The following is a 192,533-nucleotide window of genomic DNA, read 5'->3' as shown; positions in this document are numbered from 1 at the left end:
TTTCCCTTAAACTTGATGCCGCTTCCCTACGGGTTTCTTCCGATTGAGAATCACGAATTAACTCCACTAATGCAGTGATAGCAGTGGGATTATCTGGAGCTATTTCCCTTAAACTTGATGCCGCTTCCCTACGGGTTTCTTCCGATTGAGAATCACGAATTAACTCCACTAATGCAGTGATAGCAGTGGGATTATCTAGAGCTATTTCCCCTAAATTTGATGCCGCTAGCCTACGGGTTTTTTCCGATTGAGAATTACGAATTAAATCTTCTAGTGCAGTGATAGCAGTGGGATTATTTGGAGCTATTTTTCCTAAATTTGATGCTGCTTGCCTACGGGTTTGTTCCGATTGAGAATCACAAATTAAATCTTCTAGTGCAGTGATAGCAGTGGGATTATTTGGAGCTATATACCCTAAGTTTGATGCTGCTTGCCTACGGGTTTGTTCCGATTGAGAATTACGAATTAAATCTTCTAGTGCAGTGATAGCAGTGGGATTATTTGGAGCTATATCACCTAAAATTCGTGCCGCTAGCCAACGGTTTTTTTCCGATTGAGAATTACGAATTAAATCTTCTAGTGCAGTGATAGCAGTGGGATTATTTGGAGCTATATCACCTAAAATTCGTGCCGCTATCAAACGGGTTAGTTTCGATTGAGAATTATGAATTAACTCCTCTAATGCCGTGATAGCAGTGGGATTATTTGGAGCTATTTCCTTTACAATTAATACTACTGTCCAACAGATTTCTTTAAATTTAGAATCACCAATAAACTCTTCTAATGCAGTGATAACAGTGGGATTATTTGGAGCTATTTTCCTTAAACTTGATGCCGCTAGCTTATGGTTTATTATCGATTTAGAATCACGAATTAACTCCATTAATGCAATGATAGCAATGGGATTATTTGGAGCTATTTCCCCTAAACTTGACGCCGCTAGCCTACGGGTTTTTTCCGATTGAGAATTACGAATTAACTCCTCTAATGCAATGATAGCAGTGGGATTATTTGGAGCTATTTTCCCTAAACTTGATGCCGCTAGCCTACGGGTCTGTTCCGATTGAGAATCACGAATTAACTCCTCTAATGCAGCGATCGCAGTGGGATTATCTGGAGCTATTTCCTCTAAAGTTGACGCCGCGAGTAGCCCACGGATTTCTTCAAATTGAGAATCACGAATTAACTCCACTAATGCAGTGATAACAGTGAGATTATCTGGAGCTATTTCCCCTAAACTTAATGCTGCTAGGCAACGGGTGTCTTCAGATTGAGAATCACGAATTAACTCCTCTAATGCAGCGATCGCTTTTTTGCGATCCGTTTCTGCCAGTACAGCATTAGCCTTTTCTTCTACCCGTTCCTCAAACCTATGCCATTGCTGTTTTTCAATGTTCAAATAACCAAAGCCCCATGTAACAATTTGCTTGGCGATCGCATCTGTCAAAGCACAATCTTTAAACTCGGCAATCCCAGCTGCGGCTAGAAAATAGGCTCGATATTCATAAAAACCTTTCCAGTTAAGAATTTGACTCTGACTGTTGCACCCATCTTCAAACTCTACTAACGCTTTGATAAAATCTTCCTTCTGTTGCTTTTTTACATCCTCTCGTCCCAACCACAGTAAAATCACCTCTTTCCACTGCGGCTCAAATATGCGATATATTCCTTTTTGTGGGTTTTCAGGAACGTGATTCAAAAAATAGTGCCAATCGTCAACAGCTAAGGCGGCAAAATATTCCTCAAAGGTGGCATGGTAGAAAGCATAAACCTTTTCTTTGCTAGGAGATTCAGCCGCAATTCCTACATGATTTAGCCAGCCGAGTTGCCAAGCTTTGTAAAATAGTGAAGTCTCATCATCTACATCTCCCAGTTCCTCACTGATAAAACTTTCCCGCAACCGGAACCGCGAACTGCCTTCTTTGATATCCCGCAGTGCTAAAAGTCCCAAGGCTTTGTTTAATTCCCGTTGTTCTTTTATGCTGATGCGGAAACGGTTTTGTTTCCATCTGTAGAATTGCTGCACACACTGATGATACAGTCCCGCTTTAGTCTCTGGTAAATTCCCCTCCTCAGTTTGCCAGATACCACACAACAGCGCCAACCGCAGGGGAGTTTGCACCAAGTCTTGCAGGCGTACCCGTTCAGCTGAGTCTAATTCTGCCTTTAACCGTTCTCCTTTTTTACTGAGGTTGCCAAACCAGTTCTCGATAAACTGATGCACCTGTTGGGGATAGTCAAAGTCTAGCAAGCGATAGGTTTCAAAGGTTTCTAGGGCGTTAACATCCGCTTGCCAAACATTCAGCCGACAAGTTAACACTATTCGTGATGAACGTAGCCATCCAGTTAATTGACGGGAAATTTCCTCTAATGGCTGGTGAGATGCTGAATCTCCAGACATTTCATCTACCCCATCTAACAGCAGCCACACTCGTCCCTGCTGTATTTGGTTTGTAAAGTCTTCCCGCACTTCCTGATTTAATTGTGTTGCAGGAATTGCTTGCTTTAGCCAACTATTACATATATATGTTTGAATATCTGTCAAAGTACTATTTCGCCCCAAGTCTGCTAGAGAAATCCAGACTGGTAAACCTAAATCTTTCTCTAATACCCAAAAAGCTATAGTTTGCAGGAGTGTTGTTTTTCCTGCACCCGGTTCTCCAATCACAGCTATCTGCTGTCCTTTGGTTTTACCTTCGCCATATTCTAGAATTTGACTTAAGAAAGCTTCATGCTCAAATCGCTGCTGCGTTTCATACTGCGGTTCATAAAGCCGTGTTCCCGCATCTGGGGAAAAGTTACCCTTATCGCGTTTATCTGTTTTTGTGCGTTGTACCAATGCCAGAGGGACATAAATTTGTTCTTTATCTTTTCTGGCAGATTCATCTTGCATGATGAAATTGCTGGTTGTCCGTCGCTGCGGTTCTAGCATGGTGTTACAGACTTCGCGCCAATCAATGAGAGTAGCTGCGGTTTCAGGTGGCGGAGTCGTCGTTGCATCAATTAAGTCTGTTAGTTCTAAATCTAAGGCATTGGCGATGAGACTAGCATTTTCCCAATCAATTTCCTCTTCACCGAAAAAACGCTTAACCGTCTTCTCACTCACATTGGCATATCCTGCAATTTCCAAATAAGTTAAACGCTTGCCTTCATGGTTACGTTTTGCAGCCTTCGCATTTAAAAGTTTCTCTTTTCCCTCTTCATTGACTCGAACACTATTGCGGTTCCGTGTTTCCCCCATAATTAATATATTTTTGCAGATGAGGATATTTCTAGTTTAAAGAGATTGGTTGATTTTTTGAGGGTCACAAAAGGTCAATTAATCTCTGTCCCTGTCTTGTCCCTAAATGTCCAGCGCCTCACTTATCACTCAACGTAACTTTGTCTTATAAGCACTTGAAACGGAGTTACGACAATGACAAAGGTAAATCAAAACCTACAGAACCCCACCCTGCAACTAAAAAACGGAGTAGAACGACTTGATGTAAAGCCGCTAAAAACTATCCCAGTGGTTGATGCTGGTAATGCACCATACCAAGTTGATGTTACACCTATATTGCTGCAACAACCTTCTAGCCCATTTGCGATCGCACTCAGCATCTCCATCATCATTGGTGCGATCGCTGGATTGATTAAAACTATAAAATCTGGCTAATCCCCACATTCCGCCCAGAAGTTAATTTCTGGGCTTGATAGACCCATACGCAAATTATAAATGTTTACCAGGATAGAGTTACACTGATTCATACACAAAGAGCGATCGCACTCAGCATCTCTATCGTCATTGGCTAATTCAAATATATATCTAAAGTTATTGATTTAAATGGAGTTTGCAGCATTAAAGCTTTCTTATAAAAAAGAGTTTGATTAACTTTATATTAATTTTAATGGTGCGTTGTCACAAAGGTCAACGCACAATTATCTAACGAAACGGCGAGTCAAAACAATCAGCTCACAGATGTCACTGTTTGGTTTACCACTAGACGTGCTTTTTTACGGTCTGACCTGCGCGTTCCACCAGCCATCTCATACTCATCACTATTTTTGCCATAGCAAGATGCAACATTCAATAGCATTTGCTCAGAATAAGTATTTAACTCACGTTCTGCTTCTATTAATGCATTGTGTGTCTTATCTACTATTGTTTGTGCTTGATTATAAGCGGCTAACTTCTCTCGTAACTCAATTACTTTAGTGTTGTAAGTAGCAATAGAAAACCCATTACTAAAGTTTAACTGAGGGTTAATCGTCTGCATTCCTTCAATCCGTCTTTCAGCTTTGGCCAGTGGCATGGAGTTCCGTTTGCGTTGCTTCATATAGTTTTCCTGTTTGGATTAATTTATAAATAACCCTGGTTTTACACACTAAGTTATATATATATCATCAAGATACGCAATAAGCAGATGCACCAGCCACAGTGAAGTTACAGAATTTTAAGAGCATTGGATGGCATTAGGTAACTGATGCGGGTATATTTGCTGAAATTCGTTGAGAAAAGCTAGTTTAGAAGTCGCAAAAGCTGGTTTAGAAGTCGCAAAAGCTAGTTTAGAAGTCGCAAAAGCTAGTTTAGAAGTCGCAAAAGCTAGTTTAGAAGTCGCAAAAGCTAGTTTAGAAGTCGCAAAAGCTGGTTTTGAAGTCGCAAAAGCTGGTTTTGAAGTCGCAAAAGCTAGTTTGATGAAAGTTGTTCAAATAATTCCATAACGCTTAATTGGCTACATTATATTGCGGGGTGTAGGGGCACGGCAGTGCCGTGCCCCTACGGGTGTACCTCACACAAACGAGAAGCGCTATATTTCCAAAAGTGAGATACCCGCCTAGTAAACCAATAGTAACAACAGCTACCATTGCATCGGCTAGACGGGGATGAGACGAAGCACACTAAAAATTTATTTTTATAACTGAAAATTTTATTTTATTTATGTATTAAGTAGCTTTCAGGATGTTATCTGTATAATCTATCATTCAGTTTAAATTATCGAATGTATAATCTATCATTCAGTCTTATTAATTATTGACCTCTGTTACTTATTTATAGGTTGAAATTTGGGGATTAGGGTATCTCTTTTTAAGACATAACATACCACTCACCTAGTAGTTATTTATTAACTAAATTTGAGAAGTTATGTAGGCATACTCTATCTTAGACATTACCTAAACTTCTACTTGAAAAATCATGAGCCATTATATGGATAGTTAGCACCTTTACGCCATTGTCCAATGTCTCAAGACTTATTAAACTCCTTTCAAGAAGCATACAGCAATCTCGAACTGTTTCCGTTGATGGAACGGAACGAAATGGAAAGATTTAGAGTCGAATATGGTGATGATTTGATTGCAGACCTTAACCAATTAGTGGAAGATAGTCCGAATGGAGATGGCAAAATTGTCTTTACAGGACATCGGGGATGTGGTAAATCCACTTTGTTAGCTGAATTTAGCAGACAAATTCAAAATAAATATTTTGTAGTTCTATTTTCTATTGCTGACAAAATTGAAATGTCGGCGGTTAACCATATTAATATTCTGTTTGCGATCGCAGTTAATTTAATGACCGAGGCAGAAGCACGCAAAGTTGATATTCCGCAATCTACTAAAGAAGCTCTTTATAAATGGTTTGCTACCCGCACTCGCACTGAAGAATTAAATTTACAAGCAGAAGCTAGTATAGGTTTTGACCTCCTAAAGTTGATTAGCTCTAAATTAAAAGCTGATGCTAGCGTTCGGGATGAAATTAAGCAAGAATTTGAACGTAAATTATCAGATTTAGTTGCCAGAATTAATGAAATTGCTGCTTTAATTCAAACTGCAACTCAACAAAACGTTTTAGTAATTATTGATGATTTAGATAAACTTGACTTAGGAAGAGTTAACGAAATTTATCGAGATAACATTAAAGCTCTTTGCCAACCTAACTTTCAAATTATCTACACTATCCCGATCGCAGTCCTTCGGGAAACATTTCTCAGCACAATAATTGCCACTGAAACTAACGACCAAGTTGTGGCAATGCCTGTCTTAAAAATCTTTGAGAAAGGTAAAAATCGGTTCCCTAATGCCCAACCTCGCCCGGAAGCAACAAAGATTCTCGGTGAAGTTTTACAAAAGCGGATTTCCAGTGAATTAATCACAGCAGAAACTGCTGAAAAAATTGTGATTTCCAGTGGTGGTGTATTGCGAGAGGTAATTCGTATTTCTAAGGAATGTTGCCGCATTTGTTTGCGGATGATTCGGCGAAATCCCTCAGCAGAAGTTATCATTAATGATAAAATTCTCCTTCAAGCAATCAATAAAATCCGCAATGATTTTTCCATCCGTTTAGGAAAAGCTGATATAGATATTTTGCAGAGTGTTTATGAACAATTTATGCCCAATGACCCTAAACAAGCAGAGTTTTTGGATTTGCTACATGGGCTGTATGTTCTAGAATATCGCACTGATGAAACTTGGTACGATGTTCATCCAATTATTATCGAAAGCTTGAGAAGACAGGGAGCTATTAATGTTAAATGAAGAATTCTTAGAGGACGAGGGAGAAAATCAAGATGCATATGATGATTTAATTGTTTCTATTGAAGCTCAAAAACGGGGATTAAATTTACTGATTGCAGTTTGCAATGATGCAAACTTTCGTGATGAAATTATTGCCCAGTATGAAGCTGAACTACAACCCGCTTTCCGTCCATATCGAGTGACTTTAGCACGTCAAGAACCTAGCCTCAAAGCTGTTCTTAACCAACTGGTACAACAAGAAGAATATCTTCGTCAGCATAACCAGGCGGTGATCACTGTGACGGGTGCTGAACAACTTTATTTTCTCAGATTGGGAAAAGAGCAATCAGAACAGGAGAAATTTTTTGGTTACTTACAGTGGACAAGAGAAGGATTGCGCGAGTTTCCTTTTGCGATCGTGCTTTGGGTAACTAACCAAATTTTAGTCAACCTGATTAAAAAAGCCCCTGACTTTTGGAGTTGGCGTAATGGTGTATTTCGGTTTGAATCTAAAAAGACGAATGCTATTCCTGGTAAAGAACTAGAACATATACGCTTTGTTTTTAGAGACACGGAATTAGCTAGCACAGATACTAATCAAGATAACTCCTTTTTCTTACCCATTCAAGATTTACAAGGATTAATCGAGAAAGTAGAACAGGAACGGGGAACTAAAGATCCCAGCTTGGCTACCTTATATTCAAGGTTGGGTGATATTTACCGCAGCAGATTAGATCGGGGTGAATCTCAAAATTATCAAGAAGAACAGGAATTAGCAATTAAGTATTGGCGTCAGGCGAGTGAATTGCAAAATGAATTAGGTTTGCAGATAGACTTAGCTACTAGCTTCAACAATTTAGCAGGACTATACCGTGCAACAGGACGCTACAACCAAGCAGAACCACTATATCAACAAGCTTTGGAATTGACGAAACGTCTTTTGGGAGACAACCATCCTTCTTTTGCTACTAGCCTGAATAATTTGGCAGGACTCTATAAATCTACTGGACAATATAGTAAAGCGGAACTCCTATATCAACAAGCTTTGGAACTGAGGAAACGCCTGTGCGGAGAAAACCATGCTGATGTTGCCGCCAGTCTCAACGATTTGGCATTACTATATGATGAACAAGGACGTTATGACGAAGCAGAACCTTTGTATCTGCAATCATTAGAACTCGAAAAAAGTCTGCTTGGCGAAAATCATCTTTCTTTCGCTCATATACTGAATAATTTAGCGCTACTTTATTATCATCAAGGACGTTATAGTGAAGCTGAACCGTTGTCGCAACAAGCAATAGAACTAGATAAGCGATTTTTGGGAGAAGAGAATCCCTATGTTGCAACAGATTTGCACAATTTGGGATTGATATACCGCGCTCAAGGACGTTACGATCAAGCCGAATCTTTGTTTTTGCAATCATTGGAACTCAAGCAGCGTCTATTGCAAAAGGCGCATCCACTTTTAGCAGATACTATCTATGCTCTTGGTTATATGTACAGAGAGCAGGGGCGTTACAATGAAGCGGAACCCTTATGTGTAAAAGCCTTAGAACTTGATAAGCTTTTGTTGGGAGAAAATCATCCCAATGTTGCCGAAAGTCTCAATAATCTGGCAGAAATTTATCGTGAAACTGGACGTTATGCTGAAGCGAAACCGCTTTATTTGCAAGCTTTAGATATTTGTGAACGAGTTTGGGGCGTTAATCATATTCGTAGTTTCAATATTCGTCAAAATTTAGAAAAACTTGCCGCAGCAATGCATAATGGAGAGTGCGATGTCTTGTCTACAACACGCAGCGCGAACGACAACCCCTTCGGAGAACGCATTGCATAGAGCAAAAACATCATTTCTGATTAAGTTAAACGCTAAAATACTTCGGCTATGGATAAAATAGAACGCTATCGACAACTTATCAAACAAATATTGAGCGAACATCAACAAATTGCATGTAATTCTTATACTATCAAATCACAATTAATTTTAGACAATGAAAATGACCATTATTAACTAGCTTATGTTGGTTGGCAAGGAGACAAACGGGTATTTGGCCCTGTAATACATTTTGATATTCAAAATGGAAAAATATGGATTCAATATAACGGTACAGAAGAGTCTGTTGCTGAACGATTGGTTGAGTTAGGTGTACCCCCTTAGGATATCGTCATTGGGTTCCATTCTCCTTTTTAACGCCAATTTACCTCCTATGCTGTCGAGTGAATGTGAACAAATATTTTCAACTCAAGTGATGAATAGATGAATATTCCCCCAAAATAATCGATAGCAATACTTCCCCATAGTTCCCCGACTTCTTAGAGAAGTCGGGGAACTGAATGATGTGTGGTAGAAAGTGCGATCGCACCGAATAATCATGTAATGGAAAGTGCGTAGGCATAGCTAACTAAGTTTTATCAACTTGTTGGCTGTATGCTGAGGTTTAGCATCAGAATTGGGTTTTGTAAATTTCAAGTTTAATGCTACCTAGCATTATCAATTAGATTGTGCTGTACTACCGAACCCCGACGAAACCAGCTTCCTGAATTGCCTTTTGCCCCTGGTCAGTTAATAAAAGTTTGGCATAGGCATCCCCAATGTGCTGTTCCCGACCTTTATTCTGCTTAATAATCACAGACAAGTTAGCGATAATGGGATAGCTACCATTTTTGATAGCCTGAGTATTTAGCTGGTTGCGCCGACCTGGACACTGCTCAGGCGACACCATCGGTTCGCGATAGGGAGGAATTAGCTGACCAGAAGTGCGACCCAATGGCAAAGCCTTCACACTGCATTGAAATACTACTGAACGCGCAGAGGCATAATATACACCACCAGGGGTTTTACTGAGTTGGCGCACTGCCTCTGTAGTAGAGTAGACATATTGCACATTAGAGCCAAGTGCTTGCTCTTTGAAGTCGCTGTTATTAGAGAATATTACTGTATCTGCGTCCTCTGGACGTTGAGATAAAGGTGTGATGGGCAAGTTTGGCCCACCTATTTGACTCCAGTTAGTAATTTTCCCCAAATAAATCTGCTGCAATTGGTCAACAGTTAAAGCTGACACTTTGAGTGATGGGTTGACTACCACTGCTATGCCATCCTTACCTACCGGACGTTCCTCAAGGGTAAAGCCTCGCTCTTTTGCAATAGCTTGTTCTTCATCTGTAAGAGGACGGGAAGACTGAGCAAAGTCTAGTTTCCCATCAAGCAACATCCGAATGCCTGAGCTAGAACCAGGGCTACCATTAACAGGGTCTACGTAGCGCAATTGTAGTTCAGGGCGAACGCTTTGGATCTGAGAATCTACCAATTGCCGAATAGATGCCCAAGCTGTACTGCCTCCGTAGTTAAATGAGGCATTGGGGACATTACCAACTGTCTGAAAAGTTGATCCGGTACTAGGAAGGGTGTTACTAGAGATGGCGTTGGAACTTTGATTAGAGGAAGCAACGCTGCTGCGGGACAATAAGTTCGGCTTCAGGAACCACCAAAGCAGTCCCCCAATAACTATAACTGTCAGCACTTTACCAATAATCAAACCTCTAAGAAAGAGGGCTATTTCACTGTTAATTAAAGCTTTCTTTTGGTTTGTATTGTCCATTAGTTTCAAATATTCTTTATTATATTTATCCTACAGGAATCTATAGATATTTAGGTTAAAAACAAATCTGGAATAAGCTAATTAATAGCCAGTTTGATGAGTGCTGGTAGATAATTCACTATTTTTAATGTAGTGAGATTCAATTTATTTTTTGGTAGTTTTTGCAATGGTGGAATTGCTTTTATAGACTCCTCTGTTAACTGCTAATTTGGCTGCGATGCTATTCAGATTAGCATTAGTGAACCGGGGCTCAAATTTTTCTATAAAATTATTTAATTGAGTAGGTTGCTTTGGAGGCGATGTCCCTGTATTAATAAATGTATAAATTAAAACTATTACTATCAAACTAGTGATAGCACCAAGCCCTATTCCCAGCAGCAAAATAAAATTTCTATAAGTTAGCGAATAGCTATCATCAGTATTTTGGTTTATGCCAGCAGATTGTGAAGACTGTGACACCACCAGATCAGAATTAAGCGCTTGCAAAGCTTCTGCGGCAGTCTGGTAACGCTGATTATAGCGATCGCGAACCATTGTATCTAAAATATTTGCAAGACCATCACTTACTTGTACTTTATCGCGCCAGATAACTTCTCCAGTATTAGGATCATCTTGGAGTTGCTCAGGTATTAAGCCTGTCAAAGCTTGAATGGCAATCATCCCTACTGCATAGATATCGCTGCAAAGTTTTGGCTTTCCCTTAGCCTGTTCGCTTGGCATATAGCCAGGAGTCCCAACAGCAATTGTTAAGCCTGCTCCCAAAGCACCAATTTTCTTAATACTCCCAAAGTCAATTAGGACAATCTTCTGATCGGAGTGCCGCCGCATTAAATTTTGGGGCTTGATATCCCGGTGAATAATATTGTGTTGGTGAACGAAGGCTAGCACTTCCAGCATGTCTTTTAATAAATTTAAGACTGCATTCTCGCTAAGACACTGACCTGATACAATTTCTTGAGTCAAGGCATGACCGTCAATAAATTCCTGGACTAAATAAAAATCTCCATCTTCATTAAAATGGGCAAACAATCTAGGAATTTGATCATGAGCGTTGCCTAGCTGGTATAAAACTTCTGCTTCCCGATCAAATAGACTTTTAGCGATGGGTATAACAGCAGGATTGGGATCTTTGGGGTGGAAATGTTTGACAACACAATGGGGTTGTCCTGGTAAATCCAGGTCTACGGCTAAGTAGGTATCACCAGAACCTCCGCTTCCTAAGTGTTTGACAATCTCAAAGCGATTCCGAAGTGTTTTTCTGGCGAGAGAGTATTGATGTCTCTTACGTCTAGCACCTGCTAACAAGTAAGTATTACCATATCCTCCGCTTTTGTGCAGTTTGACAGTCTCAAAGCGACTCCGGAGTGTTTTTCTGACTAGAGGGTTCTGGCTCATATGGTGTCTACTACTTGTTAATTTGCTAACCATTCAGAGCTTGGGTGAGGTTATGAATACCTGTTGCTAGATTTATTAGTATTTGAGGCAGTCAGCTTTTCATACAACCTATGCTTTGGTGCAGTTTTGTAGTTAGCCGCTTGATTAGTTCATTTAATACCTTTATAGGTATCTTACATATAAAATTTATTTTTAAAATAGTTTAAGAATTTTATCACTTAAGTAAGTTTAACACTAGTTCACAGTATTTATAACTGCGATACAAAGACAACATTCAGGAGCCAGGAGATTTATTTATTGGAGTTGAGACTAATTCTGTCCATTAAACCGCTAAACCCTTATCCAGAAAGGCTTTTATGATTTTTATGATTGATTGAAATCAGAAGTCGATAACCCTTGTCACATAAGGGTTGTAGCCTTAAAATTCCAATTTAGTCTTAAATCTAAGATTTATTTATTTTAACTTTGGGTCTGATTACTGACAAAACCTTGAACAGTGGAATTTAAAGCTACAAATATCTCTTCCGGTGTCCACCACAATTTTGTTACCAGATTTTAGTCATTACTAACCGCGATCGCGTCGTCAGATCAACGTGATTTCGACAAAACTAAAAAAGACTAGGTAAGTTCTTGAGGTAAATATCGAGTGATGGTTTTTAAGGCAAATAAGTATTAGTTGTCAATCACTGAGATATCAAGTTACAGCATATTAACTAGTTATTCAATAAATTCTCCAAAATATCCAACTTTTCCGACTTTTCCGACTTTTCCGACTTTTTACTCGCGTCTGTATCACTTGCAATAACTCAGTTACATTTAGCAAAACTTCTAGTGGGAAAAGTCTAAGCTGGTTTTAATATATTTTTCGTAAATAAATAACAGTTTAGATAACTTCCCAGATATGTAATCTTTTAGAAACTGTCCTAATTTAGGTTTTGCTGCCAGCCGATAGATAAAATAATGTGACATCGGGGCAGCTAGCGGCAATGGTAGCATTATGTTTATAAAAAAAGCCCCCATTCGGGGGCCGATTAACTTGTTAGCGTGGAGTGAACAACTAATAATTAATACTCACAGTAGATACAGTAATCCGAACAAAATAATCCAAATCACGTCAACGAAGTGCCAGTAGATTTCGGCTGCTTCAATGCCAAAGTGCTTTTCGTTACTGTAGTGACCTGGAACGCGCGATCGCCATAATACGGCAACAATTGCCAAAACGCCGATGGTAACGTGCAATCCGTGGAAACCAGTCAAAACGTAAAATGCACTGGCAAATAAATTGGTAGTTAAACCAAATTCTAAATGGGTATATTCATATACTTGACCCACCAAGAAAATAGCACCCATTGCAGCAGTAATTGCTAACCAGATTCGCGCACCCCGCGCATCGTTCTTTTTGATTGCAGTGTCAGCATTGTGCATGACAAAACTACTAGAAATCAGATTGATGGTGTTGACTCCAGGTAGCAATAGCTCTAACTCTGGGGTACCTGCTGGGGGCCATGCAGGTAAGGTAGCACGGAAAGCCAAGTAGGCTCCGAACAACCCCATAAAAATCATCCCTTCAGCAATCAGGAAGACAATTAGCCCAAACAGGCGATGGTCTGGATGTTCTTCATGATGAGCGACAGACGCTTCTGCTGCGTGGTGATGATTCAGTTCGGTTTTAGCTGGGTCAATAGTTTGACTTTGCATGAATTTTTAATGCTTAGAGGGGGAGTGGGGAGTTAGGAATAGAGACGCGATTAATCGCGTCTGTACAGGAGTTAGGAGTAGAGACGCGATTAATCGCGTCTGTACAGGAGTTAGAAATTTTGAACTAACAACTTTATTAAAGTCATAATTCATAACTCATCACTCATAACTCATCACTTTATTTGCGGTCTTCAGGATTGGCAGCAACCGCTGGGTCGGGTTCTGCTCTTAACACTGAGTTTGGCCCAGCAGATAAGACTGGATTGGGATCAGACAAAGGTACACCTTCGTTAGCCCTTTCCAAACCGTAATCGTAGGGGCCGGTAGCCAGTACTGGGGTTTGATCAAAATTCTCGATCGCTGGCGGTGAGGTTGTCATCCACTCTAAGGTAAGTGCCCTCCAGGGATTATTACTAGCTTTCTCTCCGTACAACCAACTCCAAATCGCATTGAAGATGAAGGGGAATGTCGAAACTGCTAGTATGTAAGCGCCATAAGTGCAGATTTCGTTGAGAAAGGTAAATTTGGGGTCATACTGGGCGATACGGCGGTTCATGCCCATTAATCCCAGCTTGTGCATTGGTAAGAAGGTCATGTTTAGACCAACAATTGTCAAGGCAAAGTGAACCTTACCCCAAAATTCGTTTAGCATCCGTCCCGTCATTTTCGGGAACCAGTGGTAAATCGCCGCATAAATGCCGAGAACACTACCACCAAATAGGACATAATGCAAGTGTGCAACGACAAAATAGGTGTCGTGAACGTGAATGTCAAAGGGCACTGCTGCCAACATCACGCCACTGATACCACCAATCACAAAGGTGCCAACAAAGCCCATTGCGAATAGCATGGCACTATTGAGTTGGATTTTTCCACCCCACATGGTTGCTAACCAGCTGAAAATTTTAATTCCCGTGGGTACGGCAATGATCATCGTGGTGATCATAAAAAACATCCGTAACCAACCGGGGATACCGCTGGTAAACATGTGGTGTGCCCAAACAATTAACCCCAGAAAGCTAATGGCAAGAGAGGAATAGGCGATCGCTTTATAGCCAAAAACCGGCTTGCGGGAATGCACCGGGATAATTTCCGAAATTGCCCCAAAAAAGGGCAAAATCATGATATAAACTGCTGGGTGAGAGTAAAACCAGAACATATGCTGGTACACTACTGGGTCGCCGCCGCCAGTCGGGTTAAAAAATGTTGTCCCGGCAATTAAGTCAAAGGAAAGGAGAATTAGACCTGCTGCTAACACTGGCGTAGATACCAAAGTCAGTGCCGAGGTAGCAAACATCGCCCAGCAAAACAAGGGCATTTGATGAACCCCCATACCCGGGATACGCATCTTCAGCAATGTGACGAGGAAATTGATTGCCCCTAGAATCGATGATGTCCCTAATAAAAGGACGCTCATAATCCAAATTCCCTCACCTACTTGACCTGTTACCAAGCTCAGGGGGGGGTAGGAAGTCCAACCCGCATCCGGTGCATCGCCTACCACTAAACTAGTGATCAACAATAAACCCGCAGGGGGAATCATCCAAAAGGCAACAGCATTCAAGCGCGGAAATGCCATATCCTTGGCCCCAATCATCAAGGGGATGAGGAAGTTAGCAAAACCCGCACCAGCTGGCACGATCCACAAGAAAATCATGATCGTGGCGTGCAGCGTAAATAAGCTGTTGTAGACTTCAGGGGTGACAAAATCGACTTCAGGGGTTCGCAGTTCTGTACGAACCAAGTCAGCCATCACGCCACCAATACAGTAGAAAATGAACGTAGTGACTAGGTATTGAATCCCAATCACCTTATGGTCGGTGTTGAAGCCAAAGTAGTCTTGCCATTTTCTAACCCCTGGTTCCTCAAGAAGGGCGGGGATATTGGCAGTTTCTTGCAACCGAGCTTGTGTCATAAGAGTTCTGAGTCTTGAGTCCTGTTAGCGATAGCGGGGCGTTTAGCCCGTTGTGAGTTATTACTTTTGACGTGGACTGTTGACTATTTGTGAATTTGATGTAACATTTCTGGCTGAATTCCCATGTCCTTGGTGTAAGGGGCGAGAAATTCATTTGGGGATAGATCCGCAGGGTTAACAGCAACGGCTTGATTTAGTGTTTCCTTGCTGGCAACTAGCTGCTCTTGCTGCCATTTGTCAAAGGCTTCTTCTGGCTCAACGACTATTGGCGCTCTCATTGCACCGTGGTAGGGGCCACAAAGTTCAGCACAGATCAGGGTATAATCTCCTGCTTTATTGGGGGTGAAGCGAATCTCGCTTTGTCTACCAGGAATTGCATCTTGTTTCAGGCGGAACTCTGGCACCCAGAAGGCGTGGATGACATCGTTGGCTGTCATATTGATTTGCACTTCTCGCCCGATGGGAACGTGCATTTCACCTGTAGTTATACCAGTTTCAGGATAAGTGAAAATCCAGGCATATTGTAGACCTGTGACGTTGACCCGCAATTCTGGTGGTTTGCCTGCTCTATCAGGAGTTCCCCCAATTGTCGGAGCAACACTACCGACACCTGGGGCATTCCGCAGTTGGGGAATTTGGTCAGCATTGCGAACTTCTGCGGTAGCTGGATCTTGCATTGCCTCATCAGATTTTTCTTGATTGAGGTTGGGTTTGGTGCTAGGAGGAGTATCGCTTAAAGTTGCAGCCATAGCACTTCCATGCCCTGGCATTTTCATCGACTCCTGATTCATCGGCGCTTCATGGATAGCATGGGGATCGAAGCCACCGATTTCGTTGTACACATCAAAACTGTAAACAGAAATACCGATAACGATAATTGCTGGGATCGCCGTCCAGAGAATTTCTAGAGGTACATTGCCCTCAACTGGTGGGCCGTCTTCATTATCACCTGCACGCCGACGGTATTTGAATGCAGAGTAAATTAAAATACCTTCTACGAGCAGGAATATACCTGTAGAAATGATCATCATCGCGTTGAACAGACCATCCACCAATACGGCTTCATCCGAGGCTGCTGCTGGCAACAGACCGTGATTTTGACCGTACCAAAGGCTGGCTAGCGTTAGCACGATGCCAATGAGTAATGTCCAGATTGAACTTGGAATCTTCACGGCTTACTTAATTTAATTTACTACGTTATCTCAAAGCTGCTCACTTACTAAGGTAGTCTAGGCCAGAAGGCATGGAGTCCAAAGGTCTGAAATTTTTATTAATTTTTTTGACTATTTTACTAATTTTGGGTAGAAGGTGACTATCAAATACTGCCAAAAGTAGATGTAAATCAGTGGAAAAATTTAGGATGCTTAAATTAATTGTGATTAATCAATTTTTCACATCTTGAAAAATACCTAAAGCTTCAGGCAAAACGTCGCTAAAGTGATTCAAAGTATAAGTGAGTGCTAATCTATAAACCTTTAGCCTATACGCTAGGGTGAAGATGGGACGCTAAAAGAAAATTGAAAATTTTAAGAGATCCACCAAGAGCGGGCAGAAGGTATCGTTAATGAGCGAATTTGTCCTACAACAACAAAATGAAGCGGCACTTCAACAGCAAAAGCCCAAGGAAATGATTCGGCGCTTGGTGTGGAAAATGTGCATAGCCACCTTAATTTTGATGGCAATAGGCAGTGCCACCCGCGTGATGAATGCTGGACTTGCTTGCCCAGACTGGCCCTTATGCTATGGCGAACTCGTGCCAGCCAAGCAAATGAATCTCCAGGTGTTCCTGGAGTGGTTTCACAGATTGGATGCAGCTTTAATTGGTGTAAGCGCGATCGCACTCTTCGGTTTGTCCTGGTGGCATCGTCGTTTTTTACCCTCTTGGCTGCCTTGGGCATCCACATTCGCCCTATTTTTAATCGTCTTCCAAGGTATCTTGGGGGGACTCACCGTTACCGAACTGTTGCGGTTTGATATCGTTACCGCTCATTTAGGAACGGCGCTGTTGTTTTTTACCACCCTCCTGGTTATCGGCACAGCACTCACTCCCTATCAAGGGACTGGAACCGTTGGTAATTTACCTTGGGTAGGTTTAACTGCCGCTGTTCTGGTTTACCTGCAAAGTCTGCTAGGTGCTTTGGTAGGCTCTCGCTGGGCGCTACACCAATGCCTCGGCGGTTCTCAACTTTGTACTGTGATGTACAGCCATATTGCTGGTTTGGTGCCGCCAACGGTGACAACCTTGGCAATGGTATTTATCTGTTGGCGTACACCAGCACTACATCCAGCCTTGCGGCGACTGGCAAATATGGCTGGTGCGTTGTTGAGCTTACAAATCTTGTTGGGATTCGCCACTTTCAAATTACATCTCCAAGTCGAGCCTCTGACCGTCTCTCACCAAGCTATAGGAGCTGCTTTGCTGGGTACTTTAGTGGCTTTCACAGTTCTCGCACTGCGTGACTCAGTGAGTGCTGAGTCACGGGTGCTGAGTCACGAGTAGGAGATGAGGGAGCAGGGAAAGCAGGGGAGGCGGGGGAAGAATTCCTAACTCTTAACTCCTGTACAGACGCGATTAATCGCGTCTCTACTCCTAACTCAGGACTCAGCACTGATGGAAGGCGCAACGGCGAGTATTGCGACCCACGCAGGTGCAGAAAATCTGTGTTTTCGTTTGCCTGAAAGAGCCAGCTTGAGCGGGGGCTGCATATAAGTTGTTGAAAAATAAGGAACCAGAGCCAAAATGATTGAGACTAATGTCTCTCGTCACCACGAAACATTTTTACAGGTAATTCAAAGTTACTACCAGCTAACGAAGCCTCGGATTATTCCGTTGCTTTTGATTACCACGGCTGGGAGTATGTGGATTGCTGCTAAGGGAGAAGTAGATCCATTGCTGTTGCTAGTAACTCTCACTGGCGGCACCTTGGCGGCTGCAAGCGCCCAGACGATCAACTGTGTCTATGACCGGGATATTGATTATGACATGGAGCGGACGCGCCATCGTCCCATGCCTTCGGGTAAGGTGCAGCCGCGTGATGCTCTAATTTTTGCGATCGCACTGGCGACGATTTCCTTTACACTCCTGGCAGTATTTGCTAACTTGTTAGCCGCCCTGCTAGCCTTCTCTGGCATCGTCTTTTATATTTTGGTCTATACTCACTGGCTGAAACGCCACAGCACCCAGAATATCGTTATTGGTGGGGCCGCTGGGGCAATTCCGGCGTTAGTGGGTTGGGCTGCTGTCACTGGCACATTAAGCTGGTCAGCATGGCTAATTTTTGCGATCGTCTTTTTATGGACACCGCCCCATTTTTGGGCGTTAGCTCTGATGATTAAAGATGACTACGCAAAAGTTGGGATACCAATGTTACCTGTGATTGAAGGTACTACGGCAACCGTGAAGCAGATTTGGTACTATACCCTGCTTACCGTAGTTGCAACCGTGTTATTGGTTTATCCCTTGGGAGCAAGTGGAATTCTTTATGCTGCGATCGCCCTAATTCTGGGAGGATTATTTATCCACAAATCTTGGCGTTTGTTGCAACATCCAGAGGATCGCACTGTAGCTAGAGAGTTGTTTCTCTATTCCATCTCCTACATGATGCTGTTGTGTCTGGGTATGGTAGTGGATAGTCTTCCCGTTACCCATCATCTAATTAGTGCAGGGATCAATCAGCTGCATCTATTAATCGGCTAATTCTTAGCTGGGGATTTCAGCCTCCAGAAATCGGGTTTGAGAAAAACCCGGTTTCTCCAAGGCGCGTAGGCGTAGCCCGCCGGAGGAAAATTTAGCCGTTAAGGGAACTGCCCTGGCAAAAAATGTTACCACCATCCACCATCGAAGAAGTCCTGGAATCTTTACTGATTTTATAGCGCGTTCCGAAGGTTGCCGTACTCGGCATCGTTTTTTTTATCCCATAGTCACACTGTGGGCATAGATATACCAAGTTCTGGACTCTAATAAAAGTTGTCGCAACGCAGTCAGTCGAGTGATTGCATGTGTACAAAAACTGCTGACCTCTGGTAGCGATCGCATTCAGCCAAGAGTACTCAAACGCCGACCCAAGTCATATCCTCGCATGACCAAACCACGACGCGCGATCAAATTCCAGATGGCTGCATAAAAACCTTAAGTAAGTGCCATTCTATTGTAGGGTGTGTTATGCCGTAGGCTAACGCACCTTGAATCGTTGACAGTTCCGTACTCTCATAGATAACGCGACCTACATTTAAATTTCTTAACATAGCTTGAAATATTAACGCCGACTTATTTAGATTCTGCATCGCATTACTTCAATTGGCGTTAGCTATAGCTATGGAACTGAGTCGGAATTGAAAACTCATCGTGCTGACTTGATTGCCTATTCTGCGAGTCATATTCCCAAATTAATCATTCGTAATTCGTAATGGGCTACGCCTAGCTGCGCTAACATCTGGTTCTATCTGAGTTTGGCTGCTGGGTAGCGTCTTTCTTTTAGTGTCATCTGTATTTATTAATAAATTATGAGAATTATTTGCAATTGATTAGTTATTTCCTGTAATGTTTATTCTCAAGTAGCTGATTACTAAATTTCATCAAGCAGCAAATAGCATCTGCTTGATTGAGAGAAAGTAGCAGGGGGAGAGCAGGTGTAGGGGTATAAAAATGGTATTGAAGCAAATATTAAAGATTGTTTTGGTCACAAGCTCTATTTGGTTCTGGGTTGCAATAAGCGTAACGGCTACTGAAGTAAACAAACAAGCACATGGTAAATCTGTTGGAGCGGCACTACTCAATTCCAGAACGACTAGAGAGATTCCAAGACTAGGTGAAGTAGGATTTCCTAGCACCAGCGCTCAACAGTTAGTACAGTCCCCAGCACCTCAAACAGCGCCGACTTCAGAAGTTGTGCAAGTGACGGGAGTCAAGGCAAATCCTACCTCTAAGGGTGTAGAGATTATTTTACAGACTTCCATTGGTCAACAGTTGCAAGTAGTAAACCGCAGTGCTGGCAATAGTTTTATCACTGACATTCCCAATGCCCAACTACGTTTGCCGTCAGGGGATGCATTCACATTTCATTCAGACAAACCAATTACGGGTCTTAGTGAGATAACGGTAATAAATCTGGATGCCAATATTATCCGAGTAACGGTAACGGGTGAGGCGGGTTTACCTACTGTTGAGTTATTTGATAGCGATGAAGGTCTGATCTTTGGGTTAATACCAGTTACATCTTCAGCACAGATGCCACAGCAACCGCCAGCACAACAACAGCCGGGAACTCAAACCAATCCAGAGCAACCACTTGACTCACAAACTGATCAACCGATTGAATTGGTGGTAACCGGGGAGCAAGACGCGTATCGTGTACCAAATGCCTCCACTGCCACTGGAACTGATACCCCGATCCGGGACATTCCATTCTCAATTCAGGTAGTTCCTCAAGAGATAATTCGAGATCAGCAAGTCACACGCACAGAAGAAGCGCTGCGTAATGTCAGTGGTGTCACTAACCAAGGAAATGGAAACAACAGAAATGGTGCGGATTTTAGCATTCGGGGGTTTATTAATGCCCCGATTCTGCGCGATGGATTTATACGATATGGCGTTGTGCAAGCGCCTTTAGAAGTAGCCAATTTAGAGAGAATTGAAGTACTCAAGGGTCCGGCATCCATCTTGTATGGTGCGATTGAACCCGGAGGATTGATTAACGCAGTGTCTAAGCAGCCTTTATCCGAGCCGTTTTACGAAACAGAATTACAAGTGGGAAGCCAGGGTTTGGTTCGACCTCGCTTTGACTTTTCAGGCCCCTTAACCGACGATGGGAAACTACTCTACCGTCTGAATGGTTTGTATCAGAGATTGGACAGCTTTCGCAACCTTGACCAAGAAGATCGACGAATCTTCATTGCACCTACACTTGCTTGGAAAATAGACGATCGCACCGACTTAGGAATTTCGCTGGAATATATTGACAATAATCGTCCGGCTGATTTTGGTATCCCGGCTATTGGTAATAGGATTGCTGATGTGCCACGCGATCGCATTGGCTCCGAACCTAGTGATGCGGTGACCAATGAATATCTAAATGTTGGCTATAACTTGGAGCATCGGTTCAGTCGGAATTGGAAATTCCGCAATGCCTTTCGCTATTCCTCCTATGACTACAATTTCAACGTTGTTGCCCTTCCCCTTTCTTTTGACGAGGCAACAGGTACAGTGAATCGCTTCTTCGCCTCCCAAGAAGGACAGGACGATAACTATACCCTGCAAGCTAACGTCGTGGGTGAGTTTGCTACGGGTTCTATCAATCACACTCTTTTATTTGGTGCAGACTACATTCATAGTGCTACAAACACTTTCACAGTACTTGATTTTACTCCCCAAGCATTGAATCTTTTTAATCCAGTTTACGGGGTGGCAAAACCCAGCGAAAATACATTACCATCCTTTGGCGGCACTGATACAACATCCAATCGCTGGGGATTTTATCTACAAGATCAGATTTCGCTGTTAGAGAATTTGAAGTTGTTAGGAGGTATCCGCTATGACACCATAGAATCAAAAACAGTCAATCTGCCAGGGCAAGTGACACAACCAGGTGAGACGACTGAAAATGATGATGCTTTCACCCCGCGTGTAGGGATTCTTTATCAACCGAGCAAAGCTGTATCTTTATACGCCAGTTACTCAGAATCCTTCACTCCCAATACGACAAATACAGAAACGGGTCAACCGCTGGAACCGCAACGGGGCAAAGGCTATGAGTTTGGTGTCAAAACGGAGTTTCTAGACGGGAAACTTTTTGCCACGTTGGCATATTTTGACATTACCAAAGAAAATGTGCCAGTTACCGATCCCAACTTCCCCCTTGCATCGATCGCATCTGGAGAACAGCGCAGTCGTGGGGTTGAGTTCGATGTCGCGGGAGAAATATTGCCGGGATGGAAGATAATCGCTGACTACGCCTACATTGATGGTGAAGTCACTGCTGATACCAATCCCGAATTGGTTGGCAATAGGTTATATGGTGTTCCCGAACATAGTGCCAGTTTATGGACAACTTATGAAATTCAGCGCGGTAATTTGCAGGGTTTAGGGGTGGGAGTTGGATTTAATTATGTTGGTGAAAGACAAGGGGATTTAGCTAATAGCTATCAGGCAGATAGTTATTTCACGACCAATGCAGCAGTTTTTTATCGGCGTAATAATTGGCGATTTGGCCTTAACTTCAAAAATATTGGTGATGTCAATTACATCGAAAGTGTAGCGAATCAGCGAAGCGGAGGTAACACTTTTGGCGAACCATTCACGGTGATTGGCTCGGTTTCGGTGCAGTTTTAACCCTTCTCTAACCTTCCTGAATGCCTTGGGGAGAGAATCTAGCCAGATTTCTTCCTACCAATCCATCGGAGGGATTGAGGGGGGTAGTTAAAGGAAGTTTCAAGATAGTCCACCATCCGCTAGAACGTGTATGCAAATCTTTCACCATGATGCTATTGCAGTAAAATTTTAATTGCAATGCTGCTACTCAAACATTTTATTAGTTGCCAATTATTAACTCAATAATTGCCATGAAATCATTTTTATTCAGTGCTTTGTTAATTACCAGTAGTGCGATCGCTGTTGCTTGTCAACCAACACCTCAACCACCGATAGCGAATCAATCCACTGCAAGTGAAATCTCAGCAACTGAGCTAGACAATCAGGAAAAAGCTGGTTTCAACTCCGAAATTTATCTGCTGGCAAATCCCGATGTTACCAAATTGATTCAAGAAAGAAAATTCAAATCTGCGTTAGATCACTATGAATATGAGTAAACTATCTAAACCAAGTGCCCTCAACGACACTAAAATCGAAACTGTTTTAGCTCGACTGCACGCAGAAGCTGATAAGCAATTTGGTGGATTGATTCTCCACTATTTGCCCAAGCTTCCAGGCTTGTTTTTAGGTAAAGGCATTAAGTGGGATCAGACAAAAACTGAATTTTACAACGATAAATACATTCCCATTGAAAGGGATCAAGGGCAATTAATGTATTTGATAGCCCGTTCGATTGACGCTAAAACAATTGTTGAGTTTGGCACTTCATTTGGAATTTCCACTATATATCTAGCTACTGCTGTGAGGGACAATGGCGGCGGCGTTGTTGTTGGCACGGAAATTGTGCAGAAAAAAGTCATACAAGCTAGAAAAAATATTGCCGAAGCCGGACTAGAAACCTATGTGGATATTCGAGAAGGGGATGCTCTAGAGACACTAAAAACCTTAAATCAAACAGTTGATTTAGTCTTGATTGATGGCTGGACACACTTAGCCTTGGATGTGTTAAAAATTATAGATCCGTTGATCCGACCAGGCGGAATCGTTATCTCTGATAATGTCAAAATCTTTAAAGACTCCCTCAAAAGTTATGTTGACTTTTTACAGAATCCTGCCAATGGTTATCGGTCATCAACTTTAAATTTAAAGGGCGGAACAGAATTTTCGATAAAGGTTAAGGAGGCATCATGAAAATTAAACAGTTTTTTTCAAAATGGTCGAGAACAATTCATCGATGGGTTGGGCTTTATTTTGCTGTAGTCATTGGAATTTACTTAATAGAAATAATTGCCCTTCCATCTGTCTTCAGTTCTGGCTTACCTACAGTTGACGGGAAACCACCTACTCAAACTGTTGCAGAAAATACCAAACCTTTACTTTCTCTGGAACAGGCTTCGCAAGCATTTATCTCTCTGCACCCACAGGGGATTAATACGCTAGAAGACATTGATGAAATTGCCTATCTACCAACTTTAGGCGTTTATCGATTTGAAAATCAAAAACGTTTGTTTGAATGGTATATCGATGCTCATAACGGCAAATTAATAAAGTATGGCTTCAACTCCATCGATTTTTTAGAATATCGAGGATTGCTGGGATGGTTTGCTCCCTGGATTCACGATCTGATTGAAATGTCCTTTTTGTTTTTTATGTCAACACTGGCAGTTAGCGGTGTTTATCTGTTCATTTATCCATTTTTAGTCAGAAAAAATTCAGAGATTAATTCAAGCCTAAAGGAAACCCTTTAAGTCGGGTAAATCCTCGTTCGCTTAGATACTCATCTGTGTAAGCACGAACCGCTTGTTTCAAAGATAAGTAAGGCTCAGTTTGATTGGTAATCAAATTTCGTTGAAAGTAATCCTAATCTCGGTTTACTAGCAGCTGATTTCAGTCCCCAGCCATTTCCAGGTAGCGAGAATGAATCCAACCAGGACGATCAGCAAGCTTTACCCATTCGCGAGAAGACTTAGTTACTCTGACATTGACATCATGTTGGTAAGGAATGTTACCGATTTTTTGATAATTAGAACTAGGGCCAGAGCGGATGGCGACTCCAATTGGGGCAGTTACCAACACTGTGCAAACAGGTTTAATACCTGCTCTTAACCGACATAGTTGTTCTGCTGGGGTTTGAGCTTGAGTAGCAATGGCTGGTACAGTTCCACTAGTTGCAATTAGTGTTAAAAATGCTAAAGCAGTCAGTTGTTTGTTGAATTTCATTATCGTTTTCTCTATATACTTCTATTTAAAATTCAACTTTTGGGTGCAAGTTTACGTAAAAATCACCATTAGTTTACAAAAGTTCATTGTTAGCATTGCCGTGATGATATGGTTCAAATGGCGCATCGTCGTAGCGTTTATTTGCAGTAGCAGGCATTGTAATAGTGCTAGGATCTAGAATATGGGCTGCTTGTACCTTTTGAGTTGTCGTTGTAGAAGACAACAACTTTATCTTAATTATTGGTATTAGGTTTGACAGCCAAACAAATCTTGCAGGCGTTGGATTTGGAAGTTGAACAGGCTCGGTAAGCTGCAAAAATAGCCTCTAAGTCAAGATATATCAACAAAAATAAACAGTATTAGAACTTACGCAAAAAACCTCTCAAACTCTTATTCCTCCGTGTCCTCTGCGTCCTCTGTGGTTCGATTTTCCGTTGCTTGTGCGTAAGTCCTAAGTATCTCTAAATAGCCTAGCTATCTTCGGTTCCCACAATTTTTAATTTTTTTTATGATTTCTCTGTCTCCCACTCTTCAAGCTAGGCTCTCCCAACCCTTAAAAATTGGCTCATTTGAGGTAAAAAGTCGGGTTCTCCAGTCGCCTCTATCTGGGGTGACAGATATGGTGTTTCGCCGTCTCGTGCGTCGCTATGCCCCAGATTCGATGATGTATACCGAAATGGTGAATGCTACGGGGTTGCATTATGTCAAGCAGTTACCCAAAATCATGGAGGTAGATCCAAATGAACGCCCAATTAGCGTTCAACTATTTGATTGCCGTCCAGATTTTCTGGCAGAAGCGGCAATCAAGGCAGTTGCAGAAGGAGCTGATACTGTTGATATTAATATGGGTTGTCCGGTAAATAAAATCACTAAAAATGGTGGTGGTTCTTCGTTGTTGCGGCAACCAGAAGTAGCAGAGGCAATTGTGCGGGAAGTGGTAAAAGCTGTTGATGTCCCTGTGACAGTAAAAACCCGTATTGGCTGGAATGACAACGAAATTACTATTCTCGACTTTGCCAAGCGGATGGAAGATGCAGGGGCAAAAATGATCACAGTACACGGACGCACCCGCGCCCAAGGATACAATGGCAATGCCCGTTGGGAATGGATTACCCGTGTAAAAGAAGTGCTTTCTATCCCAGTGATTGGGAATGGAGATATTTTCTCCGTTGAAGCAGCAGTGAGATGTTTAGAGCAAACTGGCGCTGATGGTGTGATGTGTTCCCGTGGAACTTTGGGTTATCCCTTTTTAGTGGGAGAAATTGATCACTTCCTGAAAACTGGGGAGATATTACCGCCACCAACCCCAATTGGGCGTCTGGAATGTGCAAGAGATCATTTACAAGCCTTATGGGAATATAAAGGCGATCGCGGTGTGCGTCAAGCCCGTAAGCACATGACTTGGTATGCTAAAGGTTTCGTTGGTGCTGCCGAACTCCGGGGACAGTTAAGTGTAGTTGAAAAGGTAGATCAGGGTTTGGCAATGATTGACCAAGCAATAGAAAAACTGGCTAATGGTTATGAACTAGAGGAAGAAGCACAAGGTAGTTTGGTAATGCTTTAAAAAATGAATATTACAAAAATTTCCTTTCTTACTGTATATATTGTGTATTTAACTAATCAATGTGGAGGCTTGCAATGTTAGTTTCCAAACACAATGAGATTGTATCTATTCCCGAAATCCACTCTTTAGAAGACTTCATGGCAAATCCTCCAGACGGAATGGAGTGGGTGGATGAGCAACTTATAGAAAAAACAGGGATGACATTAAAACATAGTGAAATTGAAGTTAATCTAAGCTTTTACTGGAGAAGTTACATCAACACCAATCAACTAGGTGGGAAAGTTTACACTGAAGTACCTTGTCGCACATCTAAACAGGGTCGGCGTCCTGATGTGGCTTATCTGACGCCTGAATTGGTAGCTCAATTTGGCAATGTTCCCACTTTGCCACAGAGTTTTCCACTAATTGCTGAGATAGTTTCACCCACCGATTTAGCTGAAGAATTATTTCTCAAAGCGCAGGAGTATTTACAGTCCGGTTGTGAGGAAGTTTGGCTAGTATTTCCTGACAGTCGCTTAGTTATTGTAATGACTGATAATCAGATTTTAAGGTTTAAAGCTAGTGATGTGATTAGCACTCAAAAAGTATTATTGGGTTTTAGTGTAGCTGTAGACGAATTGTTGAGTTGAAAATGAATATTAAAACTTGTTGAGAGTAAAGACATTTTATGAAAAGTCTCTCCATTAGCTAGCTACCCATTTAGGATAAAGGGTAAAGTGATAATTCATATACACTTAATAATCACACCTAAATTATTTTTTCATTATTTAATTAAAGAGAATTTATTTTTGATCACAACCCATGAAGTACAAATTTGAAATAATAGTATTTAGTTACCAACTGACTAGAAACTTGTTTTGAATCCTATGAATCAACCATTACTTCGCTGTAAATGCCCTTTATTTCGTGAACTTTATAACTATCTTAATAATTTTTGTAGTTATTCATAAAGTTGGAAAAATTTAGCACTAAATTTCCCCTCATCGCTTGCAATGAGGGGTTTGCAGGAACTATTGGTAATCTTAATTTACTAAAATCTAACTTACCAAATCAGGGAACACCTCTTGCACAGCCGGATGCACCAAGCGATGATTCTGCACATTCACACCCTTAGCTAATGCTGGGTTAACCTCCAGTGCCAAAATTCCCAAATTCGCCAACTGGACAACATAAGGTAATGTACTGTTGTTGAGTGCCTGAGTTGCTGTCCAAGGTACTGCTCCTGGCATATTGGGAACGCCATAATGCACCACACCTTCTTCAATGTATACCGGATTTGTGTGAGATGTGGGGTGTAAGGTTTCTATGCAACCGCCTTGGTCAACGGCTACATCAACTATTACCGAACCCGGACGCATTTGTTTGACCAATTCACGGGATACTAATATTGGTGCTCTACGTCCTAAGACTAAAACTGCACCGATGAGCAAGTCGGCTTCTTTTACGGCGGCTTCAATATGAGCAGAGTTGCTGTAAAGCAATTCGACTCTAGAGCCAAAGAGGGTTTCTAGGTAAGATAAGCGCTCGACACTTACATCTAAAATCTGGACGCTAGCACCCACGCCTACAGCAATTTTAGCTGCTTCTGTGCCGACAACGCCCCCACCGAGAATTACTACTTTGCCTGGTTTGACTCCAGGTACACCGCCCAAAAGCACTCCTCTGCCACCTTGCTGACGTTCTAGGAATCTAGCCCCAAATTGTACTGCTAGCCGACCGGCAATAACGCTCATGGGGGTGAGCAAAGGAAGTCTGTTAGCACCAGGTTGTTCTACAGTTTCGTAGGCGATCGCACAAGTGCCACAATCAATTAAATGCTCTGTCAATTTGCGATCGGCTGCTAAATGTAAATAAGTAAATAATATCTGCCCTTTCTGCAAAAATTTATACTCAGATGTCAGCGGCTCTTTGACTTTAACAACTAATTCCCGATTCCAAGCCGTTTCTGATGTGGGGACAATTTCGGCTCCAGCACTTCTGTAGTCATTATCTGAGAATCCAGCACCATTACCTGCTTGCGTCTCGACGAAGATGCTATGACCATTTTCTCGCAGCACCCGCACACTAGAAGGACTTAACCCTACCCGAAACTCTTGATCCTTATTTTCCTTGGGAACGCCGATTTCCATATACCGCCTCTGATAATTTTTTTGTTTAACTCTAGCCTGCTAATCTCAAGCTTGCTACTGATCTATTGCAGTAGCTGTATTAGAGATAGCTAATCTCTGGCCTCAGTTTCTCAATTTCATCTGAGTAGCCCTAAACTCTTACCCTTGACTATTGCTCCAGTATTTATACAATATATAAAGAATAGTAACAATTTATTAAAACATTGATTGTATAGCTGCCTACTAGGAAGCTTTTGCTGAATTTCTCAAGTCATCTTGGCATTCAAGCACTGCAATCAGATCATAAGTTGCCGAAGTAGGGTAAAGGTTAAAGGGAAAGAACGAGTCAATTTCTTTAACCTTTACCGCTTATCCCCGACAACTGCTGCAAAGTCTAATATCAAGTCCCATTTGGCGAAAAAAGGTTTCTAAAAAATGACACAAACACAACCAACGATTACACCTAAACTAGTGGAGCCGAAGTTTGGCTTTAACGAATATGCTGAACGCTTGAATGGTCGAGCCGCAATGATTGGCTTCGCTTTGATGCTGGTGATTGAATACGTCACCAATCAAGGGGTGCTATCATGGCTGGGTCTGAAGTAGTGCCACCAACTAGCCCAAGGTGGAAGTTGTAAGCTAGTAGTTAAAATTTCAACCAGCTGGAACAACCAGTTGGTTTTGACTTTAACAATTGAAAGCGAAGTACTTCGCCCTAGATAGTTTAATTAGACTTATTCCTAAATTATTGCCCTAGAATGTAAGCAAGAGAGGAATCGAAATATTTATTAGTGATTAAAATATCAATAGACTTGCAACTAGTACAGCACGGCAGAAATCCAGCCACCATCTTAATTAACAAGACTTGGGGTAAAATCCCCTTGTTAAAGGTAGGCAAATTTCTGCCACTGTCTACTATTATATGCAAGGCGATTAATGAGTATACTCCCTCCCCTACTAAAGAAAATCATAATAGTGTTTGCCTTAGATGAGAAAGGCAAATTACGGGTGAGGTATTCTTGGTAAATATACACGAAAGGTGAACTGGAACCAATCAAGCTGTGATGAATGCTGTATTACCTCGTTTTTTAAAGTTAACCTACCGAAAAGAGCCACTAATCAGTGTATTGATGACGATGGGCGTTATGGATGCCCTGATTGGCGGATTGAATGATAGCTGGTCGTTGTTCGCTTTTGGTTTAGGAACAACAGGCATAGCGCTAGCCTTTAAGTTGTGGCGTTTCCAGCAGCGCCGTCCTTTACCAGAGGAGCCTGTAGTGCAACATTATTTGCCCTCTCGTTCTTCTAGTCCGCCTTTACCAATGTTAAGCGTTTCTAAGAAAAAACCACCTCTTTAGGAAGTGCAGAGTTATTACTTAATAACTCTGCAAAATTGATTGGCTAACCGTATATATAAAAGTGAGGAAAAAGAGTGAGTAGTGAGGGAAGAGGTGGGGGTAATTTTCTGCGGCCATATATTATCCTGGCATTTATGGCAGCTGTTGCCCTTCCAGTGATTACCTGGGAAGGGTTTTACATTCATCAAGCTCATGCTGCTATTGAAGTAACACCAAATTCCCAAACTCCCAGCAGCTTTGCTAATGCCCAACTACTTTACACACTCAGAGGACATAGAGGAACTGTTAAATCCCTGGCTTTCAGCCCAGATAGCAGAATTCTTGTGAGTGGAGGTGCAGAAAATGAGGGTATAATTCGCCTGTGGAATCCAGCAAACGGCAAAAAGTTGGCGGATATTAACAAAGCACACCAAACAGCCGTAGAATCTTTAGTGATTTCGCCAGATGGGCAAACCCTCGCTAGCTGTAGTGATGACAATACGATTAACCTCTGGAACCTAAGAAATTTAAAATTTAGTCGTTCTTTTGTTGGACATACCAGTAACGTATTATCTTTAGCGGTGTCTCCTGATAGTAAAGTTCTAATCAGTGGAGCTTTGGATGGGATTCGTCTATGGGATTTGCTACAGCAGCGCCCTTTAGGGACTCTAGTAGGCTTTGATAATTTGATTTATACCCTAGCCATTAGTCCTGATGGGCAGACTTTGGCTAGTGGTGACAATAAGGGTGTAATCAAGCTGTGGAATTTGAGTACTGGTAAATTAATTAATGAATTTGTAGCTCATTCTAATACTGTTAGCGCTGTTATCTTTACACCAGATGGAGAAACATTAGTTAGTGCAAGCCGCGATCGCACAGTCAAACTGTGGAATATTAATACTGGAGAATTAGTCCGCACCCTTACAGGACATAATAACTGGGTGAATGCGATCGCCATTAACCCCGATGGACAAACCCTTGCTAGTGCCGGCAAAGATGGGATTAAATTATGGAATTTAACTTCAGGTGAGTTACTAAATACACTAAGTGGACATACAGACTGGGTGAGTGCGATCGCTTTTAGTCCAAATGGTAAAATTCTTGCCAGTGGTGGATTTGATCAACAAATCAAGATTTGGGGAACTCCACGAAAACCTAATTAACAGCGAACACCAGAACCCCGACTTTTTTAATAAGTCGGGATATGAATATTGAGCAAGCAGTCTTGGAGAAATTGCGCCAGCTACCTATAGATAAGCAACAAGAAGTACTTCGCTGTCAAAGAAAATCATGATTTAGGCGTGGTTAAATATCTCCGAAAACGAAGGGATGTCTGCGTCAAGTATGGGCGCTGGACACGAAAAACAAGGTTGCACCATGTACTGAGATGCTTTGCTGTACTAACTATGAAAGCAAAAGACCCTTTTGAAACATCTGGTTAGTACATAAGTCAAATATTGTCTACATTTGTCTATAAAAGTTTAAAAATTTATAGGACTTACGCACAAGTTACGGAATAACGAACCGCAGAGGCACAGAGGGCACGGAGAAATCAAAGTTTGAAAGATATTTTGCGTAAGTCCTAATTTATCAACACTTTCGCCAAAATAGGCTCACTCTTCTAAAGTGAGGCTATAGAAACAAAGGCTATCTCCCCAGTCTGTAAGGATTTAAGCCCACCGGTGTGGGCTAAAGCTTTGCCTACGTTTGTGAGATGGCCTATAGGGCTTTTCGGAAATTGGCGATCGCGTAGCATATCCTTTAGGACAAGGTATTGCAAGCATTTACCGTGTTTGCTAAACTTTGGCCTTGCCTTTTTAGAGTTGTTATAGTACACAATCAACCAAAACTCAGATAAAATTTTCCCAGAACTAGCCAAAACCAATGATAATAGCAACCAAGAGCGATCCCCAAATGTTGAATAACTGTAAATACTTGATGAAAATACAGCCGAGCTAATATCTTATCCAGCATATTACTGTAAGCATAAACATAGGTAATTTGAAATCATCTATGCAGCTACTTGCCCTCTATAATTGGAACAATTTCTGAACTTAGACAATCTTAGAAATGGTCATCGTCAGAAAATGCACTCAGGTAAAACTTACTATTTCATCTGAAGCAAAGGTTTGTAGCGCTTAAGCGCTACTCGAAACATCGGACAACTTGCTACTTAAATGATGTTTAATTTTCCCGATCTGCTTTTGATCCCCATTTCGATAGAATGACTAGGCAGAACCCTAAAACTCAAAATCGCTTTTGACTGCGACGCCCATGAATCAACTGAACAATGGTTTTACGATATTTCTAAGTCTGCTAGTCGAGGCGATGCCTTTTTTGCTTCTTGGGGTTTTATTCTCCAGTTTGCTGCTATTTTTTGTTGATGAGCGCAAATTAGTAGAAAAAATGCCCAAAAATCCGCTGTTGGGTGCTTTGGTTGGCAGCATGATCGGCTTTTTATTTCCAGTGTGTGAGTGCGGGAATGTACCAGTAGCGCGGCGGTTCCTAATTCAAGGAGTACCCACACCAGTGGCAATTGGTTTTTTGCTAGCAGCACCAACAATTAACCCAGTTGTAATTTGGGCAACTTGGACAGCATTTCGAGATCAGCCGGAAATAGTCGTTTTACGAGTCGTATTTTCCCTAGCAATTGCCACAATTATCGGTTTTGTTTTCAGTTTTCAAAAGGACTTAAATCCCATAGTCCAACCTGCGATCGCTCGGTATATGAAGTTTAATCCACCCGCACAGCCTGAAACCAAACGCCGTGGTAAACGTTACCAAGTACAACAGCAAGAAGCGATACCAAATATCTTGCAATCCGGGACTTATATCTTAGGAGGAAAAGCAGGTGTACCTCTGCGGGTAGATGCTAATTTGGTACAGGCGACTGCCCCAATTTCTAATACCAATAAACCCCTTGCAGATAAACTGCGTCTAGTGGTAGATAATAGCATCCAAGAATTCCGGGAATTGGGCGGAGTGATGATTTTAGGAAGTGCGATCGCTGCTGCTATTCAAGTGCTAGCCCCACGGGAATTAATCCTCAGTTTGGGTGCTGGGCCTATTAGCTCGATTGTGGTCATGTTGATATTAGCAGTAGTGGTGTCAATTTGTTCTACAGTCGATTCTTTCTTTGCCCTATCTTTTGCCTCAACCTTTAGCAGTGGTTCTTTATTAGCATTTCTGGTGTTTGGCCCAATGATTGACATCAAAGGCATTGGTTTGATGTTATCCATTTTTAAACCCAAAACTGTCTTTTACTTATTTGCTTTAGCGGCACAATTAACATTTGTGTTCACTCTTTTCATGAACTTGCATGTTCTTTAAAAAATTAGTCATTCGTCTTTTATTCTTTGCTAATAACCAATGCCCAATAACTAATGGCTAGCAAAAATCCCAAATCTAAAATCTCAAATTTGTTACTCCCTTGGCTGGATGCTCTAGCAATTACAGCTTGGGGTATTTTGATGTTGAGATATTGGCTAACTAACAAGCTGAACCTATTGATTCATCCAAATTACATTTGGTTCGTGGTTGTAACTGGTATCAGCTTGATTATTATTGGTTTTTTCAAGATGCAGGAACTTTGGCTGCGGCGTCGCCCTGATGTTATGCCAAACAGCCAGCATATTAGTTTATTTCCCCCTGGTTGGGGCAGTTCTGTGTTATTGATTGCAGCGATTTTGGGTTTCATCTTTACACCGCAAGTTTTTGCTAGTGACAAAGCACTCCAAAGAGGTGTGACGGCTGATTTATTGGGAACTACACGCGTCAAACCCCAAGCCTTTCGGGCTACTGTTCGTCCAGAGGAGCGATCGCTTGTAGACTGGGTACGCACTGTCAATGTCTATCCAGAGCCAGATACATATACAGGACAAAAAGTCAAGGTGCAGGGATTTGTCATCCATCCGCCAGATATAGGAAAAGAATATTTGTTCTTAGCCCGATTTGTCTTAACTTGCTGTGCAGCAGATGCTTACCCTGTGGGATTACCCGTCAAACTGCCAAACAATCAAGAACCCTACTCCCCTGACACCTGGCTAGAAGTAGAAGGACAAATGGTGACAGAAAATCTGGCAGGTAAACGCCAACTTACCATTGCCGCTACCTCTCTCAAAAAGATTCCTCAACCACAGAATCCTTATAGTTATTAGTTATTTCTCCAATGCCTAATGCCCAATGCTTAATGACAAATGACTAAATCTAAAGCATTTATCGAACCACTGGATCGGATAGCGATCGGACTGATGCTACTGTTGAGTGTGCTGATTGGGTTGATAATATTGCAAGGTGACGTGGTGACTGCTCGTGTCCGGGACTTTACCTGGCAAAATCAACAAATTGGGGCAGAAGATAACTCCTTCACCCTCACCTTTAGCCGCCCAATGGAAATAAAAAGCGTAGAGGATAACTTGAAAATCGAGCCACCCCTAGCAGGTAAATTCAGTTGGGCTGGGCGGCGGATGGTTTATACACTCGTGACACCAGCCCCCTACGGCACGAATTATAAAGTGCAGTTACAGGGAGCCAAAGATAAGTTTGCAGAGGAAGAAGGCAAAAATCGGGTGATCCAGCCCTTTATTGGTAGCTTCCGCACACGCGATCGCGTCATCCTTTACATAGGAACCAATCAAGAAGAACAGGGACGATTAGTTCTTTACAACTTAACCCAAGAGCAAAAAAGGATACTTACCCCCAAAGACTTGATAGTAATGGACTTTGAGTCGTTTCCAGATGGGGAGAAAATTTTATTTTCGGCTCGTGCCGCTAAGAACGAAGACTTACTTTCAGCTCAACTGTACACAGTGACAACAGGCGTTTCTGGTAAATCTGGACAACAACCAGAGCCAGGAGCCAAAGTTGACCTAGTTTTAGATAGTAAAGATTATCAAAACCTGAAATTTGACTTATCACCTGATGGGCAAACTATTGTCATCCAGCGGGGAAACAAAACTAATCCCGGCGACTTTGGACTATGGTTTATGCCAGCAACCAGCGACGGTTCACCAGAAAAACCCACCCCTAAACGTCTGAAAAGCCAACCGGGGGGAGACTTTATGATCACGCCAGATAGTAAAGCTGTAGCAGTTGCCCAAGGACAGGGAGCAGCAATTCTACCACTGCAAGGTGATGCCAGTAAACCCCTAGATTTTCTGCCGCAGTTTGGCTTGGTACAGGCTTTCTCCAAAGATGGCTCTCAAGCAGCGATGGTAAAGTTTAATACAGATTACACACGAGATTTGTTTTTAGTGACAAACCAAGGTGTGCAGAAACAATTATTAAAGACAACAGGCTCAATTCTCAGTTGCCAATTTGACATCGCCTCACCCACCCTTTATTGCTTGCTGACACAGTTAGTATCCAAGGAACAATACATAGAACAGCCTTATGTGGTGGCAATTGATTTAAAAACTGGGCAACAGAAACCACTGCTAGTACTGCCTCCCGATCAACGGAATGTGCAAATGAGTTTATCTGCCGATGGTTTGGGCTTGTTATTTGACCAAGTAGTACCGCAGACAAACTCAACAACATCATTACCCACAAACACTTTGAAAACTGATGATGGAGATGTTATTGCTACCAGTAGCCTGTGGTTAATGCCTCTGTTGCCCATCGCTGATGCTGCGACTGTGGAAATTAGACCAGAACAACTCCCCTTAGCTGGATTTCATCCCCGATGGCTACCTTGACCGAATAATTCGTAATTAGTTTTGGTAGGGTGGATTACACCAAAGGCTAATGCACTGCTTTACTTAACTTTTAGTATTCGATGGTAGTGGTGGGTTACGGCTAGCGCCTAACCCCTAACCCACCTTACAAAAAACCTTGAGTATAGAAAGTAGATTTTGTATGGCTTTCACCTTAAGAGGCCATTTATAAAGTAAATCAAAAGTTAGAGTGTGTTACGGCTTTAGCCTAACGCACCATGTTATAAGGCGTGCGTTAGGCGTGAGAGTCATATTTTTCGTGACAAATCATCTCGAAAAATCGCCTAAAACACTACAGTAATTTTATTTTTACTTTACTTTATAGATAACCTCTAAGTTGACACGTATGAGCATTGCTGTGTCCCAACAATGTATCTGGTTAAAATAAATGAAAACTGCTGTAATTACGAATTAAGAATTACAAATTAGGAATTATTTGTTGATAATTTGTCCAAGCTTCCCAAAAAATATAAATTGATAGTATTCCTAAGAAAATCCGAAGCACTAAACTTACAGTTGAATCTGGTAGTTTTGGCAATGTGCGAGTACTCATTTGAACGCCTAAAAGACCACCGCATCCCAAAACTATACCTTGAACAAACAGAATATTTCCCTCTAATGCGTGTCCTGTGCAGGCAGCTAAAGCAGTGATGACAATCACACCCAAACTAGTTTGAATTGCTACTTTAATTTCTTCTTTTAGTAGTAACATTTGTAGTGGCACCATAATCGTACCGCCACCTAAGCCAAATAAACCTGCTAAAATTCCTGCTGCTCCCCCAGTGCCAATTTTAGAAACTAATGGATTAAATACTGGGGCTGTATTCTCTATCTCCTTGAAAGCCAGTTGTTTACGAAGCTCAATCAAATAGATATTAGCAAGTAGTATAATGCCAAATGTAAAGAGTATTACATAGGATGGGATTTTATTGGCGAAATATACACCTATTCCAGTAGTTAGGAAAGCTGGAATTCCTAAGTAAATTACTCGTTTAAAGTCAAAGTAGCCCATCCACCAATTCTGTAAACTTCCAGAAATTGAAGTAATTACAATAGCAAGGCTACTAGTCGCGATCGCCTGAACGGGAGTATAACCTAGTGTGACTAAAAGAGGAATTGTGATAATACCGCCACCTATTCCTAAAAGCCCAGCTATGACTCCAGATATTAGACCCCCAGTCACCAAAATCAACCAACTATAATCAATCATAAATAGGTCTTTTCTACAGAACTGACTTGGTGTAATTAACCTTGTACTGTTACCGGATGGCTAACAACGCCTCCGTAGAGCAATCCAGAATCATTCCACGGAACTGTACTCGGTTGTATGTTACCTAAATTGTCAGTAGCACGAGCTTGGAGAAAATATTCCCCAGGAGTTGGGTTCCATTCAATGTCCCACCGTGTCCATGCAAATGGAAAATTTGGTTCTCTGAGTCGTGCAAATTGCCAAGTTCTACCGCCATCTAGGCTGACTTCCACACGCGCAATTTTTCCTTTCCCAGACCAAGAACGTCCACGTAGTAAGTGGGTTCGAGCCGAAAGCGTAGCTGGCCAAGCCAACTCAAAAGCGCTCTTAACATTTTGATAGGTAATCAGCTTACCTTTATATGGAGCGATCGCTGGGTAATCTCCACCAACCAGCACCATTTGCTCCGTCATCCACTGGGTATATATCGGTGTTTGGGAAACCTCAATCCGCTCAATCCATTTAACGTTGGCGTTTCCTCCCCAACCAGGGAATAAGGCACGGCATGGCTGGCCATGATCTGGAGGTAATGGTTCTCCGTTCATTGCATAGACAAGCAGCGAGTTATCTGCTAATGCTTTGGCAATCGGAACTACATTGTTGAACTTGGATTTATTCGTCCCCTTTGAGTCCAGCGAATCCACATCTGCGCCCTCAACGAGTACGTCTTTTGCTGTGGATTTCAAGCCAGCTCGCTCTAATAACATCCCAAGTGGTACACCAGTCCACTCAGCTACACCAATAGCCCCAAGCCTCCACCGGGTTCCAGGGAGTGGTATGTTGTAAGCCTCTTCAAAGAAGCGCCGACCATTAGCAGCACACTCAATGGCGCAAGTGACTGAGATGGAAGGCATAGCAATGATTTCATCGTATGTGAACTCGCAGGGGGCAGAAACGCCAGTTCCATGAATTTGCAAACGCCATGTAGAAGGGTCAAACGGGGGAGGTGTACTGCGGTTATGAACATAGAACCAATCATTTGGTACTAAATAACCACGCCCATACATCGCTTCCCAGTTCATCTCTAATGTGCCTTTGCTATGAGAGATATACCCAGGTGGCAATGGCTTAAGTATTTTACTGCCTTTAGTTTTAACAGCTGCCTGACTGTGAGCAGGTGCAGGTTTAGCTAGCCCCCCGATGGCTGTTGCACCAACCATAGTGCCTAGTATTTTTAGAAACCGCTGGCGCGAAATACCTGCATCTGTACTTTTTTGCCAGATGCACTGCTCAACCCGTGCCTGTAGATACTCCTCCTGGTCAAAGAGGTTTTCATCGCTCAAGCTATTACCCCCTTGTAATTAATTTGTAATTTTCAGTGGGTAGGGGCACGACATTGCCGTGCCCCTACAAGCTGCCATATATCTTTTGGCGAGAAAAAGGGGCGAGATTAGCTGTCTATCGCTGTCCAAACACCAGTGATTTCATCTTGTGTGTAGTTGGGCAAATAGTGAGCAAATCCGTTTTTAGCTATTTGAGCGATCGCATCAATAAAGCGATCGCAATCTTCTAATGTATTATATACAGCAAAGCTGGCTCGGATAATACTAGGAATGTTACGCGTAATTCCCCTGTCTACTTCCTGAGCAATTTCGTAGTCTTGCTCGTCTGAAATATTCTTGAGTTTGCGAATGTATTCGTATGTACAGAAAGCCCCAGCCCGAACCCCAATGCCGTATTCTTGTGCCAGAATTTCTGCTACTAAGCGTCCATCAAACCCATCAATATCAAAGGGAATAACATGGGCTAAATTATCTCCTGGAATATGTACTTTCACCCCAGGAATCAGCCTAAGCCGTGTATATGTGAATTCAACTAGAGAGTGTTCATAGTGAGCAATGCGATCGCGCCCAAGGGCTTCGATAATTTGAATCGCCTTGGCAATGGCGATCGCACCCATTGCGTTTGGTGTTCCAGGGTCATGGGCCCGTTCTGTGTAAAAACGCTTGATCTCTAGATTTCTGGTGATATAAGGCAGGTTCCCACCACCAATTTGATAAGGGTAAGAGCTATCAAAAAATTCTTTCGGCCCCAACAAAACCCCTGTTCCATAAGGTGCATACATCTTGTGTCCAGAGAAAGCCACAAAATCTAAATGACATGGGTCATCATCGGCACGCATATCTACTCGTTCATGCTGAATTAACTGACACACATCGGCAAAAATCTTAGCACCATATCGATGTGCTAAAGCTGCAATTTCGTAAATCGGGGGTCTATAACCTGTAATTGTCGAAGCACCTGTAATAGTCACTAACTTAATTTGTTCGGCTTTAGGGAGATTTTGATGTGCCTTGAAGATATCTTCAATTTCTGTGACACTTACACTTCCATCCGGCTGCGTTCTGTACTGCACAACTTCGTCTCTAGTAACCCAAGGCAGCAGGTTGGATGAATGCTCAATATCAGAAACTAAGATTTTCCCAGGTTTTTTTGCCCAAAGTGTGGCAGCTCCATTAATTGCTTCTGTTGTATTCTTCGCAAAGATTACATAGTTGTCTAAAGATGACCCCACAAAGTCCCGAATGACGTTCCGGCTGGCGTCATATTCTCGTGTAGTGATGATGGACTTTTGCCCAGAACCTCGATGCACGCTGCCATAGGTGTCAAGCATCTCGTCCACATGCTGCTTAAGGGTTGCAAAGGGAGTGGTTGTAGCTCCATTATCCAAGTTGACGTACTTGACATAGTTTCCCTTAAGAGTCTTCACTCTAAAAGATAGAGACTCATCTGTGAATAACGGTTTAATTTCTTTGTTCCAAAAACTGTCACAATTTTCTGCAACTAGCGGTAATTGGGCAGCTTCTTGCTTTATATTTGTACCCCTTGCAAGTATGTCGGTCATCTTTAGCACCTTATTTTAAACTTTTAATTTTTGGATAAACCTTACTGCCACACCGCTTTCTCTAACGCAACAATCAGATTAGTCAGTAGTAATTATGGTCTTTACAATTACTTTGTTGCTACTAGAAAACTCGGTTATTCCAATTATTCTTTAATAAAATAATAAAAAAGAGTATTCGTATTAATACTTAATTTAAGTACTTTAATTGTATTTTAAAATACTTTGTATTAATATTTATAAGTAATTAAGTATACTTTAAACAATTTTTTTCTAGTCATTAAACAAACTTGACGTATTGAAGGCAAGTTGATAGAGAAGCCTCTGACTAACTAAGCCTAAAATTGCTTACTAGGACTGCATTTACTTAGAAAAAAGCTTGTACTAAATTGAGATTATTCTTTAAAAAAATTTTATTATTTTACTTAGCAATATTGTTACTCTTTAAATAAATATCTATAAGTATTATTTCGTAGTAGTGATAATTTCCTAATATTGCAGTTCTGGCAGAAGCTCTTAGTTGTTTGCTGACACTAAATAGCGATCGCCCACGATTACAGAATTAGCTCCAATAACAGATACTTGTACTGACATCTATCCTAAGTAAGAAATAAGTCAATATAAAAATCTCTTGAAGGAGATATTTTTAATATATATCTTAAGAAAGATGTTATTGTAGACAAAAAAGTATTAGTCCACAGTTTTTTCATGTAGAAAAACTTCATCAGCTAATACAGTTTAGTTTTTAAGGTGGATGCGGTTTAGTGCGTTAAAACGGACTTTAGTTATAATCTGCGGAACTTTAATTCAGGGCGATTTATGTCTAGAACAAAATAGCCCTGGCTGGCGGCCCGAGTTTCCCTTCCGCCTGCTTCTTGACCTGAAAAGGACAAAGGGAATTGTCCCCCCATCTTCAAGACAAGGGCGGTAACTAAAGAGAGTTTTAGAGCAAGCACGCTCATCAATAAGATGAGCGTGGACTGTAATCAGGTGGGAACACAAGATTACTCCCCAAGTCGTCTCCCTGTCTCCTTGTCCCCCCATCCTCTTCTTGACGGACGAGAGCATCATAGTGTTATAACGGCATCAGTCTAGATACAAAATGGGAAACACCAATTATTGATGATTAATTGCTGGTGGCTGGAGAGAGTTAAACTTAGCTTCTAGAGCAACCCTGATTAGACACAGTTGATAAGCAATGCTAATGCCAGCACTGCTGAATATTTTTAAGCAGGTGGGTCAAGAGTGATGAATGAAGCTGACACCTCAAACAAGGCGGCTGTGATGGAATCCTTAAATTCTGCTAATTCGCCACAATCGGAGCAGGCGAGTTGTCCCTTTTACTCAGTTGTGCCTAATGACAATATGGCAGTTAAAAAACTGCCACTCCTCATGCCAGCTGAAGATACACAATTTTCAAAAGATACTACCCAGCAGGACTGGGTTGCAGAGCCTGAAAGCGGCAAGCAAGCACTTATTGACTCGGAGTTTCAGAACCTGCTGGCATTGAACGAAGAACTGCGTGCAGCTAACAATAACTTATATGAACAAGTAGAGCAGCTAAAAGACAACTTAGCTGAGTCAGAAAAGGTTTTGCAGTGGCAGAAAACGCGTTCTAGCGTTACTGAGTCGATGCTCAACCAACATACTCAAGAATTGGCCGCGGCTCAAGAACAGATAAAGTCCCTATTTCAACAATTAGAAACTGCTGTACAAACTGTTCAACGCCAGGAAATTTTTATTGATACTCATAAAGCACAGCTACAAATTAGTCAACAACGTCTTGCCCAGTTAGAGCGAGAATGTACGTTGTTACACACTAACAACAGCGAACAGTCTCAGCAGCTATTGCAATCAGAAAATGCTTGTCGGGAGTTACGTACTAGACTGATGCGACAACAACGCCAGACCCTGCAATTTAAAGCAGCTTTAGAAAAATGTTTAGATACATCAGTTCCTAGTTATGACTCCTTAGACGATACTGCAAAACATCCCAAAGACATAACTAGCGGACAAGGAAGATTTTCTCGAAAAGCTCGGTCTTTGTTTCCTAACGCCCAGCCAATTCAACCTTGGTCAGCAGAACCAGAATCCTTGACTGAGAATCTAGATAATTCTTGGGGCGAACCCTCAGCACCAATCCCATTCCAAAGAAATGAACCGACTCCGACGCCATCTTCTTGGAACTGGTCAGTTAAGCAAAATACCCCAACACCAGCAGAAACCGGCCCCTCTCCAAAAATTGATGATTCCCCAGATACACCGGAAGCTGTTTCAACTTCGGGTTCATCAAATTTAGATCAGCAATTAGATAGTCTCATTCAAATGTTTTTCACCTCCCAGCCTGCATCTGCATCACCACCACCTGCTGCGACGCATGTGGATAGTAATCAGGGTGATGCGCCGATCTGGGAGACTTTAGCAACAATCTTAGAAGACGATGAAGAACTAGAAAATCCACAAAAGCAGCAGTTGAAAGCAGAAATTAATCCTCCTGCAACTACCTCCACTTCTAAGACGACAGATTCTGTGGTTTCACCAGCCAATAACTTACTGGTTTCCTCTACTCAACCTTATACTGAGACGCCTGGTGGAGAAACTGAAGACTACTGGTCAGAAGTTTCACAATTGACGCAGTTGGAATTGTCGGCAACTGATTTGTCCCCAGATTTATCAGGTGATAATACCAATGATGCCAATTCACCCTCACCGGTGGTTTATCCCCAGCGTCCACCCAAGGGGCGTAAGTCATTGGCATCTGTGGAACTACCAAATTTTCGCCCCAAGAGTCAATAACCACGAGACGCGATTAATCGCGTCTGTACAGGAGTCAGGAGTAGAGACGCGATTAATCGCGTCTCTACAGGAGTCTAGTGATTAATGCCCAATGCCTAATAACTAATTCAGAATCCTTGCTTCTGACTTCGGAATTATGGCTTCTGGGCTAATTTTGGCTACCTGACTGGGCGATCGCGGTTTGCCTGTAGCGATCGCATAATTAATCGTCAACAGCCACAGCCAGAATCCCGGATTCCGAGGTTCCAGCCAAAAACCTACCCGATTCAAGAAGCGCCCGAACCACGGACTCAGCAAAGCACTAACCAGGGCATGACGACCGAAGTTAAAATAACTACCAATCCATCTAAGCAAATCCCTTGGGCCAGCAAGTTCCCAGATCCATAAAAGCAAGGCAGGATTTGTCCTCGCTGCTTTGAGTGCTAGGCGGTTAAAGGTTAACCAATCACACCTATCTTTAATGAAATTATCTGCCACCTCTAAAGGTTCGTCTGCTAACAGCCCAAAAAAGGTATTGAGCATGGAGTTGATCCGTTGGGGTGGTAAAAATTTCCCTGTGGGCACCATCATCCCTTTGGAAAATAGCCAAGTCACTGAAACGTTGCTTTGATAAGCGCGAATTTGGTTCAAGTGTCGGAAACTCAACAAGTCATGTTTGAGAGCAGTATCCAACAGCGTTGTTAAGCGCTCTAAGTTGCGAACTAGAGAACCAAAACCGGTGAAGACCAGGGGAGACTGGAGTGATGCCGCATCACCGATCGCAATCAATCGATCAAAGGCAACTGTGCGATCGCTACTCCCTACACTAAAATGTCCCGGTATATACCCAAATGTCGGCTTCTTCCACACCAACTTGTCCATATCGCACCTGCGATACTCTGGCAAAATCGTGAAAAAGTCCTCGTACATCTCCAGCAAGGAACCGGGATTTTCAGCATTGACTTCATGGTAATGAAATAAATAAATCGTCAGTTCATCCCCTGCTCCAGGAAACAATTCCCAAATCAGCTGCCTTCCCCGCGAAATATCCCCATGACTATAAAGAACGTCTCCATACTGGGAATCCCACACCCCCGGCTCAAATCCGCTTTCAATTGCCGCTCCCACTGTCGGACATACACTATCAAAAGCCCGACCACCATTTAATTGCCAAGCGATGGGGGAGGCAGTTCCCATTGCATCTATTAACAGTCGTCCACTTACTTGCTTCTCAATCTGACTGGATAAGTGCTTGACTTTCAGTATAACTTGTGATATATCAATATCTGCACGGATAAATTCTGTTTCATCCCAGATTTCACCACCTGCCGCTTGCAGTTTTTGCCCACACATTTGGAGCCATTTTTCGGAATCTAAGCCTAAATTTAGGACTGTGGGTGTATGCAGAACAGGCGATCGCAGTTTGGATGGATTATTAGCATCAAAAAACTTATTGAATCCATCTTTGTATTCCCTGGCAATGATGGTTTCTAACTCAGCGGGGGTGACTAAACCCAGGTTAACTAAGCTTTGAATCTCATCGCGAGAAATATTCCATTCTCGGTTCATCCGCCCAAAGGGCATTCGTTCCACCAACAGGACTTTATATCCTAGTTTTGCCATCAGTGCTGCATGGATGGCACCTAATGCGCCACCGATGTAGATGATGTCGTACTGGGCATTGGGGAGCCAGTGCGTTGCGGAGGTTCCCTCCGTTGAAGCAACTGGCGTCATTGGGCATGGGGCATTGGTTTCCCCGCTGCTCCCCTGCTCCCCTGCTCCCCTGCTCCCCTGCGAAAACACCACTTGACGCGGCTGCTGCGGATTCCGTACTCCTTCGCGCCATCGTTGTTCCCACCAATAGGCACGAGTTAGGTCATATTCACCGTTAGGCATTTTCTGAAAATATTTGACGGTGAGGGGGTAAACAGAGCCTAGCGCGGCAAAAATCGATTGCTGTGATAAATTAATCGCTGGCGGTTCTGGGTAATGATGCCCAAAACGGCTTCTGATTTCCTTGGTCAGGCGTTGCAGGATTTGTCCCTCTTTGGGAAAAGGCTGTTCTGTCCAACGAAACACTTTTAGATAAGTAGTTCGTTGCACTGACCAGACAAATACAGAAAGTTCCGCAGGCAAGTTTTCCGAAACAGCCACTCCAGTAATTGTAGTTGCAGTAGGGATTTTGAGGCGAAAGCCTTCCGAGGTAAGCACTTTTTCTCCATTTCCGGGTTCAAAATCTGTTTGTAACCAGCTACGCACAGTTGCTATATCCGGAGTTGGAACTTCTAAATAAAGGATTTCTCTCATCGTTTCCTGACATCTCCGATCAATCTACTTACTAAGACAGATTTTATGAAGGCACAAAGTAAAGTAAACTCCGCCCTATTAGTTTCGTAAAGATTCAGTAAAGAAATTTTAAAAATTTGCCAAATTTATTGTTCATTTTGTATTTCTGTAAACCCACGCCATGAATTATCCCATTCCAGACAGTCCCCAGGAAATTTTTGCCTTGCGACAACAGCCGATTGATGAAGAACTAGTTGCCGCTGCGATCGCTGGAGTAATTAAAATTGTCCGTGCTCAAGGTCAATCTTTGGAAGAATTAACCGCTCAGTTACTAGCAGATGATCCACTGCTGGATCAGCAACAACGTCGCTGGTTGAGCCAATTAGTTGCCCAATGCTGGGAAAAGTTCTCCTAAAACGTTGCATAGGATGAAGTTTTTGTCGCAGTATCGGCCCTCCAGGTCTGCACCTAAATATTAGCGATGCCTGCGGCGGGCTGCGCCTACGCATTTTCGGTGTAGAAGTAACAATAATCGTCAGTATGGGATTGGCAATTGGGTTACTATTTTTGCATTCATGGCACAGAAGCCACTAAATTAACCATATCAGCGTTTTACGTTGCTAATGAATTTTACAACGTTCTGAAACGGAAAGACCTCTGGTGCAAACCAGGGGTCTTTTTTTTGGATCAATCCTCATGCTCTTTGATTGGTGCTTCGACGCCTTAGCCGCATAAATAAATGTTTTTGGTACACAACTCAGTTGACGCGATGCCTGCGGCGGGCTACGCCTACGCACTTTGGTTATAAAGGTGAGAATGATTATTTGTATGGAATTGGCAATTGGCCTGCTATTTTTACATTTACGGCATAAAAGCTACTAATTTAACCATTGCTTACCCAAGGGCCATCTGCTCCTTATATCTTGCACCATTCTCAATAACCGTAAGGTGGGCACTGCTGACAACGAAAAAATTAGAGTTTGAGCCAACGTTAGGCAATATCCACCCTACAAAAATAGCAATAAAGCAAGTGGTGCAAAATGTGAGGCTTTGCGTCTCGTGCGTCATATTTAAAAGTATCATTCATTCTTGCCCTTATATACCCCTATCCACTGCCTTGTTGCATAGTGTGGTATTAGTATGGTAATGTATCGACTTCTAACTATCAGGCTAAAAAAATACTACTATGTTTGGTAATTGGTCTTGGCGTAAAGTCTTAAAAACTTTTGGTGGCTTGGCTGTTGGCATTGCAAGTATTAGTATAAACAATTTAACTAGTCGCCATGTAGCTTTAGCAACACCAAATTATTCTCAACTCCAGAACACTAATCAATTAACTATTAACGAAAGAAAAACTAGATCCTCAAATATTTTAGTTGTTCCAAATCAAGTTCTTCCAAATACTACTACTCGAATAATTGATGGTATAATAGTTACAGCATATGCATTTTATCGTTATTATAATCCATCAAGTTCTGACCATTTATATACAACTAATTTTGATGAGTTAGGAAATGGTAGCGGTGAATATATCTATGAAGGAATTGCCGCTTATATTCCCACACAACAATACTCTGGAACTATTCCTTTATATCGATATTACAGTTCTGTAGCTTCAGATCACTTGTACACTACTAATTTTAGTGAACTGGGTAATGCCAGCAATGGGTATGTACTCGAAGGTACTGCTGGTTATGTATATTCTACACAATTCACAGGAACTATTCCTTTATATCGATATTACAGTTTGGCAGCTTCAGACCACTTGTACACTACTAATTTTAATGAACTGGGTAATGGCAAGAATGGATATGTCTTGGAAGGTATTGCAGGTTACGTCATTTATAACGGAGAGAATTCTACAACTTCCTAGCATTATCAAGTTTTGCCAAGCTTTATCAGTAGGTCGCTCAATTGGTCATGCATTTATGAAATGCTCTACTTAGGGACTAGCAAGTAAAAAATATCTAATTATTTATTGTGGGATAGGCGTCTTGCCCCACCTATGAGCTGGGCGGGCTAAAAAGCAATACTCCACAAGATTGGATAATTTATCAATTTTGACAAGGGGATGGGGGGACAAGGGGAAATTGTCTCCCCATTTCCTTGTAGGGTGGCAACACGATACGGGTTTAATACCCCCACCAATGAAGGTGGCTGATCTTCAGGTGGGGTTCGTCAATTTTTATACACTACATAGTGCTTTTTGTCAAGTAGAAGCTTTCACCGCCGCTTCCGCTTGGGAGTGCAATAACAAACCGTATTCCAAGCCCTCCACTACCGCTTGATAGGAAGCCTCCAAAATATTGGTGGAAACCCCTACTGTTGTCCAGCGTTGATAACCATTACCCGATTCTACCAACACACGAGTTTTCGCCGCAGTGCCCGTATGTCCATTGAGAATCCGGACTTTGTAATCTGTCAAATCAAAGGTTGCTATTTGGGGATAAAAGTTCACCAAAGCCCTGCGTAAAGCCGCATCCAAAGCTGCCACGGGGCCATTACCTTCGGCCGCCTCCAAAATATTTTTCCCGTCAACAGCGACTTTGACTGTAGCTAGAGCATTGCTAGTTTCTTTCCCCTCAATCAAGTCACAGTGGACTTGAAAACCTTTGATTTCAAAAAACTGTTGACGATCTCCCAAAGCTTCGTGCATCAACAATACAAAACTTGCCTCTGCTGCTTCAAATTGAAATCCTTCGCTCTCCAAGTCTTTGAGGCGCTGGAGAATTTGCTTGGCCTCTGTCTTTAGCTGATCGAGTTCAATCCCAAAACTGCGGGCTTTGGCTAAAACATTGCTGAGTCCAGACTGTTCAGAAATCACGATGCGGCGATGATTCCCGACTTGTTCCGGCTGAATGTGTTCGTAAGTTAGGGGATTACGTTCCACGGCTGATACATGAATACCGCCCTTGTGGGCAAAAGCCGAACGTCCCACAAAGGGAGCGTGTTCATCTGGGGCGAGGTTGACCACCTCACTAACAAAACGACTAGCTTCTGTAAGTTGTGTTAGCTGGTCTTCTGTGATACAACTGTAACCCGCCTTCAGTTGTAAATTGGGAATTAATGAACAGAGGTTAGCATTACCGCAGCGTTCACCGTAACCGTTAATTGTGCCCTGTACCATCTTTGCCCCTGCCATAACGGCGGCTATTGCGTTAGCAACCGCCATTTCCGAATCGTTATGAGTGTGAATTCCGATTTGCGGCATTGGGGATTGGGAAGATTCTTTCCTAGTCCCTAATCCCCAGTCCCCGGTCACCTTGACTACATCTTGAACGATTTGGCTAATTTCGTGGGGTAAAGTGCCGCCATTGGTATCACAGAGGACTAGCCATTCCGCACCAGATGCGATCGCAGCCTCTAATGTCTGTAAAGCATAATCTGGATTGTGTTTGTAGCCATCAAACCAATGTTCGGCATCGTAAATAATCCGACGCCCTTGAGAACGGAGGTACTCAATCGTGTCACGAATCATCGCCAAATTTTCTTCTAACGTCGTCTTCAGGCTGGCTGTCACATGTAAATCCCAAGACTTGCCAAAAATCGTTACCCAGCGAGTCCCCGCAGCCAAAATAGCCTGTAGCATCGGTTCGGTTGCGGCAGTGGTATTGGGGCGTCGAGTCGAACAAAAAGCCACAATTTCAGCAAATTTTAGCGGATCTTCTTGGAGTTGCCAGAAAAATTGTACATCCTTGGGATTGGCACCAGGCCAACCGCCTTCAATAAAGGGAATTCCCAGTTGATCGAGTCTCTTGGCAATGCGTAACTTATCTTCTATCGATACTGATAGCCCCTCGCGCTGAGTGCCATCCCGTAATGTAGTGTCATAGAGCCAAAGTTGAGGTGAGGAATTTGTGGTCATAAAACTGAGACCGACGAGACAACTTTCGAGACAATGTGTCAATATACAACAAAACGCCAGTTTGGCAATTTAAAAATGCCTAAAGTACTAGCTGAAGGTAAAACAATTGATTGCGAGCAGGGAAGCAATCTCAGAAAAATTTTGCTGCAAAATAGTATTCACCTCTACAATGACGGTGCTAAGGTAATAAACTGTCGGGGCATTGGCAGTTGTGGAACCTGCGCGGTTAAGGTAGAGGGCGAAGTATCAGCAGCGAATTGGCGTGATCGAGCACGGCGTTCGCTTCCTCCCCATTCTCCTACAACAGATTTGCGTTTAGCCTGTCAAACTCAGGTTTTAGGCGATGTGAAAGTGACAAAGTTTGATGGATTTTGGGGACAAGGTTCTCGAATAGTGTGGACACCAAAAGGTTAAAAAGGAGTAAAACAAGATGGGTAGATGGACACCCTTAATTCTAATGGCTGGAGGTTTGGCCATTCTGCTTGGTACATTACTAGGCATCAACTTTCCTATGGGCGTACAAACCGCTAACGCTCCCGGTGGCAAAGCAGCCAAAGTTCTGCCAGCTAATATCAATGTTAATAGCAGTGCTGGGAGCAAGAATGAAGAAACTGCCACTGAAGGAAATGAAACAACTGAGACAAACCAAAACAGGCGCAGTATTGTAGCGCCAAGACCTGGTAACAGGAGTAACGTTGCCCAGAATCCCTCCAATGACTCAACCTCACCTTCTGATACTACAACAGACGGCAATACAGATACAGAAACAAACACAAACACACCATCCAGCGATGCAAACCAAGGCAATGAACCAATTCGAGCCTTATGGTAACGATAAGATCCGTCTTTAGTTACGAGTTATAAGTTATAAGTTATGAGTTAATTAGTTATGAGTTATTAGTTATGTACTAATGATAAATGGCTAATAATAAATGACTAATGACTAGTGAGATTGTAATTATTGGTGGCGGTGTTATTGGTTTAGCGATCGCCATTGAACTAAAACTGCGCGGGACAAACGTCACCGTGTTTTGTCGTAACTTTCAGGCTGCCGCTACCCATGCCGCTGCTGGGATGTTGGCACCAGACGCGGAAAATATCCCTAATGGGGCCATGCGTTCATTGTGTTGGCGATCGCGTGCTTTGTATCCCGACTGGACGCACAAACTAGAAGAACTAACTGGTTTAAATACTGGCTACCGTCCCTGCGGTATCCTCACACCCTTTTATGAAGAAAGCAGGGGAGCAGGCGAGCAGGGGAGCAGAAGGGAAAGTCTTTCCCCCTCATCCTCCTCATCTCCCCCATCCCCGGCTTACTGGTTAAACAAAGAGGCAATTCATCAATATCAGCCAGGATTGGGAGCAGAGGTAGTTGGTGGCTGGTGGTATCCTGAAGACGCACAAGTTGATAATAAAGCTCTAGCTCAAGTACTGTGGACAGCGGCTGAGTCTGTTGGTGTTAAACTCAAAGACGGGATTACAGTAGAAGCATTTTTACAGCAGCAAGGACAAGTGGTTGGCGTGCAAACCAATGCTGGGGTAATTCGCGCCGCGCACTATGTTTTAGCTTCAGGTGCTTGGTCAAATGAGTTGTTACCACTACCTGTGCTACCCAGAAAAGGACAAATGCTGAGTGTGCGGATACCAGAATTTGCGTCGGAATTGCCCTTAAAACGGGTTTTATATGGTCAGGATATTTACATCGTACCAAGAGGCGATCGGCTGATTGTTGGGGCAACAAGCGAAGCCGTTGGCTTCACCCCCAACAACACCCCAGAAGGCATTCAAACATTATTACAAGCTGCCATCCGGCTGTATCCCCAATTAAAGCATTATCCCATCCAAGAATTCTGGTGGGGATTTCGCCCAGCCACCCCCGATGAATTACCCATCCTTGGCACCAGCTACTGTCAAAATTTAACCCTTGCTACTGGTCATTACCGCAACGGGATTCTACTTGCACCAGTAACAGCGACATTGATTGCCAATTTAATCTTGGAACAAAAGTCTGACCCAATACTTTCAGATTTTCACTATTCGCGCTTCCAATCCCAGCCATCTACCTCTACCCCAATGCTGACTCACTCTGCCAATTTTTCCAACGGGCATCACCCTGCCATATCTCCACAGCACCCATCACTCCCCGCTCAAGATTCCCCACTAATTATTGCTGGCAAAACCTTCCAATCCCGCTTAATGACCGGAACTGGTAAGTATCGCAGCATTGAAGAAATGCAGCAAAGTGTCGCCGCCAGCGATTGCCAGATTGTCACCGTCGCAGTCCGACGGGTACAAACCAAGGCCCCCGGACATGAAGGTTTAGCTGAAGCCTTGGATTGGACAAAAATCTGGATGTTGCCCAATACCGCAGGTTGTCAAACTGCTGAAGAGGCGATTCGGGTAGCGCGTTTGGGGCGAGAAATGGCGAAATTGTTAGGGCAGGAAGATAATAATTTTGTTAAGTTAGAAGTAATACCTGACCTTAAGTATTTACTCCCAGATCCAATTGGGACGCTACAAGCCGCAGAACAATTAGTTAAAGAAGGTTTTGCAGTATTGCCCTATATTAACGCTGACCCCATGTTAGCCAAGCGTTTAGAAGAAGTAGGCTGTGCTACGGTAATGCCTTTGGCATCGCCAATTGGATCTGGACAAGGGCTAAAAACAACCGCCAATATTCAAATCATCATTGAAAATGCAGGTGTGCCAGTGGTGGTAGATGCTGGTATTGGTTCACCCTCAGAAGCCGCCCAGGCAATGGAATTGGGAGCAGATGTTTTGTTGATTAATAGTGCGATCGCTCTTTCTCCAAACCCAGCAGCAATGGCTCGTGCCATGAATTTAGCAACAGTCGCCGGTCGTCTAGCATACCTTGCTGGCAGGATGCCCATCAAAGATTATGCTAGTCCTAGTTCTCCTCTGACTGGGACGATTACTAGTTAAGGCATGGGGCATGGGAAATAGACAGACAAGGCAGACAAGGGGAATAACTAATACCCTGTTTGGCCAATGTAACGATTTGTCTAGCAGTTTCAGAGCGGATTTAGCATTTATGTAACATTAAATGAACGATAAAGATAAAGGAATTGATTCATGCCCTATACAAACGAAGAAGGCGGCCTTCTGAATAATTTTGCCCGGGAACCAAAGATTTATCAAGCAGAACCTCCCACGCAAGGGCAAAAGCGAACTTATATCTTACTAACAATCGCCGCTACAGCTTTGGTTGGCGGCTTGGTTTCAGTCGCCTTCTTTGTTTCTCAGAGCAGTTGAGCATTAAACATTTTAATAAAATTTCATCTTCTTTATAGTTTTTCAGGTTCCAATTTTTAGAGGAGCCTGCTTTTTTATTTTTTGTTAAAATTGAATTAGCAATTAAAGTATAATTGTATACTTTTTTCTTTTTATAAACCTGAAGGCTCAATTTATTCAAAGCCGCATAACATCCACTTAAAAACCATTTTCATTATGAGTTTAGCCTACTTGGATGCACCCATAAAGGTGATATATACTGTGTTTTGGCTCTTTAGCCGCTATGAGCGTGAATGATCCTGCACACAACAATAATTCTACTTGGAATCGGCAAGTATACCACCGCCTGAAACTTGCCCTAAGTCTTGGCTTACGACGACAATTTTTTTTAGCGGTATGTGATGATTTACACTTAAGAAATCAGGTGGCAGCCCGTTTGCACTCTACATTGGCTTATCCTGTTGGACAGGTACTATATCAGCCATCAAATTCTGATGAAAACAGCACTTCAGCTTATCCGCGATTAGTCACATTGCGTTTGAATTTAAATGATCCCAATCCCATAATCCAGATAAATCAATGGTTGGCTAATTATCCACCGCCAATTGTTGGGGCATCAAAAGATACCCCAAGAAGACCTTTTCCAGTCCCAGCATTTCAGATTGTAGGTGTGGAGCATCTCACCAAGCAACCAGTGGCAACACAACGGTTATTTTTACACTATCTCCGCTTAAGCGAAGAATATTTCTCTACACAAGAATCCAGCCGATTCCTAGAATCTAACTTGCTGTTATGGATACCGCGTCCTTGGTTATCTGCTATCAAGCAATCAGCACCACAGTTTTGGCGTTGCCGGACTGGCGTATTTGTGTTTGCTGGAGAACCCACACCAGCGACTCAGAATTTGGGCTATCCACAACGTTTTTCACGTTCTGGAAGCTTGGATTTAGGGAATATTGAGCAATCGATTCTAGATGAATCAGTTAACCAAGCAGAACTGAAAACCGCAGCCACCGAGTTAAAATTTGAGAATAATTCTGATTTTCCAGCAGAGATACAAGGGAATGGCGTATATAAAACCCAGGAAGTTTCGCCGTCAACAGCAGATTTATTGAAGGCTGCACCACAACAGCAGGAATCTACTAATAGGTCTGGTAGTGGGAGTAATAATCAATCGCTGTCGTCTTTATCTTATATTAGCAGCGAGTTAACGGAGCTATTGATAGCAACAATAAACACCAGTATCGCTCCAAATACGGAGGATTATTTACAACTGCACCAGATTTTGTTGGAGATTGAAGAATTACACCAAAAGCAAGTTCTAGGTGAGGTACTGGCAGAAGCCTATCATCGCTTAGGCACCTTATACCGCCTTCGCATTGAGCAAGGAGAGTCAACCCTAGAAAATCTGATGGTGGCAATTATTGCCTATCAGGAGGCAATTAGCTATGACGAAACCTCACCGCAACTCCCAGATATCTTGAATGACTTGGGTACTCTCTACTGGATGGTTTACCGCACACCACCTAATTCTGAAGAAGGACAAACTTATATAGAGCAGGCAATAGAATTTTATCAGTTGGCGTTAAATATGATTTCGCCCCAGACACATTCGGAAACTTACGCTCGTGTGCAAAATAATTTGGGGACAGCCTATGGTGATTTAGCTCATTTTTCTCACCCATCTGAAAATTGGCAGCAAGCAATTTTAGCTTATAGTGAAGCACTTAGCTACCGTACAGCCGATATGGACTCCTTAAAGTATGCGGCTTGCCAGAACAATTTGGGTACTGCTTACTGGCATCTAGGGCAATACAATCAACCGATTATACATTTAAAGAAAGCGATCGCAGCTTACAACGAAGCACTTGTACACTACAACCCCGAACAGGAACCGCTCAAGTATGGTATGATTCAAAACAACATCGGTACTGCCTGTTGGAATTTGGCACAATATGAACAACCAGCCCAAAATCTCCAGCTAGCTATAGATGTCTATAGCGAAGCTCTCAAGTATCGCACTCCAGCTAATGTTCCCAGTGCCTGCGCCGCTACACAAAATAATCTCGGTACCGCCTACTGGCATCTAGCAAACCTATCTCAGACAACTAAAGAAGCACGGCAAAAGTATTTACAACTATGTATCAGCGCTTACGAAGAGGCTATAGCCTTGGCTCACTCACTTAGCAGTACTTCTTTAAGTTTTGATTTGCTTGCCTCTTATAATAACCTGGGACTGGCACATTATGAGCTAGTAATAGATAAGTCTTTTAATGGCGACAAAGCAACACGTTCCCAACACTTAGAAGTAGCATTAGATAACCATTTGCAAGCCTTAAACGGATTAAGTAAACAACCAGAGGCTTATAAAACAACCTTCACTTATGTAATGAAAACTATTCGTGCTTTTCATAATGAATTAGGGATACAGGGACAAAATCTGGCTTTATCCAAAGTTCCTAGTCAATTGTTGCCAGAGATTTTGTCAAAGTTATAAAGCAGATGCCGAAAACCCTTGAGGATGAACCTGATTAGCGTCCCAATAGGCAGGGAGTGTCAAAAAAAATAGCTTGATATTAACTTGACGATTTATCAGCGAACCTACTAAGATAGCGATCGCTAACAGTTTACTAATTACAAAGTGCTAAAATATTTTCACAGTTCATAAAGTAAGCTTAATGTATATAATTTTTTGAATAAGATATATAAATATAATATGCCAAATTCAAAAGCATACCCGAACCTCCGCTAGTAGCGGGTCTATTCCTGCTAGGGATATATATGATATCTCGGAAAAATTCTTGGAGAAGAAATATTAAAAGCTTTGGTGGTTAGAACAGCTGTTCCTGTTCGCCCTTAAGGATCTAATTTCACTAGAGAATTTTCCGACTCCAATATGAGGTTTATAGCGGTTCTCGTAGCCTGTGGGAAGCCCTACGAACGGTACGCCAGTTGTACTCAAGTCTGTTAACCTGCCTATACAACTGGCTCCAGTATTCCACGCAATTGAGAACTGCTACATACTCCATATTTCATACTTGTTGATGGCAAGTAAATAAATTTTAACCCAGCACAAGAATTGCTGCGATCGCATCAAAAATTGATCGCACTAACCTTTTCAAGGTGACTCGTAAAATAAGATTGTTTTTTCTCACCACTCTCAGCACCTCTGCGGTTTAATGCCCAAGTGATTGCTTCCAGAAGCCGGCTAGCTGGGAATTATTTTAGCTGATCGCTTTTTGTGGATAATAAAACATTAAAACCCGTCAGCGCGGGTTTCGTTTTTATGGTTGTCCGACTTTGAGTCACCAAGACATAATTTGAGTTTGGCTGCTATTCTCTAGTTACAGAATAGTCATACCAATTCTGTATAAGGAAAATATCTCCCAAGTCCTAGCAAATCAATCTAAAATAAAAGTAAGAGTTCGCAGTTAGCCACATTCGCCTCTATTCAATGGCTTAGATATGTGGACATAAGTAATAAAACAGCATTTGGGAACAAGATGATACTCGTTTTGCGTCCTATGAATGTCTCGCCTCTGATTTTAGTAACGCACATTAGCAAGATACAAATTCTGAGGAGCGATGTCTACGATGGGCTATTTGGCGTCGCGATCGCCCAGACTCCTCATGATAATAAGTACTTTTATCTTCGGAATACGCCTATAGACAGGTTCATAAACAGTCAGAAACAAACTCAGTGAATCACCGTCATTACATACATCACATACACAAAGGACAACCCTCTTATGACTCGCCTATATCAATGGAAATCTGGAACTGCTGCACTTATGGCAATAGCAGTTACTACAAGCGTCATTAGCCCCCTATTGGGCTTTGCTCCTGCTAATGCACAATACAGACTTGGGCAATATGGAACTGGGCAATACGGAAACGTTACCATTCCTTCTGGGGTTGCTTTTCCTGTCACCTACGAAAAAGAGACAATTACTATTGCTCCTGGAGAAAGTAAATCTCTAACCTTAAGAATAGCTAATGACATTCTCGACAGAAATAGAAACGTCTTAATTCCTGCCGGTACTAAAGTAAATGGACGGCTAGAACCTGTTGACTTAGATAATTATTCAAGAGATACAGATCAAAACCAAGGAAAAGGCGTGCGGTTTATAGCTCAAGAATTAGAATTTTCCAATGGTCAGCGTCAGTCAATTAATGCAAGTTCTCGGACATATACTACAACTCAAAGAGTTTCACGGGGACCAAACACAAATCAGGTTTTAACTGATGCAGCTATTGGTGGAGGTGCTGGTGTTTTAGGTTCACTAATTACTGGCAACAACAGAATTGACGATTTAAAACCTGTTCTCGGCGCAGCTGCGGGTGCGGGTGCGAGTGTCCTGTTGCGGAAAAAACAAGTAAATGCTTTTGTCCTCAGACCCGCAGAGGATTTGAGGCTCACACTGAATTCTAACTTGAATTTAGTACCACAATCCCGCTATTAGATTTAACTCAATTTAAGTCGTGAGTTTAATCACCCCTGATAGGCGATCGCCACTTTAACTATAGTGGGCGATCGCATTCATTTTTAACTATAAAAAATTTTATTTAACAGCAACTCTTCAACCTCTATATCGTCTTAATCAGTATCAATATTTATTGGAATACTTATTTAATTGCGCTATAGGAGGAGCTAGGAAAGTCGGCTCTATTGTATTCTCTATTCAAAAAAGTATTCAAAATTACGGAATATCCTGATATTTTTGTTCAGTAGTGGCGATAAAGGAGCCTTAATCTTGTGGTAATTCCAGGTTTCAGTTTAAGCACATATCTTGCAATTCCCGTGCTATTAAGTCTTTTGGCTGGGGCAGAAAGGATAAAAGTATCTTTAGTTGAAAACGCCCGTCAGGTATCCACTAATAAGGAAATCATCCTACCCAACCACGAACTAATCAGCACTCAGACGACTCCGAAAACATATTATGTTAGTGGTGAGGGAAATGACACAAATAATGGACTCTCTACTTCATCCGCCTTTAGGACAATTCAAAAGGCAGCAGATATAACTAATCCTGGCGATACAGTATTGATTATGAACGGAGTATACACAAATTTAGCTAAAGCTCCGAGTGTAGTAAGTATTAAACGTTCTGGAACTGCAAATGCATGGATTAAGTATAAAGCATATCCTGGTCATTACCCAAAAATTAAACACAATACATGGAACGGTATCCTGATTTCAAATGGAGCTTCATATATTGAGATCAACGGGCTGGAAGTTATAGGAAACAATGCCAATATAACCCTTGATTATGCATTAAGTCAAAAGAGTAATAGATCAAATCCGCTTACAAGCGGAAACTGTATAAACATGGACGGACGAGCCAATGGTCATGTTCATCATATCCGTATTCTGAACAACAAAGTGCATGACTGTGGAGGAGCAGGTATCGGAGCATTGCAGGCTGATTATGTGAAGGTAGATAATAACACTGTGTTCAATAATGCCTGGTATGGTGTTTATGGTTGCAGTGGCATTTCGATGGGAAGCAATTGGAATTCTGACACCAACCGGGGATACAAGATGTTCGTGACCAACAACAAGGTATATAACAATCGCATGTACATCCCTTGGATTGCGGTGGGAAAGATCACAGATGGTAATGGCATTATTATCGATACTTCCAGAAATGATCAGAACCCAAATTTGGATGCATATGGAGGACGGACTTTAATTCAAAACAATCTGACATTTAATAATGGTGGTTCAGGGATTCATACATTTTTAAGTGAGCATGTTGATATCGTCAATAACACAGCTGTTTTAAATAATCAGAGTCCAGAAATTAAAAGTGGACAAATATTTGCCCGTGGCTCATCAGATGTCAGAATCTCAAAAAACATTCTCTATGCTTTTCCTGGCAAGGATATTAACAATGACGATCATCAAAATAAAAACGTGATTTATGATTATAATATCTACATCAATAGTTCTCAGGTAAACGTTAAGGGATCTCACGATATTGTTGCAGACTCCGAGTTTTTAAGTAAGCATTCTACTTTAGAAAAAATATCTGGCGATTGGAAATCGCGGTTAGATAAACAAAATCCGCCAACGCAAACTTATGTAGAGCCTAAATCAGCAGGTTTTGTTTGTGGGCAAGTGACTTATCGTTTGCAAGGTAAACTCATCAAAGTGGGATGCTCCCCGCTATCTTTGGCTCAAACTACTTTTTCTGATGTTTCATCTAATTATTGGGCGGCACAATTTATTCAACAATTATCTCAACTAGGTGTAATTGCCGGATTTCCTGATGGTAGCTTCCGCCCTGAAGAACCGGTGACACGCGCTCAATTTGCGGCGATGGTCAACAAAGCCTTCCAAAAAACACAGCAACGGCAGACAATCAATTTTACTGATGTGCCCAGCAACTATTGGGCATCCAGTGCAATAGAGCAAGCTTATAGCATTGGTTTCTTATCTGGTTATCCTGGAAATCGTTTTGAACCTAACCAAGCCATTCCCCGTGAGCAGGTTTTGGTTTCTTTGGCTAATGGTCTGGAATATAGTCCCAGCGGCAATACTGAAAGCACTCTGCAATACTTCAACGATGCCTCTAACATCGCTAGCTATGCCCGTAGCCCGATCGCCGCAGCAACACAGAAGCAAATTGTGGTGAACTATCCGAATGTGAAGTTGCTGAAGCCAACTGCAACCGCCACTCGCGCCCAGGTAGCAGCTTTTATTTACCAAGCATTGGTTAGTTCTAATCAAGCCTCAGCAATTAACTCGCCCTATGTCGTGTCAAACCTCAGCAATTAACTCGCCCTATGTCGTGGCTGTCGGATCTACTATCCCAACACCTGTATCAGTCATATTTTCTTAAGGGACTACTATTGTCCTTAGAACTGCACAGGATTTAAGGCTCACACTAAATTAAAGTTAGAATTTAGTACCACAATCTTGCTATTAGATTTAACTCAATTCAAGTCGTGACTTTAATCACCCCTGATAGGCGATCGCCACTTTAACTATAGTGGGCGATCGCATTCATTTTTAACTATAAAAAATTTTATTGAACAGCAACCATTCTACCTCTATATCGTCTTAATCAGTATCGATATTTTTTGGAATACTTATTTAATTGCGCTAAGAATTAATTTGGTGATTAGACTATTTATATTGCTTAGTTACTTTGATAGAGGCTTTTAAATTATAACTGTATGACTAAAGTAATGGTTTTGACAAAAAGCATAAATAAGGCGGAACTCAATACTTCAGTAAGTTGTCTTATTATTTAACAGTAAAAAACCTAATTTTACCGGAGTTAAAAATTAATGTTTACTTTAAATCGTTGGCAATCTAGAACAGCTGCCCTCATGGCTTTAAGCGTCACAGTCGGTACTGTAGCGCCTTTGATTACAGCTTCGCCATCTTTAGCTCAAACTACTTTTTCTGATGTTTCATCTAACTATTGGGCGGCACAATTTATTCAACAATTGTCACAGCGAGGTGTAATTGCCGGATTTCCTGATGGTAGCTTCCGCCCTGAAGAACCGGTGACACGCGCTCAATTTGCGGCGATGGTCAACAAAGCCTTCCAAAAAACACAGCAACGGCAGACAATCAATTTTACTGATGTGCCCAGCAACTATTGGGCATCCAGTGCAATAGAGCAAGCTTATAGCATTGGTTTCTTATCTGGTTATCCTGGAAATCGTTTTGAACCTAACCAAGCCATTCCCCGTGAGCAGGTTTTGGTTTCTTTGGCTAATGGTCTGGAATATAGTCCCAGCGGCAATACTGAAAGCACTCTGCAATACTTCAACGATGCCTCTAACATCGCTAGCTATGCCCGTAGCCCGATCGCCGCAGCAACACAGAAGCAAATTGTGGTGAACTATCCGAATGTGAAGTTGCTGAAGCCAACTGCAACCGCCACTCGCGCCCAGGTAGCAGCTTTTATTTACCAAGCATTGGTTAGTTCTAATCAAGCCTCAGCAATTAACTCGCCCTATGTCGTGGCTGTCGGATCTACTACCCCAACACCTGTATCAGTCACAATTGCCCAAGGGACTGCTATTCCTGTGAAGTATGACAAGGCAGAAAAAATTCTGGTTACGAAGGATGAAACAGCGCCTTTGACATTGACTGTATCCCAAAACGTGGTTACGCAAGACGGATCTTCTGTAGTGATTCCTGCTGGTAGTCAAGTTATTGGTCAACTCAAACCTGCTACAGGCGGTTCTCAATTCGTTGCCCAGAAACTGGTTTTGACCAATGGTCAGGAGTATCAGCTTAACGCTACTTCTGAAGTGATTACCAAAACTGAAACCGTCAAGAAGGGTATTAGTACTGGTTCAATTATCAAGAATACTGTATTGGGCGCAGGTGCAGCAACTGCGATATCAGCTGTCACTGGCGATCGCGCCATTGCCACAGAAGAAGTCTTGGGTGGCGCTGGTATCGGTGCATTGGTTGGTCTGTTCTTCGGTAAGAAGAGTGTTGACTTAATCGCCATTGACCCAAATACTGATTTACAAATGACGATTAATCAAAACTTGTTGGTTTCACTTAGATAGTCAGGAGTGAGGAGTTATGAGCGGTCAGTGGTGAATTGAAACGACTTTTTAATTGAAAACTCCCAACTCCTGTACAGACGCGATTAATCGCGTCTGTACTCCTCACTCCCAACTCCTAACTTTTAGTTTTCAACTTCCGGTAACCAAATAATAAACGTAGTCCCCGGCGCATCGGGTGAAGTTAGCTTAGAGTTGATTGCAGGGCTGAAAATCTCGATTTCGCCCTGCATTTGCTCTATTAATTGTTTAGCGATCGCTAGCCCCAAACCTGTGCCGGGGATTTCTGTTTGCGCTTGTACACCTCGATAATGCCGTTCTCCAAGATGTTCTAAATCTTCAGGTGGAATGCCAGGCCCGTTATCACTAATGACTATTCCCTGAAAATTAGCTTTTTCTTGCCCAGCCTGAATCAAAATTTTGCCGCCAGTGGGAGTATATTTCAAAGCATTATCAATAATGTTAGTTAACACCTCTCGTAATGCTTTGACATTGGCACGCACTAAAGATGAATTATCTTGAATTTCAGTTATTAGTTTTAGCTTTCGTTCTTGGGCGATCGCTTTGGCTGATATTAATAATGGTTCTAATATATCTGCTAACGAGCAGTCAACCGCTTTATCTCCCGTTCCCGGTAATAATAGCGGCGGTTTAGCATCTTTTTGGATACTTGCTTCTACAAATACTTCATCTTCCGGTAGATGTAGTGGTGCTAAATCTACCTCTGTCAAGTCAATTACTTGCTCAAATTGTTGCAGTAATTCTTGGAGGCGATCGCTTTCCCGCACAATACTATTTGCCACATCTCGATTGGCATCTGCTGGCCGGAACCGTTTCAATAGCAGTTTGCCAAAAGTCCGCAACGCCGTTAAAGGGTTGCGAAACTGATGCAACAGGTTATCCAGTAAATCCCCCTGTTTTTCTTGGAGAATTTGTTGCTCACGCAACTGCTGCTCAAACCATGCCCGCCGTTGATCTAAAATACAAGCGATCGCCAGTGTTTGAGCTATCCGTTGAATCTGACTTTCCTCATGTTCATTCCATGCCCGGTCTTGCCTACCCGTCACCAGTAACCCCATCATCACACCCTCATAAACCAGAGGTAAAACAATTTGATTACCACTAAGTAGGTATTCTTCTTTTAGATGGGGTTGAGATGCGTCTGGTCTTTCAGACTCCCGTGACGAGGTTGGAGATTCTGATCCTGCTGTCAATAACCTTCTGTGATCATTGGGTAATATAAACACATTTCCAACTTGAAGTTGCTTGTGTACTGTCGCTTCAGCAGTCTCCTCTCCTGGCGGTAATAATGCTGTTTCTGGGTAAATTACCACAGGAATCAGTTTGGCCTCACCTGAGGGAGTCTCTACCAATTCTTGTGTGAGGTACACAATACTTAAAGTTGCTCCCAGCCCTTGGGTTAGCAGCGCTATTTGCTCTCGACACAGAGCCAGAAAATCGGAACTGGCAGACATTAACATTTTTTAGCTCTTGCTCAAGATTACAGATTTTGAGGCATGATGTTAAGAGAGGATACTTAGTTTTTACCTCATTCATTTTATAAAGCTTAACTAAAATCTTCTTAGTGATGGTTACTACCAAGGGATTATATCCTTAGGTGGTTTTGTTTTCTCTAGCTTCAAAGATATTAATTTTCTTGCATTAAAAGGTTAAAAACTATTGATATTTTGAACTAGAACTTATATAATGACGACGGATTTTGTAGCTATCACTACAATCTATAGCTTGAAAGAGGAGGACAATAGATTGGCAAGGAGACGCAAAAGGAAAAGTCGTCGTCGTCAGGAAGGACGGCGGATTTTGGAACATGTGCCTCAATATAGCATCGAAAGTGGCGAAGAAAAACCTGTGACAGCAGCGAGAAGATTCATTCAAGCTGAAGGGATTTTGCCACCGGCATTGCTACTCGTAAAGCGAAACGAACACACCACAGACCGTTATTTCTGGGCAGAAAAGGGACTCTTTGGTGCTCAATACGTAGAGGAAAACCATTTCTTGTTTCCTAGCTTGAGGGTGTTAGAACCTTCGCCAGGTCAAGAACCTCTTGCTTTAGCTACTCGGTGAACCAGAAATGGTCATCTTACGCATTGAATGTGGCTCCTGACTATCATTAACTGGCAAAATTGCTAAGTTTATGCAAAATTTAATTTTTTTTTAGTTTGGAGCTGATTTGCTTTTTAAGGCTAGTCCAAGTAGTTGGAAAGTCAACTCGTCTCAAACCACGCTAGATTGCATGGGTTGATGCTAGTGTCATGATGCAGAAGGGAGTGGGTATAGAGCCAAGCGCGTCCAAAAGCGCTAGTGAAGTTGCGCTCTTATGCCGTAAATTATTAAGGAAGCTCTGTCAACAAATTTAAGTTAATGAATTTAAATTTTTCCCCACGACACAAGTCGTGGGGAAAACTGACAAAGCAGAAGTCTTGATTTCCTCCTAACTACTTTCCATTGCCTAAAGAGTAGGTCAGGTAAAAAGTCTGCATATCATAGTTAAGAGATGGTCACCCAAACCAACAATTATTCACCAGCCTTGAGCTGTAGAGTTCTCTGTAACTCACTGAGTTCATCTCGATGGGCAACTACAGTGATCTTACTTGAGGAGGTTTGTTCGCTCTGAGTTGTTTCTACTTTGAGCGACACCTTCTCAAGTCTTCCAGATTTTTTCCAATAAAATAGACCACTTAAAGGCGACAGCAGTACCATAGCCAGAACAAGGGTACTGAGGTTAGGAAAAAGCAGAGAAACGACTAGTGATAGACAAACAATACCAGTCGCTGCTAGCAGAGTTAAAAATATAGCTAAGAACCAACTGGGGCGAACAAAACCTTCAAAAGTCACTTTGTTTTGTTCTCGGTCTACCGCTGCCACTCGGTAAGACCGTGAGCGAAAATACTCTTTTAATTGAGACATTAAAGCAGCTTCGTCTTGTTCAGATACCAGTTGCGCTGTTTCTATGCGGTCTTTAGTCGAGGCACGAATAAAGAAAAACAGCCCAACCGATAACAACAAGGTAAGCAGGAACGTAGATGGCAGAATAGCAGTATCCATAACTAATTGTTAGTGTTTGACTACGAATTTTAGATTTTAGATTTTAGATTTTAGATAAAAGATTTTTTGGTTCATGCCCCACCCCGCACTTCGTGCCGCTACGCGTAGCTTGCTTCTCCGTAGGAGTACGTGGGCGGAACAAATCCAAAATTCTCAATTTAAAATCCTTAAGCCCCATACCCTTGTGGTCGGGGTCAATCCAAAATCGGAAATCCAAAATCCAAAATTGATTGACTGGAGGAGACTTATTCATTATCAATTATTCGTTACTTTGTCCTTCTGTTGATGTAGTCTTGCCAAAGAATTGCTAAATCTTGTGCTTGAACTTGCCATCCTGGAAAAACTTGGTACATCCGCCTGGGGCGTCCTCGTCCTTCGAGTTTCTTCCAATATCCAGTGATTGCCTTTTGGTCTTCCAGAAATTTGATTGCACTATAAAGTACGGTATCCGAAAGCCTATAGGTGGGATATTCAGTTTCTAATCGCTCAATCAACTCAGTTCCGTAGGATTCACCTTGTAATAAAACAGACAGTATGTAACAAACTGCTACTTCCTGACAAAGGTAAGTTGGCGGAGGATTCTCAAAAAATTGATATATATCCTCAAGTTTCATGGTTAGTGAATGGCTAAAAAAATGCCTTAGGGTAAGGTCTACAATTCTTGTAGTCAGTATACAGTGCTACTACTAAGTGAGTAATATATATAAAGCTACTTAGATTATATTTCCAAAGCGTAAACACCAAATGATTACCCACGCCTGTGAAGTTGTGGGACGAATTTGCGAGTTTTAAGGGCACAAAATACTGTACCCCTACCCAAGCTCGATCCGGTGTGGTGAGGAGCAAACAGACAGTGGCGAAGTCACTATCTTGGTATTAAGTGATGCCGAACTGGTTAGAACTGCTTAAGCAATAAAATGCCATCGAAGAAATCTTACAGGTAAAATGCAATTTTGTCTGTAAAACTTAAGAAACACTTTGTTTTCCAGTGATTTTACCAATGTAGATTCTAAAAGCTTAAGCAGAAGGCATATGGGTTAAAGCTGCTACGCCTGTGGACACACCTAAGCATTAACTATTTCTGATTTCCTCGACAAGAGAATCTCTTGTCTTATTTGGCAAGTGTAATAGTAAATTTATCAAAGAAGACGCAAAGACTAGCGAAGGGAGAGACGCAAAGTGCGATACCTCTCAACAAGGCTTTCCGTGTCCCCTGGAAGTTCTGATTTGAGGCTTTTAGATCAGACTTCTCTCCGTGTTTTTGTGTCCTTTGAAAGCGCCCAGCACATTGGTGAACAGTATGTCACAGACTCCCGATGCTCCATCATCTTCCTCAACTCTCCGGGCGATTGCCCAAACCTTTCGCCTTACAGGTTGGATTAGCTTCTGGATTCAGCTAGTACTAGGCGTTGTTTCTAGCATAATTGTGCTGCTGTTCGCCATCTTTAATCAAAGAACTGGCAGTCCTACTAATAATCCTGGGACTGGCTTTGGCGTATTTTTAGCAATTTGTGGACTGGTTATTTTGGCTGTGGGCATTTATTTAGCTTATCGTTACACTAGAATTGGCAAGCAATTGGAATCCTCCAATTCCAGCAACCGCCCTCGCAAAAGCGAGACTGTGCAAGTATTACGCTTAGGGCTGTGGGTGAATTTAGGGGGAACGCTGGTAACTCTTTTGGGGGCGCAAGCGATCGTGGGGACACTGGTAGCAAGATCCATATCTCCCCAAGCTATAACTACGCAATTTTTTGACCCCACCCGGATTATTAGCGGTCTAGATATGCTTGTGGTGCAGGCAAACACTAACACTGTCTCAGCACATTTTGCAGGGCTTATTGCGTCACTTTGGCTACTCAATCGGATTAACCGACCTTAATATGAGTCATAAGTGCTGAGTTTTCAGAAGTCAAAAGAAATTAATCATACTTTTCCGAAACGGACAAAACTGGGTGTGAAGACAATTACATAATCCTTATAATCCTTCATTAAATTTGATTAGTTGGTTTGTCATCAAAGTCCTGTTGTAGAGACGTGAAATCTCACGTCTCTACAAGCCTCTAGTAGGTGATGCCAAAACTAGCATAGGGATGATAAGTACCTTTTTTGGAAGTCTGACACTATGAAAAATCAACCAGCACAGAAATTTAATCAAGACGTATGGAGATTTGGCGTACAGGTTTTCTTTAGTAGCATCGTGTTGGGGCTGTGCATTTTCAAGCTTGGCTCGCCAGGGGACGAAAAGAATATTGCGCTTTACTGGGGTGGTTTATCAGGTGTGCTTGCATACTGGTTACCTTCACCTGGACAAAATAGAGACGATAAGGAACCAGCGAATATCACTCAACGGACGTTTGCAGCCGCTGATAACAATAATGGTAATGGTCAGAGTCTTGCTCAGGTTACTGAAACGACAGTAACTCAAGATCAGAATTCATGATTAGTCACATGCATTATGTGATTTCTTAGCCCTGGCAGTGATGCTAGGGTAAAATCTTGATTAAAGATTGAGACTAATTTTTCCAATAAACTTTGTTTTTCCAGTTACAGCAAAGCAAATTTACTATATGCTAAATGCTTATATGTTAACTGTATTGACAGGAAGAATTTAGGCTAAAAACTGAGAAAAATCTGTGCTGGATATTAAGCAAATACGGGAAAATCCGCAATTAGTTCAAGAACGATTGAACAGTCGTAGTGGTAAATACGACATTGAACCGATTTTACAATTAGATCGGCAACAACGGCAACTAGAGGGGACACGTAGTCAATTTCAAGCTCGTAGCAACGAAATCGGTAAAATTGTCGGGCAGAAGATTAAATCTGGGATAAATCCTCAAGACCCAGAAATTCAAGCTTTGCGGGATGAAGGTAACTCTGTCAAAACTACGTTGAGCGAACTGGAACCCCAGGAAAAAAACCTCAAAGCTGAAATTGCCCAACTTGTATTGGCACTTCCCAACTTACCAAGCGACTCTACACCCCTTGGAAAGAATGAGGAAGATAACGTAGAAGTGCGCCGTTGGGGTGATGAGTACATTCTCCAAAACCCGAATATTCTCCCTCACTGGGAAATCGGCGAAAAGCTAGGTATTCTCAATGTCGAGCGGGCTGTAAAAGTTGCCCAAAGTCGCTTTGTGACATTGATAGGCGCTGGTGCAGCATTGGAGAGGGCATTAATTCAATTTATGCTGACTCTCCATACTCAAGCTGGGTATGTGGAAGTCAGTCCGCCGCTGTTAGTGAATACCGAGTCTTTAACGGCGACCGGTCAGTTACCCAAGTTTGCTGAAGAAAGCTTTAAATGCGCTGATGACGATTTGTGGCTGATTCCTACAGCTGAGGTTCCAGTTACAAATCTCTACCGGGGTGAAATTCTCGCTGCGGAAGACTTGCCTATCTACCACTGTGCTTTTACTCCCTGTTTTCGCCGCGAAGCTGGTAGTTATGGGCGCGATATGCGGGGATTAATTCGCCTGCATCAATTTTACAAGGTGGAAATGGTGAAATTTGTCGAACCTAGTACGTCCTTTGATGAACTGGAGAAATTGGTGGGGAATGCAGAAGCAATTTTACAGGCGTTGCAGTTGCCTTACCGAGTCGTAAATTTAAGTACTGGGGATTTAGGATTTGCCTCGACCAAAACTTATGATTTAGAGGTTTGGTTGCCCTCTTCTGGCAAATACCGCGAAATTTCTAGCTGTTCCAATACTATAGATTTCCAGGCGCGACGGGCTGATATTCGCTTCAAAGAGGCGGGGAAGAAAGGTACTCAGTTCGTACATACCCTCAATGGTTCGGGTTTAGCGGTAGGACGGACGATGGCAGCAATTTTGGAGAATTATCAACAACCTGATGGGACGGTGAAGATACCAGAAGCGCTGCAACCTTACTTTCAGCAGGGAGAAAAGTTGGGTTTTCCATCGCTGTAAAATTTACAAAGAGTTGAAAAGTCAACAGTTGTACCGCAAATTTCGCAACCAGTCTCACCAGAACGTGTTTCAAAGCCAACAATACAATTCCAATACCGTTATATTGTTGATTTGCTGTTTTGGCTTCCAATCGCCTCTTATGTTGTGTGGGTAATACTATCGTTGTTGTTTTAACAGAAAAACCAATCTGACCAAAACTTACGATTTGGAGTATATAGACAGTTAGGGTGCGTTAGCGACAGCGTAACGCACTCTATTAGCTTTAGATGTTAGAACCAGGGATGAAATATGCCCCATACCCAATGACGCCACTTGCTTCTCCTAAGGGAGACGCTGCGCGTAGCTTGTCCCCGTAGGGATACAAGCCGGGGAACCCGGACAACGCAGTGGCTCCCCAATGCCAAATGCCCAATTAGAATGGAGATAAGAATATAGCTTAATATCTTCACTAATTTACTCTATGTCAGTTTTAGCAGCGATCGCAGTCTTGGCTGTTCTGATCTTGGTACACGAGTTGGGACATTTTGTTGCAGCCCGTTCTCAAGGCATTCTGGTTAACCGTTTTTCTTTGGGTTTTGGCCCAGTTCTTTTAAAGTACCAAGGTTCACAAACCGAATATGCTGTCCGTGCCTTTCCCTTGGGCGGCTTTGTGGGCTTTCCCGATGATGACCCCGATAGCGATGTTCCACCCAATGACCCGAATCTGCTGCGTAACCGTCCAGTTTTAGACCGGGCGATAGTTATCAGTGCCGGAGTGATCGCAAATTTAATATTTGCCTATTTGGTGCTGGCTCTGCAATTGGGTATCGTCGGTATTCCCAAGGAATTAAACTATCAAGCTGGTGTCCTTGTACAGCCTGTTAATCAAGAATCTGTTGCCTATCAAGCAGGAATTCGGGAAGGAGATATTATTCTGGCTGTGAACGGTCAAGAACTCCCGGCTTCTGACAAGTCAACTCCTTTGCTGACTAAAGAAATTCAAACTCATCCCAATCAGCAAATCGAACTGAAAATTCAACGTGAAAACCAACAACAATCCCTGAAATTAACACCAAAACTAGGAGCCGATGGCAAAGGTGTAGTTGGTGTGGCACTCAGCCCAAATGCTACAGCAGTTTATCGCCGTCCTAATAGTCCTTTTGAAATTTTCGGTATTGCTGCTAACAGGTTTCAACAATTATTTGTTGGGACACTCAATGGTTTTGGGCAGTTGATTACCAACTTTCAACAAACTGCTGGACAAGTTTCTGGGCCAGTTAATATTGTCAAAATAGGTGCAAAATTAGCTGAGGACAATAGCGTAAACTTGTTGTCTTTTGCTGCAATTATCAGCATTAATTTGGCTATTATCAACATTTTGCCTTTACCAGCCTTGGATGGTGGACAACTCGCTTTTCTGCTGATTGAAGGTTTGCGCGGTAAGCCTGTGCCTGCTCGTATTCAAGAAGGTGTAATGCAAACAGGTTTGGTGCTACTCTTAGGACTAGGAATTTTCTTGATAGTCAAAGAAACTACTCAATTAACTAGCCAATTGGAGTGGGTACAAAAATTGTTCCAGTGAGTATTACCTGCAAATCGTTATCTAAAAAGCAACGATCGCTAGAAATTTTAGCTCGTCTGAAGCGTCTTTATCCAGATGCTACTTGCTCTTTGAATTACTCAACGCCAGTACAACTGTTGGTGGCAACTATTCTTTCGGCTCAGTGTACTGATGAGCGAGTAAATAAAGTGACACCGGCTTTATTTGGTAAGTTTCCTGATGCTGCTAGTTTAGCGATCGCTGACTTGGTGGAATTAGAAAGCTTGGTGCGTTCAACTGGGTTTTATCGCAATAAAGCCAAGAACATTCAAGCCGCCTGTCGGATGATTGTCACTGAGTTTAACTCTGTTGTCCCCAACCAAATGGAACAGTTGTTAAAGCTTCCAGGTGTGGCGCGGAAGACAGCAAATGTAGTTCTGGCTCATGCTTATGGCATTAATGCTGGGGTGACGGTAGATACTCACGTCAAGCGCCTGTGCGAACGTTTGGGTTTAACTGAAGCAAAAGACCCAGTTCGGATTGAGCAAGACTTAATCGGGTTATTGCCGCAATCAGATTGGGAAAATTGGTCAATTCGGCTGGTTTATCACGGTCGTGCGATTTGCAAAGCCCGTTCTCCTGCCTGCATTGCTTGTGAGCTTGCTGATTTATGCCCTGCTGCGAATAAACCAGTGGTTGTAGGGTAGGTTTTCAGTGAGTAATTTCTGTCTCTTCGTCCCGTGTTCCCATGTCCGTCAATTTCAGGTTGACAGACCAGTAGGCAACACAAAAACCCTAGAATTGATAGAGAGACTGTAGAATGGAAAATGCTGTCTTTTAATCAATTAAAAATTGTATGGCAAAAAAGAGCTTGATTGAGCGCGAGAAAAAGCGCACCAGGTTGATAGAAAAGTATGCTGACAAGCGGGAAGCTCTTCTGGATGAGTTCAGAAGTGCAGAATCTCCCCTGGATAAGCTGGAAATCCACCGGAAGATTCAACAGCTACCCCGGAATAGTGCGCCCACCCGCCACCGCAATCGTTGCTGGCTGACTGGTCGTTCTAGAGGTGTTTACCGCGATTTTGGACTGTCTCGGAATGTGCTGCGGGAATGGGCACATGAAGGTCTTTTGCCTGGAGTTGTTAAGTCTAGTTGGTAGTCAACAGTCATTAGTCATTGGTAAATAACAAAGGACTAATGACAAATGACAAAAATTATTGACCACAACATTTATCAATTCCCAGACTTTCTAAGAGTAGATCGCTGACGGCGTTGGCGATCGCAAACTCTCCATAGAAGCTATTGGAAAAATCATACGACTGCATCTCTGTGACAATGGCAATTACCAGAGAACCAAGGTCGTTTTCTCCTTCCATCCGTTGACGCACAAAAATCTGTGCGGCTCGTTGGGCAATATTTTGGTTGACTGCTTCGGGGATAAATTCTGTATCTAGCCACCGCTGTAAACGCTCTCGTAACCATTCACCTTCGAGCAGCGGATTTTCAGGCGGTGGTAGGGTGATGGGCGGAATTGGTTGAGTCATTTTTTTTATCTTAAACGTAGAGGGACGCAGAGGGAAACGCAGAGGAAAGCAGAGAATGACTGTTAGCATCAAATTGCGTTTCTAAGAGTGTTTTTTTATATTTATTTATGCAATATGATATCGCCGCTATTGTTGAGGGTTATGCACAAGGCTATTTTCTCATGGCTGATGAGCGCGATCGCCTGAGTTGGTACGGAAGTCGCGATCGGACTTTTATTCCTTTGGATGAGCGGTTTCGCTACCCCAAGTCTTTGCAGCGTGTCATCAATCAAGAGCGTTTTAGTGTGGCGATTAATCGGGACTTCCAAGCTGTGGTGGCTGGATGTGCTAACCGCGAAACAACTTGGATTTCACCAGAATTGCAAAAGATTTACTGGCTACTTTACCAAAATGGTTATGCTTATAGTTTTGAAACTTGGCAAGGTGACGAATTAGCTGGGGGAATTTTAGGGATTGTTATTGGCGGTGCTTTCATTGGCGAGTCGATGTTTTACCGCATTCCCGAAGGCTCGAAGGTAGCGATGGTGAAGTTGGTGGAAAGATTGCGCCAGAGGAAATTTGTGTTTTTTGATGCCCAAATGATGAATCCTCATTTGGAGAGGTTTGGTGCTTATCGGATTGAGGATGAAGAATATCAAACTTTACTTAAGCAAGCGTTGCAACGTCGCTGTTCTTTCATGTAAAGGTTGAGAGACTTTTAACACAGCTTTTCTCTTTTCCTCAAGGCATTGATGATCAGAAATATCTGCCTTTGCTATCAATACTCTACAAAAATATGTCCGATCGCAGTCTAGCTCAAGTTGTTGCTGAGTATACAGGAAAAGATTACCACGTTGTCCTAAATGACGTTTACCGAGTTGGATCAATGACGACTTTTTCATCTGAGGTCATTGATTCGGTTAAACAAAAGCTGATGAGTTGCGATTACAAAAAGTGGTTAGCAGATGAGTAATGAAGTGATCGCAGGATTTTTCATTCATCTGAAATAAGGGATAATGGGCTTAACTGTTCCTCTCTTGTTCATTAAGCGTTTATGCAGTTTGAATGGAGTGATGTAAGGAGCGTCTACCTTACATATACTGGGTTAAAGACTATCTCCGAGTGAAACCGTATGTCAGACTTACTTGGAAGAATTACAGTTAATTCCAAACAGTGTGGTGGTCGTCCCTGTATCCGGGGCATGAGAATTCGGGTATCAGATGTACTCGACTTGTTTGCGGCAGGACTGAGTGCCGAACAAATCCTAGAAGAAATGCCCGATTTAGAAGCGGATGATCTTAAAGCAGCACTTGTATACGCTTCACGTAAGCTCAATCATCCCGTTTTGGTTGCATGACGATCTGGGTAGATGCACATCTGTCACCTGCAATTGCAACTTGGATCACTATCACATTCGGCATAACGGCATTAGCTTTGCGTGATGTTGGGCTAAGAGATGCCGAAGATCCTGATATTTTTGAGGCCGCGAGGGTTAGAGGAGTCATCTTCATGACCAAAGACAGTGACTTTGCTGACTTAGTTGATCGTTTTGGAAGTCCACCACAAGTTATCTGGTTGACGTGTGGCAATACGTCAAATGACCGATTGAAAGAGATTCTGAATTCAACATTGCCAGAAGCATTAGAGCTTTTGCAATCTGGCGAAGCGTTAGTCGAAATCAGAGGGGATTAAGGGTATAGGTTCGCCGTAGATTAGGTTTCCTAGCATCAACCCAATATTTTCTTCTACATTCAAAAACAGTCACTCCCGCAACCAGCTAAATAAACCTTCTACTGTAAGGGTGAAATCTTTAGCAAATTCTGGCACTGGCAACTGTGTTCCTAGTTCTCAGTTGGCGCGGTCGAATGCCGTTAGTTGATGAGAGCAGCAGTTAAAAGGTTCTGTCTAGAGATTATTGGCTCAGATAGGCAAGCCAATGAGTGAGCAGCGAACTAATAGTTCAGTGCTTCGCGATCGCACTTAACAGTTAAACAGTTATGAGCAATTGGTATAAATTTTTGTGCGATGTCTGACGACAAGCCGAAGAAGCGTCTACGCTTTGTATCGGTTCAATAGGCGATCGCTTTCGTGTTTAATAAAAGCAAGTTTACTAAGTTCCTATATTAAATTCGGGCAGTCGTTGATTGAATTCGGACAGTCGTTAATTGAATTCGGGCAGTCGTTGATTGAATTCGGGCAGTCGTTGATTGAATTTGGGCAGTCGTTGATTGAATTTGGGCAGTCGTTAATTGAATTTGGGCAGTCGTTAATTGAATTCGGGCAGTCGTTGATTGAATTCGGGCAGTCGTTAATTGAATTTGGGCAGTCGTTGATTGAATTCGGGCAGTCGTTGATTGAATTCGGGCAATCACCGGGATTTATGCCCGATCATCTGCAATTAAAAAGCCTGTCCTGAGTGATGCGTGAGAACGCCAATATCATATATTGAGTGTGGGATACTTATGGCATAGTAGTTGTTGGTTTAATAGATTTAATTAAATATCGGAATAAATCGTCTATTAATAGGTTTGCCGAGATGGGGCCCATACCACGCCAGTAAAAACCAACTTCATGCACTGAGGAGTGCTGCACGACTTTTAACTTAGACCATAGTGGAGATGCCTTCAACTTTTGAAGTTCTGAATTGGGATTTTGATGACTCCTTATATCTTCGGTGACTAAAAATAGGATATCTCCATCAATTTCACCCAAGAGTTCCTCAGATATGGGAAGAAAAGCATAACGTCCTCCCAAGCGCATTTTGTTGCTCGTCTCAAAATGGAGTAACTGATTTGGCGGACGTTGAATACCAGCATCTTTAAATATCTCTCCCTCAAAAGAAGCCGCCTCAGGTAGGAAAACTCCATCAGTACGCAATTCAGCCACCGATATAACTGTAGGTAACAGACGCTGATTTATAGAAGCTTTCAACTGTGCTAAACGTGCATAATAATTAGTCATCAACTGCTGCGCTAACTGAGTTTTCCCTAAGGCATCAGCAGTAGAAGCTAAGAACCCCTTCCACGGTGCAGCTGGATCAAAAGTAGCCAAAACTGTAGGTGCGATGTGGGATAACAGGCTGTAGATATCTTGATGGGAACTCAAGCCCAGAATTAAGTCTGGCTTGAGTCGCAAAAGTTTCTCTAGATTGGGAGACTCCAAACCCACATCCTCAATGCCTTTAAATTTGCCCACCAATCGCTGTAAGTCAGAGACAGCATCCTTTGGGGCAGCGATGGGCGTGACTCCCAAAGCAAAAGTAGGTTCTAATAAAGCGTAAACCAAAACTACTACCCGTTGAGGATGGGCAGGAACTATCGTTTCACCCATAACGTGTTTGACTACGCGGACATCAATTTGGGATGGTGATTTAGTCAAGGAATGACTATTGTTGTGTGAAGGTTTCCACAAGCTGCAACCATACAAAAATAGCAGCAGCAACATTGCAATTAGGGATAGCCATCTCACCATAATTGTTACTTTTATAATTGCCACTTTAAAGTTGCCTCTACCCCGAAAGGTTCACCTCGAAAAACGCGATTAATATTGTAAGCACCTCCATAATAAAGAACGTCAAACAAATTTTGGAAATTTAGTGCTGCTTGGAAGTGGTTGTGGCGGTAGTATAAAGCAGCATCGGTGCGAACATAACTGGGTAAAGTGTATGTGTTAGTTAAATCACCTTCTCTGTCACCAAAATAGAACACACCCAAGCCACCTCCCAACCCTTGCAATTTGCCTTTGGGGATAATATAGGTTGTCCATAGAGAAGCGCTATTTTCTGGAGTATTAGCAAGTAAACTTCCAACTTTAAAAGTGTTGTCACGAGTTACACGACCATCAGTATAGTTGTAAGCGGCAATAATATTCCATCCTGGGGTAAGTTCCCCAGTGAAAAATAGCTCAACACCTCTACTTCTCTGCTCACCAACTTGGATAGCATAGATGGGATTGTTTATATCTGTCGTTACAATGTTGCTTTGGGTGAGTTGGTACAAAGCGAGTGTTGCGGAAAGTTTATTATTGAGCAAGTCGGTTTTGACTCCAACTTCATACTGAGTACCGCGTGTAGGTTCAAAGGAATTGTTATTAACATCTGTACCCAAAGCTTGATCGAAAGAGCGACTGTAGCTAGCGTAGAGTGAAACAGGTGGAATCGGTTGATAAACAATGCCTAAGCGTGGGCTAAACGCTGAATTGGATTGGGAGGTAACACTTCTCTCAATAGGGCTTGTGGGGTCTTGGGTGGTTGTGGCGTCGATCTTTTGATCCTCAAAGTCACCACGTCCACCCAATACCAACTTCAGATTAGGTGCGATCGCTAATTGGTCTTGAAAATAAATTCCTAAGTCATCGATTCTTTCCTTATCTTTGCGAGTGTCCAAAAAATCTCCTGGTGTCTGTCCATAAACTGGATTGTAAATATCAAGCGACGGAAAAGTTCGGATTACAAAACTGAAGGGTGAAACTATCCGTTGATACCAATCAACGCCAACGAGCAATTGGTGTTCTAGAGAACCAGTGTTGAACTTACCCACCACATGAGTATCTTGAGAAAGGTTGCTGACGCTAGTCGGACCCCAAATCTGCTCAAAGCGATCAACGGTACGGTTATCTGCCTCTAAACTCGTTGGTGTGACGTTGGTAGTATAAGGTCGCTCTGCAAACGCATAGCTCAAGCTATTGTACAAAGACCACTTATCACTAAAATTATGCTCAAATTTATAGCCAGCTCGTCCTTGTGTCACCTTCTCTCTGTCTTGCGTGGGATCTCCCACATAGGTGTTAGGAGAAAACTTGCCATTTGGATTTGGTAGTATTGTTCCAATCGCTGGTAAACCCAGAGGGGAGAGTTCCGCTTGTCGTGAATTGAGATACTCCCCGGATACAGTCAACTTTGTGTCACGACTCGGTTGCCAAGTAATCACGGGTGCAAAAAAAGTCCGCTCTGCGTATACATGATTAATATAGCTGCCGGAATTTTCGTAGTCAGCATTGAAGCGATACAACAGCTTTTTATCAGTCGTCAGAGGACCTGTGAAGTCTATGGAGGATTTATATAAGCTATAACTACCGACATTACCCTCTATTGAGTAGTAAGGTGTACTGAGTGGCTGTTTAGTTATAAGATTATACACACCTCCCGGTGAGCCATTTCCGTAAAGTACCGAAGCTGGTCCACGTAGCACTTCTATCCGTTCTATGTTGGCAAGGTCATTTTGAAATGGAGTGCCAATAAAACTAGTGAAATTATCTCTCAAACCATCTCTGAGACTATTTGAAGCCTCAACATCAAAACCGCGAATAATCACACTCTCGCCAAGGCGGCTTGGTTCCGAGTTCTGACCGATACCAAGATTTCTCAGGACATCGCCAACGCGTTTGTCTGCTTGGTCTTCAATCACTGCCCTTGGGACAACTTGAACCGTTTGTGGAATATCCCGGTTTAGCGTATTTGTTCTTGTCCCGGTAGTGGCATCCGGTACGCGATAACCAGTATCTGGGGAAGCAATTACCTCTAGTTCTATCGCCGGGTTTTCCCCTGGTGTCTGCTGTGTTGTTGCAGTGGAAGTTACCCCAAACACCAAACCCTCAGTTTGACTATCAAACAATTCCACCACTGGCGCACCCGTTTTCCCAACTACTGTTAACCGCACCGTGTTAGTGTCCACATTGGTAACTGTAACTAGTGCTATTCCGGCAGATGGCTTTGATTGTTGGAAACTCTCACCACTTGTCAGTTGAAAGTGAGCATTCTTGATATCTGCAACGTAGGAATTACCTTCTACTTTCCCAGAAACTGACAATTTCTCAGAACTGGGCGTAACTAAAATTATCTCTATTCCTTTGTCGGTGGTGTTTACCTTCACATCCGTCACCGACACTACAGGAGTTGTAGCTTGACTAAGTTGGGAGACTTTGTTCTGATCTCTGGGTGTCCTCAGTAAATAAGTTGCGCTGGTGAAAGCAGACTGCATATCACTCAAACTATAAATCTTTTGGGTTGATTTAATTTGATTGGCTGCTATCTGTTGGGGTAATGGTTGTTTGTCAGTTTTTGGTATCTCCTGACTCAGAACAGGAAGAGTATATGCCACCATTGAGGCAGTAAATAAAAGACATCGCCGAAACAAGACAAATAATTTTTCCAAAGCCACTATGACTCCTCACAATTAGCTATTTACTTTGAAATCACCACACTACAAAATATGTCAAAGATATAGGCGATCGCAGAACCAATGAACCTTTATCTTTTGGCATTCATGTTTCTAAAACAATACCAACTGTTGGTAACTGTTACCAAGATTTTTGGTTATCGAACTTTGACAAACAGTACTACTGTTGAAATCAAGCAAATAAGTAACAAGAATCAACCAATTATTAGAACTAAACTTTTTGAATATATTTGACTAATTTTATGCATTGAACTTGATGTAGCTAATCTATTCATTTCACAAGCTTATTTAGTAGTCTGCCAACCCAAATTGTGAAGTGAGGATTGGGGAAAGGCTAAACTGACATCTTGCACCAAGCCCAAAGAAGTGGAATAAAGAATAGAGATTGTTTTCAATCGTGCAAAGTCGATGCAATAGACTAAGTACCAGCATCGAGCTTATGAAAAAAAGTGACCCTGAGAGCCAATCGGCACTGTGATGCAGCCGATGCCACGGTCGTGACCATGTGCCACGAATTATCTGCTTGCACAATCACAGCCGAAAGCTGGCCCAGTGGTGGAATATCTTGGAAGACGGATTCTGGTTGTTCGTCATAGAGAATTCGCAAACAACCACCCCAATCCGTAGGCCATTGCTCATTGAAAAATAGTAGATGAGTTAGAGCTTTGGATGGTTCATCAGTATGAGGGCGATGACAGTGCCCTGAATTATATCGACGAAACCCAATCACCATTGCACAGTCTTTGAGTTCCACCCCAGACATTTCTGTTAAGGCTTGGCGGTAACCGGGTGTCCACAGTTCTTCGATCAGTTCTCGCCAAATGCTGCTAAGATTCTCAAGATTAGAAGATAATCTTCCGTCTGCAATGCGATCGCGCCAGCGAACTGCCAACTCAGGACTGGCGCGATGGCTACGCCCAAAGCAGGCATCGCAAAACTTAGACATTAAAGCAATATCCTCATTACTAGCAAGCATTTCACTCCACAGGTATCCATATCCTTCGCCCTTTGATAAGCGAAACTGTTCCTGGGGAAAGTTAATAGCAAGTTCCAAACTAGCCTCTTTGGGCAACAAATTCTCGATCACAGCATAGCGATATGGAACTGACTGCATTCCTATATGACGTATGGCATCTAAATTTAGCATCTTGATTGTTGGCAGTGACAATCATTTCCCTATCACTGCAATTTTAATTGCGATTTATCTAAGATTTGAAATCTCTATCTTTTGCTGGGCAAATTTTTTATTGAGTGCTAAACCCATAGCCGCAGCTAGTAATAATCCGCAAACATAATTAGGTTCGGGTACTGATTTGGTCGGGCTAATAAATCCATACTTCTGCAAAACTTCCTGTCCTTTGGGTGATAAAATATAATCTGCTAGTTTCTGTGCATTCGGGTCAGCATTTTTGATAACTGTTAAACCAAATGGTGCTGCAACAGACAAATAATCTGGTAGCCCAACTACTTGGAGACTCGGATCAATTTTTTGCGATGCGATCGCGCCAGTATAGTAAGCCAAGAAAACATCTGCTTGCTGAGTTTTGTCAATAAAATATACTAAGCTGTCCTGTCCTGATGGGACTATTGGGGAATTCGTTCCACCTGTTAATTGCAAGGCTTTACTATTCAGAGTATCAAAACTACCAGGGTTTTTTGAATTAGCTTGAGTAAATATCTGTTGAGTGTAGTCTCCAAGAGGATCTAATATAGGTGTTGCAATTCCCAACTTGATGTTGGGATTTAGTAAGTAATCTAACACCTGATTTGGTGTAATTTTTGCCTGGGAATACTTTGAGGAAAACACCGCTACAACCTGGTTTTGAGTAAATTCCACTGGCTGACTGCTCAACCCCTTAGTGTATAGTTTTTGGGGATTTCCAATATCTGCACTAGCAAAGACATCAGCAGTAGGCTCTCCTTGTTGGAGTTCTGTTTCTATTGCTTGCTCTCTAATCCCTGATGGCCCAAATACTGTATTCGTTCCTATTCCTGTTTCTTGGGTGAAGTCTTGGCTTACTTCCGTTAGTGCATTTCTTAAACTACCTGCTCCATATAAGTTGAGATTAGCAGCAAAAGCTTGATTCGATATCAGAACACTAAAAGCACAAGCCGCCAAAGAACCTGTCAAAAAATACTTTTTCATTTGTTTGCTAAAATCTTTAAATTTTTGGATATTTTTTTTTCAAGGTTAAGACTACCAATTTAGTTGGAACAATGTCAATTATTTTATATAGACAAATTTTGGCTTTATTACAATTAAGATTTACGTATTGACATAAATCAATAAATATGGATATAAATTTTCAGGCATTTAAGCTTGATTTTTCACTATTAAACTGCGATCGCTACTGATTTAAAGGTAATCGCTAACAGCCGGAAAGAACCGAATTTCGTCAAGACACAAGATAGTTATTTTGTACAGTACGTAAGTCTTATACAATCTGGTTTGGTTAAGAAAGTTATACCAATTTTAAAAAAGAATGCGACAAATAGACCATTTGTAGAGACGCGATTCATCGCGTCTTCACCCAAGGATGTGTTGCAATCATTAATTTAATTGGTATTATCAGTTGAGGCAAATAGGAGAAGCAGTTCTTGAGCAAGGGGAGAAATAATTATTGCTCAAGAACTCTTTTTTCTCCCTTACCTCAAGAGCTTATCCAAACTGTATTTGGTTTTGTTAATTATTGAAAACATGGTGGGTGTAAACAAGCTTTTCACCAGTCACACTTAAGAGATTTTCAAATGTTTCCAGAAGTTATTATTGATAGTCTTGAGACTAAAAATATTAGCCTCTCCATTAGAAATATTTTGGTTTCAAAGGAGAAGCCGGAGCAGATAATATGAGGATATTTCTCACATTAGTCACGTAACGACCTCCAGCTTTATCACCTGGAACTACTAAACGAGCAAATCCTTCATCTATTAAAGACACGACTTTACCATTAGAATCTTTTTTTTCAAATGCAATTAGCACTTTTTTCCCTTCAAAGCTAGGTTGAATTTCACCAATAGCTACAACTGCACCATAGCAATCTGTGGCTTCAACTAAAACATATTGCCTCAAAAAAGAGTTTTTAGGATTCAAACCAGAATTCCCAGGTTTTAGACCACCTCCGGCTTTCGGATTATTAATCAATTCCCATAAGGGGACTCCATAGTATGTTTCTGTTCGTGGACCTGAGCCGGTTTGAAAGCTCACAGTGATTTCAGTAACTACTGGTGGATTTTGTTTTTTTAAAGCATCTCGCAAATTTCTCAGATTTTGCAAGTTATAGGTGGTTGGATTCTTGAGTTCCCCACCCAAGCGAAAACTTTGTGAAAAACCTCCAGGACACTTATTTTTCTCCCAGATAGATGGTGTTTTTTCTTCTTTATTCCAGTGAACATCACTCCTGGAGTCAGCTAAACTAGGCTGCCATAAAACCAGTATCGATAGTAGAAAAGACGCAATGGGTATTTGTCGGGTAAAACGCATAAAACATTTCTCCGTTTACTATTGAATATTGAAAAATTAGATAGTTTTGCTCAAAGCTGTTTGCTCACCAAAAATTAGTATCGTTATCGCCAAAACTGAGCAAGTTGACAATAAATTTTGTTAGAAAAAAATCAAACCTTCAAATCGTTCAACTTCCAACTCCTTATCAGACGATACAAAATACCTAGTTTTCAATATGAGTTATTAAAAACTAATAAATCACTTGCCATTAGCCGCAAACCTCTTTTTAGACTTGCGTTTTCAAAATGGATAAGTGTATCTGTGTAATCTTTTGAAGATAATACCAACTTATTGAGTAAATTACTAGACTATTTGGTAATCAAACCTTAACAAAATTAATTTTTATTTCTTTTTTAAAATAGTTAAGCTTAATATTGTAAAAACACTTGCTGTGCTTATTTGCTTTAGAAATAGGTGACTGTCAAGCTAATAAACTGTTTGCAAGTGAGACTCACCTGTAAATTGGAAATTCCAGCGAATAGACTTCTTGCATGAATTAAAAGCACTCACCTTAAATCCCTCTCCCAAGGCTGGAAGAGGGACTTTTAAATTGCCTCTCTTTCTCCAATTTATAAATTAAAAATGCACTACTGTGCCATTGTCATTTTGACTGCAATATCACATGGCTTACCAAAGTATGGTGAACTTGTCACTAAAATATCTACACCAGTGCTTGCATAATCTTTTATATTTTCAGAGGTAATACCACCAGCCACCGCTAGTTTTAAGTTCGGATACTGCTGCTTCAACTTCAAAACCAGAGGCTCAAGGTCTGAGATGGGAATTTTATCAAACTGAATTAAATCTACACCTGCTTGAGCAAGCATCCAGGCATCTGTTGGTGTATCTACTTCAACGCAAATAAGTTGTTCCTGAAACTGTTGTCGTAGTTGATTCATGCGCTCAATTAGCCCAGCTATACCTCCCAGGAATATCAGGTGTTGGTTAAATATCAGAACTGTTTCGGATAATCCTAAGCGATGAAAAAAGCCCCCGCCAGCTAGAACTGCTTTGATGGAAAGCGCTCTAGTACCTGGAAAACATTTACGAGTACTCACAATAGAAACAGACTGATTCACTGTTTTGGCAGTATCTACTAATACTCTGGTACGCGAAGCAATACCGGAGGCATATTCCATCAAATTTAAAGCAACTCTCCAGCCACTGTGCAAGGCTTGAGCAGTGCCACTAGCTTGAAGAATTAATTGCTTTTCCTGGCAGACTGTACCACTTTCCACTTGATAATGAACTTCGGCACCACAATATTTTAATACTCTGGCTGCTTCTTCAGTAGCGCAAATGGTCATCGGATGACGGGTAGAAAACTCGATTTCACCGGGTTGCTTGCCAATGCCAAGTCCGTAGGTTGTCAAATCTAGGTAGGGAACATCTTCCTGAATTAACCTAGCGATCGCTTCATCTGAGAAGAAAACACTCATTTTAGTTTTGTGATCAGCTTACAAATATATAAGCTCAACAAAGATTTACACTAAACCTAATATCATTAAGTTGCAGGAATTGTAATAAGCACTACTATTTTGCCAAAATAGTTGGTAATAAAATAATTTTATAATTTCCTCTGTCCTTTGTACGACGGATCAAGAGTCAACCCTTACAAGCTTATAAGCTCTGCTGCACAAGAGTCTGATTTAGCAGAATTCCTGATACTGATTTTTAGAGATTGCTTTAATAGGTGATGTATAAGAATTAATTGGTAGCTCTACAATCTCGTTTAATATTTTATATACCTACTTTATCGGTAAATATCAGCCATTACTTTTTAGCAAAACTATAAAGTAGTTGATTTAGTTCTAATATAAAATCTGTAATCAAAACAACTTTTTTCTCAAACGGTTAATAAATATTATTTGGGGCATTGTTTATCTGCGTAGACGCAAAGCGGTGAGGGAGTCGCAGTCTTCTCTACGAGACGCTGCGCGAAGGCGGTTTCCGTCGTTAGCGCAGCGTTAGGGACTTCCAGAAAATAAAATATACACTTATTGATAATGATAATTATTTACGATTATTGATTCCACTTTTTTGGCAAAACGTTTGAATAAATAATGAAACAATTACTTTAAATGATATCTATGCTGGTTTAATTATTGTGGTTACTGTGTGTTTAGTGTAAACTTATGCGCGACAGAAATCCTTGGACTATGTGGATAGTGGTTGTAGTGGCTGTTAGTGCAACGGCGATAGGCATTCACAATTTGGAATGGTTTTTAAATGTTACTTGTCTGGTAGATACTATGCCCACTGCTAGTAGACATTGCAAGCATCTGCGCTAGCTTTAGTAACCCACATTCCGCACTTCGATTAGTAGTATCAATAAACTACATATCAAGAAAATCTAAAATTGTAATTTGGATGTAAAGCTTGTAACGTTTTGTGGTAGAAAAAAATGGAGACAAATTTTTTACACCCTTTCTTCAGTAATTAATGTCAGACTAACCCATTCGCCTTTCTCGTTATAGCTGCGAATCATCCGCTGGCGCAGGTTTGGTTGGATTAACCAACCCGCTTCCAAGAACAAGGGTTGACGTAACTGCACCTTGAGGGGAGAAGTTGCAGAAGCGCCATCAGGTAACAATAATACTTGTACTTGCCTTTGGGGATCTTGGTCAAAGAGAACGATGGAACCTTTGATAGTAGCAGTTGAAGTAATTGTCCGTTCCCCAAAAAAAGTACTTTGAATTAATCGCCCAGTATCATCAAGTTGTATTTTCAAAGTTGTAGAGTAAATATCAGGCGATCGCAAATCTCGATATATTGTCACTGCTTCACCAAGCCATTCTCCCAACAAATCATCTATCTGCAAAGGTGGACGTTCTGCTGTTTGTGTTCCAGCTAGATGTTCTCGAATTAAGGTTAGTCCATTTAGCTGACCGTTTTTATCAAAGAGTTGCACCAGACGCAAGCGGCGATTTTCATGAACAAAAGCGAGTTCTCCACCGAATTCGGAAAATGGTCCTAGCTGAATTAAACCTTCAGAAAATGAACCATTTTCAAAAAACAGCAGACCCCCTCCCACAGAACTAAATTCTCTCTTGACATCATCTAGTCCCGAACGGCTCAGAGTTAGGCGCACTGTCTGGTTATTGTTCAAACCGTCCAGCGAAAGACAGCTAGGAGTATCGTTCAGAAGTGTACCTTGAGGAGAAAAATTAGTAAATGAACCTTCCCAGACACCGAGATTTTGCAGAAAACATTGCCATTGCGATTTCATAACGATTTTCCCCCCATGCCCAATGCCTAACCTTTAGCAAAACGTCGGACTGCAAATAAGCTTCCCATTAATCCTACAGCTGCACCGAAACTCAAGAGAATCAGGGGCAATAATAAAATTTGGGCTGGAGTAAGTTGCACCCCGTTGGTGATAGCTTGAATAAACTCAGGTTGATTGGCTAGCAACTTACCGAGAAACTGTTGAATCACAGAAATGAAACTCCAAGCGATCGCACCACCAACTAAGCCAAAGGCAATTCCTTGTAAAATAAACGGCAGGTAGATCCAAGCCGAAGTTGCTCCCACTAGTTGCATAATTTCAATTTCCTGGCGTCGCGCCATGACAATCAGGCGAATTGTCGTAGTAGTCACTGCGATCGCTGTTAAAGTCAGAATAATTGTAATAGTTAAAGTAATCCAGTTCAAACCTTGGTGCAACTGGGCAATGCGTTTAACTGCTTCATCAACATACTGCACCGTATCAACTCCGGGTAACTTAGCCAGCTGGGTTGCTAAAGTTGGTACAACTTGAGAATTACGAGCTTTCACCTTCATTTCATCAACCAGAGGATTCTCACCTAGCTGCTGGGTAGCACCCTCAATATCAGAAATTCTCATTTCCTTAACTAACTTAGTCCAAGCTTCCTGTTTGGTAATAGTTTGTATCGCCGCTACCTCTGGGATTTTTGCGATCAGTGGCTTAATGTTTTCGATCCGCGTATCCGGTTCGAGATAAACTGATACTTCTAACTGGCTACCAAACTGGTAAAGGAGTTTTTCGACTTGCCAAGAGGTTTGCAAACTCAAGCCGAATAAAAACAGTAACACCGTAACAGTACTTATAGCTGCCCAATTCATCCAGCTTCCCCGCAATAAACCGAGGAAAGTTTCTTTGAGCAGGTAGTCAAGTTTTGTGAAAGATTTAAACACACGTCACCCCAGTCAAAAATTGATAACTCATAACTCATAACTCATAACTCATAACTTATAACTCAGCACTCATAACTGACTAGTGACGAGCTTGATAGAATTAAAGTAGGAATTTTCACCATCTAGCCATCAAGACTCATGCCCTCTGAAATTGCTGTAGAGAAAAAAAAGTTAAAAAATCCACCTTTGGAGCTTCATTATTTAGGCGATCGCGTGCTGCGTCAAGCTGCAAAACGGATTTCTAAAGTAGATGACGAACTCCGCCAAGTGGTGCGCGAAATGTTGCAAACTATGTATAGCAAAGATGGCATTGGTTTGGCTGCATCCCAAGTGGGAATTCACAAACAACTAATTGTCATCGACCTGGAACCAGAGAATGCAGCTAATCCGCCTTTGGTGCTGATTAACCCCACCATTAAACAAGTAAGCCGCGATATCTCTGTTGCCCAAGAAGGATGCTTGAGCATACCCAATGTATACCTGGACGTAAAGCGCCCCGAAGTCGTGGAAATAGCCTATAAGGACGAATACGGTCGTCCCCGGACATTAAAGGCTAATGACCTCCTGGGACGCTGCATTCAGCACGAGATGGATCATCTTAACGGTGTGGTATTTGTAGACCGTGTGGAAAACTCCTTGACTTTAGTCCAGGAGCTATCTAAGAATGGCTTCTCGTATCAAGCGGTGAAACCAATAGTATAGGGGGCTAGTAGTGTATTTAACTCCAAAAAGCGGTTTATTTCTGGGTGGTTCTTGTATAAGTGCGATCGCAGCCGTCGGTTCGATTTTTGAGCTCAGTTACGGACATCCAGATTTGGGTGTCCAAGTCACGGCGATTATCCTGGCATTGAGCATTCCACTCACAGGATTCTTTTTCTTTGCCGCAGTGAAGGACGCAAGGGCTAACATAAAATAAGCATCAGGTACATAAAAAAGGTAAAGGGGATGAAACAAAAACGTAAAGTTCACCCTTTTACCTTTTATTTTTACTCTCTATCTTCCACTGCTCCTAAAGCTTTTAGTGTTACTAACTGCGCTGGAGTTAAGCCTCTAACCCCGGTGATATTCATTCCTTCATAGGGTCTAGGCGATCGCAGTGTTTTTAGGCACTTACCCGTCAATACATCCCAAAGCTTAATTGTCTCATCTTCACTGCCACTAGCCAAAGTTTGACCATCAGGACTGAAGGCTACTGAACGGATTTGACTTTCGTGTCCCTTTAAGGTTTTGAGGTACTTACCTTCGCCTACATCCCATAACCTCACGGTTTGGTCTTCGCTACCACTCGCTAGAAATCGACCATCAGGACTGAAGACCACTGACCAGATCCTTTCGCTATGCCCTTCTAAAGTTTTGCAGCATTTGCCAGTTTGCACATCCCATAACTTTACGATTTTGTCGTCACTGCCAGTTGCTAAAAATTGACCATCAGGACTGAAAGCTACTGACCAGATCCGATTGCTATCTACTGGCAAAGTCCAGTCTTTACCAGTTTGCACATCCCATAACTTTACAGTTTTGTCGTCGCTGCCACTTGCCAACATTTGATCGTCGGGACTGAAGGCTAATGACCAAATCCATCTGCTGTGCGCTCGCAAGTTTAGACGGCACTCACGAGTTTGCACATCCCATAACTTCACGCTTGGTTCGTCACTGCCACTCGCCAAAGTATTACCATCGTGACTGAAGGCTACTGACCTTACCCAACTCTTATGTTCCGTCAAAGTTTTCAGGCATTCACCAGTTTGCACATCCCATAATTTTACAGTTTTGTCATCACTGCCACTCGCCAAAATTTTACCATTAGGACTGAAAGCCACTGACCAAATCCATCTGGTATGTCCCTTTAAAGTTTTCAGGCATTCACCAGTTTGCACATCCCATAATTTTACAGTTTGGTCTTCGCTACTACTGGCTAGAATGGGATCTTTAGGACTAAAAGCTACTGACCAGATCCGATTGCTGTGTCCCGTTAAAGTTTTGCTGCATTTGGCTTCTTTTACATCTAGTACATCCCATAACTTTACGGTTTGGTCGTCACTGCCACTAGCTAAAATTTGACCATCAGGATGAAAGGCTACTGACCAGATCCGGCTGCTATGTCCAGACAAAGTATTGAGACATTGATCTGTTTCCACATTCCATAACTTTACAGTTTGGTTTTCATTACCACTAGCCAAAATCTTACCATCAGGACTAAAGGCTACTGATCGCACCCAACTGCTATTTTCCTGCAAAGTTTTCAGGTATTCACCAGTTTGCACATCCCATAATTTCACAGTTTGGTCTTCACTACCACTAGCTACAATTTGACCATTGGGACTGAAAGCTACTGACCAAATCCAACTGCTATGTCCCTCTAAAGTTTTGCTGCATTCATAAGTTTCCACATCCCATAACTTCACAGTTTGGTCTTCACTACCACTCGCCAATATTTGACCATTAGGACTGAAGACAACTGAGCGAACCCACTTTGTATGTCCCTCTAAAGTTTTGCTGCATTCATAAGTTTCCACATCCCATAATTTCACAGTTTGGTCTTCACTACCACTCGCCAATATTTGACCATTGGGACTGAAGGCTACTGACCAAATCCAACTGCTATGTCCCTTTAAAGTTTTGAGCAATTCACGAGTTTGCACATCCCATAACTTTACAGTTTTGTCTTCACTGCCACTCGCTAATTTTTTACTATCAGGACTGAAGGCTACTGAGCGTACCCAACTTTCATGTCCCCTATAGGTAAAAAGTCGTTTTCCATCTTCCACTTGCCATAAGTGAGCATCACCATCGGCATCGCCTGTAGCCAACAGTTTTCCATCTGGACTAAATGCCACCGACAAAATACTACCCAACTTTTCTGTAAAAACTGATTTGGATAAATCAGAAGCAGTAAAATTGACACAATGCAAATTTACGCCCTGCAAGTAAGCTTGCCAAATAGGCAGATCCGAAAAGTCATAGCGGCTTAAATCAACTTGTAGATGGCAAAGCAAATTGAGAACGTTACCACCTGCGTATCCAGGATTAACAACTAATTTTTCTTGGATATTCTTGATAATTTGAGTGAGCTTATCTGCAATAATTTTGGGTGATTTAAAAATATTAAATAAATTTTCTCTGACTGGCTCAACGATGAAGCGAATTTGAGTATCTCTTACATAATCTTTCTCAGTAGATCCCATCAGAGCATGGCTCATAAATAGCGCCATCTGGCCTGTAGAAATCTCTTTACAAATCTTTTCAATAAAGCGCTCAGTAATATACTCCATAACTACAGGCTGGAGAGTAAACTGAGGAGTTTTATCTTCTAGTTTTTGCTCGATTAGCGATCGCCTGCGTAGTGATTCTAAAGCTTCCAGCAATTCCCGTTTTACTAAGAGACGCACAATATCATCTAACAATTCATCTAAAGAAACTAATTCACGCTTGATTGCTAACCAGTAAATGATTTCTTTTTCTAACTCGGAAGTGCGCTTAAATTGCTGATCTAATAAATTACGCGTGTCGCCAAAAATTATCTCTCCTTTATCTAAAAAAGCAGCGATATCACCACCAAATAATTCCCGGATTGTCTCAGAGACTAGTTTTAATGCCAAGGGATTACCCGAATAATTTTTAACCAGTTTTGCCCAGTTGGTAGGTGAACCAGACAATCCTTTATCTTTAAGAATTTTTTGCCCTTCTGTTTCTCCTAATCCGGCTAGTGAGAATGTTCTGACTGGTGATGCTTCTCCCTGTAAAGGTGCAAATTCTTTGGGTTTTTCCCGAGAAGTTAGCACTAAGCAGCTTTGATGAGGTTCTTCTCCTACCCGTTTGAGTAGCTGACCATAACCTTCATATCCTTTTCTATAATCTCCGGCGCGATCGCGTTCTTGCAAAATCGTCTCTGCATTATCCAACACCACAAGACAACGGCGGCTTCGGAAATATTCAATTAGCAGCGTTATTCGCTCATGTACTGTTTCTGGCAAATCAGTTTCTTTCTGATCAGATAAAAATCGGATCAGGTTCGCCAAGATTTCTTCGATAGGTGGAGCATTACGGAGAGTTTGCCAACTCAGGTACTTAAAATTATACTTAACCTCGTCTGCTAGCTTCACAGATAAAGCAGTTTTGCCAATTCCTCCCATGCCTAATAGTGCTACTAATCGGCACTTATCATCAACAATCCACTTCTTAAGCGTGGACAGTTCTGCTTTCCTTCCATAGAAGACATCATGAATAGTAGGTGCTTCGCCCCAATCGTGATCATTGTTGGCAATGGGTTCCACAGTAACTAAAGATGCACGATACTCACTTTCGATAACTTGCTGTAACTTGGTGAGCTTCCCAGGCCCATTGCCACTAACTTGGAATTTCTTATAAACCTCGCTCAATCTTTTGCGTACTGCCTCGGCACTGATATCCAATTCTTGAGCGATCGCATTTGGCGATTTATCTTGAACGGCATGTAATAACACCTCTAGCTCACTGCTAGACACACTCCGGTCTTGGGCTAAAGCCAAAAGAAAGTCTTCAGGAATCTCACTCATACACACATTATGACAAACTACCTACACTCCAATATTAGCTCACTGGGTGAGAAAATTATCTGCCCAGATTGACACTTGAACTATTCTCTGATAAAGAAAATACGTCGTTGAGTCAGTATCTTTAAATAATTTTCTCAATTCTACTTGATAAAGTAACTTGGTTACCTTATTATGTTTTTAAGTGAGTTTTATCAGGCTAGTTTAAGAGCTGAGTGAGTTCAGGCTTCAATTATCCAAACTTAGTGAGTAAGAGGGAAAGGCAAAAGCTGGAACCGTTAATCGATTTTGAAAAGCCAAGCATTCAAAGTCTGTTGTCTGTAGGAACTGCATTTTAAGGGTTAATGCGCGTAGTGTGCCTTCTGCATCATCACGAGCATTGAGCACCTAAGTTTAATTTCAAAATTTTCTTTGCAATCCATTTAAAAGTTTACTTTTCCCATTTGTAAATACCCAAACCACTGTTGTTGGTATTCAAACTTGATTCAGGTTTGGTAGGACTGCTGCGTGCCTTCAAGTATTGGCTCTTTTTTTAGGACGGTCGAGGTAGCCCTAGCTGCTGCTTAGATTCAACTCTCAAAACAGGATAAAAACTATGAAAATCAACCTCAAAGATGATGAAAATCTACTATTTAAGTGGTTTTGTCAGGGACTCAAGTATTTTCTGCTGACTCTGCTTGGTTTGGCGATCGCTCTTGTTTTATCTCAGGTTTTTGGCGCTATCTCAATAGTTGGGATGCTGTTATCCACAAGTCTATGGATATGGTTTGTGAGGATAGTAGTATCTCTGTTTTGTCTATTTGCGATCGCCATGATAATTGAGTCTTGGAGTTGATTTATCACTCAATTATCAGCAATAGGATTGCAATTTTAGGTTCGTAGTGAAGTTTAATCAACTTTCTTGGGTTAAGTGCAAGTTAGCCCAAGGCTTCCCACTAGGAGATTATATCATGTCAAACAACAGCAACGGCTCTGGGGGAGAAACACTTTCGCCACTTTTAGTCATCTTAGTGGCAGGGTCAATCTCTTTGGCGATCGTTAACAAAGATAATCAACCAGCATATTTTGACATAGTTAAAATAGCTATGGTCTATAGCTTTGGCTCAATCAAGTCCCAAGGAAAAACTAAACATTCCAATGACCCAGATGAGACAGATGATGATAAGTTGAAATAGTGGATATGAAAACTATCTGTGAAGACAGTAAAAAATAACTGTTTTTTACAGATAGCCTGCTAAAGGTGAGTTGCAGATTATAATTTGCTTCTAAAATAGAAGAATGCTGTCAACTCACACTCAACTACTGCGACTGTCTCAAGGACAACTCAACTTACTAGAAGCTTGTCCGCGTAAATTTCAACATACCTATCTAGAACAACTCAATTCGCCCTCAAACCCAGAACAAGAAGAACGGCAAACTTTGGGTAGTCGCTTTCACCTGCTAATGCAGCAGCGAGAAATGGGTTTGCCAATTGATAGTTTCCTGCAAGCAGATGCTAAACTGCAAAGCTGGATGCTAGCTTTTGCCGATGCAGCGCCAGAAATTTTAACAGCTGCATCTGATAATCAAACTTTCCGTGAAAGTGAACACTTCCGCACTTTGCAAGTTCAGGATTATTTGCTGACGGTTGTCTATGATTTATTGATTGCAGATAACCAACAAGCGCAAATTCTCGACTGGAAAACTTATCCTAAACCACCCAATAAACGCAAGTTAGAATCCAACTGGCAAACACGGCTTTATCTGTATGTATTGGCAGAAACTAGCGACTATTTGCCAGAAAATATTTCGATGACTTACTGGTTTGTCCAATCTGAAGGCAAGCCGCAAAATATTAAATTTAATTACAATACTGCTCAACACACACAAACAGCAAAGAAACTTAATCAACTATTAAACCAGTTAACTACTTGGCTGGAAAATTACCAAAATAACCAGCAGTTTCCTCAAGTGGTGGAGGGTAGCAAAACCTGTGATTATTGTCAGTTTGCCAAACGGTGCTATGCCTACGGCGGTAAACTACGCACACAAACTACTGAAGAAGCAGTGACAGACTCATTGCCAAATTTTGACAGCATTCAAGAAGTCTCACTCAACCCTATACTTTAGAGCAATACGCTTGGGTTAAGGCTAAAAAATAAAACTGGCGTCGCACCTGTGTACTTGATCCCGGTGCGACAAAGTTTGAAGTACCCCAAAACGACTTTGAAGTACCCCAAAACGACTTTGAAGTACCCCAAAACGACTTTGAAGTACCTGAAAACGACTTTGAAGTACTTCAAAACGACTTTGAAGTACCTGAAAACGACTTTGAAGTACCTGAAAACGACTTTGAAGTACCTGAAAACGACTTTGAAGTACCTGAAAACGACTTCGAGGTATCTGTTTCTAAGATACAAGGTTGGGGAGCCACTGCGCCCCGCTTCTATTCCTCTCCCCGTTGGCGTCAGCCTGCCGTTGGCAAGCAAAGAGAGGCTTTAAAACCCTCATTCCCTGTCTTCGAGACGCTGCGCGAACGTAGGGAAGGGGAGCTAGGGGGCTAGGGGATTAGGTTTGCGAGGCTTTGGTGTTACGAAAAACACTTTTCAAACATCCTCTTACCTCAACCAAACCTACTATTCTTCTTAACCCAAGCATGTTGATAGATTAGAGGATGTTTGTAAAATCCAATAAGGGTGTAAAGAAATCACAACTTCTAAATTTATGTCAAGCTTTGATGAAACCGAAGCCATTTATGTCCGCGAATTAGGAATTGATGACATTGCTCCCATTTACCACTTGGGAGAAGGGTTATTTACCAGCGACCTAACTCCTCACTCCTAACTTAAGTTTATATGCCAGAACAACAGCAGTGGATTATAGCAGCAACCGAACAACCCCCAGAGTGGTTCATCCAAGCGGTGAAACAGCATACACCCGTATCAAGTGGAATATATGCAGCGCAATTGTTGTGGCAACGGGGAATTAAAGATGATCAACAATTAACAGCTTTTATCAACCATAAAGCTTATCAACCAGCCAGTCCCTTTGAGTTTGGGCAAGAAATGCACCTAGCGATCGCCCGGTTGCAACAAGCATATAACGCCAGAGAAAAAATTGCCATCTGGGGAGACTTCGATGCTGATGGGATTACCGCCACATCTGTACTTTGGGATGGATTGGGGCAGTTTTTCAAACAAAATACTCAGTTAATTTACTACATTCCCAATCGCCTGAAAGAATCCCACGGACTCAATAATCAAGGGATTGATAACTTAGCAAAACAAGGTTGCAAATTAATTGTTACTTGCGACACAGGTAGCACAAACATTGATGAAATTATCTATGCCAAACAACTATGTATAGATGTAATAGTTACAGACCATCACACCTTACCTACCGAACGCCCACCCGTCGCAGCAATTATCAATCCCCGTTATTTGCCAAGGAAACATCAGCTGTTTAATCTTTCTGGGGTGGCGGTAGCTTATAAGTTGGTGGAAGCATTATATCAAACTCTGCCTAATATTGCAAAACATCCCTTAGAGGATTTATTAGATTTAGTAGCAGTAGGATTAATTGCCGACTTAGTGCAGTTAAGTGGAGATTGTCGCTATTTGGCACAGATGGGAATTCAACGACTGCAAGCAGATTTTCAACAGCCAGCTACAGCGCGTCGGCGTCCGGGGGTGGGGCGATTATTAGAATTGTGCCAGAGAAGTGGCGATCGCCCCACAGATATTTCTTTTGGTTTGGGCCCAAGAATTAACGCTGTCAGCCGCATTCAAGGTGATGCCAGTTTTTGCGTTGAATTATTAACTAGTCGCGATGCCAAACGTTGTAACGAACTAGCCGAAGTTACAGAACTCGCAAATGCCCGCCGCAAATCTTTACAAAAAGATGTGCAAGCGCAAGTAGCACAAAAACTTACTCAACTAGACTTATCAACCACCAGCGTCATAGTCCTAGAAGATGCCCAATGGCCTGCGGGTGTATTGGGCTTAGTTGCCGGACAGGTAGCACAAGAAACAGGTCGCCCGACCATTTTATTAAGTACGGAAGGGAGTGGGGAATCGGGAGTAGGGAGTGGGGAAGAAGATTCCGCCCCTACTCCCTACTCCCTACTCCCTACTCCCTTAGCAAGGGGTTCTGCTCGTTCGGTGAATTCCGTCGATTTATACCAACTGGTGAAAGACCAAGCACATTTGTTACATCGCTTTGGCGGACATCCCTTTGCAGCGGGTTTGAGTTTATTAGTAGAGAATATTCCTTTATTTACAGCGGCGATTAATCAGCAGTTGCGGCAATCTTTAGGTAGTACAACCCTAACGCCTACCATGCAAGCAGACTTGACGGTAACAGTAGCAGACTTGGGGAAAGAGTTATTTTTGGAAATGAAACTACTAGAACCTTGTGGAATGGGCAACCCTGTTCCGAAATTGCTAATTCAAAACTGCTATTTTGAAAATGCTTGGCATCGCAATCAGCAGGATTGGCAAGGGAAAAAGGTACAGTACATTAAAGCCGAGTTTGACATTCGGGATGATTCTAGCAGAAGTGCTTTTCCTGGTATATGGTGGGGACACTACAAAGATGAATTGCCCATAGGAAGGTGTGATTGCATAGCAGAACTAGACTACAACACCTTCAAAAAACGTTATGAAATCAGATTAATTGGCGTGCGTCCCAGTGTTAACTCAGCACTCAATGCTCGGAATGGGCTAAACGCCCCGCTATCGCTAACACCACTTATCTTAGACTTACGAAATCAGGAACACTCAGGAATCAGGACTCAGGATTCAGCACTGATTATCGAAGATTGTCCCACTAATTGGGATAATTTACGCGCATGGTTGCGGCGATGTCTAATAACAAGCCGCTCTGCGTCTGTGCTTCACAATCAGCAACAATTAGCGATCGCTTGGTCTAAACCCAACCACCAACCACCTAATCAAATTTGGCTGACTCTTGTAGGAATTGCCAAATATCTCAGTCGCACAAATCAACTAGTTACTCGCGTCCAACTTTTAGAGAAAATCGGCATTAGCGACCAAACCTTACTTGTAGGAATCAAAGCTTTAAAATCTTTAGGGTTCACAGTCAAACTACAAGACCGTTATTTGCAAATCACCTGGCATCAAAACGATAGTGCAGAAAGCTTTGCTGATGCAGCAGTTGAACGATTTTTAGCCGCTGTCCGAGAAGAACAATTTCAGCAACAGTATTTTGCCGAAGTGCCTTTATCTACTATTGTTGCGATCGCCAGCTCCGACAATTATTAACCCAAGTTGCGGGTTATCAGACTGCGAGTGAAAAGCACCTTAAGAGGAATGCGATCGCACAGAGCCTTCACTTGGTCTTCTCTCGGTTGCCTTGCTTAGTGAGCTACGGAATGCAACCAGAGAAAACATTTTTTGCCGTTTAGCGACCGGTCATTTGCTCCAGCTTTTCGGGGTAACGAGCACCTTGCACCGTGATTTTGGAGGCAGCGTTATCGATGTCATGCAAATCGTCGGGCGTGAGTTCGACTGAGACTGCCCCGATGTTTTCGTCCAAGCGATGCAGCTTCGTGGTGCCTGGGATCGGAACAATCCACGGCTTCTGGGCAAGCAGCCAAGCGAGGGCGATCTGAGCAGGTGTCGCCTGCTTCCGTTCTGCGATGCTGCCGAGCAGATTAATCAGGGTCTGATTCGCCTTGAGAGCCTCCGGCGTGAAGCGAGGCAGGGTGCTGCGGAAGTCGGAGCTGTCGAAAGTCGCTTTTTCGTCCATCTTGCCAGTGAGAAAGCCCTTGCCCAGCGGGCTGTACGGGACAAAGCCGATTCCGAGTTCCTCAAGGGTTGGTATCACTTCCTTCTCAGGAGTTCTCGTCCACAGCGAGTATTCGCTCTGGAGAGCAGTGATCGGCACAACTGCGTGCGCGCGACGGATCGTTTGCACTCCTGCTTCAGAGAGTCCAAAGTGCTTAACCTTACCTTGCTGAATCAGTTCCTTCACCGCTCCTGCCACGTCTTCGATCGGCACGTTCGGGTCAACCCGGTGCTGATAGAGCAGGTCGATTGTCTCGACCTTGAGTCGCTTGAGCGAGCCTTCTACGGCCTGCTTGATGTGCTCCGGCCGGCTATTCAGTCCGGGCAAACCCTTCATCCCGCGGGGATCGGAATTAGGACTCACGTCGAACCCGAATTTGGTGGCGATCGCCACTTGCCCGCGGAAAGGAGCGAGGGCTTCGCCCACAAGCTCTTCGTTCAATAACGGGCCGTAGACCTCGGCGGTGTCAAAAAAGGTAACACCGCGATCGATGGCAGCCCTCAGAAGAGTGATCATCTCCTGGGTGTCTTTGGGCGGGCCATAGGAAAAGCTCATTCCCATGCAGCCCAACCCGATCGCCGAGACTTCCAGATTACTGTTGCCAAGTTTGCGGTTTTGCATTGTTTTTCTCCGTTAATGTGGAACTGATATTGTTCGCCGTCGATCGCTCCCGCCGTTGTCAGTCGCCTTCGCTGCGATCGCTGCTCACAGGGAAGGTCGTCGATAGCTAGAACGAACCGCATCTTCCAAACGATCGGTCACACTGTTTGGTCAACGACTTGCATCTGCATTTCATTCATACGACCACCCTGCACAGTGATTTTAGAGAAAGCCGTTTCGATTTCACGAAGATCCTCAGAGGTCATCTGAACCTGAACTGCTCCTAAGTTCTCGTTCAGGTGATCTAGGTTGCCTGTCCCTGGAATTGGAACAATCCAGGGCTTCTGCGCTAAGAGCCATGCAAGTGCAATTTGAGCAGGTGTCGCATTCTTTTTTTCTGCAAATCGTCTCAGTAAATCAACAACTGGCATATTTGCTGCTAAGTTTTCGGAGGAAAAGCGATCGAACTCGGAGCGAAGGTCTGTTTTCGGGTCGAACTTCATGTGAGCATCTATTTCCTTAGTCAAATAACCCATTCCGACTGGACCCCACGGGACGAAACCGATTCCTAGCTCCTCACAAGTTTTTAGTACGCCGTTTTGTTCTGGATCTCTTTCCATCAGCGAATATTCGCTCTGAATTGCTGTAATCGGTTGCACAGCATGTGCTCGACGGATTGTTTGTGCACTCGCCTCAGAAAGACCGAAGTGTAAAACTTTTCCCTGTTGGATGAGGTCTTTAACCGCACCAGCCACATCCTCGATGGGCACTTTGGGATCAACTCGGTGCTGGTAATAGAGATCAATGTGGTCAGTTCGGAGGCGCTTCAATGACGCCTCAACCACTTTCTTAATATGTTCCGGTTGGCTATTTGGAACACCACCGGCTTCAATGTCAAAGCCAAATTTGGTGGCGATAACGACTTGATCGCGGAGAGGCGCGAGTGCTTCTCCCACAAGCTCTTCACTTGTATGTGGACCGTAAACTTCAGCAGTATCAAAGAACGTCACGCCTTTTTCATAGGCTGTACGAATGACCTGAATGCCTTGGTTTCTGTCTGCGGGGGGTCCATAATTGGCGCTAATACTCATGCGCCCAAGTCCTATTTCCGAGACTGCTAGTTTTCCGAGTTTTCGTTTTTGCATTTTTTGAACTCCTGTATTTGAATTAAAGGTCGAAATTGTCTGACTTCACAATCAGGACTGATATTGTTCGTCGCTGACCTTTTCCATCCAGTCCACAGTCTTGCCATCGAGCTGTTCCTGCTTTTTGTGCGATCGCTCAGGGCAGCAAAGAAGTTCTTCTGGGCAGCGATTGCTATCAGTACGACCCAATGCATTATCTGCTTGCTACGGTCGAACTGCCGATTGTCAGCCAAATTCTGAAAGCGTCTAAGGCGCAACCGTACCTTAGCCTTCGCCTCGATCTTGACTCCACCCTCGTTGGCTCAGTGATGATCGAGGCAGGGTATCCCTCATCGCGCAGCCGTGCTGACGTGAAAGCGATTGACGTAAGTCCGTTAAATGCAAATCTGTTGGATGCTGTGGTGCGGCTCGTCAGGCTTTTAGATTCCCCTGCTGAAGCTCATGTTCTCGCACCACTGATTAAGCGGGAAATTATTTACCGACTCCTGATGGGAGAGCAAGGTAATCGGCTCCGTCATATTGCAGTTCTGGGTGGCTATACCTACCACATCGCCAGAGCCGTCGAGCGACTTCGTAAAGACTTTAACGAGCCGATCAAGATTGAAAGCATCGCACAAGAACTGGGAATGAGTGTCTCAGGCTTCCACCATCACTTCAAGTCTGTCACTGCAATGAGTCCCTTGCAGTTCCAGAAGCAACTGCGCCTCCAGGAGGCTCGCCGTCTGATGCTGGGGGAAAACCTTGACGCTACCAGTGCTGCCTATCAAGTGGGGTACGACGATGCCTCGCACTTCAACCGGGAGTACAAGCGGCTCTTTGGTGCCCCACCGATGCGCGATGTAGAGCGGCTGCGAGAAGCTGCTAAAGAGACTGCTAGTTCAATATGATCTCCTCAAGACGCCCTAATCTTGCCAGAAATCGTTTCCACACAAACATCCTTTAACACGGGCACTTCAGGAATACGGCAGATTGATCAAGACAGTTCATATTCTGCGTTGGTATGCCGATGAGACCAATCGCCGCAGGCTAAATCGCCAGATCAACAAAGTTTATTTGATAATTCAAATCACAGTTAGTTTAGTAGAAAAGCGAAATAACTAAACTTTACACCCTTAGATAGTGACATCTATAAAAACTTCCTCTGAAATTTTGACCAAAGAAGTACAAGAACATAAAAATACAAGATAAATGTTCGTATTTATGTTCTAATACATCGTGAATATCCAACTTTCCTGGCTTGAAAACAATACTAAGGTGATTAAGCTTTAATCGGCGATTACACGGTATATCAATATAGATGAACGATTTGTTTGCTCAAATATGCGATCGCCGCGACCCTTCAAATATTAAATTAAAGCCTGTATTCATTACTGAATCAGGCAATTGAAATTTTTTATTAAATTTGCCCAAAGAACTTCAGTTTAATTACTGAATAGTGAATCCTTCCGGTCTGATAGCATCTTCCAAATCAACCCCCATCAGGTTAACCCCCTGCATGTTTGCATTTGTAAGATTTGTCTTTTCCAAGTCTGCGCCCTGTAGGTTAGCTGCTTGTAGGTTTGCTCCCAGCAGGTTGGCTTTTTCTAGGTCTGCATCAAATAGGTTTGCTCCCAACAGGTTTGCTCCCAAAAGGTTTACCTTGCCTAAATCTGCTCCTTGAAAGTTAGCCCCTTGTAAGTTTGTTTGCTGCAAGTTAGCCCTTTCTAAGTCTGCATTTTGTAAGTTAGCACCCTCCAAGTTTGCCGCTTGCAGGTTTACATCCTTGAGCATTGCTCCAGTCAGGTTACACCCGACACATTCATTAGTTTGCAATAAACGTCTAACATTTTCTGCTACAGATACTATTGGGGATGCAACCGGAGATATTACCGGGGAAGTTACAGACTCCATTGGCGATGTAACCGGAGGCATTACTGGACCTAGTTTTTCCGTAGGTATGGATGGTGTTAGTGTTAAAGCTCTAACTGCTTGCTGGTCAAGCAGAGAAAATCCTGCTACAAGTACCAGAAATACTGCTGTTACGATCCAGTGAGTTAATTTTTTTGGATTTGGTTTATTCATTAGTTCCTTCCTATGATGATTCGTAGTGGTGAGCTTGCTTTTATAAGAGCCATCAATAATCTGCTTTATTCTCACTTTAGATAAATTGATTGATAACATCAAATATTATTCTGATTCAAATTGATAAATTCAAGTGATTAAAAAATTTTTTGGGATGGGAAACGATAAGCTGATTTTTCGGTTAGATGAGGGACATAGCATCGATCAATAATTTTCAGTGGCTCATTGCATAGACGCGTAGTAGCTTGTCGTCAGACATCGGATCTCCAGGTAACAAGTTTTCAGGGCAGGTGGATGGTACGGAGCGCCCACTGTAAGCGTAGTTTACCGCCGTAGGCATCGCCTCATGCCTAATTGGAAAGCATTGCCAGACTAGGTAAAAGTCGATATGATTCACTTTTAATTAAGATAGAGAGTCCCAAGTAAATTAAGACAAATGGGAAGACTTTTCGACCATAGCGAGTTAAAACCGGAGTCATCAGAGGATTACGAGTCAGGTTGTAAGAGAGTAAGCACCACGCCCCAACACTCAAGTAGCAAGCACACAGAATTACACCCAAACTTGGAAGATTGCTACTGGCGAACAAGGGTACATAGATCCCAATGTTGTTTCCTCCATTGGCAATGGTGACAGCGGAAACGCGGTAAGTTTGAGGATCGCGGATGGTTGCCAATAGTGATTTCTTCTGCCGTCCAGATTTGGCAGGAGTTAAGTCAACTGACACCGCTTGCACTGTCTCTGTTTCCTGATCTCGACTGATAAAATTACTAATACCAATGGCGATGGGAAGCAAACCTAGCAAACCAATCCAAGTGCTTGGAATAATCAGACCGCCGAAGAAACCAGGCAGACTAGCACATACTAAGGTAGTGAATCCCAGAAATTCACCGAGAACAATATGCTTAGGACGAAAGCTGCGATTGACTTTTCCGAAGAAAGCTGTCAAGTATAAATTGTCGTCAAAGGTGGTTGCAAAAGCGGTAGAGATTCCAATAATTAATGTACTAATTAGCCAACTCATAATTTTTGCTCACGATAATTCAATGCTGTTTGTCTTAATCCTTCTCTGCTTCTGGTAATGAGGGCAGTTCAAAAGATTTTGTGACTGTTTATACTTAACGACAACCGATCTTCGCTAGTCATCAGCCAATTCCCCAGTTTTTAGAGGCGATTGCCTCCAATCAAATTGGTGTTTTTTTTCTCAGCAAGATACCTTGGGAGTTCATGAAGTCAATATTATGGCTTTCAACCAAATAAGAGCAAATACTCTTGTTATTTAAAACGATAAATAAAAGTGATTAATAACTTTAGGGATTACAAAAAAAAATAAATGACCCAAAAATGATTAAATAAAGCTACATAACCTAGATAAGAATGATAATCAGAGAAAAAGTGGAGGAAGTAGTTTCCAAGGGGACTGCTTCCTTCCTAAATAAACTCTTGACTGTGCAAAAAGCAAGCAATTTGACCAGTGTGAATTGATTTATCTTTTACAGACTGCCTTGATTTTTTTTGGCGATTTATCTTTTTGCTAGTCCCTTAAATTCGACAGGCTCGCAATGCCGTCTGAACAACCTCTAGGAGTTGGGCGCGACTGGCTCCACTCGCTGCTTGGACGGACATCCCAAAGTTGACAGTTACGACAAAACGAGCAAGGGTAGCAGGATCAATATCAGACGGCAAGTCACCTTCTGATAAAGCACGCTCGAAGCGATCGCGTATTGCAATCTCGCCTAAGACTCGGCGTTCTGCCAATTCTTGATGGAGCGGATCGTCCGGATCTCCACATGAAAGCATACTCAGTGCAAAGAGACATTTTGAGGGATTGCACGGATTAGTCAGTAAGTCAACAACGCCAGACATCATTCGCTCGATGACTCTACGTGCGGTTGGCTCCTCAAGTGCCTCACGAAGGTAGGCTGTTTGCCTATCATTATAGCGATCAAGCACCTTGCGGAATAAAGTTTCTTTGTTGCCAAAAGTAGCATAGAGGCTCGGACGGTTAATGCCCATCGCCTCAGTTAGATCCGTAAGGGATGTTCCCAGATAGCCCTTGCGCCAGAATATCTGCAAAGCTTGCTCTAAAGCTTCGTCGATATCGAAAGCGCGAGGACGTCCCTGCACTGTATGAGACTTTCTTGTTTCCATACCTTTGAGTATAAAACTTCCTTGACAGCATGATTTAATCAGGGGATACTATTTTTGTACCGATTGGTAAATAAATCCTGATTGCCAACTATTATGCCTAGCAGAGCAAATTATGGGAAAAACACTTGCAGGTAAAGTTGCATTGGTTACGGGCGGTTCACGCAGTCTAGGGGCGGCGATCGCTAAACGTCTCGCCCATGATGGCGCAGCAGTCGCCCTGACCTACACTAGTTCGCCCCAAAAAGCCGACGAGGTGGTGCTTGCGATCGAAGCGGCAGGTGGAAAAGCCTTGGCAATCCGCGCTGACAGTGCCGATGTTGAAGCGGTGAAACACGCCGTCGCCGAGAGCGATGAGGTTGCTGACTTGGTTTCCTATCTCGCCAGTCTGAAGCCGCCTTTGTCACTGGTGCCAGCCTGAAGATTGATGGTGGCTTTACAGCTTGAACGATATGTAATCTAAACTTGCTAGTTCCTAAACCTAATTCAAAAAAAACATCACTATGTCACAGAAGCTTTCAGAAAAAATCGCGCTGATTACAGGTGGCACCAGCGGCATCGGTCTTGCTACTGCCAAGCGATTCGTCGCCGAAGGTGCATATGTCTTCATCACGGGTCGTCGTCAAAGTGAACTTGATGCCGCCGTCAAAGAGATCGGTAAAAACGTCATAGGCGTTCAGAGCGATGCCTCAAATCTAGCAGACCTTGATCGCCTTTACGCCACGATTGAGCAAGAGAAAGGTCGCCTTGATATCATCTTCGCCAATGCTGGAGGTGGGGAACTTGTCCCGCTCGGATCGATTACCGAAGAACACTTTGACAAAACCTTCAACACCAACGTCAAAGGTCTGCTTTTCACCGTGCAGAAGGCATTGCCTTTGTTGCCAGAGGGGGCTTCGATTATTCTCAATGCTTCGGCTACTTCTATCAAGGGCACCCCAGCGTTCAGCGTTTACAGCGCCACCAAAGCCGCCGTGCGATCGTTTGCCCGGAACTGGACACTCGACCTCAAAGAGCGCAAGATTCGTGTCAATGCCATCAGCCCTGGTGTCGTGCCTACTGCTGGCTACAATCTCCTGGGACTGAGCGAGGAGCAGGTGCAGGGATTTATAGCAAGTCAGGCTGACAATATCCCCCTTGGGCGGGTGGGCACGCCAGACGAGATTGCTAAAGCTGTCGTCTTTCTTGCATCCGATGACAGCAGCTTTGTCAACGGCATCGAACTCTTTGTTGATGGAGGCACGGCACAGATTTGAAGCCTCCTCAAAGCGGTGGTTAATGTAGTCAGTCCTGGGATTGTTCCCACACCCGCTCACCATCGCCAGAGAATAACTAAGGAAATCGCACACACAGATGGTGAATGACATTCCGCTGGGGCGCGTGGGAACCCCGGATGAAGTGGCAAAAGCGGTTTCCTTCCTGGCTTCAGATGACAGCAGCTACATTGCATCGAATTGTTTGTCGATGGCGGTGTGGCATAAATCTGAATGGGTGCGTAGGCGTAGCCCGCCATAGGGATCGCTTCATTAGCTTAGAACCTGATTTTGCAGCCTTTGGACACACTCCAAGGGATTGCTTTAGAAGTCCCTACTAAGTGGATTTCTGTCGGTAAAGCCTGGGATATTCTTGGCAGCTAATGCTAAACATCGGTTAATATGACTAATCTCGTGGCTTCAGTTTGAAAATGTATAGTAATGTTGGATGTTTAACTTGTAATTATGCTAACCAGTGTTGACCGTTTATTATTTGTCCGGCGAGTCCCAATTTTTAAGGAATTGCGGGATGATTTTATAGTGCGGCTCACTTCAGTGATGAACGAACTGTCATTTCCAGCTAATTACACCATCTTTCGCCAAGGAGAAGAAGGGCGATCGCTCTACATTGTGGTGTCAGGTCGAGTTAAAGTTCACATTGGGAATAAACAACTTGCAGAGGTGGAACAGGGAAAATACTTTGGTGAAATGGCAGTATTTGATACTCAGCCTCGTTCCGCCACCGCAACGACTTTGGAACCTTGCGAATTTTTAGAACTGACGCAAGAGCAACTTTATGATGCGATCGAAGAAACTCCCGAAATTGCGGTGAATATCATTCGTGAGTTATCCCGTCTGATTCGCAGATTGAATGACGATATGAATGTAACAAATTCCCCACGGACAAATCCAGGGGCTTTTAGCAGAGAGTGAGAAATAGCGGTTTGGTTCCTGTGCAGGTTCCAAAATACTACTAAGTAGAGTTTCGCGTAAAAGCGTAGCGTTTTTAATGTAACGGAACCCATTAACAGTCCAAGCGAATGCATTGGTATTGCATTTTGGATTGACTGCGACGTTCACATGAGTGTGGATGGTAACTGTGGCACTTGCTACCACAAGCTTTAGTTAAGCCTTAACTGAACTGTATTGAGATATAGTCGAGACTATGATTTTTCTTAGATATTTTTAGTCTCGGCGTTTTTTTGTCACTTTTTTGCTGATTCTCCATAAATCTTCGTCATCATCATACCTGCCTAATTTCTTAAATTCATATTTAGCAAGCCTTTTGCCCTTTTATAACTATCGAACTCAGGTTAATTTATAGCAACTTATTAAGAATATTATTGACAGAACACCTTATTGGGGTAGGATTACAGTCGTTTATCTCAACACTTTTAGCAGATGGATGTGAAATCAAGATGAATACTACTCAAGAACAAGCGACAACTTATTGTTATGAGAGGCTAGAACGTTCTAAACCTATAGAAACTCCAGACTCATTCAGCAAACTTAATAAATGGAATGATAGATGTATCTTCAGCAATATACTTGATATAAGTCAAGAACATTTTGTTTTAGATGACATGAAATTGATCCTAATCAAGTTCGCTGATAACCAATTTAAAGCAACTTTGTCCTATTACATTACTTCCAAAGGTTGGAGAACAGGAACAACCCAAATGCCGGGAATACGGATAGTTCTAAAAAGTTGTAAGGGAATCGGTTTTGCCAACTGGTCTATTGATGATATTCAGGTAAGTTGTAGAGATAATCATCAGTATCGAGAACATCAGACAATTTTCAATCTTTATACTTTTGAAAACCTTTTTAAAGCTGAAAGAGATATTAATAATGGTAGTGTTTACAAATGTTAGTAAATCTCTCGAAAGTCGGCGTAAAAGTAGTGGTTATGGTTTGCAAAATCATAATTTTCAAGTAAACGTTAGGCAATATAGCGATCAGCAAGAATCTACATTGAGAGAAAATGCTCTATAAGGGATTTACAACAAATAAATTACTATTACTTGTGGGGCGGGTATCTTGCCCGCCTTTAGCTACGGGCGGTTACTTGGTGCTGGCTTAAATCCACGTACCTGAAGATGCTACTTTCAGACATTCTTTAAGAAATTGCTGAGGAATTTCTCCACTTTCTCCCCAATGGAGATGAACATAAGAAGCATAAACATTTGCCGATAAACCCCATCCCTCGCATCCCATATTTTCCTCACAATCGTAACGAGAAGTTTCAAATAGGGGCTGAGTGGGAGTTAAAGTTAAACAGGAACGATGAAACTCATGTCCGTAAACAGTTGTACCTGCCTTCACTAAAAGATTATCTTGCAAAGCTACTGCACGACGATATCCCAAAGTTAAACGCCCACCCATCACAGCAGATGTCGGTAAAACTCCCGCCATCGACCAAGATTTACCCTCAAAATCGATAATTTGCTCACATAAATACATCAATCCTCCACATTCGGCAACTGTAGGCATTCCTTTAAGAATTGCCGTTTTCACTGCATCACGAACGCTGGTATTTTCTGCTAGTTGCTGGGCAAAAACTTCTGGGAAACCACCCCCAAAATACATTCCCTGCACATCTTTTGGGATGCCAGCATCTTCTAAGGGACTCCAGAAAACTAATTCTGCACCAAGGTTTTGCAGCAAATCGAGATTGTCTTGGTAGTAGAAATTAAAAGCGCGATCGCGGGCTACTGCAATCCTGATAGAGGAGGGGGGATGAGGGGGATCAGGGGGATGAGGGAGAGGTTTTGATTTTAACAGGGGTAATAAGCGTTGCCAATCGAAGCAGGTGTCTCCTAAATCAGCAAGGCGATCAATTAAAGCATTGAGTTCGGGGAGTTCTGCTGTGGGTACTAAACCCAAATGGCGATCGGGAATTGTGATGTTATCTTGACGCCGCAGCACGCCGAGAATGGCTAATTGTAAGGGTTCTAGGGAATCTTTGAGGAGAGAGAGATGGCGATCGCTTCCGACGCGATTTAATACTACCCCAGCTATTTTAATTCGGGGATCAAAAGACTCGTAGCCGTGAGCGATCGCAGCTACAGAACCAGATAAACGACTACAATCAATCACCAACACCACAGGTAAATCTAAAAGCCGCGCGATGTGTGCCGTACTCGCAAAGTCAGTTGATTTTTGCTTTTCTTGCCCATGCCCAATTCCATCAAATAATCCCATTACCCCTTCCACGAGGGCATATTCACTCACTTGACTATGACGGGCAAAACATTGCTGAATGTAGGCTTCGGAAGTCAATACTGGGTCTAAATTGCGACAAGCACGACCAGTTACGTGTTGATGAAACATCGGATCAATGTAGTCTGGGCCTACCTTGAAAGATTGCACCAGGCGATCGCGACGACGTAAAGATGCTAAAAGGGTGAGCGTAACTGTTGTCTTGCCCACCCCACTACGTTCTCCAGCAATGATTACAGACATGGATAATTGGTGATTGGTTAAACTAAATAGTCAGCTATCTTAGTAGTATCAAATCAAAGTAAAACAAAAATATTGAATAATTTATTTGATTAAAATCACTGCTTTATCCTACTCAATAATAATTTTTTTATCAAGACGTTCAGCCAGCCATAATTTAATAATAGAATTAGATGTCACCCCTAAACGCTTGGCTTCATGTTCTAAAGCTTCAATCATCCAAATGGGAAAGTCAATATTAATTCTTTTTTGCTCATAACGTGGACGATGTGCGTTAGATAAGTCTATAAACTCAGTAATATCTTCTCCATTCTCAAACTTAGCATCAAATTCTTCAGCTTTCATAAATATTTACCTCTTCAGTCCGAGAGCGGCGAACGGAAATAATTCTTATTTTATCACCACGATAAGTAATGACTGCTGATCAATATTTTTCAACAATATTGCCAATAACTAGAAACCGCTGTTGTGCGTGCAGGGATTTCAAGAAAATTTGCATCTGCCCAAAGTTTCTGTGCTTCGATAAAATCAATGCCATGTTTAGTTTTATTCGTTGCACTTTTGTAATGATCAAATTCAAACTCCATAATGTTTTTTAAGACAAATCCAAAAGATTTTAATAAACAATCTTCACTATTTTATAAATTAAATTTTCCTTGCCATTCGTCTTCACTTTAATAATAAAAAAAATTCCCCCCTTCCCGCATCGGGAAGGGGGGTAGGGGGGTTAGGTCTGAATTAATTCGCCAATTTGAAAATATTCGCTGTCACTCCCAGGCTTTCTTCAAACAGAGACTCGCGGCCCCAGCGTTGCACTTGCTGACTCAGCAATGCTTCCGCCTTTTGTTCCGAAAGTGAAGTCACCTGTTGAAACAGACCGGCGGATTGGGCACCACCGTGTGTTTCCATCCGCATACAACCACCAGTTTCCGAGCAGATAACTGTACCACAGTCTGCCTGGGGATTTGTCGAGCTGAGGCGCAAGGCAATCAAGTCGCCGATAATATCGCCCACATCAGCAACCGGAACTCCTGCTAACTCTGCTTCTACTTCTCGCTGTTCTTGAGCAATAAAACGGATGCGAGTGATGTCATAATCACCGCTTTCCTTTTCATAAGAAACTGGCTGCCATTCCAGCCGACTTGCCAGCCAACCCAAAAACAGTAAAGCTTGGGCGGGGTTGCCTTTTTCGTAATCAATCGTAACGCGGTCAATTTCTTTGAGGGCGGCGCGACGGTGAGGAGAATCGTAGGCCTCAGCTGTCAATTCCTGCCATGACGCGAGGCGACGCCAGTTTAAATCAGCTAAAGGTACACCCGTTTCTACCAACTCTTGTAGGTGGAGTAAATCACTTTCTGGGGTGTTAAAGTTGCAAGAATCTACAATGACATTATTGGAGACTGCTGCTAGGCGCTTGAATAGACTGTTGTTAGGGTCTGGTGTTGCCTTCCACCAGAGAAACTTCGGTAAGCCGCCAATCAACAATGCTGGAATCATGCCCCCTATCCGTTCCAAGGCAGCAGCAGTACCACTGAGAGTGATGTATTCGCAGCAGACAAGTGTCCTTGATGATTGCTTTTGGATGGGGCAATAGGCAGAAACTTGAGCTTTAACCCCTTTATCTTCGCCAGTAATGGGAAATAGGGCAATGATGCGGCAGGGGTTGCGGAGGGCGATTTCATCAGCAATTCTGGGGCTGACAGCGCTATTTAAGATCCCACTACCAGGATGTTCTCCTCCAGATCCGCTTCGCTGAACTTTAGCAAATTCTTCTCGTAATATAGTGAGAGTTTCTAGTGTTGCAGTTCCAGTTTGTGTCAGACTATGTTTTCTTTGCACTTCCCGCAATGCTGCTGCCATCTGTGGTCCTAAAATCCCATCAATTGGGCCGTTGTAAAATCCTAAAGCAGCCAACAAATACTGAGTTTCTTCTGGTTCGTAGACTATTAAAGTAAATGTTGTTGCCCTAGTAGCACTGGGAAGTCCACCGTCCTCGCCAGTAATGCCGTAGCTTTGCCATATTTGACTCAGTTCCGCATCTATTTCGTCAAGCGAAATATCTTTTGGTGCTTGAAGTGAAAAAATTGTAGAAGTTTGGAGAGCCATAGGAAATTTTGGATTTTGGATTTTGGATTTTGGATTTTGGATTTTGGATTTTGGATTTTGGATTAAGAACTGGTAATTAGTAATTGGTAATAGTTTTTTATATTCTCCATTACCCATTCCCTGTTTCGCCATCCCCAATCTAAAATCTAAAATCTGAAATCTAAAATCTTAGAGTCTGCGCCAGCGACGGCCATCTTGGTTAATTAAGAATTCTGCTTCTGCTGGTTCCCAAGTACCGGCTTCGTACTGGGGAATAGTATTTGGATCGGCGGGTGCATCCCAAACGGAAAGGGCTGGTGTTACTACCTGCCAGGCGGCTTCTACTTCATCCGCCCGGGTGAACAATGTTTGGTCGCCCATCATACAATCAAGGAATAGGCGATCGTAGGCATCGGATGTTGCTTGGATGCCAAAGGAACCATAACTAAAATCCATGTCAACGGAACGGGTACGGAATTCTGCCCCCGGCATTTTGACATCAAAACGCACGGAAATTCCTTCATTTGGCTGAATCCGCATCGTCAAAACGTTGGCGTTTGTTTGTTGGGCGGCAGATTGAAACATCCGAGACGGAACTTCGCGGAAGTGGATGGAAATCTCACTGACTTTTTTCGGCATCCGCTTACCAGTCCGCAGGTAGAAGGGAACACCTTGCCAGCGCCAATTGTCTACCAAAAACTTCATTGCTACATAGGTGGGGGTTGTCGAGTTGGAATCAACGCCTGGTTCTGCCCGATACCCTGGCACTGCTTGACCCTTCATCCAGCCAGCACTATACTGACCACGCACTGCTCCCCGTGATAGATTGTGCACATCCGCTAAACGAGTAGCTTGGAGTGCCTTCACTTTTTCTGTACGGATGCTGTCGGCATCCATTGCGTTGGGTGCTTCCATAGCCGTTAGGCAGTAAAGTTGCATTAAGTGGTTTTGCAACATATCCCTTAGTGCGCCGACGCTTTCATAGTAACCAGCCCGGTCTTCCACGCCTACGGTTTCTGCGACGGTAATTTGCACATGGTCAACAAATTGACGATTCCACAACGGCTCAAAAATCGCATTGGCAAAGCGAAACACCAGCAAATTCTGGACTGTTTCTTTACCCAAGTAGTGGTCAATGCGGTAAACTTGATTTTCTTTGCAAAATTTCTGTACCACTTGGTTAAGACTCTGGGCAGAAGCCAAGTCGCGACCAAAGGGTTTTTCAATTACTAGACGATGTTTGTAGGGATCTTCTAGCATCCTACTGCTTCCAAGCTGCTTAATCGCTTCGGGAAAGAATGAGGGGGCAACGGAGAGATAGAACATGCGATTACCTCGCGTGCCCCGTTTTTCGTCTAATTCACTCAATAAGGTTTTCAGTTTCTGGTAGCCTTCGGGATTATCTATATCTCCAGGACTGTAGAACAAACCTTGAGAGAAGTCTTGCCAGAGTTCCCCTAAATCGACATCAGGATGTGCCTCTTCCATGCCTTTTTGCATCTGTTCACGGAAGTAATCGTGGCTCCACTCTCGACGTGCCACACCGACAATGGTAGTTTCTGGGGGAATGCGCCGTTCTCGCCGCAATTTGTAAAGTGCTGGCACTAGTTTGCGCCAGGTGAGATCACCAGAAGCGCCAAAAATGACTATAATCTGGGGTTCGGGCATCCCTTGTTGTTGCAGACCAACGCGCAAGGGGTTTTCTAGCAGACTAACCATAGCAATTTTGGATTTTGGATTTTGGATTTTGGATTAGGGATTGGGCACTTGTACTAAGCGTTGCCGTTGGCGCAGCCCCTCCAAGAGTTGTATTGGGCATGGGGCGTGGGGCATGGGGCATTGGTTATTCTCCTTGTCCCCTTTTCCCCTTGTCCCCTTGTCCCCAATACCCAGCCCCTACACTGGTGACAATACCTTGATCTTGTCTTCTAAAGAGTTCATCAAGGACTGGAAGGGCTGAATGAACTTGTCAATACCATCGGCTAACAGTTCATCCATTACAGCATCGAGATCGATGTTGATGTCGGGATCTTTGAGGTTTTCGATCAGCGTGTAGGCTTTATCTACATCTGTTTCTAAGCGATCGCTAACGTTACAATGATCGGCACAAGCTTTTATCGTCGCTGGTGGTACGGTGTTAACGGTTTCTTGCCCAATCAACTCCTCGATATACATCACGTCCCGGTAGTTGGGGTCTTTGGTGCTGGTACTAGCCCAAAGTAGCCGCTGTACTGTGGCCCCTTTTGCTGCCAAGGCTTGCCAACGATCGCTCTCGATAATTTTCTTGTATTCTTGGTAGGCAATCTTGGCGTTAGCGATCGCTACTTTCCCTTTAACAGCTCTTAGCTTTGCTTCCACGGCAATATCATCAACGCCTTTTTTCAACTTAGCATCAATTTTGCCGTCAACGTTACTATCGATCCGGCTGAGGAAGAAGCTGGCGACTGAAGCAACTTTACTGATGTCTTTACCTTCAGCCAGCCGTTTTTCTAAGCCACCAATATAAGCCCAAGCTGTGTTTATGTAGCTTTCTACAGCAAAAAGTAGCGTAATATTGACATTCATCCCTTCGGCTATTACCTGTTCTGCTGCTGGTAAGCCAGGCTCTGTGCCGGGAATTTTAATCATCAAATTTTCCCGACCAACTTCTTGGAAATAACGCCGGGCTTCGTTTATTGTTGCTTCAGTATCATGGGCGATGGTTGGCGGGACTTCGATACTCACATAACCATCTAGTCTATTCGAGGCTTCATAAACAGGGCGTAAAATATCACAGGCATTACGGATATCTGCAAAAACCAGCGATTCGTAAATTTTGTATGTCGGTAAGCCAGCACGAACTCCGGCTTCGATATCGGCATCATAAATAACGTTACCAGCGATCGCTTTTTCAAAGATTGCTGGGTTAGAGGTAATCCCACAGATCCCTTGATTTTCAATCATGTCTTTGAGTTCGCCTGATTGAATAATGTCACGGGTCAGATTATCCATCCAGATACTTTGACCGTATTGCTTAATTTCTAGTAGATGATTGGTAGCCATAGCTCTAATTTGTTTCAGTCCTGTATAGTGATGTTTCGTAGTGAAGTTGGTAAAACCCATCAAATGTTGATGGTTACTTTTGAATTGTGGCGTTGCCAATCACTTATCGCATCCGCCAGCTGAGATAATCTTTAATACATCTTCAAGAAGTGCTATTCTGCATTTCCAATCCTAAATCACCATGATTAACGTTTAATTAATGGCAGATGCTAGATGCATCCTTGATGCTTTTGTAACTGTCTTCTAGTGGCCGTTTTGAATAAAAGACTCTACCTTTGCTACATCTTCTTTGCTACCAATAATTAAAGGTGTGCGCTGATGCAGTTTTTTCGGTACCACATCCAAGATATTTACCAGTCCTGTAGTGGCACGACCGCCTGCTTGCTCAATCAAAAAGGCTAGAGGAGCGGTTTCATAAAGCAAGCGCAATTTCCCTTCTGGGTTTTGAATTGTGCCTGGGTAGAGAAACACGCCGCCTTGAACCAAAATTCTATGGATGTCGCTCACCATTGCGCCGCTATAACGAGCGCTGTAACCTTCGGTGCGATGAACGTAGCGGATATATTCTCGAATTGATTCTTCCCACTGCCAAAAGTTACCCTCGTTCACGCTGTAAACAGAACCGTGAGTAGGAATCTGAATATTTTCTTCTGTGAGAATAAATTCGCCTAAGCTGGGATCAAGGACAAAAGAATGAACGCCCTTACCTATAGTATAGACTAGCATCGTGCTGGGGCCATACAGGATGTATCCGGCAGCGAGTTGCTTCCGTCCGTTGGTGAGGAGATCAGTTGCCTTACCATCGCTATCAGTTCCTTCTTGTTGGCGAATGGCGAAAATGGAACCTAAGCTGAGATTATTATCAGTGTTGGATGAGCCATCAATTGGGTCATACAGCAGGGTATAACGACCAATGGGGCAATTTTCCGGAATGTAGTAGGGATTTTCCATTTCCTCGGAAGCTAGACGACAAACTAAGCCGCTTTGCTTAAAAACTGAGATAAATACATCATTGGCATAGACATCCATCTTTTTGACGGATTCTCCTTGCACATTAACTTCCCCAGTAAATCCCAGAACGCCTTCCATTAAACCAGCGCGACTCATGCGACGAGCAACCAGTTTGCCTGCTAGAGCGATACGATTCATCAGCGCACTTAAATCCTGTGCATCTGGGGAAAAACTCTGAAGTTGCTGGAGGACGTGACGGGATAAGGTTGTACAATCACGATCTAGGGATTTGTCTGTAGCATCGTAAGTAGATAAGTCTAAAGATTCTGGCGCTTTAGCCATTTTTATGTTCTCCGCAGGCACAGCTGTTAGTTGGGTTTTAGTCGTGTATGGCAACTCATAGTTGCTGCTTCTATCTTAGGAAGGTAATTTGAGAACTTAGATACGACTTTAGATAAACTAAAGAAATCAATCTTCAGTGACCCCTGCACTCAGAGCCTAAATACGTAGTAATTTGTCTAATAAATTACTAATATAGAGCCAGTAATTTACCTTAAGTAAGCGACTACAAAAAGTAATCAAGGCAATGAACCACTAAGTATTATGTGCAGCCTGAGCTACCCTGAAGTTATGGGAAACAGATTTAGATTTATCATTTGGGATTGAAGACTGCTGATGTTCAACTACAATCCATTAGAGTGCTTACCTTCATCAGCAGAATTGCCAGATTCTGATGACACCCCTGTGGATAATGAACTGCAAATATTAATTCCCAACTTGTTGTTAGCGATATTAGCTGCTATTTGGCAAGCCCGTGATGATTGGTTTTTTGGGATCAACATGGGAATTTATTATGCAGCCAATAAACCTGCCATTGTCCCCGATGGGTTTTTAAGTTTGGGTGTAGAACGTTTTGTTGGAGAAAATGGGCGTTCTAGTTATGTACTTTGGGAAGAAGATGGCATTTCCCCAATCTTATCCTTAGAAATTGTTTCCCAAACTTACAATTTTGAATACGAGCAAAAGAAAGTAGATTATGCCCAATTAGGCATTTTGTATTATGTCATCTATGCACCAACCCGCTTACGTCGTAAGCGTCAGCGTTTAGAAGTTTATCGTTTAGTTAATGATAAATATATTTTACAATTAGGCGATAAAATCTGGATGCCGGAAATTGGTTTAGGTATTGGACGTGAACGCGGAACCTACCAAGGAATCACGCGAGAATGGTTGTATTGGTATGACGAAAATGGTAATAGATACTCAACACCAGAAGAAGTAAGAGTTAAGCAACAGCAACAACTAGAGCAAACACAACAACAGCTTCAAGAACTTTTAGCTAGATTACAACAGAAGGGAATCAACCCGAATAATCTCTGAATAATTCACGTTGGCTTAAGGGACTTCCAGTTAAAAAAACATCGCATCCCTGCGGGACGCTCCGCGAACGTAGGGGATCTTGGCCAAGATCCCCTACAAATGTACAAATAATTTTGGATAATTTATTTTTTGTCAGTCCCTAAAAGTTCGTCATTTTGCTATTTGGTTTTAGATATTCAAGGATAAGGTGGGGCTTTTGAAAGGATTTTTACCATCTGCGACAATCAGGCGATCTGAAACACTTTATCTGGCATAATTGCGACGGACAAGATGTCTATCCTACAAAACATTCATAAAACCTGGCTATGCAAACAGTAATAGCTAGCATTGAGTTTACGCTTTGTTTAAATATATTTTTGCAACCGTAAATCTAAGTAAGTTATGATAATATAAAAAGTCTTGGGCGATTAGCACAGGGGTAGCGCACATCCTTCACACGGATGGGGTCACTGGTTCAAATCCAGTATCGCCCACTTATATACAGCAAGGCTTTTAGGGCAGGTAGTAGCATTTAATGCTCAAAATGCCTAATTGCTTTATAAAAATGGCTGATTACTTGCTCAAAGTACTTAAATGCTTTCTCAAAATGACATTTGACTTACTCAAAATGCCATTTGACTTTCTCATTTCGGTGTTTTCCGCAAGCAAAATGACGTTTTACTTACTCAAACTCCAGTTTGCTTTCTCATTTTGGTGTTTTCCGCAAGCAAAATGACGTTTTACTTACTCAAAATGCCATTTGACTTTCTCATTTCGGTGTTTTCCGCAAGTAAAAGCCTGGGCGAAGGTCATTTACCGCTATACAGGCAAAGTCTGCCTCCACGGACTAAGGAAAAACCTCGTTTCTAGCCAGAAGCTGGAAATGCTCTTTATTGGGATGCTGCTGCGAATTAGGGAGGCGGTAGGCCCAAAATAGGCATTCCCAGTCGGAGACTGGGAACGAGGTGAATTTGCATCCTGTGTAGAAGATGTGTGTACACCGGAGCCTAAATGGGGAGAATCGGGTTAGAGGAGTAATTCAGGAAATTTCTAGCTTTCGGAAGTTTCTTGGGAGAACTTCTTATGGATAGTTCTAGTGGATTCCCCATCAGCACCTACCGTTATCAGATAGTCCATTAAACCATCTGAAAAGGGGAGACGTAAGTGGAAAGTACCATCAGGTTTGATTTTGATGGTATGACCACCAATGTTTACACTTGTATTTGGTTGGGTTGCTCCGTGAATAATCAACTCAGCATCTGCCACAAACCAGAAATCTTCGTGGGAACGACTGAAAACGCGAACATTGGGTGAACGAGCTATGAGTAACCAACGCTCGCTATCAGCGATATAGCCAATTTCAACCATGTAGTCGCGATCGCTCACGGGAATAGCCACAAAACGTCCCTGTACTACCTCTTCAGATTCATACTGCTGTACAAGCTGGGGATTTTGATAACTCAAGTCAATCCCAGTCACATCGTAGAGCCGCACTAGCAATTGGGAGCCGCCTTGTTGTTGCAGTGCTTCCTTCTGAGTCTTGGAAATATACCAAGAGACATAAGCCCACTTGGGAGTGCGGGGTGTGAGCGCAACACTGCTCTCTTCTTCACTGATCTCTTCTTGGGCTTCTACCAAGTCAATAGGTGTCTGACTTGCTAACGCTACATTTTCAACGGTGGGATCTGTATGCACAGGATTGAAGACACGAACGATCGCTGAACGGGCTATAAAGAACCAGCGTTCGTCATCAGCGACATAGCCAATTTCAGCTATGTAATCGCGATCGCTGATGGGAATTTCTACAAAGCGATCGTTTGCTGTCTCTTCACATGCATACTGCTGTACAAGGTGGGGACTTTGATAACTTAGGTCTATCCCAGTTACATCATAGAGCCGCACTACTAAATCAGAGCCACTCTGTTGTAGTTCTGCTTTTTTGGTTTCGGAAATTTCCCAAGAGACATCAGCCCATTGCAAAGTGTGCGATGTGAGGACAATACTGCTCTCTTGTGGGACATCTACCAAGTCAATATTTGTTTCATCCCCGATTGCCAGATTATCAACTATCGGATCTGGAAGGACAGGACTGAAGACACGAATAACTGCTGAACGGGCGATAAAGAACCAATGTAGTTTACCGCCGTAGGCATCGCCATCAGCGATATAGCCAATTTCAGCTATGTAATCGCGATCGCTGACGGGAATATCCACCAGGCGATCGTGTGCTGTCTCCTCAGATTCATACTGCTGTACAAGGTGGGGACTTTGATAACTTAGGTCTATCCCAGTTGTATCATAGAGCCGCACTACCAAATGAGAGCCGCCCTGTTGTTGCAGCGCTGCTTTCTTGACTTCGGAAATCTCCCAAGAGACATGAGCCGATGTAGAAGTATGCGGCGTGAGTACAATACTGCTCTCTTCATCTGCATCAACCAAACCAATAGCTGTTTCGGCTGCAATTGGCACGTTTTCAACCGTAGTATCGGTTTGTCCTTGGGTATCTGATCCAATGGTAGTCCAGGCTCCAATCCCTACACCTGCTAAAGCCGCGGCGGCGGCAAAATCTGTGGAGTCAGCTTCAGCTACAGTCGGCTCTGCTTGAAATTCTGACTCTAGCAAATCGGTAGTGGGTTCAGATGCGTCTGCTACCAGATTCAATATATCTTCTGGAAATTCTGGGAAATCGAGCAGTGAGGATGTTTGTGCTGCTGAGGATTCTATATCCGTTGCGGCTTCGCCAGACTCTGGTAAGGGCAATTCATCTACTGAGGCTGGATCTTCAGTTGAGGTGATACTGTTTAACCAGTTCAATTCTGCCTGAAGTTCCTCATCTATCTGATCTTCATTAACTTCTGTGTCCCAATAATCAAATTCAGATGTTACTTCTGGCACATCTGGTAATTCTGCAAGTGGGGCTGTTACCTCAGATGAAGGCAGTTCCACATCAGATGCCTCTTCTGGAATATTACCCAGGTGAGGATATGAAGTATTTACTACAGCTGCCGGGGCTTCTATGTCCCATGCAACTTCATCAGAATCAGGAATGTTTGTCTCTGGATAGTGCTCTAGATGGACTGTCTCATCAATGGTGTCTATTTCTGTTTCTTTGTTGTTAAAGGTAGACCAGGTAGCCGCCCCGATTCCTGTTGCTAAAGCCGTACCACCGGTTAAAGCTGCGGCTCCCAAGTTGTTATTACCTGATCCATTAGCTACTCCAGAGGTTGTGCCTTCATGGAGCTTAGAGTTACCATTAGTTGCCTCTTGGACTAAATTTGATGTCCCGTGAGTACCATTTTCCGTCAGGTCAGATTGTGTTTGAGCATAGATGTTGAAAGGAGTGCGATCAGGACTTTCTTGCTCTTGGAAGTGCGGCACTGAATCCTCCTCAAGCATCGCTCCGTTAACGGGCAGGGATGTGCTGGCATTAAGCACCGCCATTTCTGCACCTTCTGTGCTGGGTAGATAAGGATCTGATTCTGGTAAGTTGTCTGTTTTCTCAGTCGGCAATGGGCGTTTTCCCAGAATCCACCATAGTAATGCTCCACCTACGGTAATAAAAAATACAGGTAGCAACAACCAAAATGGTGTTTCCCTGTTGACAATTGGACTAACTTGTGATGTAGCAGGAGCCACAAAGGGCTGTTCCCCAAATGCAGAAGTAGTGGCACTAGAGGAAGGTGTAGCAGCAGGTATCGTTTTAGCACTGGGGGAAGGCTTGACAGCAGGTTGTGATCCGTTCGCTGCGATCGCCACTGCTTCAGCAGTTCTACCTTGTTCTATAGCCTTCTGTCCTGGGGGTGCAAGAGTAAAGCCGAGAAAATCTACTGTGGTTAAACTGGGATTTTTTTTGTAAACGTAAACTAAAGGTTGCGAGAAGGGATATTTCGCATCATCTGGCAAGGCTTGATGTAATTCCAGAACTCGCACACCTTTGAGCTTCGACACCTGATTAGCTAACACATAGGTGATGCCATCTTTGCCCAGTTGTTTGATGATTTGTGCGGTATTATCCTCACTTACTTGGGTAGCATTGGGTCCTGTAGCAAAGTTAGCAGTCTTGAAGGCTGGATAAGCACGAAAAGTATCGCGAGTCTCACTGGTGTTAGGGTGATCAATTAACCGAATCTTAAGAGAAGGTCCTCCCAGTTGTGACCAATTTGTAACTTCTCCCCGGAAAATTCGCGCAAATTGCTTACTAGTCAAGCTTTGCTTGAAAGGATTATTAGCCCCAACCACGATCGCAATCTTCTCACGGCGCAAGCGAACTTGCTCTAGTCCTTGGGCTTTTTCTGCTGGCGTCAACCCACGCCCCATTGCTGCTATGTCGATTTTGCCAGCTAGCAAATCTTTTAGTGCCGTACTAGTGCCATTAGCAGCAACTTCAACCTTTGTGCCGGAAAACTGTTTTTCAAAACTCTCTTTTAGGCTTTGGTTAATTGCACCCAAACTACTTGAACCGTCAATCCGCACTGTTGTCCCGTTCTGCACTGTTTGCGGCAGTGAAAAAGTAGGAGAATTAGGTTTAGATTGGGCCAGCATGGGTGCTGACACCAGCAAACTTGCTGCCATAGGGGTTGTAGCTAAGGCAACCCATAATACCAGATTGACTATTGAACTATCTTTTTTATCTTGTTGCCACATAAGCCCCTTAATTAAAGTAAAAAATAGAAAACCTGCCAGTCCTAAATCGCGATCTGTTTAGGGATTATGGAGGAGACGCGCTAATTATACATCTGAGTTATCTTTACTTCTAATTCCTTCAGCGCACTCGTATTGATTTATACTCTGCATTAGCTTGTATAACATGAGAATTTATACTCTAATTGCCAGAGTCTGTTTACTATAAATTCTTCTAATTTATATTGCAAGTTATACCAAGTTGGTAGTTTTTGGCCACAATTATGAATTATTGAATTACTAAAACTGGTAAAGTGTACCAAATTCAATATTATTTAACAATATTATTTTCAGTATTGCTGAGTACTGAGTATCCTTCTGTCTGAAGTGAGTACTCAATGTTCAGCACTCAGCAGAATCTACTATACTTTTGAGATAACAATGACAATCTGGCTTATCAATCAGTGACTCAACCAAGGCATTTAGGGCAGTAGCAGCTAAAGCGCCACCTCCCAAGGTTCCTTCAACTGTAATAAAAGGTATCCCTTGTTGCATCAGTTGTCGCTTGGCTGCGGGAGCATGGCTAAAGCCAATGGGCATTCCAATTACTAGTGCAGGCTGAATTTTCTGATTGGCGATAGCTTCACAAACTTCTACAAGGACTGAGGGAGCATAACCGACTACCAGCACACAACCTTGATTTACTTGCAGCAATTTTGATCGCCATTCTCGATGTTGCCAAAAGGCAAGTTCTGCCTCTGTGGCGGTGGTAATATGGGGATTATCAATCAAGGTTTCGATCTGGCATCCCAAGTGAGATAATCGGGTTTGATCCAAAGCAGCAGCAACCGTTTGGGTATCGACAACAATTTGACAGCTTGCAGATAAAGCTCCTCGACTAGCTGCGATCGCATCTCGGCTCAACTTGACAAAGGACACCAAACTGACATCGCCACAAGCCAAAACCAACTGAGAAATTAAATGCTGTTCAATTTCCGAACGGTGAGACAAATCAGGTAGTAAGCGTTGTAGCGATTCTGTAAAAGCTTCTGAGTGGTTATGAATTTCGGCATCTAAACCACTCCAGAGATTTTCCAATCCCCCCAATCCGGCTTGAGTTTCGACATCGAGTAACTTGAGTTGTGCCAAAACTTTCGCCTGGATAATTTGACAATGGCGATCGCGCCCCAATAATCCTTCTAATGCTGATGCAGTTTGTCGCAGTTGAGAAATTTGCTGCATCACCGCCCGATATTGCTGCTGAAGTTGTCCCATGAGGTTAACAGTTGTGTCAGCTTCTGGTTCCACCTCCAAAATATTGCGGATGTGGTTTAGTTGAAACCCTTGCTGCTTGAGGGCGACAATCCGTTGCAACCGGAGGACATCTTTTTTGGTGTAGAGACGATAATTGCTAGGCGATCGTACTGGTTGCGGTAATAGTCCCAATTGATGGTAATGCCGTACCATGCGCGGAGTTAAACCGCCGCCAACTGCATCAGTGAGTTCTTTAATAGTTAAGCAAGTAGCGTTCATCAGTTATTTAATAATGGTAAAAGTCTTTGTAATTCTCCACAAGCAGCCTGAAGAGATGGTGGCGCATTTTCATCCAAACTCCCTTGAGAACACTGGTTTGCTAATTGTTCAACACCGGGTTTACAAATTGCCTCATTTTTAGGGAATTTTGGATATTTGGATTTTTCTGCTTCTTCTTCAACAACTTCTCCTGTTCGTAAATAATGTATCCAAGTTTCGATATTTCTTTTTGGCACGAAGATTGCTATTTTCTCATCAGGCTTACGAAGTTCCTGTGAATCTTCTATCAGTGCATCATCTAATTCTTTCAGTGTTGCCTTTACTGTTGCCGTATCTGCATCAATCAACACTACTAGCATTCCTGAAAGATAGTTTTTTCTTCGATATTCTTTAACCTCTGCTGCATAATGCTTTATAACAAACTGCTCACCTGCACCTTTTCCTTTTGGAGAAGTCCTAATTGTGATGTTTTTTGGATTTATATTAAAGCCTCGCTTTTTCAAAAAATGATATGCAAAAACTTGCTGTTGTAGATCCTCACACAAAATTACTATCTTTACTCTATTCTGGGTCATACAGCCAGCCCCGCGCAATCAGTTCTGAAATTGGTAATCCAGAATTTTCAGTTTCTTCATTACTAATTGGTTTTACTCGTACAGGTGCATTACTTTGACGCTCAAACCAATAACCTATAGGTGAAGCTAAAAGATAATTAATTAATACAGGATGATGGGAAATTAGTAAAGCTTGTATTTTTCCGTCAATACAAAAATCATAAAGTTGAATTAGCCAAGGTTGAATTTCCGGCAGAGCTAAAAAATTCTCTGGCTCATCAATGCACAGGGTATAATCTTCAGATTCAGTACAATAGAGAATGGTGTACAGAGCAATTATCACTTTTTGACCATCGGATAATTCACCAAAGCGATAATCAATAATCTTTTTACTCTCTTTGTCTGTTGAAAATCTTAATTTTAGAGTCCGATAATTTTCGCTAAACTGTTCAAACTTAAAACTTAAGAAACCATCTAATATATCTTTTAAAATATTTATTAAAACAGCAACCTTACCCTGATCTTGGGAAATATAACGATACCAAGAAACAAAGTTATCCATTCTCGGAGTTAGTTGTATTTCTTCCTTTTCACTCCCATCAAGCATAAGACTAGGAATAATTTGTACAATAATGAATCGCTGCATACGTTTGGTGAACCAGGACAACTTTGTACTGTCACTATCTACCGTAAATAACCATAGTAAAGATCCTAATGGTGAGGGAAATGGAGCTTTCGCAACCTCTTCATAATCATCGCTAAAAAGTTTAACTTCGCCACCCTCAGACTTCAGCAAAACTTGATTATTAAACCAGAGACGCTCATATTCAACATGACTCTTATCTTGATTATGTCTAATAGCAAATTCATATTTATAACTACCACCATTTCCACCAATTTCTAGCTCAAAACGCTGAACTGGCAAAGTCTGCCAGCGAGTACAGTCAGCAGATTTAAAAATTCCTTCTACTTTGTCGTCACCACTTATAAAAAGTTGAATTTTTCGCAAGACTTCAAAAACAGTTGATTTACCTGTTCCATTACCACCAATAAACAGGTTAATTGAGTCAAAATTCATCTCGAAATTTACCAAGCCGCGAAAGTTATCAATATATATTCGCTTTAGCATAGATTTTTTCCTACTTATTAGTGCAATTTTAAAGCTAACAGTTAAATCGTTTCATTTACCCACATCCCGCTTTTGAAAAATGTTCCCATAACACAGACAAAGATTTAACTTTGCGTACCTCTGCGCTTCCCTCAGCGCCCCTCTGCGTTTCAAAATCATTACAAACCTTGACATTAACATTAATGTCAAGGTTTAGCCTGAGAGAGTCCCTGTTAATTCATCTCTCATGCTCTACCCTCAGCGTTTCACCCAATTCACTAGAGAACACGCAGATACCGTAGCTGCACTTTTGTGTGGGTTGCTGCTATTTCTCGGATGGTTCGCCTTGCATCTCGGCGCTTTGGGATTAGCATTCCTGTTGCTACCGGCTGCTTACGTGATTGGTGGTTACGAAAGTGCGCGGGAGGGATTGACTACTCTCTTCAAAGAAAAAGAACTTGATGTAGATTTGCTGATGATTGTGGCGGCTATTGGTGCTGCTAGTCTCGGCTTATGGCGAAGAGAATATCATCTAATTATTGATGGGGCAATTTTGATTCTGATTTTTGCCATCAGTGGCGCATTAGAAGGCTATGCAATGCAGCGAACTGAGCGGAGTATCCGCAGTTTGATGAGTTTGACACCAGATACAGCAAGGCTTTTACATCAGGGAAGGGAAGAGGAAATTCCGATCACTCAGCTAAAAGTGGGTGATGAGATTGTCGTCAAACCTGGAGAGCTAATTCCTACTGATGGGATAATTTTATCTGGTTACAGCACCCTCAATCAAGCTGCAATTACAGGCGAGTCTTTACCTGTAGAGAAAACAGTGGGCGCAGAAGTATTTGCCGGCACACTTAACGGCTATGGTGGATTGCAAATTAAGGTACACAAACCAGCCCAAAGTAGTTTGATTGTGCGTGTGATTCGTTTGGTAGAACAGGCAAAGACTGAAGCACCTCCTTCGCAAGAGTTTATCGATCGCTTTGAGAAGGGATATGCCAAAGTCATTGTAGTAGTTGGGATATTACTGGCAACTTTACCGCCATTTCTCTGGGGTTGGGATTGGGAAACGACGATTTATCGGGCGCTTACCTTCCTAGTGGTAGCTTCTCCCTGTGCGTTAATGGCTGCAATTATGCCTACGCTGCTTTCGGGAATCGCCAATGGTGCAAGACAAGGAATTTTGTTTAAGAATGGGGCGCAGTTGGAGAAGATTGGCAAAGTCCGAGCGATCGCATTTGATAAAACTGGTACCCTAACAACAGGACAGGTGCAGGTATTTCAAGTAATTTCAGTTAGTAAATACACCCAAATAGATGTATTACAAACTGCTGCCAGTGTGGAATCCTATTCAGAACATCCCATTGGTAAGGCAATTGTGCAGGCGGCTGGTAATTTGGATTGGGTTGGTGCAGTTCAAGTGCAAGCTATACCTGGACAGGGAATTGTGGGAATCGCTCAAGAACAACAGGTAATTGTGGGCAATGCCGTTTTTGTGCAACAGTATGTGACAAATTTACCTGATGAATTGCGAGAAATAGCTCAATCTTTGGAGCAAGAAGGTAAAACTGTGGTTTGGGTAGCACAGGGAAACAAAGAGGCAGAGGTGATGGGTATAATTGCGATCGCAGATGAGGTGAGAGTGGAAACAGCCGCAACTATTACCCGCTTAAAAAAACTGGGAATTGAGCAAATTGTCATGTTAACTGGGGATAACGAGGAAACTGCTTACAGTATCGCCAAAGCAGTAGGAATTGATCGCGTGTATGCTCAACTTCTGCCAGAAGATAAGTTGAATGTTATCCGTCGTCTACAGCAACAATATCAAACTGTGGCAATGGTAGGCGATGGGATCAATGATGCACCAGCCCTAGCGCAAGCATCTGTAGGTATAGCGATGGGAATATCTGGTAGTGATGTGGCATTAGAAACCGCAGATATAGTACTGATGGCAGACAGGTTAGAAAAAATTGCCGTGGCGATGCATTTGGGTAGGCGATCGCAATCCATAGTCAAACAGAATATATTCGTAGCGTTGGGTTTCATTATGTTGCTTTTAGTGGGCGACTTTCTGGGAAATATTAACTTACCTATCGGCGTCATTGGCCATGAAGGTTCCACAGTATTAGTTACTCTCAGTGGTCTAAGATTGTTGAAATAAAGCACTAGTCTTATAGAGTTGCGATCGCAAAGACTGAGATTGCAACTTTACAAGACCAAGGCGTAGCAAGATCCCCGTAGGGGTACATACTGCCTTCGGTTACGGAACGCTTACGCCAAGGCAATGACATTTTATATTTAATTTCGCCCAGCTACTTACTAAATCAATTTGATCGTAAACATCATTAGAAAATGGATAGATAGAAATTGAGCATTACGTACTTATCGATTGGTACAAATATTAAAAACTCCGACTACCCACTTCTTGCGGTGCAGGCTTGATGGGAGCGTCATTGGTTAGGCTAAGAATACCGGAAACAACAATTTTGTCCCCAGCTTTTAGTCCTTGGATAACTTGATAACTATTCCCCTGAATAACTCCCAATTTCACGGGCTTTTGGTGAGCGACTAAAGATGCTGCTTCAGCTTTAGGCTTTTGTGCCGATGCTTCAGTTTTAGGCTTTTGTGCCGATTCTTCAGTTTTAGGCTTTTGTTCTGGCGCTTGAGCCACAAATACAAAAGTCTCCCCACCCAAGCGAGATACTGCTGTAACTGGAATTAAAATTCCTGGACGCTTGTTCCAGATCACTCTGGTTTGCACTGACTGAAGATTAAGCAGTCGATTTCTCAAATTGCCAAAGTTGGCTTTCACCAAAACTGTCTGCGAATCTAAACTAGCATTTGGAGAAATAAAACTGATCCTACCCGTTGCTGTGGATTGGCCTTGGGCGTTCAGCATTTGCACAGGTAAACCCAAGCGCAACTTTTTGGCTTGATTTAGCGGAATGGATATATTCAGGTCTAAAGAGTCGTTTTTGGTCAATATGGTGAGTTGATCCCCTTGTCCTACATACTGTCCTGGCTTGACTGGGATATTACCAACAATACCTGTGAAAGGAGCTAGGACTTTTGTGTATTGCACTTGGACTTGAGCCGACTGGACTTCAGCCGCTGCTTGGTTTACTTGCGATCGCCCTTGGGCAATATCTTCTGGGCGGTTGCCGTTCAACTGTTGCTTATAGAATTGTTTCTGTTGTTCTAAGGCAGCACCTAGCTGCTGGATATTAGCAGTTCTGTTTTTGCGGAGTTGCTCTAAGTTTTTCTGGGCTGCAACCACCGCTGCTTCAGCACTAGCTTTGTTTTTGACATATTCATCTAGGGTATCTTGGGAAGTTGCCCCTTGTTTTGTTAATTCTTGGTATCGCTTTGCTCGTGCTTCTGCTAGTACTTGATCGGATTTGGCGGAATTAACTTGAGCTTCAGCCTGCTGAATTTGCTGTGGTAGCGATCCAGATACGGCATCTTGATATTTTGCTTGGGCCTGATCTAGCTGGGCTTTGGCTTGGGAAACTACTTCTGTTCGAGTCCCTGCTTTGAGTTCGGCAAGATTTGCCTGTGCTTGTTCTAGTGCTGCTTGTTTTTGTCGTAGCAGGGCTAGGGCATCATCAATTTCTAGGCTAATAATTACTTGCCCTTGTTGAACACGGTTGCCCTCTTTGATAAAAATCTGGCTAATTCGCCCTCCAATCTGTGGTTTTATTGGTACAGAGAGTGGAGCCTCTAAAGAGCCAATAAACTCCGAACTATCCTGCACAGTTTCAGTTTCCACTGTTGCTAGCTTGACGGGAACTGCCGGTTGAGGTGCTGCTCCAGCACCTTCTGCTGCATTGCCATTACGAGTTTGCCACCAGCGCCAACCAAAACCAACACCTGCAATTAACAGGATAATTCCCAAGATTAGAGGCCAACGCCGCTTTCGAGGTGGCTTAGGCGATCGCTCTGGCAATGGTCGCAACTCTTGACTAGAATCATTAACAGCAGGCTGTTCTATTTCAACGGGAAGGGGAGACTTAGGGAACTCAGAATCGGACATCTTCGGTTTCTCCTCTTGTGGATTTAGACTTGGGCAATCTACTTTTGGCTAAAAAAGCATTGTTTAATATAGTTTTTAGCTCTTTTTTTTTGACGTTGGTGACAAATATATATTTGGGTATTTGGCGATCGCTCACGATGTCTAGCACCTAAAACGAACAAATATCGTTCAGCACATTCTAGTTAATTTGTACATTTCCTAACTCCGATAATTTGTTTATACGAATGATTTATCAAACTATTTTAGGCAATATAAACCCTGTCTTTAGCTCCCAGAGAAAGCACTGTTCAATGTCCGGTTCATCTTGTTTGAGGCAAATTAACAGAACCTCCTGTCTCCTTCAAGGACTGTAAAGCGATCGCTTCGGTAATCACAGCACCTAGTAGTTGCTCTTTGTTCTAAAAATGACGATATCAAATTACCTCATTTACCGCAGCAACACAAGCAATTTCTCGCGCTGTGGCTTCGATTAAACCTGCTGTTGCAAACATTTAGTTGCTGACTTTATCAAGTGTGGATGAGTTTGTGCCGTCCTTGATGCTAAGTTTTCCATGAGCGTTTGCTTGCATATGTAAGTGCTTGCTTGCATTATAACCACATAGTAGACGAGATTGGTATAAGATAAACATGAGTTTATCTCTCTTTAGTAGTAGTGAATATTCATCTTAGGGAAGAGAAGAGTATGGAGCGATCGCTGATTAATTCAGCTTTATTAAGCAAGTTTAGGAGTTTCATCGAGTTATCCTCACCAAGAAACAGGTGCAATCAGTGTTCTCTAATATAGATTCCTCTTTTTGAGTAATCTTAACTTCCTACACTTAGGTCACCCGATCGGTTGATTTTTAACTCACCCAAATGGGTGATTTAATTTTCCCTAATTAGGGTTTTGTATGTGTAGCCGAGCCAGCAATGCCCAATGCCCTGTTTGGCCAATGCCCCATGCCCTTCAACCATCCACAACTGATTTTTTAGAATCCAATTTCGGCAAGATCCCCACAGTTGATTTTCGGTTAGCAAGAATATGAGAAAGGAGCCACTCATAGCGATCAAGTGCTTGCTCCAAAGAATAGTTTTCTTCGGCAAACTGTCTTCCTGTATGACCTAGCCTCGCCCCTAGAGCAGGATTAGCATATAAATCATGCACCGCAGCAGCCATTGCATCGGGTGATTCTGGCTCAACAATTATCCCACCACCACTGAGTTGGATTGCTTTAGCAGCAGTACCAGTGGCAGGAACTGAACCCACAATCGGCCGACCACTCGCCAGCAGTAGTGGTATTTTTGAAGGCATATTGAACGAAATCACATTGCGCTTTTGCACAATCAGCCCTACATCAGATGCTGCTAGCATTTCGGGTAGTTTTTCTCGCGACTGCAACGGTAGCAGCAAAACATTATCTGCTCCATTTAATAGACAATATTCCTGCAACCTTTGCAATGCTATTGATTCGCCAACGATGACAAAGACAATCTCCCTGATATGACGTAAGCAAAGTGCTGCTTCTATTACTGTTTCTAAACCTTGCGTTAGAGCAATATTGCCCGAATAAAGGACTACGAATTTACCATCGAGCTGATGGCTAGATATCCAGGAGTTGTTCTCTTTCGCTAAAGGGCGGATGAAATTTACATTTACCCAATTGGGAATACAAACGATTTTATTAACAGGTACTCCTTTATTCACTAAATTCTCACGAAACCCATCGGCAATGACACTAATAGTGTGTGCAGTCCGATATGCAAATTTCTCTAGGGCTGCAAGAGTTCGGATCATCCACTTATTTTTCAATAGCCCAATACGCACGGCAGCTTCTGGTAGAATATCTTGCACATTCAGAACTACGGGGCAGTTGTATAACCAACCAAATATTGTTGCTGGTAACGTAGCTAGTAGAGGCGGAACTGTTAAGATAATCACATCGGGGCGTCCACCTTTAAAGGCTTGGGGTAAGCTCGTAAAAACAAAGCTTAACTCCAGTAACAGCCGATCTACGAGGTTAGGTTTAGACTTAATTCGGAGGTAACTTCGTTGAATGGTGACACCATTTTTTTGTTCAGTAACGTACCATTTACCCCGATACTCATCGTAAATTTCGCGCTGAGGATAGTTGGGCATTCCGGTAATCACCCGCACTTGGTGACCTCGCTTTACTAGTCCTTCTGCCAATTCAGTCATTAAGGGAGCAATTCCAATCGGCTCTGGATGATAATTGTAGGAATAGATCAGAATGTGCATGAGCTATTTGTGAATTTCGTGAAGACAGCCTGAGATGAGCGGATTTATTGCTAATTTCAGTAGGCGCTGCTACTTTTATTACTTAATTTTGGTTATGAGCAGGTTATGATTTTTTGAAATCACAATTGCAATCAAGACTGTTGAAAACTTTTTATGGTGAATTTTAAGAGTTATCAATTATTAATTATTAGTTATTAGTTACCAATTACCAGTGTTCACTGATAATTGTTGACTGATTTAAGTTTCTTACCATACGCATGATAAGTTTTCACTAATTTGAAGAATACAGAATCAATATAGTCAGGGATTCAGACCCACCACTTTCTTACAAAGTTTAGATGCCTGCGGCAAGCCGCAAGGCGTCTACAGAGGAAGTCTCCGCTCTGACTTTGCGCTAATTGTAGACCACCAAATTGAAAATTTGGTGGGGGACTTAAAGCCGTTTATTCATCCGCCAATCACACAGAATTAAATTGGATAATTCTGGCTACTGACTCCTGAATTCTGTTTTGTTAAAAGTGAATTTAATGCTTAAATTTACACTTAAGTGATTGTAGCATTGTATTTCATCTCGTGCATGAAACCCACATTCCAGCTTGTAAAGTGGCACATAAAGTATTTTGAACTAAGTCATCAGTATTGGATTCATTAGTCAGTATCTCACTTTTTTGAGTAGTTCAAAGGCACTAACTTTTCAACACTAGCGTCCTCCGTAGCTTCATAGGCGAAAATCTTTTTCATTGTCAGAACTCCAAAGTTAATTAACATCATGCAGATATCAATTTATAAACAACACTCAATTTACGAGAGAAATATGTATAAGTAAATACTGCATGAAATTACGGCAGCAAATGTAATAAATCAATGAATAGAAATACTTTTTTTGTGAAGTTTTGGAGAAAATGCCAAGTCTATTTAACAAACCTAAGCTCGACTTTATCCTTTTTAGGGATGTATCTGGCAAGGTTTGCTAAGTGATTTTCCAGCTTGGTCAACTGTTTACGGTTATTTCTGGATGTTGAGTAAAGATGATACATAGTTATAGATTCACAAGAAGCATCTAAACTCTAGTTACCGTAAAAATCACGAGCGATCGCTTGATAATAACTGATAAAGTTGAGCTACGCAAAGTTGAAAACAGTGTCCTATGCCTGGGTTTCTATTAGAAGTTGGTACAGAAGAACTACCTGCAAGTTTTGTCAGTGATGCTTTAGTGCAATGGCGGGAGCGCATTCCCCAAAGCCTGCAAGCAAACAGCCTCAAGGGCGAAAGTGTCCAGGTGTACGGTACTCCCCGCCGGCTGGCGGTATTGATTAAAGGTCTACCATCTCAGCAACCAGACCGAGAAGAAGAAATTAAAGGGCCCCCCGCTCAAGCCGCCTTTAAAGATGGTCAGCCGACAGCAGCAGCAGCAGGCTTTGCCAAAAAGCAAGGTGTGGAACTGGATGCGCTGTTTGTTCGCCCTACTGAGAAAGGGGAATTTGTCTTTGTGCAAAAAAGAATTCCCGGCCGTCCTGTAGCAGAAATTTTGACAGAACTTGTACCTCAGTGGATTTGGGGTTTAGAAGGTAAGCGGTTGATGCGTTGGGGGAATGGGGATGCGAGGTTTTCCCGACCAATTCGCTGGCTAGTAGCTTTGTTAGATGAGACGGTGCTGCCTCTAGAATTAGTGAATGGTTCTAAAACGATCCAGAGCGATCGCATTTCTCAAGGTCATCGTGTCTTGCATCCTGAGCCTGTGACAATTGCCCAAGCGACTGATTATGTTACCACCCTCAAATCTGCCTATGTCACCGTTGACTCAGAAGAACGAGCAAATGTTATTAGAAAGCAAGTAGAGGCAGTAGTAGAGAATTTAGGCGGGTATACACTAATTTACCCCGATTTATTAGAAGAAGTAACCAACCTTGTAGAACATCCTTCCGCAGTTGTTGGAAAATTTGAACCAGAATTTTTAGAATTACCGACTGAAGTAATTACTGAAGTCATGGTTACTCATCAGCGTTATTTTCCTATATTCAAACCAGGTAGTTTTGAGCAAGAATTATTGCCTAATTTCATCACCATTTCTAACGGTGATCCCCATAAATCAGATATTGTTGCTGTCGGGAATGAAAGGGTAATTCGTGCCAGATTAGCTGATGGGAGATTTTTCTATGAAGCTGATTTAACTAAGCCAATAGATAGCTTTTTACCCCAGTTAGAAAAAGTCACTTTTCAAGAAGAATTGGGTTCGTTGCGTGCCAAGGTAGATAGAGTAGTCAAGATTGCCGAGCGAATAACCAGCCAATTAAAATTAGAAGAAGACCAAAGCCAAAGAATCCAACGCGCTGCTTTATTATGTAAAGCCGATTTGGTTACCCAAATGGTGTATGAATTCCCTGAATTACAAGGGATAATGGGAGAAAAATATGCCTTAGCCAGTGGTGAAGATGCCGAAGTAGCAAAGGCAATTTTTCAACATTATTTGCCAACGGGAGCCGGTGATATTTTACCCGAAACACTCACGGGTCAAATTGTCGGTTTGGCAGATAGATTAGATACTTTAGTGAGTATCTTTGGTTTAGGTTTAATTCCCTCTGGCTCGTCTGATCCCTTCGCCTTGCGCCGGGCTGCCAATGCTGTAGTTAAAATTACTTGGTTTTATAATTTGCCGATAAATTTAGAGAGTTTATTGGAGCAGATAGCAACAGATTTTGCAGCAAAATATCATAAAAATCAGGCATCATTAACCACAGCATTACAAGAGTTTTTCTTACAACGCATCCGCACTTTATTACAAGAAGAAAAACAAATTGATTACGACTTAGTAAATGCTGTTCTGGGTGACAATGATCCAGAATACACAGAACGGACGTTAAAGGATTTATTGGATGTACGCGATCGCGCCTTATATCTACAACAAATCCGCAACGACAGTACCTTAGATAACATCTACGAAACCGTTAACCGTTCCACACGATTAGCCGCGCAAGGTGATTTGGATACAAAACAGCTAGAACCGACAGCCGTAGTTCGTCAAGAATTATTCCAAAAGCCCTCTGAGATAGCTTTGTATAATGCCTTAATCGATTCAGTACCCCAAACTCAAGCAGCACAGCAGACACGAAATTATCAACTGTTAGTAGCAGCATTAACAAAAATTGCTCCGACAGTTAGTAACTTCTTTGATGGCCCGGATAGCGTTCTAGTTATGGATTCCGATCCAGAAGTGAAGCGGAATCGATTACATCTGCTGGGACTAGTTCGCAATCATGCCCGTGTTCTAGCTGATTTTGGTGCGATCGTCAAAAATCTGTAGCGTAGGTCAACAAAAAGTTGTGTAATTTTTGCCGATAGACGCTACTATAGGGAGTGCTTAACCAGGGACTCTGCTGCAATCTATGCCTAGAGCTACTGTAATTGGATTAGGAAAGTCCGGTGTTGCTGCGGCAAGATTGTTGAAACGGGAAGGTTGGGAGGTAGAGCTAAGTGATGGCAACACCTCCGAAACCCTCCTACAACAACAACAACAACTTGCTGCCGAGCAAATAACCGTTAAACTAGGCCAATCCCTAGAATTGAATGGTGCTAATTTACCCCAATTAATAGTCGTTAGTCCTGGTGTGCCTTGGGATATTCCCGTATTAATTAAGGCACGCCAATTAGGTATTGAAACCATTGGGGAAATGGAACTCGCTTGGCGAAATTTGCGCTCGCTACCTTGGGTAGGAATTACTGGCACTAATGGGAAAACTACTACCACAGCTTTAATTGCTGCCATTTTCCAAGCAGCAGAATTAGATGCGCCCGCCTGCGGTAACATTGGCTACGCCGCTTGTGAAGTTGCCCTATCTTGCAGGACAGGGACAGAAACTCCAATCCAAAATCAAAGTTGCGCTGGAAGCGCACCAAAGGTGCGACCTAAAATCCAAAATTGTATTGATTGGGTGATTGCGGAAATTAGCAGCTATCAAGTAGAATCTTCCAGTTCTCTTGCACCACGTATCGGTGTTTGGACAACTTTCACGCCGGATCATCTTAGTCGCCATCAGACTTTAGAGAACTATTACAACATCAAAGCCAAGTTATTACGCCAGTCGGAGTTGCAAGTATTTAATGGCGATGATGCCTACTTGAGCAAGTTAGGTTTAAGTGCTTGGCCTAATGCCTATTGGACAAGTGTGAAAGGAAAAAATTTCCTGATTAGCGAAAAAGGCTTTTACATCGAAGACGACTGGGTTGTGGAAAAGTTGAGTGCAACCTCTGCACCAGAACCGATTGTGAAAGTATCCACTTTGCGAATGGTAGGAGAACATAATCAGCAAAATCTGTTGATGGCAGTAGCAACGGCAAGATTAGCGGGAATTAATCGTGATGCGATCGCACGTGCTATTGTTGAATTCCCCGGTGTTGCTCATCGTTTGGAGCATATCTGCACTTGGGAAGGTATTGATTTCATTAACGATAGCAAAGCCACTAACTATGATGCTGCGGAAGTTGGTTTAGCATCCGTGAAAAGTCCAGTGATTTTAATTGCTGGTGGAGAAGCTAAAGCAGGTGATGATACTGGCTGGCTAGCACAAATTCAAACTAAAGCTGCTGTTGTTTTATTGATTGGCTCTGCTGCACCCACATTTGCCCAACGCCTCCAACAAGTGGGGTATTATTCTTACCATATTGTGGAAACTATGGAAAGGGCAGTTCCTAGAGCGGCGGAATTAGCTAAGGAGTATGAAGCGCGTGTGGTGTTGCTATCTCCAGCTTGCGCGAGTTTCGACCAGTACCCGAATTTTGAGGTGCGGGGCGATCGTTTCCGTCAATTGTGCCTTGATTGGGCGCAAGCAGAGAAGCTTCAATACAACTCGATTCTTTCATCTCCCCTGCCTAATTCATTCAGTGTCTAGCTGCAAGCTAGACACTGAATGAATTATGTAAAATCATTAACAATTTTTGTATTTGGTAGTAAATAACTATATTCTAACTAGCAGATATTAACAAAGTTGGGGGGATAATCCCCCTGGCTCTACAGGCAGCACTTTTTGATCCCCAATTAAAATCACCGTTACAAAATGTAATTGTGTTAGCGACGTAAGAGCGTCATTGCGAATTCGTTTAATACTAGACATTTGGTGAAAAAGAATGTAGAGATGTTCCATGTAACGACTCTACAAAGATTCTGCCTGACGCATATTTAATTTCTGGAGATGTCTACTGTGTAGTAAGGAGAGATTTATGAAATTAAAAATGGTTACAGCTTGGCAATATGCAAAGAAAATTTTTGTTTTCCCAAGAAGTATTATATTTTTTGGGTTGGCACTTTTGTTAATTTTAGGTTTTAGTACGTCCCTAAACTTCATACCATTGGCTCAACCTGCCACAGCTCAAGTTGCTCCACTCTCAACCACTATTCCACGTTATGTCGTAACCGCTGAATTTGGTAGAGATAGAGGAGGTAGCGATTACACACATTTTCCGACTTCAGCATCCGCTTCAGATTGCCAGCAGTTTTGTATTAATGATAATAGGTGTAGTGCTTATACCTATGTTCGACCAGGAGTACAAGGTACTAGTGCTGTTTGTTATTTAAAATCTGTAGCACCAGCATCAACACCAAATAGCTGCTGTGTATCCGGTGTGAAATTGTAAGCGAAAAGTGCGGTGCAAACTTCTGCCACAGTGTATTAAGAGGATTGTTTAGTGCTAATTGAGTGATTTTCTATAATCATGTTTTGATGTAGTTTGCAACTTCAGCCTCATGAGCGATGCTTGTAGGTTTAGGAATAGGTAAACCATCTTCTAGCATTCCTTCTAGATGAAATTCAATAGCTTCTGCAATCATTTGCTTGACTTCTTCTAAAGTTTCACCCACAGCGACACAACCTGGCAAATCAGGGACATAAGCGCCGTAGCTAGTTTCTCCCTTTTCAATCACAACTGTATAACGCATCAGTCTTCCTCCAATTGAGCTTGTCTCCAGATATTTTTAAGAGTACCAATTGGCACATCCACATTTGGCTTACCAGACACTGTTACAGTACTGGATTTATCTGGATGTTTGAACTGTCGATGACTACCTTTGGTTCTAGCAAGATACCAAGCATCAGCTTATAGTCGTTTAATGACTTCGCGTACTTTCATGCTAATACTTATCTGTAGAGTCTAAATTTCTGTTACAGATATCGCTAATTGAGAAATCCAAAGTCAATCAGATTTCCTATTTTTGGGAAATTTCCTCATATGGGGAATATTTTATCGGGTGCGTTAACGAAGTGTAACGCACCTTTCTACTGGAAACGCAGCCCAATCAAACCGTTGGGGCAGTTGAGTTTTTAGCAATGCCTGTGATAGTTTAGAAATAAATTGGCTCGAAAACGCTTCAAGGTAAGTCGCCAGCGTTAAAACTTTGCTGTAAAAATAGCAAGGTTATTATTTATGTCTAGCGACCTCGTAGCGCATGAAGACTTGAAAGTCCAAAATATGGTCAGCTAGACGCAGTTTTGTCAAAAAAGATACTTTTGCAAGCAGCATGTTGATTTTTTATCTCTCTTCACAATCTCCAGATTGCTAAAGTGAATAATCAAGCTTTTCCAGAGTTACATCATCTCTCTCACAGATAAAATTTATATATGAACGCTACACAAGAAAAACTAAAAGTTCAGCTTGAACAGGCAATAGTTACGGCTTTTGGCGCTGACTTCGCTGGAGTAGATCCAATTTTGGTTTCTGCTAGCAATCCTAAATTTGGTGATTATCAGGCGAATGTGGCTTTATCCCTGAGTAAAAAGTTAGGATTGCAACCAAGAGCGATCGCACAAGCGATCGTTGAGAAACTAGATGTATCCGAAATCTGCGAACCGCCAGAAATCGCTGGGCCAGGATTTATCAATCTAAAACTGAAAACGGTATACTTAGAAGCCCAACTCAATGCGATTCAAACTGATCCCCGGTTGGGAGTCCCAGCTGCAAAAACGCCCAAGCGGGAAATTGTGGATTTTTCTAGTCCAAACATTGCCAAAGAAATGCATGTTGGACACTTGCGTTCTACAATTATTGGTGATTCTATCGCCCGGATTTTAGAATTTCAAGGACACGATGTCTTGCGGTTAAATCATGTGGGTGATTGGGGTACACAGTTTGGCATGTTAATCGCCTATCTCCGGGAAGTCTACCCAGACGCGCTTACCACCGCTAATGCTTTAGATATTGGTGATTTAGTCACTTTTTACCGCAAAGCCAAACTACGGTTTGATACAGATGCAGCTTTTCAAGAAACGGCACGGCAAGAAGTTGTTAGATTACAAGCAGGTGCAGAAGATACACTCCATGCTTGGAAATTGCTGTGCGAACAGTCGCGGCGGGAATTTCAAATAATTTATGACTTGCTAGATGTTGAGATAATTGAACGGGGTGAATCTTTCTACAACTCCTTACTACCTGGCGTTGTGGAAGATTTAGAAAAATCTGGGTTACTGGTAGAAAATCAAGGGGCAAAATGCGTTTTTCTGGAAGGATTTACAAATAGAGAAGGTGAACCTTTGCCCTTAATTGTGCAGAAATCAGATGGCGGTTATAACTACGCCACAACAGATTTAGCATCCCTCCGCTACCGGATTCAGCAGGATGAAGCAAAACGGATAATTTATGTAACAGATGCTGGACAAGGAAATCACTTTGCCCAATTTTTCCAGGTAGCACGTAAAGCTGGCTGGATTCCCGATGATATGGAATTAGTGCATGTGCCCTTTGGGTTAGTGTTAGGGGAAGATGGTAAGAAAATCAAAACTCGTTTTGGAGACAGTGTACGGTTGCGGGATTTATTAGATGAAGCTGTTTCTCGTGCCCATGCTGACCTAAAAACTAGATTACAAGAAGAAGAACGCCAAGAAACTGAAGAATTCATTAATGAAGTTGCTAAAGTAATTGGGATCAGTGCAGTTAAATATGCAGACTTAAGCCAAAATCGCACCAGTAACTACATTTTCAACTACGACAAAATGCTGGATTTCAAAGGCAATACAGCGCCCTATATGCTGTATGCTTATGCGCGGATTCAGGGGATTAGCCGCAAGGGTGATATTAACTTTGAGGAGTTGGGAAACAATGCTGTCCTGTTGCAGCATGAAACAGAATTAGCGCTGGCAAAATATTTACTTCAACTGGATGAAGTTATTAGTAGTGTAGAGCAAGACTTGCTACCTAATCGTTTATGTGAGTATTTGTACGAACTGAGTAAGAAGTTTAATCAGTTTTATGACCGCAATCAGGGAGTTCAGGTGTTGGATGCACAGGAACCACAGCGAACATCTCGCCTGGTTTTATGTGATTTGACTGCTAAAACCCTGAAGTTGGGACTATCTTTGTTGGGAATTCAGGTATTGGAGAGAATGTAATATATTTATTTTTTTAACGCAAAGGTATGTTGAGGTAACGCAAAAGTACGCAGAGTAAGAGTTAAGTTAAAGCTGATTTTTTCTTTGTGTACTTTGCAGTTGGTTAATTAGAATTGCTGGACTTGGAGGCGATCGCAAATGGTACGGACACCATCAAAAAATATAACTTTGGCAGAGTTTCTAATGTTACCAGAAACGAAGCCCGCTAGTGAATACATCGATGGAAAAATTATTGAGAAACCTATGGCACAGGGAGAACATAGCACTATTCAAGGTGAACTGATTATTTTTATTAATGCTGTCTTGAAACCTCGAAAAGCGGCACGAGCATATCCAGAACTGCGGTGTACATTTGGTGGCAGATCAATTGTCCCGGATGTAGCAGTATTTACTTGGGATAGAATACCTCGAAAAGAAAATGGCAGGGTAGCAAATTTATTTTCAGCAGCTCCCGATTGGACTATTGAGATTCTATCACCTGACCAAAGACAAACGAAAGTTACAAAAAATATTTTACATTGCCTGAATTATGAAACACAAATGGGTTGGCTGATTGATCCAGAAGAACAAACGGTATTTGTGTACATCCGCAATCAACAGCCAATTATGTTGGATGAACTAGAAGCTTTACTCCCTGTGCCAGATTTTGCAAGTGAGTTGAGGCTGACAGTAAAAGATTTATTCGGTTGGTTGTTAGAGTAAATCCAAGCATGTCAAAGCCTGACGAACAGAATAAGCAAATAGACCAAGTGCAACAGATTTTCTGGGTAGGAATCGGTTGTAAACGGGGAACCTCATGGCAATTGATTGATCGGGCAATTGAGCAAGTCTTTCAAGAAAATCAACTTTTTCAAAGTGCGATCGCAGGAATTGCTACTATTGACACTAAAGCTTCAGAAGTTGGCTTAGTACAACTTTGTCGCCTACGCAATTTGCCGCTAAAAACCTTTTCTACGGAAATCCTTCGCTCTGTCTGTGTCCCCAACCCTGCCACAATTACCGACCACAAAGTAGGTACACCTAGCGTAGCAGAGGCAGCTGCTATTCTTGCGGCTGCTCAACTCACATCGTTGACTGTTTTCTCCTTTGCAAGCATAGGAGAATTGCGGGTGAGGTTCTTAGTTCCTAAACGAATTTTCCAGCTACAAGGGCAACCAGGAGCGGTAACCCTAGCTGTTGCCCAAGCTTCAAATATGAGTATTACAATTTACTAATTTTTCTAGTCAGCAACTCTCAATAAATAGTTAATTATGCTAGAAACAATTGCTAGCACAATTGAACCTAACAAAGCAGGTAAAAAGCCCTTAATCTCAAAACCATAACCAGGAGTTAGTCCACTTGCCAGCCAAAGGGTTAAGGCGTTGATTACAAATGTAAATAAACCAAAGGTGAGTAAGGTAATAGGAAATGTCAAAAGACGCAAAATTGGTCTGATAAATGCATTAACTAGCCCGATAACCAGTGCGGCCACAAGGGCTACAACAAAATTATTGACAATAAAGCCATCAACGATTTTAGAAGTGATCAATAACGCCACCGCAGTACCAAGCCAAGTTAATAAAAAGTGTTGCATAAGTTTTTTTAGAGGAATTAGCAGTAAGTTTAATTAATTTGACTATTGCCAGTTGTAATCTCTAACACCATCAAGCGTAGTTGTATCTAGCTCCTAAAGTTGCTGTACTCTCTTATCAGCTCAAAAGCAATGTAATTTTTCAGCGATCGCATAGAGAGATACTTTCAATCAAGATATCTTTATCGTATTGCAGGATGTACCACGAATTAAATTCATCAAAAATAATATGAGTAGCAAAATTCCTACAGAGGTTTCTCGACTGAGAGAAACCTCTGTACCTAAAAGAGGGTATGTAGCACTAACAAGTTCCAAAGTCATTAAGGGAACTAGCAAAATTGCACTCTAGTGGGTAGCAACTTTAATCTCAGCCTAACGTTGTTGGGGCGATCGCCGTAAAAGAACCTCCCACGTAGAGCCACCAACTACACCGTCAGCTTCTAATCCATAGCGCTTTTGTGCTGCTTTGACAGCTACTTCGGTTGTCACGCCAAAGTCTCCATCGGCATCGCCTTTCAAGAAACCAAGCTTTTTCAGTTGTTGTTGTAACTTAACAACTTCAGAACCACGTAACCCTATACGCAAAATTGGCAATCCTTCTGAGGTATATTGAACACCAGGGGTTCGGTTAGTAGTTGTGTTTGACTGAGTTTGAGTAGTTGATGTCGTGCGATTCGGCGTTTTCTGTGTCCTTGAAGTTGTAGCTTTTCTTGGGGTAGCAGGTCTTGGCTCAGGGTTGGTCACAGGTTGTGTTGCAGCTTTTCTTGGGGTAGTAGGTTTTGTAGGGCTAGTCGCAACTTGTGTTACAGCTGGTCTTGGGGGATTGGGACTAGGATTTGCAACGTTGGTGAGTTTGCTAGCCTGGGTTGGAACAGGAAAATTTGTCGCTGAGTTTAATCTTGGCTGGGATGAAGGGACGGTTGATGCTACTACCGATTCCTTAGGGAAAAGTCGTTGCCAAGTGCTGGCATCAACAACACCATCTGGATTCAAGCCAGCTGCTTGTTTAAACCGGGAAACAGCACTGGCGGTATTCTCACTATATGTACCATCTACTGCACCAGAATAAAAACCCAAAAGTTTTAGAGCTGCCTGAAGTTCAGACACACGTTCGCCTTGGCTACCAACTTTAAGGGTAGGGCGGTTGATGCTATCTCCAGGATTTACTTGGGCAATTTTTTGTGGTGCGGCTATCGATACTACAGCCGTTGAGGCAATAAGCAGAGGCGTAGTGGAGAACAAGAGTATTTCAATGGTTGATAAAGATTTAGACCTCTTTGGCCACCAACCCTTTTGCCGTTTTTCCATTCTACAGCGATTTACAGTTGGGTCTAGTAATTTTAAGTAACTCAAAATACTTGCTGTCAGGCTGCTTTGCATGGAATTTACTCCCAGAATATTCTCATGCTAATGGTACAGCCGCTTGGTCTAAAAAACAGCTGCTGCATTTTACGATGTCTCCGACGGGCTACGCCAACGCACATTTTCAGTTAGGCGATCGCTCGATTAATTGCTTCTTCTTGACCAACTAAAGACAAGTAAGGTGATTTTAAATATTTACAAGCTGCGGCGATCGCATCCTTGGCACTCACAGCCGCAATCAATTCTTGGAACTTTGTGTCAAAATCAATTCCTAAGCCCAAAATTTCATACCAGCCGTATATCTGAGCAATTTGCCCGTTCGTTTGTTTACCCAAGGCGTACTGCCCCAATATCTTATTTTTAGCAGCTTGGAGTGCGCTTTCGGATACTTCATCGCTAGACAATAAATCTACTTCTGTCCGCAGTCCCTCTAGGGCAATGCTGGTATTTTCCGGTGCTGTACCCATGTAAACCACAAAGGAGGCTGGAAATAGCCTTGTGGAGTAAAAGGCGGATACTTCGTAAGCTAAACCGCGTTTTTCCCGCAATTCGACAAACAAGCGACTAGAAAGCCCATTTCCCAGGTAGGTACACAGCAACTTCAGTGGGGCGTAGTCAACAGAACTCACTGATGTTCCCAAATAACCAAGCATCACGATTGATTGTTGTGTCTGTACTGGCTTCAGCCTTACCTGTGGTTCCACCCTAATCTCAGGTAAATTCAGTATTGGCAGTGCTTGGGCTGGCGCTTGCCAATCACCAAAGACTTCTTCTACCAATGCCACTGCATCTGTGGGTGTGACTCTACCAGCAATACTAATTACTACATTCTCTGGACGGAAATAAGTTTGGTGATACTCCACTAAATCCGCACGAGTTAAGCGGCTCATTGTGGTTTCATCTCCCAGCACTGACATAGCATAAGGATGATTTTGGTACATTACCTGCCGCATTTGTTCAAAGGCGACATTGAACGGTTGCTCTTTTTGGGAACGAATATCCTGGAGTGCTAAACGCCGTTCTAGTTCTACTTGAGTTTCGGGAAAAGTAGGCGATCGCAAAATCCGCCCTGCCAATGTTAAAATTTCCCCAAAATCAGATGTTACCGTCTTGAAAGATAGCAAAAAATAATCAGTACTGGCATCTGCACTCAAACTCGCCCCTACAGACTCGACAATTTCGGCAATTTCCAAACTAGAAAGACCATCGCATCCCTTTGTCATCACTGCTGAGAGTAAATGTGCCAACCCTGCTTGCTCCCGATTTTCGTGACAACTACCGGCCCGCACAAAGATTCGCGCCGCAATGATGTCCGCAGCAGGGTTTTCTGCCACCAGCACGACAATGCCATTGTTCAATATGGTGCGATGGATAGGCGATTTTTGCAGCAAGGTTGTCATTTGTCCTTTGTCCTTTGTCATTTGTTAATAGTTAATATTTATTACTCATTCGCAAATGACTAATAAATAAATATTAACTAACAGGGTTTAAGTACAGTAACCGCATAATTCTGCGGCGAGAGATATTGTTTAGCTAATTTTTGCAATTCTTGGGCATCAAAAGACTGAATCTGCTGGGGATATGTCACAGCTAATTCAGCTTGGGCGATGGTATTGTAATACCCATAAAGCCCTGTAAGCTGATTTGGCGTTTCAGTAGAAAACGCATACTCATTACACAGCAGCCTGCGTGTGCGGACAAGTTCCTGTTCACTAATTCCTCTAGTCTGCAAATCATCCAAATGAGCGCAAATTAAAGACTCAACTTCCTCCAGATTTTCTGGTTCTAACCAGGCAGTAATTGTAAATAAACTTGATTCCCGTTGTAAAGAAAAACTACTGCAAATTCCTTGTACTAATTGTAAATCTTCTCGCAAATCGCGCACTAAACGCGAAGTTCGCCCTTCTGCCAATAACACCGACAACAAATCTAAACCGTAGCTAGTGCGGATTTCCTCTACTCCGGGTACCAGCCACGCCATTAACAATCGCGCTTGCTCTATGCGTGGTAAACACAGTTCTTGACGGTGAATTCCTGTGATCACTGGCTTTGCTACTTTCTCAAACTGCGGACAATTAGAGCGTTCGGCAAAATCAGCAAATGAACGATTTACCATTTCCCAAGCTGGTTGCTGGGCTATACCCCCAGCAATTACTACTGTCATGTTTTCTGGCTGATAGTGGGCGCGGTGAAAACAGCGCATTGCTTCTGGTGACTGCTGCATCAGTTCTTGCTCAGTACCCAGTATCGAACGTCCGTAAGGGTGATCCGGGTAGATGCTTTGAATCAGAGTTTGGAATCCTATCCAGTCGGAATCGTCATGACAAGAGCGAATTTCCTCTAGCACCACGTCCCGTTCGCGGCTAAATTCATCTTCTGGAATTGCCGCATTGAGTAGTAGTTCTCCCAAGTAGGGCAGAGTATCTTTTAAATAAGGGACAGCTGTAGTGAGTGAATAATGAGCATAATCATAGCTTGTCGCCGCATTACTCACACCACCCCGGTTTTCAACGTTGTAATCGAACATTCCAGGAGGTAGCGTTGCCGTACCTTTAAAAATCATGTGTTCTAAAAAGTGCGCCATGCCAAACCACGGTTCTGGCTCTAGGCTGGCTCCAGCCCGCACCCAAACATCCGCTACTACTACAGGGGTAGTAGGAATCTGTTGATGAATAAACGTTAAACCACTGTCTAGTCGGAAGACCGAGGCAGGAAATAAGGTATTAGTTAGTTGTTTTAACAATTTTTTGTAGCTTTAACCACAATTTAATGCAATTGTGTCATTTTAACTCTGAACGATACCTGATTTAGAATCAAGTTATACAGATTTTATAGAATTATGCGATCGCTGTTCTCCATACTACCGAGAAATTGGAAGCGTTATCCATTAAGAGGAAAATAGTTTTACTCTACTCCTGTCCCAAAGAAGGATTAATTCTTTTTGCCATCTCAAAATAAGCGAACATACAGCTACAGGTTTCTACTTCTTTAAATTAGAGTAGTAGCCATTAAGATACTGGAATCTCAATGACAAATTCTGTTCCTTTGCCAAGCACAGAATTGCAACTCAACCGCCCATCATGGGTTTCCTCAACAATTTGACGAGCGATCGCTAATCCCAATCCTGTTCCTTTCCCAACCTCTTTAGTTGTAAACAGGTGGTCAAACATCCGCGCTTTAATCTCCTCTGGTATCCCCAGACCGTTATCTTTGATGCGAATTGTTACCGTGCGTTGGTCACTGGATACTTCGGTGTGAATCAGTATTTGCTGATGATTGGCTTGTGCTTGGGCAAAAGAAAGTCCTTCAATGGATGTATCTAAGGCATCAATTGCATTAGCGAGGATATTCATAAATACTTGATTTAGCTGTCCTAAAAAGCACTGGACAAGCGGTAAATTACCGTATTCAGTTATGACTTCAATCGCTGGACGTTTTTCGTAAGCTTTGAGGCGATACTTCAAAATCAACAGGGTACTCTCAATCCCTTCATGGAGGTTGCAAGCGACTTTTTCGGCTGTATCGGCTCTGGAGAAGGTGCAAAGACTGATGCTAATGTCTTTAATCCGATCGCTTGCCACCTTCATCGAGCCTACGAGCTTTGGTAAGTCCTCAGTCAAGAATTCTAGGTCAATTTCTTCGCGATGCTCAATGACTGCGATCGCAGGAGTAGGATGATGTTGTTGATAGTATTGGATATGGGCAAGTAAGTCTTGAGTATACTCTTGGGCATTGTTGAGGCTGCCTTGGAGAAATCCAATGGGATTATTAATTTCATGTGCCACACCTGCAACTAAATTGCCCAAGGTTGCCATTTTTTCATTTTGCACCATTTGTAGTTGGGCTTGCTTGAGTTCTTGTAGCGATCGCTCTAACTGTTGTCCATAATTCTGGGATTCTTGATAAAGACGAGCATTTTCTAGAGAGATGGCTGCTTGGGCGCATAGCAGTTGGATAACTTCAGTGCGATCGCTTGTAAATGCGCCAATCGTCAACTTATTTTCTAAATATAGTAACCCGATTAATTGGCCATGATGCAAAATCGGCGTACACAACACACTTTTGGGTTGTTGCTGCATGAAATATTGATCGGTAATAAAATCGTTTTTTGCTGTTGCATCATTCAGCACAACAGTTTTTAAGCTGTGTTTGACATAGTTTATTAATGTGATCGGAATGGTTTGGCTGCTTGAGAATGGTATAGATACCAAAGTCACCCCTTCATTGATGGTAGCTACGGCTTTAACCACTAAGTTATTCTGTTGGAGTACAAGTAGGGCAGCTTTTTTCGCTCCAGCATTTTCCATCACCACTTGCAATAGGGTAGTGAGCAATTGCTCTAATTGAATTTCACTGGAGAGAACTTGTGAGACTTTAAAAATGGTGGCAAAATCGAGAGCTTCAGAAATACTGCTGCTAGAAAGGTTTGTGTGGATGGTTTGATGTAGGAATGATGAGCCATCTATGGTTGAACTCAGTTGAAAGCGATGATCCTGCCCTTGTAAGATGGGAGCCAAGAGTTGGGGATAGCGTTTTTCTAAGTCTTCAGTTTTGGCTTTAGCACCCCAGCGGGCATAACAGTAATAAGCTTCTTGCATATAAACTTGGGCGATTTTTTCTTTGCCCCAGTCGAGGTAGAACTTGGCAGCTAGTTCATTGCTCAGGGCTTCTTCTTGGATGTATTCGTTTTCTTTAGCAAGAGAAATGGCGCGATCGTATAGTTCCATCGCTGCCATCTTTTCGCCTAAAACCCGATGGCGTTCTGCTTCTACCAAATCAAATTTGTGCTGGAAATTCATCGGTGCAAATTTGGCTTGAAACTGCAATTTTTCCTGGTTTTCGCCAACCTTCAAGAGTAATTGCTTTTGTTGAGACGGTTCAGCCGTTGGATAGACAGCAAGCCGAGATAAACAATCGTAGTAGTAGAAGACAGGCACAGATAGCATTCCTACCACACCGTTGAGGTATTGCTCTCCCAGATTTGCATTTTCAACTGCCGCAGGAAATTTCTCAAATAGATAACTGAGTATTAACTTACTTAGGAAAATTATATGAAGTGTAAATTCGTCGTTTTCTTTGAGAAGCGCAGATAATAGTTGTTCTTCTTGACAATCTTCACCAATGAGGCACTCTGGATTATTGCTATATTCGGTTAGATTTTTAATGCTTTGACAGACTATACTCGACCAATTTAATAAGCGCTGATTTTTGGCAAAATTAGACTCATAGGCTTTGATATCTGCTAGCAATATTTCCAAAAATTCTGTGCCACTTAAATAGACATAGAAGAACTTGAAAATCATCGATATAAGCACATGAAAAAAATCGCCTGTCTCTAATCCAATATTATGGGATTCCTGTAATAAACTAATTGAGGTGCGAACATGTTGTTTATTACATTGATTCAATGCAGCCACCTTAAATATAGTCATGCTTTGAACAGATTTTGCTTGAAATCTATCTACAAGCATTAAAGCTAGCTTACCAAATTCGTAGCCTGACTCCAGTTGGTTAGAAGCATTAAGTACAATTCCAAAATCTGCATAACCTGGTGCAGAAAGTGGTGCATTGCCGTATTTAAGAGATAAATTCACTTCCTCGCAAGCAAAAATTGGAAACAGATACGAGCAATCTTGGTAGATGGCGGGAGCAATGCTAGCCATAATTCGCAAAGCAACCAAAGCTTCGGTATCATCCATCAATGGCAAATTAACTAAGCCTTTAATACTTCTGCCTGCCAATCTGGAGAGCGTGTTTAATACATATTGCTGAATGTCTGAAGGTGTTACTGATTCAGGTAATGTTACCCCAAGTTGAGCGAGAAGTTCACGCCCAGTTGCGATCGCTTTGAATGGTTGATGCCGCACCTGATCAGCTTGGAGTTGAACTTCATAAACTTTTATTCTATCCAGTAAGGTGGTTGTTTGTTGGATGACAACCTGGATAAGAGATTCCATCTGCTCAAATTCATTGTTGAGAAAGGCAGCTTCGGCGGCTTCTTCGTGTAAATTTAGAGTCAGATCGTAGGCAATTTCCCAACTATTAATCATCAACAACTGCATTCCATAATTGAGGTAATGAATTGCTGCACCATAAGCAGTAGCTTCTTTCGCTTTTCGACCGGCATTCAAATTTAACTGAGCTAATTGTTGACGTTCAGTTGGCTGGCTGATTAACGCTATTCCAGAATTTAACTGACTGACAATCTCAAAAAGTCGCTCCTCTTGCTGAGACTCAGAGGTATTTTGCAAGAGTAATTGACCAATTTGAAGATGAGTCAATTGTTTCTGTTCATCTGGAATCAGTGAATAGGCAGCTTGTTGAACGCGATCATGTAAAAATTTGTAGATAGGGATTTGGAAATTATAATTGAAGGGGTTGGAGTCAGAATTATGCCCACTATCTTGAAAGAATTTATAAACTTCACTAGTAGGTAAAACTAACCCTTCTTGCAAAGCTTTCCATAAAGATGCAGCGGTTTCGGTTTCAGATTGTTCAGAAACAATTGCTAAGGTTAGCAAATCAAACTGGTTGCCAATGCACGCAGCTAATTTCAACACATTTTGCGTTTCAGGTGGCAACTTCTGCAATTGTAACGCTACGAACTCTACCACATCATCGGTGAGAGCAAGTGCCTTTACAGCAGCAATATCACATTGCCAATACCTTTGCTCAAAATTAAAAGTAATCAATCTATCTTCATACAATGCTTTAAGGAATTGCGTTGCAAAGAATGGATTACCCTGAGTTTTTTGATAGACGAGTTGCGTTAAAGGTTGGGCAATTTTGCCTGAACAACTCAAGGTATCAACTACCAATTGATTTAAACTGGCTTGAGTTAACGGAGCTAAAGTAATGCTGTGAATTGTGGCATTGGCTTTGCGAATATCCGCTAAAGTTAACATCAATGGATGCGCGGTAGAGACTTCATTATCTCGATAAGCTCCAATTAAAAGTAAAGACCCACTTCCTGACTCACTCATCAACAACTGCATCAATTTGAGTGATGCAGAATCAGCCCACTGCAAATCATCCAGGAAAATTACTAATGGATGTTCTTTTGTAGTGAATACCTGAATAAAGTTTTGGAAGAGTAAATTGAAGCGATTCTGGGCTGCACTTGGTAAAAGTTCTGTTGCAGGTAGTTGTTGACCAATAATTTGTTCTAGTTCGGGAATTACCTCAAGAATAACTTGCCCCTGATCACCCAGCACTTGTAAAATTTTATTTTTCAAACTTGACAATTGGACATCACTTTGGTTAAGCAATTGCCCCATGAAGTCTCGAAATGCCTGCACAAAAGCTGAGAAGGGAATATTACGATTAAATTGGTCAAATTTGCCTTTAATGAAGTAGCCCCGCTGCCGGACAATGGGTTTGTGAACCTCGTTAACCAAAACAGTTTTACCAATACCAGAAAAACCAGCTATTAACATTAGTTCCGTCTGATTGTTGGTAACGCGGTCAAAAGCTTTTAGCAGAGTTTCAACTTCATGCTCACGACCATAGAGTTTTTCTGGGATAATGAAGCGATCGCATACATCCCGTTGGGCAATTGGGAAACTTGCAATTTTCCCTGTTTCCTTAAATTGAGCTAAACAATTTTCTAAATCATATTTAAGCCCGAATGCACTCTGATAGCGGTCTTCGGCATTTTTCGCCATCAATTTCATCACAATATCTGAAATCACTTGCGGAATTTCTTCTTCTCCCCTGCCTCTTAATTGTTCTGGTTTTTTTGCAATATGACAATGTACTAATTCCATCGGATCGTGCGATTTAAAAGGTAATTGACCTGTTAGTAATTCGTAAAAAGTTACGCCTAGAGAATAAAAATCAGTCCGGTAGTCAATTCCCCGATTCATTCGTCCAGTTTGCTCTGGAGACAAATAAGCGAGTGTCCCTTCTAACACATTAAAACTCATCAAGATTTGAGTTTCCCGTGGTAACAGAGATGCAATACTAAAGTCAATTAACTTAACTTCTTTAGTTTCTGGATTAATTAAAACATTGGCAGGTTTAATATCTTTGTGAATGATCCGATTACGAATTAGAATATCTAATGCATTACACAAAGCGATCGCTAAAAGTAAAAACTCAATTAGAGCTTGTGATGTTCCCCCCATGCCCCCATTCTCTCCTCTGGCTTGCCACTGGTTGAGAGAAATTCCCCCAAAGTCTTCCATCACTAACGCATAGCCATTCTGATAGGGTTCCAAGCTGTAGGTTTGGATGATTCCAGGTAGATTTAAATTTTTGGCGATGGTGAATTGATTACGAAACTGTACCAATTCACTGAAGCTGGGATAAACAGTTTTCATCAGCTTAATCACCACAGATTTTTGGTCAGTTTCGCGATCAGCGCGATAAACTAAGGTTCGAGAACCGTTGTAGAGTTCTTTGCTAATGTGATATCCGGGAATGCTGATCATACGGCTTAATCCTTGAGACCTCAGTATCTAGGTTTCCCAAAAATATGGCAATATTTACTGTCAGTTCGCTCATGAAATGACAAAAGTAATACTAATTTAAATAATTAAAGCTCCCAAATTCTAATTGACTTTGGGAGCTAATAATTTTAAGTTCACCGCGACGCCGTTTTACCTAAGTTTATGACCTGGGTTTATCCAGGTGGGAACCTAAATTCCTCGTTTAAAGTTTCCGGGTACATGCCCGGTCTACTGCCACGAGAACAGTTGACTCCCTTGTCATTAAAGGCATAGATCAAAAAACTTGATGGCAGTCACCAACGTCGTAGTGCAACTCACTCATTATAGCTTTCAAAAAGATGTTGTGTGTCAACATCGAAATTTTCTGGTCAATTTATCTGGGATACCAGATAGATTCTATGGTGTGGGCGATGCGGTTGGCGATCGCAGTTGCCGATTCTCTATTTTGCTTATCCAGCAAAACGGTGACATGTCCTAACTTTCGCCCAGGACGTGATTCTGTCTTCCCATACCAATGAAGGTGCGCCTGGGGAATCTCCGCTATTTGTTGACGCTGGCTTTGGTAGTCGCTGTGAGAATTTTCATACCCCAGTAAATTCACCATCACAGCGCCAGCACACTGCAAAGCCGGATTTCCCAAAGGTAAACCACAAATGGCTCGAAGGTGCTGCTCAAACTGCGAAGTTTCGCAGGCGTCAATAGAAAAATGTCCAGAATTGTGGGTACGGGGCGCAATTTCATTTACCAGGATTTTGCCATCAGTGGTGAGAAATAGCTCAATTCCAAAAATTCCCACTACTTCTAGGCTATTTAATAGAGTATGTGCGATCGCTTGGATTTCTACTACTTGATTGGGCATAATCTCGGCTGGCGCAATCACCCGCCGACACACTTGTTGTTCTTGTTGGGTTTCTACCACTGGATAAGTGACAATTTCTCCCTCCACAGAACGAGCTGCAATTACTGCTAGTTCTCTATCAAAAGGGATAAATTCTTCTAACAAGAAAAGTGGTTGATTTAAAGTTTTTGTTGTGGTTTCATGACTTAGCTTTTGTTCTAAAATAGCAAAATCTGGAATTATGAAAGTACCCTGACCGTCATAACCGTGGCGTCGGGATTTGAGGACTGCTGGAAAACCCAGATATTCTATTTTCGATTTGAGATTTTCCACCTCGTTAAGGGCGAAAAATTGAGGAACTGGCAATCCCAAATCGCTTAAATAGCAGCGTTGATGATATTTATCTAAAAGAGGAGCCAAAGCTTCTAATCTAGGACGGAAACAAACACCTTGCTGTGCTAAAAGAGATAAAGCTTGCAGGTTAACAAATTCGTTTTCAAAGGTGATAATATCGCATTTTTGAGCTAATATCTCTGTCGCACTTGCGTCATCTACTGGGGCGAAAACAGTTTCCTGGGCAATGGACACGGCCGGGTCATCTTCACTAGGAGTTTGTATTACTAATTCTACTCCTAGCTTCTGTGCTGCATCCGCCATCATCCAGGCAAGTTGTCCGCCACCAATTACACCAACACGTTTCATTGACATCCTAGAGAATCACGAGTTTGCACGCCTGTTTTGGAATTCACACCACTGGCTTTACCGCACAATTCTTTGATTTGTGCCCTATCCAAAATTGCATCAGTAAAATCTGCACCGTCTATATTCACATCATCAAAGATGGCACGCAGCAAAAGAGCTTCTTTGAAAACTGCATCGCTCAAATCTGCCTTTGTCAAGTTTACCTGATCAACCATTGCATTAGTTAAATCCGCTCCGTGGAGATTTGCTTTTGTCATCACCGAAGCGCTCATGACTGCTCCCCGCAAGTCAGCGTTTGCAAAGTTAGCCAGTTCCATATTGGCGTTAGAAAACTCCGCAGCTTGCAAACTGTCACCAGAAAAATTACGTCTTGATAACTCTGCATTGCTAAATGACAGTGGATGAGTCCAATCTACCGCCAGTGCGGGATCAGCCACGCACCATATAATAATTCCTAGAAGGAACGCCAACCCTTGCCGCCAAAACATATCGAGAGCCAATTTGGTGTCTAATCGCTGCATTTAATTACCGCATTTGAATATTAGCAAGATATGAGTCATCCTAATTGAGACTCACAGCCTTGCTACTGGACTTGGGGGATGTGTATTTCCCTTGCTTAATATTTTGTAACGCAAAAAGGACATAGGCATAGCCCATCGTAGACATCGCTGCTCACCTTGAGCAAAATTATCCCTGGCACTCAATATATCAAGAAAGTTATTACTAAATACTGATGTGAATGACTAAATAGCAGTTGCTTTTCACACCAGGTAAGTTTGAGCATAACCTATCTCTGTTGCTTAAGGTAAAAATTGAAATTCCTAATTCTAAAGGAATGGTTTAGCTCTAGAAAGCGATGTCTAGGAGGGACTATGCCTACACTCGTTGATTTGTTCACAGTTCTTCATTTTTAGATTTTAATTTTAGGATATAAAGAGTTTTATTAAGCAGTAATACTTACAAACTTGTTTATAATTCTTAACTTTCAACTTTTCAAGTAAAGTTTATTGTCTTTTAAAGTAAACAAACCCTATTGACTGCTAATCTTTTAATTAATGAAAGCAGGGTTTGAGGCTAATTATATGTGTCTCAACTGCTTAACAAAGCTTAAAAATTGGATAATTAGCGTTAATTTTATAGCAATTAATTAGTTATTCAGGAATCTCTAAGAGTTTATCTTCACCAAGTACACAATTTCCACAAACCGAACTCCGAAACCCGATGATGAATCATTACTCACTTCAATGGATTGAGGCATGGTGCCAAGAAAATGGCTGGACAGATTTATTTGTCGAGCGACGTAACAACTTCTGGGCTTTCCCTCCGGGTGGGGTAATGCCAGAACCAATCCCAGTTCATGTTCTCAGATTAATTAAAGCCGAAAAAGGACTGACTTTTGAAGAACGATTGTGGTCGATGTCCGCAGTAATTGGCACAATCCTAGCTGTTCTTTTTACCTTTTGGTTTCAGTCGCCGATGCCATTAGTTTTAGCTTTCGCCTTTAACGCCGTTACGGTGGCTCAATTTGAACTTGAAGATGCCTAAATTCTTATTTTGGGCTTTGCTATTAAAAACTGCTCTTGTCTACTTTCAGCAAAAGCAGTTTTTAATTTTAGGTAAACAGAGGAAATTATCACAGTTTCAGCTAAAGATTATTAGTTAATATTTATCGATTGACTAAGGCATTTCAGTACATACTTGACCAATGCAGCTTCTAAAATTCTGATTCTTTGTTAGCGCACAAATGCATAGCAGTAGCGTTAGCGAGTACGAGCATCACCCAAAGGGCTTGCTGTTAGGCATCGCAGCAGAAAACCCCATCAACAAGCATTAAAAAAATTTTGTTCGTTGGCTGCTCACGTAGTATTAGCATTTGACAAGCACATTAGTCACATTGCTGCGAAACTGCACCATCGCTTCACTCGCACCAAAATGTGTTGCAATCTGAGGTAACAGCATCTTTCGTTGTGTTGCCCATAATAAACCACGTTTGGGAATTTGAAGGCATCCCCCCAAATAAGTTGCTTCATCTTCGTTGTTTTGTTTACGTTTTGGTAGTCCGGTTACAGGATCAAAGCCAACAGGGTGATGATCCAGCAACACATGAGCTATTTCATGCATCAGATTTGATTCATACCGTGCAGGTGCATGACGGGGGTTGTATACAATCCAGAGGGGGCGATCGCTTATAATCGCTCCTGACTACCCATCGCTAGCAAGTAATACTGCTACTTGCTCTGCCTCTAAATTTGGAAGCTGATCGGGCGTAAAAAGTGTTGCCCCTAACTTGGCTGCTAGAGTGTCTGCGGGTAACGGCTCAAACGATCGCACTCGAAGTAAGCTTCGTTGTTCAGTAGCGATCGCTTCACAGCGTTGTCTTAATTCCGGCGATAGACTTTGGATTAATGACATATCTTTAGGGATCTTGCTTCAATTCGCCATCATTTTGAGACAGATCGCGGTACGCGGCTTTGACTAGGGATGCTAGAGCATTGGCGATCGCCGGATCAAGGTTTTTGTCAGCGCGGAGTTGAATAGCGATCGCTTCAGGTGTATCCAGTTGATTCTTATCTGTGGTTCCAAACAACTTTGCAAGTGGCACTTCTAGCAGTAGATATAAAGTACTAGTATCTAGCTAAACTTTCAACATCATCAGGCTGATGTGCTGGTTTGAGATACATTGCACATTCTCTGACAACATCATCTAAATTAGCGTTATTTTGTCTAGACCACTCTTTTATGCAAGCATAGCTAAGTTCTTCAATTTCATCAGCATTAACGAGGGCACGCTCAGTATTTTCCTCACGTTGAAGTAAATTAAGTAATTGATTACGCGATTTATTCTGCAAGCTTTTTGACTTAGGATCGTAAAAAGTCCATTTGTATTCATCCTTGTATTTAAATAAAACGTAAATCAAAATTGTTCGACCTGAATAAATTTTTGCACTAATAATATCGTCACGAATATTACGGGCGTAGTCGCGGTTCTTATACAGCTTAGATGCATGGTGATAAAATGCTGATACATTGTCATCGACTAAAGCCTCTAGATCAAGTACACCTGATTGAATTGTGACTTTTGATGTATTCTTGAAAAAATCAACTTCTTCTTTCTCATTTATAGATAGAACAGGAAGCTCCATAATTTCTTGAGATTGACTGTGGCGATTTGTCAGGTTACTGTAACGTTTTGCAATGCCTAAATCTCGTAAAGCATCACCTTCTAGCGGTGGAACAAAAGTGTAAAGCTCCACAGTACGCGGTTCAATCCAGGGTCTTAGAACACGACCTGCTCTTTGTGTAGGCTCAATTGCTGTCCAAGCTAAATCGTAATTGATAACTACAGGTGCATCTTGTAGGTTAATGCCAACACCATGAGCATCAGTTGAAATAAAAACTTCGTAAGTCTCTTCGTACTTTCCTTCGGCTCGGTTTGCAACTGGAGCAAACTTTTTAATTCCCTGAAAAATATCTCGATCACTCATAGGTACGTATTGATATTTTCCCTGCTTAATTGTACGCTTAATTGTGCCAAATACTCGCAGATGGGCAAGTAAGGCATTAATGGCTTTCACTAAATAAACCACTGTTGCACGACGCTCACAAAAAATGATAGCTTTTTTATTATTACAGTGAACTTCTTGAAGAATGTTACATAGATATGCAAGCTTATGATCATCAGTAAACTGCATTTGGTTTAATCGATTTAGGAGCGGCTCTAATATTTCACGGCGTTGAGATTGAGACATTTCAAACTCAAAATCATATGACAAGTTCCGCTTGCCTGGGGTGTTTATAACCTTTTTGATAATTTCACGAAGTGCCCACGGTGAACTGGCCCAGGCAACTTCTGCTTGCGTTTCTATAAACTTGCGTGACTCTGGAGGATCTGTAACGGTAAAGCAACCATCCCTAAAAACTTGAGAGATTTCGCTATCCATGAATAGATAGAAATTAACTCGATATAACTTGACAAGCGGAATATATCGCTTTTGCTGTCCAAACTCAATTAATACGCCATTCTCTAGCTTCTGTCCATACTGTTGTGCAACATAAGGTGTAGTTAATTGAGACACAACAGGCAAGTTAATAAATCCTTTTATACTATCTGTATGCCAATTGAAATTTTTCTTGTTTTGTTTATCCGAAAAAGTTTCAATTTCCGCAGTGTGAGGTAGAAGCAAAATCTGGTGATTGAGATTCCTAATATCTTTAGAATAAGGTGAACCAGTAAGAAGTAAGACTTTACAGCCACTTTCTTGAATTCGGGAAATCAATCTTTGGAATGAGCGCCTTCTAGGACCTTCTGCACTATCATGGCAATTTCGGAATAGATGGCATTCATCAATAATAATGAGCCATTGCTTATTTATTTTTTCTTCTATTTCGATAAAGTGTTCAAGATTACGATCATGGGTTGGATCTTCTTTATCTAAAGCTTGATAGCCGATATAGGTCTGAGGGATACCCGCATCCATAAATTCAGACTTCCATTGCCTTTTTACTAATTTGGGACAAATAATCATTACATGTATAATTTTATCTGCTCTAAAAAGTTTCAAGGCGAGGTGAGTAGCAACAACGGTCTTTCCAAGTCCTGTTGAAGCAACCAACATGACTCCGCTGTGATCGCTTATTTTCTGTAAAGCTTCAGCAATCATTGCTCTTTGATAATTCGTTGGCGGAGTATATCTGTTATCAATTTCTACATCCTCAAAAGCAAGTAAGGTTTTGAGGTAAATATCCCACGGAGAAGCAAGTTTCAACCAATCTTCAAGAGCTTTAAGTAGCCTCTGAGTTAAATCTATTGCTTCAGCAAAATATCCATCAAATTTCTTGATAAGTTTTACAATTTCTTTCTTCCGACTCAGTGGATTACCAGCTTCAACCTGTTGCATTAAGCCATGTTTAGTTAAATTGGCTGAGGTAATGATGACAACCTTACAGTCAACAAAGTAAAGTTTTGCATGATGTTTCCTAGCGCGTGCATCAACAATCCGAAATTGACCCGTCCGAATTTTATCAACTAAATCTGCTACAGCTTGACGGCGATTACCTGGTGATGATCCTGTTGCTAAATCTTTCTTGATTTCTTGGATTAGAAGGTGCTGTGCGTGTCTTTCGTCTTGTCTTTGAGTTCGTTCGTTAATTCCAACCAACAGATCAACATACTTTCCTTTTACAACATTCCGAATCTAATCCCAGCCGTTTACAGTAAAATAGCCAGATGCAATACGTATTTTTGATTGGCACTTTGGGAAGTAGTATTGGATTTGTTCATAGATTGTCTTGGAATCAAACCAGGATCTTGGCGGAGAATCAGTCATAACTCAGTGGTAATATGTTTGAACTATAAATAATAATACATCTGAACTAAATTTTGTCAAAAATGTAACTTTTCGCCGCTTATTGACAACTTTAGTAGTCAATGTGGTTATAATTTGCTGACTATCTCTGAAACCTTCTATTTTCAGATTTGCTAGTTTTCACGTTGGTAATGCCCACGCTGTTTTGATGCCAGAACAGTAAGCGAGAGAAGCGATCGCTCAAAGCCACTTCAAATTTCTTCCTCAATTCCACCAAAACAAAGAACCCATCCGCATTTATGGTATGTCCGAACGACGCAAAATGAGCTTGTTTCAGGAAATAGTGCGATCGCTCGTTGGTAGTAATGCTACAGGTCATTTAGCGGAAGAACTCAAGGAATTAAAACATCTTGGCGAAAATGATTGCATAACCACTGGTGCGATCGCGATCGTCTTCTCTTACTGGTAAACTCCCAATACGGTGTAAATATTGCATTCAAGCACCAGCAGATGTTAAAAATGCTTCCCTTCTTCATTCGTCCGGATTTTCAAAAAATGGAAGAAAGCTAAAATCGCTTTGCCGAGTGCCGCACTACTTACGATTCTCACCAGCATGGTCTATGGGTAATATTCATTCACCATATCCAATGCATTTAGGCAAAAAACTAATAAAAGATCACTTATGCATCCTTGGTGTGGAAGTCTGAATCAATGTTTCTCATAGCTCAGGAAAAAAGTACTCAGCAATCAGCACTTTTAACTCAGCTTTAATAACTTCAGGGTAAATTTAGCCTACATACTCAGTATTTTCAGTGTAAAAATTGTATTTAAATATATTTACTTTTATAAACTTGTAATGATCATTTCCTGAATGCTACCTTCTACAAGGTGACACAGGATTTGGAGTGTTTTTTTTAACCATGAAGGGTAGACATAAAGTAGCTTTTAGTTTGACATCGCTAATCAGTCTCAACTTAATATCTAGTTTAGTTGGATTTGATTCCGCGATCGCCACACCACCAAGAACCCCAGATAAAAGTGTCAATTGCGAGATTTTAGTTGTGGGTGGTGGACTATCTGGCGTCGCCACAGCTTACGAGGGGTTGCTAGCAGGACGAACGGTTTGCCTCACGGAAATTACTGACTGGCTAGGAGGACAAATTTCTGCTCAAGGGACATCTGCGTTAGACGAACGCCCAACCCAGCGAGCTCTCAAATTCTATTCTCGCGGCTACCTAGATTTGCGAAACCGGATTGAGCGCAAATACGGTAAACTTAACCCCGGTAACTGCTGGGTAAGTGAATCCTGCTTTATTCCCCGCGACGCTCACACTATTTTGACCCAGATGCTTAAAGATGCCGAAAAGCGGGGCAAAGGGAAGTTGCAATGGTTTCCCAACACGGTAATTAAGGATTTGGAAATCGCTGCTGATGGCAAAATAATTAATAGTGCGATCGCTATTCAACATCAACCAGCAAAAGGCGCACCACCTCTCAATACTTTTACTTTATCTCAAAGTATTGAAGATTCTTATAGCTACGAAAACTCATCTCGGTTTACCAAAACTATTCTCCGTTTTATCCCCAAGGCAGGTAACGGAGATGCTCCTAAGTGGTACGTCGTAGACACCAGCGAAACTGGAGAAATTATCGCCCTTGCTGATGTCCCCTACCGATTAGGCATTGATGCCCGTTCCTATCTGGAACCTTCTGCTTCCAGTACCAACAACGACCCATATTGCCCTCAAGGCTTTACCTACACCTTTGCAATGGAGGCAACCAAGGAACCGCAACCGCAGACGATGCCCCCATTTTATTCACAATATGCCCCATATTTCAGCTATGAATTAACGCGGCTGGCTAACTTTGATTTGGTTTTCACCTATCGGCGTATTTGGAGTCCAAACAAAGGGAAACCAGAAAAATTTGGCGGTATAAATTTTACTGCTCCTAGACCAGGGGATATCGCCATGCAAAACTGGACTTGGGGTAACGACTACCGCCCAGGAACTGCTGCTGATAACCTGATTTACAGTCGCCAACAGTTAGAAGCTACTGGGCAGTTAAAACCAGGGGGCTGGATGGGAGGACTGCGAACAGAAACCCTCCGCAAAGCTGAGGAAAATGCCCTATCTTTCTATTACTGGTTGGTAGCTGGGACTACAGATTCCCAACTGGGGGAGGGTGTGAAGCAGCAGCAACCTAATAACCGCTTTGTTTCGGGTTTAAATTCCCCAATGGGGACAGTGCATGGCTTATCGAAATATCCCTATATGCGAGAAGGACGGCGCATTATTGGCCGGCCCAGTTGGGGACAACCCGAAGGCTTTGGTATTTGGGAAATTGATATTTCTCGCCGAGATTACAGTGATCAGTATTACCCCAAGACTCTGCCAGCAGATATGTATCGTAGACTCCGAGCAGCACTTGCAGGTTTGGAAGCAGTATCAGTAATTGATGGTAAAGTCTCACCAGACAAAGCAATGCGGCGGACTCGTTCTACCGTCTTTCCCGATGCTGTGGGTATTGGTCACTACGCTATAGATTTCCATCCTTGCATGGTGAATAGTCCTCCGGAAGCGCCTGGTAATACAGAACATCCAGGTGAAAGACGTGGTGCTGGCCAAGCTTATCCCTTCCAAATTGCTCTGAGGGCAATGATTCCCCAGAAAATTGACAATTTGCTGGTAGGAGGCAAAAGTATTGCTACTAGTCATATTGCTGCTGCTGCCTATCGAGTCCATTCCTTTGAATGGTCATCTGGCGCAGCTGCGGGAACTGTTGCTAGTTTTGCCATCAAAAATGCGATCGCACCTTACCAACTAGTCGATGACTTACCCAAACAAGAGCCACAACTGGAAGCACTCAAACGGCTTTTGCAACAAAATGGCAACCCCACAGCCTTCCCAGATACATCTATTTTTAACGAAAACTGGGATAATTGGCGGTAAGGAATTGGACATTGGGCGTTGGGCATTGGGCATTGGGGACTGAATTCTTTTCAATACCCAATTCCTTACTCTAAACTCTAAACTCCTAACTCCCAACTCCCCAGTCCCCAGACAATGGACTAAACTAGTTATTTGTAGTTTAGTTTTGTAAAATTATCTTGACCAATTGTTTTATGGTTACGACACTTTCAGCAGATGTTTACGGGATGGCCACAGCACCAACTATAGCTCCTGAACGGTCTAATCAAGTTACCCGTAAGACTTATCCGAATTACAAAGTGATTGTATTAAATGATGATTTTAATACATTCCAACATGTGAGTGAATGTTTGATGAAATATATTCCCGGAATGAGTGGCGATCGCGCGTGGGATTTGACTAATCAGGTACACTATGAAGGTCAAGCGATCGTCTGGGTCGGTCCCCAAGAACCTGCGGAACTTTATCACCAGCAGCTGCGCCGAGCAGGTTTGACAATGGCACCTCTAGAAGCAGCTTAAATCATCATGGGCAAACCCACCGTAAATCCCCTCCAGACGGCTTCGCAAAAAGCTGGCAGACTAGTTTGGAATCACTCGACACACCTTTCTGGTCTTATCCCAATTTTAGAACGTCTTTGTCAGATGGATGGCATCCAAACTGTGACGCCGGGAGTGATTGGGCGGTCAAAAGGTCATTGCCCAAAAATGCAACTGCGGATCTCAGTACCAATTCGCGGCGGCTATAAAGTAATCGCACGGCAGGGGAAGACGGTACAAGAGGTGTTTATTTTGACTTCTTTGGCGCAGTCAGAATTGGAAACGGCATTAGCGATCGCGATGAAATCTTAATCATGTCATTTGTCATTTGTGCAAAGCTAATGACCAATGCCTAATCCCCAATAACTATTCCTCAACCCGGTGGACTGCAAATTTGTGTAGTGGCAGACTAACAATGCAAGAAAAAGTTAAGAAATATGACAGAGCCGTAGTTATTCTCAAAGTCATGAGTATAGATTCCCAGTCGGGTAAAACTATCTTCTCTATGCCAAAGGCTACACAGTAAACTAGCCAATAAGTAAAGCTCATTCTAAACAGAATCCGCTCTGTTTCTTCTATATCATTTTTTTGCTGCTTGCCGTCCCACAGTAATATCAGTCCAATAATGCAAGCTACAAAGGAAACAGCAACTACAAATTCGTGACAAAATATATTTAACGAATGCATTTGTGTTTATCCCCACATTTTTCAGTTGAAATTCAGTCTAAAGGAATATTCCTTGCAGAAATACAAATTATTTACAAACCTCAATAGAGTCATGCATCTGTAAATAAATGCAACAAAAATCGTTTTTTTGTAAATCTTATTTTTAATAAAAATTAAATATTTTTGTTAAGCAGGCGATCGCAGATTGAAGCAGGAAATATCAATTCTGCGGTTCAACAAGCGATGGCACTGCTAACAATTCCAGAGCTTCTAATCCGGTTCTAGTAGCCATTGACGCTGAGAATTGCATCTTATTTTAACTAAAGTAGGTCGGCAGGCTTCTGATTATAAAACAGCAGAAAAAGCCCTGAGTCGATTTATTGAAGAAATAAAACAAATTGTTGACAGTTTCTCATTGACAACAAACAAAACTGCGACATTGAGATTTACTATCTTCCAGAATGCTTGGTTTTATCGCTGTCCAATGTGAAGAAATATTTCGCCAACAGTGTCTTCTCTAGCACTACTCCTAATTAAGGGGATCGAAGCGTTGCAAGATGAGAGCTATCAGCACCACTGGGAAACCTACACCTATACAAATGAGTGCTTGGATAAACGTCAAAGGTGTTGTGTCAAACACTTGATTCATCATGCCCCACTGACTGAACAAACATTGTAAAATCACCACACCCACAATTCCGATCGCGGGAGCATAAGCGACTGATGTGCTTTTTCCTTGAATTCTCGCAAACACAGAGGGGAGAAACTGGGTGATACTTAGGAGGTAAAAAACTTCTGCTGCTACCAGTCCATTAATTGCCATCGTTCGAGCCAATGCTTCATTACCCGTAGTTTGCAGTACCCATTGGAACATCCCAAAAATCACCAGCCAATTAAAGACAGAAATCGCCACGATCCGCTGAACTAAACTACCTGATAAGAGCTTTTCATTGGGGTTACGTGGTGGTTGTTGCATCACCTGTCCAGATTTTGGCTCAAAAGCGAGGGGAGCAATCAACGCTACTGAACTGACCATGTTGAGCCAGAGAATTTGGATCGGCAATATCGGAAGAACAGTTGATAGGAGGATGCCAATCAAAATTGTCATGGATTCTCCAACGTTGATCGGTAGCATGAAAGCGATCGCCTTCCGCAAGTTTCGGTAAACGGCACGCCCTTCTTCCACAGCAGCTTCAATTGAGGCAAAATTGTCATCAGTCAGGAGCATATCAGCTGATTCTTTGGCAACGTCTGATCCTGCTATGCCCATCGCTACACCAATATCTGCTTGCTTGAGAGCTGGAGCATCGTTTACTCCATCTCCAGTCATCGCGACAATTTCACCCTTCGACTGCAAGGCTTTCACCAAACGCAACTTTTGTTCTGGAGCAACTCGCGCAAATACCATGCTTTGTTCAGCTGCTTGCGCTAGTTCCTGCTCATCCATCTGAGCTAATTGCCCTCCAGTGAATACCTGTTCTTGTGCCGAGCAAATTCCGATCTGGCGGGCGATCGCAAATGCTGTTAGTGCATGGTCACCAGTGATCATCTTCACCTTAATTCCTGCCTCTTGACAGGCACGGATGGCGGCGATCGCTTCTTGGCGCGGTGGATCAATCATCCCTTGGAGTCCCAGCAACACCAGCGAATCCTCAATATCAGTGTGATCCAAAGATTGTCGATTTGCTGCCACTTCTTTTCTGGCAAATGCAAGTACCCGTAACCCCTGCTCTGCCATGCGTTCAACTTCTTGTTCTACTGCGGCAGGATTGACAGGAGTAAGCTGTCCTTGGGGATCGAGCATTTGCTCTGCCCGCTTGAGAACCGCCTCTACAGAACCTTTGATATAAATAACATTCACCCCTGATTTTGCATCCAATTCATGCAAAGTTGCCATGTACTGATATTGCGATTCAAAGGGAATGGTGTCTATCCTGGGCATCTCCTGCTCAAGGATAGCTTGGGTTAACCCCGCTTTATCAGCGACTACAATCAATGCTCCCTCGGTTGGGGTTCCTACTACGCTCCACTGTCCGTCTCGCCATTCAATGTGAGAATCATTGCAGAGTAGTCCCGCTTCTAGGCATTCTCGGAGAGCAACATGTCTATCTGCATGGGGATCAACAGATTTTTGATCCATCAAAATTTCCCCGTCTGGAGCGTAACCAATCCCATTGACACTATATTTTTGCTTACCCGCATAAATCGCCTGAACCGTCATCTGATTCTCCGTCAACGTCCCAGTTTTGTCAGAACAGATAACAGTTGTACTTCCCAAAGCTTCAACAGCAGGTAGCTTGCGAATAATCGCGTGACGCCGTGCCATTCGGGAAACGCCGATTGCCAAAGTGACTGTGACGATCGCAGGTAATCCTTCTGGAATCGCGCTGACAACCAGAGCTACACTTGCTTTGAAAACATTAATCAAAGATCCGCCCTGTCCTAATCCGACTGCAAATGTCAGGGCTGCCAACCCTAAGATGACGTAAAGTAAGGTTTTACTGAACTTGTCGATTTTGCGCGTCAGCGGTGTTTTCAACCCGGTGCTGCCTTGAATTAACTGCGAAATTCGACCCGTTTCCGTGGCATCTGCGATCGCCACTACAATTCCTTCTCCTTGTCCAAAGGTGACGAAACTTCCTGTATATGCCATATTGCTTCGTTCGGCTAATGGTGTCTCGACATCCAATAATTGGGTTGCTTTCTCCACCGGAACGGATTCGCCTGTTAAGGCAGACTCGTCAACTTGCAATCCACGCACACTTAACAACCGTAGATCCGCAGGCACTTTATCCCCAGATGCCAGCAGTACCAAGTCACCCGGAACAAGCTCAGTCGAAGCTAGACGAGTTTTTTGACCATTGCGAATCACAGTTGCTTCGGTAGTGACAGCTTTGGATAGAGCAGCGATCGCCCCTTCTGCTTTCGATTCTTGAATGTAGCCAATTATGACATTAATCAATGTGACAGCAAAAATTACGCCTGCATCTATCCAATCTTGCAGCAGCAGCGTCACCACTCCCGCCGTTAGCAAAATATACAGCAGTGGTTGATTAAATTGCTCTAGAAATCGTAGCCAAGGACTTTTTCCATCTTTACCAGTCAGTTGATTTGCACCCATCTGTTGATGCCGCGTGGCAGCTTCTTCATCGGTCAAACCTGCTTCTGGATGGCTGGCTAACGTTTTTACAATCTGTTGTTCAGCGAGAGTATGCCATTCATAGTTGAGTAAATCTTTTGTTGTCTGGGGAAAAGAATTTTTTGCGATCGTATTTGTTGCCATCTCCGTCTCCAAATTAAAGTAACCGTTTTCTTGAAAGCGTTATTTATGAAAATCTTTTGCTAAGTTCATAAACATGCCACTCTCGCACACCCCAGTAACGGAGAATCGATTCTACTTGCCGGATTTCATCCACTGTTCCCTCTACCTTCACCAAAAATTCTTCTGGGGATGTGGATGGGTGATAAAGTCTAACTTGCCTTTCGGGAGCAAACCAACCTTGAAATGCACCATATACACTGCCAAAGATTGCACTTCCTCCACCCGCCAGCAGCGTCGCCAGCACAGATTCAACCGCTAACGCCGGCCCGAAACCGGGAATAACTAATACGCCAAGTCCAGCTGTGAGTGCCAAGAATCCTCCGGTTGTTCCTCCTGTAATTGCGCCTGCTTTGGCACCTTCGATCGGAGTTATGGGATGTTTATCTGCATTAGTATCCTCGTGCAACTTTTCGGGTTCAGAGTCTGTAGCGAACACAGAAATTTTCTGCATCGGAAAGTCAATTGCTCTGAGTTCATCAACTACCTGTGTTGCAGCCTCACGGGTAGAAATGATGCCGATACCATGTTTAACTAGACTAAAATTCATTTGAGCGCAACATCTCCTTTAAAAATAAGTAAGTTTAAAACTCAGCGTTAGCAATCTCGAAGTAGTAAGGAACTATAGTTTGCAATGTGAGCAAGAATCGTGGAGTTAGAACCATTGCCATAAACAAGAGCAATAAAATTTATCAGATTTACTATATAGTTCCCTCAGACCCTTGTATTCCAGGATTACTGATGAATGTGAACGAAAAGTGATTAAACCAATTTGCAATGACGTTTGTAAGCGTTGCGCTCACACAATTATGTTTTTTAACAGGGATTTTAAGATTCACATTCAATTCGTGTTGTCTATAGAGGCAGGGAAATTAAACCCCTAAACTTTGTTAAATTGTTGACTCTACTCAGATTTCACTTTTGAATCACATTTATCCCTCAAACTAAAAGACAAAGCATTTGAATGAGGTAGATTGTTTGAGGTGTATATGAGCTTTAAGAAGATTTTGGTAGCGGTATGTCCATGAAGATATACACTGAAATCGAAATTCAGGCATCCGATGAGCAGGTTTGGAACTTACTCACAGACTTTGCCAGTTTTCCACATTGGAATTTGTTTATTCGTCAAATTAGTGGCTCGCTGAGTGAGGGGGCAAAGCTTACCGTTCAGTTTCAACCTCCGGGTACAGATGGCATGACCTTTCGACCTACAGTGCTGACGGTAGAACCCAATCGCAAATTGCGCTGGTTAGGACATTTTTTAATCCCAGGGCTATTTGATGGTGAACACAGCTTTATCATTGAGCCGTTGGCAAGCGATGTCTACGACGGGCTACGCCCACGCGTTCGATTCATTCAGCAAGAATCTTTCCACGGCTTACTAGTGCCTCTGCTGGCTCGTCGATTAAATATCGACATTCGCCAAGGGTTTGAAGCCATGAACCAAACATTGAAAACCAAGGCAGAACGCATTGAAGATAAGAGGCAGGAGGTAAGAAAGTTTCTATAAGACTCCTATTTTATTTTTGAACAAAATTCCGTACACTTTAATCTTCTATAACGCTCTTGCCTTTTGCTGTTATGAGATAAAAAAGTTGGATAATAACTTTAAAAGCTTCACTATATAAGGAAAAGTAAAAATCGCTTTGTATCAGTTCAATTATTGTGAACGCTTTCGTGTTTAATAAAAGCAAGTTTACTAAGTTCCTATATTAAATTCGGGCAGTCGTTGATTGAATTCGGGCAGTTGTTTATTGAATTCGGGCAGTCGTTGATTGAATTCGGGCAGTCGTTGATTGAATTCGGGCAGTCGTTAATTGAATTCGGGCAGTCGTTGATTGAATTCGGGCAGTCGTTTATTGAATTTGGGCAGTCGTTGATTGAATTCGGGCAGTCGTTGATTGAATTCGGGCAACCACCTATAATTCAATACAGTTCAGTTAAGGCTAAAAACTAAAACTGATGTAGGTTGGGATGTTATTCCACAAATTCATAGCGTACTAACTTTCTAACATCCTGACGGGGTAGACCTAATTCTTGGGTAATTGTTGCTTCTATTTGGTTGAATTCTATTGTTGGCAGTTCTAATTCCAATCGCTTCAGGATGGGATCTGCTGTTTCTACTTCAACCTGGGTAATTTTCTTAGTTCGATTGACGGCGGCGTTAATGAGCAATACATTGACTGATATCCGTGCTTCGAGTTGGGTATCTGACTGAAGTTTATTTTGCGTAGAATTGGGTCGGCTTAACTCTTGGGCAGCTAGGAAACTACAGCCAAGCCAAAACGCAACCGCTACCAGTGGTAGAGGCAACCAAAACTCTAATCCCAGTCCTCGCAGCCAACTTTTGCTAATCCGCCACACACTATACTTGCCTCTGATTTTGCCAAGTTATACTTACAGCTATTTTTAGGTAAATATACCACGCGGTAGGGGCACAGCATTCCTGTGCCCTTACGACAGATGTGGTTCAAATACTTGAATTCTGTTGTAATCACACATTCATTCTGACTGATGAAAGAAGTTCACGTTGCTTCAATGCATTATTATTAATAAGCTCAATTGCACAAAGGTGATGAGAATCTTACTGGTCGAGGATGATCCGAAGCAATTAATGCCGCTGCAAACGGTTCTCTCACAGGCTGGACACAACGTTGATGGTGTCAAGGATGGTGAAACCGCTCAATGGCTTTTGGCTGAAAAAGAATATGACTTGTTGATTTTGGATTGGATGTTACCTCGGATTAGTGGGGTAAGTCTGTGTCAACAATATCGGGCTGCCGGAAAAACCGCTCCCGTCTTAATGATTACAGCCAAAGATACCACACCTGATAAAATAACTGGATTAGATGCAGGAGCAGATGATTACCTAGTCAAACCAATTGATATTATGGAGTTTATGGCACGGGTGCGGGCATTGGGGAGGCGATCGCCCCTCTGGCAAGGAGACACCCTCCGCTTGGCAGACCTCGAACTTCATCTCGACACGCTGATTTTGGAGCGACTTGGAGCAACTGTCTCCCTTTCTAGCCAGGAATTTCAGTTGCTAGAATACTTCATGCGTCATCCCCGCCAAATCCTCACTCGTAACCAGATTGAGCAAGCTGTATGGGAGTGGGGTACAGAGCCAGAGAGCAATGCAATCACCGTTCTAGTTCGTAAACTTCGCCAACGTTTGCAAATATTAGCAGCAGATGATTGGATTGAAACCGTCTATGGTATGGGCTATCGCCTCAACCCTCCAGAACCATCTTGAGATTTAACAATTCTGGCTTAGAGAATTCTTCTTTGTCTCGTTCCCAGTCTCTGACTGGGAATGCCTAATGAGAGGCTCCGCCTCAAAACTAGCGGCACCGCAATGAAAGAGCATTTCCAGCCTCTGGCTGGAAACGAGGTTTTAAAGGATGTTTTTGCTTAAGTTGACACCAATGGGCACTGCCGTGCCCCTACACCTGGCGATATAATGTTGTACCGCATCTGAATGGGAACCGCTATTAGAATTACGAATTAGCATAAGTTGTGTTTAACCGCAGTCGTCGTAACTTAGCTCGTTGGTTTACCCTTTCAATGGGGTGCATTCTCATTCTCTTTGCTGGGGTAATTTATCACCTTGAGGTTAAAGACAAGCTCAAAGCATTAGATCAACTGCTTTATAAAAGAGCAGAGTTAATGGCAGCCAGTTCGCAATATCGACTACACCAGGGACACAAACAAGTCGATCTGAGCAATATACCACTATTGGGTAGTGGTTCTCATCCCGCTGATATTGAACTAGTCTATGTTCGCTGGTATGACCCAAATGGTAAACTCAAGCGGTTTTTTGGTAGTCCACCTCCAGAACAGTTACAAACGGCATCTGGTTTTCTCACGATTCAGTCTGTTGACCCATTTACAGACAAACTGCTTTGGCTACGTCAAGTCACGCTGCCTGTTCAAGGAGGAAATTCCGTCATCGGTTATCTGCAAGTTGCTATCCCGCTAACAGAAACTCAAAACGATCTCAGACAATTTCAGTTAATATTGACGCTGGCTGTACCTGTAGCGCTGGGATTAATTGGACTTACAGGTTGGGTACTCGGTGGCATAGCCATGCAGCCTGTTCAACAAGCCTATAATCAATTGCAACGCTTTACATCAGATGCTTCTCATGAGTTGCGATCGCCCCTGTCTGCGATTTTAACCAATGCCCAAGTCGGGCTATTAATGGCGGCAGACCGTCCCCAGATTCATCCCTCACTAGAGAATATCATCGATAGCGCCAAGTTGATGAGTACCTTAGTTAATAACCTACTGCTGTTGGCTCGGCATCAAGGACAATTAACTCCAGAATCTCTCAAAAAGGTAAATCTGAATAGCTTGCTGGAGAATTTAGTTGTTCATTACACTACTGTTGCTGCAAAAGGGTCGCTCAAGTTGATCAGCCATTTACCAGAACAACAAATTGAGTTGTGGGCTGACCCCGATTTGCTACGCCAAGTAGTCGAAAACTTGCTCAACAACGCCTGCAAATATACTCCGTCTGGGGGAACAGTCTGGTTACGCTTAGAACCTCACTCAGATCGAGTCGTGATTCAGGTGATCGATACCGGAATTGGCATTCCAGAGGCAGATTTACCTCACATTTTCGATCGCTTCTACCGAGTTGATACAGAACGGGCAAGAGAAAACGGCGGATTTGGGTTAGGATTGGCGATCGCTCAACAAATTGTCCAGGCTCATGGCGGTCACATTTATGTAATGAGCAATGAAGGTAAAGGCTCGACGTTCCAGATAAAATTACCGCTTAGGAGCCATTCTTAAATCACCTTTTCACCGACGACTATAGTACTATCTCTAAAAGAGAATCTGCGATCGCTGACAAGATTCTCACATTGAATAGTAGTGGCGATCGCAGTGTCATGTCTGCCAGAATGCTGCACAAAATCGCTTCACATTCAGTTTTTTCAACACATGATCACTAACTACTAACCAAACAGTTATTGCTAAAATTCAAACGCTGGTTGTCAAAATTTGAACGTTTGCAGCTAATTCAAGATCATTGATAATAAATGTTTAAGCGTTTGGAGCAATTATATAAGTAATTGCTCCAAATACTTCATACTTTACAGCTAATGCAAGAGCATTAATAATAAATGTTTAAGCGTTTGCAGCAATTGTATAAGTAATTGCTCCAAATGCTTTATACTTTGCAGCTAATGCAAGAGCATTGATAATAAATGTTTAAGCGTTTGGAGCAATTGTATAAGTAATTGCTCCAAATACTTCATATAATACGAGATGGCGGGTGGTGCGCGGCGCAAGAACAATAGGCGACGCTTAACGGACAATTCAAAACTCACCAATCCTAAGCCAAGCGATTCTGCCCAGCTTTTATCTGCAAATGGATCTACGAATGGGGCATCTCCCATAAACGTAGGTTAAAGAAGGTCATCCAGCAACTAGCGCAGCACAGATCATGCTTCGCTAATTGCTGGATGAATTGCTGCGTGTTCAAGAGATTGCACTTGTTTGAAGACAATAGCTCAGAAATTTTAACAATTTTCTGCTGATGTTTCACAAGCGCCAATACTCACCCAGGTGCTAGAACCATCTTCCCAATGTTCTTTTTTCCAAATGGGTGCTTGGTGTTTAAGAGTATCAATAGCATACTGGCAAGCTTCAAACGCCTCACTCCGATGAGGACAACCCACCGCGACTAAAACGCTAATTTCTCCAACTTGCAAACGTCCGGTGCGATGATGAATCACTACCCGATTCACATCAGACGTAGATAAGCGAATATCAGCAGCAATTTGATAAAATATCCGCAATGCCATCGGTTCATAAGCTTGATACTCCAGAGCAATTACAGGTTTACCATCAGTTTGATTGCGAACCACGCCACTCATCATAACCACAGCACCGTTGGCTGGATCGTCAGACTTGGCATAGATTTCTTCAACAGACAATGGTGCAAAGCTAATGGCAAAACTATCTTCGGCTCTTGGTTTAACAGCAGAAGCAAGTGTAGTCGTCATAATTGCGTTGATACTATGTAGGCTTTTTCTATTGTCTCTGAACAAAACGCTACTGGTATATATTTAGTTGCTCTTGCTAATACTTTGCAAATAGATTAGACCACAAATCGTCAGGTAGGTATTACCCACAAAAGCCTATGTGATGGACATTTGAGATATTGGTAGCCATGCCCAACACTAGTTGCTTTACTTAATGAATTCCAAGCCTTTTTACCCAAAGCCTAGACAACACAAGAATTATTGAAAACCCTATATCCAATTATTAGTCAATAGTATAATCTGCATTATCTAGACGATCGCAGTCATATCTACCTTTAATCTCTTGATTGAAAAAGCTGCCAACTGAGTCAGAGGAATGTAAATCTTCCCAAGTATCCTCGTCTACGCCTAAGTACTGATAAACAGATCCACTTTGAAACTCAACTTGCAAAATATGTTCGTTGCGATCGTAGCCTACAGCCATAGCCATTGAAGAGACAACTGGTAGCATGACAATTGGTTCTTCTTCAAAGGGTAGTGCAGTCGTTTCAGTGATAACCTCGTTCAGTTCTTGCAATCCTTCATAAGCTTGTATCGGTGCCGGAATTTCTAAAAACTCCAGTTCGTCGCCTCGATCAAGCAACAACTGCAAGTATCCATCAGAGTGAGCGATCGCTACTAAACTGCTCAAGTCTACCTTAGATAGCTTCATTTATTTTGTGTTGTCCTGTTTGCGTAGTCGGGAGTGTTAAAGTTTTATGCAACACTTAAGTGCTTTTATAGTACAAATATACTATAAAAGCACTTTGCTGTCAAGTTTTTTCACTAAGCGATAATTTTAGGTGTGTACACGATAGCCGACTCAGAGAGGGAAAGATTTCAACTAAAGTTCAAATCAGGGAGAGGTTAATCAAACTCACGTGTATTAGTCTATTGGCTTGCGACCAAAGGTATAAAAAGTTGTGATATCGTTCCAAATGCCTTCTTGCGTCACTAATACTGCCAATTCTGCTTCAAATTCCGCCTCAAGTTTCTCCAACTGCCCAGATGAAAGTTGCTTCATGGGATGTGGAAATTGTCCAGGTGCTGGATGAGAACCTCCAGACCACATCTGCTTTGCCTGTTGTAGGCTAATATAACTACCGTCTTGCTCAGACTTAATTTCAATCGCCTCAAACCCTGCTGTTTTTAGTAGGTCATGGCACTTTTCAATAGTGCCTGTCGGTTTACTGAATGCAAGTGAAACGCCATACTTTTGAGCGACTTTTTGCATAGTTACCCCTCCCACAAAAGCGGTGTCTGCGAATGCATGAAAGCCAATTAGCCCACCAGGTTTGAGCAATTGATGCCAATGGCATAATGCCGCAGGAACATCAGCCATCCAAATCAGGGCTGAGGAACATAGGATAACATCAAAACTGTTGGCTGGAAAGTTCAGTTTCTCAGCATCCGCGAGTATGATCTCAATATTATTCAGCCCCAACGCCTCAATCTTGCGTTTTGCCTGTTCAAGCATCCCAGTTGAAATGTCCACTCCAACAACTCGACCTGCAAAACCGATAAGCTGTGCTGCTTCAATCGCCACCATCCCTGTTCCCGTTGCAATGTCTAAAACATGCTGTCCTTGGCTAATTTGTGCATGTTCAACCAGACGAGAAGCAATTCGAGGATGCCAATCGCCCTGATCATAAGTTTGACCTCTGCAACTGTATAAATCCGCAATTTGTTGCTTGTATTCATTTAGATCAAGTTGTTGATTCATAATTATCTTCCACACGGTGTTTTTTGCCTTATATTTACATAATGCTAGAAAACTAATTTAGTGTTCAAAGAGGTAAATAACATGTCACAACAGACCTTTATTCAAACTGACCTTGAGCGATCGCTAGATATTGAGCAGTTTCCTGGTGCTAAATTTTTCCCCCTAGCCGAGCCTGGATCGCAGGGTTCAATACACCTGCTGACAATGAAGGCGGGTACAATGATTCCTATTCATACTCATCCTTGTGATGAGTATGTTTATGTGATGAAAGGAGTTGTAGAAACTGGAGGAAAGACTTGTTCGGCTGGAATTTTTTGGTTCACGCCAGCCCATATCCAACAAGGGCCCCACATAGCTATCACCGATGTGGAAATACTCACGATTCGGCTTGGGCCAATGGGTGTGTTTGAGTCATCTGTCGCAGATTCGCTTTAGTTGTAAAAAGTGAGGCGTTGCTGATTTGATGTCTGAAAATTATTCTTATACCAATTCTGTATGAAGATACCTCTATAGACTTACATAAAATAACACTCTGTAGGGGCAGTATTGAGCAATGCAAAAGCGATCGCTCTATTTATTGTTGTGAATTGTGATCCACTGCCCAAAGCAGTAGCAACACCATTTTGGTTGTAAAACAATTTACCCTTTGCCAACAGCATCAAAAGATAAGTAATAATCGAGTAACATCCAGATTCAGGAGTTGCAGTATGACTCACAAGGCAAACGACACAGCCAACAAATACTTTAGTTCACGTGCTAACGAACTCAAAGAGAAAGCTTCTCGAAATCAAGTGATCACGGCTCCATTACCAGACCCGATTGCAAAAAATATTGAAGCGATTAGTTTACTTCATAGCCAGGAAGTTCGAGATATTCCCGCCCACCAGCGGATACTAGAAGCGATCGCGACATTCTTTGGGCGATCGACATTTATGTATAGTTTGCTAGTCATACTGGCTCTGTGGATTTTTGGCAGTTTTTTTGATGGCTTTTTGCCATTCAATCTGCCCCCGTTTAGCTGGTCAGGTCAAGGCTTAGACGCAGCTGCATTGGTGATTTCAACCGGAGTGCTGGTGCGACAAACTCGCCAAGAAAACTTTGCCGAACAGCGGGCGCAACTGATGCTACAACTTAACCTACTCTCCGAGCAAAAAATTGCCAAGATTATTGCTCTGTTAGAAGAACTCCGTAGCGATTTACCTAATGTGATCGATCGGCATGATTCGGAAGCTGAATTGATGCAGGAAGCTGCTGACCCGATCGCAGTATTAGAAGCACTCCAGAAAAACCTGGCTGAAGAGCTGTCATCAACAGAAGAAAACAATATGAGTTGATCACAGTTTTTAGTGGACTTTTTTTCTATTTAGAAACATCAAACAAAACTTAAAGTATAATTTTTGTGTAGAGAATAACAGTTCATCGTATATTTGACTAGAGGGATACAGATGGCTCAATTGAATGGTGTAATGATGCAGTACTTCCATTGGTATATCCCTCCAGATGGCAATCTTTGGAATGAGTTCAAAGAGAAAGCCCAAGAGTTAGCTGATGCAGGTGTTACATCTGTTTGGTTACCCCCAGCTTACAAAGGAACAGGGGGTGGCTTCGATGTCGGCTACGGGGTCTACGATATGTATGATCTAGGCGAGTTTGACCAGAAAGGCTCGGTTCGGACAAAGTACGGCACAAAAGACGAGTATATAGCTGCTATCAAGGCTGCAAAAGCTGCTGGCATTCGAGTGTATGCTGATGTTGTCCTCAACCACAAGTTAGGTGCAGACTTAGAAGAAGAGGTGGAAGCAACGCCCTATAGTCCAGACGATCGCAACCACGCGATCGGTGAAATGCAAAAGATTAAAGTGTGGACTCACTTTACCTTCCCAGGTCGCCAGGGCAAATACTCCGATATGGAATGGCACTGGTGGCACTTCGACGCAGTTGATTACAACGTTTATAACCAAGGTGAGAACGCAGTTTATCTGTTCAAAGATAAACACTTTGACGACAACGTTGACCTGGAGAAAGGCGCTTTCGACTATCTCATGGGATGCGATCTAGATATGGAGAGTCAAGAAGTTCGCGACGAGTTGAATCGCTGGGGTGAGTGGTTTGTAGAAACCACTGGTATAGATGGCTTTCGTTTTGATGCCGTTAAACACGTTAGAGCTGGCTTTTTCCCAGAATGGCTGATTCACTGTCGCCAAAAGGCAGGTCGCGATCTGTTTGCCGTTGGTGAATATTGGTCTTATGAAGTTGAAGCGCTCCACCATTTCCTTGACATCACCGATGGGAATGTGATGTTGTTTGATGCGCCATTGCACTATAACTTTAGCGCTGCCAGCACACAAGGCAGTGACTACGACATGCGGCAGATATTTGATAACACTTTGGTGCAACAACAACCTACTTTAGCCGTCACCTTAGTAGAGAATCATGATTCTCAACCCTTACAGTCGTTGGAGTCTGTAGTAGAAAGCTGGTTCAAACCGTTGGCTTATGCGTTGATCCTACTACGAAGTGAGGGTTATCCCTGTATCTTCTATGCGGATTACTATGGTGCTAATTACAAGGATAAAGCCCCAGATGGCAATGAGTATGAGATTTGGCTCGATAGTCATCAATGGATAATTGATAAATTTTTGCACGCTCGTCAAACCTATGCCTATGGCGACCAATACGATTACTTCGACCACGCTAATACAATCGGCTGGACACGCTTAGGAGATGAAGAACATCCCGGTGGTATGGCGGTTGTTCTGAGTAATGGGGAAGAGGGGACTAAGTGGATGGAAGTTGGGCAACCCAACAGCACTTACATTGACATCACTGAACATATAAGTGAACCCGTGACAACGAATGATGAGGGCTGGGCTGATTTTCGATGCAGTGCTGGTTCAGTTTCTGTGTGGGTTCCACAGTCGTAGTCGGGGTTTTAGCTTAATCCGTATTCATCCCACGCCTTACCCGCAAGGGGAGCGTGGGATAAATGGTACTGATTAAAACTTTACACGTTAATTGCGATCGCTATGTCCGCGTGCAAATGGTGCAGATGGATTAGCAAGAGCGATCGCAAAAATAACACTATCGAACTCTTAGATGCTTGTCGTCAGCGGGATACAAAAGCTGCTGTTCGGTGACTGAAACGACACATTGACACCGCCGGAAAACAGCTAATTGCATACTTGCAGCAAATTGCTCAGAAGCGCTGATTCTTGCTGAAATTAGATGATCTACCAGAACAGACTAAAGGGGAAATTTACACTATCCTGTTCAACGTGAATTCGACGAACCCGTCCCTGCTGGAACTTTATTTTAAGTCTCTCCCTTTGGGACTCACAGAGGAACGGATTTGCGTAGTAAAACCTCTTAGAGGTTTTTTGATTCAGTTCACGTTATTCAGATAAATAGGTAGAGTCATCTATGAACAAACTGCTCCAGCGGATTAAAGCATTACTCCAACGTATTCTCAAGAGGTTTTCATCCAATTCTGAGCAACCATCGTCCCTAATAAATTCTCGCCCATTAGACACATCTATCAAGAGTGTTTCTCCCCGATGGGAGTCTGGTTTGGTGCTTGTGTGTTCACAATGTGCAAACGAGCAGTCAGGCTCAACGGCTTCCGAAGAATTAGAGAATTGGTTAAAATCTCGTTTAAAGTTTGAGGGATTATGGGGTGAATTTCGGGTTGTTAGCACCAGTTGTTTAGGCGTTTGTCCCCGGATGGGTATTACTGTCGTTATTGTTAGTAATGGAAGTGCTGGTAATAGTCCATGCTTAATTGTAAATCCCCAGAGCGATCGCGAACTTCTTTACTCACGCATCAAACAGAATAAAGAATGATTTTACAGCTTTGCTAACGCTTAAAGGTTGTTTGAAAATTCATGTCTGAGCGATTACTACTTTAAGCAAGGTATATTTGGCTATAACCCAATTGTAACTTTTACGCCAACCGCAGATAAGGACACTTTTGTAAAAACCCAGATGCCTTGTTGTGGGCATTTTGGTTATGAGTATGTGCTGGCGTCGGTCGAATAATCCCACTAAACAGGTCATCCAACCCGTAGGGAGTGAAAAATTGCCATTGACCTTGTGCATCTAGTCGAACTCCCACAGCAGTAGCAGTGTGCAGCCAATCTGTGATGCCATCCTCTGTACTAGTGTAGGGTCTGCTACCAGAACGCCAACGAGCAAAACTAGCTTGATTTTTGACATCAAACTCGTCATCAGGAAATTGTTCTGTCAGAGTCGCCTTTGCTGCTAGTTCTTGGGAACGGTTTCCCTCTATATCAAAGAATGCGATATCAAAATCTTTAATACCTAACCCACAGCCATTGCCAAAAATTGAAGCCCAAACGGTGTTTCTGACTGCACCCCCGGCTAACCACCAGTTAGGTAGATTTAGTTGAGCGATCGCTCTTAATACTCTATCAATAGGTGTATCAGCTAAAATCATCTGTAGACGAGTGTTACTATTCATATCAAATTCCTGGGATTGTCAACTAGAAGGTGAAAATATTATCATTCACATCTCATTAAGCTTACGGTCTTGATAGACCTACTGTGACACTTAGCGGGTCAAGGTTTATTAGGAGAACTTCTGTAGTCATAGTATAAAGAGAACAGGGTTTTACGGAAGGTTAAATTGTGAATTTAGAATTTAAAATTTTTATTTATGGAAGATATATTTGCGCGGTTAGAACGCAATCTAATTGAGATGGTAGTTGGATTTTTGCGCCTGCTGTACTATTAAGTAGTCGATTTTACCTAAGTGGAGTTCAAGCGACATTGGAGAAGCTTATGAGTTGATTGTGTTTCCTACAACCAGCTTCAAGATTGAGATAGCTTTCGCTACAATCAAGCAATATCAACAGGACTTACGCAAAATCATGATAAAACGAACCGCATTCGCGCAGCGTCTCCAAGAGTTGGACGCATTCGCGCAGCGTCTCCAAGAGTTGGACACATAGACGCAGCAGCGGCTTCCCGCAGGGTAGGAATAAGAGTTTCAGAGAGTTCTTGCGTAAGTCCTGATCAATTGTAAGGAGATAAAACCTGTGAGTCTTCCATATACTGGAGGTTGTCAATGTGGGCAGATTCGTTACGAAATTCATGCCCAACCGTTAACCCTCTACCTATGCCACTGTAAGGAGTGTCAGAAACAATCCTCTAGTGCCTTTGGAATGTCTCTTACTGTTTCACGAGATGCTGTTGTGATTGTTCAGGGAACACCGAAAGCTTGGACTCGGAAAAATGATAGCGGACGTGAAGTAAATAACCTGTTCTGTGGCGACTGCGGAACGCGATTGTTCCATGAACGGACTTACAATTCAAATACTATCAACGTCAAAGCCGGAACGTTAGATGATACAAGTTGGTTACGCCCAGTGGGTAACATCTGGACACGGAGTGCCCAATCATGGGTGATGATTTCAGACCAATTGCTCAACTATGATGGACAACCAGAGGATGTGCGCCCTTTATGGGAAAAATGGACACAACAGCATCCATAAACGCACAATTCTCGACATCAGACATCATACCCCTGATAGTTAAGCTAACGCGCTCAGTTCGTAGTCTAACTGATGACTGTAACAAAGGAGAGAATAAGAAAATTCTATTGGTAAAGTGCTTTAATGAACATATTAAATTATTTAAAACAGTAATATTCAACTCGAATTATAAGTTCAGTTTGTATATCATTAGTTTTACATACTTGTCGGCAAATCATGTGAAAAAAACTAACATAGGATCAAGATTTTTATATAAAATCTTACTGGACATATTCAATTATGCGATTTAGTTAGAATCAGATTTTAAATATAATTTCAGTTCATTGTCGAAAGTTTTAACAGTTATTTCTAAACAAGGTTAATGAAAAACGATACACCACAAGAATTAAACCAAGATCCAGAAATTGGGCGCTTGATTGATGAGGTAATGTCTTCATCTCTGACTGATGAACAGTACCGCAAAAAGATGCAGCGGCGTAAGGAAGTGCAGGATCAGCGAATAGCACAAGCTGTACCAGAAAAAGGGTTAATTATTGTAAATACTGGTAACGGTAAGGGTAAAACTACTGCGGCTTTGGGGATGGTGTTACGATCGCTTGGTCACGGGTATAAAGTAGCGATCGTCCAATTTATCAAAGGAAGCTGGGAACCTTCTGAAAAAAGGGTTTTCAGCTATTGGGAAGACCAGTTAGAATTTCACGCAATGGGCGAAGGCTTTACCTGGGAAACTCAAGACCGCGATCGCGACCTCGATAAAGCTAGCGCCGCTTGGCAAAAATCATTAGAATATATTCGCAACCCAGACTTCCATTTGGTGTTGTTAGATGAAATTAATATTGCCCTCAAAATGGCTTATTTACCATTAGAGGACGTTTTAGCGGGTTTAGCAGAAAAACCAGCTAACAAGCACGTTATTCTCACAGGTAGAGGCGCACCAGCTGGTTTAATTGAGCGTGCTGACCTCGTAACCGAAATGACCCTAGTTAAGCACCCTTTCCGCGATCAAGGCGTTAAGGCGCAACCAGGAATTGAGTATTAAGTTGGAGATTATTTACACATTTGTAATGTGCGGCGATCGCTAGCTGTAATGGAATTTAACTGATAAAAGTCTTGCAGAGCCACCGAGTAAGGATAATTGCTGAACTCATCTTCACTGACTTGAGGCAGTCTACTGCTTGCAGCTACCTGATTCGACTGAGTAGAACTGGCTTGATTTGACGAACCATTAACCGTCATCGCCAACTCTCCTGACTGGTTGAGTGTACCCTGAAAACAATTAAACTCTGAGTCGGGCATATACAATGCACCAGTTACCTTGCCCTGCTGCTTTTGAAATATGATGTAACCTTGACCAAGCTGGTTTGGTTTTGGGGATTGACCATAGAGATAAATCCCATCTTTTACAGGAAAATTCGCTTTTGGTAAAACTTCTGCGCCTTTTGTGGCTTCCTGAGAACCTGGAACCAATGCTGTGGTTGTGGGGAAGGTTTTTCCGCTCTTATGTATAAAAAAATCTCTCTCTCCAGTAGCCCCTTTTAGCCGACTTCTCTGCTCTCTAACTATTCTTAGCTGCGACAATAGAGAGGTTTCGGAGCTTTTCTGAATCTGAGCCGATGATAATGGCGAATCTGTAATCGGTAGTACTTGAGTCTGCTTGCCTATAAAGCCCAAACCCAGAAGTAAGCCTAAGCCTGCGAGAGAAATTCCCCACTGACGGGGAGATAAGAACTGATAAAAGTTGTTAAGCACCCTACTTCTCCTGTTAAAAAACTAACTAAGTTCTCTATAACTTACTTAAATCATAACCAAGTTTTAATTGTCAAAGACTTTGTTAACGACTTATATTACTATTGTCCAAAAAATAAAACTGTTAGAAATTAAAGTTTTTCAGGACTTACGCACGGGTCATGGAAGAACGAACCACAGAGACACAGAGTACACGGAGGAATGAGAGTTTGAGAGGTTTTTTGCGTAAATCCTATTTTTATTTAATTAACTGCATAAAAAAATCGCCCCCTGAATTCAAGAGGCGCGTCACCAAGGTGGTGTAGAGACGCGGCATTTCGCGTCTCTAGTTCTAGCTAGCAACGTATTCTTGAACATTGGCACGACGGCGACGCAGATGAGCCAAAGCCTGATGCTCTAACTGGCGGACACGTTCACGGCTGAGATTCAATCTCTCACCCACTTTTGCCAATGACATTTCATTACCATCTTCTAAACCAAAGCGTAGGGCTAAAACTTCTCGCTGTTGCGGGGTTAGTTCTGCTAGCAGGTTGTTCAAGTCTTGGCGTAAGAATTCCTGGTTGGTGTAATACTCTGGCGATGGGCCGCCATCTTCGAGCATTTCTTGCAACTCAGTATCCTGGTTATCGCCAACTTTAACATCCAAAGACACTGGTTGACGCGCCATGTTCAAATATTCGCGGATCTGAGCAGGTTCTAGTTCTAGTTCTTTGGCAATTTCGGCTGGAGTGGGCGATCGCCCCAAGGTTTGAGCCAACTCACGCTGTACTTTCTTGATTTTATTCAGTTTCTCGGTAATGTGGATCGGTAACCGAATGGTGCGACCTTGTTGAGCGATCGCCCGGGTAATCGCTTGGCGAATCCACCAGTAAGCGTAAGTCGAGAACTTATAACCCCTCATTGGGTCAAATTTCTCCACACCCCGCTCTAATCCTAGTGTTCCTTCCTGAATTAAATCCAGAAACTCCATATTCCGCTTTTGGTACTTCTTGGCAATAGCAACGACCAAGCGCAAATTCGCTTCAATCATTTTTTGCTTTGCCCGCTTACCTTGCGCCACCGTTTGTTGTACCTCAGTTTCCGATTCTTGAACCTGGTCAGCCCACTCTGATATATTCGGTTCGCGGTGCAGTTTCTTCGCCAAAGCTTCCTTGGCGTCGATAAACTTCATCATTTGTTGCACCTGCTTCCCATAGACAATTTCTTGTTCACGGGTTAGCAGTGGTACACGCCCAATTTCCCGCAGATAGGTTCGCACCATATCAGCCGTGAATTTGGTGTTAAGATTTTCCGTTTGGGTGTTGACAGTAGGCATTCGTGTGTTATCCTCTACTCCGTAAACACAATGTATCTTTTGTTACTAAAATCTTTGGAGAAAGGTAGTACATCTATCACGAAATATCGGGAGCTACCAAAAGCAATTATCAATCGATACAGCCGTTGTTAAGACGGCAAGCCCCCAATGATAGGTTCCCCTACCTCTCCTAAATTTTCAATCTCTTATAATAAGCACGCTAGTTGTTTTTGAGAATTCTTCTTTTGGGCAGTTACTGATAGTAACTGGAAAATCCGAAGTCGGTATGAGTTTTACTTACCTTTATAATACGATAAATCAGGCGGATAGTAAAGTATCTTAAGATAAAGCGTCTAATTATAATTCAAAAGCAATCGTTTGCAAAAATAAATTGAAAATTCCTTAAAATTACTTACTACATCTATAGTGACGCCAAAAATCCCCCTTCTGTTGCCAAACAGTAGCCGGATAACCGAACTTAATTGGCTGTGAGGATGGAGGGATGTTACGAATTGGGCATGGGGCATGGGGCATTGGGCATTGCAAGAGAAGAACTCAAGACTAATGACCAATGAGCAATGGCAAATAACTATCTAGAATCCCAGGTCAGCTTTGGCTAGTTCAGCAGCGGCAAATACTTCTGCATCAGGTTTTTCTTCCCAGGCTGGCTCACCAATTTCTTCGTAAAAAGTTGCGTCGTAAGGACGGGTACGCACTACTACCGGCATCGGAACAGCATGACCCAAAATTAAGGCTTGTTGCTTAGAGTCTAACTTTGCCAACACCGATCGCAGCCCGCTACCACCAGATACACCTGTAAAAATTGCGTCAATGTCTTTTTCGTCATTAAGCAAAGCAGTAATGCGAGTCCCAATTTGGGACATAACTTCATTATCTATTCCTGATGGGCGTTGATCAACTACCAAAAGTGTGACAAAATACTTTCGCAGTTCACGGGCGATAGTTCCAAAAATCGTGCTTTGTACCACTCCTGGGTCAAGAAAACGGTGCGCCTCTTCAATGGTAATCATCAATGGCGTCGGGCGATCGCAAGGATTTTTGCTTTGCAGGAATTTATCTGCTTTTTTGACATAATGCTCGTGAATCCGTCGGGTGATCATATTCGTCACCAACATATAAGAGAGCATATTTGACTGGGAACCAAATTCTATCACAACATTCTTCCCAGATTCCAGGCATTGCACAATTTTACTAATATAATTCTGGGGGCAAACTGCTCGCATATACTTCAAACTATCCATCCGCAAGAGTTTGCGCTGCAATGCCATAATCGAGCCTTTGTGTCCACGCTTCTCGTCGCAGAACATCTCAATTTCTTCGTTAGTCATGTTCAGCAACTGGACAATCCAGGACTTGCCAAACTCGCTATATAGAATATTGGCATTATCCAAGGCTGCATCAGAGAGTCCTAAATCTCGACTACATAACTTAATATCTTCAACTTCTATTTGCTCGTAGCTCAAATAAAGTTCTTGAGCATCACGCACACCCCGACGCTTTGTCGATTCCGGGTCGAGAGTATAAACTTCCACCTTACTGGGAAAAAGTTGTTTTAGACCCTTAACAGTATTTACGTTCTTACCTTCTGCAACGGCTTCCCAGCCATACTCAGAGTGCATATCAAAAATCAAATTTACTGCCGCACTTTTACGGATAACACCAGCTAAAAGTAACCGCGTTAGAAAGGATTTACCAGTACCAGATTTTCCAAAAACCCCATTACTGCGTTCCACAAAGCGATTCAAATCGATGCAAACTGGCACATCCATATCCAAAGGTTTGCCGATGGAAAAATTGCGCCTTTGGGGGTCATCTTCCCAACCAAATACGCGGCGAAAATCGTCAACACTTGCTTCGTAAACTTGACTAAAGTGGCTAGGAATAGTTTTAACAGGCAACAATTCCATAGTAGTACTGGTTTGTGGCACAAATGAAGCCAAACCCGTCACTGATGGAAGAAAGGGATTTACCGATTTGCCATTTGTGGGGGAGAAAGATTCTTCAGTTTCGGGAGTGAACATCAACATCGGCGCTAGGTTGATAGTACCGTATGTACCACTTCCGGCTAAAACATCTCGTAAAAAAGTATCTTCCCAATTGGGTGGATTAGCAATAATTCGTGCATTAGCAGCTCCCAACGCTACATCTGTCAGCATACAAAAAAAGCGCGATCGCATCCCTTGCACAACGAGAAATTTACCCACCCGCATATCTTCCACAGAAATGTCAGGATGCAATCGTACTTCTAAACCTTCAGTTAGAGAACCTTGAATAACCGAACCTAATGGCTGTACCGAATTCATCTAGTTAATTACATGATTGTGGTGCGCTATCTTATGTTGAATTTTAATTGGATAGGGCAAAAGTTGCGAATAAATTAGGACTCATTCAATTTTAGATTTTAGATTTTAGATTTTAGATTTTTTCTTCAATCCCTTCTCCCTTGGCGTTAGCCTCTCCCAAAGGGAGAAGGGGAGACGCTGCGCGAACGGCTAGGTGCAGTCACTCATGGGGGAAGACTGCACTGCTTCACCAAAATCCAAGTTGCGCTTCTAGCGCCCCAAAGGTGCGACCTAAAATCTAAAATTGGCAGAGTTTGAAGTGCTGAGTGTGAGGGAATAATTAATGCCCAATGCCCAATTACTTAATCAATCTGAATCGAAGTTGGCGCACTTCCCGTTGGTGGAGTGGTAATGATTAATGGTTTGCGGAATTGGGCGTAAAGGCGATCGCGCCAGGTGAAAAATGGTTCATAATTTATATTCTCTGCAAAGATTGGCAATCCTTTACCTCTAATAGAAGCTGGTAAATCCAGATAGGGCCCAGAGGGGAACTTGAGCAATATTGATAAGCTAGCTACTGCCAAGTCAGCTAAAGTCGGCTCATCTCCTGTTAAATAAGGACTATCTGCCAATAATAACGTTACCGCTTCCAAGTCTTGTTTTAAGGATGCGATCGCTGACTGGATCACATCTGGGCTATAACCTACCCCAACACCCAACAGTGTCAGGAAGTCACTAGGTACTCCTTGAACCAGACTTTTAAATATATCTGGTGTTGAGGTGGGTAATAAAGACTTGCGGAAATTTTGATCTTGACTTAATGCAGCAAATAGTGCTTTGCGACCTTTGATACCTATGGACTCATCAGCCCATTCTTCTATTAATAAAGTTAAGCCCCGTTTTTTGGGATCTTGCGGTATTATTGGGCGATCGGGATACTCTAAGTCTAAATACTTAGCTATTTTCGTAGAATCCGCAATATATTTATTACGATCCTTTAATACTGGGACTTGTTTCTGACCAGTCAGCCGGAACAGTTCTACTTGTCCAATTCCAGGTGTAACCTCTATTTTGCGGTAATCTAGTCCTTTAAAATCTAGAATTAGGCGCACTTTCTCTGAGTATTGAGAGAGTTCCCATTGGTATAATTCAAGCATATTGTATACCTTGTAACTGGTCAACTTTTTAACTTTACAATTGTAATTGTATCTTTAGTTAAAGTAATTTTTCTTGACATTAGGATTGAACTTATAAGTGGTTACGCAAAATTATTTATGTGATTGCGAGTGAAATTAAATGTATATTTAATTTTGTACTACTACTTACCTGATTTCTGGCAAGATTATCGATTTAAAAAATATTATTTTCTGAATGATTAAAATATCAAGTAATTAAATAATTTAATTTGGCATACATAAATCAACCTAACCGCTCAGTCGTGATTCCAATTTCATGTGAAGATGTATTGGATATTCATACTCACAACTCTTGCTCTACAAAGATTTTATAGTTTGATATTCTGTGCAAGCTCACAAAGAATTGGTATGAGTCTTCAGCAGTTACTTTAATTTCCGTCACTGTTAGCCTACGTTAAAATATCTAGTACACTATGGCTATGGCGGAAGCTTGCCTAACTTTCACAAGGGATTTTGCCCTAAGTCTTCTTAATTGAGATGGTAACTGAATTTGAGCCAAGCTATACTAGGTACTTAATTTCTGTACTTTTGCTGAGTAATCAATGATTAATTTCGACATTAAAGCCTTATCCATAAAGAATTCCGGATTTTTGAATCAACTATTAACTTGCGTACATCTTTGTATATAAATTTGCTTTTAAGTAGACTATTTCTCAGAGCTTGTTGTAACTCATAACTTGTAAATATGATATTTTTCCACGTTCTTAGAGTTGACGCTACACCAAGTAAGGCTTTTTAACTTCTTTTGGTGTAATGCAGAAAATCCGCTCAATTTACATGAAATATATGGTAAGTATATTTAGTACTTGTCAAGCGTGAGTCGAGGTTGGATATTTAACCTAATCAACACAAATTCTCCTGGAGAAAAATCTTACTTCCCTCTCAAGTTAGATTTTGTACATAGTAAAATGTTATAAATCTTTATGTAATGTATAGACAAAGACAAACAAAATTTATGAAGACGAATTACAGCAAATTGCTGACCGCGTTGACAGGCATAGCAGGATTCACTAGTTTCAGCCTTGTTATTACTTTACCATCTGATGCAAAATTAGCGCCAAATCCTAACCCTAGTATTTTCAACGAAGCTCCATATAACCAGGGTCAACGCCTTCAAGTAAACGCTCAATACACACCTGCTGAGGCTGCTTCCGAAATAGAGAAAGGCAATACCAAACGCAAACAAGTAGCGCAGACAGGTGGTGTCACAAATCCCAGACCAAGTATTTTCAACGAGCCTCCCTATAACCGTGGTAGTAACGCTACACCTAGTGAACCTACACCCCGCACCCCACGCGCTATCCCAGGATCTCAACCTACCACACCACCAACACAAGTACCATCTACTGAGACACCTACTCCAACTCCACCAGGGCCAGGGGCAAGTGACAATCAAGGCAAAAACTTGTTAGCGTTGGCAGAGTCAAACGCTTCTTTTACCACCTTAACCAAGGCTTTGAAAGCAGCAGGATTGACCGGATCTTTGCAAGGCAAAGATAACTTAACTATTTTTGCACCCACTGATGCAGCTTTTGCTAAGTTGCCACCAGATGCCTTGCAAGAATTGTTAAAGCCAGGTAACAAAGAAGTATTGATGAAGATTTTAACTTACCATGTAGTACCTGGTAAGATATTGTCCACTGATTTAAAGTCTGGCGAAGTTAAAAGCCTTGAAGGTGGCATAATCAACGTTAAGGTTGATCCTGCTACCGGTGTAACTGTCAATGATGCTAAAGTGACACAAGCAGATATCACAGCCACTAACGGTGTAATCCATGCAATTGATCAGGTGATTTTGCCTCCTGACTTGTAATTTTTAAGTACAAGTACACTAAGTAACAGAATTAGGTCAGTACTAAATATTAATACGTAAAAAACCGTTCAAATGTTAATTTTGAACGGTTTTTTGTAAGAAAGGTGAGTTAAATTAATAACCCCGCCTACTTAACTTTTCCCAGCATATAGAAAACCTCACTTCCATTCCTCTCACCTTGTAGAGAAGCAGGGCTGTTTCATTTGAGAAGGGAGGAATTTTGTCAACAGCATGGGCGAGAAATTTAGGGAAGTAGCAAAAAGATAAATTACCGTCTCAACGAGTAAATTTCAGTGCGTTGGCGTTGGCATAGTCTCTGGTAGAGAAGCACCTTGTAGAGTTGGCATCGCCATTTTATTTTCCAATCAGATTTTTTAATCACCTGATTTTTTTGACTTAGACGCTTGGAAATCAGAGTTTTTAGGAAATGAAACAGCCTTGCTTGTAGGGAAAGGGCTTAGGGGGTTAGGTTTATCGTTGGTTTTTCTCCATGCCGTGAAAAGTCAGCCCCGCCTACAAGTTCGTGCAATATAGTTAGGACAATATAGTTAGGATAAGATTTAATACCCCCTACTTTTCCCTTAAAAAAGGCTTTCAAAGGTAAGTTTTTCAGTCCCACACAAAGAATTTTAACGAAACCAGAAATAGTTTATCATTCAGCTAGGTTCTTAGCCAGTTAAAACCTCAAAGCAGCAAGTGACTACAATTGGCTGAGTCCCTAATCTAAATCATTGAGGTATAGGCAGACTACCTTGTAGTATCATCTGACTTGCCCTAGCTTGACAGCTGGCGCAGGCACAGCCAAACATCTGCATGGCAAGCTGTTTGACTCTTTCATTAGCACGTATTGATGGGTATTGGGGATATTCTTGTGAAGCAGGTGCAGCAACTGTCTGTGTGTCGGTGGGTGTTAAGGTAGGATTGGCTAAATCTTGAGGAGAAAGCTTCTTAGCAAAAGCTGGATTAACAGTTAGTAATGTTAAAGCCAAAAAGCTTGAGCTGCAAAGCAAAGCCATGACAATTTTATTCATAATTTACACCAGTAGTAGACTTGATCTTTAAGTTGAGCTTAGACGAAAAAATTATAAATCGCCATAAAAATTCTCAATATCAATATCTGTCGTAATGTCATCTCAGACACCAGTTTTATTTAGGTTGAGGGAAACTACCTTGTAATACCATCTGACTTACACGAGCTTGACAGCCAGGGCAGTCACAGCCAAACTTCTGTATAGCAAGCTCCTCGATTGATTGAGTAGATATGATTGATGGAAATTCGGGGGATTTTTTAGTTACAGATGTATTAACTGTCTGCCTCTGGCCTAGGTTCAACTTAGGAGAGGTTAAATCCTGAGGAGAAAGCTCTTTCGCAAAAGCTGGATTGACAGTTAGTAATATTAAAGCCAAAAAGCTAGAGCCGCAAAGCAAACCCATGACAATTTTATTCATCATTTCCCTGAGTGCTAAACCTTATTATTAGTTGAGTTTAGACAAAAAACCTACAAATCACCAGAAAAATTAAACTTGTTTTTAGTTGCCAAGTGGCGATTGATAGAGCCACTGATTTCTATCGAAATAACAATTACTTTTTGTTTGCAATCAGCCTTTGATCTTTATCTTGCATTTCTAAAAGTTCAGGGATAGTAACAAAGCTATAGCCCTGTTTCCGAAAGTTTGCAATAATTTCTGGTAAAGCTTGTACGGTTTTAGAGCGATTACCACCACCATCATGCATTAGCACAATTCCACCTGGCTTGGCCCTCCTAAACACATTATTAATTAATTTTGGTACAGCAGGACGTGAGTAGTCTACAGAGTCAGATGACCAGCGAATGATGGCATATTTGCTATTTCTAGCGTAATCAGCCACCCCATTGTGCATGAGTCCCCCTGGTGGTCGAAACAAATTTGTTTTAATCCCTGTCACTTGATAAATCAAGTCTGCTGTGTGGACAATTTCATAGGCAGCTGCTTGTGGATTCAAAAATTGATACCAATGATGCCAAGTATGGTTGCCAATTACGTGACCTTCAGCAATCTCCCGCTTTACTAAGCCTGGATAATTCTTCACGTTTTGCCCAATGAGGAAAAATGTCCCTTTGATCTGATTTTTTTTGAGAATATCCAGTACTTGCGCGGTACTCTCAGGCCATGGCCCATCATCAAAGGTGAGAGCAATTACTTTCTGTTCAGGAGTCAATTTTGCCGAGTCAACTATTGCCCCTTGAAAGCGTAGTGGCACAGCATAGGAGAAACCCTTTACTTGTACTAATTGCTGCCAACTGTTAAGCATCGTCGCTTTTAGTTCTTCAATCTGCTGCTGAGTTCCAACCTTGACTGGTAGATTGTTTACATTTATATTCTTTGTACTTTCAGCCTCAGAGGAGCTTGATTTGATAAGCATCATCGTGCCAGCACTCAAACCAGCACTCAAGACAAGCAACATAATTAATATTTTTTGCAGACCAAAAAATGACTTATTTTCCTCCACTTCATAGCTCCTTCAAGGGTCGAACCATCTCTTTTTTTACAATTCTGGCAGTTTTTTATCTTCTGGTAAGCCTTGCCATGCAAGCTACAGCATAAATGGTATATTTTTTAAAGTTAGCTCCAACCTTGACTCTGAAAAAATACTTTACTCTACGGATAATCTAAGTCTCTATAAGCAAAACCCTCAGCATGAAAGTGAGAGCCTTCTTAGGCGTTAATTTTTGTAAACTATGGGGTATGAGGGGAATTTCGAGAACTGTAAAAGGCAATTAATCCTGCCTTGTTAACATCAATATACTTATGTAGGTTTAATATTGCATATCGTATTGACAAAGCCATTGCGAAATTATGACGAAGATGTGACCTTACTTGAGTGATCACGGCACAGGGCAGACTCGTTAAAAAATTTATTTGATCCCCGACGGCGCAAGATGAATGAACACCATTGACTGCTGAAAGTTCTGCAAATAAGGCTTTAGAGTGAGTCACAGAATCTCCCCCACTTACTTTTAGTTTAACTCGCTTAAAAAAGGGATTTTCAATAAATCATCCATTTTATGGGATGGGCATCTTGCCCATCCCACAATAGGTCACTGCATACTTTTTTCTTTGGAAATTCCTTAACAGGTTACAGGCTCGACATTACATCCCGTGCTACTGCTAAAGTCTGATCAATATCCTCTTCGGTGTGAGCAAAAGACGTAAACCCAGCTTCAAACTGAGAGGGTGCTAAGTAAACACCATGCTCTAACATACCACGATGAAAGCGTCCGAATTTGGCTGTATCAGACTTTTTCGCATCTTCGTAGTTATGAACTGGGCCAGAGGTAAAGAATAAGCCGAACATCGCGCTGATTTGACCGCTGCAAGCCGCATGACCATTTTCTTTGGCAATTTGCAGCAAACCATCTGCTAGCTTTTTAGTAATCCGGTCAAGATACTCGTAAGTACCTGGCTTTTGCAGCAGTTCTAAAGTCTTAATACCAGCAGTCATCGCCAGGGGATTACCTGAAAGAGTTCCAGCTTGATATACAGGACCAGCAGGCGCAATCATTGACATAATATCCCGGCGACCACCATAGGCTCCTACTGGCAAACCACCACCAATCACCTTACCCAAGGTTGTTAAATCGGGAGTGACGCCAAATTTTTCTTGAGCGCCACCGTAAGCAATGCGGAAGCCTGTCATCACCTCGTCAAATACCAATAACGCTCCATGCTCGTGAGTCAGTTCCCGTAATCCTTCTAGGAAGCCAGCATCAGGTGCAATAAACCCAGCATTGCCGACGACTGGCTCAAGAATGACACCAGCAATCTCGTCGCGGTTTTCTTCAAATAAGGCTTTAACTGCTTCTAGATCATTGAAAGGCGCGGTTAGAGTGGTGCTAGTTGCCGATTTAGGAACTCCTGGTGAGTCTGGCAAGCCAAGTGTAGCAACCCCAGAACCTGCCTTCACTAGAAACGTATCGGCGTGTCCGTGGTAGCAGCCTTCAAACTTGATGATTTTGTCTCGGTTGGTGAAAGCCCGCATCAGCCGCAAAACTCCCATACAGGCTTCAGTTCCAGAGTTGACAAATCTGACCATTTCCATACTAGGAACGGCATTGATGACCATTTCTGCCAAAACATTTTCTAGTACTGAGGGAGCACCGAAACTTGTACCTTTTTCTAAAGCTTCATGCAACGCTGCAATTACTTCTGGATGAGCATGACCGCAAATAGCTGGGCCCCAGGTGCCTACATAGTCTATGTATTGGTTGCCATCTACATCCCAAATGTATGCGCCTTTAACACGATCAAAAACAATGGGTTGTCCGCCTACAGATTTAAAGGCACGAACTGGAGAACTGACTCCTCCTGGCATGAGGTTTTGAGCAGCGGCAAAGACTTGTTGTGATTTTGTTGTTTTAATTGTGGTATTTACCAAGGTTTTCTCCTAACAGTGGGCAATAAAAAGCTCTATCTTAGGATAGTGTCAAAAACTGCTTAGAATTTCTATCCTATAAAATTAACTGAACAGAAAAATAATAATATGTTATACAAGTCAAATAAAGATTTGCCTTTAGATGTTCAAACTCGATTATCTGAAGCATACCAGGATCTTTACCGAGCAGCTTTTAACTCGGCGATCCATTGGTATGGTGAAGCCTCAAAAGCTCACAAAGTCGCGTTGAGTGCTGTAAAGATGCAGTCTGCTATGGAACGGAATGCTCTTGTTGAAAGCTAGATAAGATAGTTCAATTCAAAAAAACATGCCAGCGGCCCTATTCAGAATGGTATCGTGAATCCATGAATTATTCTAATTAGAGCAAACTAGCTGGTATGTCTTCTAACGATTCGCGATCGCTGCATTACGCCATCCCTGTTGAGGAAATTCGCTACGATGAACGGGGTCTAGTACCTGCAATTGTCCAAGATTATTTGGATGGTACTGTCCTGATGATGGCGTGGATGAATCAGGAGTCGTTACAAAAGACTTTGGAAACTGAAGAAACTTGGTTTTGGAGCCGTTCCCGGCAAGAATTGTGGCACAAGGGGACTACTTCTGGACATATTCAGAAAGTGCAGAGTATCCGTTATGACTGTGATAGTGATGCGCTGCTCATAGGGGTAGAGCAATTAGGAGATGTTGCCTGTCATACTGGAGAACGCAGTTGCTTTCACCAAATAGAAGGGAAAATTGTCCCACCACCAGGAGATACATTGTCGCAATTGTTTCAAATAATATGCGATCGCCGCGACAATCCTACTGAAAGTTCTTATACCTGTAAGTTATTAGCAGGTGGTGATAATAAAATTTTGAAAAAAATCGGTGAGGAAACTGCTGAGGTGGTAATGGCCTTCAAGGATGATGAAGCAGATGCGATCGCAGGTGAAGTGGCTGATTTGCTATATCATACTTTGGTTGCCTTAGCTCACCATCAAGTTGATTTAAAATCGGTGTATCGCAAGCTTCAAGAACGTCGTCAATAGAGGGAATAATAAGTCATTTTACCGTGGGTGGAATGAAGCTTTTAATCAGCCCAAATTCGATTCAGGTACTGTAAAATTACCACGACGATCGCCACACTCAAAGAAAAGCCTAGCCAGATACTATCAGTAATAATTCGCGGTTGATCTAATGCCCATCCACCCAAGGGATGACCAATAAAATAGCCAACACCCCAGCACACAGCGTTGATAGAGAAATAAACGCCGCGTTGATTTTCAGGGGCTAACTCAGTGACTAAAGAGGCAGCAGATGGGGTATAAGAAACAATCGCAACAGCAAATACTCCCAATGCCAATGCTACCCAAACCAGATTATGAGATGGGGCAGTACCGCTTACCCAAATCAGGGCAAAACCTATTGCCCACAAAATAGCAGATACAGTAAGTGCGAGTGTGTGAGAACAGCGTTTTAAGGCAGTTGTAACAGGCAATTGACAAATGATCGCTAGCACCAGATGCCAAGCAAATAGAACGCTAATCGTAGTTTGAGCAAATCCTTCGGTAGTGCTTTTGATCACAAAGTTTTTGAAGTAAAGCGGGAGGGTACTGTGGATTTGAGAAATATAGATTGTGAAGAATATATTAACTGCTATGTAGACAAGGAAGCGGCGATCGCTTAATACTGTCATCCAAGAAGCAAAATATTGTGTCTTTTCGGATTCCCCCATCTGCTGTTGTTCTGTTTGATTAATTCCCACATAGACAACCCCAAAAAATACCATAAAAGAGATGGCATCAATCACAAATAGCCAGCGATAACTTCCAATTATCGCGATAAAAAACCCAGCAAGCACAATTCCTATAGCTAACCCAAGATTATCTGCTAATCGAGCGATCGCAAAAGTTTCCCGGCGATTGTCAATCTGGCTGGCATCAGCAACAACAGCTTCAGCCGCCGGCCAATATAAACCTATCCCTAAACCGCTAATCAAGCTACCAATTACCAAAATAGTAAAATTACTGGTTGTAGCTAAAACTAAAGAACCAATTGCTGAAATCGCCGTCGCTAGCAACAAAGTGCGGCGGCGTCCCCATTCTCCAGAATCAGCCAAGGAACCACCTACAATCCGCCCGACAATGCCGGAAATCGAGGCGCTACCCAAGGCTACCCCGACACTAGTTGCAGATAAACCAACTTGATTGACAAAAAAGATCGGGGCGTAAAACAGGGTAAACCCAGTGCCGACTTCCGAGAGGAATCTACCAATTGCGAAAATCCATATCTGGGGATGTATCGAGGGCAGCCACGATGATAGCTGAGATTGAGAAGTTAGTTTCATGAGCTTAAATGTCATAGTTTTGTGACATTTTGGTAATTCTTATCATTTGCGGCAATTTTCCTGACTCATTCCACAGGGTTTCCACAGGGATTTTAGCAGTTTTCCACAGGTACTCTACGAACTAATGGGCTTCTTGCCGTCTTGCTGGGGATTGTTAATTAACTGTGGCAAGGAACTTCAAGGACTGAGTTTTTGTAAAGTAAAGTAATAAAAATTAGGCTCTAAAGCTGATTATTCCGTTCGCATTTATTTTTTATACAATCGTTTTTAACATTTCGCAGCATTGACAAACCCACCCCCTCTTAGCGCACAATGATTCGGCTTGCTTTTGTAGTCCGTTCAAGCGTTGGTATCAAATGTGTAAAATATATTACCTTAGATGTGGGCGCAGATTGTCGGGCTAGCGAAAGAGCGTGTGAGGTAGCTTTGGCCGTTTCACCGCAAGCAACTTGTCCCTCTTGATTGTCCTCATAGGAGGAAAATCTCATGAAAGCAACGGTTAGCATCTTTACAGAAATTCCCGAAACACTGCACGAATCCTTAAAAAACTACTTAGAAACCCATCCCGATTGGGATGAAAACAGGGTATTGACGGCGGCGTTATCATTGTTTTTACTCCAAAATGGAGATAGCGATCGCCGTGCTGCCCGAGTCTATCTGGAAACTTTGTTCCACCACTCCTCAGTAGAAATGCCCAGGATTGATTCACCCGCAACCGCTAATCTACTAGACAACCCATAGGTACTGGTATAAAGGGCGTTATTCTGGCTCATGTCCTAATAAAGGCACGCAAACCGTGCCCGATTAATGGGATTTTGACCCAATAGCGATCAAGCATATCGGGGCAATATTACAACAAAAAAGATCAGTAGATTCTGATCCTTAAAAAGGTTCCAATAGTTTCTCCTATTGCTAAAACTAATTGGTAATAGCGCAAGATTTAGAATTGAGGCAAGACTTGAGTATATTAGCTGACCGTTAGTACTTATTATCTAACGGTTTTCTCTTGGATACAAACACGCTCGTAGGGGCGCATAGCTATGCGCCCCTACGGACTCCAACCTAAGCACCGTTATATCTACCAAAACGGTCAAATGCAAAGAAATATTTTCCAGTGGACTCTCTCACCTGTTCACTGTCTTAAACGGATAAAGAAATATCTCAAATAACGGACTGGTCTGTATTTGAGGAATATCTACCTATTTTGATTGTCTAAATTTGTCTTTTACTAAAGTCAAAGAAATTCATTAATTCCTCTCCCAAGAGTCAACAGTCAAGAGTTAAAAAACTCTAGACTATAAACTCAGGACTTGGCTTCCAAGTGCTGGGGGTGAGGAGGAGATTCAAACTTATACCCTACACCACGTACAGTTTGAATTAATGCTGGCTGACTAGCATCAATTTCAATTTTTTTGCGAATTTGGCCGATATGGACATCTACAACCCGCTGGTCGCCGACGTATTCATAGTCCCACACCTCTTGGATTAGTTCTGCACGTCGCCAAACTCGACCTGGATGACTGGCTAAAAAATGCAACAAGTCAAATTCCAGAGCAGTTAAGGGTACTGGTTGATTATTAAGTGCCACCTCTCGTCGCACCGGATCAATCATCAGTTTTTCAAATACCAAGCGTTTCTGCTCGGCATTAGTTATCACTCGTTGACGCCTCAAAATAGCTCCGACTCTGACTTCTAGCTCTCCTAGCCCAAAAGGCTTGGTGAGATAGTCGTCAGCACCTTTAGAAAAGCCGCGAATTTTGTCAGCTTCGTCAGCACGGCTAGTCAACATCAGAACAAAAACACCATTACGACTTTGCATCTCTTGGCAGAGGTTAAACCCAGTTACATCTGGTAAATTAACATCCAGAATTACCAAATCGGGGTTAAATTGCTCAAATAGAGATAAGGCTGTCTTTCCATCTTCGGCAGCCTCTACCTGATAGTTCTGCTTAATCAAAAAGCGTTGGATTAAATTCCGAACCGCAGGGTCGTCGTCAACTACAAGAATCTTGGCAGGAGCCATGACCATTACTTTGCACAAATATACGTAAGATTAACAAGAGGGTTGCACAGAAACGCAGTTGCCACTTTCGGACTAACTAAGAATCTACATAGCTACGGCATTATAATCCTGATCATTCAAAAATAAATACTCTAATCAGGATTGTGGGCAATGAGAACGCGAAACTTGTGTTACCCACAGTATATAGGCGCTCTGACTTTAGCCGCAACAGTTCTTGACACCAAGACACCTTCTTGATCCCAGTTAGGTGGTAACTTAAAACGTTTCAATTTTAAATCGATATTGTGGATATATACCACAAGCGATTATTCAGTATAATTAAAAAAACTCTATTAGGGCACAGTAAGTTGCCAAATCTGAAACAGTAAAGTTGATTTTTTCATAAAAACTATGTGTTTTAGGTACTCTCCGTTCAAATTCTAGATTAGAGCCAGAACTGGGCAACGACATGAGGGTATACACGGAGTTATAGCGATATGTTAAAGTGACTATAGTTGAAATTACAAAGTCAATTAAACTAACCCGTGCTACCATCCTGGTAGGGCATAAAATAGGTCGAGACTTTAGTTTCGATTAAAACAAAACCTAAAGCCGTTTTTTTCTTCGACAAAAGACTGCCGCTGACTGAGGCTGAAGTAACAAACTCCCATGAGCGATCAAAATCCCTACGAAAAACTTGGGGTATCAGAAGAGGCTAGCTTCGATGAGATTCAGTATGCTCGTAATCGCCTATTCGAGCAGCATAATGGCGATGCCAAGCATTTAGAAGTAATTGAAGCAGCTTACGATGCGATTTTAATGGATCGCTTACGGATGCGCCAGGAAGGTAAAATCAAAGTCCCTGAGCGTATCCGGTTTCCAGAGTTGCGAGTGCAATTGCCTCCTAAACAAAGTCCAACCCCTCGTGAGCAGTCACCTGCATGGCTGCAACGGATGCTGGATCAGCCAACGCCTCCGGATATACTCTTACCAGGAGCTTGGTTTGTTGGTTTGAGTTCTATTAGTGTGTTTTACCCAGAGGGAGGCGATCAGGTTTTGCAGTTAGCATTGGTGGTTGGGGTAGGCACCAGTATTTACTTTCTCAATTGTAAGGAAGGTAAATTTGGCCGAGCAGTTTTGTTCACCCTGGTCAGTTTAATAATTGGCTTAATCGCTGGGGGACTAGTTGCTAGCTGGCTGTTACCACAAATATCATTTATCAGTCTGGGAATAAATCAGTTCTCTACTGTAGTGACGTTTATATTGTTGTGGTTGGTTAGTAGCTTTCTCCGCTAAACCGCTACCTGCAAGCAAATTTTTATCAAGAAGACGTGGTTTATGTGTGTTCTTCTTAAATAAGAAAGTCAGGAGTCAGAATAGGTATGCTGACTCCTGTTTTAATTGGCAACCTGAATGCTGATTGACGTGAGTTCGACTGATCACATCAGTCGAATCAAAAGACCTCTAATACCATTTCTGTATGAAGCTGCGCTAAATTATCACCAAGGGTAAATTTGGTTTAAGCGTGATGGGTTTAAGATTACAAGTCGAAATAAAA

The 192,533-nt window shown here is 42.4% G+C and carries 162 protein-coding genes, 1 tRNA gene, 1 other RNA gene and 8 pseudogenes; 88 read left to right on the top strand and 84 right to left on the bottom strand.

What is annotated here, in order from left to right; translation table 11 throughout:
* A partial coding sequence (locus V7K46_RS30655) for a HEAT repeat domain-containing protein (RefSeq protein ID WP_335120002.1) occupies window positions 1–3,241 on the bottom strand: 3,241 nt, incomplete at its 3' end.
* Between the two features lie 174 nt (window positions 3,242–3,415).
* Here V7K46_RS30655 and V7K46_RS30650 point away from each other — a divergent pair.
* A complete protein-coding gene (locus V7K46_RS30650; RefSeq protein ID WP_335119997.1) occupies window positions 3,416–3,655 on the top strand; it encodes a hypothetical protein in 240 nt (79 codons plus the stop codon).
* Window positions 3,656–3,947: 292 nt separating this feature from the next.
* Here V7K46_RS30650 and V7K46_RS30645 read toward each other — a convergent pair whose 3' ends face one another.
* Window positions 3,948–4,316 carry a hypothetical protein gene (locus V7K46_RS30645; protein ID WP_335119995.1) on the bottom strand — a complete coding sequence of 123 codons (369 nt, stop codon included), beginning with the start codon at window positions 4,314–4,316 and terminating at the stop codon, window positions 3,948–3,950.
* A 172-nt stretch (window positions 4,317–4,488) separates the two neighbouring features.
* Here V7K46_RS30645 and V7K46_RS30640 point away from each other — a divergent pair, with 172 nt between their 5' ends.
* From V7K46_RS30640 to V7K46_RS30625, 4 genes and pseudogenes are all read left to right on the top strand, one after another.
* Window positions 4,489–4,701 carry a hypothetical protein gene (locus V7K46_RS30640; RefSeq protein WP_335119993.1) on the top strand — a complete coding sequence of 71 codons (213 nt, stop codon included), beginning with the start codon at window positions 4,489–4,491 and terminating at the stop codon, window positions 4,699–4,701.
* Between the two features lie 516 nt (window positions 4,702–5,217).
* Window positions 5,218–6,510: an ATP-binding protein gene (locus V7K46_RS30635; RefSeq protein ID WP_335119990.1), complete on the top strand. Its 1,293-nt coding sequence runs from the start codon at window positions 5,218–5,220 to the stop codon at window positions 6,508–6,510.
* Window positions 6,500–8,326, top strand: a complete 1,827-nt coding sequence (locus V7K46_RS30630; RefSeq protein ID WP_335119985.1) for a tetratricopeptide repeat protein — start codon at window positions 6,500–6,502, stop codon at window positions 8,324–8,326. Before V7K46_RS30635 ends, V7K46_RS30630 begins: the two co-directional genes overlap by 11 nt.
* 48 nt (window positions 8,327–8,374) lie before the next feature.
* Window positions 8,375–8,680 (top strand): annotated as a pseudogene (locus tag V7K46_RS30625) (XisI protein).
* 46 nt (window positions 8,681–8,726) lie between these two features.
* Here the strand turns inward: V7K46_RS30625 and V7K46_RS30620 are convergent.
* From V7K46_RS30620 to V7K46_RS30595, 6 genes are all read right to left on the bottom strand, one after another.
* The gene (locus V7K46_RS30620) at window positions 8,727–8,885 is read right to left on the bottom strand and encodes a hypothetical protein (protein ID WP_335119982.1); all 159 of its coding nucleotides are present in this window, start codon (window positions 8,883–8,885) and stop codon (window positions 8,727–8,729) included.
* A 114-nt stretch (window positions 8,886–8,999) separates the two neighbouring features.
* Window positions 9,000–10,088, bottom strand: a complete 1,089-nt coding sequence (locus V7K46_RS30615; protein WP_335119979.1) for a PstS family phosphate ABC transporter substrate-binding protein — start codon at window positions 10,086–10,088, stop codon at window positions 9,000–9,002.
* Between the two features lie 144 nt (window positions 10,089–10,232).
* Complete coding sequence (locus V7K46_RS30610; RefSeq protein WP_335119977.1) at window positions 10,233–11,483, bottom strand: serine/threonine-protein kinase; 1,251 nt, start codon at window positions 11,481–11,483, stop codon at window positions 10,233–10,235.
* Window positions 11,484–12,554: 1,071 nt separating this feature from the next.
* Complete coding sequence (locus V7K46_RS30605; protein WP_229485455.1) at window positions 12,555–13,181, bottom strand: cytochrome c oxidase subunit 3; 627 nt, start codon at window positions 13,179–13,181, stop codon at window positions 12,555–12,557.
* Window positions 13,182–13,359: 178 nt separating this feature from the next.
* Window positions 13,360–15,096, bottom strand: a complete 1,737-nt coding sequence (gene ctaD, locus V7K46_RS30600) for a cytochrome c oxidase subunit I (RefSeq protein WP_335119975.1) — start codon at window positions 15,094–15,096, stop codon at window positions 13,360–13,362.
* A gap of 83 nt (window positions 15,097–15,179) precedes the next feature.
* Complete coding sequence (locus V7K46_RS30595; protein ID WP_335119973.1) at window positions 15,180–16,268, bottom strand: cytochrome c oxidase subunit II; 1,089 nt, start codon at window positions 16,266–16,268, stop codon at window positions 15,180–15,182.
* A gap of 392 nt (window positions 16,269–16,660) precedes the next feature.
* Here V7K46_RS30595 and V7K46_RS30590 point away from each other — a divergent pair, with 392 nt between their 5' ends.
* Together V7K46_RS30590 and V7K46_RS30585 are read left to right on the top strand one after the other, a co-directional pair.
* Complete coding sequence (locus V7K46_RS30590; protein ID WP_335119970.1) at window positions 16,661–17,596, top strand: COX15/CtaA family protein; 936 nt, start codon at window positions 16,661–16,663, stop codon at window positions 17,594–17,596.
* Between the two features lie 240 nt (window positions 17,597–17,836).
* Window positions 17,837–18,793 carry a heme o synthase gene (locus V7K46_RS30585; protein ID WP_335119968.1) on the top strand — a complete coding sequence of 319 codons (957 nt, stop codon included), beginning with the start codon at window positions 17,837–17,839 and terminating at the stop codon, window positions 18,791–18,793.
* Between the two features lie 3 nt (window positions 18,794–18,796).
* On the opposite strand, the gene V7K46_RS30580 is transcribed toward V7K46_RS30585, so the two are convergent.
* Window positions 18,797–18,928, bottom strand: coding sequence for a hypothetical protein (locus V7K46_RS30580; RefSeq protein ID WP_335119966.1), 132 nt, complete (start codon window positions 18,926–18,928; stop codon window positions 18,797–18,799).
* A 157-nt stretch (window positions 18,929–19,085) separates the two neighbouring features.
* Here V7K46_RS30580 and V7K46_RS30575 point away from each other — a divergent pair, with 157 nt between their 5' ends.
* Both V7K46_RS30575 and V7K46_RS30570 read left to right on the top strand, forming a co-directional pair.
* Complete coding sequence (locus tag V7K46_RS30575; protein ID WP_298906454.1) at window positions 19,086–19,220, top strand: hypothetical protein; 135 nt, start codon at window positions 19,086–19,088, stop codon at window positions 19,218–19,220.
* 521 nt (window positions 19,221–19,741) lie between these two features.
* Window positions 19,742–22,423: a TonB-dependent siderophore receptor gene (locus V7K46_RS30570; protein WP_335119964.1), complete on the top strand. Its 2,682-nt coding sequence runs from the start codon at window positions 19,742–19,744 to the stop codon at window positions 22,421–22,423.
* 7 nt (window positions 22,424–22,430) lie between these two features.
* Here V7K46_RS30570 and V7K46_RS30565 read toward each other — a convergent pair whose 3' ends face one another.
* Window positions 22,431–22,571, bottom strand: coding sequence for a hypothetical protein (locus tag V7K46_RS30565; RefSeq protein ID WP_335119962.1), 141 nt, complete (start codon window positions 22,569–22,571; stop codon window positions 22,431–22,433).
* 82 nt (window positions 22,572–22,653) lie between these two features.
* On the opposite strand from V7K46_RS30565, the gene V7K46_RS30560 reads away from it, so the two are divergent.
* From V7K46_RS30560 to V7K46_RS30550, 3 genes are read left to right on the top strand one after another with little or no spacing between them, the layout of a single operon-like run.
* Complete coding sequence (locus V7K46_RS30560) at window positions 22,654–22,899, top strand: hypothetical protein (protein ID WP_335119959.1); 246 nt, start codon at window positions 22,654–22,656, stop codon at window positions 22,897–22,899.
* The gene (locus V7K46_RS30555; protein WP_335119957.1) at window positions 22,892–23,593 is read left to right on the top strand and encodes an O-methyltransferase; all 702 of its coding nucleotides are present in this window, start codon (window positions 22,892–22,894) and stop codon (window positions 23,591–23,593) included. The genes V7K46_RS30560 and V7K46_RS30555 overlap by 8 nt, the downstream gene beginning before the upstream one ends.
* Window positions 23,590–24,150 (top strand): PepSY domain-containing protein, encoded by a 561-nt coding sequence (locus V7K46_RS30550; protein WP_335119955.1) that lies wholly within the window; start codon window positions 23,590–23,592, stop codon window positions 24,148–24,150. Before V7K46_RS30555 ends, V7K46_RS30550 begins: the two co-directional genes overlap by 4 nt.
* Window positions 24,151–24,289: 139 nt before the next feature.
* Here the strand turns inward: V7K46_RS30550 and V7K46_RS30545 are convergent, their stop codons facing one another.
* Together V7K46_RS30545 and V7K46_RS30540 are read right to left on the bottom strand one after the other, a co-directional pair.
* Window positions 24,290–24,622 (bottom strand): SH3 domain-containing protein, encoded by a 333-nt coding sequence (locus tag V7K46_RS30545; RefSeq protein WP_335119953.1) that lies wholly within the window; start codon window positions 24,620–24,622, stop codon window positions 24,290–24,292.
* A gap of 73 nt (window positions 24,623–24,695) precedes the next feature.
* Window positions 24,696–24,845: a hypothetical protein gene (locus V7K46_RS30540; protein ID WP_335119950.1), complete on the bottom strand. Its 150-nt coding sequence runs from the start codon at window positions 24,843–24,845 to the stop codon at window positions 24,696–24,698.
* Between the two features lie 285 nt (window positions 24,846–25,130).
* On the opposite strand from V7K46_RS30540, the gene dusB reads away from it, so the two are divergent.
* Both dusB and V7K46_RS30530 read left to right on the top strand, forming a co-directional pair.
* Window positions 25,131–26,186, top strand: a complete 1,056-nt coding sequence (gene dusB / locus V7K46_RS30535; protein ID WP_334865012.1) for a tRNA dihydrouridine synthase DusB — start codon at window positions 25,131–25,133, stop codon at window positions 26,184–26,186.
* A gap of 74 nt (window positions 26,187–26,260) precedes the next feature.
* The gene (locus tag V7K46_RS30530; protein ID WP_335119948.1) at window positions 26,261–26,815 is read left to right on the top strand and encodes a Uma2 family endonuclease; all 555 of its coding nucleotides are present in this window, start codon (window positions 26,261–26,263) and stop codon (window positions 26,813–26,815) included.
* Between the two features lie 408 nt (window positions 26,816–27,223).
* On the opposite strand, the gene ald is transcribed toward V7K46_RS30530, so the two are convergent.
* Entirely contained in the window at window positions 27,224–28,315 is a 1,092-nt protein-coding gene (gene ald, locus V7K46_RS30525) for an alanine dehydrogenase (RefSeq protein WP_335119946.1), read from the bottom strand.
* 414 nt (window positions 28,316–28,729) lie between these two features.
* Here ald and V7K46_RS30520 point away from each other — a divergent pair, with 414 nt between their 5' ends.
* The 6 genes from V7K46_RS30520 (at window position 28,730) to V7K46_RS30495 (ending at window position 35,327) form a co-directional block, all read left to right on the top strand.
* A complete protein-coding gene (locus V7K46_RS30520) occupies window positions 28,730–28,900 on the top strand; it encodes a chlorophyll a/b-binding protein (protein WP_273762065.1) in 171 nt (56 codons plus the stop codon).
* Between the two features lie 458 nt (window positions 28,901–29,358).
* Window positions 29,359–29,652 carry a hypothetical protein gene (locus tag V7K46_RS30515; RefSeq protein ID WP_273762064.1) on the top strand — a complete coding sequence of 98 codons (294 nt, stop codon included), beginning with the start codon at window positions 29,359–29,361 and terminating at the stop codon, window positions 29,650–29,652.
* A 134-nt stretch (window positions 29,653–29,786) separates the two neighbouring features.
* Entirely contained in the window at window positions 29,787–30,794 is a 1,008-nt protein-coding gene (locus tag V7K46_RS30510; RefSeq protein ID WP_442939890.1) for a WD40 repeat domain-containing protein, read from the top strand.
* A gap of 1,111 nt (window positions 30,795–31,905) precedes the next feature.
* Window positions 31,906–32,961, top strand: coding sequence for a permease (locus V7K46_RS30505; protein WP_335119942.1), 1,056 nt, complete (start codon window positions 31,906–31,908; stop codon window positions 32,959–32,961).
* 53 nt (window positions 32,962–33,014) lie between these two features.
* Window positions 33,015–33,788 (top strand): TIGR03943 family putative permease subunit, encoded by a 774-nt coding sequence (locus tag V7K46_RS30500; RefSeq protein WP_335119940.1) that lies wholly within the window; start codon window positions 33,015–33,017, stop codon window positions 33,786–33,788.
* A 39-nt stretch (window positions 33,789–33,827) separates the two neighbouring features.
* The gene (locus tag V7K46_RS30495) at window positions 33,828–35,327 is read left to right on the top strand and encodes an Ig-like domain-containing protein (protein WP_335119938.1); all 1,500 of its coding nucleotides are present in this window, start codon (window positions 33,828–33,830) and stop codon (window positions 35,325–35,327) included.
* A 436-nt stretch (window positions 35,328–35,763) separates the two neighbouring features.
* Here V7K46_RS30495 and V7K46_RS30490 read toward each other — a convergent pair whose 3' ends face one another.
* From V7K46_RS30490 to V7K46_RS30480, 3 genes are all read right to left on the bottom strand, one after another.
* Window positions 35,764–36,555 (bottom strand): sulfite exporter TauE/SafE family protein, encoded by a 792-nt coding sequence (locus V7K46_RS30490; RefSeq protein WP_335119936.1) that lies wholly within the window; start codon window positions 36,553–36,555, stop codon window positions 35,764–35,766.
* 35 nt (window positions 36,556–36,590) lie between these two features.
* Complete coding sequence (locus V7K46_RS30485) at window positions 36,591–37,877, bottom strand: sulfite oxidase (RefSeq protein WP_335119934.1); 1,287 nt, start codon at window positions 37,875–37,877, stop codon at window positions 36,591–36,593.
* A gap of 107 nt (window positions 37,878–37,984) precedes the next feature.
* The gene (locus V7K46_RS30480) at window positions 37,985–39,439 is read right to left on the bottom strand and encodes an aminotransferase class V-fold PLP-dependent enzyme (protein WP_335119932.1); all 1,455 of its coding nucleotides are present in this window, start codon (window positions 39,437–39,439) and stop codon (window positions 37,985–37,987) included.
* Window positions 39,440–40,684: 1,245 nt separating this feature from the next.
* Between V7K46_RS30480 and V7K46_RS30475 the strand changes: the two genes are divergently transcribed.
* The gene (locus V7K46_RS30475) at window positions 40,685–42,232 is read left to right on the top strand and encodes a hypothetical protein (RefSeq protein ID WP_335119930.1); all 1,548 of its coding nucleotides are present in this window, start codon (window positions 40,685–40,687) and stop codon (window positions 42,230–42,232) included.
* Between the two features lie 102 nt (window positions 42,233–42,334).
* On the opposite strand, the gene V7K46_RS30470 is transcribed toward V7K46_RS30475, so the two are convergent.
* Window positions 42,335–44,518: an NAD(P)/FAD-dependent oxidoreductase gene (locus V7K46_RS30470; protein WP_335119928.1), complete on the bottom strand. Its 2,184-nt coding sequence runs from the start codon at window positions 44,516–44,518 to the stop codon at window positions 42,335–42,337.
* 160 nt (window positions 44,519–44,678) lie between these two features.
* On the opposite strand from V7K46_RS30470, the gene V7K46_RS30465 reads away from it, so the two are divergent.
* Complete coding sequence (locus tag V7K46_RS30465) at window positions 44,679–44,912, top strand: hypothetical protein (RefSeq protein WP_334725854.1); 234 nt, start codon at window positions 44,679–44,681, stop codon at window positions 44,910–44,912.
* Window positions 44,913–45,683: 771 nt separating this feature from the next.
* Entirely contained in the window at window positions 45,684–46,370 is a 687-nt protein-coding gene (locus V7K46_RS30460; protein ID WP_335119925.1) for a hypothetical protein, read from the top strand.
* Between the two features lie 336 nt (window positions 46,371–46,706).
* Here V7K46_RS30460 and cimA read toward each other — a convergent pair whose 3' ends face one another.
* Window positions 46,707–48,362 (bottom strand): citramalate synthase, encoded by a 1,656-nt coding sequence (cimA, locus tag V7K46_RS30455; RefSeq protein WP_335119923.1) that lies wholly within the window; start codon window positions 48,360–48,362, stop codon window positions 46,707–46,709.
* 75 nt (window positions 48,363–48,437) lie between these two features.
* Here cimA and V7K46_RS30450 point away from each other — a divergent pair, with 75 nt between their 5' ends.
* The 9 genes and pseudogenes from V7K46_RS30450 (at window position 48,438) to V7K46_RS30415 (ending at window position 60,155) form a co-directional block, all read left to right on the top strand.
* Complete coding sequence (locus V7K46_RS30450) at window positions 48,438–48,776, top strand: 2Fe-2S iron-sulfur cluster-binding protein (protein WP_322716724.1); 339 nt, start codon at window positions 48,438–48,440, stop codon at window positions 48,774–48,776.
* Window positions 48,777–48,792: 16 nt separating this feature from the next.
* Window positions 48,793–49,194, top strand: coding sequence for a hypothetical protein (locus V7K46_RS30445; protein WP_335119921.1), 402 nt, complete (start codon window positions 48,793–48,795; stop codon window positions 49,192–49,194).
* Between the two features lie 107 nt (window positions 49,195–49,301).
* Window positions 49,302–51,305 carry a glycine oxidase ThiO gene (gene thiO / locus V7K46_RS30440; RefSeq protein WP_335119919.1) on the top strand — a complete coding sequence of 668 codons (2,004 nt, stop codon included), beginning with the start codon at window positions 49,302–49,304 and terminating at the stop codon, window positions 51,303–51,305.
* A 150-nt stretch (window positions 51,306–51,455) separates the two neighbouring features.
* A complete protein-coding gene (gene psb34, locus V7K46_RS30435) occupies window positions 51,456–51,635 on the top strand; it encodes a photosystem II assembly protein Psb34 (RefSeq protein WP_335119917.1) in 180 nt (59 codons plus the stop codon).
* 262 nt (window positions 51,636–51,897) lie between these two features.
* The gene (locus V7K46_RS30430) at window positions 51,898–54,111 is read left to right on the top strand and encodes a tetratricopeptide repeat protein (RefSeq protein WP_335119915.1); all 2,214 of its coding nucleotides are present in this window, start codon (window positions 51,898–51,900) and stop codon (window positions 54,109–54,111) included.
* A 218-nt stretch (window positions 54,112–54,329) separates the two neighbouring features.
* Window positions 54,330–54,449 (top strand): annotated as a pseudogene (locus tag V7K46_RS32240) (PEP-CTERM sorting domain-containing protein); the annotation flags it as partial.
* Window positions 54,450–55,363: 914 nt separating this feature from the next.
* Complete coding sequence (locus tag V7K46_RS30425) at window positions 55,364–56,077, top strand: conjugal transfer protein TrbI (RefSeq protein WP_335119913.1); 714 nt, start codon at window positions 55,364–55,366, stop codon at window positions 56,075–56,077.
* 1,658 nt (window positions 56,078–57,735) lie between these two features.
* Window positions 57,736–58,380, top strand: a pseudogene (locus V7K46_RS30420) (S-layer homology domain-containing protein); the annotation flags it as partial.
* Window positions 58,381–58,910: 530 nt separating this feature from the next.
* Window positions 58,911–60,155: an S-layer homology domain-containing protein gene (locus V7K46_RS30415; RefSeq protein ID WP_335119912.1), complete on the top strand. Its 1,245-nt coding sequence runs from the start codon at window positions 58,911–58,913 to the stop codon at window positions 60,153–60,155.
* Between the two features lie 122 nt (window positions 60,156–60,277).
* On the opposite strand, the gene V7K46_RS30410 is transcribed toward V7K46_RS30415, so the two are convergent.
* Entirely contained in the window at window positions 60,278–61,633 is a 1,356-nt protein-coding gene (locus V7K46_RS30410; RefSeq protein WP_335119910.1) for a GAF domain-containing sensor histidine kinase, read from the bottom strand.
* Window positions 61,634–61,919: 286 nt separating this feature from the next.
* Here V7K46_RS30410 and V7K46_RS30405 point away from each other — a divergent pair, with 286 nt between their 5' ends.
* Window positions 61,920–62,237 carry a DUF3155 domain-containing protein gene (locus V7K46_RS30405; protein WP_273769574.1) on the top strand — a complete coding sequence of 106 codons (318 nt, stop codon included), beginning with the start codon at window positions 61,920–61,922 and terminating at the stop codon, window positions 62,235–62,237.
* A 450-nt stretch (window positions 62,238–62,687) separates the two neighbouring features.
* On the opposite strand, the gene V7K46_RS30400 is transcribed toward V7K46_RS30405, so the two are convergent.
* Window positions 62,688–63,218, bottom strand: a complete 531-nt coding sequence (locus tag V7K46_RS30400; RefSeq protein ID WP_335119908.1) for a cofactor assembly of complex C subunit B — start codon at window positions 63,216–63,218, stop codon at window positions 62,688–62,690.
* A 266-nt stretch (window positions 63,219–63,484) separates the two neighbouring features.
* The gene (locus V7K46_RS30395) at window positions 63,485–63,832 is read right to left on the bottom strand and encodes a PadR family transcriptional regulator (RefSeq protein ID WP_335119906.1); all 348 of its coding nucleotides are present in this window, start codon (window positions 63,830–63,832) and stop codon (window positions 63,485–63,487) included.
* 686 nt (window positions 63,833–64,518) lie between these two features.
* On the opposite strand from V7K46_RS30395, the gene V7K46_RS30390 reads away from it, so the two are divergent.
* The 6 genes from V7K46_RS30390 (at window position 64,519) to rpsN (ending at window position 69,828) form a co-directional block, all read left to right on the top strand.
* The gene (locus V7K46_RS30390; RefSeq protein ID WP_335119904.1) at window positions 64,519–65,097 is read left to right on the top strand and encodes a DUF3611 family protein; all 579 of its coding nucleotides are present in this window, start codon (window positions 64,519–64,521) and stop codon (window positions 65,095–65,097) included.
* Window positions 65,098–65,340: 243 nt separating this feature from the next.
* Window positions 65,341–65,658: a hypothetical protein gene (locus V7K46_RS30385; protein WP_335119902.1), complete on the top strand. Its 318-nt coding sequence runs from the start codon at window positions 65,341–65,343 to the stop codon at window positions 65,656–65,658.
* Window positions 65,659–65,851: 193 nt separating this feature from the next.
* Window positions 65,852–67,150 (top strand): serine--tRNA ligase, encoded by a 1,299-nt coding sequence (gene serS / locus V7K46_RS30380; protein WP_335119900.1) that lies wholly within the window; start codon window positions 65,852–65,854, stop codon window positions 67,148–67,150.
* A gap of 460 nt (window positions 67,151–67,610) precedes the next feature.
* Entirely contained in the window at window positions 67,611–68,711 is a 1,101-nt protein-coding gene (gene rseP / locus V7K46_RS30375; protein ID WP_335119898.1) for an RIP metalloprotease RseP, read from the top strand.
* Window positions 68,687–69,376: an endonuclease III gene (gene nth, locus V7K46_RS30370; RefSeq protein WP_335119896.1), complete on the top strand. Its 690-nt coding sequence runs from the start codon at window positions 68,687–68,689 to the stop codon at window positions 69,374–69,376. Before rseP ends, nth begins: the two co-directional genes overlap by 25 nt.
* A gap of 149 nt (window positions 69,377–69,525) precedes the next feature.
* A complete protein-coding gene (rpsN, locus tag V7K46_RS30365; RefSeq protein WP_298913413.1) occupies window positions 69,526–69,828 on the top strand; it encodes a 30S ribosomal protein S14 in 303 nt (100 codons plus the stop codon).
* A 55-nt stretch (window positions 69,829–69,883) separates the two neighbouring features.
* Here rpsN and V7K46_RS30360 read toward each other — a convergent pair whose 3' ends face one another.
* Window positions 69,884–70,213 (bottom strand): hypothetical protein, encoded by a 330-nt coding sequence (locus V7K46_RS30360; RefSeq protein ID WP_012410384.1) that lies wholly within the window; start codon window positions 70,211–70,213, stop codon window positions 69,884–69,886.
* A gap of 107 nt (window positions 70,214–70,320) precedes the next feature.
* On the opposite strand from V7K46_RS30360, the gene aat reads away from it, so the two are divergent.
* From aat to V7K46_RS30335, 5 genes are all read left to right on the top strand, one after another.
* Window positions 70,321–70,896, top strand: a complete 576-nt coding sequence (gene aat, locus V7K46_RS30355; protein ID WP_335119894.1) for a leucyl/phenylalanyl-tRNA--protein transferase — start codon at window positions 70,321–70,323, stop codon at window positions 70,894–70,896.
* Window positions 70,897–70,988: 92 nt separating this feature from the next.
* On the top strand, window positions 70,989–71,165 hold the full coding sequence (locus V7K46_RS30350) for a hypothetical protein (RefSeq protein ID WP_335119892.1): 177 nt from the start codon (window positions 70,989–70,991) through the stop codon (window positions 71,163–71,165).
* 159 nt (window positions 71,166–71,324) lie between these two features.
* Window positions 71,325–71,549 (top strand): DUF433 domain-containing protein, encoded by a 225-nt coding sequence (locus tag V7K46_RS30345; protein ID WP_196526632.1) that lies wholly within the window; start codon window positions 71,325–71,327, stop codon window positions 71,547–71,549.
* On the top strand, window positions 71,546–71,884 hold the full coding sequence (locus tag V7K46_RS30340; RefSeq protein WP_335119889.1) for a DUF5615 family PIN-like protein: 339 nt from the start codon (window positions 71,546–71,548) through the stop codon (window positions 71,882–71,884). Before V7K46_RS30345 ends, V7K46_RS30340 begins: the two co-directional genes overlap by 4 nt.
* 328 nt (window positions 71,885–72,212) lie before the next feature.
* A complete protein-coding gene (locus V7K46_RS30335; RefSeq protein WP_335119887.1) occupies window positions 72,213–72,608 on the top strand; it encodes a hypothetical protein in 396 nt (131 codons plus the stop codon).
* Window positions 72,609–72,652: 44 nt separating this feature from the next.
* On the opposite strand, the gene V7K46_RS30330 is transcribed toward V7K46_RS30335, so the two are convergent.
* The 8 genes from V7K46_RS30330 to V7K46_RS30295 all read right to left on the bottom strand — a co-directional run bounded on the left by V7K46_RS30330 (window position 72,653) and on the right by V7K46_RS30295 (window position 84,028).
* The gene (locus tag V7K46_RS30330; RefSeq protein ID WP_335119885.1) at window positions 72,653–73,687 is read right to left on the bottom strand and encodes an iron-siderophore ABC transporter substrate-binding protein; all 1,035 of its coding nucleotides are present in this window, start codon (window positions 73,685–73,687) and stop codon (window positions 72,653–72,655) included.
* Window positions 73,675–76,350, bottom strand: coding sequence for a TonB-dependent siderophore receptor (locus V7K46_RS30325; protein WP_335119883.1), 2,676 nt, complete (start codon window positions 76,348–76,350; stop codon window positions 73,675–73,677). Before V7K46_RS30325 ends, V7K46_RS30330 begins: the two co-directional genes overlap by 13 nt.
* 436 nt (window positions 76,351–76,786) lie before the next feature.
* Window positions 76,787–77,536 (bottom strand): 2OG-Fe(II) oxygenase family protein, encoded by a 750-nt coding sequence (locus tag V7K46_RS30320; RefSeq protein ID WP_335119882.1) that lies wholly within the window; start codon window positions 77,534–77,536, stop codon window positions 76,787–76,789.
* Between the two features lie 33 nt (window positions 77,537–77,569).
* Window positions 77,570–78,514, bottom strand: coding sequence for a molybdate ABC transporter substrate-binding protein (gene modA / locus V7K46_RS30315; RefSeq protein WP_335119880.1), 945 nt, complete (start codon window positions 78,512–78,514; stop codon window positions 77,570–77,572).
* 657 nt (window positions 78,515–79,171) lie between these two features.
* Window positions 79,172–79,849: a hypothetical protein gene (locus tag V7K46_RS30310; protein ID WP_335119878.1), complete on the bottom strand. Its 678-nt coding sequence runs from the start codon at window positions 79,847–79,849 to the stop codon at window positions 79,172–79,174.
* Window positions 79,850–80,457: 608 nt separating this feature from the next.
* Window positions 80,458–81,309: a ModD protein gene (modD, locus tag V7K46_RS30305; protein ID WP_335119876.1), complete on the bottom strand. Its 852-nt coding sequence runs from the start codon at window positions 81,307–81,309 to the stop codon at window positions 80,458–80,460.
* 980 nt (window positions 81,310–82,289) lie between these two features.
* The gene (locus V7K46_RS30300; RefSeq protein WP_335119874.1) at window positions 82,290–83,099 is read right to left on the bottom strand and encodes a DUF3598 family protein; all 810 of its coding nucleotides are present in this window, start codon (window positions 83,097–83,099) and stop codon (window positions 82,290–82,292) included.
* 26 nt (window positions 83,100–83,125) lie between these two features.
* Window positions 83,126–84,028, bottom strand: coding sequence for a cell division protein FtsX (locus tag V7K46_RS30295; RefSeq protein WP_335119872.1), 903 nt, complete (start codon window positions 84,026–84,028; stop codon window positions 83,126–83,128).
* Between the two features lie 138 nt (window positions 84,029–84,166).
* Between V7K46_RS30295 and def the strand changes: the two genes are divergently transcribed.
* Both def and V7K46_RS30285 read left to right on the top strand, forming a co-directional pair.
* Window positions 84,167–84,730, top strand: coding sequence for a peptide deformylase (def, locus tag V7K46_RS30290; RefSeq protein ID WP_335025035.1), 564 nt, complete (start codon window positions 84,167–84,169; stop codon window positions 84,728–84,730).
* 10 nt (window positions 84,731–84,740) lie between these two features.
* Window positions 84,741–84,944, top strand: a complete 204-nt coding sequence (locus V7K46_RS30285; RefSeq protein WP_335119870.1) for a hypothetical protein — start codon at window positions 84,741–84,743, stop codon at window positions 84,942–84,944.
* Between the two features lie 70 nt (window positions 84,945–85,014).
* On the opposite strand, the gene V7K46_RS30280 is transcribed toward V7K46_RS30285, so the two are convergent.
* Window positions 85,015–88,563: an NB-ARC domain-containing protein gene (locus V7K46_RS30280; protein WP_335119868.1), complete on the bottom strand. Its 3,549-nt coding sequence runs from the start codon at window positions 88,561–88,563 to the stop codon at window positions 85,015–85,017.
* Between the two features lie 592 nt (window positions 88,564–89,155).
* Between V7K46_RS30280 and V7K46_RS30275 the strand changes: the two genes are divergently transcribed.
* The 5 genes and pseudogenes from V7K46_RS30275 to recJ all read left to right on the top strand — a co-directional run bounded on the left by V7K46_RS30275 (window position 89,156) and on the right by recJ (window position 93,821).
* On the top strand, window positions 89,156–89,395 hold the full coding sequence (locus V7K46_RS30275) for a hypothetical protein (RefSeq protein ID WP_335119866.1): 240 nt from the start codon (window positions 89,156–89,158) through the stop codon (window positions 89,393–89,395).
* A gap of 115 nt (window positions 89,396–89,510) precedes the next feature.
* Window positions 89,511–89,735, top strand: a complete 225-nt coding sequence (locus tag V7K46_RS30270; RefSeq protein ID WP_335119864.1) for a hypothetical protein — start codon at window positions 89,511–89,513, stop codon at window positions 89,733–89,735.
* Between the two features lie 103 nt (window positions 89,736–89,838).
* Complete coding sequence (locus tag V7K46_RS30265) at window positions 89,839–90,669, top strand: PD-(D/E)XK nuclease family protein (protein ID WP_335119862.1); 831 nt, start codon at window positions 89,839–89,841, stop codon at window positions 90,667–90,669.
* A 594-nt stretch (window positions 90,670–91,263) separates the two neighbouring features.
* A pseudogene (locus V7K46_RS30260) lies at window positions 91,264–91,377 on the top strand (GNAT family N-acetyltransferase); the annotation flags it as partial.
* Between the two features lie 17 nt (window positions 91,378–91,394).
* A complete protein-coding gene (recJ, locus tag V7K46_RS30255; protein ID WP_335119860.1) occupies window positions 91,395–93,821 on the top strand; it encodes a single-stranded-DNA-specific exonuclease RecJ in 2,427 nt (808 codons plus the stop codon).
* 139 nt (window positions 93,822–93,960) lie between these two features.
* Here the strand turns inward: recJ and V7K46_RS30250 are convergent, their stop codons facing one another.
* Genes V7K46_RS30250 through V7K46_RS30240 form a run of 3 tightly spaced genes read right to left on the bottom strand, consistent with a single transcriptional unit; the run spans window position 93,961 to window position 96,092 of the window.
* Entirely contained in the window at window positions 93,961–94,968 is a 1,008-nt protein-coding gene (locus tag V7K46_RS30250) for an aldo/keto reductase (protein ID WP_335119857.1), read from the bottom strand.
* Window positions 94,899–95,090, bottom strand: a complete 192-nt coding sequence (locus V7K46_RS30245) for a hypothetical protein (RefSeq protein ID WP_335119855.1) — start codon at window positions 95,088–95,090, stop codon at window positions 94,899–94,901. Before V7K46_RS30245 ends, V7K46_RS30250 begins: the two co-directional genes overlap by 70 nt.
* Before the next feature lie 15 nt (window positions 95,091–95,105).
* Window positions 95,106–96,092, bottom strand: a complete 987-nt coding sequence (locus V7K46_RS30240) for an aldo/keto reductase (RefSeq protein ID WP_335119853.1) — start codon at window positions 96,090–96,092, stop codon at window positions 95,106–95,108.
* Window positions 96,093–96,214: 122 nt separating this feature from the next.
* On the opposite strand from V7K46_RS30240, the pseudogene V7K46_RS30235 reads away from it, so the two are divergent.
* From V7K46_RS30235 to V7K46_RS32235, 3 genes and pseudogenes are all read left to right on the top strand, one after another.
* Window positions 96,215–96,586: pseudogene (locus V7K46_RS30235) on the top strand (AraC family transcriptional regulator); the annotation flags it as partial.
* Entirely contained in the window at window positions 96,581–96,979 is a 399-nt protein-coding gene (locus tag V7K46_RS30230) for a helix-turn-helix transcriptional regulator (RefSeq protein WP_335120015.1), read from the top strand. The pseudogene V7K46_RS30235 and the gene V7K46_RS30230, both read left to right, overlap by 6 nt.
* A gap of 46 nt (window positions 96,980–97,025) precedes the next feature.
* Window positions 97,026–97,193 (top strand): annotated as a pseudogene (locus V7K46_RS32235) (Tn3 family transposase); the annotation flags it as partial.
* 324 nt (window positions 97,194–97,517) lie between these two features.
* On the opposite strand, the gene V7K46_RS30225 reads toward V7K46_RS32235, so the two are convergent.
* From V7K46_RS30225 to V7K46_RS30215, 3 genes are all read right to left on the bottom strand, one after another.
* Window positions 97,518–98,153 carry a pentapeptide repeat-containing protein gene (locus tag V7K46_RS30225; RefSeq protein WP_335119850.1) on the bottom strand — a complete coding sequence of 212 codons (636 nt, stop codon included), beginning with the start codon at window positions 98,151–98,153 and terminating at the stop codon, window positions 97,518–97,520.
* 350 nt (window positions 98,154–98,503) lie between these two features.
* Window positions 98,504–99,175: a cadmium resistance transporter gene (locus tag V7K46_RS30220; protein ID WP_335119848.1), complete on the bottom strand. Its 672-nt coding sequence runs from the start codon at window positions 99,173–99,175 to the stop codon at window positions 98,504–98,506.
* A 518-nt stretch (window positions 99,176–99,693) separates the two neighbouring features.
* Window positions 99,694–100,302, bottom strand: a complete 609-nt coding sequence (locus tag V7K46_RS30215; RefSeq protein ID WP_335119846.1) for a TetR/AcrR family transcriptional regulator — start codon at window positions 100,300–100,302, stop codon at window positions 99,694–99,696.
* 112 nt (window positions 100,303–100,414) lie between these two features.
* Between V7K46_RS30215 and V7K46_RS30210 the strand changes: the two genes are divergently transcribed.
* The 5 genes from V7K46_RS30210 to V7K46_RS30190 all read left to right on the top strand — a co-directional run bounded on the left by V7K46_RS30210 (window position 100,415) and on the right by V7K46_RS30190 (window position 103,426).
* On the top strand, window positions 100,415–100,720 hold the full coding sequence (locus V7K46_RS30210; RefSeq protein WP_335119844.1) for an SDR family NAD(P)-dependent oxidoreductase: 306 nt from the start codon (window positions 100,415–100,417) through the stop codon (window positions 100,718–100,720).
* Between the two features lie 82 nt (window positions 100,721–100,802).
* Window positions 100,803–101,555 carry an SDR family oxidoreductase gene (locus tag V7K46_RS30205; RefSeq protein WP_335119842.1) on the top strand — a complete coding sequence of 251 codons (753 nt, stop codon included), beginning with the start codon at window positions 100,803–100,805 and terminating at the stop codon, window positions 101,553–101,555.
* Window positions 101,556–101,652: 97 nt separating this feature from the next.
* Entirely contained in the window at window positions 101,653–101,814 is a 162-nt protein-coding gene (locus V7K46_RS30200) for an SDR family oxidoreductase (protein WP_442939889.1), read from the top strand.
* A 203-nt stretch (window positions 101,815–102,017) separates the two neighbouring features.
* Window positions 102,018–102,485, top strand: a complete 468-nt coding sequence (locus V7K46_RS30195) for a Crp/Fnr family transcriptional regulator (protein ID WP_273761982.1) — start codon at window positions 102,018–102,020, stop codon at window positions 102,483–102,485.
* A gap of 410 nt (window positions 102,486–102,895) precedes the next feature.
* A complete protein-coding gene (locus tag V7K46_RS30190; protein ID WP_335119837.1) occupies window positions 102,896–103,426 on the top strand; it encodes a hypothetical protein in 531 nt (176 codons plus the stop codon).
* Between the two features lie 205 nt (window positions 103,427–103,631).
* Here the strand turns inward: V7K46_RS30190 and V7K46_RS30185 are convergent, their stop codons facing one another.
* The 7 genes from V7K46_RS30185 to fbp all read right to left on the bottom strand — a co-directional run bounded on the left by V7K46_RS30185 (window position 103,632) and on the right by fbp (window position 111,434).
* The gene (locus V7K46_RS30185) at window positions 103,632–105,017 is read right to left on the bottom strand and encodes a cobyrinate a,c-diamide synthase (RefSeq protein WP_335119835.1); all 1,386 of its coding nucleotides are present in this window, start codon (window positions 105,015–105,017) and stop codon (window positions 103,632–103,634) included.
* 108 nt (window positions 105,018–105,125) lie between these two features.
* Entirely contained in the window at window positions 105,126–105,359 is a 234-nt protein-coding gene (brnA, locus tag V7K46_RS30180) for a type II toxin-antitoxin system BrnA family antitoxin (protein WP_335119833.1), read from the bottom strand.
* A gap of 89 nt (window positions 105,360–105,448) precedes the next feature.
* On the bottom strand, window positions 105,449–105,601 hold the full coding sequence (locus V7K46_RS30175; RefSeq protein ID WP_335119831.1) for a BrnT family toxin: 153 nt from the start codon (window positions 105,599–105,601) through the stop codon (window positions 105,449–105,451).
* Between the two features lie 151 nt (window positions 105,602–105,752).
* Window positions 105,753–107,120: a glucose-6-phosphate dehydrogenase assembly protein OpcA gene (gene opcA / locus V7K46_RS30170; protein WP_335120013.1), complete on the bottom strand. Its 1,368-nt coding sequence runs from the start codon at window positions 107,118–107,120 to the stop codon at window positions 105,753–105,755.
* 168 nt (window positions 107,121–107,288) lie between these two features.
* Complete coding sequence (gene zwf / locus V7K46_RS30165) at window positions 107,289–108,818, bottom strand: glucose-6-phosphate dehydrogenase (RefSeq protein WP_335119829.1); 1,530 nt, start codon at window positions 108,816–108,818, stop codon at window positions 107,289–107,291.
* Between the two features lie 177 nt (window positions 108,819–108,995).
* Window positions 108,996–110,141, bottom strand: coding sequence for a transaldolase (gene tal / locus V7K46_RS30160; RefSeq protein WP_335119827.1), 1,146 nt, complete (start codon window positions 110,139–110,141; stop codon window positions 108,996–108,998).
* A 243-nt stretch (window positions 110,142–110,384) separates the two neighbouring features.
* Complete coding sequence (gene fbp / locus V7K46_RS30155) at window positions 110,385–111,434, bottom strand: class 1 fructose-bisphosphatase (RefSeq protein ID WP_334723618.1); 1,050 nt, start codon at window positions 111,432–111,434, stop codon at window positions 110,385–110,387.
* Window positions 111,435–111,767: 333 nt separating this feature from the next.
* Between fbp and V7K46_RS30150 the strand changes: the two genes are divergently transcribed.
* Complete coding sequence (locus tag V7K46_RS30150; protein ID WP_335119824.1) at window positions 111,768–112,472, top strand: Uma2 family endonuclease; 705 nt, start codon at window positions 111,768–111,770, stop codon at window positions 112,470–112,472.
* A gap of 401 nt (window positions 112,473–112,873) precedes the next feature.
* Window positions 112,874–112,945, top strand: a tRNA-Val gene (locus V7K46_RS30145).
* 556 nt (window positions 112,946–113,501) lie between these two features.
* On the opposite strand, the gene V7K46_RS30140 is transcribed toward V7K46_RS30145, so the two are convergent.
* The 4 genes from V7K46_RS30140 to V7K46_RS30125 form a co-directional block, all read right to left on the bottom strand.
* The gene (locus tag V7K46_RS30140) at window positions 113,502–117,095 is read right to left on the bottom strand and encodes a DUF4912 domain-containing protein (RefSeq protein WP_335119822.1); all 3,594 of its coding nucleotides are present in this window, start codon (window positions 117,093–117,095) and stop codon (window positions 113,502–113,504) included.
* Window positions 117,096–117,473: 378 nt separating this feature from the next.
* Window positions 117,474–118,604, bottom strand: a complete 1,131-nt coding sequence (locus V7K46_RS30135; protein ID WP_335119820.1) for a precorrin-8X methylmutase — start codon at window positions 118,602–118,604, stop codon at window positions 117,474–117,476.
* Window positions 118,604–119,179 carry a hypothetical protein gene (locus V7K46_RS30130; RefSeq protein ID WP_335119817.1) on the bottom strand — a complete coding sequence of 192 codons (576 nt, stop codon included), beginning with the start codon at window positions 119,177–119,179 and terminating at the stop codon, window positions 118,604–118,606. The genes V7K46_RS30135 and V7K46_RS30130 overlap by 1 nt, the downstream gene beginning before the upstream one ends.
* Window positions 119,166–120,236 carry an AAA family ATPase gene (locus V7K46_RS30125; RefSeq protein WP_442939888.1) on the bottom strand — a complete coding sequence of 357 codons (1,071 nt, stop codon included), beginning with the start codon at window positions 120,234–120,236 and terminating at the stop codon, window positions 119,166–119,168. Before V7K46_RS30125 ends, V7K46_RS30130 begins: the two co-directional genes overlap by 14 nt.
* A gap of 277 nt (window positions 120,237–120,513) precedes the next feature.
* Between V7K46_RS30125 and V7K46_RS30120 the strand changes: the two genes are divergently transcribed.
* A complete protein-coding gene (locus V7K46_RS30120; protein ID WP_335119813.1) occupies window positions 120,514–122,430 on the top strand; it encodes a heavy metal translocating P-type ATPase in 1,917 nt (638 codons plus the stop codon).
* 240 nt (window positions 122,431–122,670) lie between these two features.
* Here V7K46_RS30120 and V7K46_RS30115 read toward each other — a convergent pair whose 3' ends face one another.
* Both V7K46_RS30115 and V7K46_RS30110 read right to left on the bottom strand, forming a co-directional pair.
* Window positions 122,671–124,302, bottom strand: coding sequence for an efflux RND transporter periplasmic adaptor subunit (locus V7K46_RS30115; protein ID WP_335119811.1), 1,632 nt, complete (start codon window positions 124,300–124,302; stop codon window positions 122,671–122,673).
* A 946-nt stretch (window positions 124,303–125,248) separates the two neighbouring features.
* Entirely contained in the window at window positions 125,249–126,538 is a 1,290-nt protein-coding gene (locus tag V7K46_RS30110; RefSeq protein ID WP_335119809.1) for a glycosyltransferase family 4 protein, read from the bottom strand.
* A 1,147-nt stretch (window positions 126,539–127,685) separates the two neighbouring features.
* Here V7K46_RS30110 and glyS point away from each other — a divergent pair.
* The 3 genes from glyS (at window position 127,686) to V7K46_RS30095 (ending at window position 132,166) form a co-directional block, all read left to right on the top strand.
* Window positions 127,686–129,839 (top strand): glycine--tRNA ligase subunit beta, encoded by a 2,154-nt coding sequence (gene glyS, locus V7K46_RS30105; protein WP_335119806.1) that lies wholly within the window; start codon window positions 127,686–127,688, stop codon window positions 129,837–129,839.
* An 82-nt stretch (window positions 129,840–129,921) separates the two neighbouring features.
* Window positions 129,922–131,424 (top strand): UDP-N-acetylmuramoyl-L-alanine--D-glutamate ligase, encoded by a 1,503-nt coding sequence (gene murD, locus V7K46_RS30100; RefSeq protein ID WP_335119804.1) that lies wholly within the window; start codon window positions 129,922–129,924, stop codon window positions 131,422–131,424.
* Between the two features lie 328 nt (window positions 131,425–131,752).
* Window positions 131,753–132,166, top strand: coding sequence for a PAN domain-containing protein (locus V7K46_RS30095; protein ID WP_335119802.1), 414 nt, complete (start codon window positions 131,753–131,755; stop codon window positions 132,164–132,166).
* A 76-nt stretch (window positions 132,167–132,242) separates the two neighbouring features.
* Here the strand turns inward: V7K46_RS30095 and V7K46_RS30090 are convergent, their stop codons facing one another.
* Together V7K46_RS30090 and V7K46_RS30085 are read right to left on the bottom strand one after the other, a co-directional pair.
* A complete protein-coding gene (locus V7K46_RS30090) occupies window positions 132,243–132,467 on the bottom strand; it encodes a type II toxin-antitoxin system HicB family antitoxin (RefSeq protein WP_335119800.1) in 225 nt (74 codons plus the stop codon).
* Window positions 132,467–132,556: pseudogene (locus V7K46_RS30085) on the bottom strand (type II toxin-antitoxin system HicA family toxin); the annotation flags it as partial. The gene V7K46_RS30090 and the pseudogene V7K46_RS30085, both read right to left, overlap by 1 nt.
* Before the next feature lie 590 nt (window positions 132,557–133,146).
* Here V7K46_RS30085 and argS point away from each other — a divergent pair.
* The 3 genes from argS to V7K46_RS30065 all read left to right on the top strand — a co-directional run bounded on the left by argS (window position 133,147) and on the right by V7K46_RS30065 (window position 136,124).
* Window positions 133,147–134,910, top strand: a complete 1,764-nt coding sequence (gene argS / locus V7K46_RS30075) for an arginine--tRNA ligase (RefSeq protein ID WP_335119798.1) — start codon at window positions 133,147–133,149, stop codon at window positions 134,908–134,910.
* Window positions 134,911–135,048: 138 nt separating this feature from the next.
* Complete coding sequence (locus V7K46_RS30070) at window positions 135,049–135,612, top strand: Uma2 family endonuclease (protein ID WP_335119796.1); 564 nt, start codon at window positions 135,049–135,051, stop codon at window positions 135,610–135,612.
* 8 nt (window positions 135,613–135,620) lie between these two features.
* Window positions 135,621–136,124: a cobalamin biosynthesis protein gene (locus tag V7K46_RS30065; RefSeq protein ID WP_335119794.1), complete on the top strand. Its 504-nt coding sequence runs from the start codon at window positions 135,621–135,623 to the stop codon at window positions 136,122–136,124.
* Between the two features lie 5 nt (window positions 136,125–136,129).
* Here the strand turns inward: V7K46_RS30065 and V7K46_RS30060 are convergent, their stop codons facing one another.
* The 8 genes from V7K46_RS30060 to V7K46_RS30025 all read right to left on the bottom strand — a co-directional run bounded on the left by V7K46_RS30060 (window position 136,130) and on the right by V7K46_RS30025 (window position 148,320).
* Complete coding sequence (locus V7K46_RS30060) at window positions 136,130–136,483, bottom strand: phage holin family protein (protein ID WP_335119792.1); 354 nt, start codon at window positions 136,481–136,483, stop codon at window positions 136,130–136,132.
* Between the two features lie 369 nt (window positions 136,484–136,852).
* Window positions 136,853–137,860, bottom strand: a complete 1,008-nt coding sequence (locus tag V7K46_RS30055) for a peptidoglycan-binding domain-containing protein (RefSeq protein ID WP_335119790.1) — start codon at window positions 137,858–137,860, stop codon at window positions 136,853–136,855.
* Window positions 137,861–137,970: 110 nt separating this feature from the next.
* The gene (locus V7K46_RS30050; protein ID WP_335120011.1) at window positions 137,971–139,242 is read right to left on the bottom strand and encodes a M16 family metallopeptidase; all 1,272 of its coding nucleotides are present in this window, start codon (window positions 139,240–139,242) and stop codon (window positions 137,971–137,973) included.
* A gap of 77 nt (window positions 139,243–139,319) precedes the next feature.
* Window positions 139,320–140,585 (bottom strand): M16 family metallopeptidase, encoded by a 1,266-nt coding sequence (locus V7K46_RS30045; RefSeq protein ID WP_335119788.1) that lies wholly within the window; start codon window positions 140,583–140,585, stop codon window positions 139,320–139,322.
* Window positions 140,586–140,850: 265 nt separating this feature from the next.
* The gene (locus V7K46_RS30040) at window positions 140,851–146,274 is read right to left on the bottom strand and encodes a trifunctional serine/threonine-protein kinase/ATP-binding protein/sensor histidine kinase (protein WP_335119786.1); all 5,424 of its coding nucleotides are present in this window, start codon (window positions 146,272–146,274) and stop codon (window positions 140,851–140,853) included.
* A gap of 148 nt (window positions 146,275–146,422) precedes the next feature.
* A non-coding RNA gene (gene ssrS, locus V7K46_RS30035) (6S RNA) lies at window positions 146,423–146,606 on the bottom strand.
* 59 nt (window positions 146,607–146,665) lie between these two features.
* Complete coding sequence (locus V7K46_RS30030) at window positions 146,666–147,832, bottom strand: 5-(carboxyamino)imidazole ribonucleotide synthase (protein WP_335120009.1); 1,167 nt, start codon at window positions 147,830–147,832, stop codon at window positions 146,666–146,668.
* The gene (locus V7K46_RS30025) at window positions 147,829–148,320 is read right to left on the bottom strand and encodes a pentapeptide repeat-containing protein (RefSeq protein ID WP_335120007.1); all 492 of its coding nucleotides are present in this window, start codon (window positions 148,318–148,320) and stop codon (window positions 147,829–147,831) included. The genes V7K46_RS30030 and V7K46_RS30025 overlap by 4 nt, the downstream gene beginning before the upstream one ends.
* A gap of 733 nt (window positions 148,321–149,053) precedes the next feature.
* Here V7K46_RS30025 and V7K46_RS30020 point away from each other — a divergent pair.
* Complete coding sequence (locus tag V7K46_RS30020; RefSeq protein ID WP_180277395.1) at window positions 149,054–149,377, top strand: hypothetical protein; 324 nt, start codon at window positions 149,054–149,056, stop codon at window positions 149,375–149,377.
* Window positions 149,378–149,698: 321 nt separating this feature from the next.
* Here V7K46_RS30020 and V7K46_RS30015 read toward each other — a convergent pair whose 3' ends face one another.
* Genes V7K46_RS30015 through V7K46_RS30000 form a run of 4 tightly spaced genes read right to left on the bottom strand, consistent with a single transcriptional unit; the run spans window position 149,699 to window position 152,991 of the window.
* Window positions 149,699–150,001, bottom strand: coding sequence for an ImmA/IrrE family metallo-endopeptidase (locus V7K46_RS30015; RefSeq protein ID WP_335120004.1), 303 nt, complete (start codon window positions 149,999–150,001; stop codon window positions 149,699–149,701).
* 33 nt (window positions 150,002–150,034) lie between these two features.
* Entirely contained in the window at window positions 150,035–150,244 is a 210-nt protein-coding gene (locus tag V7K46_RS30010; RefSeq protein WP_335119784.1) for a hypothetical protein, read from the bottom strand.
* A gap of 4 nt (window positions 150,245–150,248) precedes the next feature.
* Window positions 150,249–150,434, bottom strand: a complete 186-nt coding sequence (locus V7K46_RS30005; RefSeq protein ID WP_335119781.1) for a hypothetical protein — start codon at window positions 150,432–150,434, stop codon at window positions 150,249–150,251.
* A 22-nt stretch (window positions 150,435–150,456) separates the two neighbouring features.
* The gene (locus tag V7K46_RS30000; RefSeq protein ID WP_335119779.1) at window positions 150,457–152,991 is read right to left on the bottom strand and encodes a DEAD/DEAH box helicase family protein; all 2,535 of its coding nucleotides are present in this window, start codon (window positions 152,989–152,991) and stop codon (window positions 150,457–150,459) included.
* A gap of 451 nt (window positions 152,992–153,442) precedes the next feature.
* On the opposite strand from V7K46_RS30000, the gene V7K46_RS29995 reads away from it, so the two are divergent.
* From V7K46_RS29995 to V7K46_RS29980, 4 genes are all read left to right on the top strand, one after another.
* Entirely contained in the window at window positions 153,443–153,607 is a 165-nt protein-coding gene (locus V7K46_RS29995) for a hypothetical protein (protein WP_335119777.1), read from the top strand.
* 451 nt (window positions 153,608–154,058) lie between these two features.
* Window positions 154,059–156,089: an FAD-dependent oxidoreductase gene (locus V7K46_RS29990; protein ID WP_335119775.1), complete on the top strand. Its 2,031-nt coding sequence runs from the start codon at window positions 154,059–154,061 to the stop codon at window positions 156,087–156,089.
* A gap of 173 nt (window positions 156,090–156,262) precedes the next feature.
* Window positions 156,263–156,589 carry an ATP-dependent Clp protease adapter ClpS gene (gene clpS, locus V7K46_RS29985; RefSeq protein ID WP_298907537.1) on the top strand — a complete coding sequence of 109 codons (327 nt, stop codon included), beginning with the start codon at window positions 156,263–156,265 and terminating at the stop codon, window positions 156,587–156,589.
* Between the two features lie 6 nt (window positions 156,590–156,595).
* Entirely contained in the window at window positions 156,596–156,919 is a 324-nt protein-coding gene (locus tag V7K46_RS29980; protein ID WP_335119773.1) for a DUF2103 domain-containing protein, read from the top strand.
* Between the two features lie 54 nt (window positions 156,920–156,973).
* Here V7K46_RS29980 and V7K46_RS29975 read toward each other — a convergent pair whose 3' ends face one another.
* The 3 genes from V7K46_RS29975 to V7K46_RS29965 all read right to left on the bottom strand — a co-directional run bounded on the left by V7K46_RS29975 (window position 156,974) and on the right by V7K46_RS29965 (window position 161,142).
* Complete coding sequence (locus tag V7K46_RS29975; protein WP_273761929.1) at window positions 156,974–157,294, bottom strand: hypothetical protein; 321 nt, start codon at window positions 157,292–157,294, stop codon at window positions 156,974–156,976.
* 508 nt (window positions 157,295–157,802) lie between these two features.
* Window positions 157,803–160,556 (bottom strand): cation-translocating P-type ATPase, encoded by a 2,754-nt coding sequence (locus V7K46_RS29970; protein ID WP_335119770.1) that lies wholly within the window; start codon window positions 160,554–160,556, stop codon window positions 157,803–157,805.
* 43 nt (window positions 160,557–160,599) lie between these two features.
* On the bottom strand, window positions 160,600–161,142 hold the full coding sequence (locus tag V7K46_RS29965; protein ID WP_335119767.1) for a hypothetical protein: 543 nt from the start codon (window positions 161,140–161,142) through the stop codon (window positions 160,600–160,602).
* Between the two features lie 474 nt (window positions 161,143–161,616).
* Between V7K46_RS29965 and V7K46_RS29960 the strand changes: the two genes are divergently transcribed.
* Both V7K46_RS29960 and V7K46_RS29955 read left to right on the top strand, forming a co-directional pair.
* Entirely contained in the window at window positions 161,617–162,102 is a 486-nt protein-coding gene (locus V7K46_RS29960; RefSeq protein ID WP_335119764.1) for an SRPBCC domain-containing protein, read from the top strand.
* A gap of 219 nt (window positions 162,103–162,321) precedes the next feature.
* Window positions 162,322–162,549 (top strand): hypothetical protein, encoded by a 228-nt coding sequence (locus tag V7K46_RS29955; protein ID WP_335119761.1) that lies wholly within the window; start codon window positions 162,322–162,324, stop codon window positions 162,547–162,549.
* Window positions 162,550–162,569: 20 nt separating this feature from the next.
* Here the strand turns inward: V7K46_RS29955 and V7K46_RS29950 are convergent, their stop codons facing one another.
* A complete protein-coding gene (locus V7K46_RS29950; RefSeq protein WP_335119759.1) occupies window positions 162,570–162,956 on the bottom strand; it encodes a hypothetical protein in 387 nt (128 codons plus the stop codon).
* A gap of 211 nt (window positions 162,957–163,167) precedes the next feature.
* On the opposite strand from V7K46_RS29950, the gene rppA reads away from it, so the two are divergent.
* Both rppA and V7K46_RS29940 read left to right on the top strand, forming a co-directional pair.
* Window positions 163,168–163,848, top strand: coding sequence for a two-component system response regulator RppA (rppA, locus tag V7K46_RS29945; RefSeq protein ID WP_335119757.1), 681 nt, complete (start codon window positions 163,168–163,170; stop codon window positions 163,846–163,848).
* Between the two features lie 263 nt (window positions 163,849–164,111).
* Complete coding sequence (locus tag V7K46_RS29940) at window positions 164,112–165,392, top strand: sensor histidine kinase (protein WP_335119754.1); 1,281 nt, start codon at window positions 164,112–164,114, stop codon at window positions 165,390–165,392.
* Here V7K46_RS29940 and V7K46_RS29935 read toward each other — a convergent pair.
* From V7K46_RS29935 to V7K46_RS29920, 4 genes are all read right to left on the bottom strand, one after another.
* Complete coding sequence (locus tag V7K46_RS29935) at window positions 165,389–165,511, bottom strand: hypothetical protein (protein ID WP_335119752.1); 123 nt, start codon at window positions 165,509–165,511, stop codon at window positions 165,389–165,391. The two genes, V7K46_RS29940 and V7K46_RS29935, sit on opposite strands and share 4 nt — an antisense overlap.
* Before the next feature lie 612 nt (window positions 165,512–166,123).
* Window positions 166,124–166,609, bottom strand: a complete 486-nt coding sequence (locus V7K46_RS29930; RefSeq protein WP_335119750.1) for a molybdenum cofactor biosynthesis protein MoaE — start codon at window positions 166,607–166,609, stop codon at window positions 166,124–166,126.
* 262 nt (window positions 166,610–166,871) lie between these two features.
* The gene (locus tag V7K46_RS29925; protein WP_334956896.1) at window positions 166,872–167,300 is read right to left on the bottom strand and encodes a KTSC domain-containing protein; all 429 of its coding nucleotides are present in this window, start codon (window positions 167,298–167,300) and stop codon (window positions 166,872–166,874) included.
* A 213-nt stretch (window positions 167,301–167,513) separates the two neighbouring features.
* On the bottom strand, window positions 167,514–168,350 hold the full coding sequence (locus tag V7K46_RS29920; RefSeq protein ID WP_335119748.1) for a class I SAM-dependent methyltransferase: 837 nt from the start codon (window positions 168,348–168,350) through the stop codon (window positions 167,514–167,516).
* 81 nt (window positions 168,351–168,431) lie between these two features.
* Between V7K46_RS29920 and V7K46_RS29915 the strand changes: the two genes are divergently transcribed.
* Window positions 168,432–168,785 (top strand): cupin domain-containing protein, encoded by a 354-nt coding sequence (locus V7K46_RS29915; protein ID WP_335119746.1) that lies wholly within the window; start codon window positions 168,432–168,434, stop codon window positions 168,783–168,785.
* Window positions 168,786–168,865: 80 nt separating this feature from the next.
* On the opposite strand, the gene V7K46_RS29910 is transcribed toward V7K46_RS29915, so the two are convergent.
* Window positions 168,866–169,066: a hypothetical protein gene (locus V7K46_RS29910; protein WP_335119744.1), complete on the bottom strand. Its 201-nt coding sequence runs from the start codon at window positions 169,064–169,066 to the stop codon at window positions 168,866–168,868.
* Here V7K46_RS29910 and V7K46_RS29905 point away from each other — a divergent pair.
* From V7K46_RS29905 to V7K46_RS29895, 3 genes are all read left to right on the top strand, one after another.
* Window positions 169,058–169,684, top strand: coding sequence for a DUF1003 domain-containing protein (locus V7K46_RS29905; protein ID WP_335119742.1), 627 nt, complete (start codon window positions 169,058–169,060; stop codon window positions 169,682–169,684). The two genes, V7K46_RS29910 and V7K46_RS29905, sit on opposite strands and share 9 nt — an antisense overlap.
* 111 nt (window positions 169,685–169,795) lie before the next feature.
* Entirely contained in the window at window positions 169,796–171,274 is a 1,479-nt protein-coding gene (locus tag V7K46_RS29900; protein ID WP_335119740.1) for an alpha-amylase, read from the top strand.
* Between the two features lie 496 nt (window positions 171,275–171,770).
* Entirely contained in the window at window positions 171,771–172,190 is a 420-nt protein-coding gene (locus V7K46_RS29895) for a (2Fe-2S) ferredoxin domain-containing protein (protein ID WP_335119738.1), read from the top strand.
* Between the two features lie 100 nt (window positions 172,191–172,290).
* On the opposite strand, the gene V7K46_RS29890 is transcribed toward V7K46_RS29895, so the two are convergent.
* Window positions 172,291–172,827 (bottom strand): nucleotidyltransferase family protein, encoded by a 537-nt coding sequence (locus tag V7K46_RS29890; RefSeq protein WP_335119736.1) that lies wholly within the window; start codon window positions 172,825–172,827, stop codon window positions 172,291–172,293.
* 577 nt (window positions 172,828–173,404) lie between these two features.
* Between V7K46_RS29890 and V7K46_RS29885 the strand changes: the two genes are divergently transcribed.
* Window positions 173,405–173,860 (top strand): GFA family protein, encoded by a 456-nt coding sequence (locus tag V7K46_RS29885; protein WP_335119734.1) that lies wholly within the window; start codon window positions 173,405–173,407, stop codon window positions 173,858–173,860.
* A gap of 361 nt (window positions 173,861–174,221) precedes the next feature.
* Window positions 174,222–174,899, top strand: a complete 678-nt coding sequence (gene cobO / locus V7K46_RS29880) for a cob(I)yrinic acid a,c-diamide adenosyltransferase (protein WP_335119732.1) — start codon at window positions 174,222–174,224, stop codon at window positions 174,897–174,899.
* 8 nt (window positions 174,900–174,907) lie between these two features.
* Here the strand turns inward: cobO and V7K46_RS29875 are convergent, their stop codons facing one another.
* From V7K46_RS29875 to V7K46_RS29860, 4 genes are all read right to left on the bottom strand, one after another.
* Complete coding sequence (locus V7K46_RS29875) at window positions 174,908–175,609, bottom strand: hypothetical protein (protein ID WP_335119730.1); 702 nt, start codon at window positions 175,607–175,609, stop codon at window positions 174,908–174,910.
* Window positions 175,610–175,937: 328 nt separating this feature from the next.
* Window positions 175,938–176,921, bottom strand: coding sequence for an RNA polymerase sigma factor, RpoD/SigA family (locus V7K46_RS29870; RefSeq protein WP_335119728.1), 984 nt, complete (start codon window positions 176,919–176,921; stop codon window positions 175,938–175,940).
* Window positions 176,922–177,493: 572 nt separating this feature from the next.
* Window positions 177,494–179,224: a helicase HerA domain-containing protein gene (locus V7K46_RS29865; RefSeq protein ID WP_298907470.1), complete on the bottom strand. Its 1,731-nt coding sequence runs from the start codon at window positions 179,222–179,224 to the stop codon at window positions 177,494–177,496.
* A gap of 341 nt (window positions 179,225–179,565) precedes the next feature.
* Complete coding sequence (locus V7K46_RS29860; protein WP_335119725.1) at window positions 179,566–180,360, bottom strand: glutathione S-transferase family protein; 795 nt, start codon at window positions 180,358–180,360, stop codon at window positions 179,566–179,568.
* Between the two features lie 994 nt (window positions 180,361–181,354).
* On the opposite strand from V7K46_RS29860, the gene V7K46_RS29855 reads away from it, so the two are divergent.
* Window positions 181,355–182,212: a fasciclin domain-containing protein gene (locus V7K46_RS29855; RefSeq protein ID WP_335119723.1), complete on the top strand. Its 858-nt coding sequence runs from the start codon at window positions 181,355–181,357 to the stop codon at window positions 182,210–182,212.
* 728 nt (window positions 182,213–182,940) lie between these two features.
* Here V7K46_RS29855 and V7K46_RS29850 read toward each other — a convergent pair.
* The 4 genes from V7K46_RS29850 to hemL all read right to left on the bottom strand — a co-directional run bounded on the left by V7K46_RS29850 (window position 182,941) and on the right by hemL (window position 186,629).
* Window positions 182,941–183,243 (bottom strand): hypothetical protein, encoded by a 303-nt coding sequence (locus tag V7K46_RS29850; RefSeq protein WP_335119721.1) that lies wholly within the window; start codon window positions 183,241–183,243, stop codon window positions 182,941–182,943.
* 115 nt (window positions 183,244–183,358) lie between these two features.
* Window positions 183,359–183,664 carry a hypothetical protein gene (locus V7K46_RS29845; RefSeq protein WP_335119719.1) on the bottom strand — a complete coding sequence of 102 codons (306 nt, stop codon included), beginning with the start codon at window positions 183,662–183,664 and terminating at the stop codon, window positions 183,359–183,361.
* A gap of 130 nt (window positions 183,665–183,794) precedes the next feature.
* Complete coding sequence (locus V7K46_RS29840; protein WP_335119717.1) at window positions 183,795–184,703, bottom strand: polysaccharide deacetylase family protein; 909 nt, start codon at window positions 184,701–184,703, stop codon at window positions 183,795–183,797.
* A 627-nt stretch (window positions 184,704–185,330) separates the two neighbouring features.
* The gene (gene hemL, locus V7K46_RS29835) at window positions 185,331–186,629 is read right to left on the bottom strand and encodes a glutamate-1-semialdehyde 2,1-aminomutase (RefSeq protein ID WP_335119715.1); all 1,299 of its coding nucleotides are present in this window, start codon (window positions 186,627–186,629) and stop codon (window positions 185,331–185,333) included.
* 105 nt (window positions 186,630–186,734) lie between these two features.
* On the opposite strand from hemL, the gene V7K46_RS29830 reads away from it, so the two are divergent.
* Together V7K46_RS29830 and hisIE are read left to right on the top strand one after the other, a co-directional pair.
* The gene (locus V7K46_RS29830) at window positions 186,735–186,929 is read left to right on the top strand and encodes a ChaB family protein (RefSeq protein WP_273769461.1); all 195 of its coding nucleotides are present in this window, start codon (window positions 186,735–186,737) and stop codon (window positions 186,927–186,929) included.
* 95 nt (window positions 186,930–187,024) lie between these two features.
* Window positions 187,025–187,675, top strand: a complete 651-nt coding sequence (gene hisIE / locus V7K46_RS29825; RefSeq protein WP_335119713.1) for a bifunctional phosphoribosyl-AMP cyclohydrolase/phosphoribosyl-ATP diphosphatase HisIE — start codon at window positions 187,025–187,027, stop codon at window positions 187,673–187,675.
* A gap of 41 nt (window positions 187,676–187,716) precedes the next feature.
* Here hisIE and V7K46_RS29820 read toward each other — a convergent pair whose 3' ends face one another.
* Window positions 187,717–188,973 carry an MDR family MFS transporter gene (locus tag V7K46_RS29820; protein ID WP_335119711.1) on the bottom strand — a complete coding sequence of 419 codons (1,257 nt, stop codon included), beginning with the start codon at window positions 188,971–188,973 and terminating at the stop codon, window positions 187,717–187,719.
* Between the two features lie 486 nt (window positions 188,974–189,459).
* Between V7K46_RS29820 and V7K46_RS29815 the strand changes: the two are divergent.
* A pseudogene (locus V7K46_RS29815) lies at window positions 189,460–189,651 on the top strand (DUF2811 domain-containing protein); the annotation flags it as partial.
* A gap of 625 nt (window positions 189,652–190,276) precedes the next feature.
* Here V7K46_RS29815 and V7K46_RS29810 read toward each other — a convergent pair.
* On the bottom strand, window positions 190,277–190,996 hold the full coding sequence (locus V7K46_RS29810; RefSeq protein WP_334872043.1) for a response regulator transcription factor: 720 nt from the start codon (window positions 190,994–190,996) through the stop codon (window positions 190,277–190,279).
* 648 nt (window positions 190,997–191,644) lie between these two features.
* Here V7K46_RS29810 and V7K46_RS29805 point away from each other — a divergent pair.
* Window positions 191,645–192,271, top strand: coding sequence for a CPP1-like family protein (locus V7K46_RS29805; RefSeq protein ID WP_335119709.1), 627 nt, complete (start codon window positions 191,645–191,647; stop codon window positions 192,269–192,271).
* Window positions 192,272–192,533: the final 262 nt, after the last annotated feature.

It is taken from the genome of Nostoc sp., assembly GCF_036917395.1.
Taxonomy (GTDB): domain Bacteria; phylum Cyanobacteriota; class Cyanobacteriia; order Cyanobacteriales; family Nostocaceae; genus Nostoc.
This window is presented reverse-complemented; position numbering and strand designations above follow the sequence as displayed.

What these genes read in the sequence shown, in the direction of transcription:
- V7K46_RS30650 (WP_335119997.1), top strand. Translation starts at nt 3,416, where the DNA reads ATGACAAAGGTAAATCAAAACCTACAGAACCCCACCCTGCAACTAAAA.
- V7K46_RS30645 (WP_335119995.1), bottom strand. Translation starts at nt 4,316, where the DNA reads ATGAAGCAACGCAAACGGAACTCCATGCCACTGGCCAAAGCTGAAAGA.
- V7K46_RS30635 (WP_335119990.1), top strand. Translation starts at nt 5,218, where the DNA reads ATGTCTCAAGACTTATTAAACTCCTTTCAAGAAGCATACAGCAATCTC.
- V7K46_RS30630 (WP_335119985.1), top strand. Translation starts at nt 6,500, where the DNA reads ATGTTAAATGAAGAATTCTTAGAGGACGAGGGAGAAAATCAAGATGCA.
- V7K46_RS30620 (WP_335119982.1), bottom strand. Translation starts at nt 8,885, where the DNA reads ATGCCTACGCACTTTCCATTACATGATTATTCGGTGCGATCGCACTTT.
- V7K46_RS30615 (WP_335119979.1), bottom strand. Translation starts at nt 10,088, where the DNA reads ATGGACAATACAAACCAAAAGAAAGCTTTAATTAACAGTGAAATAGCC.
- V7K46_RS30610 (WP_335119977.1), bottom strand. Translation starts at nt 11,483, where the DNA reads ATGAGCCAGAACCCTCTAGTCAGAAAAACACTCCGGAGTCGCTTTGAG.
- V7K46_RS30605 (WP_229485455.1), bottom strand. Translation starts at nt 13,181, where the DNA reads ATGCAAAGTCAAACTATTGACCCAGCTAAAACCGAACTGAATCATCAC.
- ctaD (WP_335119975.1), bottom strand. Translation starts at nt 15,096, where the DNA reads ATGACACAAGCTCGGTTGCAAGAAACTGCCAATATCCCCGCCCTTCTT.
- V7K46_RS30590 (WP_335119970.1), top strand. Translation starts at nt 16,661, where the DNA reads ATGAGCGAATTTGTCCTACAACAACAAAATGAAGCGGCACTTCAACAG.
- V7K46_RS30585 (WP_335119968.1), top strand. Translation starts at nt 17,837, where the DNA reads ATGATTGAGACTAATGTCTCTCGTCACCACGAAACATTTTTACAGGTA.
- V7K46_RS30580 (WP_335119966.1), bottom strand. Translation starts at nt 18,928, where the DNA reads ATGGTGGTAACATTTTTTGCCAGGGCAGTTCCCTTAACGGCTAAATTT.
- V7K46_RS30570 (WP_335119964.1), top strand. Translation starts at nt 19,742, where the DNA reads ATGGTATTGAAGCAAATATTAAAGATTGTTTTGGTCACAAGCTCTATT.
- V7K46_RS30565 (WP_335119962.1), bottom strand. Translation starts at nt 22,571, where the DNA reads ATGGTGAAAGATTTGCATACACGTTCTAGCGGATGGTGGACTATCTTG.
- V7K46_RS30560 (WP_335119959.1), top strand. Translation starts at nt 22,654, where the DNA reads ATGAAATCATTTTTATTCAGTGCTTTGTTAATTACCAGTAGTGCGATC.
- V7K46_RS30555 (WP_335119957.1), top strand. Translation starts at nt 22,892, where the DNA reads ATGAGTAAACTATCTAAACCAAGTGCCCTCAACGACACTAAAATCGAA.
- V7K46_RS30550 (WP_335119955.1), top strand. Translation starts at nt 23,590, where the DNA reads ATGAAAATTAAACAGTTTTTTTCAAAATGGTCGAGAACAATTCATCGA.
- V7K46_RS30545 (WP_335119953.1), bottom strand. Translation starts at nt 24,622, where the DNA reads ATGAAATTCAACAAACAACTGACTGCTTTAGCATTTTTAACACTAATT.
- dusB (WP_334865012.1), top strand. Translation starts at nt 25,131, where the DNA reads ATGATTTCTCTGTCTCCCACTCTTCAAGCTAGGCTCTCCCAACCCTTA.
- V7K46_RS30530 (WP_335119948.1), top strand. Translation starts at nt 26,261, where the DNA reads ATGTTAGTTTCCAAACACAATGAGATTGTATCTATTCCCGAAATCCAC.
- ald (WP_335119946.1), bottom strand. Translation starts at nt 28,315, where the DNA reads ATGGAAATCGGCGTTCCCAAGGAAAATAAGGATCAAGAGTTTCGGGTA.
- V7K46_RS30520 (WP_273762065.1), top strand. Translation starts at nt 28,730, where the DNA reads ATGACACAAACACAACCAACGATTACACCTAAACTAGTGGAGCCGAAG.
- V7K46_RS30515 (WP_273762064.1), top strand. Translation starts at nt 29,359, where the DNA reads ATGAATGCTGTATTACCTCGTTTTTTAAAGTTAACCTACCGAAAAGAG.
- V7K46_RS30510 (WP_442939890.1), top strand. Translation starts at nt 29,787, where the DNA reads ATGGCAGCTGTTGCCCTTCCAGTGATTACCTGGGAAGGGTTTTACATT.
- V7K46_RS30505 (WP_335119942.1), top strand. Translation starts at nt 31,906, where the DNA reads ATGAATCAACTGAACAATGGTTTTACGATATTTCTAAGTCTGCTAGTC.
- V7K46_RS30500 (WP_335119940.1), top strand. Translation starts at nt 33,015, where the DNA reads ATGGCTAGCAAAAATCCCAAATCTAAAATCTCAAATTTGTTACTCCCT.
- V7K46_RS30495 (WP_335119938.1), top strand. Translation starts at nt 33,828, where the DNA reads ATGACTAAATCTAAAGCATTTATCGAACCACTGGATCGGATAGCGATC.
- V7K46_RS30490 (WP_335119936.1), bottom strand. Translation starts at nt 36,555, where the DNA reads ATGATTGATTATAGTTGGTTGATTTTGGTGACTGGGGGTCTAATATCT.
- V7K46_RS30480 (WP_335119932.1), bottom strand. Translation starts at nt 39,439, where the DNA reads ATGACCGACATACTTGCAAGGGGTACAAATATAAAGCAAGAAGCTGCC.
- V7K46_RS30475 (WP_335119930.1), top strand. Translation starts at nt 40,685, where the DNA reads ATGAATGAAGCTGACACCTCAAACAAGGCGGCTGTGATGGAATCCTTA.
- V7K46_RS30470 (WP_335119928.1), bottom strand. Translation starts at nt 44,518, where the DNA reads ATGAGAGAAATCCTTTATTTAGAAGTTCCAACTCCGGATATAGCAACT.
- V7K46_RS30465 (WP_334725854.1), top strand. Translation starts at nt 44,679, where the DNA reads ATGAATTATCCCATTCCAGACAGTCCCCAGGAAATTTTTGCCTTGCGA.
- V7K46_RS30460 (WP_335119925.1), top strand. Translation starts at nt 45,684, where the DNA reads ATGTTTGGTAATTGGTCTTGGCGTAAAGTCTTAAAAACTTTTGGTGGC.
- cimA (WP_335119923.1), bottom strand. Translation starts at nt 48,362, where the DNA reads ATGACCACAAATTCCTCACCTCAACTTTGGCTCTATGACACTACATTA.
- V7K46_RS30450 (WP_322716724.1), top strand. Translation starts at nt 48,438, where the DNA reads ATGCCTAAAGTACTAGCTGAAGGTAAAACAATTGATTGCGAGCAGGGA.
- V7K46_RS30445 (WP_335119921.1), top strand. Translation starts at nt 48,793, where the DNA reads ATGGGTAGATGGACACCCTTAATTCTAATGGCTGGAGGTTTGGCCATT.
- thiO (WP_335119919.1), top strand. Translation starts at nt 49,302, where the DNA reads ATGACTAGTGAGATTGTAATTATTGGTGGCGGTGTTATTGGTTTAGCG.
- psb34 (WP_335119917.1), top strand. Translation starts at nt 51,456, where the DNA reads ATGCCCTATACAAACGAAGAAGGCGGCCTTCTGAATAATTTTGCCCGG.
- V7K46_RS30430 (WP_335119915.1), top strand. Translation starts at nt 51,898, where the DNA reads ATGAGCGTGAATGATCCTGCACACAACAATAATTCTACTTGGAATCGG.
- V7K46_RS30425 (WP_335119913.1), top strand. Translation starts at nt 55,364, where the DNA reads ATGACTCGCCTATATCAATGGAAATCTGGAACTGCTGCACTTATGGCA.
- V7K46_RS30415 (WP_335119912.1), top strand. Translation starts at nt 58,911, where the DNA reads ATGTTTACTTTAAATCGTTGGCAATCTAGAACAGCTGCCCTCATGGCT.
- V7K46_RS30410 (WP_335119910.1), bottom strand. Translation starts at nt 61,633, where the DNA reads ATGTTAATGTCTGCCAGTTCCGATTTTCTGGCTCTGTGTCGAGAGCAA.
- V7K46_RS30400 (WP_335119908.1), bottom strand. Translation starts at nt 63,218, where the DNA reads ATGGATACTGCTATTCTGCCATCTACGTTCCTGCTTACCTTGTTGTTA.
- V7K46_RS30395 (WP_335119906.1), bottom strand. Translation starts at nt 63,832, where the DNA reads ATGAAACTTGAGGATATATATCAATTTTTTGAGAATCCTCCGCCAACT.
- V7K46_RS30390 (WP_335119904.1), top strand. Translation starts at nt 64,519, where the DNA reads ATGTCACAGACTCCCGATGCTCCATCATCTTCCTCAACTCTCCGGGCG.
- V7K46_RS30385 (WP_335119902.1), top strand. Translation starts at nt 65,341, where the DNA reads ATGAAAAATCAACCAGCACAGAAATTTAATCAAGACGTATGGAGATTT.
- rseP (WP_335119898.1), top strand. Translation starts at nt 67,611, where the DNA reads ATGTCAGTTTTAGCAGCGATCGCAGTCTTGGCTGTTCTGATCTTGGTA.
- rpsN (WP_298913413.1), top strand. Translation starts at nt 69,526, where the DNA reads ATGGCAAAAAAGAGCTTGATTGAGCGCGAGAAAAAGCGCACCAGGTTG.
- V7K46_RS30360 (WP_012410384.1), bottom strand. Translation starts at nt 70,213, where the DNA reads ATGACTCAACCAATTCCGCCCATCACCCTACCACCGCCTGAAAATCCG.
- aat (WP_335119894.1), top strand. Translation starts at nt 70,321, where the DNA reads ATGCAATATGATATCGCCGCTATTGTTGAGGGTTATGCACAAGGCTAT.
- V7K46_RS30350 (WP_335119892.1), top strand. Translation starts at nt 70,989, where the DNA reads ATGTCCGATCGCAGTCTAGCTCAAGTTGTTGCTGAGTATACAGGAAAA.
- V7K46_RS30345 (WP_196526632.1), top strand. Translation starts at nt 71,325, where the DNA reads ATGTCAGACTTACTTGGAAGAATTACAGTTAATTCCAAACAGTGTGGT.
- V7K46_RS30340 (WP_335119889.1), top strand. Translation starts at nt 71,546, where the DNA reads ATGACGATCTGGGTAGATGCACATCTGTCACCTGCAATTGCAACTTGG.
- modA (WP_335119880.1), bottom strand. Translation starts at nt 78,514, where the DNA reads ATGAAAAAGTATTTTTTGACAGGTTCTTTGGCGGCTTGTGCTTTTAGT.
- V7K46_RS30310 (WP_335119878.1), bottom strand. Translation starts at nt 79,849, where the DNA reads ATGCGTTTTACCCGACAAATACCCATTGCGTCTTTTCTACTATCGATA.
- modD (WP_335119876.1), bottom strand. Translation starts at nt 81,309, where the DNA reads ATGAGTGTTTTCTTCTCAGATGAAGCGATCGCTAGGTTAATTCAGGAA.
- V7K46_RS30300 (WP_335119874.1), bottom strand. Translation starts at nt 83,099, where the DNA reads ATGAAATCGCAATGGCAATGTTTTCTGCAAAATCTCGGTGTCTGGGAA.
- def (WP_335025035.1), top strand. Translation starts at nt 84,167, where the DNA reads ATGCCCTCTGAAATTGCTGTAGAGAAAAAAAAGTTAAAAAATCCACCT.
- V7K46_RS30280 (WP_335119868.1), bottom strand. Translation starts at nt 88,563, where the DNA reads ATGAGTGAGATTCCTGAAGACTTTCTTTTGGCTTTAGCCCAAGACCGG.
- V7K46_RS30275 (WP_335119866.1), top strand. Translation starts at nt 89,156, where the DNA reads ATGAAAATCAACCTCAAAGATGATGAAAATCTACTATTTAAGTGGTTT.
- V7K46_RS30270 (WP_335119864.1), top strand. Translation starts at nt 89,511, where the DNA reads ATGTCAAACAACAGCAACGGCTCTGGGGGAGAAACACTTTCGCCACTT.
- V7K46_RS30265 (WP_335119862.1), top strand. Translation starts at nt 89,839, where the DNA reads ATGCTGTCAACTCACACTCAACTACTGCGACTGTCTCAAGGACAACTC.
- recJ (WP_335119860.1), top strand. Translation starts at nt 91,395, where the DNA reads ATGCCAGAACAACAGCAGTGGATTATAGCAGCAACCGAACAACCCCCA.
- V7K46_RS30250 (WP_335119857.1), bottom strand. Translation starts at nt 94,968, where the DNA reads ATGCAAAACCGCAAACTTGGCAACAGTAATCTGGAAGTCTCGGCGATC.
- V7K46_RS30245 (WP_335119855.1), bottom strand. Translation starts at nt 95,090, where the DNA reads ATGCGGTTCGTTCTAGCTATCGACGACCTTCCCTGTGAGCAGCGATCG.
- V7K46_RS30240 (WP_335119853.1), bottom strand. Translation starts at nt 96,092, where the DNA reads ATGCAAAAACGAAAACTCGGAAAACTAGCAGTCTCGGAAATAGGACTT.
- V7K46_RS30230 (WP_335120015.1), top strand. Translation starts at nt 96,581, where the DNA reads ATGGGAGAGCAAGGTAATCGGCTCCGTCATATTGCAGTTCTGGGTGGC.
- V7K46_RS30225 (WP_335119850.1), bottom strand. Translation starts at nt 98,153, where the DNA reads ATGAATAAACCAAATCCAAAAAAATTAACTCACTGGATCGTAACAGCA.
- V7K46_RS30220 (WP_335119848.1), bottom strand. Translation starts at nt 99,175, where the DNA reads ATGAGTTGGCTAATTAGTACATTAATTATTGGAATCTCTACCGCTTTT.
- V7K46_RS30215 (WP_335119846.1), bottom strand. Translation starts at nt 100,302, where the DNA reads ATGGAAACAAGAAAGTCTCATACAGTGCAGGGACGTCCTCGCGCTTTC.
- V7K46_RS30210 (WP_335119844.1), top strand. Translation starts at nt 100,415, where the DNA reads ATGGGAAAAACACTTGCAGGTAAAGTTGCATTGGTTACGGGCGGTTCA.
- V7K46_RS30205 (WP_335119842.1), top strand. Translation starts at nt 100,803, where the DNA reads ATGTCACAGAAGCTTTCAGAAAAAATCGCGCTGATTACAGGTGGCACC.
- V7K46_RS30200 (WP_442939889.1), top strand. Translation starts at nt 101,653, where the DNA reads ATGGTGAATGACATTCCGCTGGGGCGCGTGGGAACCCCGGATGAAGTG.
- V7K46_RS30195 (WP_273761982.1), top strand. Translation starts at nt 102,018, where the DNA reads ATGCTAACCAGTGTTGACCGTTTATTATTTGTCCGGCGAGTCCCAATT.
- V7K46_RS30185 (WP_335119835.1), bottom strand. Translation starts at nt 105,017, where the DNA reads ATGTCTGTAATCATTGCTGGAGAACGTAGTGGGGTGGGCAAGACAACA.
- brnA (WP_335119833.1), bottom strand. Translation starts at nt 105,359, where the DNA reads ATGAAAGCTGAAGAATTTGATGCTAAGTTTGAGAATGGAGAAGATATT.
- V7K46_RS30175 (WP_335119831.1), bottom strand. Translation starts at nt 105,601, where the DNA reads ATGGAGTTTGAATTTGATCATTACAAAAGTGCAACGAATAAAACTAAA.
- opcA (WP_335120013.1), bottom strand. Translation starts at nt 107,120, where the DNA reads ATGGCTCTCCAAACTTCTACAATTTTTTCACTTCAAGCACCAAAAGAT.
- zwf (WP_335119829.1), bottom strand. Translation starts at nt 108,818, where the DNA reads ATGGTTAGTCTGCTAGAAAACCCCTTGCGCGTTGGTCTGCAACAACAA.
- tal (WP_335119827.1), bottom strand. Translation starts at nt 110,141, where the DNA reads ATGGCTACCAATCATCTACTAGAAATTAAGCAATACGGTCAAAGTATC.
- fbp (WP_334723618.1), bottom strand. Translation starts at nt 111,434, where the DNA reads ATGGCTAAAGCGCCAGAATCTTTAGACTTATCTACTTACGATGCTACA.
- V7K46_RS30150 (WP_335119824.1), top strand. Translation starts at nt 111,768, where the DNA reads ATGTTCAACTACAATCCATTAGAGTGCTTACCTTCATCAGCAGAATTG.
- V7K46_RS30140 (WP_335119822.1), bottom strand. Translation starts at nt 117,095, where the DNA reads ATGTGGCAACAAGATAAAAAAGATAGTTCAATAGTCAATCTGGTATTA.
- V7K46_RS30135 (WP_335119820.1), bottom strand. Translation starts at nt 118,604, where the DNA reads ATGAACGCTACTTGCTTAACTATTAAAGAACTCACTGATGCAGTTGGC.
- V7K46_RS30130 (WP_335119817.1), bottom strand. Translation starts at nt 119,179, where the DNA reads ATGACCCAGAATAGAGTAAAGATAGTAATTTTGTGTGAGGATCTACAA.
- V7K46_RS30125 (WP_442939888.1), bottom strand. Translation starts at nt 120,236, where the DNA reads ATGAATTTTGACTCAATTAACCTGTTTATTGGTGGTAATGGAACAGGT.
- V7K46_RS30120 (WP_335119813.1), top strand. Translation starts at nt 120,514, where the DNA reads ATGCTCTACCCTCAGCGTTTCACCCAATTCACTAGAGAACACGCAGAT.
- V7K46_RS30115 (WP_335119811.1), bottom strand. Translation starts at nt 124,302, where the DNA reads ATGTCCGATTCTGAGTTCCCTAAGTCTCCCCTTCCCGTTGAAATAGAA.
- V7K46_RS30110 (WP_335119809.1), bottom strand. Translation starts at nt 126,538, where the DNA reads ATGCACATTCTGATCTATTCCTACAATTATCATCCAGAGCCGATTGGA.
- glyS (WP_335119806.1), top strand. Translation starts at nt 127,686, where the DNA reads ATGCCTGGGTTTCTATTAGAAGTTGGTACAGAAGAACTACCTGCAAGT.
- murD (WP_335119804.1), top strand. Translation starts at nt 129,922, where the DNA reads ATGCCTAGAGCTACTGTAATTGGATTAGGAAAGTCCGGTGTTGCTGCG.
- V7K46_RS30095 (WP_335119802.1), top strand. Translation starts at nt 131,753, where the DNA reads ATGAAATTAAAAATGGTTACAGCTTGGCAATATGCAAAGAAAATTTTT.
- V7K46_RS30090 (WP_335119800.1), bottom strand. Translation starts at nt 132,467, where the DNA reads ATGCGTTATACAGTTGTGATTGAAAAGGGAGAAACTAGCTACGGCGCT.
- argS (WP_335119798.1), top strand. Translation starts at nt 133,147, where the DNA reads ATGAACGCTACACAAGAAAAACTAAAAGTTCAGCTTGAACAGGCAATA.
- V7K46_RS30070 (WP_335119796.1), top strand. Translation starts at nt 135,049, where the DNA reads ATGGTACGGACACCATCAAAAAATATAACTTTGGCAGAGTTTCTAATG.
- V7K46_RS30065 (WP_335119794.1), top strand. Translation starts at nt 135,621, where the DNA reads ATGTCAAAGCCTGACGAACAGAATAAGCAAATAGACCAAGTGCAACAG.
- V7K46_RS30060 (WP_335119792.1), bottom strand. Translation starts at nt 136,483, where the DNA reads ATGCAACACTTTTTATTAACTTGGCTTGGTACTGCGGTGGCGTTATTG.
- V7K46_RS30055 (WP_335119790.1), bottom strand. Translation starts at nt 137,860, where the DNA reads ATGCAAAGCAGCCTGACAGCAAGTATTTTGAGTTACTTAAAATTACTA.
- V7K46_RS30050 (WP_335120011.1), bottom strand. Translation starts at nt 139,242, where the DNA reads ATGACAACCTTGCTGCAAAAATCGCCTATCCATCGCACCATATTGAAC.
- V7K46_RS30040 (WP_335119786.1), bottom strand. Translation starts at nt 146,274, where the DNA reads ATGATCAGCATTCCCGGATATCACATTAGCAAAGAACTCTACAACGGT.
- V7K46_RS30030 (WP_335120009.1), bottom strand. Translation starts at nt 147,832, where the DNA reads ATGAAACGTGTTGGTGTAATTGGTGGCGGACAACTTGCCTGGATGATG.
- V7K46_RS30025 (WP_335120007.1), bottom strand. Translation starts at nt 148,320, where the DNA reads ATGTTTTGGCGGCAAGGGTTGGCGTTCCTTCTAGGAATTATTATATGG.
- V7K46_RS30020 (WP_180277395.1), top strand. Translation starts at nt 149,054, where the DNA reads ATGATGAATCATTACTCACTTCAATGGATTGAGGCATGGTGCCAAGAA.
- V7K46_RS30010 (WP_335119784.1), bottom strand. Translation starts at nt 150,244, where the DNA reads ATGTCATTAATCCAAAGTCTATCGCCGGAATTAAGACAACGCTGTGAA.
- V7K46_RS29995 (WP_335119777.1), top strand. Translation starts at nt 153,443, where the DNA reads ATGTCCGAACGACGCAAAATGAGCTTGTTTCAGGAAATAGTGCGATCG.
- V7K46_RS29990 (WP_335119775.1), top strand. Translation starts at nt 154,059, where the DNA reads ATGAAGGGTAGACATAAAGTAGCTTTTAGTTTGACATCGCTAATCAGT.
- clpS (WP_298907537.1), top strand. Translation starts at nt 156,263, where the DNA reads ATGGTTACGACACTTTCAGCAGATGTTTACGGGATGGCCACAGCACCA.
- V7K46_RS29980 (WP_335119773.1), top strand. Translation starts at nt 156,596, where the DNA reads ATGGGCAAACCCACCGTAAATCCCCTCCAGACGGCTTCGCAAAAAGCT.
- V7K46_RS29975 (WP_273761929.1), bottom strand. Translation starts at nt 157,294, where the DNA reads ATGCATTCGTTAAATATATTTTGTCACGAATTTGTAGTTGCTGTTTCC.
- V7K46_RS29970 (WP_335119770.1), bottom strand. Translation starts at nt 160,556, where the DNA reads ATGGCAACAAATACGATCGCAAAAAATTCTTTTCCCCAGACAACAAAA.
- V7K46_RS29965 (WP_335119767.1), bottom strand. Translation starts at nt 161,142, where the DNA reads ATGAATTTTAGTCTAGTTAAACATGGTATCGGCATCATTTCTACCCGT.
- V7K46_RS29960 (WP_335119764.1), top strand. Translation starts at nt 161,617, where the DNA reads ATGAAGATATACACTGAAATCGAAATTCAGGCATCCGATGAGCAGGTT.
- rppA (WP_335119757.1), top strand. Translation starts at nt 163,168, where the DNA reads ATGAGAATCTTACTGGTCGAGGATGATCCGAAGCAATTAATGCCGCTG.
- V7K46_RS29930 (WP_335119750.1), bottom strand. Translation starts at nt 166,609, where the DNA reads ATGACGACTACACTTGCTTCTGCTGTTAAACCAAGAGCCGAAGATAGT.
- V7K46_RS29925 (WP_334956896.1), bottom strand. Translation starts at nt 167,300, where the DNA reads ATGAAGCTATCTAAGGTAGACTTGAGCAGTTTAGTAGCGATCGCTCAC.
- V7K46_RS29920 (WP_335119748.1), bottom strand. Translation starts at nt 168,350, where the DNA reads ATGAATCAACAACTTGATCTAAATGAATACAAGCAACAAATTGCGGAT.
- V7K46_RS29915 (WP_335119746.1), top strand. Translation starts at nt 168,432, where the DNA reads ATGTCACAACAGACCTTTATTCAAACTGACCTTGAGCGATCGCTAGAT.
- V7K46_RS29905 (WP_335119742.1), top strand. Translation starts at nt 169,058, where the DNA reads ATGACTCACAAGGCAAACGACACAGCCAACAAATACTTTAGTTCACGT.
- V7K46_RS29900 (WP_335119740.1), top strand. Translation starts at nt 169,796, where the DNA reads ATGGCTCAATTGAATGGTGTAATGATGCAGTACTTCCATTGGTATATC.
- V7K46_RS29895 (WP_335119738.1), top strand. Translation starts at nt 171,771, where the DNA reads ATGAACAAACTGCTCCAGCGGATTAAAGCATTACTCCAACGTATTCTC.
- V7K46_RS29890 (WP_335119736.1), bottom strand. Translation starts at nt 172,827, where the DNA reads ATGAATAGTAACACTCGTCTACAGATGATTTTAGCTGATACACCTATT.
- cobO (WP_335119732.1), top strand. Translation starts at nt 174,222, where the DNA reads ATGAAAAACGATACACCACAAGAATTAAACCAAGATCCAGAAATTGGG.
- V7K46_RS29870 (WP_335119728.1), bottom strand. Translation starts at nt 176,921, where the DNA reads ATGCCTACTGTCAACACCCAAACGGAAAATCTTAACACCAAATTCACG.
- V7K46_RS29865 (WP_298907470.1), bottom strand. Translation starts at nt 179,224, where the DNA reads ATGAATTCGGTACAGCCATTAGGTTCGGTTATTCAAGGTTCTCTAACT.
- V7K46_RS29860 (WP_335119725.1), bottom strand. Translation starts at nt 180,360, where the DNA reads ATGCTTGAATTATACCAATGGGAACTCTCTCAATACTCAGAGAAAGTG.
- V7K46_RS29855 (WP_335119723.1), top strand. Translation starts at nt 181,355, where the DNA reads ATGAAGACGAATTACAGCAAATTGCTGACCGCGTTGACAGGCATAGCA.
- V7K46_RS29850 (WP_335119721.1), bottom strand. Translation starts at nt 183,243, where the DNA reads ATGAATAAAATTGTCATGGCTTTGCTTTGCAGCTCAAGCTTTTTGGCT.
- V7K46_RS29845 (WP_335119719.1), bottom strand. Translation starts at nt 183,664, where the DNA reads ATGATGAATAAAATTGTCATGGGTTTGCTTTGCGGCTCTAGCTTTTTG.
- V7K46_RS29830 (WP_273769461.1), top strand. Translation starts at nt 186,735, where the DNA reads ATGTTATACAAGTCAAATAAAGATTTGCCTTTAGATGTTCAAACTCGA.
- hisIE (WP_335119713.1), top strand. Translation starts at nt 187,025, where the DNA reads ATGTCTTCTAACGATTCGCGATCGCTGCATTACGCCATCCCTGTTGAG.
- V7K46_RS29820 (WP_335119711.1), bottom strand. Translation starts at nt 188,973, where the DNA reads ATGAAACTAACTTCTCAATCTCAGCTATCATCGTGGCTGCCCTCGATA.
- V7K46_RS29810 (WP_334872043.1), bottom strand. Translation starts at nt 190,996, where the DNA reads ATGGCTCCTGCCAAGATTCTTGTAGTTGACGACGACCCTGCGGTTCGG.
- V7K46_RS29805 (WP_335119709.1), top strand. Translation starts at nt 191,645, where the DNA reads ATGAGCGATCAAAATCCCTACGAAAAACTTGGGGTATCAGAAGAGGCT.